The organism is Sphingobacterium anhuiense, from assembly GCF_042686355.1.
GTDB classification, from domain to species: domain Bacteria; phylum Bacteroidota; class Bacteroidia; order Sphingobacteriales; family Sphingobacteriaceae; genus Sphingobacterium; species Sphingobacterium anhuiense.
In genome coordinates, this window is record NZ_JBHUPE010000005.1 from 519045 (window position 1) to 749730 (window position 230686).

Here is a 230686-nt window from a genome sequence, read left to right on the forward strand (position 1 = left end):
CGTTTTTGATAAAAAATCCAGCAGTTATTTTAGAGATCGGGCTTCTTTGCCCTGGTTTAAAAACACTATCATGGTTTTTATTAAAATCTAGATCATCTATATAATCTGAATAATAATCAACTAAGTAGTAGGTTTTATAATATGAAATTTAGATTTTTTAGAATCTAAATTTATCTAAACCACTGTCCAATTTTATATTTTAACTGCTTCTAAAAATACTAATTATTATTTTTTAGAGATAATAATTTTTCTTAAAACTCTAGTTAAGATAATAAACCGATATAACTTAAATATGATTTTTTTTAGTTCAATAAGACAATTGTCAGAAAGCAACTTATTGCATGCCTGTAACTATGTACTTAACATCTTTTCTGTAAAAAACAGTAAATATCAATTAAATAAATTGATTGAGTCTCATTTGGAATCTAATTCTCTATTAGCTGTAAAAGATGTTTTACTAGAATATGGAATTGAAAGCGTAGCTATTCGAAAGGGAGATTATTCCTACTCCGATTTTGAAACCCCATTTATAGTTTCTATACAACAAGAAGGTTGGTCAAATGCTAATTTTGCAGTAGTGACGGAGACTGATGATCAATATTTATATTATCTTGAACCAATAAAAAACACCATTAAGAAAATCTCTTTCGCTGAATTTGGAAATATTGATAAAGGAATTATTTTGTTGCTCGATGATGCTACGAAAAAAGATGAAAAGGATTACGCAGTTAACAGAAAAGATGAACGAATACAATCTGTTATAAAAAATATACCCATTTATCTAATTCTGTTTACAATTCTAATTAGTAGTATAGATATACTATCAAAAGGTACATCAATAACCTCTTGGATAGGTTTAAGTTTTTTGTTAAGTAGTTTTATTGGTTTAACGATTTCGACGATTCTTTTATGGCATGAGGTTGATGCACACAATCCTTTTATTAAAGAGGTCTGTGGTGGGAGTGGAAAGAAAATGAATTGTGACGCTGTTTTATCTTCAGCTAAGGTATCATTTTTAGGAATAAGTTGGTCCACATGGGGATTTGCCTTTATGGCAACACTATTTTTTACTCAAATTATTTATGCAGGTCAATTAAACCAATTGCTAGTAAGTTCCTATATTTCTATTATAGTTTCACCTTATATCTTCTTTTCCATTTATTATCAGGGACGTATTGTTAAACAATGGTGCCCATTATGTTTGGTGACTCAAATAATCCTTGCTGTAAATGCAATAATGGGTTTTGTTTTTATCAGTTTGGATTATATCAATATATACCAAATTGACTATTACAGTATTGTAACTACTGTATTTCTAGGTTTACTATTTTTAGTTACTTCATACTTTGCTATACCTATTCTCAAAAGTGCTAATGATAGCAGAGACTATGCAAAGAAATGGAAAAAGCTTCGCTATAATCCCATAATTTTTCAAGCGATGCTTGATAAAAGTGAGGCAATAACAGTGTCTACAGAAAATTTAGGTATTCTGGTAGGAAATCCAGATGCTACAAATGAAATTATCAAAGTATGTAATCCTTATTGTGGACCATGTTCTAAAGCACATCCTGAGTTAGATGAAATTATCAAAAAAAATCCTGATGTTAAAGTTCGGATCATTTTTACAGCTTCGGGTAAAGAAGAGGATAGAGCCACAGCTCCTGTAAGACATCTATTGGCTATTGAACAACAGTTGGGTAATCAGGCAGTACATCATGCTTTGGACGACTGGTATCTAGCTCCTGATAAAGATTATGAAGTATTTGCTGCCAAATATCCAATGAATGGTGAATTAAAACAACAGTCCGATAAAATTGAAGCAATGAGTGGTTGGTGTGACAAAATGAAAATAAGGGTTACTCCGACAGTATTTATTAATGGAAAAGAATTGCCTGATCATTATAGTATAACGGATTTAAAGAACTTTTTCTAGATTAAGAATGCCCGAGCCGGTTGCAAACGATCTCGGGCAAACAGAAGGCTCCTTGAGAAAGCCGTCCTACGCTATTCGGGTGATGTGAATAGCATAAAATAAAAAGCAAAAATAATGAAAAAATTAAAAATTGGAGTAAAAGGTGTAATAGATACACTTTCTCGCGAAGAACTAAAACAAATCTTAGGTGGTGTTAGTGGTAGTGGAAGTAGCAGTGGTGGTAGTGGTGGCTGTATAAGATGTACTACAGATTCTGGAATGTCAAGTTGCTATTTTACTACTGGATCTCCGGAGGCCCTTTGTGAGAGAGTGTATCCAAACCAGCATGGGACGTGGGAAGCTTGGTATGATTGTAATGGATGTATAATGAATTAAGATCCACTATAGCATGGTAATTAGAAAATTACCATGCTATAAAATATATTAAGAAAATTTATTTTAATCAGTTTCATGCTAAAACGATTTCCACATTATAAGCAAATGGATGAGATGGACTGTGGTGCCACCTGCTTACGTATTTTATTTAAATATTATGGTCAAATCGTATCTATTCATAAAATTAGAAGGCTTTGCCAGACGACCAAAAATGGAGTCAATCTGCTCGGAATTAGTGAAGCTGCTGAAAAACTTGGGTTTAGGACATATGGCGTGCGACTATCCTTGGAACAATTACAGGAAGCGGAAATGCCTTGTATATTGCACTGGAATCAAAATCATTTTGTAGTACTCTATAAAATAAGAAAAGGAAAATATAATATTTCAGATCCAGCCCAAGGTTTGATTACTTATGATGAAAAGGAGTTTGTTAAAAATTGGTTTTCAACTAAAGAATTATATTCAGGTCTTTCGTTATTATTAAGTCCTGCTCCGAATTTCTATCAAATAGAGGAAGACGAGCCCGAATCAACTTTAAAATGGTCTAGAATTTATATTTATTTTTATAAATATAAGAGATTATTTATTCAGATATTTTTGGGAATGCTGTTGGCAACAGTATTGTCGCTGATAGCTCCTTTTCTCACGCAATCTGTTGTTGATATTGGAATTAATACCAAAAATATCAGTTTTATTAACTTGATTTTGATTGCACAATTGATGCTATTCTTTGGAAACACGGCAGTCTATTTTATACGTTCCTGGATTATGCTTCATATCACTACACGTGTCAATATATCAATATTGACAGATCTGCTCATAAAGCTTATGAAGCTTCCTATGCAATTCTTTGATGTTAAGACACATGGCGACATCATGCAACGCATGTCCGATCAACAACGAATTGAGTCTTTTCTGACAGGCAATACTTTGAACACATTGTTTTCTCTTATCAATATGTTGATCTTCGGTACATTACTGTTGGTATATAACAAAAGTATCTTTCTGATTTTTTTAGTATCGACTACTTTATATACTTTATGGATATTGGCTTTTATGAGATACCGTCGAGAGCTCGATCATAAGCGCTTTAAAATAGCCTCGGAAAATCAGACTTACATGGTCGAGATGATACAAAGTATCAAAGACATCAAGCTCAACAATGCGCAAAAGCAGAGACGATGGGGATGGGAAGGTTTACAAGCTAAGCTTTTTAAGTTTAAAGTGGAAAGTTTAGCTCTTTCTCAATATCAGTCCATAGGATCTATGGCTATTAATCAAGCCAAAGGAATATTGATCACTTTTATCAGTGCGAGAGCAGTCATCGATGGTGAAATTACCCTTGGCGGGATGATGGCGATTCAATACATCGTTGGTATGGTGAGTAATCCGGTAGAATATTTATTGGAATTCATGCAGTCTTACCAAGATGCCAAGATCAGTCTGGAACGCCTGAACGAGATTTATGAAACTGATGAAGAGGAGGATATTCAGAAAAGTTATTTGACCAAACTTCCTGATAACCTGACTATTGAAATACGAAATGTAACCTTTCGATATTTTGGTGCTGGAAATGATCCTATTTTCACAAAGCTGAACCTAACCTTACCAACAGGCAAAACGACCGCTATCGTAGGAGCCAGTGGCAGTGGAAAGACAACCATACTGAAACTACTGTTACGTTATTATGAACCCGAGGAAGGTGAAATCTTAATTGGAGGGAAAAGACTCGACCAGATAGACTTTGGATTATGGAGGGATAGTTGTGGTTCAGTACTTCAGGAAAACTATGTTTATGCCGATACTATTGAACGAAATATTGCTATTAATGATGAACATCCTGATGTTGATAAATTACAAAATGCGGTTAGGACAGCCAATCTAGAAGATTTTATCGCCGATGAACCTTTTGGTCTAGCAACGAAAATAGGAACTGCAGGAAAAGGCATTAGTCAGGGACAGAGACAGCGGTTAATGATTGCACGTGCAGTCTATAAAGATCCTGCCTTTATCTTTTTAGATGAAGCAACCAATTCATTAGATGCAAACAATGAGAAGGAAATTGTTGAGAAATTAGATCATTTTTTTAGTAAACGTACAGTCATAGTTGTTGCGCACCGGTTAAGTACAGTTAAAAATGCAGACAATATCGTTGTCTTGGAAAAGGGGGAAATAGTGGAACAGGGTACACACCAAGAGTTGACTATACTGAAAGGGAAATATTTCGAATTGGTGAAAAATCAACTGGAGTTGGGCAATTAAAAGAGTAGACGATCATGTCAAAAAAATATAAGAATACTGAAACAGTACATTCCGAAGATCTTCAGGAGATAATTACTAAACCACCATCTTGGCTTCTCAAATGGGGAATATCTGTGATACTAGCTACTATAATTATTATCTTGAATCTTTCTGTTTTTATCACTTATCCAGAAATGGTGTCCGTATCAATGAAATTTAACACGAGCAATGCTCCTAAAGTTTTAGTCAGTAAAGTAAATGGTAACCTTAGTAAAATATTGATTAAGGATGGTGTATGGGTAGAAAAAAACATAGATATTGCTTATATGGAAAGTATCGCTGACCATCATCAGGTATTAATGATATTGGATCGCTTAAAAAAACTACGAAATAATGAAGAACAATTGATAGATATAGAAAATCTTGTTAATCCCACTGAATTAAATTTGGGAGAACTTCAAAATAGTTACCAAAGTTTTCATCTGGCTTATTTAAACTATAAAGCAGTAAATAAAGCAGGAATATTTGAAAAGAGGAAAAATTTTGTTCAAAATGAAGTTCAAAATATCGATGAACAGAAAAGTAGGATAGAACAAACCTATGAATTACAGCAAAAAGAATTAAGATTGGCTGAGTCTGAATATGAAAAGTATAAGATACTGGCTTATAAAAAGGTTATCAGTCAATCGGAGCTTGAGCAAAAAGAATCTTTATTATTATCTAAAAGACAAACAATTCCTTTAATTGAAAATACCCTGTTAAGTAACCAGATTAACCGAATGTCTAAGGGCAAGGAAATATCAGAATTATCAAATCAGATCTTTGAAGAGCGAAAAAAATTTTTTCAAGCAGTTAATACTTTTATTACTGATGCTGAAAACTGGAAAAGACAATACGTAATTTCTTCACTATCCAGTGGTATTTTAATTTATGGTGATTTTTTACAAGAAAATCAATTAGTAAAAGTCAATGATGTTTTGTTCTATATCAATGCAAATAAAGACGATTATTATGGAGAGGTTTTGATACCACAAGGCGCATCTTCAAGGGTTAAAAAAAATCAAGATGTGTTGATTAAAGTTAAAAGCTATCCATATCAGGAGTATGGGTATCTAAAGGGGAAAGTTACCTACATAAGTGATATTCCGATTAGAGACTCTATATTCTTTTCCAAAGTAGATATAATACGTAGTGTGCAGGATTCTTCTATCAAATTAAAACCTGGTTTACGTGCTGATGCTGAAATAATCACAGATAATCAATCAATTTTTAAAAGGATATGGCTTAACCTGACTAAAAATTTAAAAATTTAACCCGTATTATATAGATTTAAAACATCAATAACCATAATTATGGAAATACCAACTTATATCATAAACTTAAAACATCGTACCGATCGTTATAAAAATATTGTTCAAGAATTTGAAGATAGAAATGAATTTAATTTAACAGTTTTCACTGCAGTAGAAAATAAAATCGGATCTATTGGATTATGGCAATCTCTACTTCAGATAATTAACATTGCGAAATTGAATAAATTGGGGTACGTATTGATTTGTGAAGATGATCATTTATTCACAAATGAATACAATGTTGAGAAATTAAATGAACAAATAAAATATGTTTCAAAAATCAGAGGTGAAATACTTTTGGGAGGAGTAAGCTGGTTTGATTATAACGTCAAGGTAAATGATGGATTGTATTGGATCAATGAATTTACTGGAACTCAGTTCCTAATTGTTTTTGATAATTTTTATGACAAGATACTTGACTATAAATTTTATGAGGGCATCGAAACAATTGATTCTATGATTTCAAAATTATCAGATAAAATTTTTGTCTCCTTTCCCATAGTTTCCATTCAACGGGACACAGGATATTCAGATGTTACTCAAAAAAATGATTCTAAAGGAGTGGTTCAGGCGCTATTTAATAAAGTGAAGCTAAGAGTGAAAGCTATAGACAAAATGGAAAAACATATATTATCTACAAAGTATTCATACTATGGAAGTAATTATAATGACATACGAATTCCTGCATATGTTATTAATATTGATGAGCGATATGACCGGTTGGAACATATAAAGAGCCAATTCGCAAATAAAAACGAATTTGAACTTGAATTTTTAATTGTACAAAAGGAAGAGAAGAGAACAATGGGTTTATGGAATAATATCAAAAAGATCATATCGATGGCAATAGAAAGAGATGAAGATATTATCATAATTTGTGAAGATGACCATGTATTCTCCGGAAATTACAATAAAGAGATATTGTTTGATTCGATATTTCAAGGTGCTGCATTAGGTGCGGATATAATTCTAGGCGGAATTTCAAACACTACACAAGCTATTGTTGTAAGTCCTGAACTGTGTTGGATTGAATCTTTTCAATGTACGCAGTTTACAATTTTATTCAAGAATATTTTTGAACAAATTTTATCGGAACCTTTTCATGAAACAGATGCCGCCGATTTAATTCTTTCCATGATGACTGCTAATAAGTATGTTATTCATCCATTTATATCCAGACAAAAAGATTTTGGATATTCAGATATTCCAATAGAAGGTTTTGGTACAGATCAATATGATGGTATGTTTGAGAATTGTGAAGCAAAAATAAGTAGAATTCGAGATGTTAAAAAATTACTAAACTAATTCCCGTAAAAATAATAATTGATAATATTTGATTTCAAGTAGTTTAGATGTGTCTGTGTTTTTTTAAGAAATTAGATGTAGATTATAAGAAAGTGTGGTACTATGGTTGTATTTGTGATATACTTAAAAAGATTCCTAATGGATGGGATATCTAAATATTCAAATTTGACTGAATACATAGGTGTGCTAAATTTTACTCAAAGTAGTTTTGAAGCGGTAATTGTATAATACTTTCAATTATATTTTTTAATCATATAATTGAAAGTGTTTTTATTTATATGGTAAAATCTTTTAGATGTTTATTTTGATGCTTTTCAATTCACTTGATTTAGATGGGTAAAAAAGTTTACGTAATGATTAGTATTGTTTTAGAATCAGATATTTGATTGACATATCTTGCAGTTATAAGTTTTTTTTAATATAATCTTCTTAAAAATGCAAATTGTGAAAAATTGGTCAGTAATCATTTTAATGATATTTTTTGCTTCTCATTTGACCGCTCAGAACTTTATGGCGGGTGGGCGGCAACATTTGCCTCCGAAACCGACTAAGGTAGCAGGTGTAGCTATCCCTGTAAAAAGTTTGGACGGTGAATGGGAAATTAATCTTAACCCTACTGCTACGTCTATTTCTGATAAAACTATTTCGGCGAATTGGCAAAAAATTATGGTGCCAGGCGAGGCCATGATGCAAGGGTTTAAAATAAAGCATGACACTGCCTTCGTGTATCGTAAAAAAATAAACATCACCGAAAATACCAAAGGTAAACGTCATGCTGTGCGTTTCAACGGTGTATTTAATCATGCAAAGGTTTATTTTAATGGAAACCTCGTGCGTGAGCATTTTGGTGGGTTTACCGCGTGGGATGCGGATATAACGAAGTTTATCAAACCTGGTCAGGACAACTGGTTGCATGTGGAAGTGACGGATCGTGCGGATGATATTTCTTATGCCTCTGGGTATGCACATCATACTATAGGCGGGATCACACGAAAAGTTGATTATGTTATCTTACCAGAAAGTCCTGTTCAATATCTATACGCTAAATCATGGCTTACTAATAATTATACGGATGGAACATTAAGTATACAGATGGAGTTACCTCAAAGTAAAGACTTAACGGCGTATTATGAGTTAATTGATCCTTCTGGAAAAAAAGTATGGTCAAAACCGAGATCTTTAAAAGCTACCGGTAATATCTGGAAAGACAGTATTGCTGTCCCAAAAGTAAGTCCTTGGACAGCGGAGTCACCTTTTTTATATAAGATGATCTTAAGTGTTATAAAAAATGGTAAGACTCAACAAACGATTGAACAGCTGGTTGGGTTTCGGAGTATCGAAATTAATAAAGACAATGAAATGTTGGTGAACGGCAAAACTGTAAAGCTACGGGGGGCTTGTAGACACGATATGCATCCTACGCTTGGTCGTAGTACCAATCGGGCACAGGATAGTGTGGATGCTGTACTGACTAAAGAATCCAATATGAATTTTATCCGTACTTCACATTATCCTCCTACAGAAGACTTTCTTGAGTTCTGTGACCGATATGGAATCTATGTACAGGAAGAAACTGCAGTTTGTTTTGTGTTGGACTGGCGCGTAGCACCCTATAATAAATTTGAGACACAGAGCAATTCTTCCTATACGGATCGTTACCTTGGTCAGTTGAGTGAAATGATAGATCGGGACAGAAACCATGCTTCTATTGTGATGTGGTCTATCGGGAATGAAAGTAATTGGGGTACTAATTTTCAAAAATCGTATGAGTTTGTAAAATCTGTAGATAAGAGCAGACCCGTTTCTTGGTCTTTTCCAGCAACAGCTTTGGATCAGGGGAAAAGAAATTTTGATATCCTGGTATCGCACTATCCGGCATATAATGGTAAATATAGTGATCTAGGCAAGTACGAGAAAAATATGAAAGGGGATTTGCCAATTATTGGCGATGAGTGGGTACATGTGAACTGTTATAATACCGATTTGAGCACTTATGATCCTAATGTTAGGGATTTTTGGGGAGTGAGTATGGACTCTACTTGGACCTATCGTTTTGATGTGAAAGGCTATCTTGGCGGTGCTATCTGGGGAATGATTGATGAAACTTTTACAATGAAAGATGGTATGACGGGATACGGTCCTTGGGGAATTGTTGATGTGTGGAGAAGGAAGAAAACAGAATTTTGGAATACTAAAAAAGCTTACTCACCAATTAGAGTGTTATTAGGTGATGTTAAAAAAGCAACAGGTAGTATCATATTGCCACTTCATAATCGCTATGATCATACTAATTTGCAAAGTATCAAAGCAACAGCTTTAATTAATGGTAAAGAAGTTGCTATTGTCATGCCAGACGTGGCACCCCATGCTAAAGGTGAAATGATTATTCCGGTCTCGACTCCAACTTCGTCGGTAAAGGTTCAGTTTAAAGATAAAACAGGTGCATTGATTGATGAGGAGTTGATCAATATGGAAGGTGAACATAAAGCCCGTGCAATCGTATCAACAGGTGTTTGGAAAGTGGCTGATGAAACTGATCAATTAACGCTAAAATCTGGGGATTTTACTTTTAAAATCAATAAGAAAACGGGAGCAATTGATCAGGGGTCCGTAAAGGATGTAGCTGTAATTACAGGTAATCCGCTTTTAGTCGTGAATAGACCTAAAGATGCTGGTGTACTCAAAAATACAGATGCCATATTATCGGGCGATTATCGTGTTGCTAACTTTAGTTTTGATCAGCTTAGTAAAGAGGTATTTGTAATACATAGCAAAGGTGAAGTGGATAAGTATCCGGTTGAGATGGTTACCTCTTTATATCCTAACGGGCAAATTAAAATAACATACAGCGCGGACAGTATTCCTGCCTATACCTGGGATATAGGGGTAGGTGTGCCTGTCGCTTCTGATCTGGATAAAATAAGCTGGGATCGCAAGGGGTATTGGACAACTTATCCTGAGGGACATATGTCAGCTTTAAAGGGCACGGCTAAAAAAGTGTATAACAGCACTGAATCTTTTGGTGTCAAACCAAATTTTGAGGTATCTCATTCGATGTCGGATTATTTCCTTACTAAAAAAGATCCTGCGGTACTTTATAAAGCAGAAATGTCTGCATCGGGAATTTATCGAGCTAAGAAAGAAAATATTTATAGTTATACTGTTTCGGGAGATCAGGGTGCTTTAAATGTTGTCAGCGATGGTAAGCAAGCTGCAAAAATGAACGTTAATAAAGATGGAAGCCAACAATTGCTCGTAAGTGATAAATGGGATTATTGGACGATTAGCTGGGGTAATTATCAAGGGACTCGCAATAAAACCAAGAAATCTTCAGGAACCGTATTTTTACAGTTGAAGTAAAAATTTAAATAAAGGTGTCTCTAAAAGACACCTTTATTTATTGGAAGCGTTTAAATAATGAGGGTTTGGCCAGAAAAATCATATTATTTACTTGTGTTTTATGATCTTTTTCCAGTACTAATGTAAATCTTCAGTTCCTTAAACGAGTAAAAAATGGTTATTCATTTTATATACTAAACAAGTTGATGTAAGAGTTTATATGTAGGAATGAAAATGAAGAAAGCACACCAGTTATTACTGGGTGTGCTTTCTTTATATAATATAATTATTAGATGAAATAAGGGTCTTCTAATAATACTCTAAGAGTTTAATACCCTGGATTTTGCTGGTCTTTCATGTTTGGAGCATTGTCTATGTCTTTTTGAGGGAAAGGCATCAAATAGTCTTTCTCTTTTCTGAATATTCGCTTTTCAATTGATCCTTTGGTTTGCCCGCCATTTAATACGATTGATTTATTTAGTATCTCCTCGGCAATTTTCCATCTTCGAATATCAGAATAGTAAAGACCTTCTCCGGCAAATTCTATTCTTCTCTCATGTCTGATTCGTTCACGCATCTGTTCTTTGGAGAGACCAGATGGAAGAGGAGGCATATTAACCGTAGGTCTAGCTCGCACTTGATTGATCGCTGTGTATACATCATTGGTTGGGCCCGAAATTTCATTAAGTGCTTCAGCATACATAAGCAAAATATCTGCATACCTAATGACAATTCCATTAATCTGCGAAAGACCAGTACCGCCAATTGCATTACTAAGATTTGTATTATTGTCATATACAGTGTATTTTTTATAACTGTAACCGGTATATACTCCAGGCCAACCATCAGCTGTTACAGGATAAGGAACGGAGTTGTAAAGTACTCCTTTTCTGAAAATCGTCTGATCAAGTCTTGGATCTCTATTATTGTTGGGATCTTTGGGATCAGCAATTGGATTGGTAGTCGTATACTTACTTCCATCTTTCATTTCATACTCATCTACCAGATCTTGTGTAGGTTCTATTGAACTCCATCCTGGAGAATTTGTTGGAGCATATATACCTAAATAAATGTCCCAACTCGTTGGAAATCTTGGTTGCAAAAATTGGATGTCAAAAATCACTTCGCTGTTATTCTCATTTGCTTCTAAAAATAGGCTACGATAATTCGGAAATAAGGTGTAACCCATTTTCATAACTTCAGATGCTGATTGAGCAGATTTTTCCCACTTGTCTTGGTAAAGGTAAATACGAGTCAGAAGACCATATGCTGAACCTTTTGTGACACGACCTTTTTCACTAGCTTCATTTGGAAGCATCTCTGTTGCTGCCGTTAAATCTTTTTCAATCTGTGCATACACTTCTTCTTTAGTGCTTTTTTTTGCATTCATCTGCTCAAGATTAGGGTTGTCCAAAATCATAACAACTCCCCCCCAATAATTAACAAGAATGGAGTAATAATAAGCTCTTAAAAAATATGCTTCTCCTTTCATCGTAGCTTTTCGACCTTCGTCCATTTGAACTTTATCGATATTTGCTAGAAAGTTGTTTGTTGCCGAGATGCCTCCGTAAGCACCATTATACATATTTCCCATCCCTCCTAGATCATTGGGTGTCTGTGCACTCAGAGAGATATTTTTCCATCCTTCCCATGGATAATTGCTATATGCGTTAGGAGTTAGTACATCTAGATAGGGCAGTACTTCTGTTGTGACATCCCAAAGTGCAGAATAACAACCAATGTTTGCAGCTTTAGCATCTTCTTCTGTTTTCCAAAACACTTCTGGTGAAATGGAATCCTGCGGGAGTTTGTTTAAGAAATCTTTTTGGCACGAGGTAGTTAGAATAGCTAAAGCCGCTATACTCATTGAGATATATTTTTTAGTGTTCATGATAAGCTTTATTTAGATTAAAATTTTAGATTTATACCTCCCGTAATCATCCTAACATTTGGATACTGTGCAGGAGACATATTTGCTAAGTCTCGTTCGGGGTCAAGTCCTTCAAACTTGGTGAACGTGAAAACATTCTGTGCATCAATATACACTCTAATCCCGCCCATTTTGAGTTTAGAAAGTAGACTGCTAGGCAACGAATAACCTAATTGTATATTCTTAACTCTTAAAAACGAGGCGTCTTGAAGCCAAAAGCTATTGTCTGCATAATTTTGACTGTTGGATGCACTATATTGTACTAATCTAGGAAGTTTTGCATTGGGATTTTCTGGTGTCCATGTATTGCCAGCTTCCCATCTTTTTGATACTCCTGCACCATTTAGGAAAGGAAAATATAACTCACTTCCAACATATGATTCAACATCTGCAACACCCTGTAAATTAATACGTAGGTCTACACCTTTGTAACTTACGTTAATATTAGCCCCATACGTCCAGGTTGGTATTGGTTTGCCCACAACTTGTCGGTCATGAGCATCGATGATACCATCAGGTTTTCCCGCAGGACCACTGAAATCTTCAAATTTAATATCACCAGGTTTAGTAGGGACAGCATTTTGCTTCGGGCTGGAATCTACTTCTTCCTGCGATTGGAATATACCTAAAGACTTCCACATATAGAATGCATTTATAGCTTCTCCTTGTAATAATGCGTTTCGTCCGATTTGTGGATCAGGTATGTAGTCTATCTTATTTTTTACATGGGTCAGATTAAAGCCAGCATTAATATCCACTTCTCCAATTTTATGAGTATAGTTAGAAGATAATTCCCATCCCTTGTTGCTTACAGTTGCTAAATTTCTGAAAGGGGCATTTCGTATTCCTATGAAATTTGGAAGTTGGATCTGACGTAAAATACCCTCGCGTTTATCCTCAAAGTAGTCAAATGTGACATTCAATTTTCTTTTTAATAAAGTGGCATCAAATCCAATATTTGTTTTTGTACCAACCTCCCATTTAATATTTTCATCAACGATGGACATCTGTGCAATTCCTGTTGCGATATTGTCACTTAAGGGGTAAAATCTAGCAAAAGCAAGTGTCGGAATATATGCATACAAATCTCGTTGATCATTGAACCCCATACGATCATTGCCAGATTTACCCCAGGAAGCACGAATCTTTAATTCGTCAAAAAATGTTTGATTTTTCATGAAATCTTCTTGGGTAATTCTCCATCCGGCAGATATCGATGGAAAGAATCCCCATCTGTTTTCTGGAGAGAATCGTGAAGAACCATCGTATCGTGCAATACCTTCAAGTAGGTATTTCTCTTTATATGCATAATTAAAGCGCCCTATATAGGAGCGAAGTGCCCAACCATATGTCGTTCCATTTGTGAGTGGTGTAGTAAGCCCGGCATTTATTTCAGTTAATGTATTGTTGACGAATCCCATTATCGATCCCGATAAAGTCCGGTATTCTTCTTCCTCTTGACTGTATATTCCCGCTATCGTAAAATCATGATTTTCTGCAATGATTTTGTTGTAAGTCAAACTACTAAAAAGTGTTTTATATAGAGTCTTATCCCAATTATTGCTCGCATTAGGGCCTGAGGCATTCATTGTTGAAGTGACAGTTAATGTTTTTGGGTTATAGACAAGAGTTTTGGGAACAAAAGTCTGATTATCATTTGTTGAATAATTAACACCTCCTGTAACATTAAATTTTAATCCATCAAGTATTTTATAATTTAAAAATACATTGGTATTAAAGTTTCCATATGCACTGTGGTTCTTTCCTTCATTAACCATAGCGAGTGGATTTCGGAATTGAGCATTGACTGAATTAACCCATGTAGAAGCATATTCACCATTTGAGGTATAGGTACCATAGTAAGGAAGTGTACGATAGAGTTCCGTAAATAAATTACCTGAACCATTAAAAGATTCTTTTCTGTTTTGGTAGCGAATACCGGATCGTAAACCTACATCTAATTTATCATTGACTTTAGTATCTATGTTGGCTCTGAGATTATAGAGTTTTGCATTTCCATTTTGAACAATTCCATCCTGATTGGTATAACCCAGTGATAAGTTAAATTGGGTGTTCCCTTCCCCGCCAGATATACCTAATTGATTGGTCTGAATGCTAGCGTTACGCATGATCAGATCTAACCAATCCGTGTTGGGATAAATATTGGGGTCTTTACCATTTTGGTATTCGTTAATCGTTTCTTTACTAAAAAAGGTGGGACTTCCTTGATTTATAAGTGCCTGATTATATAAGTTCATATAATCTACCGAATTTGTAATCATCTCAGGAAGTTTGGTTGCTGTTTGTTTCCCAAAAGATGTCGCGAAATCGATTTTAACTTTACCTTTAGCACCTTTCTTCGTTTGTACAAGTATAACTCCATTTGCTGCTCGGGAACCATAAATGGCGGCAGAGGCATCCTTTAGAACTGAAATAGACTCAATATCATTTGCATTTACTGCTCCCAGTGATCCCACTATTCCATCAATAATAACTAATGCATCACTTGTTCCTATAGTACCGATTCCTCTCACTCGTATGTTAGCTCCATCACGACCGGGCTGTCCAGACTGTTGGTTTACCCATACACCTGGTACCTGTCCAGAAAGTGCTTGGGTTGCATTTGTAATGGGTCTGTTGGATATTGCATCAGATTTCATTACACTGACGGCACCAGTTAATGTAGCTTTCTTTTGTGTACCGAATCCAACTACTACAGTTTCCTCCAGCATATTAACCTCCGTGTCGAGTGTAATAGTAAGGTTAGCAGGGTTTGTACCGATAGGAACTTCTTTTGAAATATAACCGACATATGTGATAACCAATGTTTGATTGGTTGTAGCATTCAGGTTGAAATTACCTTCTGAATCGGTTTTAGTTCCAATTGACGTTCCTTTTACTTTTATGGTTACTCCAACTAAAGGTTTACCTGATTCATCAGTAACTTTTCCTTTTATTTGTTGGTTTTGAGAGGTTTGCTGTGCATTTATTAGCGCATAATGTAATGAGCTTGCTTTTGTCATCGGGACAGTCCCAAACAAAAGCACAAATGCAGTCATGCTTCCCGTAATGTTAACGTTTAGCTTTCTTTTCATAGGTTTAATTTTAGTTTATTGTTTTGAGGATATTGTTTACAATCGTTTGTTTAAATAGGCAATGATATTATATGAAAATTACCTACGTAATATCATCCACATTTCTGTTTAGTATCAAAATTTATTGATCGTGCTAGTCGTGATTTATATTGAACTGTAAAACTAGTATGAGAAAAAAAGAATAACCAAAACTTTTCTGACATGTATTAAAACTATTTTAACTTAATGATGGGGCATGTTAAAACTTATCAATCGTATAAGGGTAATATAGTGTCATTATAGGGTAAATAACTTTATGTAAAGTAGGCTGTTTTACTAGGTCATATATTTTTATGAAGTTCCTTTATTAATAATTGGAGTTTTTGTCTAATTAATCTTTTCGATTTAAGATATTAAGTGATAATATTGGATCAAAGCTTGGTAAAATAGGCTTTGCAATATGAAATTGGTCATAAGTATCTTTACATAACTATTATTTACTTCACTTAAGATTATGAAAAAGCCTAGAAAATGTGGACTGTATACGACTGTTTTATTTTGTTTGTGGATGATTGCCCCATCTTATGGTCAAATTACTGAAAGGCCTCGTCCTAAAGAATGGGATCTACTTGTTGAAGGTGCTCGCTTTAAAGATCGTTTTCTACCTATGCCTAATGGAAAAGTTATAGTTGCGAGTGATTGGGGAGCGGAGGGAGTGCGGAAACGATACATTGATAATGGAATTGAAGATGGTGAGCGATCGTACTGGGGCGGTAACATATTAAAAGGCGATGATGGTAAGTTTCATCTTTATGTATGTGGATGGCCTGAGCGTTCAGAGAAAGGACATATGGAATGGCCGAATTCAATTGTATACCATACGGTTAGTGATCATTCAATTGGACCATACAAAATTGTTGACACTATAGGTAAAGGTCATAATCCTGAAATTTTCAGAGCGAAAAATGGTAAATATGTTATTTATGTGATCAATGGTTACTACATATCTGATAGCTATAACGGCCCTTGGAAGTATGAGAAATTTGTATTTGATCAACGGGATCGTCCTATCATCGAAGGTTTGTCAAACCTTACCTTTGCAAAGCGTGAGGATGGATCTAATTTGATGGTGTGCCGAGGTGGTGGTATCTGGTTTAGTGAAACAGGTTTAAGTCCTTATAATCAGATAACAGATAAACGCGTATATCCAGCTGTTGAAGGAGAGTTCGAAGATCCAGTTGTTTGGCGCGATCATATTCAGTATCATCTTATTGTAAATGATTGGTTGGGACGAATTGCTTTTTATCAGCGTTCTAAAGATGGTGTAAATTGGATAACTGATCCAGGAGAAGCTTATACCACTGGTATATCTTTTCATCAGGATGGTGTAAAGGAAGATTGGTTTAAGTATGAGCGCATTAAAGTGTTGCAGGATAAGTACGGTCGAGCTTATCAGGCTAACTTCGCCGTTATTGATGTTTTAAAGTTGGAAGATAAACCGAATGACCAACATAGTTCAAAAAATATTTCGATTCCATTGAACCCTGGAATGCTGATGGAAATGTTGAATACAGAACTACCATCTTTAAATACAAAATTTGTCCGTGTCAAAGTGTTAAAAGAGCCTAATTTTGATCCTGCTAAGGAATTGGATTTACAAACATTGCGATTTGGAAAATCAGAGCTTGTTAATTATGGAAAAGGGAGCCGTGCAACTAAAATAGAAAACATAAAAGATGGGGTTATCATTACATTTGAGAATATTGGGCATGGGTTAACTCAAGATGAATTTGCTCCAAAATTAATTGGTAAGTCTAGGTCGGGAAAGCTTCTTTTTGGTTATACCAGAGTGCCTTGGGTGGCATATAACGAAGCGATTTTATCAGCTAGAAAGCCGATCGTGGATAAAACAAAAGATCAGCAAGTTTTCGAAGTACAGGTGGATAATTTTGGGCTAGTGAAATCTAAGGAAAGTAAGTTAGAATTATATATTCTTGATGGTGAAAAGAAAACTTTGATCGCTAGTGGACCGATAGCTCCACTTGATCCTTATGCCATGAGCAAAATTAAATTAACAGGAATTATTCCATTAACAAAGGGGGCGAATAATCCAATGAAACTTGTTATTCACGAAAAAGGTGTTCAAAAGTCAACATTTAATTTTGATTTGAAACTTGATTAATCTTATTTTTTGATGTAGGAAATCCAGCAAGTATACATTTGCTGGATTTTTTAATTTTTAGTGTATGTGGGTAAATTTTCAATAATTTATACTGAAAGAGATGTTGTATGTGATATTATGAGGTATTATAGTTTAAGAAAGAGTTAGTTTAGTTGCAGAAAAGACGATTTTTATTATTCATTTTTGAAACGTACATGATCTGTAATCCGAGAGGGATTTTTTTATCATGAGTAAATATCTAAAATCTAAATAAATGAAATCATTATTAGTCCTTTTCTTTGGATTTCTTTCCCCGCTTATATTATGGGCGCAAGATATTGTTGTTCCAAGATTAACGCCTTTTCCTGATCATATCCAATCTACAAAAATAGATTTGAATGGGAAATGGTTATTTGATGTTGATCCGAGCGAAAGTTTCTGGAAGTCTCCGCAAGCTGTAGATTGTAAGAATATACAGGTTCCGGGCGAATGGGTGATGCAAGGCTTTGAAGTAGAGAAAGGAGCTAAAGCGGGCTATTTTCGTCAATTTGAAATTCCTGTAAGTTGGAAAGGACAGCGCGTCAAGCTTAGAAGTAATGGGATCTTTAGTGAAAGTACAGTTTATATTAATGGTAAGAAAGTAGGAAGTCATATAGGGGGATTTACTCCTTTTGAGATCGATGTGACAGATTTTGTTCACTATGGTGCTACTAACCAGATCACCATAGCTGTGCGTAGCGAAAGTTTGGCTGATTCCTTAGCGAGTGCATCACGTTATGCTGTACATGCTCTTGGTGGCATAACTCGAGATATATTCTTGTTTGCGATCCCAGAGACAAATATTTCTTCTTTTCATGTGGTTACTGATTTTGATGCGACCTATACTGATGCGGTATTGTCTGCGGATGTACAGTTGTCCAATGAATCTATGAAAGCCAAAGGTGCTCTTAAACTAGCATTTAGTTTGTTGGACACAGAGGGAAGATCCGTTGATTTAGGAAAATCGGAATATCTAGTTGATGAATTGAAAAATGGTATAAATTTAAATCGTAGTCTAAAGTTTCAGATTCGTAAGCCTCATCATTGGACATCTGAGTCTCCTTATCTATATACGTTAATTTGTGAATTAAGTGATGGATCGGGTGTTTTACATCGTACAAAGCGAAGAGTTGGTTTTAGAGAGCTTGAAGTAAGAGGAAACCAGTTTTTGGTCAATGGAAAACCGATCAAGTTAAGAGGGGTCAATAGACATGAAGTGATGCCACTGCGAGGAAGATCTTTGGAAGGTGATATTTGGGCTAAAGATGTTAAGTTGTTTAGAGAAGCCAATGTAAATTATATTCGTACATCGCATTATCCTCCTGATGAGAGATTGCTTGAGGCTTGTGACGAGCTTGGTATGTTTGTAGAGGTTGAGGCTCCATTTTGTTGGGCACATGAGACTGCTATTAAAAAAGAGGATATGTACCCTCTTCTGGTGAATCAACATATTGAGATGGTTAACCGGGACAGGAGTCATCCTTCTATTATTATGTGGTCTTTAGGAAATGAGTCTAATCTTTATAAAGAGTATTTTAAGGAAGCTGGTGAAGTTATTAAAAAGATGGATCCATCCCGTCCCCGGATATTCAGTCAATGGGGCCCGGATGCTGATAATGGCGAGCTTGAGGTGACGAACCATCATTACCCTGGTCCAACCGGTCCAGATATGTATCGCAATAGTAAACGTCCGGTTACTTTTGACGAATATATCCATGTAAATTCTTACAATCGTTTTGAACTATCGGCAGATCCCGGTGTAAGAAATATGTGGGGACCGTTATTGGATAAAATGTGGACAGCTATGTACAACAGTCAAGGTGTGCTTGGTGGCGCAATCTGGGCTGGAATAGATGATACTTTTTTCTTACCTAACAATAAGGTTGTCGGATATGGAACATGGGGTCCGTTGGATGGCTGGCGTCGGGCGAAACCCGAGTACTGGAATATGAAAAAGTCATATAGTCCAGTAAGACTTGAACAGCGTGGAAATTTATCAAATGACGGTGTCGTATCTTTTGATGTCGACAATCGTCATAATTTTACGGATCTGTCTGCTTGTCGATTTGAATGGCGCTCTGGTCAGGATAGTGGAGTTGTACAAGTGAATTTACCTGCCAGAAGTAAAGGCCATTTTGATATCGATCTGAAGAATGAAAAACACTTGGATCAGGAAATTTATTTGAAAATAATTTCTCCTTTAGGTTTTGTAATAGATGAATATTTATATTCTCTGAAACCGGGGATAGCGGCCGCGGAGGTTGAAAAGAAAGGTTCTGTCAGTTTTGAAGAAAAAAATGAGGCTATCCTTGTTAAGGACAAGAACAAGGTGTTTGAAATCAATAAGTCTGATGGGCTTTTAAAAGTTTATGATGTCCATGGTAACAATTTGATCAATCAGGGTGCTACATTGATGTTATTACCGCTCAACTCGGAAGGCAGGGGTATTCAAATGGTTGGTAAAGATCAAAATTTTGAACCTTTTAACCCTGTTTGTGAGAACTGGGTATGTCAATCGGTGGTCTATAACACACAGAAAGATAGTTTAACTATACTTGTTAAGGGTACATACAAAGAAGCTGAAGGAGCATATATTTATGTGTTTAAAGCAAATGGCGTATTAACGGTTAGCTACGATTTTGAATTGAGAACTGCAGTATCACCAAGGCAGGTTGGATTGGTATTTGAAATACCTAAAGAATTTAATAATTTAGAATGGAAACGTCGTGGATATTGGAATATGTATCCGGAGGATCATCTCGGGTCATTGACTGGTCATGCTGTCGCTTTTAATCCTGATCTACCTGTTTCTGCTTCGGCGGGACCATCTGCCTTACCCCACTTAGGTTGGTCTTTTGATCAGACAGATGCAGGTTCGAACCTCTTTAGGGCAACGAAAGAAAATATTTACTCAGCTGATTTGTCGAATTTAGATGGGAATAAGGTTAAGGTCTTAGGTAATGGAAAACAACATTTCAGAGCTTGGATAAGCACGGATAAAAATAGTATTAATATGTTGGTCGCAGATTACAATAATGCTGGACGTGAAGGTTTTCTATCCTCTCATGCAGAGGTTGACTATCGTCCCTTAAAAAGGGGGGACCGTGTAACTGGTAAAGTAATGTTACGGTTTGAAAAATAAAAAGAAATAAAATTATAAATAAGAATATAAAGTCCAGACAGATTAACTTCGACTGGACTTTATATTTATTAATGATTTTTCGAGTATCAATTTATCGATATTTACTAGCAATGAAGCATTATTTTTTATTTCAGCAACTCATTTTTGTACTCGCTTGGAGTAATTCCTTTTGTAGTTTTAAAAATCTTGTTAAAATTTGATAAACTGTTAAAACCACAATCATAAGCGATATTTCCAATCTGGTTTTTATCTTCATTAATGAGTTTACATGCTTGACTAATACGGACTTCATTGACAAACTGAATAAATGTTTTTTGCGTGCGGGTTTTAAAATATCTACAAAAAGCATGTTTGGTCATATTCGCTATTTTGGAAACTTCCTCTAAATTTATTTCTTTAGAAAAATTGTCGAATACATGTCGGAAAATTTTATCAATCTTTTCATTGTCTTTAGCAATGTAAGTATTTGTATATCCTGGGCTTGAAAGAAAACTATATTCCTGAGAATTTAACATTTTTTGGAAAAGCTCAAGTAAGAGAATCGTTTTTGGGATACCCTCACTGCTTATCATTTTTTGTAAAATACTTTTCAGGTCATTTTTTAATTTACCATGAAATATTAGCCCTCTCTGAGATTGGGCAAAGAACTGCTCGAGTTTGGATGTGTTAAAAAAAAGGGAAAGTGTACTAATTAACTTATCCGGCTCAAAGTATAATGCCATCGAAGATGCCGCATGGTTAATATTTAAATCTTGACTGTCATTGTGCCAAACATGTGGTAAATCTGATCCGATGAAGGTCAGTTCATCACTGGTAAAAGTATCTAAACTATCTCCTATCATGCGACGACCTTCGCTTTTGACAATGTATGTGAATTGACATTCTTTATGAAAATGAAATTCCGTTGAAAAAAAAGGTCGGTTTATTTCACGTGTTACAAATATATTGGTTTCAAATCCTTCTAAAACTTTTGCAAATACGGGCTTCATGTATATTGATGGTTTTTTAGGTTCTATAAATGTACATAGCTAATATAAGATTAGTTTTAAGTAGTCACAAGTATTTCCTGTCTCGTATATTGTAATTCACAGGGTTGTTACATTCTAGTTGCTTAGAAGATATAGTTAGATATTTATTTAGTGAAAAATTGAGCTACGAATTTTTCAATTTAACTTGGTCAATTACGAGTTTATCCAATATTTTAAGATTAAAAGTTCTTATAAGTCAGTGTTATTTTTTAATTACTCTTTTTTGTTAATTAATTCTAAACTTTTAGTTGTTTTCATTTTTCTTTTGTTTTCTTCTTTTATGTTGCTTTAAACGTTTTAATTTGTGTATTTTGTCATTTTTATATGAATTATATTTGATATTTGAATTATAATATCTATTATTGATGTTAAGATATATTAAATAATTGTTGGTAATAATTTTACAAAATGTTCTTTCTGAGACAAGTTTCAAATTGATCATTTACATCTTACCCTGTTATTTATACCGAGCGTGATTTACTACATAAAACCTGATAAAAACCATTTTTTGCTAATTATTTAAAGATTGTAGAATATGAAATGTTCTTCACAAGTCTACTTAATATGAATAAAAAAATTTTTAATTTAATATTCAGTTTAAGTAATGCTAAACTTAGGGGCTTATATTTGTGGAATTGATGTGGTTTTTAATTCATTGTTTTACTATTTGTAAACAGGTAAATCATGATATTATAGCTGAAAATTGAAATTTTTAATAAACACTATTTAAATCATCTAAAATAAAAATGCCTATGGATAACTAGTTACAACATCCTTAAAAAGAAAGGAGATGCGCTAACATCTCCTTCAAGTGTAAGGAAACCAAAAAGTCTAAAAAAATTTTAATTAACCTTAATTGTTCAAATATGAATAAGTTTTCCCTCGTTTCAAAATGGAAAGGTAAATTTTATTGCCCATTGTATCGAGTTTCAACTACCCAAAAAGCATTATCCCTTGGTTTAGTGCTATCCCTAATGCATGTGAAGCAGAATGAAATATTTGCTTCACCACTTCACAATATTGTACAGTCAGAAATCCTTGTCAGGGGTAAAGTAATCAATCAAGGGCGAGGTTTACAAGATGTATCTGTCTTTGTTAAAGGAAAGAAGTCAATAGGTACTAAAACGAATAGTGCTGGAGAGTTTGTTTTGGAAGTTCCAAAAGGATCAACGCTGGTATTTACTTCGGTAGGTTATAAGCAACAAGAAATCTTAGCTACTTCTTTATTAAGTGTTGAATTACAAGAGGATGCTTCAGTTCTTGATGAAGCTGTTGTGGTAGGTTTTGGAACACAAAAAAAGATTAATTTAACTGGTGCTGTAGATCAGATTTCTGCCAAGCAATTGGAAAATCGCCCTGTCACCAATATCGGAGCGGCATTGCAAGGATTAATCCCTAATTTAAATATTACAAATCCTAGTGGAAACCCTACTGCAGCTGCGACCTTTAATATTAGGGGCACAACATCTATAAATGGAGGTGGTCCATTAATTTTAGTAGATAATGTTCCACATTCGGAAGATGAATTGGCCCGATTGAATCCTAATGATTTCGAAACTTATACCGTCTTAAAAGATGCAGCCGCAGCTGCTATTTATGGTGCAAGAGCCGCATTCGGTGTTGTGTTAATCACTACTAAAACTGCTAAAAGTGATGATGTTCAAGTAAATTTAGGTATCAACACTTCGGTCCGTACTGTAGGTAAAATGCCAGATATTGTAACAGACCCTCTTACTGTTATGGAATATAAGCGTATGGCCGCAGCTCCACTTTATGATTTGTTTCCTGATGCAATTCGAGACTATGCAAAGAAAATGCAGGAAGATCCGTCATTGCCCAATGTTATTCTGGATCCTACCAATAAATTGAATTATATGTATTATGGTTCGACAGATTGGATGGATGAAGCATACAAAAAAACTGCCCCTACTACGACTGTTAATATGAGTGTTGGCAAAAGAGCAGAAAAGCTACAATACTTATTTTCAGGCGAATATTATAAACAGGATGGGATGTTAAAATATGGTGAAGATGTTCTAAAAAGATATAACGTACGCGGTAAAGCTGATTTTAAAGTAAATGATTGGCTTTCTTTTGGTAATAATACTTTATTGACTATTCGAGATTTTAATTCTCCAGTTTTTATGGATGGTGACTTCTTTTGGAATGTCAATCGTACAAGCTCCTTGGATGTGCCTAAAAATCCTGATGGAAGTTGGACGTCGGCAGGAGCAGGTTTGCTGGGACGTATGCAAGAAGGAGGACGAACGACACGTAATATAAATGAGTTTCAAACAACCTTTAATGCGAAAGCTGCAATAATAAAAAATATTTGGGATATCAATGCTGATGTTACATTGCGGCGTACAAGTGGAAATACTGATTCATATGATGTGCCAATTCCTTATAAAATTGGACCTGAGACAGAGATTAAGTATGCCGGTTCGACGACCTCATATGCAAGTAAAAGCAATGATAATAACAGATATGATGTTATCAATATTTATTCAAATTTTAATAAAACATTTGGAGATCATAATTTAAGTGCTCTACTTGGTTACAATCAAGAATATAGAAAAAATGAATGGGCATCGTTGCGTAGGAATGATCTATTATCAAAAGATTTACCAACTGTCGAACTGGCTACAGGCACCATGACGACGCGTCATACTATAGATGACTGGGCTGTTCAAGGGATTTTTTATAGGCTGGGTTATAATTACAAAGGAAGATACCTTGCGGAGTTTAATGGACGTTATGATGGATCGTCAAGATTTCCAAAAGGTGACCGTTGGGGCTTTTTTCCTTCTGCATCGGCGGGATGGGTAATTTCGGAAGAGCAGTTTTTTGAACCGATTAAACCTGTACTTAATATGTTTAAGCTTAGGGGATCATATGGTCAATTGGGGAACCAAAGTGTTGCAAATTATTCGTTTGTACCCACAATGTCAGCGTCCAAAATCGGACAGATATTAGGAAACGAGAGACCAATGTCAATTGGAGCTCCAGGTGAAGTTTCAAATAGTTTAACTTGGGAAAAGGTTTCTACGACGAATTTCGGTGTAGATCTAGCTGCGATCAATAATCGATTGAATTTAAATTTTGATACATATGTGAGAAAAACTGAAGGTATGCTTTCTGCAGGAAGGACCCTACCTGGCGTTTTTGGAACAGCATCACCAAAGATAAATGCTGCAGATCTTAAAACCAAAGGTTGGGAGTTACGTTTGGGTTGGAATGATCAATTTGAGTTATCTAATTCACCATTTAAATATAATGTCACTTTTGTTATCGCAAATAGTAAAGCTGAGATAACAAAGTTTAGTAATCCTGCCGGGAATTTGGGAGACTACTATACAGGCATGAAGCTTGGTGAAATTTGGGGTTTGGAATATGATGGTGTTTTTGAAAACCAAGCACAATTGGACGCTTTAAATCAAGTTGATATCGGAAATGGTAATCAAGGTAATAACTCTTATATCGGAGATATTAAGTTTAAAGATTTAAATGGTGACAAAAGAATAAATTTCGGTAAAAATACCTTAGAAGATCATGGCGACCGTGTAATTGTCGGGAACTCGAGTACTCAGTATCCGTATAGTTTAGATTTGGGGGGTGATTGGAAGGGATTTAATTTACGCGTTTTCCTTCAGGGAGTGGGTAAAAAGGATTGGTATCCGGGTGGTGCTCATGTTTACTTTTGGGGTATTTATGCCCAGCCATGGACTAATGTAACTGTACAAAATCTGGATCACTGGACTCCGGAAAATCCAGATGGTTATTTCCCTGCGGTTCGAGCTTATGCCGCAGAAGTTTCTAATCGTTCATTAGCTGTTCCAAATAAAAAGTATATGCAAGATGCGAGTTATTTGCGAGTTAAGAATATAACTTTTGGTTACTCACTTCCTAAGCAATGGGTTGAAAAAGCTGGACTTGGAAGAGTGTATTTTTATTTTAGTGGAGAGAATCTATTTGAAAAATCTAATCTTAAAGTTTCGTTAGATCCAGAAGGATTAGGAGGACAGATTTATCCATTTCAACGTACCTATTCTTTTGGTATGAATTTAAACTTTTAATGATTATGAAAAACATAGTAATTATTTCTCTGGCATTTGTAGCCGTATTGGCACTCACTTCTTGTCAAAAAGATTTTTTGGATAGATTTCCTCAAACGAGTGTGACTGAGAATAGCACATTTAAGACTCCTGCTGATTTAGAAACATATACGAATGGATTTTACGGCATGATTGGTCCTACTTATAGCGATGGATTTACGGATAATATTGCTGGTATGAGTGGATCATCAACAACAGATGCAATGGTTAGAGGCAATCTAACAATAGCTAATGCTGGTGGATGGGGAGGATGGGATAACGTGCGTAGAATCAATTTTATGCTACAAAGAGTTGCAAACACGACGGGAGATCAAGCTTCGATTAATCATTATGTAGGTATTGCTCGTTTTTTTAGAGCAAACCTATATTATAATATGGTGATGACTTATGGTGATGTGCCTTGGTACAACCAGGTGATCAAAGATACGGATGAAGACTTGCTGATGAAAAAGCAAGATAGCCGGACTTTAGTTGTCGATTCTATTATGGCCGATTTAGAATATGCGGTGGCGCATATTAAACCTGGAGGAACAAATACCAGAGTGACGAAATGGGTCGCATTGACCTTGCTGTCTCGTATTGCTCTTTATGAAGGGACGTATCGTAAGTATCACACATATCTTAATTTAGAAGAGACTGCCCATAAATTTTTGGAAAGATCGGCAAGTGCTTCTAAGCAGATAATGGATCAGGGAGGATTTAGTATCACTAATACAGGTAAGCTTCAAGAAGATTACAGGAACTTATTTGCTAGCAAAGATTTGTCAGCCAATAAAGAAATTATTTATTTATGGAAGAATGGCGAAGCGGATGGGGTAGCTAATAATACGCATACTGTATTTGATTACCAATGGGCATTGAGTAAAGACTTGATGGAGGAATTTTTGATGAAGGATGGTTCCCGTTTTACTTCATTACCTGATTATGATAAAAAACAGGTGACTGAAATATTTAAAAATCGCGATCCTCGTTTAGCAGAGAATATTATGGAACCTGGTTTTAAAACGAATCCTGATGTTAATATTCCTTATGTATTGAAACCAAGTTATGGTGGATATCTTCAGATTAAATTTTATCCTAGAGATCCAAATCAGCGTAAGGGATGGAACTTAAACTACACGGATCTTCCAATGATGCGTTATGCTGAGGTACTTTTAAACTATGCAGAAGCGCAAGCAGAACTTGGCAAAATAACGCAAGGTGAACTGGATTTAACTATTGGATTATTAAGAAGACGGGTAGGAATGCCTACTTTAAAACTTGCAGATGCACAGAGTAATATTGATCCTATTATGGCTTCAAAATATAGTAATGTAAAACATGCTAATAAAGGGATTGTTTTAGAAATTCGTAGAGAACGAAGAATAGAATTAGCCTCTGAGGGTTTTAGGTTTAATGATCTAAATAGATGGTATGTTGGGGAGTTATTTGCAGTCAACCCTAAAGGTATTTATGTGCCTGGCTTTGGAGCACTTGATGTAACAGGAGATGGCGAACCCGATCTTGTTATCTTAGAGAAAGAATCTGATAAAGCTTCATTACCTGAAAAATACAAAGCGTTACCTGGATATTATGTAAGTGAAAATAATATTTATTTGAGTAACGGTAGTTCAGGACATATTGTCTTTTTTAAAGATAAGAATCAACCGCGTCAGTGGATTGATGGCCCTAAATATTATTACCGTCCGATTCCAATTGGACAGACTGTCTTGAATCCAAATTTGATACAGCCGTTAGGTTGGAGATAATAGCTGTTAATTTTTTTTGAATATGGTTAGCCCTTGATTTTCGAGGGCTAACTTTTGTTATAGTATAATGAAGCAAATAATTCTTTTGAAATTTTTTGCTACCAATAGCTCGCTTTAAAACTTATGCCTGTGGTGTATATTTAGATGTTAATGGAGGTAATGAATTGGATCGCAATGGAATATTATTAGCATCGATGGCTTCCGGAGCAGTTATCTTTTTAAGTAAAGAATATCTAAGTTAATTATAATTATGTGGCTGATTTTTCTGGTAATGTTAATTGTTTCCAGATAAGATAATGATATTGATTTCATAATAAAGGCCTCTTTAGAGGCCTTTATTATGAAATCAATACTTCAATTTTCGCGAGTCAATTTCGGAAGTAATCGGATATACATCTTTGTAAACATCAATTCCTGCATCGCTTAATGGTACTCCAGCCATTTTGGTTTTCGTACCTTGAATACGAATATTCTTTTTATTGTCTAGGTCAATTACTGCCCAAATTGGATCTTCATATACGAGTGTGTAGCGAAGGATGCCGTGTTTTTTGTAAAAATCATCTGAGAACGCTGTACTTTTAAAGTCTTCTCCCGCCCAATAGTATGATGAACTGTTAATCTGAACGTAATGGATCCCATTGATCTCATTGTGATAATTCATATGATGGTGACCTGTTAACACGAGTACTACTTTGTTAAAGCCTGCCTCTTGGTTGATCTGTTCGAATAGATAACGGACCTCCATGCCATTATCTAACCCGCCTAATGTATTTTCAAGCCCTTGATGACAGAAAATAACGGTGCGTAAGGATGTGTTTTGAAGGTCTTTTTTTAGCCAGTTAAGTTGCTTTTTTGTAATAGAACGGGGATAGCCATCTATTTTTTTCGTTTCACTTTTTTCATTGCCATCTAATACGACAAAATGAAAACCATTCTTGTCAAATGAATAATAAGGATTTGTCGCACCCCAAAATGCCAGCGCCTGTTCTTTGGAGAAGCCACCATCAGTATCGTGATTACCTAAAACGTAATGCTTTTCACCACTGAATTTTTTCCAAATATTTAATAAGGGTTTATTCTGAGGTTTCGGAACACAAAAATCACCTAATTGAATGATGAAATCGGGCTGCTCTTTGACCATAGCATCAATAAATAATTGTGCTCTTCGGTCACTATCATGCATGAGATCATAATGAAGATCCGATATGACTCCAAATTTTACTCCACGAGTTTTAATGTTATTTGTTTCAATACTTTCAACTATTGGAGCTGCTATAGATTTATTTACAAGGAGTCCTGATAGACTTAGTCCCCCAATTTTTAAGAATGATTTTCTGTTTATCATAATTTATAATCCGGTTTATTTTTTTTCATTTAATAGCGCTTTTACATCTGAACTTCACTTGCTGTTGCTGGCTTTACAAATGATATAATGATAGCACACAACGCACAAATTACGGCCACAACGAGGAAGATATTTGATGTATTGCCTGTAAAATCAATAATTTTTCCAAATATGGGTTCTCCGATTGCAGCAAATACATAAGCGAACATATTCATAACACCTATACCGGTACCTACTAATTTGGTTCCTAATATATCTGGGCTTAAAGTCCAGAAGTTAGCTTGGGGTCCGTACACAAAAAAACCAGCAGTAAACATCAAGACAGCAGCGAATGCATGATGTGGGGTTGGTATAATATAAATCAACAAAGCAATTGCGCAGCTACAGAGCATTCCGGCTCTAATCGATTTGCTTCTGTTTTTGTTGAATAGTACATCTGAAATATAACCAAATGAAACCGCTCCCACAGCCATACCGATAGGAATGAATAAAGTTAGCCATAAATTACCATTTGATTCCTTGTAATTATTCCCTAAGAAATGGATCGGCACCCAGAAAATAAGTCCATATCTTGCCATACTTTGAAATCCGATTGCAAAGGATGCAATCAGAAATTTTTTGTTTCCGAATACGAGCTTATAAGACTCTTTCCAACCTAATTTTGAGGTTGAATCGTTTTGTACACTATCTGATTGTAGTATAAATCCTTTTAAAGCAGGATGACTTCTTGCAATAATTAAAAATAGGAGTAAGGCAAAAAGAAGAAAGAGTATGGGGTACCTAAAGAGTGTACGCCAGCTTTGTTCTTGTTGTACTAAAAGTAGGGCCATGAAAAATGTGAGTACAGATGAGCTCCCTGCAGCCATGGTATAAAAACCAAAAGCTTTACCTCGTTCATTGCTGTCCCACCAATTGGAGATTAATTTACTTCCCGATCCCCAGGCCATAGATTGAAAATAACCATTCAGCGTCCAAAGAATAAGTATTACAGCGTAAGTATTAGCATAACTAATAGAAAGGTTGCAGACAATAGATAGAAAACCGCCTGTTAAGATCATGATTTTAGGACTTAAACGATCTGCAAGATTACCGTTAATCAATTGTCCTATGGCATACCCCATCAGCATGGAAAAGCTAATCCATCCGATTTGCTGGTAACTTATACCTAATTCAGCTGACATTCCTTTTGCCGCCCAGCCAAAATTATGTCTACCTGTATAGAAAAATAAATAACAGAACATGGTGATAAATAGCATCCTCCACTGCTCTTTTCTGAAGTTTTTTTGAATCTGCATCTTCTGTTATTTGATGTCCATATTGATGCCGACACGTATTGGTTTGTTTATTACAGCGTAGTCGAAAGCTTCATTCACTTCATCTAAAGAAAATTCTTTTTCAACAAGCTCAAGAAATGGGTATTTCTCGAAATTCTGTACAATGAAATCTACTGCTGTAGAAAAATCTTCATAATTATAATTATGTAAACCTTTAATTGTTAATATGCGTCGAATCATCTGCTCTGCATCGATCTCAAGTTTACGCTGCTTAAACACTGCTCCAATAAATACGGCAACTCCATTTATACCCAATTGTGCTATTCCTGCTTCCATAGCATCAGGCGAGCCACTCATGTCAATAAAGCGATCAATACCATTTCCTATTTTAACAATTGCTAATTCATCAAGCGTAGTTTCCCTAGAATTTAAAGTTTCGGTAGCGCCGAATTTTTTAGCAAGCGCTAAGCGTTTGTCATCAATATCTGTTACTATAATTTCGGATGCGCCTGCTTCTTTACACATCGCTACACATACGAGACCCAATAAACCCATTCCGGAAATAAGTATTTTTTTACCTTTGATGGTTCCAGCTAAACGAATGGCTCCAGCTGATGTAGCAATGGCACAATTGATCGTTGCTGCAATAGGTGCAGGTACTTCTTTTGGAAGGATACGAATGGAAGTGTGTGGTCTTAATATAATGTGTGATGCTAATCCTCCATGAAAACTGTCACGATCTGTAATTTGTCTGTGTCCATATTTGTATAGATTTTCATTTTTTTGAGGCGTTTCTGCATTATAACTAGCTGTTTCGGGATCACTAGCAAATACGGTCCAGGTGATAACATCTCCTTCTTTGAGTTCCTGTCCGGAAGCATCTGTTAAAACTGAATTTGAATTTGTCTCCATTATTGTCCCTACTATTTCATGCCCAAGTATAGTTGGGCAAGGTTCTTGACGTAGACCGCAATAAGTATGAAGATCACTGCCACAAAGTGTAGCGTAATTTATTTTGACGAGTATTTCTCCTTCTTCCAGATTTGGTATCGTACTCGATACTGATTGAAGAGGAGATTTAGGTTTTTCAAAAACCAAGAATTTTCCTTGCTTAGCCATAATTGTATTGTAAATATAACATAAAATGTTTTACAATGCTAAACATTGTTTATAAATACTATATATTTTAAATATTAAATTTATATTAATTTATGGACATTAAGGTACATGATTTGGTTTTTTCTAAAATTTGTTTGGTCACATAAGTTGTTATTAGCTACGTTCTTTTCAAACTATTAGCCAAGGCTTGATAATCCATGTCACCGTTATTTATTGTCGTATTTTTTGATATTATAGCCCTGATTTCGTTGTGATAGATATCATCGCGCTAGTCGAATACCTGTAAATTGCCATTGGAGCTGCGTATGAAAGAAATTTCGATATGTCTTTCTACTATGTCCTTTTGACGTAGCTTCCGAAGCACCTCGTAAAACCATTTGATTGACCATGAACTTTCCATTATATTCGCCTACCGCACCAGCTTCTTTTTTGAAACCTGGATAAGGCAGATAGGCGCTTCCGGTCCATTCCCATCGGTCGCCCCAATGTATGTTATCAGCCGCGATTTCCCATTCGGCCTCTGTTGGTAAACGCATTCCTTTCCAATTTGCATAAGCAGCCGCTTCAAAATAGTTGATATGATTGAGCGCTTCATTGGGATCCAATATTCTTAGACCTGATAATGTATAGTGCATCCATTGATTGTCAATTTTATGCCAATATAGTGGTGCATGAGCATTATTTTCTTTTACCCAGTCCCAACCTTCAGCATGCCAATGGCGAAAGTCTTGATACCCTCCGTTTTCTATAAATTCTAAGTATTCCCCGTTGCTGACAACTTGTGTAGCAATTTCGAATTCTTGTAGATAGACTTGATGTCTCCCAAGTTCATTATCGAAACAGAACCCCTTTCCTTCGAATCCGATTTCGTATATTCCGGCTGAAAAGGTAATCATTTCGTTATTTACGAATTCTGATTTTGAAGGTTCTGGATCGCTTTTGTAGGATGGGAAAAGTGGATTGTGTCCCAAAATATATTTGATATCTGAAATCAGTAATTCCTGATGTTGCTGTTCATGGTTAAGTCCCAGTTCGAGCAAAGTTAATACTTCCTGTAAGTGATGTCGTTTTTGTTCAAAAAATAACTGCATTTGCTCATCTACGTAAGCTCTATACTTGTAAATATCATCTACGGATGGACGGCTTAAATTTCCACGATCGGTTCGGATGACCCGCGCGCCTACAGTTTCATAGTAACTGTTAAAGACGTAATTATACTGTGAGTCGAAAACTTGATATTCAGGAAAGTAAGGAATCAATAAAAATGTTTCAAAAAACCATGTTGTATGCCCTAAATGCCACTTTGGAGGACTGACATCTACTATTGGCTGCACAACATAATCTTCAATGGCTAAAGGTGCGCATATATGTACAGAGTGATTTCGAATAGTCCAATATTGTTCTTCTAAATCTGTAATGTGATCGGTTATTGTATGTTTTGTATTCATCATCGTTTTTTTACTTGATTTCCCATATTGCATCCATAAACCATTTTTTCGAATCGTATAGTTCGCTGACAAAGTTAAAACCAGAGCTATTGGCGAGCTCTCGGATGTCAGAAGGTGAGAATTTTTGTGATATCTCCATGTAAATGGGTTCATTTTTCACAAATGAGATCTGCTCCTCGCCGAGTGTCACTTGTTGTTCTGTTAGGCTAATGAGATAACTTCTACATGCGCCATTTAAGGGATCGTAGGTTTGATAATGTTCAAATTGATTTATGTTGAAATTAGCACCGAGTTCATGATTAATGCGAAGGAGAAGATTAAGATTGAATTTTGCAGTTACACCTGTTGGATCATCATAAGCACGAAGTATCGTTTTAGGATGCTTTTTTAAATCAAAACCTATTAATACATTGTCTCCATGATTTAGTTTACTCTTCAATTTGGAGCAGAACTGTTCAGCATCCGCAATTTCCATATTACCAATATTGCTTCCTAAAAACAATATTACTTTACGATTTGACGATATTGTCATTGCTTTTTCGATCATCTCAAAATATTCACCTTTGAGGCAGATGATATTTAAAGCTGGTATTGCATCGTTAAGATTTGTTTTTAAAACTGAAAGGATATTACCAGATATATCGATCGGCATGTAAGTAAAGTTTGCTTCTCTACGAACAAGGTGTTGCAATAGAAATGTGGATTTCACAGCGTCGCCTGCTCCCAATTCTATCAGATCAAATGGTTCGTCATCTGAACATATTAAATTAGCAATTTCAGCTGTCTGATTTTTGAAGATGTCGAGTTCGCATTTTGTAAGATAATAATCTTCCAGTGCCATGATTTTTTGGAAGAGATGATCTCCTTTACTATCATAAAAATATTTAGAGGATAATCTCTTTGGATTATTTTTTAAATCTTCTAATACCTCTATTAGGAATTTATGCTTAGTTATTGTTTCTATTGGGTTTTCGCTGTGGAGACTGCTATTCATCTTTCTTATATTACTGTTCTTGAAAGATAACAGTTGAATACGACTACTTGTTTGCTTAATGAGAAATGCTTAGGGTAGGATGTCGGATTGTAGTGGGGAAAGAGTATTAGCGATAGGTGAGGACTGTATCTTGATCTTAAATTATTTTTTCTACCCAAATATAGGGTAGCCCTCTCCGAATGCTCTTGATAGTACAGCCGATAAACCAGCAAATCCAATTAATAAAACGAAAAAAGACTCTATGATGTTTAGTATTGAAAAGTTTCTCCAGGATTGACTGTTTAATTTATCAGAATGTTCCCATAAGCTTAAGATATTCTGTCTTTTTTTATAGGTGAAAATTGGTATGATCAGGACCATTATTCCTACTGAGCTGTTGAGCATAAGGTGCCTCATATCATGATATGCGCTTCCAATAATAACGAGAGACATTAGCGTCCATGCTATTATATTCAAGAGAGAGGATATTTTGTAAACAGTTTTCATTGATGAATTATATAATGCAATATCTTATACCGTTTAAAGCAATTGTCTTTACTTTTGTTTAGGACTTGCTCCTGTATATTTCTTGTAAATTTTATTGAAGTGACTTGCATCGGAGAATCCAAGTTTTAGCGCAATTTCATTAATGTTATACCGACCATTTTTTAATAGTTGACTAGCTGTTTTTATTTTGGTCTGGATGATATGTTGCTGGATGGATTGGCCACTATGTTTTTTGACATAGATACTGATGTAGTTTGGAGACATATTAAATTGGGATGCTATATTGTCAATTTTCATCTTTTCAGGATTCAAGGCATGCATCCGGGTAAAACTTAGTATTTGGCTTAATTTATCTATTTCAGTATTCGATGGGCATTCTAGTCCAAATTGGACTGTAGACTGCGCTCTGGCCAAGAGCATCATGACACCACCAAACAGTTCCAGCAGCAATTCTCTACTGTAGGCACAATTGTTTGAGAACTCACGCAATAGAATTTGGAACAGATAGTGGAGATGAATTTTGTCAACCTCATCTTTTACTATGTTTCCATTTATTGTTGAGGCTGTTTGAAGTAAAGTTTGGGTCGTTTCTAACCATTTGGCTGTTTTGCTTCCGGCCAACTTTTCTGTAAATAATTGCTCATTAAATTTTAGAAAGATGAATTTTGTAAATTCTTTTATTTCAAAATAATGTCCATCTTCAGGCCTTAAGATAAAAACATCTCCGGCCTCATATGGTATACGAGCATCATTTAGGATATGATCACCGGTTCCCTTTTCAACGAAAATAATTTCATAAAAATTGTGCTTATGTTCTGGGAAATCCCATTTATCCAGCTCCAGAGCAAATACATTTAATGAGTAATAGCTATTAAACCTTTGCATACATAGTAATTGATTTGTACAAACATACGATGAAAAATTACAGATTTAAGCGCTTGCTTCATAATATTTTTGTAAAAACAAATAATTACTATGTATAAATCATCAATTTCTATAGTTGCTATTTTAGCAACTATACTCGTCTTTGCTTCTTGCAAAAATAATGGGCAAAGTTCTGATGTGCAATCTTCAGTTTCTGATTCTATTTCTAGTACCAAGCAATGGCCAAATGGCGCTCAGCTGGTGATATCTGTTTCTATGCAGTTTGAAACAGGGGGACAGCCGGCTGGAGCTGAAAGTCCATTTTCGGGTAATCCCTTACCGGTGGGAAATCCCGATTTACCGGCTGAAAGTTGGTATAGGTACGGGGCTGTAGAAGGCGTTTATCGCATGCTAAATCTTTGGAAAAAGTACGATATCAAAGTGACTTCTCATGTCGTTGGGACAGCCGCGGCGAAATATCCCGAAGTCGCCAAGTCAATTGCTGCAGATGGACATGAGATAGCTGCCCATGGAATTTCATGGGATGACCAATGGAATAAAGATTATAATGAAGAACTAGATTTTGTAAAAAGAGGTGTAGATACTGTTGAGCGTATTACGGGACAAAGAGCCGTTGGATATAATGCAAATTGGTTACGTAGAAGTCCTAATACTTTAAAGATTTTACAAGAACTGGGGTTTCTATATCATATAGATGACTTGAGCCATGATGAACCTTTTTTAACAACCGTAAATGGAAAGGACTTTGTGGTCATGCCTTACACGCTTCGTAACAATGATATTGTCAATATAGCAGGCAATCATTGGACTCCAGAAATGTTTCTTTCGCAGTTGAAGATGGAGTTCGATCAACTGTATGAGGAGGGTAAATCAAAAAGAAGAATGATGAGTATAAGTTTTCATGATCGTATTGGGGGAACTCCAGCTGTTGTAAAAGCAATGGATGATTTTATTACATATGTCAAAGATAAAGATGGGGTTGTTTTTATGCGTAAGGATGACATTGCGAAGATGGTGCTCCATGATCCTAAAACACCAAGAGATGAGTCCGAACGAAAATATAATAATCAATAATGAAAACTATAAAAACTAATGTTTTGCTGATCCATAGCTTATTGATTTAAGGTGAAGATATTGGAGTTGCTCCTTATTTCATTTATAGATTTAAAAAAAATAGTAGTTAGTAGTAATAATTAGAAAAATAGGAGAGCGCATAGGCTTCTAGAAAGTGTTACTGCAATTGGTAAAATTGTTATTAAATATTGAAAATAGAAAAGACAAAAAATAAATTCTTATTAAAAAAGGAAAGCCATCTATAAGGATGGCTTTCCTTTTTATGTTATTATATAATTGAAATTATTTAATTCTTTTTTTGGTTTTCTTTTTCTTCTTGTTTAACCAAATGATTGTTCCTGTAATAGGAAGTGATGCGCATATTAAAGCGATGAAAAAATGTAAAACTTTAGTGGCTATACCTCCATAATTACCCACATGAAGGTCATAGTTCATCGCGCCAATTTTATCACCTATGGGAGCATTTTCCGATTGTTTTATTTTTTCAATCTGACCATTTCCTCTGTTAAAATAATACCAAATAAATTCGCCGGTACGATCTTTAATGAACCGCACCTGAATATCTTGTGGATCTGTTGGAGATTTACGTAAACGAATCGACATCATATCTGCATTTGGGTGTTTTGATATGGTGAAATTGAGTGCATTATCTAATATTTTAGACTGATTCTGTGGTACATATTCGAACTTTTCCTGTTGTTCAATTTCTTTTGTGCTATCGAAACCATTGAGCGATTTGACATAAAAAGTTTTAAATGCGGGAAATGTAAATGCAATACCTGTACATGCAATTAATAGGGCGAAAATGAAACTATAAAGTCCTAAGATTTGATGCAGGTCATAGTTTAATCGTTTCCATTTAACTTTAAAATCAAACCAAAGCTGTCTTTTTAATTTTTTGATAGTCCATTTTTTAGGCCACCATAAGACGATACCTGTTATTAAAATTATTATGAATATGATGACCGAAATTCCTACTACCCAATGGCCTACCATGGCGCCCAATAGTAAGTTCATATGAAGTTGTAAGACGATCTGAAAAAATTCTGTTTTGGAGTTTTCTACCGCTTGTACTTTACCCGAATAAGGATTAATAAATACGCGTTTATGGTAAATATAATATTGATTATTGCCAAAAGCATGTTCATCCGTTTTTAGCGCACGAAATATCCAAGTTCTATCTGGTGAGAGGTAGAGATCTGTTCTACTTATTTTTTCACCTTTAGGTAAAGCGTTTTGAGCAATATCAATCAGCTGCGTTAGTGGGAGTAACTTACTATTTTCTCCAACTGAATCTTGAGTATAGTATTTTTTAGGATAGACTATTAGTTTAAGCTCATCATAGAAAACATAAAAGCAACCCGATAAACTAACAATAAAAACAACTAGGCCTGTAAAGAGGCCTAGCCATTTATGTAGCCATAATAAACCTGCCTTAATCATTCTTAAAATTGATAATGAAGGTTTAATGAAGTGACAGTACCACTACCTTTTACGTACTCGGCATCCAATGCACGGTATTGACTAACTGTAGGGTAGTAAGATGTGTTGAATATATTTTCTATTCCGAAGCCTATTTTCCAATTTTTATTCAAATTGTAGTTACCTGATAAATTGAAGAGGTCGACATTACTGATTGGTCCTTCACTATTGTTATATTTTCCTTTGTCATTGAGCGCAAATCGATCTCTAGCTCCAGTGTGTATCCAAAACAATTGCAGATTTAACTGTTGGTTTGGTTTATAACTTAAAAAACCTGTTGCTTTAGGTGGTGCAATCCGAGATCCATTAAGATAAATTTTGCTACCATCATCCATTTTTGCTTTTCCTTCTACATAAGCATAGCTTCCACCGACGCTCAATTTTTGACTCAGTTGCGCATCAAGAGTAACTTCATATCCTTTTACTTCTTCAGGTTCACGCTGAGGCATTAAAAAACCACCAACATCTACTAAATTAACACCTAAATCCGAAGTACTGATGTAGTAAGAGGCTGAAATATTGAAGATACTGAAACGGCTTGAAAAACCAGCTTCATAGTTATTGGTAATGATCGGGTCTGTTTCTAAATTACCGATTGTATTTTCTTTAGCACGGCGTAAAATACGACCTAATTCATTGATCGCAAATGCTTGCGAAAAACTAACGAAAGGGTTGAAATAATCGTATTTAGTATAGCGTAATCCTGCATTGAACATTGTCGCTTTATATGGAATATTTCCTCCGCTTACCAATATACTTCCTTCTCCATTCGGACCAGTAGCTATGGTATTGTAATCGTTGACTTTAACGGTTGCATTTTCATACCGAAGCCCGGCTTTAAAGATCAAATTTTCAATGAGGTCGGCTTTTACTTGCGCATAGGGGGCAAAATTAACCATATTCATTTTTGGTATGTATACACGTCCATCTGTTAAATCTTGATAGGTTACATCTTTTAATAAATCTAAACCGTAAGTTATTTCGGTTGGAATAGAAAAAAGCTGAAATGGAGTATTCAGATTTAAGCGCAATCCTTTTTTATTAGAGTTGATCATGGTTTGTCCAGGACCATACCAAGCCGTTCCACTAGCAACGTATCTGTTCATTGAACTGAAGGAATTTAAATAAGCTGTTACATCCAATTGGGTTGAATGAAAAAGATTACTTTTTGAATAGGTTAACATCGCATTGTGATTGTAAGGTGTACCTGCGGGTTTGCCTGGTTCTTCTCCTCTAACTCCAATTGTAGGCGACTGACCATAGATGCCGTTTTTACTGATATATTTAGCACGTTGTGTACTTCCATAATAGTTGTAAAATCCAGTCAATGTACTGCTTGAATCAATTTGATAGCCAATTTTCATAAAGCCATTGTACTGATAGGAATTGGAAAGTCCATCAGTTTGTCCAAGAGGTAAACCATCGGAATCTCTTTGTAAACCGGTGTAGTCTGCCGAACCAGAAACGGTGTAACTCCATTTATTTACCTGTCCTGAAAGCTGTTGTGAAAGTTTGTAACCTAAGGTTTCCTTGGGATCAAATGGATTTATTGATGTTCCCAAAATGGTCTGACCACTAATCTTTTTACCGTCTTTGTTTTTCTTGGTAATGTAATTGATAATTCCACCACCTGAACCATTTCCGTAGATTGAAGTAGCACCTTTTATTACTTCGATACGTTCAATCACATTAGGGTCGATGGTGCGTAGGTCACGTGCTCCATTCATAAGCGGTGTTGATTGCGGGATTCCATCTATCAAAACAAGTACGGCACGTCCACGAAGGGTCTGTCCAGAATTTGTAGCTTTATTGGTCGAGGTACCCAAACCCGGAATTGCATTACCAAGTACCGTAGCTAAATTGTTCGTAATGTTGGTTTGTGCTTGTATATCTTGTTGATTCAAGATTGTGATAGAGGATGGTATTGTTGAAATACTTTCTGGCTTTCTTCCGGCCGTAACAACGATTTCATCCAATACATTTGTACTTGCCAATAAAGTGATGCTGATTAAATTATTGTTGGGTTTATTTGATAAACTGAGGATTTTTTCTTTAAATCCTATCGCAGACACTGATATTTTTTGATTTGCTATTTTTTCATTTGTTGTGATCAACACACCAGCTGTATCTGTACTTCCTAATAGTTGTTGATTTAAACGTACCGTAGCTCCAGCAATTGGAAGATCTTTTTCTGTTTTGACTTTTATAGTCATTTGTTGTGCTTGACAAATGAAAACGAATACCTGTAATGGTATTATTAGAATTAGAAATTTCCATCTATTAGAGATGGAAGGGAATGAAATAGGCATCTGTAATATTCTTATGTTGATTTAGATTTGTTCTAAACAATAGGCAAATATACAATCTATTTAATTCGAGTGAAATTATTATTTGATTTTTTTTAGCAGTAATTAGTTACTAGGCATAAACTCTACAGGTCTTATTCTGAGTTTACTACTCTAAAAAGTTTATGAATTAGATTACAATTGCTTTTTATAAAATATACCCGCTTTTGGGAAATTTATTAATCTTTTTCATTAGCAAACTTTTTGAGATTGCTGAGAATCTGATCCCATCCGGTTTGATAGTTTTCTCTAGCAAATTCGGGGCCTGCATCATGAAGGTTTTCGATACCTTCATGATGTAAAGAAACAGTTGTTAATCCTTCATTTTCCTGGAGTAACCAACTAACTGTTGTTACACCCTGACTAAAGGTGGGATGAGTCCAGGTATGAACTAATTTTTTATTAGGAATAATTTCAAGTATTGTACACTCATGTAAAAATTTATTTTTACCACCAGGCTCATAAAAATGAAATGTTAACCCCTTCTCTAATGCAAAATCAGGAATGTCAAAATACCATTGCTTGAATTGATTCTTATCGGTCAGTATCGCCCAGATAATTGATGCTTTTTTTTGTATTACTATTGAAGACGTAATCATGATACCTTGGTGAAATATTTAAAAAAGTTGAAAGAAGCTCATTTTAAGTTTTCTAAAATGTTAAGGTAAAAACGTATAATTTCGCCAATTTATTTTTAGAATAATCTAAAATTAGTGATTACGTCCATTGTTTGTATGCTTTTTTCGCCTTAATTATCATCAGGGTAACGAAACCCAAAACAGCAAATACTGCATAACCAATACCTATCTCAGTCTGTGTTTCTGGATTCACGAGACTCACGACAATATAACTTAATGCAGAAGTGACGAGGTAAGTTATACCACCTGCTAAGCCACCTGCAATTCCTGCAGATGAAGGAAATCGACCTAAGCAGTAACCGAAATAATTATTAAATATAAATCCTGCGGTAACGTGGATCAAGAAGGCGAATAGTGATAATGTAAAGAGATTTGTGATATACGGAGATATTATAATCATTAAAATAATGAAAGCAATTTGTAAATAATTAGCATATCTTAATTTTGGTAGTAGCGCTTTCTTGATTAGTGCACGACCGATAAACCCACCGGACATCCATGCAAGCCCCATTAATAAGGAAGTGTATCCGGTCGTAATGGAGCTATAACCTAAATTGTGTTCAATGAAAAATGGTCCACTTAGATTGTAGAACATAACTAAACCATAGCTTATTCCACACATGAGCACTCCAAATGTAAAGTCTTTCGTTTGAAGCATGGTCTTAAATTCAGTGACTAAATATTCAAATTGAAGTGGATTTTTCTGACGGATTGTTTCACCGGAAAAAATGAGTTCTAATATGAAGAGCACAATGCTGTAAGCTGCTAATAACATAAAATTAGAGCGCCATCCAAATTGTGCCTGTAAATATCCGCCAATGAAAGGAGCAATAATTGGCGCTAATGACCAAACGATAGTGATGGCACTCAGGTATCGTTTTCGTTCTTCACCTTCGTACACATCAACGAAATAGGCGCGTTTTGATACTACAACAAAAGCGGATAGTATTCCCTGCAGTATGCGCATCATATAAATGACAATAATATTATCAGTTGTGGCTGTAATAAAAAAGCTGATTGTAAATAGAAAAAGAGAAATTAAGGTAATCCGATATCTTCCCCATGCATCAACAAGGGCACCGGCAAAGAATTGTGAAATACCATAACTAATTAAAAACAGGGATAAGGTGAGTTGAATCTTACTTTCTGCCAGTCCTAGCTCTGTTGCCATCTGTGGCATGGATGGTAGGTAAATGTCTGTTGCTAAGCCCGAAATTGGAACCAATGCGAATGCAATTAGTGTCGGAGCAAATGATTTTCGTGAATTTAAAGTATTTTCTTGCATGTGTATTGTTTATTGAAAACAAATGAGATAAACGTAAATAGGATTTCTTTAGCTAGCGAATGTTCTTGAGGATATCTGAAATGTCGCAAAAGTTACATATGACATATGTAACCTATTTTTTGAATGTACTCATGTGGCAAAGGTATAAAATTCAATAAAGATGGATACTTGTTTTTTAATGTTTACAGAACGTGGATGGTATATGATTTTACATTTTACATAATTATTTGATTATTTAATTTCCGAAAATAAATTTTATTTTTTTATTATAGTATTTGTAATGAGTTGGTTATGTTTTGTTTTTTATTTACTGTCTTGCTGATGTTACAGGATTTTTTTTATAATCTCATAACGGTTTAATGTTATTTTTACGGCTATGTTTTACATTTAAATGATGTTATTGAAATTGATGGAATGAAATCGTTTTCGTATTTTAATAGGTTTTTTATTGTAGGTCGCACAATTTATTAATTATATTGGTCTGCAATTATAAATCAATCTTGCAGTTCTGAAATTGATTATGCCATTTATTTAATATTGGAAGATCGAAAATGTAGTCCCTGCAAAGGTTTTAATAAACATGCAGCAGTTTTTAATTTTTATAAATCCTAATTGATTAATTTAAAAAAAGAAATTACTATTATGAGTATCGTGTCGTGTATAAAAAGAATGTTGTTACTGTTATCGGGAATAAGTTTTGGTTCCTTATTATATGCTCAAAAACAACCTCCTAATATTATTTTTATATTGACGGATGATATGGGGTATTCGGATTTGGGATCTTATGGAAGTCCGAATATTCAAACACCTTTTTTGGATTCAATAGCGAGTAAAGGTGTACGGGCTACAAATTATGTCGTTTCCACTCCTTCATGTACGCCATCCCGTGCGTCGTTATTGACTGGACGTTATGCTTCTCGTTATAACTTGCCTCAACCGATCGGTCCTGGTTCGGAATTAGGTCTACCTGATGCTGAGGTAACGATCGCTGAAATGTTAAAGCAGAGGGGCTATCAAACAGCTTTAGTAGGAAAATGGCATCTTGGTGATAAAGCCGAATCGCTACCCAATGCACAAGGATTTGATTTCTTTTATGGTATGCTCTATAGCCATGATTATCGTGCACCTTATGTGAAAACGGATACTGTTATTAAACTTTTTAGAAATCGCACTCCTGAAGTATTTGCTCCTGATGATTCGGATCTAAGTCAGCATTATCACCGTGAAGCACTTCATTTTATCAATAAGCAAAAAAAAGACAAACCTTTCTTTTTGTATTATGCACATAATTTCCCTCATCTTCCATTGGCATTTTCAAACAAGAAAAATCCTTATGCCAGTGCACAAAATGCAGGTCCTCTTGGTGCGGTCTTGTATGAGCTGGATCAGTATATTGCCCAATTATGGCACGCATTAGAGGCTAAGGGTCTGGATAAAAATACCATCTTGATGTTTTCTAGTGATAATGGACCTTGGATTGAGTATCCTGCTCGTATGTCAGATGACGGCGAGACGAAAAATTGGCATGTTGGAACTGCTGGCGTATTTAAAGGTTCGAAAGCGCTGACTTATGAAGGCGGTGCCCGAGTTCCTTTTATTGTTTTCGGGAAGGGAATTATCCCGGAAGGAAAAGTTATTCGCTCTTCTATCAGTAATTTAGATATTTTACCAACTATTGCTTCTTGGACGGGATCTTCTTTACCAGACAGAAAACTAGATGGACAATCAATTCATAATTTACTGGAAGGTAAAGAGACTGATTTAAACTATGTCCATAGACCAATTTTTTTGGTTAATTATGGTAAACCAGAAGCTGTGAAAGTTGGTGATTGGAAATATCGTATTATTAAACAACGAACAAATTTAATCTCAGGCAAAACGGAGGAGACGGTAGAGGAATTGTTTAATATTGCCTGGGATCCGAGTGAAAGAACGAATTTGATTCATGAATATCCTGAAAAACTGACGGAACTTAAAAGGGTATTTAATTCTTTCGATGAAAAGGAATAGTTTTTCGGCAACTCAAGATAACCTCCGATCAAATGATTAAGTTACATTTGATTGGAGATTTTAAATTCATAAGATGTAAAATTAGGCTATATCTTCAAAGTTGAAAGGGAAGTCTTCCCCCATGATGTTCCGGTATTCGCTAGCAAAGTTTTGAAAACGTATGCGAGCTTCTTGGTGCAGTTTTAAAGCAATCATTGCTTTAATTTCCATAAATAAGGCATTTTCATTGAGAGGGTCAAATAGAAAAATAACTTCAGCCAATGCTATGCTATCGTTATAGGCATGTTTCTCCATACTTTGATAGATTTCAGTGATTAAAAGAGGTGTTATATTTTTCTCTAGATCAGCCTTAGTTGAATCAAACATAGAGTGATTGGTACCTTGTAAGAACTTTCCCCGCCGTAGTAAATGAATTAATTCATCTCTGTTTTCAGTGTTGTTAATAGATGAAGTGAGTTTCATACATCTCGTATAGTCGCAATAGAAATCGGCATGTTGTTCAATTTTAAAACGCCCTTTCTCATAGCGTAATTCTATCCCATCCAATTCACTTAATGCTTTTCTTAAATGGTTGATTGTAACGCCTCTTGAATTTTTCACTTTATCTTCAGATTTGTCTGGCCATACCAGATGACTTAATAATGCGGATGAAATCCCGGATTCACCTGCGTGGGTTAAAATCAAACAAAAAACTTGTTTCAGTCGTGTACTAAATAAATGGGATATATCTTTTTGATTGCGATCTAATACCGTAAATTCTCCAAATAAATAGATTGCATTGGCTTGTAAGTTATTTTTCCAGACAGCGGGTTCGTTATTACTTGGTTTTAACTTACCGATGGGTGCTAATTTTTTAGTCTTGATCAACAAATGTTCTTTATTGCTATCAGCTACACCTGCAGGTACTGGTAAGATCATATGTCGCCCTGTTTTTTTATTAGAGATTCTTTTGAGCATGATGTAAGCTCCTATTGCAACAGTTCCTCCGAATAATACAAAAATCAGATATTTAATTTTATTATTTTTTTTGGGATAATTGCTTAATTCTGTTTCTGAGATAGGAGGGGAGTTTAGGGAATAGATTTTTAATGTTGACTTAACATCATCATTTGACTCTTGTACTAAAGCGAGTAGACGTCCAAGTTGATGGTCATAATAAAGCTGTGCCCGTGTTGAAATCTTGTCCGAATATATGGCTACAGAATCACCTAATATTTCATAGCTTCCATCTTGGATTGAAAACCGATAAAGCTTGATTGCTGATCGGGTGAGATGCTCGGGATAACATAAGGCATAAAAGTGTGACTGATCTAGGAATACAATACCGCGTGCAGGTACCACATGCTTATCTTTCCATTGAATATCCCACATTTTTGTCACCTTTTTAGTATCTAAGTTAATTTTGTGTAGATCATAATAGTATTTTCTTCCAACAATGTGCTCTCCAGACTCATTTCCCATTCCTCCAAAAATATATGCTGTACGGTTGTTTTCCATATAGCCCGCAGATAGAAAATATCGTGGGAAGAGCTTATCTCCGGTAAAATCTTCAAGTTTTTGCCATTTGGTAGAATCAACGGCATATTGATAGAATTTGTCACTATAGGACATGTTTCCATATCCTCCGAAGATGTAGTATTGCTTTGCTTGTTGATCAAAAAAGAATCCATGGTGATGCAGTTCCTTTTGGACACGATCATAGCTTTCAATAGTCCATGTAAAACTATCTAGATTAAGACTGGCGACGGTGGGGCCCTCATAGGGATAATTATGATACAATTCATAAACATAAAGCTTATTTGCTTTTACATCGAGAAAATTGGTTGCTTGGATCAGATCGACAGGGCATTTTTTTTGAAAAGCAACTTTCCGAGTGTCATTCGTTTTGATATTATGAATAAATATAGAATCGCGATTGAAATAATAAATTTCTTTTCTGCTTTCATTATAATTAGAGCCTGCTTGAATCGACGAATTGAAGGTCTGTACTAATTGCCATCTGTAAGAATCATTGATCAACCATTCGGGATTGCTTACTAAACCATAGTTATTTCCTTCAAAATCATGAACGATATTACCTTCATTTTCCCTCAAGGGGAACACATATTTGGTGTTTTTATTTCCAATGGATAGGTTTTTAATTCCCATATTTGGGACATCGATCAGGTAATCACTTTTTCCGAAAGTAATGATTGGAAAATAGGGGTTAGGGAGCTTAATTTTTTTGGATGCGAAAACTTTGTTTTTTATTTGAAGTTTAAAAATTCCTTGTGTCAGATTAAAGGTTAATTTAACCGGAAACCAGCTGTTGTTGTCTAATAACCGACGATCTATCTTGGCTATGATCAAACTACTTTTTCCTTCTTCATTTAGTCTGAAGATGCACTGATCTTTTTCTTCGTCATAAAACAGGTTATAGATGGTATTATTTTCCTTGTTTTGAACTCTAAGGATATTCCCCAGTGAGTTGGTGCCATAGATTGCAAGTTGAAAGTCAATATCAAATAGTCCTTCAAATGAAATTGTGTTTTCTCCAAAAACTTCATAAGAAGTACGTTTATCGATTGCGTGATGACCTCCGTTAAATTTAAGTCCTTGTGAAAAGGATAGCGTCGGCAGGAATAAGTAAATAGCAAAATATATATAATAGAATTTCATAAAGGGCAATCAAAAACTTAAATCCAGAAGTATGGACGCATCATTCCCTTTAAAGGGCGAGCGTATAAACCTTCGTAGATGATTTAATGGTTAGTAACTAATTTTTCAACATCTTAATACCTTAAAAGTATACAAAAAATTAATCAAATGAAATAAAGACGTTGTTACATGTTTTCTGATTTTTAACACGCTATAGCATTAAAATAAAACCGGGTTATTGTTTTATTTTTGCCTATTAACCCCTTTTTAACCCTAAAATTAATCGACTCCACTTATCTTGTTCCAGAATTTAATGCCCTAATCATGGGCAAAATTCTGACTAATGATAAACCAGATTCTTCTTATGAAATTTTTAAGAAAGCTACAAAGCATTTTTATTCATGCTATGCCACTATTACTGTTTGTACAGTTTTGTTTTTTAATGCCTACCTATGCCACGATGCGAAATGGCGAGGATGGTAATAATGTTTCAGATCTTCAAACGCAAAATTTAGTGCGTTCCATTCAGCTTGTTGATAAATCCATCGCTACCTATTTTTCAGGTGATGAGATGACCATGGCTAGATTTTACAACCCGGATACGAAAGAACTATCTTCTGAAAGGGGGAGTGTTTGGATGTATACAGCTTCGATAGAAGCTGTTAATGCAATTTTAACAAGTCTTAAACTTCAAAAGGAAAATGACAATGTATTATTGTTTAATCGACATTACAAGCGTTATGTCGATTTATTGAAAAAACTATTTGATAATGCTGATTATTATCTAGGTACTTTTAAGTTGACGTCATTTACACAAGAAAAAGAGTGGGCAGTCTATGCGGTAGACCGTGTTCGAGAAAAGGGGAAAGCGAATGTTACTGGGATACTGAATGTTTACGATGACCAAATGTGGCTTGTCCGTGAATTATTAGACGCCTATCACCTAACGAATGATCAAGTCTTTTTAGAAAAGGCTGAGTATTTGACGGCCTATGTTCTTGACGGTTGGGATAGTACACTAGATGACAAAAATAAAGAGCATGGTGGTATTCCCTGGGGCCCAGGTTATGTGACCAAGCATGCTTGTAGCAACGGTCCAATGGTTAGCTCCTTGGTATGGCTGCACGAAATCTATAAGCATAAATCTGATCAGATCGAGCATCGCTATGTCGATCCAAAAGACAAAAAAACACGTCGTTCTAAAATGTTAAATAAAGGTGATTATTATCTAAGTTTTGCAAAAAAAGTCTACGATTGGCAAAAACGTTACCTTTTAAATAACCAAGGTGTTTATACAGATATGATGGGAGATTGCTTTCCGGATTGTACTATCGCATATGAGAATGTAAATGGAACGAGATACCGTGCAAATACACTCTTGAAAACTGCCGTAGGTCCTTTATTTTCCTATAATAGCGGAACGATGATTTCTGGAGCTGCAGATCTGTATCGTGTAACAAAATCAAAAAAATATAGGGAAGATGCACAGTCATTATCTCATGCTAGTTTCGAGTATTTTGCAAAACTGGGAAAACAGATTCCGGCATATTATACGTACGAATCCTCCGGATTCAACAATTGGTTTAACGGTATCCTACTCCGGGGATTTTTTAATATTTATCCTAATTATAGAAAAGCAGGAAGTTACATGGAGTCTTTTCAAAAGAATCTTGATTATGGATATGAACACTTCTTGAAGGATGGTTTTTTACCAACAGATTTATTAAAGGGATGGGACATCGATCAAAATAAAAATAATCTGGAAGGTATGTTCATGTTTACATATGCTGCGCAATATGCTATTTTATCGCAATACGAATTAGACAAATCGAAATAAAGCTAAATAGCAGGTTGTGCTTTTAGTCAAAAATTAAAGATTTTTTTTAAAGACCTCATGTATTTAGCATGAGGTCTTTTAGTTATTTTAGGAGTGTAGTTTTTGTTGTTCCAAAAATTCAGAAGGGCTTACTCCAAATTGTTTTTGAAAGTTACGTGAAAAATGCGTGGCAGAGCTATAACCTAGTAAATTGGATATTTCATAGATTTTGAATTTTCGTTGTGCTAGTAATTCTGCGGCTTTTCGCAGCCGGGTCAGGTTAATCAATTCATTAGGAGATAGGCTTGAAACAACATTAATTTTTCGATAAAGTGTTGGTCGGCTCATGCATAAAATATCGGCCATACGGTCAACATTGAATTTCGGATCATCTAAATGATTCTGAATAATTTCATCCACTTTTTGAAGAAATTCTTGATCGCTTTGATTTTGGCCGATGCTCTCTATCTGCGATAAAGGGTTACTAACAAAAAAAGCTTTTACTTTTAATCTGTTTTTTAGAAGACTGGCAATTTGTGCTCTTAAAAATGCCGGTGAAAATGGTTTTTCAATATAAGCATCTGCACCGAACTCTAAGCCTTGAATTTTAGATTCAATACTATTTTTTGCAGTTAATAAAATAACTGGTATATGGGAGGATGCCATATTTTCTTTAATATGCTGACACAATTCGTAACCATCCATTTCAGGCATCATGACATCGCTAATAATTAAATCAAAATTATCCGATTCCATCAATTTCAATGCTTCTAGACCATTGTTGCAGGTTTGAACATGATATTCCTCACAGAGATCATCTGCAATAAATTCAAGTAATTCTTGATGATCGTCGATTAAGAGGATATTGGCTTTTGAATTTTTCATGATGATAGTGAGCTTTGATTTAAAGGAAGTATGAGTTTAAATACGTTGAAGGAGGATTCGTCTACTTCATATATTAATGTGCCTTGATGTTTTAAGGTCAATGATCTAGTTAGGGCTAAACCTAATCCACTACCTGAAATACTTTTGCTTCTTTTTAAGCGATTGAAAGGTTCAAAAATATTTTGCTGTTCCGCTGGCGGAATTAGTGCCCCGTCGTTCTTTATGATCAATACACATGTTTTTGTATTTTCATCGGTTTTTAATGTTATTTCTATTTGATGATCTGCATATTTTAAAGCATTATTAAGCAGATTATAACAGATTTTTTCGAAAGCGTCTAGATCTATTAAAGCGATAATATTCTGACTGATATCTAATGTTAAAACACGATTTTGAGCAATTAAGGTTACGGAAAAATTATTGATAATTTCTTGTAAAATATGGCTTATATTATGCGGTGCAAAGTTTAATTTAAACCCTTCGGCCTCTAACTTTCTGAAATCCAGTAATTGATTGCTTAGTTCAATAAGTTTATTGGTATTGTTTTCCATCGTTAGCAGTAATTTATCTACTGCTGGACTGCGTTCGACTCTATACATCAATTTTTCCAAAGGAGCCTTTATTAATGTTAACGGAGTTCGGATTTCATGAGCAACATCAGTATAAAAATTGATTTTTGAACGGTATAAATCTTGATCTCTTAAGTTTTGGATTGTTAAGATATGTTGACGATTCCGCTGTTTTATTGCTTCGTTAAAATGATGAATTATAAATGCGATAAGTCCGATAATAATAAATCCATAGATAAGATATGCAGGAAGACTTGCCCATATTGGCGGTAATACTTCTATTTTCAAGGTCTTGATTTGTGGAATCGCAGTGCCATTTGGATCTTCAGCTTTAATTATGAATGTGTAATTTCCTGGCGCCAGTTTTGTAAAGTATGCGCGGGGGATACCATTGATAGGGTTCCATTTTTCATCTATCCCTAACATTTTATAACTATAGCGTACAGAATGAGGAGCTTGATAATGTAATGCTGCAAAATCTAAGCTAAATGAGGATTCATCGTGCTTAAGTTTAATACTTTCGGTAAAGAGAATTGATTTTTTGAGAATGGTTGTTGATTCATCAGTTTGACTTACTTCTCGATTATTGACAGTTAAATCTGTAATAAAAATAGGTGTTTTTGCATTGTATTTGATTTGATTTAATTGTTCGGGCTTAAATCGGATCAAACCATTGATAGTCCCAAAGTAGAAATTATTATTGTTATCATCAAAGGAAGAGTTGTAATTGAACTGTAATGTTGGTAAACCCGATTCCATATTAAATGTCCGTATTTTGTAGTTGACGGGGTTATACCTAACAAGACCTTTGGAAGTAGCCACCCAGATATTATTTTCTTTGTCTTCTAAAAAAGAGAGAATAACGTTGCTGGGCATCCCGTCTTTTATACTTATAAAGCTAAAACTGTTATTTTCAAATTCTTTTTTTACCATTCCTCCCTCAGTTGCAATCCACAATCTTTTTTTTGAATCTTCAAATAAACTGTTAATTCGATTATTGGGTAGCGCATGTTGATCATGTGTCTGCTGCTTATAATGTTTAAAATAATTGGTCTCTGGATTGTAACAAATTAAACCATCACGCCACGTACCTATCCATAAATTACCTCGGAAGTCCTCTAATATACAGGTGTAAAAGATATAAGCCGGTACATTTTTTATTAAGAAAAATTGTTTGGTATCCAAATTAAAACGGTACAAGCCTCGTGTAGAAGCGGCTAAAATATCACCCTTTTTTGTTTGATAGAGGTGGAATATGAAATTACTTTCAAGTTCTGAATTATGATAACTATTTCTATCCAAATGTTGTGTCACCTGTAAACGTTTTAAATCGAATATATCGAGTCCATTTACAAAAGCACCGACTAGTAATTTGTCTTTAATGGCTAGTAATCCATGAATATTATTATTAGCTAATGAGCTATTTTGACTCGTAAAACTTTGGATCTTATTGGTTGAGAGGTTCCATTTTGATATTCCGCCGTTCTCGGTACCCATCCAAATATTTCCTTCTTTGTCTTTTTTTATGGCCCTTACAACCGATCCTTGTAGGTTTGTTGGTTGGTCGCCCGGTAAAATTTTTTCAATGATGCTGTTATGTGCATGATAGTAATTTAGTCCACCAAAATAAGTACCTAACCAGATGCCCTGATCTTTGTCTTGTAATATGTTGTAAATTGCATCGTCGGAAATACCCCATTTATTATGATTCTCCTTACGTAAATGGAGAAAACTTTTAGTGGCGATTTGATAAACAAACAAGCCAGATTCTGTTGCAAACCAATATTCATGATCATTCGGTTGAAGAATATCCCTTACATATAAAAATTGTTTCAACTGTTTTTGACCAAGAATGGAAGTAAGTGTTCCAGTGCTCTTTTCGTAAGAGAATACACCCGCTTTGGAAGTCCCAATTAGGAGTTGTCCCTGCTTTGTTTCTACTATTTTTTCAATGCTATACCAATCTTTTTTTTCAAATGATTTTGTGAAATCAAGAAATGGAGTAATCTGATACTTTTCGTTAACGAGGTAAATAATACCATCTGGAGTTCCAAAATAGAGTTTTCCGGATTTTGTACTGCATAGTGATGTGATGTACAGATTTGATTTTGTAAGTTGTCTTGTTACTTTATTTTTTAAGTTGTGCAGGTAAAGCATTCCATTGGATATAAACCATAGGTTGTGCTTTCCATCTGTTGTAATGACAGGAACTTCTGTGCTTCTAAATTTTTCATTTAAAATTTCAAATTTTTCATGAATGGGATCATAAGAGTAGATACCTTGATCTGTACCGATCCACATTTTTTTTTGATAGTCTTCTTTTAAAGATATAATAGAATTACTTCCTAAACTTCGATGATCTTCTTTACTTGTAAAGTGTTTGAAAGAATTTCCATCAAAGCGATTCAATCCATCTTTGGTACCAAACCATAGAAATCCGTAGCTATCTTGCATACTACAGATAACTGCGTTGTTAGAAAGTCCTTCATTTATTTGATAATGGTTAAAATAATAAGGTTGTGCATGGATATGAGCAGAAAATAAAAGATAAGCAAAATAAAGAAGCAACAATTTAATTTTTATCATGTCTAATTGGTAATTGATACAAAAGAGCAGTATTATGAAACAATTCTGCTAATCAATATTTTCTAAATTTAGGATTTTAGTACTTGTAAGGTTGAAGATAAAAAATTAAAAAGTAAATCGTAACTTTTAAGTTCAATTATTTCATTTATCTGTCAACTAAATCGCTTAAGTTGATCAATATGATCAAAATTATGAACCTTTATAAGGGACCTAAAATAAATTAAAAATGAAAAGAAAAATGGAGTGTATGGGTATTGTTAGTATCCTTCTCGTTGGATTAGGATGTCAGCAAAAGACTGTCACAGAAGATAAGGATCAATCTGGAATGATTTCCTATATGGATAGCGCTGCATTTGCTGCTAAAATAAATGATCATGATGTCCAGTTATTTGAATTGAAAAATAAACGGGGTGTGCATGCATACTTTACAAATTTTGGCGCACGCATAGTTGGTTTGTGGGTTCCGGATAAACAAGGTAATTTAAGGGATGTGGTTTTGGGATTTACAAAAGCTACCGATTACAACAACCCGGCAGAGCCCTATTTTGGAACGATTGTCGGTCCTTTTGGAAACCGTATAGCAAAGGGAATGTTTCAACTTGATGGACAAACCTACCAACTACCTATTAATAATGGTGTCAATACCCTACACGGTGGGTTTAATGGTGTTCATTTTGCCAATTGGACCTTGAAAATGAAGAGCGATTCATCGATTACATTTGCATATACCTTGCCAGATGGGGCTGAAGGTTTCCCAGGAAATATTGCGATGGAAGTTACCTATGGTTTAAATGACCAAAATGAACTAACAATTGGATATGAGGCGCAATCGGATAAAAAAACGGTTATAAATTTAACAAATCACGCTTATTTTAATTTAAACGGAGAAGGTAGTGGTTCAATATTGAATCACCAGCTTCAGTTATTTGCCGATGAATTCACGCCTGTTGATAGTACACTGATTCCAACTGGAAAACTTGAAAAAGTAGACGGATCAGCTTTTGATTTCAGGACTGCGAAGGCAATTGGTAAAGATATTGATGCTAATGATCGTCAACTGTCTTATGGTAAGGGATATGATCATAATTTTGTCTTAAATAAACAAAGAGAAGGTGATTGGTATAAAGCTGCTCATATTGTGGGTGATCAATCCGGAATTGTCCTGGATATCTTGACGCAGGAACCAGGGATTCAATTTTATAGTGGTAATTTTATGAGTGAAAAGGTCCAATTGAAAAATGGTAAAAAAGACTCTTTTAGAACTGCATTTTGTTTAGAACCACAACATTATCCAGATTCCCCTAATCAACCGAATTTTCCAACAACCGTATTAGTTCCTGGTCAGATCTATAAAACTAAATCACTATATCGATTCTCAGTTCTGTAATTGTTATTTTCATATTATCCAATATAATCAAGCCCATTTCTTATTTAGGAAATGGGCTTTTTTTTAAAAATAATTTGGAATCCTTTGCTAGGCTTAATTAAATGATACAAATGCGCACATTTTTGAGAAAATTAGCAAGTTAAAGTAGCTTGTTAAATCATAAATTTGAGTAACCAGTAATTAAGCACAACGACCTCATAATCATTCAATAATTATTTCGAGAAATTATGGTTTAATCTTAGGAAATATGATCGTTTTGAAAGGATTAAAAGAGAATGGTGCTGATCACAGCATTTTTGGTTCGTGTGTAAAATATTGAGATTACAAAATAAGAATTGAATTGATTTTGATGGGAGCCTAAGTTCATGGTTTGTAGTCTTCCCATCTTTAAATATAGTGATATAGATATTAATGATTATACGTTTTTTTATTATGAAGAGAACTTTATTGTTTGCAGGTTTATTAATGACCATACAGATGAACTTTGCTCAAGATTGGAAGCCCGCAGGTTCGCGTATTTTAACTTCTTGGGGGGAACAAGTAAATGTTGAAAAGCCACATCCAGAATATCCGAGACCACAGCTCGTCCGATCGAACAATTGGCAAAATTTGAATGGACTTTGGAAATATGCCATTACACCTGTCGATGCTCAGGCTATTCCAACCCAATGGGAAGGTAATATTTTGGTACCATTTGCTGTTGAATCATCTTTGTCTGGCGTAGGGAAAGAAGTGGGAAAAGATAAAGCGTTGTGGTACAGTAATAGCATTACTTTAGATAAAGCAGTTCAAAAAAATAAGATTTTACTTCATTTCGGTGCCGTAGATTGGCAATGTGATGTATTTATCAATAACCAACTGGTCGGTAGACACGAAGGGGGATTCGATCCCTTTACGATGGATATCTCAAAATTTCTTAAAAAGGGATCGAAGCAGGATATTGCTATTCGGGTATGGGATCCTACCGATGATGGGCCACAGCCACGCGGTAAACAAGTGAACCATCCTAATGGAATCTGGTATACACCTGTGACAGGTATATGGCAAACAGTTTGGCTAGAGAGCGTTTCTCAAAGTCATATTGTAAGTACTAAGCAAACTCCACAATTGGATGAGGGAAGCTTAACCTTTGAAGCTTTGGTATCCGGAGGTCAGCCTGGTGATCAGATCAAGGTGAAAGCTGTGGATGGCAGTCGTATTCTGCAGGAGCAATTAGGTGAGCCAAATGTGGCTTTTAAGATTGCTGTTCCAAATGCAGAGGAGTGGTCTCCTTCTAATCCTAAATTGTACGATCTGGAAATTCAATTGTTACGTAAGGGTAAAGTAATTGATCAGGCTAAAAGTTATTTTGCGATGCGTAAGATATCGATGCAGCAAGATAAAGATGGTATTCAACGATTAATGCTTAATAATAAGTTTACATTTCAGTATGGTCCATTGGATCAAGGCTGGTGGCCCGATGGTCTGCATACAGCTCCTTCAGATGAAGCGTTGAAATTTGATGTGATCAAAACTAAGGAAATGGGTTTCAACATGATCAGGAAACATATTAAGGTTGAACCTGCACGTTGGTACCGTCATTGCGATAGTATCGGTATGTTAGTTTGGCAAGATATGCCAAGCGGTGATCTTGGTGGAAATAATTGGGATATGCAACCCGGAAAAATTTCAGGAGGTGATCGTGACAAGACGCGTTCGGCAATATCAGAACAGTATTATCGTAAAGAATGGAAGGCGATAATGGAAGTTTTGCATAATTTCCCAAGCATCGTCATCTGGGTGCCTTTCAATGAGGCTTGGGGACAGTTTAAAACTAAGGAAATTACAGAATGGACAATTGCAAATGATCCATCTCGTTTAGTGAACAGTGCCAGTGGAGGGAATTTCATGGAAACTGGACATATCCTTGACATTCATAATTATCCAGATGCTGCTATGCCTGATCCTTCTTTATTTGGTGCAAATCAGGTTTTAGCATTAGGTGAATTTGGAGGTTTAGGCTTACCGGTCGAGGGGCATTCTTGGCAACAAAAAGACAACTGGGGTTATCAAAGTTTTAAAAATAAAACGGAGTTATTGGATCGTTATAAAAGACTTATTCATGATCTAAACCGTTTGATTCCAATGGGGTTATCAGCTGCAGTTTATACGCAAACCACAGATGTGGAAGTTGAAACAAATGGACTAATGACCTACGATCGAAAAGTAATAAAAATGCCTGAAAGTGAACTGAAGGCAATTCACAAACCTTTATTTGAGTTTTTAATTAAACGTTAGTGCGTATTAGGTTACTCTACTTTTATGTAAGTGGAGTAACCTGATTCATGAAGATAATAAATTGAAAATTTATTTAAGTAATCCCTCAATATATTCATAATGAAATTAAAATATGTCGCTATAGCTGTTCTGTTGTGTCAATCGCTTTTTTCGTCGGCGCAGCATACTCCGGTCAAAAATAATTTGCGCGCACCTGCTTTTCCGCTAGTCACCATTGACCCCAATACCAGTGCGTGGTCGTATAGTGATGAACTTTATGGTGATGTTGTGCGGCATTGGACCGGAAAAACTTTTCCGTTGCTTGGCGTCATAAAAGTAGATGGTAAAGCCTATCGTTTTTTAGGTAAAGAGGAAATAGAATTAGAACCTATCGCACGAATGGGAGAAGATGATCACTGGAAAGCGCCATACACAGAGAAGGAACCTTCTGCCGGATGGAATACCTTGGCATTTGATGACGCGAACTGGCAAACAGGGATTGCGCCATTTGGTACAAAAGATAAAGAATCTCATGCGAAAACAGATTGGCAAGAGCCTAAGATATGGGTTAGAAGGATTATCAACTTAGAAAAAGATTTAGCGGGACAGTCTGTTTATATTGAATTTACCCATGATGATGATGCAATTTTATATGTTAATGGAATTGAAGTCGTTAATACCGGAAATAGAACCGGTAAAAATAATCGCGTCAAACTCTCAGATGAAGTTGTTAAAACCCTTCGGAAAGGGAAAAATATCATTGGAGGTTACTGCCACAACAGAGTTGCAAATGGCTTTTTTGATTTTGGCTTATTTTTAGAAAGAGAGGGGAGCAATCATTTTGATCAGGAAGCAAAGCAAGAAAGCGTTGATGTGCAAGCAACACAAACTCATTATGTTTTTGACTGTGGTCCGGTAAAAGTGAAAGTAAGTTTTACTGCTCCTATGTTTTTGGATAATTTGGATTTACTGACACGACCTGTCAATTATTTATCTTATCAAGTTGAATCAAAAGATGGTAAAAAACATCAAATCGAATTCTATCTTGAAGCATCTCCAAACTGGGCATTAAATTCGCCATTACAAGAATCTGAAAGTAGTGAATTTAAAAATGGATCCTTACAATACGTAAAAACAGGAAGCAAGAATCAACAGATACTGGGTAATAAAGGTGATGACTTGCGTATTGATTGGGGATATTTTTATATGGCTGGAGATCAAAAAAATACCAAAGCAATGATTGGTGATAGCCATGATTTAAGGAATCAATTCTTAAAATCAAATCACGTTTTTCAAAGCTCTGTTTCAGGGAAGCAACTGGCCCTGCGTCAGTCATTCTCCGTAACGTCCAAATATAGTGATAAGATACTTTTAGGTTACGACGATTTATATGCGATTCAGTATTTTAACGAAAACTTACGTCCTTATTGGAATAGAGATGGTCAAAGTACCATTGAAAAGCAATTTGATTTAGCAAATAAAGAATATAGCAAATTAATAAAAGCCTCAGATCAATTTGATGCCCAATTGATGCAAAGCGCGATCAAGGCTGGTGGTAAAGAATATGCAGCATTATGCGCACTTGCGTACCGTCAAGCGATAGCTGCACATAAATTGGTAAAAGCACCAAATGGTGATTTACTTTTGTTATCGAAGGAAAATGATAGCAATGGATCTATTGGTACCGTCGATATTACTTATCCCTCAGCACCATTATTTCTATACTATAATCCTGAACTGGCAAAAGGTCTTATGAATTTTATTTTCTATTACAGTGAAAGTAATAAGTGGACAAAACCTTTTGCGGCACATGACGTGGGTACCTATCCGATAGCAAATGGACAAACCTATGGCGGAGATATGCCAGTAGAAGAGTCTGGCAATATGTTAATATTAACTTATGCTATTGCTAAAGCAGAAGGCAATGCTGCTTATGCAAAGAAACATTGGAAAGTCTTATCTACCTGGGTAGATTATTTGGTAGAGAAAGGACTTGATCCAGAAAATCAGTTATGTACAGATGACTTTGCAGGGCATTTTGCTCATAATGCCAACTTATCGATTAAAGCGATTTTAGGAATTGCTTCTTATGGTTATTTAGCGGAGATGATGGGTGATCAGCAAACCGCTGATAAGTATCTTAATCAAGCAAAATCAATGGCTAAGAAATGGAAGACAATGGCACAAGACGGCGATCATTATAAATTTACCTTTGATCAATCGGGTACGTGGAGTCAAAAATATAACATGGTCTGGGATAAAATATTAAAAATGAAAATTTTTGATGAAGATATTCGTACAACTGAGATCAAATACTATCTCACAAAGCAGAACATTTATGGTCTTCCATTGGATAACCGTCAACAGTATACAAAAACTGATTGGATTTCTTGGACTGCAACAATGGCCGATGACAAAGAAACCTTTGAAAAATTCATTAGCCCAGTATATCGTTTTATGAATGAGACAGTAGATCGTGTACCCATGTCAGATTGGATCTATACAGATAAACCTAAACGCTCAGGTTTTAAAGCTAGATCTGTAGTAGGTGGTTATTTTATCAAAATGCTGGCAGAAAAAATGGAAAAAGTAAAGTAGATTTAGATAGGTTGGTTTGTAGGGCCTTGTGTATACCTGTATGCAACAAGGCCCTTTTTTTAATGCAGGCTCAACCTACGGACATATTATTCATTTATCATGTATCAATTAAATGTAACCGGTCGTTTTTTAGTACTTACATGTACTGTTTATTTTTCGATTTCGTGTAGTAGTTTAGGATTGCGGAAGAGCAATCTGACCGGTAACAGTGATGCTACTACTGGATCTAACACGTATTTGAATCCAGTATTTGAGCCCATACTTGCGGATCCAACAGTACTTAAAGATCCGAAGTCAGCCTATTTCTATGCGTATGGTACTGCTGATAATTGGGGAGATGAACACGGAGAACGTCTCGTATCTATATTACAATCTGAAGACCTTGTTCATTGGAAATGGATAGGGACAGCCTTTCAACAGAAGCCATCATGGAAAATGGCTGGAGGAATCTGGGCTCCTGATGTTATCAAGCTAAAGAACAAATATTTGCTGTACTATGCATTTTCCACTTGGGGAGATTCCAATCCAGGAATAGGTGTTGCGGTTGCAGATCAACCTATTGGTCCATTTTTAGATCAAGGTAAATTATTCGATAGTCAAGAAATTCAAGTTCCCAATTCTATAGATCCCCATTTCTTTTCCGATAAAGGCATTAATTATCTGTTCTGGGGAAGTTTTAGTGATGCTGATACGCAAGGTACCTATGGAATACCGTTGACAGATAATGGATTAGCTATTTCCAGTTTACAGAAAAAGTTTAAAGTGGCCGCAGGAGATTTTGAAGCTGTTATGATTCATAAACGTAGAGGATATTATTATTTATTTGGTTCAAAGGGTTCTTGCTGTGAAGGAGCCAAGAGTACTTATCATATTATGGTGGGGCGTGCAAAAGTATTGCAAGGCCCATATTTTGATAAAGAGGGGCGAGATTTGAAAATGAGGGGTGCTGGCACGCTGTTGCTAGCGGGTAATGACAACTTTGTAGGTACAGGGCATAATTCTCGCATCATGACAGATGAGAATGGCATTGATTGGATGCTGTATCATGGAATAAACCCTAAGCAAAGCCGTGTATCTTCAGGAGGTAACAGACGCGTTCTGCTCTTAGATCAAATTAAATGGGTCGCCGACTGGCCTATAGTGGAAAATAATACCAGTAGCCATTTAGCTAAGGAAGCACCATTTTTTAGAGCAGTACAATAGTCGACAGGACGATCCAAATTTTTAATCTATAGAGTTCGTAATACTAGAACTTAACAATCACGAGCTGTTAAGCTCCTTTCATATCTAGTTTTTTGTCTCGTTATATTCACTTGAAGATCAGTTGAGTTAATTTTAAAATTAATAATTACACTTTTTGGTAAAATTTGATAAATTCGATTTTACTGAAGTAATGAGTTGTTTTGACCAGGTGATGGATGCAGATTAAGACGAACTCGCAATTGATAAATCTACCCATTTTGTTTCGTACATACTCACAATTTCAACTGCTCTTTTGAGACCGTTAAAGAGCGGTTTTGTGTTTATCTGATGTATATATTATCATGTAGGAGAAGCTATTCTTTACTGTCTTTTATAGAATTCTTTTTTGTGTAAAAATCGATAAACTTACTTCCTTTGGATGGTCTTTATTCATTTATTCTTTTTTTTAACCAAGTTTTTATCCTCGGAAATCTTGTTTGAAAATATATTCAACATGTCGTTTTGTTTATTTATGATACTAATTAGCAGACTGTTGAGATGAATTGGTAGTGTCATGTTTTTTGTATTGATTAATTTTGATTAATCAATTATAGCATTAAACCTTCTAATATAATTAGAGACTTTATTTGAAACCACATGTATTCTGAGGTTAGGGAAATAGCGATTTTTATAAAATTATAGCTACTATTTTTTTGACCATTATCATATAGTTCTATACTGGTATAACAGTTATAAATGTCTTCACCTGGTTTTTTAAAAGATCTAAATTACAAGAAGTAAATTAAAAATGTAGCAGTTTATATATCGTTAAAAAGTGGAGACCGTATTGAGGTCCTTTTTTTAATTTAAAAAGCTAATACCATTTAGCTGTGGTGATATTATTCACTTATTATTTGTATTGATGATAATAATTTAAATACTGAGAATAAATTTTAACCAAATTATATTTTATGATAACTAAACAGTTTATTAACAACAATAGGTGTCTCCTAAGCAATATGCTATGGACATTTCTTGTACTTATTTTTGGATTGGGGGGCTGTAAGGATGATATTAAAAATGTCACTGAGGCGTTGCCTTTTGATCCAGCTAAACCTGTGGTTGTATCTGATTTTAGTCCAAAAGCGGGAGGTATGGGGCAGCGCCTTGTTATCTATGGACAAAATTTTGGAAATGATCCCACAAAGATAAATGTGCTTATTGGAGGAAAGCAAGCAAAAGTCATTAGTGCCGTCGGAGAATCACTATACTGCTTGGTCCCAAGGCAAGCGTTTAATGGGGACATTGAAGTGCGGGTCGGAGATCCAAATAAACAAACTATTGGTAAATCTGCAAAACCTTTTGACTACCAGCGCAAAATGGTTGTATCTACCATTATAGGATACCGAAACTCGCGGGGGGATGAACCATGGAGGGACGGAAAATTTAAGGATGCCGACCAAAGTAAAATGGCAAGTGGATTCTGGGAGCCTTCTTTTATGAAATTTGATCCTGTGAATCCGAAGCATCTCTGGATGACATTCGATAATAACAATGGACTTTACTTGATCAATTTTGCAGATAGTACCGTAACAAAAAAACGTTCTGATTTTGATCGTCCCCGTAGTATTGATTTCACGGTTGATCATAAATATATGATTATCGCAGAAGACCGCGGCGGAGAAAATGATCGAGCAACTTATCGATTATCGCGTGATAGACAGTGGCAGGATAGGGAGGTGCTGACCACCTATAGGCAGTGTAATGGTGCCTCTGTTCATCCTATTAATGGGGAGATGTATTTTAATAGTTATGAGAAAGGACAATTTTTTCGTTTCGATCTGAATAAATATTTTAATGAAGGTCTTGATGTTAAAGGCTACGAACAATTATTTGTCGTGCATGATCCGCAATGGGAATATAAGATTTTGATTCATCCTACGGGAAACTACGCATACATTGTTGTCATTAACCAGCACTATATCCTTCGTGTAGATTATAATTGGGAAAAGAAACAGTTTAATCAACCGTATTTGGTTTGTGGCCAACTTAGAGGAGCTGGTTATGAGGATGCGGTAGGTTCTTCTGCAAGACTGCGAAATCCTTATCAGGGAGTCTTTGTTAAAAATCCGAAATACGTCGCTGATGGTAAGACAGATGAATACGATTTTTATTTCACAGATCAGCAGAATCATGCTATCCGTATCTTGAAACCCGATGGAAGTGTGACGACTTTTGCAGGAAGAGGCAGTTCCAGTATCAATGCTAATCCATATGGCTATGTAGATGGAGACCTGAGACAGGAAGCACGTTTTGACAGACCTTCTGGTATCGCTTACAGTGAAACAGAAGGTGCATTTTATATAGGAGATCAATCAAATCGCCGTATCCGTAAAATCGCACTTGAAGAAATGGATCAAAGTATTAACGAATAATCAGTGGTTTTAATGATGAAAAAATTCTTAATAATATGCATGTTGCTGTTCGGCTTCACCTGTAGTCTTTTGGCTCAAGAGATCGTCGAAGTAACTGGTGTCGTCACGGACGCCCAAAAACAACCTTTAGTAGGGGTTAGTATTTTTGTAACCGATTCACCAGGATTAGGTACAGTTACCGATAATAATGGTCGGTATAAAATCAAAGTAGAACGCTATAAAAGATTAACATTTTCTTATATCGGATATATTAAACAAGACCTGCTGATTAAAGATGTCTTTGTTATAAATGTGGCATTGGAAAAATCAGAAACAAGTGTTCTGGATGAAGTTGTAATCACAGGAACTGGTGCCCAAAAGCAATTGACTTCTACAGGAGCTGTAAGCACTGTAAATGTCAATGACTTGAAATCCAATCCAACTTCGAGCTTATCCAATGCATTAGCAGGAAATGTACCGGGTGTGATGGCGATGATGCAATCTGGACAACCGGGTAAAAATATTTCTGAATTCTGGATTCGCGGTATTTCAACTTTTGGTGGTGGCACAGGTGCACTGGTTTTGGTTGATAATATTGAACGTAATATCAACGATATCAATATTGAAGACATTGAATCCTTCTCCGTGCTCAAAGATGCTGCAGTTACTGCAATATATGGTTCTAGAGGTGCAAATGGAGTTATTCTCATTACGACTAAACGAGGTAAGGAGGGTAAAATTAATATCAATTTTAAAGATGAAACAATTTATAATACCCGAACGATTACTCCTCAATTTGAAGATGGAGTCACTTACGCTAATCTCTTAAACGAATCGCGGATCACGCGTAATCAGGCACCCATTTATCAACCTGAAGAATTAGAAATTTTGAGATTAGGACTGGATCCAGATTTATATCCAAATGTAGATTGGCAAGATCTCTTACTCAAAGATGGTGCGATGACCTATAGAGCCAATCTGAATATGAGTGGCGGTGGCCCCACAGCGCGCTATTTTGCTTCAGGGAGTTATGTTGAAGAAGGTGGGATGTATAAGATCGATGAAACATTGCGTAATGATTATAATACCAATGCAAATTACAAACGTTGGAATTATCGTTTGAATACTGATTTTAATATCACAAAAACTACGGTAGCTAAAATTGGTGTTGCAGGATCGTTAGATAAACGAAACAGCCCAGGAATGGGGGATGATGATTTCTGGGGGGTACTCTTCGGGTATTCGCCCATCCGTACACCTGTTATGTATTCGAATGGTTACGTACCTGCGATCGGTACAGGGAATCAGACTAATCCCTGGGTAGTTGCTACGCAGACGGGCTTTAATGAGAATTGGACCAATAGTATCCAGACAAATGTATCTATAGAACAAAATTTCGATTTCATTACTAAAGGACTTCGAGCTAGGGGGATCGTCGGTTTTGATACCAACAATAAAAGTAATATATCCCGTCGTAAATGGCCTGAGCAATGGCGTGCTGAGCGTGCGCGTGATGAAAATGGAAATCTGATTTTTACGCATGTATCCAATCCCAGTGAAATGTTTCAAATGAGTGGAGCTGAGGGAGAAAGACGTGAATTTCTGGATTTAATGTTTAATTATGATCGAAGCTTTGGCGATCATAATATAGGTGGGGTAATCCGTTTTACGCGTGACGCCTTAGTAAAAACCGTAAACATTGGTGATGATATTAAGAATGGTATATCGAGAAGAAATCAAGCACTCGCAGGACGGGTAACCTATAATTGGAAAAATAGATACATTACCGATTTTAATTTTGGTTACACCGGTTCCGAAAATTTCGCTATTGGACAGCAGTATGGTTTTTTTCCAGCAGTTTCTGCAGCCTGGAATGTATCAGAGGAATCCTTTATCAAGGAAAACTTGGATTGGGTCAATATGTTTAAGATCCGGTATTCATGGGGTCGTGTAGGTAATGATCAATTAAAAGTAGGTAATAATCAGGAAAGGTTTCCTTATTTATATACGATCGAAGAAATCTGGCGAAGGAATAGTGATGGAAGTTTTGCTTTAGATGGTGCAGGTAACAGGATACCAGATGGGGGTTACCAATGGGCCGATTATGGTTTCAATAGGTACTATCAAGGAATGAAATATGCGCAAGTAGCGTCTCCATATGTGACCTGGGAGATGGCAACGAAACAAAATCTAGGATTCGATATTTCACTTTTTAAAGATAAGATTGTTGCTAATCTTGATTTCTTCAATGAAGAGCGTACAGGCATATATATGGAACGCAGATTTTTACCTGCGATCGCTGGACTTGAAAGTACGCCTCGTGCCAATGTGGGCGCGGTGCAGTCACGCGGTTTCGATGGTCGATTTGAGTATAAGCAAACGTTAGGGGCTTTCAATATCACTGCAAGAAGTAATATTACCTATAGTAAGAATATTATTTTAGAAAAAGATGAAGAGAATAATGTGTACGGTTATCAGAATGAACGCGGTTTCCGTGTTGATCAGGCTAAAGGATTAGTTGCTTTAGGTCTCTTTAAAGATTATGATGACATCCGCAACAGTCCGAATCAAACCTTCGGAAATTATCAACCTGGAGACTTGAAATATAAAGATATTAATGGTGATGGAGTGATTGATGATGGTGACCGTGTACCTATTGGTGCTACTAGAAGACCAAATTTGATTTATGGTATCGGTGCTTCGATCAGTTGGAAAGCGATTGATCTCAATGTGCATTTTCAAGGAGCGGGAAAATCTACTTTCTCCACCTATGGAAAAACTGTGCACGCATTTAGTGAGGGCGAATGGGGGCAAGTTATGAAAGGCGTAATGGGCGATAACCGTTGGATTTCTGCGGATATTTCAGGAGATCCAGCGACTGAAAACCCAAATGCTTCCTATCCACGTTTAAGTTATGGCTATAACCCTAACAATTTTAGAGAATCGACCTACTGGCTTAAAAATGGTCAATATCTTCGTCTTAAAACGCTGGATATCGGTTACTCTATTCCTAAGTCATTAGCCAATCGAATCAAGACTAATAACATTCGAATTTTTCTTGTTGGAAGTAACTTGTTGACCTGGTCAAAATTTAAGCTTTGGGATCCTGAACTCGCGAGCCCTAGGGGTGAAGACTATCCGCTTCCGAAATCATTTACGTTAGGCATTAATGTTAATCTATAAATTGAATAAAAATGCAAAAGAAGATATATTTCATGCTATTATTTGTGCTGTGCACAACTTTTATTTCCTCCTGTAAAAAGAATTATCTGGAATCTGATCAATATTTTAAGGATCGGATCACGATTGAAAAAGTCTTTAAGAGTAAAGTATATACAGAGGAGTGGTTAGCACATGTTTTCCAGGAGTTTAAAGGAGAGAATGTTGACGTTGCCAGCAAGGGGCTCACGCCTCATAATTTTGCAGATGATATGTATTATGGTGATCGGGATCGTGATTTTGATCCTTCAAAGACCGAACTATCCTATAATATGTTCAAAATGGGGATTTATACTGAAAATGATAAGCAAGGTAGCTGGACGCAGTGTTATCGGGGTATTCGCAATGCCACTACTTTTATTCATCATGTGTATATGAATACAGAAATGACTGCTGCTGAGATCGAAGATTATCGCGGGCAAGCTCGTTTTGGTAGAGCTTACCTCTATTGGTTACTTTTGCGGAAATACGGTCCGATTCCATTGTTACCTGATGAAGGAATTGATTATACACAAAGTTATGATGACATTGCTACAGCACGCAGCACCTATGAGGAGTGTGCTAAATTTATTGCTGATGAGCTATTATTGGCGGCTAAAGAAATGGAAAAGCTAGGTATGAATCGTGGTCAGGATGGTTCTGCTCGCCCTAGTTGCGGTGCCGCATTGGCCACACGTGCTAAAGTATTGCTGTATGCGGCAAGTCCATTAGCCAACGGAAATACGTCAAGCTTTTCAGCGAGATTGGTCGATGATGCCGGTAAGCGGTTGCTTTCAGTAGATTATCAAGATGAGAAATGGGCTCTAGCTGCAGCCGCTGCGCGAGATGTGATTGAATTAGGCGTATATAGACTGTATTGGGTTCCAATCCAAGAAACTGGTGATGATGCAACTGTAGTTCCGCCAAATGATAATAATTTTTCAGGAAAGAACTGGCCGGAAGGTTGGGCAAATATTGATCCTGCCAAATCCTATGCGCAAGTGTTTGACGGTACTTTGCAAGCCTCAGGAAATCCGGAACTTATTTTCACTAGAGGTAATAATCAAGATGGTGAAAGCGTAGCAGATATGGTTATCCATCAGTTGCCTCGTTCTGCAACCGGATGGAATACGCATGGTCTTACACAGAAGCTCGTCGATGCATATTATATGAATGACGGAAAAGATATTCCAGGTAAAGATAGTGAGATCGGACGTGGAAATGGAACAAACCGTTTAAGTGGTTATGTATCAGCTGATGATTATAGCAAAGGTAAATATAGGCCATTGAGAGAAGGTGTTTCTTTGCAATATGCCAATCGAGAGCCTCGGTTTTATGCTTCTGTTGCTTATAATGGTAGCTTCTGGACTTTACTGAATGAGACCTTGGAACGCAATCGCAATCAGCAAGTGTTTTATTACCGCGATGATACAAAGGGTAATGGCTTCAACTCATCCAATGCATACTGGCTCCGTACAGGGTTTGGAGTGAAAAAATTTGTTCATCCAAGTGACACTTACGAGGGGGGGAGTGCGTCACGCGTTATTTCAAAAGCTGAACCTGCCATTCGTTATGCTGATATTTTATTGGTCTATGCCGAGGCATTAAATGAATTAAGTGGTTCCTATAATATTCCTTCATGGCGCGGTACAACTTATGCGATCAGTCGCGATATTAAAGAGATACAGCGTGGTACTCATCCGGTTCGTATTCGTGCTGGTGTACCAGACTATCCTCCTCAGGTGTATTCTAACAAAGTGGAATTAAGAAAAACTTTGAAACGAGAACGTTTTATAGAATTGATGGGAGAGGGACAGCGTTACTATGATTTACGTCGTTGGATGGATGCGCCTGTTGAGGAGGCTTTACCAGTTTATGGGTGTAATATTTTGATGAATGTTAAGGAGCGAGATCTCTTTCATAGACCAGTAGCCATATGGACACTTAAAACGACCTTTGCGGATAAAATGTGGTTTTGGCCGATCAGTCATAGTGAGCTTAAACGTAATAAGAAATTGACTCAAAATCCAGGATGGACTTACAATGATTAAAGATATGTGATGCTTATGCATATGAGCTAAACAATATAACACAGTGATGGAATATTGTAAAATTAGTTGATGCATGCTTTTAGATCGTAAATAATATAGTACTTAAAATAAATGCCTTTAAAAAGAAAGAGTGTTACTAAACTCTTGTATGCCCTTTATAATTTACACTTATAAAAATAAATTGTCCAATGAAAAAAAGATATATACAACTCTTGTTACTCTCTTTGCTGTTCTTGTTTAGCGGCTGCAATGATGAATGGAAAGATGAACAATTTGAAAATTTTGTTTCATTTAAAGCACCTTTGACAATTGAGGGTGTTTCTAATATCTATGTGCGGTATAAAGGAGATCAGAAAACGACTTTCATGCTACCTATGATCGTTAGCGGATCGACTATCAATGATAAAAATATGACTGTTCAAGTTCGTGTGGATCCCGATACATTGAAGGTGTTGAATTATGAACGTTTTCAAAACAGGGAAGATTTTTATTACCGGGAGCTTATTAGTCAATACTTTTCAATGACTCCAGCAGTTCATATAAAAGCTGGTGAAAGCACTGCTTTAATGCCAATAGATTTCACGCTTAAAAATATTGATATGGTAGATAAGTGGGTTCTCCCATTAACGATCTTGGACGATGCGTCCAATGGATACAAAGCTAATCCTCGAAAACATTATCGTAAAGCTCTATTGCGTATCTATCCTTTTAACAATTACTCGGGAACCTATAGCGGTACAGCTTTGAAAACAAATATGGAGGGATATGAAAACGAAACTCCTATTGTTAAAAGTGAAATTCGGAGTTATGTCGTTGATGAAAATACGATTTTCTTTTATGCAGGAAACATAGATGAAGAACGACAAGATCGTGGTGAATATAAAATTTATGCAACTTTTAATGAAACTGGTGGGGTCAGCTTTCGTGCTGATAATGCCAACATGAATTTCAAAGTGAATAAAGATGCCAGCTATACTATTTCAGAGCAGATGGATGCGGTAAGGCCTTATCTACTGCACCGCTACATTGCTATCAATAATATTGACTATCAATTTACCGACTATACGATGGTTCCAAATGTTGCTATTAAATATAAGGTTACGGGGTCATTGATTTTACAACGGCGATTGAATACCGAGATTCCTGACGAAGATCAGTCAATCGAATGGTAAAGAAGGAACGATCGGATGTGTCGCAGAAAAACTAGTTTGGTGATTTAGTTTGTAGGAAAATGCGGAGCGTAAAAACTTCGCGTTTTTTTGTTTAACGGGCTAACATCATGGAAGATATTAGCCCGTTAATTTTAAAGGTTGCGTTTTTATCATATTTGAAAAACAGTAACCTTGTCTGGATTTTTTATTAAATCAAAAAAACATGGAATATATAAGTCTGTTTTTTAAATTTGGTTGTTCAATTATTCATGATTTTGAATCGGTTCATTTGTTTGCGCTAAACGTTGGGAACCATTATTTGCAGGACATGAGATATCGTCTGTCGCATCATAGATTAATTTTTTACCTGGTTTTATTAATTCTTCAGGTACATAAATTTGAATACGGGTTATGCTATATCCACTAGGGAAATAACGAATATAGTAACCATCAGGATGTAATGTCCAAATTCCACTTGGTGTATCTGTTCTTGGCATAGCCATACCCGCCAAAATTGCATATTGTTCAAATTCTTCATAGGAGTAATTACCTGAAGAAACTAGGCTTCTAATATTATTTTCAGCTTCAAAGACTGCGCGCAGCGATGCAGGCAATTGTTCTTTGGCAGCAGCCATTGCATCAAAAGGTAAAATTCCAAGTGCGCCCCCTTCTAGTTGCAAAAGTTGTTTAGGTGTTAGCAATGTCAATGCTGTTTCTTTTACTGAGCCGGCGTAATCGATAAATTTTGTTTTAGCTATTATTGTCCATAAGAGCATCTGAATATCGCTTTGTTTTACTTCGGGATGTTGTTCAGCACTTTTAAGTATGGCTGTAACAACTTCTTTTTTCTTACCTAAGGTGGGTGCATACATATAACCATCACCCGATGATGGCGCATGAGTGCCCGCTTTTAAGCAGTAGCTTTTGTTTGTCATCTCGAAATGACCAGCCTGTAAAATATAACCATCTTTGGCGTTTCTGGGAAGTTCCTGTAATGGCTTATAATTTGCATCTTGTTGAAAACTTGGCATCTGCTCACCTTTTCTATCTACATCTTCAAAATTTGTGGATATCGCTTCGGGTTCTTTGAGTAGTTTGTCCAAACCGAGTGCTTGTGTGCCCTTACTTGTTGCTACTTTTCCTACTTTATTGAGAAAGCCTCCAAGTTGTGCGGTTGCAAGCTCAGTTGTGAGTATAAAACTTAACAAAAGTGATAGTTTTAATACCATTTTTTGAATTTTCATAGTTTTTCTATTTATGGTTAGTTTTTGTCTATTTCAAAAGCTTTCTTCATCATCTAGTTTTATCGTGCTCGCTGACTTGTTTCTAGATAAGTAAAGATAGGTATCCTTTATTATTATGGAAATATAAGAATTGAAAAAACATTAACAAATCCATAGAAGTCCTATGTTTATCCGATATAGATCCAGTGTAGCCAGTCTTTTTCCAGTTCCTCTATTGTATTTTTAATCAAGCTGAACTTAAGTTTAGGATATTTATTGCGTATGTATTACTTTAATTGATAAGTCTGGCTAAATACTTTTGAAGAGAAATAAGACGGAAATGCAGAAGTAGGAAAATTAGCTCCGAAAGGCTCCTATTTTTTAAGTATTTTCTTTTGAATGGAGAACAGGATGATGGTAGGGGTCATAGAATATTGACTTGTCTTCTTTGTCTAAGTATGTATTGGCAAGTTGTTTTTTTGTTAAAAAACAAAAGGTTTTCAAACGGGGAGAATGAAAACCTTTATAACCAATTATAAACCTAAATTATGATGACACAAATATAGTGTTATTTGTACACTAAGACAAATTTTTTTTAATATTTTTTTTGAATTGTATCCTATTTTGATTTAACCTTAATTTTTACGGGTTATTCGTTTCTTTTTTATTTCTTTGCAGTAGCGTTTTCTTTGTTTGATTTTGGGATAAGGTATTGCTTGCTATTTTGAAAACAGATTGAATATTATGCTTAGCATAAAGCATCTTATACGTTATTGATGGAGAAAAATGCGCACTATTACTTTTTACCCTGTTTTATTATAGTACCATTTGAATTATATTCAATGAAGGTAAAGTGGGTTATCATATCAGTAATAGTTGAGAATATAATAAGTGAAAAATATTGGAGGTTATAATGTATTTATCATCACCGTATGTTTTTTTTAAAAGATTAGATGATGAAAACATTAAAAGATTTAATAAATAAGGATCGATTTGGTTGGGCACTTGTACAAAAGTGGATGGAAAATTCGAAGAATACCTTTGAAACTTTGCCCAGAGTTTCTAAGCGAGCTGATGAGGAGTTGTTACGCTTGCAGATTTCAACTAAATCGCCGATGGGGGCTATTGTTTTTGAAACAGGGGGTATTCTAATTGAAAATGGATGGCTACGTATCTTAGGTTCGGGTTCCACAAAGCTGAATAGAGGAATGATGGAGTGGAATAAAGGCAAGACCTATGTCAATGAAGGAGAAAAAGGGGGCTTTTTACTGATTGCTGATGATGTTTTGGGTGGATATTTTGCAATTAATGCTGGGGAATTGGGGGAAGAGATAGGTAAAATATATTACTTTGCTCCAAATACTTTGCGTTGGGAAAGTTTGGAGTGCGGTTATGCAGACTTCATTAATTGGTCATTAAATGGAGACCTTGGTTTATTTTATCAAGACTATCAATGGGATGGTTGGAAAGCAGATGTTGCAACGGTTGAAGGAAATCAAGTGTATTCTTTTGATCCCAATCTTAGTGTACCTGAGAAGAATAATAATATACGTAGGAGCAGAAGACTGATTTTGATTGATGAACATGTCAAATTAGCATTGGAGTCTATATAATCGTAACGTATTGTGATTGGTCTTTTTCGGCATAATTGCTCTTGTGAAGATTCGATCTTTCATATTTAGTCGCCGGATATTTGTTATTACATATTAGGTAATGAAAAATTATCCAGCGATTTTAGTATAGAATGAAATGTTTGTTTAAAGGAATTGAAACGTGAATTTTAACGTTATAAGTTTGGTTTTCTGTTAAAAAACAAAAGGTTTTCAAACGGGGAGAATGAAAACCTTTATAACCAATTATAAACCTAAATTATGATGATACAAATATAAGTGTTATTTTTACACTAAGCAAAATTATTTTAAATTTATTTATTCAAATTGCACAAATATGACTTTTGGTTAGGTAAGCGTAGATGTTCAATAGTTGTACTAAGTGATCATTATTTATTATTAGGTGTATGAATAATAAGATTAAAAAACCATTTCCAGTTAAAACAGTACAGCCTGTCCTGGATCAAAACTATTGGAATACGAAGTGGCAGAACAATCAAACTGGTTGGGATATCGGTTATGCTTCTCCGGCTATTACCGCGTATATGGCGCAATACCCTAATAAAAATGCGTCAATTTTAATAGCGGGCTGTGGAAATGCCTACGAAGCGGTCTACTTATTAGAGAATAATTTCACTGACATTACTTTAATTGATTTTGCTGAAGAAGCAGTTAAAGGATTGACTGAAAAATTTGCGGGAGATCCTGCTATAAAGATTCTTTGTACAGATTTTTTTGAACACGAGAGGCAATATGATCTGTTGTTGGAACAAACTTTTTTTTGTGCGATTGCACCGGAAAGACGTGCCGATTACGTGCAAAAAGTATTATCCTTGCTGAAACCACAGGGTCGGATTGTTGGTTTACTTTTTGATAAAGCATTTGAAGCACCTGGGCCTCCTTTTGGAGGTGATGTTGTTACTTATGAAAAGCTTTTCAGACCTTTTTTTTCCATCCACAAAATGGAAAAGTGTTACAATAGTATTTCACCAAGAGCAGGAAAAGAGATTTTTATTAATTTTTCAAAACCTTAATCCAATTATAGAATTCTATGAGAGCAGGCGTATAAGAGCCTACACTGGTTTTCTTCCATATAGTAGCAGTCGTTTAAAGGCATATATAGCTGGAAATTTGGGAAATTTTTGTTCGATACGACTTTTATAAACCGTAATAAACTCTTCTTTTTGATCTTGCTGTAGTTTGTCCAGGTAAGGAATTAAAGCAGAGCCAGAAATAAAGTTTAGTAATTCTTGTGAACTTTGTGCAATTATGGGATATACTTTTTGAATAATTTGCAAATTTATCAATCCTGCGTCATACATAATTGCTACATATTGATCTATTGATAACATGGGTGATTCTCTTTTCCATCCACTGAGATAGTCATTAAATGGCTGTTCTTGCACTAATGTTAATAAAATTTGATTTAAGATATTATCCGATTGCATCGGCATTTGAATTGCAATTTGGCCATTGGGATTTAATAGCGACAAAAGATCGGGAAATAGGGTTTGATGGTTATCAGACCACTGTAATGCCGCATTGCTAAATATCAGGTCCCATTTTTGTTTTGTATCGAGGACATCCTCAGTAGTAGCTATTTTAAATGCTAATCTGTCATTTTTAAATTGTGAAGACTCCGATAACATCGCTTCTGAAGAATCAACACCTAGAAATTGCGCGTTTTTTAACCTGTTGGACAGAATAAAAGTTTGTTCACCTGTACCACAGCCAATATCGATACAATTTTGTTGTGATTCTTCAGTAATAAAATTGATTAAATCGTAAAATGGTTGATTGCGTATATCTTTAAATTGATTGTAAATTTGGGGATTCCACTTCATATTTTTCTATGTTATGATTGTCAATAAATCTTTGTAATCTAATTTAACTAAATTTTGATTGATAAACACCAATTATATGTTCAGCTTTTGTTTTTCTTTTTTTTGGCTATCAATTACAATTTTTTCTAAGCTGAAAACTAAGTGTAAACAATTTATATTTTTTTGATAATAAAATTTTATTTTCAAATTGCTTGATTTTAAGTTTGTTATTTTCTTTCCTTATATCGAAAGTGACATATTGTCAATTTTAAATAAGTTATTCAGACATTTTGTCTATGTATTTTTTGTTTTAATGTTTTGGTATGGGAATTGAAATACTGATGTAAATTGATTAATAAAAAATAAAGTATAAACATAAAAGGAGGACAAAAAATGGCATTAATTAAATTTCCAACAAAAAGCTTGAATACTGATTCTGTAAATCCATTTGTAAGTACAGTGTTTGATAATTTGTTTAACGATTCTTTTATTTCGGATCGTCTGATCTCCCGCGTTCCGGCGGTGAACATTTCGGAGACAGAAAAGGCTTTTCGTATTGAGCTGGCTGCTCCAGGTTTAACGAAGTCTGATTTTAAGATCAATGTAGATAAAAAAATAATAACGATATCTGCTGAGAAAAAAGAAGAGTCAGTAAGTGAAGAGAAATTATTTAGTAAAAGAGAGTTTAATTACACTTCTTTTTCAAGATCTTTTGCATTGCCTGAAACGGTAGATCACAGCAATATTGACGCGGTCTACGAAGATGGTGTTTTAGTAGTGACAGTGGGCAAGAGAGAAGATGCTATTGTAGCAAAAAGATTAATAGAAGTTAAGTAATATGTGTTTATTGAAAAAAGCTTCAAGGAGTAAATTCCTTGAAGCTTTTTTTTATTCTGAAATTTCTGTGTAATCGTCTGCTTTAGGAATTTTATCCATAAAATGATTCCATTCTTGAGGAATTAATGTTAATTTTCTTTTTTCTAAATCTAGCCAAGCACCATCGACATTAATAGTAGCACTTTTTGTTCCATCTGCTTTAAAAACGATATGCCTAAAAGAAAATCGGCTATTGGAAATATTGAATTTGGTTAATTCTACTTCAACATAAATTTCTTCATCGAGATGAATTTCTCTATGATATAGTAGCTCTTCTCTAAATAGGATGGGGCCTATGTGATGTTTAGCAAATTGCTCTAGAGATAATCCAATTTTATTTAACATATTGCTTCTTGCTTGTGCACAGAAGTCTGCATATGCGGAGTGACGTAAATGCCGATTTGGATCAATCTGCGCCCATAATACCTGACCTTTAAAAAATATTTTATCCATACGATGATATTTTTTGTTTTCAACCTAAAATAGTGAATAAAATGCAAAAGATTCTTTTTTTTAAATATTGACTGTAACATTTTAAAAAATGCGGTACTAATCCTGTATATTAAACTCTCTTACATTAAGAGGCTACACGATTAATGATAAAGCCAGACGAACAGCAATTTTTAAAACAGATAGAGCAGAATAAAGGTGCTATCATTAAGGTGTCTCGAATGTATATGGACAACTTAGAGGATCAGCAGGATTTATTTCAGGAAATTGTTATGCAGTTATGGCGGTCTTATGGCTCCTTTAGGAAGGAGAGTTTATTTTCTACCTGGCTGTATCGTGTGGCAATTAACACTGCCCTCATGTATTTCAAAAAGGAGAAACGCCGGCCTGATCAGCATGAGCTTACTGTTGATGTTGATGTCGTAGATGAATTTGATTCGGAAAGAAAAGAGGAGCAGTTACGTTATTTCTATCAAGCAGTTCAACATCTGAATCCTGTAGAGAAAGCATTAATCTTTCTGTTTTTGGAAGGACAAAGTCATCGCGATATTTCTATTAATCTCGGTATCTCTGAAGTAAATGCACGTGTTAAATTGAACAGAACCAAAGAAAAGTTGCAACAGATTATTAAAACACAAGGTTATGAATTTTGATGAATTAAAAGAACAATGGAATAATCAAGCGGAAAATAATTTTGAGATTGATCCAAATCTTAATCATTATAAATCCGTTGGTAGCATTCTTGTGAAACTGAGGAGAAATATTAAAATGGAATTTTTCTCATGGTTGTGTGCAATTACATTTTTGATGTTATTGCCCAACATTGATACCTATATGATCACGGGATATACAAAAGTTGCGTATTACTTCTTATTACTTCAAATGTGCATATCCAGTCTATTTTACTATAAAAAGTTTTTTTATTTTTATAAAACCACAAAGCAATTTGAACTATTAAGTTCCCGCGAAAATCTGTTAAAGTTGTATTACGATTTAAAATTTTCGATTGAAACTTATAAAATGTCTTCTTATTTATTAGTTCCTCAGGGAATTCTTATTTGTTTCATATTTTTCTCTCTGGGTCATTCTGCGGAGTGGGCAGATAAGATTTATCATTTTGGTGCTACTTGGGAAAATGATTCCTCGTTTATCATATTTTTTATTCTTGGGGTTTTTGCAGGTTTGATTTGTTTGGTTGTTTGTATTGAGTCTATGAGTTATTACTACTATGGCAAATATTTGAAAATGATCAAAAAAAATATCGATGCCCTAGAGGAAGAGTAATTGTAATAAAACTGCTTTATTTTGAGTTATCAATCTTTAAAAGAGTTTCTCAATTCGATTTGTGGGCAAGGTTTTTGTATCTTGATGATCTAATCGAATAAAAGGTTATGATGCAGCATTCAGCTAAAAAAATACAGCGTAGTTCTCATATCATTAGCGTACTTGCTAAATATGGATTTCGCGATATCTTAAACAGACTCCCCTGGAATACCGGTAAAACTTCATTAGAAATAGGTGTTGATGTAGCGAATATTTCCGTTTATAGACGTATTCGTATGGCCTTAGAAGAGCTGGGGCCAGCATTCGTTAAGCTTGGGCAGTCTGCCTCTACACGCGAAGGTTTATTACCCCAAGAGCTTATTGAAGAATTGAAGTTTTTGGAAGATCGTGTTGATCCATTTAGCATTGATATCAAAAGTTATATTGAAGAGGAGCTGGAAATTATTTTTGATGATCATTTCGCTTCTATTGATCCAGAACCTTTTGCTGCCGCTTCTATTTCCCAGGTCTATAAGGCGAAACTTGTGGATGGAAAAGATGTTGTTGTTAAAGTTCGTAGGCCTCAAGTCGATGAGATTCTGAAAACGGATTTATCTTTAATGCGTGATATTGCCCGGATTTTGGTAGGCTATAGTGAACCTTTGCACAATCTTAATTTACCATTAATTGTTGACTCTTTTGCAACCACCTTGATTCAGGAAATTTCGCTGTTAAATGAACGTCATAACATAGAGCGTTTCGCCAAAAACTTTAAGGGCAACAGCAAAATCAGTGTTCCTAAAGTTTATCCGAAAATAAGTTCTGATCGTATCCTGACAATGGAATTTATGGACGGTGTTAAAGTGACGGATAAGGAGAAGTTGCAGTCTATGGGGCTTGATTTAGAGGAGATTGTAGATAATGGTATCAATCTTTATTTAGAACAGGTGATCGTACATGGTTTCTTTCATGGCGATCCTCATCCTGGTAATTTACTTGTGCTTCCAAATGGTAAACTAGCTTTTATTGATTTTGGAAATATGGGTAAATTGTTAGGTATAGACCGACAAAATTTAGAAGAGTTTATCCAGGCGGCAGTTTCTTCCAATGCGATGCATCTAGCTGATACGATAGAAGATGTGGCGGTTGTGAGTAATATTCCCGATCGTGCTAGATTTGAACGTTCTTTGTATGAGATTTTTGATCTGATTGATAACGTCTCATTGGGAGATATCAGTTTGGAGTCATTATTTGATAAATTATGGACGATCATTGGGGATAACCGTCTTTATTTTCCTGAATATATCTATCAGCTTATTCGAGGCATATCATTAATGGAGGGAATTGGTAGACAACTCAATCCAAACTTGAATATTATGAAGAGTATAAGACCGTTTGCAAACCGTATTATGCGGGAGCGAATGGATCCAAAATATTTATTTGAAAAAGGGAAGAATAAGGCTTTTTCTTTTGCTCGTGATATTGAAAAACTTCCTGATGATCTTAGAGGCTTATTTAGGCAAATAAAGCTTGGAAATTTCACGCTTAATCACCACTTGATCAGTGCTAAGTCATTTACCCAGATCTTAAGAAAAGGCGTTAACCGTATTGTAATCGGAATTATGGTTTTGTCCTTGAATATGCTTGCAGGTATGGTTATTATCGCGCATGTTGAGCCTAAATTTTTAGGAATTCCAGTTTGGGCATGGGTATTTTTAGGAACTTCTTTTTCTTTATCGATTTATCTATTTATAGCTATGATACGTGCTAAAAATCGAGATTAGTCAATAGAGGTTAGACATGATATAAAATAATATGATACAAATAAATTTAGAAAATAAGAAAGCATTGGTTGGTGCCAGTTCTGGTGGTATAGGTTGCGCAATAGCACAACAATTAGCCTTACATGGTGCATCTGTCACTTTAATGGCTCGAAATGAAGAGAAGCTGAAAATTGCACTTGCTACATTAGATAGGAGTAGAGGACAGCAGCACCGTTATCTTGTCGTAGATTTTAATGATTTTGAAGAATACCAACGTGTAATATCCCAGTATTTTACTCATCATGTTGTTGATATATTGATTAATAATACCAATGGTCCGAAGGCCGGCACTATTGCAGATCAATCATTAGCAGACTATCAACGGGCATTTGACTTATTATTTAAGACTCACTGTTATACGACAGATCTGGCATTACCTCATATGAAAAGTGCGGGTTATGGGCGTATCATTAATGTTTCCTCGTTAACTGTAAAAGAGCCAATGTCAAATTTGGTATTATCGAACACAGTGCGTACGGCATTAATGAGCTGGAGCAAATCATTAGCGAAAGATGTTGCCGTTCATCATATAACAGTTAACAGTATATTGACAGGTCTATTTGATACTGCGCGCATTCAATCATTGACACAGATGGATGCGGAGCGTCTAGATATACCGTATGAAGAGGCTTTGTCTTTGCGATTGAAGCAAGTTCCCATGAATAGATTGGGCAGACCCGAGGAGTACGGTTATCTTGTTGCCTTCATCTGTTCTGAGTATGCGAGCTACCTCACCGGATCCAATATTCCACTTGATGGTGGCATGATGAATGGATTTTAAAATAAAAGCCCTTAAGTATTTACTTAAGGGCTTTTATCTGTTTATTTTCTTAATTCAGTACGATTTCTGTATTTACTGTGATGGTCACATCTGCTGCGACAGCTTCAACCCCTGATGGTAATTTATCATTATATTTCATTCCGAAATCAAAGCGATTAATAGTAGTTTTCGCAGTGAAACCAGCCCGTGTCTTTCCCCAAGGATCAGTAATGATTCCTCCGTTCTGAGTAACGTCAAAAGTAACTTTCTTTGTCACATCTCTGATTGTTAGATCGGCGATTAATACATATTTTCCTTTTTTACCCTGTTTAAAAGAAACAGATTTTAATTTCATTGTTGGATATTTCTCTGCATTGAAAAAGTCATCTGATTTTAAATGGCCGTCACGAGCATCTATTCGTGTGTCAATACTGTTGACATCAATCGTGAAATCTAATTTTGCATTATCAAAACTCTCTTTGTTCGGAGCATCAATGGATCCGGATACTTTCGTGAATTCACCATCGACAAAGCTTATCCCTAAGTGATTTACATCAAATCTTGCGTTTGTATGTGCAGGATCTGCACTCCATTTTACTTGTGCTAAGGCGCCATTGATCATTAAGACTGTGGCTGCTACAATTTTCAATAAATTATTCATAATCTTTCTTTTTATCTTTTTTAACAGTAATCTTGTTTAAAATGTTTGTCGATAAACAAATAAATTGTTGTATTAACTTGTACAAAGATGACGAATAATGCTGTTTTAAAAATTGACCTACATCAATAAAATGTACTATTTTTTTGGTTTTAGGATCTGCCTTTTTAATCGGCTTAAAAACTCTTGTGTAACTCCGATATAAGATGCGAGCTGCAAATTAGATATTCTGGGGTATATTTTTGGATAACGTTTAATAAAATCCAGATAGCGCTCCTGCGCCGTAAATCCCAGAGCAGCAATGATGCGATGTTGTGATGCTACTTGAGCTCTTTGGGACATAATTCTGAATAGCCGTTCTACTTGAGTACAATTAGTGAAGAGTTTTTCTTTCTGTTCTCTCGAGATTATTAGTATTTCAGAATCTTCTAAAGCTTGAATATATAATTGAGCGGGTTCTTGATCATTGAAGCTGGCAATATCTGATATCCACCATTCTTCTATAGCGAAGTATAAAATATGTTCTTCTCCATTTGGAGTCAAATAGAAAATTTTAAAACAGCCTTTCTTTACAAATCCTTCAAAATTGCATATTTCCCCCGCCCGCAGAATGAAGCTCTTTTTTTTTACATGTGTTTGGGTGTAACTAGACGTGATCTGTTCAAGTTGTTCTTCTGTAACGGCTATTCTTTTTTTTATGTAATCCTTGAAAATGTCCATGAGATAATTAATTCTGAAATGATATTAACTAGAGACTTTAATAAAAGAAATTTCTTCTAAAGTATCAGAAACCCCAAATACTTTGTATCCATGTTGATGTAAAGAGTTTAATAACTCTTTTGTTTTTTCAATTCCATTATCAAAAAATCTTTCGTGTATTTCTAATAAAATCTGGCGGATCTCGATGGATGAATTTAGAATACTTTCTATGACGCAATATTCTGAGCCTTCAATATCCATTTTTAGCACATCGATGTAGCTATGGTTGTTTTCAGATACAATATCTATAAGTGATTTCATTTGTACTTCTACCATATTATTCTCATCAACATTTTGATGGTTAATGATGGAGCCGGAGACATGCTCTTTGTTTTTTGGTAAATTGAAATGGGTTATTCTGGTTTCCTTGTCCAATCCGAACGGATGAAAATGAAATTTGGGAGATAGATCTGATCGTTGCGCTATCCATTCAATTGATTTCGGTGTTGGGTCATAGCCATGGACATGGCAATTGTGCTTTTGTATAATGGCATCATCAAAAGAAGTGTCTTGTCCTATTCCAAAAGAGTATACAATCGCATCGGGATGCAGCAGATCTGGATTGACAAAAAATCCACCGTAAGAATTTCCGTACCAAACATGTGGACATTTATGTTCGATCTTGAATGATGATATTTTTCCAGAAAGTATTTTATATTGCTTCTTCAACGTGTTGATTAGGCTTGGACTCATATAATTTGTATGTTTGATGGTGGTCGTAAGTTACGATAAAAATTAATTTTAATGATATTCTAATTATTTTAAGGGTGTTAGAAAACCGATTTTTGTTAATTTTTCTGACGCTGCCAATCCATTGGGATTGCAACCTAGTTTTCCTTCAGGAACTTCCAGTCCTTGTTTGTTATAAAAATCTTTCCAAAAGTTGTCTATTTCACCCGTAGCAGGATTGATGAAGGTCATGGGCTCTAAGGTAAAAATTTGAGATTTTCTGAAAGCTTTTTCGATAAAATCGGAACAATAGTAAGTGTTTTCATTTAAAATATAGCTCCAATTGTACGGTTTTCCCAGCATATTTTTTGCAGTTTTTATCGCTAGGGGTATAGCTTTCTGATATTCTTTTTTTAGTCTGTAAACGACTAAATTGTTTTGATTATTTTTTTGAGAATCATAAAAATCTTTTAAGTTTTGACGTATGGATCCATTTTTGGAACTTGCGTGTAAAACAAAAATAGAATCATGCTCAACTTCTAAGAGTCCAATGTGATCAAAAGAATTTTTTTTGTCACGTTGTGTCACACGGTTTATAGCTCCAGATAGATTTTCTTGTTCCGCCTCTACAAAGATAAGATCACCATTTTTAAGGTTTTTAGTTTCAACTTTTTGAGCAAAACAAAGTTGGGATAAAAGTATAACTAGGATGCTGAAAAATATTCTTTGTGCTTTCATGGCATAAATTTACATGCAATTTGATGTAAATAGAATCATTAGCTAAAAATAATTATGTAATGATAGAATGTTTGTATCTTTGCAAGATGGGAAAAATGTATAATGATGTGGTGGAATTATTGCCCGAATTGATTCATTGCTTCAATAATCATTTGATGTTTGATAGCTTAGAGGAGGAAGATGTAATTTCATTTCTTCCAATCGAAGATGAAGAAGTTGCGAAAGAATTTGTAGCTCATACAAATAAGGTATTATCCGACCACTTTGAAGTTGAGGATGGTGAATTATGTTATCCTGAAGACAGTTATTTGGATAAAATTGACAATCCTATTTTCTTTTGGAAGGATTATTTAGGATGCTTTTTTAATTTTGAATTGGTTGAGGATTTGTTGGATAGAGAAGATATAAGAGGAACAAGTTTTGGAACTTACCGAATTACCCATATTGCCTTTATTAACGAAGTAAATAAACGGATCAAAAAAAGAAGATTAAATGGAATAAACCTTGAGTATCGTGTTATTCCAACTCCTTTGGACAGCAATAAACATTGGAATCGTACATACGATAAAGAATTTTAATCAAATCATTATCTATCGTTTTAAACGTTCGTTAAGTACTGTTTTTTTTAATGTTTTGTATTTAGTTTTTTGTAAATTGCCCTATTATTTTCTAAGCTATCAGAATAGCTAGCAGTATTCTTCTTGTTTAAATTCCGTTGAAATGAAATATATTTTATTCGTACTTCCAGTCATGGTTTTCATGAGTTGTTCCAATGCGCAACAAGATAAGCCATTAGAGCAGTTAGATAAAAAGTCTGCTCGTGAAGTGGTTTTAGTGACCGAAGTGAAGGGTGATTCAGTCCTGCATATTACTAAACAGCATATCTGGTTTAATGGAGAGCAAATTGCTTCTCAAAGTGATACGATCATTACAGCAAAGAAAGTGAATACCTGGAGTGTTGGGGATTCTGCTCAAACACTTAGTGAAGTTCCTATTTACGTAACCGTGCAGTAATTATGAGAAAAAAAACATCTTCAGCGATTAAATTAGTATTAATTACTTCCGTTTTGGCCTCATGTGGAACTGCTCAGTCTCCTCCGGAGGATAAAAATAAACAGCGTGTTTTTATGCGTGCTGATTCTACTGCTCCTTATACAGAAGTTACAAATGATTATAAGAATCAGCATCGTACGGGTGGAGGTATGGGGTCTTCTCTTTTGTGGTTTATGGCCTTTAGACATCTTGGGGGAGGAATGGGATATGCGAACAATAATCTAAATCCCAGTTCTGTTTCTGGTACTAATGCTAAAAAATCTGCTGCATATCAAGCAAAGCGAGGTGGTTTTGGCAATACTGCTGCATCTTCCCACTCTTCTTCTGTCGGTTCATAATGAAAATTAAACATCTTACGATTGATCCAAATTGGAAATCTAGATTAACGGCTATTGGATATGGTTATCATTCGGATCATGATGAACCTTACTGGATAGATAATTATTACTACGAAATCACTAGTAATGAAGCAGACACTATTTATCAAGCAACAGCTGAGGTTTGGGATATGTGTCTAAAAGCAGTTGAACATGTGATTGCAAATAAGCTTTACGCTTTATTTCATATTCCCGATCATATGGTACCTCATATCGAACAGTCGTGGGAAAGTGAATCTCCTTCAATTTATGGTCGTTTTGATTTTGCTTATGATAGCAGTAAAAGAAAATTAAAGTTACTGGAGTTTAATGCAGATACACCGACTTCTTTATTTGAGTGTGGCATTGTCCAGTGGTATTGGAAAAACCATTATTTTTCAGAATCAGTCGATCAGTTTAATAGCGTACATGAGCAATTGATCACTTCTTGGAAAGATATTAAACCTTATCTCAAAGGTGATATTTTGTATTTCACTTGTGCAAAGGAGACATTGGAGGATCTGACCAATGTAGAATATTTAAGAGATACGGCCACACAAGCTGGCATCCAAACACAATTGATCTACATCGACGATATTGGTTGGAATGGAAATTCATTTATTGATTTAGAGGGTGACTCGATCCAATCTATATTTAAATTGTATCCTTGGGAATGGATGGTACATGAGGAGTTTGGGCACCATATCCTCAATGATATCAATAAAACTCAATGGATAGAGCCTTCATGGAAAATGATACTGTCTAACAAAGCTATTTTACCCATATTATGGGATTTGTTTCCGCATCATGATAACTTATTGCCAGCTTATTTTGAAGAGCAGAGAACACTTAGAAATTACATTAAAAAACCTATTCTATCCAGGGAGGGTGCTAATATCGCAATGTATTATGATAAGGAGCTCATTTATTCAACATCTGGTGAATATGGACATGAAGGGTATATTTATCAAGAGCTGGCTACACTTCATAAAGAAGAATCGGGTTTTTCTATCATAGGCAGCTGGATTATTGGACAGGAATCGTGTGGTATAAGTTTTAGAGAATCGACTATGCCCATCACCACGGATAAGAGTCGATTTGTTCCGCATATCATTAAGCATTGATCAAAAATTAATGGTCCTTTTTATCCCAAATAGACTATTTACTTTTTGGACATTCTAATTCCTGCTTTAAAGTCCGGAATATTTGTTCATATTCTTGGAACCGATGTTCTCTTATCGGCCGAATGTACGGTTCAGTTTTAAAGTATAGCAACATGCATGGTGCAATTTGTTTGTACTTCGGTACATACTCATATGTAATGAATTCTCCATTAGCAATACGCTGTTTTATTTTATTATGATAAGGGTACATCTATTTATATTAGCAATATATTAAAATTACTTTTTTTTATTAAAAACAGCTATTATTCTTTGTTGAAAATTATATAAAAACAAAACTAATTTAGGTTTGTTGTAGCTATAAATCAATAAGAAAGGAATAATATTATGAACCTTATTCACAAAATTGAGCATTGGGGTGATACGCATCATCCGCAATGGATAGATTACCTACGGATTGCTGTAGGATTCTTAATTTTAATCAAAGGAATGAGCTTTGTTGGTGATCTAGATCGGGTTAGTTCTTTGGTGCAGCAAGTTAACTATACATTTTATATTTGGGGAGGGGTGCATTATATTGTTTTTGCCCAGATTGTCGGTGGGATGTTTATTATTTTTGGCTTCCAGACCAGGTTAGCTTGTCTAGTTCTTTTGCCGATCTTGTTTGGTGCTGTATTTTTTGTAAACTTAACGCATGGATTTAGTTTTCTTAATGGAGAATTATGGTTGTCCATTGTTGTTCTACTTTTGCTTATTTTATTTCTTGTTATGGGTTCGGGTAAATATTCATTAGATAATTTAATGAATAGACCTGGTTATGAGAGAAAGATTTAATATTGATTATATCAATTCAAAAAAAAACCTCCTGCAATTCATGCAAGAGGTTTTTTTATTTTTTCCGTATAGAAAACTATTTTTTATTTTTTTCAATCCAAGTACGGGCATTTACAAATGCTTCTAACCAAGGTGTCACTTCATCTTGACGATCCTTCGGATAATTTGCCCAATTCCATTGGAATGTTGAGCGCTCAATATGTGGCATGGTTACCAAGTGACGACCAGTTTTGTCACAAAGCATAGCTGTATTATAATCAGAGTCATTAGGGTTTGAAGGGTACTGATCGTAAGCGTACTTGGCAACAATATTATATTGTGACTCTTCTTCAGGTAAATTGAATTTACCTTCACCATGTGAGATCCATACCCCTAATGTTGTACCAGCTAACGTTGATAACATGATCGAGTTGTTTTCTTGAATGGTAACGGATAAGAAATTAGATTCATGTTTCTGTGAAGTATTATGAAGTAATTTACCATGAACTCCGTGTTCTGGGTTGATTAATTCTAATTCCATAAACAATTGACAGCCGTTACAAATACCTACCGACATGGTGTCAGGACGTTTAAAGAAATTTTCTAATGCCGTTTTAGCTTTTTCATTGTACAAAAATGCACCAGCCCAACCTTTTGCAGAACCTAGAACATCAGAGTTCGAGAATCCCCCAACAGCACCAATAAATTGAATGTCTTCTAGTGTTTCACGTCCTGAAATTAAATCAGTCATGTGGACATCTTTTACATCAAATCCCGCTAAGAACATCGCATTTGCCATTTCGCGTTCAGAATTTGAACCCTTTTCACGAATGATAGCTGCTTTTGGTCGAGGTTTTGATTCGTCTATTGCAGGTTTCAACCCCGTGAAGTGATTTGGGAATACAAAATTCAATGGCTGATTTTTGTAATTATCATAACGAGCTTGAGCAGTTCCATTTTTAGATTGTTTTGAATCTAATAGGAAAGACGTTTTATACCAAGTATCACGAGTTTCTACAACATTGAAAGTAAACGTGTCAGCATTATTTTTGAAGGAAACTTCTGCACCTGAGATTGCTTCTCCAATCTTAACAGCATCAATACCAGCAGCGGCGAAAGCACTTTCAAATGTAGCGTCATCTTTTGCCTGTAAAACAACAGCAATGTTTTCATTGAATAGTGCTTTTACAGTATCTGCTTCACCTAAGCTTGATAAATCATAATTTGCAGCTAAGTTTACATCTGCAAATGTCAGTTCTAATAAAGTCGTAATTAAACCTCCTGAACCAATGTCATGACCAGCTTCAATTTGTCCAGCTTTTATTAAATCTTGAATCGTATTAAAAGCCGTTTTAAAATATGTTCCATCTTGAATGGTTGGAGCTTCTTTACCGATCTTGTTTAAGATCTGAGCGAATGAAGAACCGCCTAATTTGAAACTATCTTTTGAAAGATTGATATAGTATATAGAACCAGCATTTTTATTTAGCACAGGTTCTATAACCTTTGTAATATCTGTACAGTTACCAGCTGCAGAAACGATCAAAGTACCTGGAGCGATGACATTGTCACCGTTCGGGTATTTTTGTTTCATCGATAGTGAATCTTTTCCTGTAGGGATATTGATTCCTAATTCCAAAGCAAAATCTGAACATGCTTTGACAGCTTTATAAAGGCGAGCATCTTCACCCTCGTTGTTACAGGCCCACATCCAGTTTGCCGACAGTGATACACCTGCAAGACCATTTTTAATAGGAGCAAATACTAAGTTTGACAATGATTCGGCAATAGCCGTTCTACTTGCCGCTGCAGGGTCTATAATTGCTGCTACGGGAGAATGACCTACTGTAGTTGCTACACCTTCTTTACCTTTGTAATCTAATGCCATTACTCCCACGTTATTCAATGGTAATTGTAATGGACCAACACATTGTTGTTTAGCAACACGTCCGCCAACACAACGGTCAACTTTATTGGTTAACCAATCTTTAGAGGCTACTGCTTCTAATTGCAGCACTTGTCTTAGGTAAGTTGGGATATTTTCAGTGCTGTAATTTACATCTGCGTAATTTCTAACGACAGTTGTATCCTTCATAATTGTTTTGGGAGATGACCCGAAGAAATCTTCTAAGGCATAATCCATTGGTTTTTCACCGGTTGTTTTTGATTCGAAAGTGAAACGGTGATCTCCTGTTACATCGCCAACAGTGTACATTGGAGAGCGTTCGCGATCGGCAACGCGTTTTAACGTGTCAATATCTTTTTCACCGATCACCAATCCCATTCTTTCCTGAGATTCGTTACCGATAATTTCTTTTGCTGATAGGGTAGGATCACCTACAGGTAGTGCATCTAAATCAATTAGGCCGCCTGTTTCTTCTACTAGTTCTGAAAGGCAGTTTAAGTGACCTCCTGCACCATGATCATGAATAGATACAATTGGATTGTGATCGGATTCCACCATTCCACGAACTGCATTTGCGGCACGTTTTTGCATTTCTGGATTTGAACGTTGAATTGCATTTAATTCAATACCGGAACCGAAAGCTCCTGTATCAGCAGAAGAAACTGCTGCTCCTCCCATACCGATACGGTAATTTTCACCACCCAGTATAACGATCTTATCACCAATTTTTGGAGTATGTTTTTTTGCCTGGTTCAATTTACCATAGCCTATACCACCAGCCTGCATGATTACTTTGTCAAATCCTAATTTTCGGGCATCTTCTTCATGTTCGAATGTTAAGACCGATCCTGTTATTAAAGGCTGTCCAAATTTATTGCCAAAATCTGAAGCACCGTTGGAAGCTTTGATTAAAATGTCCATTGGAGTTTGGTATAACCATGGACGTTCTTCCATCGCTTGTTCCCAAGGACGGTTTTCTTCTAAGCGGGAGTAAGACGTCATATAAATCGCTGTTCCTGCTAAAGGTAATGATCCTTGTCCTCCAGCTAAACGGTCGCGAATTTCACCTCCTGAACCAGTTGCTGCTCCTGAGAAAGGTTCAACGGTAGTTGGGAAATTATGTGTTTCTGCTTTTACAGAAAGTACAGAGTCAAATTCTTTTTCTTCGTAAAAATCTGGCTTATCTGCAGATTGTGGTGCAAATTGGGTGATCCGTGGGCCTTTAACAAAAGCTACGTTATCTTTATATGCCGAAACGATTTCGTTGGGATTTGTTTCAGATGTTTTCTTAATCAATTTGAAAAGCGATGTCGGCTGTTCTTCGCCATCGATAATAAAAGTACCGTTGAATATTTTATGGCGACAGTGTTCTGAATTTGCTTGAGAGAAGGCAAATACTTCTGAGTCGGTTAACTTACGATCTAATTTTGTTGCTAAGTCCGAAAGATATTGAACTTCCTCAGGATTTAAAGAAAGACCTTCTTGTTTGTTATAAGCATCAATATCCTCAATTTCTAAAATAGATTCAGGAGCAATATTGATGGTATACATTTCTTGTGTCAATGACTCATATTTTTGAGAAATCATTGGGTCGAAATCGATAAAATCAGCTTGTGCCTTATGGAATTCTTCAATTCGAATAATCCCTTGAATACCCATGTTTTGGGTTATCTCTACGGCATTGGTACTCCATGGAGTAATCATAGCTGCACGAGGACCAACATAATAATCGTTTAAGGTTGCTTTTTCGATTTTGGTAGCGTTTCCAAATAGCCAGTTTAGTTTAGAGATATCATCGGTTGATAAATCTTGTAGGGTTTGCACACCGTAAACGATGTCGCTTGGGTTCACAAAGAAATGAATCATTATAACTGTAAGTTTTGAACGTTCTTCAAATTAAAATACAAATTTACGTTAATCCTTTGACTTATTAGGAATGAAAAGTGCTAAATAATCGTAAAAATATTTTTCACTCTTAAGCGGTTCATCTTTTGCTTGATCTCAACTTCTTTTTAATTTTTGAAGTACTTACGATTTTAAGTTTTATATGCTGTAAATGAGCTGCCCATACGTTCTCTTTTTTTATTACTTAAATATAGAAACTGAGCCAGTCTATAAAACTGAATTGGTTATTTACATACAAATTTTAATATTATAGGTAGTAGTAAACCCTCAAGGGTAGAGGATAAAACGATAAATTTGCATGGATAAGACTGTAATTATATTGCGAATCAGAGCAAATTTATCTAAGTTTGTGCGTAAAATAAGATTCTAAAATGAATATTTCATATAAGTGGCTTAAAGATCATATCGATATTGATAAAAAACCAGAAGAGCTTTCTTTGATTCTAACTAACGTAGGATTAGAGGTTGAGGTTTTAGATGTGGTCCAAAGTATACCAGGAGGTTTAGAAGGGTTGGTCATAGGGGAAGTAAAATCATGCGAACAACATCCGAATGCAGATAAATTGAAAGTTACAACGGTTGATGTTGGTCAGCCCGAGTTGTTAAATATTGTCTGTGGAGCTCCAAATGTAGCAGTCGGTCAGAAAGTTATTGTTGCGACAGTTGGTTCAACAGTTCATCCAACTAGCGGTGAGCCTTTTAAGATCAATAAATCAAAAATCCGTGGTGAAGTTTCTGAAGGAATGCTCTGCGGGGAGGATGAAGTTGGTTTAGGCAATTCGCATGCAGGTATTGTAGAACTTCCTTCAGATGCTGAGGTTGGTAAACTTGTCAAAGATTTTTATCAGATCGAAGATGACTACCGATATGAAATTGGTTTGACTCCGAATCGTGCAGATGCAGCTTCACATTTAGGTGTAGCTCGTGATATTGCCGCATATTTTAGATCTGAAATGAAGCAAATTGATCTTTCTAAATTTAAAGAAGGGTCTGGTGTCAATACAGAAGTAATTGTAGAAAATCATTCCGGCAGTCCAAGATATTCAGGAATTAATATTTCAGGGGTTAAAGTAACTGAATCCCCTGATTGGTTAAAGGAGCGTTTAAACGTTATCGGTATTCGTCCCATTAATAACATCGTTGATGTTACTAATTTTATATTACATGACTTGGGTCAGCCACTTCATGCTTTTGATCAAGATAAAATTGCAGGTAATAAAATTACTGTTAGACAAGCGAAACAAGATGAGGTTTTTATAACTTTAGATGGTGTTGAGCGTAAGCTTTCTGCTGAAGATCTTGTTATTGCCGATGCTGAGAAGCCAATGTGCATCGCTGGTGTTTTTGGTGGTGCTAATTCAGGCGTTTCAGAATCGACTACAAACATATTTTTAGAGTCAGCATATTTTAATGCAGTTTCAGTACGTAAAACAGCAAAGCGTCATCATCTGAAAACAGATTCTTCTTTCCGATATGAAAGAGGAACTGATCCAAATATTACCGTTAATGCATTAAAAAAGGCGGCTATTCTGATTCAAGAGATCGCTGGTGGCGAGATCACTTCTAATATTACTGATATTTATCCTGCTGTTATAAATCCATTTGCTTTTAATGTCAATTACCATAATGTCCGTAAATTAATCGGTCAGGATATACCTAATGAGGAAATAAAATCAATTATTGTTGCCTTAGGTATCGGTATTGAAAAAGAATCGGCAGATAGTATTGATGTATTAGTTCCTGCTTATCGTGTTGATGTTACGCGTGAGGTGGATGTGATAGAAGAGGTTTTGCGTATCTACGGTTACAATAATGTAGCATTGAAACCACAGATAAAGTCATCTTTAAATACTTCGGAAAAACCTGATAAAGAGGTGGTTTTAAATCAACTGGCAGATTTGCTTATTGCAAATGGTTTTAGAGAAATTCTTTCGAATTCATTAACGAAGTTGGATTATGTAAATGATGAAGCGACCGCCGTTCGTTTGTGTAATCCATTAAGTTCTGATTTGGATACCATGCGACAAAATATGTTGTTTTCAGCTTTAACAGCAGTTTCTTATAATCAAAAGAGAAGAAATTCTGATTTGAAGGTTTTTGAAATTGGAAAAACATATTCGATCGATGGTGAGGGATATAAAGAGAAACAGCACTTGGCTATTGCTATTAGTGGAAAGTTGGAAGTTGAGCAATGGAACAATAGTAAGCAATCGGTAAATTTTTACAATCTGAAAGCGGTTGTTGATCTTATTTTGAAAAGATTGAAAATTGAAGGACTTCAGTTGGAAGATGCACCTACCGATCATTTCGCTTACGGATTAAGTTATATGAAGGGTACAAAACCTTTAGTAACTTTCGGAGCGGTATCTGATGTTGCTTTATCCAAAGCTGACGTCGATGGGCAAGTGTTTTTTGCTGATTTTGACTGGGATCAAATACTGAAGATCATCCGTAAAAATGTTATTAAGTTTAAAGAGGTATCTAAGTTTCCTGCTGTAAAACGTGATTTATCGTTGTTGATCGATGAAGCAGTTACGTTCAAACAATTGGAAACAATCGCGCATAAAACCGAACGTAAACTCTTAAAAGAGGTTAAAGTATTTGATGTTTATAAGGGAGACAAGATTCCTGCAGGCAAAAAATCATATGCTTTGAGTTTTATTATCGAGGATGAGGAAAAAACTTTAATGGACAAACAAATTGACGCAATAGTTCAAAAATTAATTCTTAACTTTGAGAAAGAAGTAAACGCAGAAGTGCGTGGTTAATTTGAATAATAACATTTAATTGTATAAATTTAGTATATGGCAGCATTATCTTCACAAATGAATATTATCGTTGAGAAAACGAAAAATTTGATTCAAATGTGCGAAGTCTTGCAAGAAGAAAATGATTTACTTAAATTAGAGGTTCAATCGCTACAAGTCGCTTTCAATACGAGTAGCGATAAGAATAAGCAAATGGAGGAGCAAATGAAAGCAATGGCAGTTGCTCGTTCACTTGATAGTTCTGAAGCCGATAAGGATGCAATTAATGAGAAAATACTTGACACAAAGCAAAAAATTAACGATTTTGTGCGAGAAATAGACAAATGTATTAGTTTGTTGAAGTAAGTGAAGAGTGTAGTACAAGGATAACTTACTAATACAACGTAAAGCTCAAATAACAATGGGAGAGATTTCCATCAAAATAAATATCGCTGATCGTGTGTATCCGCTACGTGTTGATACAGCAGAGGAGGAGATAATCCGCCATGCAGCGAAATTGATTAATGAAAAAGTAAAAGAGTTACAAGATAGCTATACTGTTCGTGATAAACAGGATTTATTGTCAATGTGCGTCCTTCAGTACGCAACAGGAATGTTGAAAGCTGAGCGACAAGTTCAAACACAAGATCAAGGTTTAGAGCAATCAGTTCATGAACTGGATCAGCTATTATCTAATTTCTTTACAAAATAATCGTTCTTTATAGCGCTTTACTAAACGAATTTGCCGCAGTTGAATTCGGGTTGTCACTATTTTAAACTTAACGCTTCAATATTACAGGCGAAAAAGATGTAGGTCATTTTGCGTAAGCCATCTGGACCATGATCATAGCCTAATCATATGATATAGAAGTTTAATAATATTAGATACCCGTTATTTAATTGCGGTTTTTTTTTGAAAATTATAAATAAATAAAATACATATAAACAATTAATATTACATGGACATCGCAATTTATATCATACTTTCTCTGATTGTTGGTATTGCAATTGGCCGTTATCTTTTAGCTCTTTTGTTTAGTAAACAAACAGCAGAAGCTCAAGAAAAGGTGAAAAGCATTATAAAAGAGGCAGATCAAGAAGCAGAACATCTGAAAAAGAAAAAGCTTTTAGAAGCTAAAGAGAAGTTTCTACAGCTAAAATCAGAGCATGAAAAAGAGGTCAGTCAGCGAAATAATACAATCAGTCAAAAGGAAAATACCTTACGCCAGAAGGAGCAATCTGTCAATCAGAAGCTTGAGAATTTAAACCGCGAAAAACAAGAATTAGATGGAACCCGTAAACAGCTTGAAAAGCTTGTTGAAGTAAATGAAAGTAAGTCTGAGGAAGTTGAGCAGTTAAAGCTACAGCAGATTAAACAACTGGAAGGTATTGCTGGAGTTACAGCGGAAGAAGCTAAAAATCAACTGGTCGACTCTTTGCGTGAAGAGGCACGTTCACAAGCAATTAGCCAAATTAAAGATATCGTTGATGAAGCTAAATTGACAGCAACAAAAGAAGCTAAAAAAGTGGTCATCCAGACCATTCAACGTACGGCTACAGAATCTGCTATTGAGAACACGGTTTCTATTTTCAATATTGAGAATGATGAAATCAAGGGCCGTATTATTGGACGTGAGGGACGTAATATTCGTGCATTAGAAGCTGCTACTGGTGTTGAGATCATTGTTGATGACACCCCTGAAGCAATTATTTTATCGGGATTCGATCCTGTTCGTCGTGAAATCGCTCGTTTGGCTTTGCACCGTCTTGTGACGGATGGACGTATCCACCCTGCGCGTATTGAGGAGGTAGTTGCAAAGACACGTACACAGATAGAAGACGAAATTGTTGAAATTGGTGAACGTACAGCTATTGATCTTGGTATTCACGGTTTACACCCGGAATTGATCCGTATGGTCGGTCGTATGCGTTACCGTTCTTCTTATGGACAGAACTTGTTACAGCACTCCCGTGAGGTTGCAAATTTTGCAGCTACAATGGCAGCAGAGTTGGGGTTAAACGTTAAGCATGCAAAACGTGCAGGTCTTTTACATGATATTGGTAAAGTGCCTGATGATAATCCAGAATTGCCACATGCTATTTTGGGAATGCAACTGGCTGAAAAGTATAAAGAACATCCTGATGTTTGTAATGCTATCGGTGCTCACCATGATGAAGTTGAAATGACAGCAATGATTTCACCAATTGTGCAAGCTTGTGATGCTATTTCAGGAGCTCGTCCTGGGGCTCGCCGTGAAGTCGTGGAGAGTTATATCAAACGACTAAAGGAGTTAGAAGATCTAGCATTATCTTATCCAGGCGTTGAAAAAACTTTCGCTATACAAGCCGGTCGTGAATTACGTGTTATTGTTGAAAGTGAAAAGATATCTGATGCACAGGCTGAGATTCTAGCCGCTGATATTTCAAACCGAATTCAGACTGAGATGACTTATCCAGGTCAAATTAAAGTAACTGTTATTCGTGAAATCCGTTCTGTCGCCTATGCGAAATAAAACGAGATTTTAAAAATATAGCTTAAAACTAAGGCTGTCTCATTTATTTGAGACAGCCTTAGTTTTTTATATGATTTGAGCTATATTTTAAGCTGTTAAGAGGATGTTTTTACTGTTATATATTCAAAGTAGCTCATTATTCTACGTAACATGGAAAGGAGGCGCATGTGATTGATCTTATCGCGGTATAGTTTGCGCACAAATCCTGCTGTTTATTTTATTTCACCATACTGCAAAGCAAAGTTGTTACATGGATTTTTCGTTTCGCTTGACTGAAAAATAAGCTCCCAAAGATGATTATGAATAGATTCGAGTAAAAATAACACTTTCCGTAGGTGCAGAGAGTTTCTGCGAGGAGTACTTTGGGTTTTAACAGGGGGCTAAATAGTATTGCAACGTTACTTGTTTGCAGATCATTTATTCTTAATAGTTAAATATTATTAGCTTAAAAGCATGTTACGTAGCGATACTTAAAGGCCATCCAGAATTTTCAATAAGCCGTGTCGCAATATGAACTACCCAGAGTACCGAAATGTATCGCCATAATGCACTATACTATGGCTATGGAGATAAATCAATCGGCCATAGCGCGTTGCTTTATTGCCTTTGCGCATCATGATTGACTAAAAGCGCATAGACAGTCCGCCATATTGCGACATATGTAAGCGGGAGGGAGAAATCAATAAGCCATAGCGCGTTGCTTTATTGCGTTTGCGCAAAATGATTTCTACATTTATCGTGTCGCAAGGTCCAAGGCTCCATTTTCTTTTATGTATTGTAGTCACTCTAAACTTTAATAGAGAACATCCTGGCATAAAGCATATGTTAAGATATTTTTGCTTCTGAGGGTGAAAATATCATCACTTGCTATCTAGTCTCTAATAAGAAAAGCTGTCTCTAAGTAATTTTTGAATATTTGTACCGTAATGAAAATAAGTGTTTTAGATTTCTTTTTGATCCTATTTAATGATTAAGATGTATTATTGGCATCATATTCGGTTTTCAACAGAGCAGGTTTATTTACAGACTGGCTTTTTTTGTTTTTAATCGCTATTTCGCCTTACTTTCAACTTTTATTTTTAGTATTTTTGCAGTTCATATTGCATAGCAACTATAACGCAGATCAGATGAAGAAAAAGCAACCGCCCGTTCAAGAAGTAAAAAGACCAGTTGATCAATATTTTGAGAATTTAAATGCAAATTTTCAGAATCCTACGAATCGAATTTTTCAAATTATTTTTTTACCGTTATTCTTTTTTGGTTTAATGGGACTGATTTGGATGATTCCATTTCCTCAATTTGATTTTTTGGTTAAATTGGGATGGCATACTTTTCTGAACTGGGGTTCATTTTTTATTGCCGTGCTTATCTATTATTATTTAAAGCTTTCTCCAACACTATCTTATGCTGTTTTATTATGTATAGGCATAATGAGTTATTTTATTGTGCAACTCGAATATATTGAGCGGGATGGTGGACCAAGTGTATTACTTGTTTCTGGAGTGATTACAGCAGTTTCTTTAGCCGCATTATGGTGGGGTAAGTCTAAAGAGAATAAAGCTATTTCATTAGGTGAATTTTGGACATTAATTTCCGTAGGTCCTATTTGGCTTTGGCATTTTGTTTTTAGAAAGGTTAAGCTAAAATATTAAAACTTATATAGTTATTTGGAAGCCTTGTTCTTTACTAAGAACAAGGCTTTTTTACATCATTAGAATTTGTAAGTAATACCAGCTCCTAGTATTTGTTTCACTTGTAGATCTGATTTTTTGCCTACTTGAACGCCATTTTCTATTTTAGGAAGTTTGGTGTTATCATCATATATTAACTGTACACCTGCATTTACTGTAATCCATTTGTTAACCTTCATATTTAGATTGGCCGTATAGTCAATATCTACATTTTGTGGCTTCTCTAAATAGTTGGAATAAAGTTTTAGGATATTTTCAAAAGTAACATTCTCCATAATTTGTGTTTTATAATAGGCATCAAATGAAGCACCAAATTCTACGCGTGTATTTTTTCCAGGATCCAGTCCATAATTTGGCGCTAGGCTATCATTCTTAACAATAACGAAGCGAACAGCAGCGGGAGACAAGTTAAATTTTAAATTATCTGATTTTTTATAAGCTATACCGGGACCAAAGCTTAAATAGGCGGGAGCAAAGGCCTCTGATAGCAATTTTTTATTTGCAGATGTATAATCATAACCCTTGGCAAATTGGGTGTTAAAATTAAGAAAAAAGGTATACAGCCAATGTTCTTTAGCTTGGTAACCCAATAAACTGTTTAAAGATAATCGGTCGTCATTTTTTCTCCAATCTGTTTCCTTTTGAAAAGTTTGACCATAAGCTGCAATTACTTTATTATCCCAGGACCATTTTTCTTTTTTATAGTTGAAGTCATAATTTAAGATTATGTTGCCTGCGAAAGAATTGACTCCCCCGGCAGCCCAATTCGAGAATGAACTTTGATTAATCAGAAATGTGTTCTCTCCATGTATGGTCCAATTCTTTGTCGAATCAACTTGTGCCTGACCTTTGTTAATTATTAGAAAGATGGCTGCAAACAATAAAAGTTTTATTTTATTCATATTTCATTTTTTTAAGTCTAAAAGCTTAAACACAAAGCCAACTTAGATTGTTTAGTTAAAGTCAATATTTTATTATTATACAATCAAAAAACATAATCTTTGTGTAGATGTACACTGTTTTTTGCAAGCAAGTGGATGTGTATTAAGAATCACTATTCTTCAAAATGTAATTGCTCAGATCTAAATAGGAATTAAAGAAGGAGGTCATATGGAGCTGTTTGTGATCAAGATGATTATTTGATTGTTGTCCTAGTTTTTTATTCGGGGAGAGGAGTTGGTCGTAATCCGATGTGTGAAAAATAGCCTACAGATTGATGCATCATTTACTTGTGAGTCGATGTGGCAGCAGGTGTTAGGACTTCGTTAGGAATAGGGGAGCTTTAACTATTCTAAATCTAGCATATTAAACAAAGTTAATAGTTCGCTTGTTTAATAATTGGAACTTTTATTACAAAATAATCAAAAAATAAGTCATTTTTGTAGAAAGAGAATGATTTATGAAAATAACTTTGTTGTGCATTGGGAAGACAGATGATAAATATTTGATTGAAGGAATTGAAAAATATTTGAAACGATTAAAATTTTATATAACCTTCAATCTCGTAGTTATTCCAGATATCAAGAATAGTAAAAATCTAACGAAAGAACAACAAAAGGAAAAGGAAGCACAACTTTTGCTGAAACATATTAATTCTTTGGATACTGTTGTTTTACTGGATGAGTTTGGGAAGGAGTATCGTTCTTTGGAATTTGCTTCTTATTTGGAAAAGAATATGATTCAGAGTACGCAGCATCTTATCTTTGTTATAGGAGGGCCTTATGGCTTTGATGATCAGATTTATCAGCGTGCTAATCAGAAAATATCACTATCAAAGATGACATTTTCGCATCAGATGATTCGTTTGTTTTTTGTTGAGCAGACCTATCGCGCATTTTCAATTTTAAAAGGTGAGCCTTATCATCATGAATAATTGTGGAATTAATATAATTTATGCATCAATTAAAGAAAGGAGTTACATATGTTACCAAGTAAAAGAGATTATCACTTTAAGAGCGATGATAATAATTCAGGAGTTACTAAGATTATTATTATTGTATGTATTATTATTGTATTACTTTTGGCTTATTTTGTCTAAACGATTTATAGCACGAACTTTTTTCTTAAGAGGTTCTATTCTTTGTTTAGAGCCTTTTTTAGTTTTAGTGATTTGATTATAATTGCGTAGAGATCCTGCATAAGAGTATATATTTTTAATATAATTTTTGAAGCAATGTAAGTTCATGTACTTAAGTGTCTGGACTTTTATTAAAAAAAATAGGCGATACCGGGAGTATCGCCATAAAATCACACTAACTATTAAAAAACCTATAGAACTAGGAATTTGCAAAATTCAGTATACCAAAGTTTTACGTTTTTAAATCTGGAATAATCTTAACAAAATAACTGATTAGGTTCCTTCTACAAAAGGTAATTTTTTTATTGGTATACGTAAATTTAATGTTTTTTTTTATAAATACAAATTTATTTTATATCCTTATAAAAAATATTCCATGCCATTTGATCGGTTTTGAATGTTAGATTAATTTCTTTCAAGTTTTCTATTTTTACCCATCTAAAAGATTGCGCTTTACCATCTTCATATTCCTGGCCTTCAAAGTCAAATTCTTTTTTTGTGGTTCGGATCTGAATGGGGGTGCTGTTTTTGATTAAATAATATATTGAAATAATCTGACTGTCATTAAAGCTTGATTTTTCATAAAAATCAGTTGTATAGATGTGTGATAAGATTTCAATATCAAAGTTGCATTCTTCTTGATATTCTCTTTTTAGGGCATCAATAAGTCCTTCTCCGTATTCTAAACCACCTCCAGGAAATTTGGTGAACGATACATTTTCAGTTTTCTCATCGCTGATGAGTACTTCATTATCATCATTAATCAAAATTCCATATACTCTTACATTAAAAGGAAACATGTGCTATTATTTTATTTTTTTGATAAATCTTTAAGATAAATATTTTTGAATTCCACAGGCTGACCTTCACTTTGCAAGGCTATAAATCCTTGTTTTAGCTTTTTGCCATCAATTTTTATTCTTGGGTCATACCTATTTGCCACTCCGCCACCTATCGTTGGCTGGCTGTATTGAAGGACCGTATCCCCATTAATGATATGTGTTATCAATGAATCACCATGTACGATCAATTCTGCTTTTACCCATTGATCTCCATCATATGTTTTAGAGGTTGATTCTAGACAATGTGATTCCAATTTTTTTCCTTTATAGACGATATCTGTTCCTGGAGAACACATATTGCCGGTTGGTCTCGGGTTTCCATCGCTTAAGCCTCCTAAAAATTGCATTTCAACTGAGATTGGCCAATCCTGCTCTTTAGGCATCGTTCTTGGATCTTGTGAATGAAACATAAGCCCGCTGTTCCGTAAGGTATAGTATGGTGCACCCTTTTGTAAATCTCCATAGAATCGATATTCTAGCTTAACGTGATAATCTGAATAGGGTGTTTTATAGTAAAGATGCCCATATTGCTCATTAAAATCACCATAACCATCGTAATTGACTTGTATTACACCGTCTTTTACGCGGAAGGTATTGGCAAAGTTTACATCTACATCATGATGGTGTATTTTCACAATCCAATTATCAAGATTTCTTCCGTTGAACAGATTGATCCACTCGTTTTTATTTTGATTTTTTGAATGATGCTGTGTAGCACAGGCAGCAGACAGTGCTAATAAGCCGATCGGCAATATATATTTGATTTTCATCATTATAAAGGCATAAAACCATTTTCAACTGTTTGCTCGTCTATACCCATGTAGGAATAATGCCTCGGTAAAAACCAAGATATAGATGCCATAATTTGTTTAAAATCTTGTTCAGTCTGAAACATAGCTGGTGTAATATTAAAAACTAAATCCTGACTTACCAAAGTTTCATCGTCATAATTTCTTGCTATTAACATAATTTTGGGTTCTTTGATCCCCATGTTTACCAAGTATTCTCTCAAATTATGGCGTAAGTCTTTTGGTAGAATTGTTTCTGAAGGTTGTCCCACTAAGATTTTTTCATCTTTATCAATGTGAGCCTCTTCCGTTTTTTTTGAAAAAATAGACTCATCAGAATAGAATTCATTATTTAAGGAATAGTTGACTAGGTCACCATATGAGAAGATCCAGTCTGGTTGCTCTTGATGCGTATTAATAGCAAGCCCCATACCTTTTTTCAGAAGGAACGATTTCAATTTATGTTTGATCACAAAAGCTTGAAAATTTTGATCTTTCGGTGCATTTTCTAATTGAAAATAAGGATATCCATCAGGACCTATGATTAGTTCTGATGCTGCCAGCTGGAAGGTTGACTCACCTATGTTGTCTAAAAATTCTGCTACCCATTTTTCATCACGTTCTTTAAACGGAATCTCCAGTAAAGAATTAATATTGATAGTTTTTGAAAGATCCCCTAGCAGATTTTCATTTGAGTTTTCACTGTCGTTAAATAAATGTACCGTACTCATATTAAATTTCGATCATTATGATAATTAGTAAAAATAGACATTTTATTAGGAATGGGATATAAGGATGTGCAACAATTTCGATTCCTTATTTTTTTTTCTTCTTAGCTGTTTTGACTTGACTTGTGGAAATCATTTGTTCCCAGGTTAATATATAAGGGTGCTGGTCGTTTATTTTTATTTGTCTATTTAATGATAATTGTAATTGGATCCACTTGTTATTGTCTTGTGCGTCGCAAAATGTATAAGCTTTACCTGTTGTCATACTTCTTCCTGTTCTTCCAATTCTATGCGTGTATAAGGAATCACTATCTGGGACTTCGTAATTTATTACTATGGGAAGGTTTTCGATATCTACTCCTCTAGCAAGTAGGTCTGTGGCAACAAGTATCTGAATTTCCTTTGATTTAAAAGCCGTTAATAGTTGCGTTCTATTTTTCTGCGCTTTATCTGCGTAAAGCCCTTCGACGACAATTCCTTCTTTTTTTAAATCCGCTACGATACGATCTACTGCATGTGTTGTTCTGCTAAAGATCAGTATCTGTTCTTCCGGGTTTAACTCGATTAAGTACTTGATCAGTTTTTTTTTATTGGTTCTGTCTACATAAAATACACTTTCTTCGATCGTGCATTTCTTCACTTCCTTTTCTATTTCAATTTTAATTGGATTTTTCAACGTTTTATTCACAATTTTCAAAATATCTTTAGGAAGTGTAGCTGAAAAGTAAAGGCTTTGTTTTTTATTTGGTAAATGCTTTAAAATTTGATTTACTTCTTTAATAAAGCCTAGCTGTAATAACTGATCAAACTCATCTATAACAAGCGTTTTAATAGTATTACATGTAATTTTCCCTTGGTCAATAAGATCTAAGATACGGCCAGGGGTCGCTATAAGTATAGTAGGACTTTGCAATAGTCCTGCTAGCTGGATATCATAAGCCTGTCCTCCAACAAGTGTGATGGCTGTAACAGGGGAGCCTTGAATGAGCTTATTTATACGACTTTGTGTTTGCAACGCTAATTCTCTCGTAGGATTTAATATTAGTGTCTGCTCCTGTACTGTAATTTCTTGTGTGAAATAGCGATGTAAGATGGGAATTGTAAACGCTTCGGTTTTTCCTGTTCCTGTAGGGGCAATTGCAATTAGATCTTTTTTATTTAGTATATGAGGAATTACAAGTTCTTGAACCGATGTCAGAATTGTGAATCCTGACTGCTCTAAGATGGATAAAAGACTTGAATGAATATTAAGATCTTGAAATTTCAAAGTTTTGATGTTTTATTTTACCAAAGATAAGATTTAGTGACTAAATTGATAATATTCTTTAGTAGAGTAGCTATAAGCTAATTGTAAGTGCTAATTCCGTTAAGCAATTATTTATATTGTTTAAATAGCTATCTCCAATTTTTTATTAATGTTAATAATGATTATTTTAGAATATTATTTTTATTAAATTTGTTGGAAACTGAAAATATAATATGTTGGAAACCACATTAGACCAAGGCAGTGATTTAAATTCGAAATTAAGTTTTGATGACTTTAGAAAGATCATTGTTGAAGATTATAGGGTTGCAGTAGAGAGCAGATATGTTAGTCTATTGGGACGTAAGGAAGTCTTAACAGGAAAAGCAAAATTTGGAATTTTTGGAGATGGGAAGGAACTGGCGCAGATTGCAGTGTCTAAAGTATTTCAAAAGGGTGATTGGCGTTCTGGATATTATAGGGACCAAACCTTGGCCTTTGCAAGTGGAATGACCTCAATTTATCATTTTTTTTCGCAATTATATGCTCATCCTGATGTTGAGTATGATCCTTCTTCTGCGGGGCGTCAAATGAATTGTCATTTTTCAGTCCGTATTATTGATGAGGAAGGTAATTGGTTGGACCAAACGAAGCAAAAGAATACTTTCTCAGATATTTCGACTACTGGCGGGCAAATGGCTCGTATCTTAGGTCTTGGCCTGGCTTCAAAACTGTATCGTGAGAATCCGAATTTATCTTATTTAAAGTATTTTTCTAATGGGGGTAATGAGGTTGTCTTTTGTTCTGTAGGTAATGCGTCAACTTCAGAGGGAGTATTTTTCGAAGTTGTCAATGCTGTAGGTGTTAAACAGATTCCTGTTGTTATTTCGATATGGGATGACGGTTATGGAATCTCAGTTCCGAATGAGGTGCAAACGACTAAAGGGGATATCTCCGAAGTTTTGAAAGGATTTCAGAAGGAAGATGGATCTAACGGTTTTGAGATATTTAAAGTAAAAGGCTGGGATTACCCTGGACTTTGTCAAGCTTATGAGCGGGCTGCAAAATATGCTAGGGAGCACCATACGCCTTGTATTGTACATGTTATCGAGTTGACTCAACCACAAGGGCATTCTTCATCTGGTTCTCATGAACGTTATAAGTCGAAAGAGCGTTTAAACTGGGAGCTTGAGCATGATTGTATCGCTAAAATGCATCAATGGTTGATTGATTCGGATATTGCTACTGCTGAGCAGTTGAATTTAATTGATGAAGAAGCGAAGGATTTCGTGAGGAAGGAGCAGAGACGTGCCTGGTCTGATTATAATAAGGCTTTAGCTGTTGATGCTTCACAGGCTATTGCACTTTTAAGTCAGATTGATGACGAACTGGTCGAATTACCTTTAAAACAATTGCAATCTTTAACTGAACCTTCTTTGAAGGAGGTTTATAGTACTGTCCGCAAGGTCATTCGTGAACTGAAAGGGAAGGATATTGAAGGTAAAGGTGCTTTATTGGCTTGGTATAAACTTCAACAAGGGGTAAATGAATCCCGATATAATTCGAAATTATTTACCACAGGAGTTGATGGTCCGGAAAATGTCCAAGTTATCGCCCCTCAATATTCTGATGATGCTAAATTTATTGACGGCCGGGAAGTTCTTAACTTATGCTTCGAAGAGAATTTCCGTCGAGATGAGCGCTTGTTAGCATTTGGTGAGGATGTTGGTAAAATTGGTGATGTAAATCAAGGGTTTGCTGGTTTACAAGAGAAGTTTGGAGAACATCGAGTATTTGATACTGGAATTAGAGAGAATTCTATTATAGGGAAAGGAATTGGATTGGCTATTAGGGGACTTAAGCCTATTGCTGAAATTCAATATTTAGATTATCTTCTTTATGGTATTACGGTGGCGAGTGATGATTTGGCGAGTTTGAGTTATCGTACGTTTGGTGGACAGAAAGCGCCTGTTATTATTCGTACTCGTGGTCATCGTTTAGAGGGTATCTGGCATTCGGGTTCCCCAATGTCTATGATCTTGGGAACTTTAAGGGGGCTGCATATTTGTGTTCCTCGTAATATGACTCAAGCTGCTGGAATGTATAATACTTTGTTTAGATCCGATGAGCCTGCTCTTGTGATCGAGTGTTTAAATGGCTATCGTTTAAAAGAACGTTTACCAGATAATATTGGTGACTTTACGATCCCGATTGGTTATGCTGAGTGCATTAGAGTAGGTGCTGATATTACTGTTGTTTCATATGGTTCTACTTTACGTGTGGTCGAAGAGGCTGCGATGGAACTGGATCGATTGGGCATCAGTGTTGAAATTATTGATGCTCAAACTTTACAGCCTTTTGATAAAGCTCATTTATGTGCTGAATCGTTAAAAAAGACGAATAAATTATTGGTTGTGGATGAGGATGTCCCTGGTGGAGCATCGGCATTTATAATGCAGCAAATATTAGAGGATCAAAATGGTTATTATTTATTAGATAGTCAGCCTAGAACGTTGAGTGCTAAAGCACATAGACCTCCTTATGGCTCTGATGGTGATTATTTCACAAAACCTTCGAGCGATGATATTGTGGAAACTGTCTTTGAAATGATGAACGAAGGTAATCCGGATAAATATCCCTCACTATTTTAGTCAGTGAGGGATAGATACTTTTATGAGAATTGAGCGGCAGCACCAATAATTGCCGCCTCTTCTCCTAGAATTGCAGTTTTTATATTATATGCTTCTACTTGATTTTTCTTTTGACCCAATAGTATAGGTAGTGCTTTTGCAATATTTCCTCCAATTACAAAGTCTATACAATTGTATTTTTTACTGAAGAAATCAAGAAAATCCAATAAATGGATGCTATATTCCTCACATAATATGCTAAAGGCAGGGTTTTGTTGATGCTCATTGATGATTTGTTTAAGTCCCGTTACTTCAATATCTGTAAGTTCCTTAAACCGTTTTATAAACCATCTGGTTACTAAAAACTCTTCAAAAATTAAATCTTTATATGGTGTGTTCCAAAGATCGGCATCGAAAGATTTTTCTCCTTTGTTCCAGACTGCTGAACCGAGACCTGTACCTAAAGTGATTCCTAAAATTCTTTCTTTTGTATTCAGATGTTGAGCAAAAACCTCTCCTTGCAAAAAAGCCGCGGCATCGTTAATGAAATGAATATTTTGTTCTGGAATTCCTATTAATGTTGCCAACGGGGTTTTGACATTCATTTTATATAGGTCATCGTATTTGCTTTGTCCAGTCATCATAGACACACCATTTTCATAATCGAAAGGGCCAGGCATTGCTATTCCAATGTGTTTTACCATAGATCCAGCAGCTTCTACGCAACTGTTAATTGTGTTTGCCCAAGTAAGGAAAATCGATTTAGCATTTTCTTGTGAAAAAACGTGGTTTCTCACCACGTTATTTGGAATAATTTTCCAATCTAATTTATTTACTATAGCGGCGCTAATATGTGTGCCGCCGATATCCACTCCTAAAATGAATTCACTTTTATCTGACATTTTTGTAACTAGATTGTTTTAATAAATGATCAGCAATAACTAATGCAGCCATTGCCTCAACAATAATAACAGCTCGGGAAACTACACAAGGATCATGTCTTCCTTTTCCTTGAACTGTAGCTTCATTACCATTTGAATCAATTGTCTGTTGATCTCTCATAATAGTAGCAACAGGCTTGAAAGCTGTTTTAAATGTGATGTCCATACCATTTGAAATACCACCTTGTATTCCTCCAGAGAAATTGGTATGGGTTTTAGTACGATGGATATCATGTTCTTCAGATACAAAAAGATCGTTATGCTGTGAACCTAGTAATTCAGAACCAGCAAATCCTGATCCATATTCGAAACCGTGTACGGCATTGATGCTCATCATTGCCTTAGCTAGATCCGCATGTAATTTGTCAAAAACAGGTTCACCCAATCCGACTGGTACATTTCTAATAATAGTTGAAATGCGTCCTCCTACAGTATCACCTGATTTACGAACAGCATCAATGAATTCAATCATTTCATTCGCTGTAGCAGGATCAGCACATCGTGCAATATTAGATTCTCTCAAATCTAACAATGCTTCTAAGTCTTTTGTATCTAAATTTGGAGATTCAATTTTGCCAACACCTGATACGTGCGCAAATATTTCTATTCCATGTTGTTTTAAAAAGGATTTGGCAATTGCTCCTGCGGCAACTCTAGCTGCAGTTTCTCTAGCCGATGAGCGACCTCCTCCTCGGTAATCACGATGACCATATTTCATATGATATGTATAGTCTGCGTGTGATGGTCTAAAGATATCTTTTATATGTGAGTAATCTTTCGATCTTTGATCTTCGTTTGGGATAAGTATGGCAATAGGTGTTCCTGTAGACTTGCCCTCAAATACGCCAGAAAGAATTTGTGCTGTATCGCTTTCTTTGCGTTGTGTGGTTATTTTTGATTGACCAGGCTTACGTTTATCAAGTTCTGATTGGATAAAGTCCTCATCAATAGCTATATTTGGAGGACAGCCATCTAAAATAACACCAATCGCTTTTCCGTGAGATTCCCCAAAAGTGCTAATTCTAAATAAATCGCCAAATGAATTTCCTGCCATGATTTAATATAATTTCTATAAATATAGGTAAAACCGCAATAATAGGAGCATTATTGCGGTATTTTTTGCTAAGTAATAATAAATTTGTGCTCAGCTAAATGTTTCCAGAAGTCTGGATAAGATTTTTCGACAACCTGTGGTTCCTCAATATTAATACTTTTGAATATTAATGCAAGTGGGGCAAATGCCATTGCCATTCTATGATCTTCATATGTGGCGAAAGATACAGCTGTTGGTTCGAAGACTTCATCAGTTTTGATGTGATAAGTGGTTCCATCTTCGATCAATTTTGCTCCGAATTTAGCAATTTCTGTTTTTAAAGCTAAAATTCGATCTGTTTCTTTAATTTTCAATGTTTCTAAACCTGTAAGTGATATATCACGTCTTAATGCAGCCGCTATAACCACTACTGTCTGTGCTAAATCTGGGCATTCTTTCATGTCAAAAAATGTTTTCCCAGAAGGATCACTTATTTTTGTAAGGTGTAAACCATCTTGTTCAAAAGCTGATGCAACACCAAAGTGGCTCATAATTTCAACAATTGCTATATCACCTTGTAGACTACTTTTTTTCAATCCGGGAAGTATGATTGATCCTGAATTAGAAAGTGCTACTATGGCATACCAATAAGACGCCGCGCTCCAATCGGGTTCGACATAAATCGTTGCTTCCTTTGTTTCTTGATTTGGAATATGAATGGTATTATGCAACCATTCGTATTGAATACCAACTTCTTTCAACATATTTAACGTCATGGTGACATATGGTCGTGAAGTAAGTTCGCCTTCAATTTCAAGTGTTAAACCTTTTTTTAAGGATGCCGCAATGAGCAATAGAGCTGAAATATATTGACTGCTAATATTTCCCTTAATTGAAATTTTATCCTTACTCTGAATCATGCCACCTTCTATATGAAGAGGTGGGAAGCCAGATTTTGCTTCGTAATGAATATCAGCTCCGATAGTCTTGAGCGCGTCAACTAAAATACCGATAGGTCTTTGTTGCATACGTTCTGAACCGGTTAGAATGAAATTTCCTTTGATCAGATTAAGATAGGCTGTTAAAAAACGCATTGCTGTTCCCGCGGGTCCAATATCAATTTTGGTTAGTTCAGATTGCGTATTGGCAGCTAGCAGAAGAGCCTTCTTTAGTGTAACTGTATCAAAAGCTTGCGAAAGATTTTCTATTTGTACTTTCTCTTTTCCCAATGCTTGAATAATAAGGGCACGGTTGCTTTCTGATTTTGAACCAGTAAGCTGAACCGTACCATTAATACTTTTAGATGGGTGAGTAAGTGTAATCACCTGTTGACTCATTATGCCTCCGCAGTAGGTTGAGTATTCATGATTGCATTCTGTTTGCGAATTGATTCATTATGAATTAATTCTAAGAATTTAACTGCAAAATCATTGCTCAAAGTTAATGCTTCAGCGAGCTGCGTGCGTTTTTGAACGATTTCGTCCCAACGGTTAACTTGTAAGATTGTGACACTATTGTCACGCTTGTATTCACCAATTTTTTCAGCAATTTTCATACGTTCACCAATTTTTTGAATAATTAGATCATCTAATTTATCGATGCTTGTACGTAATTCTGCTAATTTATCTTCAAAAGCTTGATTGTCTGAGTCTGCTTTACGTAAGTTTAAGTGATCAATTAAATCAGCCAAAGCCGCTGGAGTAACTTGTTGTTTTGCATCAGTCCAAGCAACTGAAGGGTCAATATGTGATTCAATGATCAATCCTTGTAAATCCATATCCATTGCTTTTTGAGAAATGTACGGCAACAATTCACGGTTACCACAGATATGGCTTGGATCGTTGATAATTGGCAAATCAGGACATAATGATTTTAATTGAATCGCAAGATCCCACATTGGTTCGTTACGGAAAGCTGATTTTTCGTAAGAAGAGAAACCTCTATGAATAGCTCCTAATCTTTTGATTCCCGCACGGTTAATACGCTCTAAAGCACCAAACCATAATGATAAATCAGGGTTTACCGGGTTTTTAACGAATACAGGGATATCCACTCCAACTAATGCATCAGCAATTTCTTGCACAGTAAATGGGTTTGCAGTAGAGCGCGCTCCAATCCATAACACATCTACTCCAGCAGCTAATGCTTCTTCAACATGCTTCGCTGTTGCAACCTCTGTCGCTGTCAATAATCCTGTCTCTGCTTTTGCTCTTTTCAACCATTCTAAACCAATAGAACCAATACCTTCAAATTCTCCTGGACGAGTACGTGGTTTCCATATACCTGCACGTAAGATATTTACTTTACCAGTATTTGCTAATAAATGCGCTGTTGACACCAATTGATCTTCTGTTTCAGCACTACAAGGTCCTGCTATAATTAAAGGCTTGTCTCCTGTATCTAACCAAGATTTTAAAGGGACGATATCTAATGTGTTTTTCATTATTATGTAATTTTATTTTTTTAGTGGTTATGAAGTTATCATGATCATTTTTCGTTACTTTTCGAGCGGTTTAGATCATGATGATTTCAATATCTATTGTGAGTTTTATTTTTTACTTTTTATTTATTAGAACTTATATGCGGTCATTTTTTACATATTCACCCATAATATTAAAATTTATGCTGTGTTTTAGCACTTTACGAATAGCAGCGTCATAATCTGATTGCTTTTTCCATTCCACATCAACGAAAAAATCATATTCATTTCTTTTTCCTATGACAGGCATAGATTGGATTTTACTCAGGTTAATGTTTTGATCAGCAAAGCATTGTAAAATCGAAGCTAAAGAACCTACCGAGTTTCCTGTTTGAAAGGATAAAGAAGCTTTATTTGCACTTGCTTGTTCTTCGACATCATTGGATAACACTAAGAATCTCGTACTATTTTTTTTGTTAGTTTCAATCTTTGCTTCTAATATATTGAGACCATATGTTTTTGCCGCAAGTGTACCTGCAATAGCAGCAGTGTCGGTTAATTTTTGATTTGCCACTTTTGCTGCTGAAGCCGCTGTATCTGAACTTTCTGATATTTTAACATCTGGTAATTCCTGCAAGAACTCTTCGCATTGGCGAATAGCCATTTGATGCGATTCTATGAATTTTATATCAGCAAGTTTAACTCCTGGTAAAGCCAATAAATTTTGATGAATGCTTAAGGCAATTTCACCTACAATGTTGAATTTATAATCTCTCAAAAGATTATAATTGGGTAAGATACTTCCCGCAATTGAGTTTTCAATAGCCATTACAACATAATCAACTTTTTTCTGCTTTAATAATTCGCAGGTTTTTTTAAAAGTATCGCATTCTATCGTTTCGATGTCTTCACCGAAGTACTTAAACGATGCTTCTTCATGAAAGGAAGCTTTTACTCCCTGTATTGCAATTTTTAAACCCATTGTTTGTTTTATATGTTCTTAGAAAAAGCAAAAGTTCCGATTGTTGATCGGAACTTTTGCTTTTTAATATCTTGTGATAATTACAAATTCGTCCCTGCTCTTATTGTCTAAAATAAAAGTAATTGAAAAAATATGTAGTCGTCGTTTTCATTATTTGTTCGTTTCGATATTTCAAATATACGGATGTTTTTTATAAATGCAAGATAAAAATTAAATATTTTTTTAACCATAATTTTATGTGTTTTTTAATGTGAAAAACAGCTATTTTTTTAGCTATTTTTTATGTAATTTTTAATGTTCTTTATGTGTTCAATATCTTTGTTTATTTTATTTAAATGCATATAATTTATAATATAGATCATTTTTTCATGAAAAAACTTAGTTTATTTTATCTTTTTTTTAAGTTTATTTTTGTGTTTTTTTTAAGTTTATTTATGTTATTTTTTTGTTTTAAAAAGACTATTTTATGTCATTAATTTGGTTGTTTATTTGTGTTTTTGTTTAGAATATATCAAAAATTATGCTGAAAATTTTCAACATTTAGTCTCCGCAATGAGTTGATTAGGTATATCAAGGTGTGTTGCTTGTCATACGATCACTATTTAAGTTATGCATAAATAGAAGTCTATGTTATCGGAGATATTTCTCATATGACGGAACATAAAAACGACTTCAATGACTAAGGCTGGATAGTGAGTAAGCTGTATCGCTGGAAAATTGCTAGCTAATTTTGATACGAATCACTAATTCCTATCTGAAGATAGCAACTGGCTTTTATCAGTTTTAGGTCTTCTAAATGTGAAATACGGGGAATATTTCGTAAAATTGAAGGAGAAGGCCTGAATAGCTTTAAACGGTTTTCGAAATTATTTAAGTTTATGATTTTTGTTTTATTAAGTGTTCTATGTAGTGTTACGGTCGCAGTGCTATTAAAGTATGCAAAACTACAGCAGGTAAGCACCAAACAAATTATTGTCTGGAATTATCCTGTAGCAGCAGTACTAACTTATTTTGTTTTAGAGCCAGACCTCGGAGATATACAGATTGGACAAATGCCTTGGGAATTGTATATTCCTTTGGCAATTTTACTGCCAACACTTTTTATTTTTATTGCATTGACAATTCAATACACAGGTTTGGTTAAAACGGAGATTGCACAAAGATTGTCTCTGTTTATTCCTTTAATGGCATCCTTTGTACTTTTTTCGGAAGTCATTACCTGGAATAAAGGAATTGGTATTCTAGTCGGTTTAGTTGCCATCATTTGTTCCATTGGTTGGCAAAAGGGGAATGTTAAAAATAACAATAAGATTGGTAGCCTGCTGTATCCTTTAATTGTTTTTATTGGAATGGGTGTTATTGACATTCTTTTTAAACAAATAGCGTTTCATCAATCTGTTCCTTATATTACAGCTATGTTTGTTGTTTTTTTATTGGCCATAGCTGTGGCGTTTCTATTTATGATTTATTTCTTAGCAATTGAAAAGCAGTCATTTTCTTTTAAATCTTTCGGATTTGGCATTGTATTGGGCTTTTTCAATTTTGGGAATATATTGTTTTATATGAAAGCTCATCGAGCAATTCCAGATAATCCTTCTATTGTTTTCACAGGGATGAATATTGGTGTAATTTCAATAGGGGCTCTGGTCGGTGTTTTATTATTTAAAGAAAAATTAAGTGCTATCAATAAATTAGGGTTAGCACTTTCTATTATATCAGTTTTAATTATAACATATTTGTGAGTTTATTTGAAGATACTTATCGTACAATTGAAAAAAGTGCAGAGGGAATATTTCGTGATAAAGGAAGTAAATTTATTTCCTATGCCTACCAATTCACTACGGAAGATCAGTTGAAGGAAATCATAGCAGATCTAAAAACCCTACATCCTAAAGCGAGACACCATTGCTGGGCATATCGAATTGGTCCAGATCGCACAGTATATCGACTGAATGATGATGGAGAGCCTTCGGGGACGGCCGGTCGGCCTATTTTAAATGTATTACTATCACAAGATGTAACAAATATTATTGTGGTTGTGGTTCGTTATTTTGGAGGAACTTTATTAGGCGTCCCAGGTCTGATTAATGCTTATAAAACGGCGACTCAAGAGGTTTTATCTGCCGTTGAGATTGTAGAGAAAACTGTCAATGATATCTATAAAATTGAATTTGATTACTTAGCTATGAACGACGTGATGCGCGTGGTTAAGGAAGAGAATATAACTGTCAGTAAACAAGTTTTTGATAATACATGCTATATGGAAATTGAAGTACGAAAAATGCAGGTCAATTCGGTCATTACACGTTTTGATAAAATTGATAATTGTAAACTTTCTTATTTGCGGACAATATGATAAATGATTCAGAATTAATATTGAATAAAGATGGGAGTATTTATCATCTGAATTTAATGCCAGAAGATATTGCAGATACCATTATCACAGTAGGGGATCCTGACCGTGTAGTAAAGGTATCTCAGTATTTTGACCGTATTGAACTTCAGAAGGGAAAAAGGGAGTTTATTACACACACAGGATATATTGGTAATAAACGTATTTCTGTTATATCAACAGGCATTGGAACGGATAATATTGATATTGTCTTTAATGAATTGGATGCGCTCGTGAATATTGATTTTGAATCAAAAGCATTAAAGTCAAAGCTAACAAGTTTAAATATCATTCGAATCGGAACTTCTGGTGCTGTTCAATCGGATATTGAAATGGGAACGATTTTGGCTTCTTCATTTGGAGTAGGCTTTGATGCCCTGATGCAATATTATGTAAAACCCTATTCAGCTTATGAGAAAACTTTGGAAAGAGCAGTATGGGATGCTTTTCCGAATTTATATCTAAAGCCTTATGTTGCGGAAGCCAGTAAAAATTTATTAGCACAATATGCTTACGATTTACCAAAAGGAGTGACGATGACTGCTCCTGGTTTTTATGCACCTCAGGGTAGGAATGTGCGCTCTGAAAATACGTTTCCTAATTTGATCCAATTGGCGAATAGCTTCAAGTCAGATGGTTTACGAATTACAAATTTAGAAATGGAGACTGCTGGAATATATGCTTTATCCCGTATGTTTGGTCATCAAGCGCTATCTATTAATGCTATTTTAGCCAGCCGTGTAGCAGGACATTTTAGCTCAGAGCCAGATAAAGTCGTAGATCGTGCTATAAAAATGATTTTAGAACGTTTTTAAAAAATAGAAAAGGAGTTGTATTAAACAACTCCTTTTCTATTTGAATCAAATTTTAGCATGATGAAGAGTAAAATGGTGAAACTCCATAACGAAGATCCTCCATAACTTATGAATGGTAATGGAATACCAATGACAGGTACAATTCCTATTGTCATTCCTATATTAATAAAGAAGTGAAAAAATAGGATGGAAGCCACTCCATAAGCATAAATTCTTGCAAAAGCAGACCGCTGTCGTTCTGCTATATGAATGATGCGGAGCAATAAAGTTAAGTATATCGCTATTAAAAATGTAGAGCCGACAAATCCCCATTCTTCACCCACTGTACAGAAAATAAAATCTGTACTTTGCTCGGGAACAAAATTGTATTTGGTCTGTGTACCTTGAAGATAACCTTTACCCCAAAATTGTCCAGAACCAATTGCTATCTTAGATTGATTTAAATTGTAGCCCTGTCCTCGTGGATCGTCCATTTTCCCAAGGATGATATCAATACGATTTCTTTGATGAGATTGTAAAACATGATTGTAGACAAGATCCACACATAATATGAATACCGACGAAGCGGCAAAAAGAATTCCTATATTAATTAAATTTTTCCGCTTTTTTCTAAACGTCCACATGAAAAAGCCCGCAATTAAAGCGAGTATGCCAATTAATATCCATGCATTTACGAGTAGTGCCATAACAAATAAGACAATACAGAGTCCTCCGAAAATAAGTAAGCTGTTATTGACATATCCTTCTCGATAGAATACAAAGATGAGGGAAAAGAAAGCTAGAGCAGAGCCGGTATCAGGCTGAAGCATTACGAGGAATACGGGGAATAATACAATACCAGCACCGATGGCTAAAGTATGCATATTTGGGTTTTTGTTGCTTTGAGAGCTGAGGTAGTTGGCCAAGAGGAGACAGGTTGCCAGTTTTCCAAATTCAGATGGTTGAAGCCTGAAACTTCCAATAGGAATCCATGCCTGATTTCCACCAACATTTCGACCAATAACCAAGACCGCTATTAATAATAGCACAACTACAGCATAGATAACGGGAGATGCGGAACTGAAAAACTTAGCGTCTATAATTAAGATCGTAATACCTATAATTAATGCAGAAGCAATGTACATGGACTGTTTACCATAATTTGTTGCCATATTAAATAATCCAGGATTTTCTGGATCATAGACAGCTGCATGTATATTAAACCAACCGATCAAACATAAAGCCAACCATAAAGAAATGGTTAACCAGTCTATCTTTCCGAAAAAACTATTTTTTTGGTTATTCATGATTTCTTCTTACAGCACTATGGTGGACAATTGTTTCCTTTGGCTTTACTGCCGCAATACGGTTAACGTTTTTTGTGGTATCTTTTTTAGATTTAGTTGAATCCGTTGTTTTCTTCAAATCTGCTTTCTTTGGGTCTGCTTTTGGAGCAGGCATAAAATTAGCATTGTAAATACGATCTTGAATATGCTTCGGCATTGTGATTGTATCCTTGATATATTTTTCAACCATCATACTGGCAATAGGGCCAGCCCATACACCACCATAACCGGCATTTTCAACAAAAACGGCAATGGCAATTTTAGGATTATCCCTAGGGGCAAATGCAAAGAATACAGCATGATCTTTACCATGTGGGTTTTGTGCTGTTCCTGTTTTTCCGCACATTTCAATACCAGCAATTCTATTTGCGAAGGCTGTTCCTTCACCCATATTTACTGCTCTGCTTAATCCCTCTATTACCGGAGTATAGTATTTAGCGTCTACACCTGCTGATATTTTTTCAGTAAACTCCTTTTTAACGATCTTTTTATCGCCAATACCTTTAATAAGGTGAGGACGGTAATAAAAACCTCTATTTGCTACAATAGCCATAATATTTGCCATTTGCAGTGGAGTAACGCCCATTTCTCCCTGACCAATCGATAATGAAATATTAAAAGATGAACGCCATTTGTCATTTCTGTAACTTTTAGTAAAATGGTCAGATTTATATAATAAACCTCCTTTTTCGCCTGGTAGATCAATACCTAATTTATGACCGATACCAAATTTGGAAATTGCGTCATACCATAGATCGTATGCTTTCGGTCCTGATAACCCTCTTGAATCAATCATTTTGGCATAAGTATACCCATAATAGGTATTACAAGAGACTTGAATGGATCTGATCAAAGAAGTTGCTCCATGGTAATGGGTACAGCGCATAAAACCTCTTCCGCCGCCATAGCTATAACCATGTGGACAAAAGAAAGAGGTGTTCTCATCAATAACGCCAGCTTGTTGAGCAGTTAAGGCCGCAACTACCTTAAATACAGAGCCTGGGGGATAAGATGCTTGAATTGGACGATTAAATAAGGGATTACTTTCATTATTTAATAATTTCATTAAATTATTACCTGTTTCACGACCGACCATGTCATTTGGATTATAACTGGGGCTACTTACATAAGAAAGAATTTCTCCTGTGGAAGGTTCAATGGCGACAATAGATCCCAACTTATTTTTCATCAGTTTTTCACCCAAGATCTGAAGTTCTTTGTCTAAAGAAGAAACTAGACCTTCCCCAGAAACAGCCAAAGTATCATAGCGTCCTTCCATAAATACACCTTTAGGTCTATTTAAGGCATCGACCATGAGGTTTTTAACCCCTCTTTTTCCTCTTAATAAATCTTCATAAGAGCGTTCAACACCACTTCGGCCGATATAATCTCCTGGACGATAAAAGCCGTTCGACTTCTCAATGTCTTTTTCGTTTACCTCATTTACATAGCCCAGAAACTGTGCCGCTATACTATCCGGATAATTTCGCACAGTTCTATTTTGAACATAGAAACCTCTGAATCGATACAAATACTCTTGTAAATGGGCATACGTTCGGGATGATAGTTGTTTTTCAAAGATGGAAGCACGGTAAGGGGAGTGTGCACGGGCTTTATCCATGCGTTTAATGAAACCTTCTTTGTCAATTTCAATCAATTGACATAATAAAGCGGTATCGATATCTTTCGCTTCTCTTGGCGTAACCATGAGGTCATATACAGGTTCATTTTGTACTAAAACCTGACCTTTACGATCTAAAATTACACCACGTGCAGGATATACTATAACCTTCCGCATGACATTGCTGTTAGCAGAATGTATATAGGAGTCATCTATAATCTGAAGATAAAATAGTCTTGCTATTATTAATAATGCAATACTAATAATAATGCCTTGAATGACAAATTTACGTGCAAAAAAACTATTCATAAATTCTTTTATCCTCTTTTTAAGCGATGGAATTACTAAATTCTACTCTTTCTTTTATAGAAAAGAAAACTAAAAATGAGTAGGATAACCATTGTAAAGATACAACTTAAACCAATAGTCGCTAATGTGTACTGAAACTGTTTGAAACTGAATGTTTCTAATGTGACAAGAACAAAGTGATGAATCAATGTTCCGAAAAAAGTATATGAAAAGAACCATTTAAAATTCATTTCACCTAAAATTGGAGTAATGAATGTATCCATATCGTTTTCAATTGTAATTTTCATAAAAAATACACGATAGGCGGCTAATGCAACACAAGCTGCGGCATTGACTCCAAGTGTATCATAAAATACATCTACCGAAAGTCCGGTTAAAAATGCAATTGTAAATAATACAAAGTTCGGCATTCCGGTAGGAAGCAAAAAGATAAATAGAATATATGGAAAAGGACTTGCTAGATTATAATAGCCGATATTTTTAAACAAGAATACCTGCATGGCAATAAGTACCAAAAACCGAATGATATTAAAGAGTAAAATTCTAGCCATTATCCTGATTCGTTTCTTCTAATTGTTTTAATTCTTTTGCCAATAAGTCTTTCACAACATATACGTGGTGGAGGTTTGAAAAATTAGTACTCAAGAGAATTCTTAAATCTAAAAAAGAGTCTCCGGAAGATATTCCCGTTTCCACAACTGCGCCTACCAGTATACCTTTTGGAAAGTGGCCAGAGTAGCCTGAAGTGAACACTTTTTCCGCAGTCTTAACTTTTACATGATTCGGGATTTCTTTGACCATTGCAAAACGGTAGTCTACGTTGCTGCCCCAAACTAAAGAACCAAATACATCTGTATTAGCTAATGTTACTGATATTTTTGTGTCGGGATGAAGTAGAGACTGAACTGTCGAAAAGTGCGGTGTTACGTTGAGCACAATACCGACCACACCATTTGGAGCAATTACGCCCATTCCTTTTTCAATACCAGCTAAAGAACCTTTATTTAGGGTAAGATAATTACTTTTTTGGTGAATGCTATTATTTGTAACGCTTGCAATAATAAACTCATAACGTCCAAATTCACTACTATCAATAACCGGTCTTTTAGCCATAGCGACTGTATCGGTCGTCAAATAGTTTTCTAACTGCTTTCTCAAACTTGCATTTTCTTTTACAAGTTGATCATTGGTTTCTGTTAGTGACAGGTAGCTTTTCCATGAATTCACTTTTTGGTAAATATTGCCAATTATAGTGTTGGAAGAGTTTAATGCACTAGCACGCTGAAAGGTATTGTTAGTAACAACCAGAAACATAGAAAATCCAAAAAAAAGGATAAACCAAAAGAAAGCGTTATAACGTCTAAGGAATAACCAAAGGTTTCTCATTGTTTAATAATTATTACTTTGCTATTTAATAAAGAAGCGATATAGTGAAAAATCAACTATATCGCATATAAAATTTTATGTTGTGGCAATTATGATTGCATTAAGAACTTAAATCTGCCAATATTCTTTAATGCTATGCCTGTACCGCGCACTACTGCACGAAGAGGATCTTCTGCAATGTGTACCGGTAATTTAGTTTTAGCTTGAATTCTGCGATCTAATCCTCTCAATAGAGCACCACCACCTGTTAAGTAGATACCAGTTTGGTAAATATCAGCAGACAACTCTGGAGGCGTAATTTCTAAAGCTTTCAATATTGCTTCTTCAATTTTAGAAATCGATTTATCTAAACAATGTGCAATTTCTGTATATGAAACGGTGATCTGTTTTGGGATACCTGTCATGAGGTCACGGCCTTGAACGGCGAAATCCTCAGGTGGATCCTGTAATTCCGGAAGAGCTGCACCAACTTCAATCTTAATTTTCTCAGCTGTACGCTCACCGATCATGATGTTGTGCTGTCTACGGATATACTGTACAATATCGGAGTCGAAGTTATCTCCTGCAACACGGATTGATTGGTCGCAAACAATACCCGAAAGTGCAATTACTGCAATCTCTGTTGTTCCACCACCGATATCAATAATCATGTTACCCATTGGTTCTTCGACATCAATTCCGATACCTACTGCGGCAGCCATTGGCTCATGAATTAAATACACTTCTTTTGCTCCTGCAATTTCTGCAGAATCGCGTACGGCACGCTTCTCTACTTCAGTGATTCCTGAAGGGATACAAACCACCATTCTTAAAGAAGGGAAAAACCAACTCTTACCATTATTTACTAATTTTACCATACCCCGAATCAAATGTTCTGCGGCAGTAAAATCTGCAATAACTCCATCACGGAGAGGACGTACTGTTTTTATATTATCGTGTGTCTTACCTTCCATTTGCATTGCCTGACGTCCGATTGCAATTACTTTGTTTGTCGTACGATCAAAGGCTACAATAGAAGGTTCATCAACTACTACTTTGTCATTATAGATAATTAAGGTATTTGCGGTACCTAAATCGATGGCAACTTCTTGTGTAAACCAGTTAAATAAACCCATTTGCTGTATTTTAAGCTACTTTTTATGAATATGCAAACCTACTAAAAATTATTAGTTTTTGTAGGTAAGTCTTGATTTTTTTTATTGATAATTTAGAACTCTTTTGCGGAGCTTTAAGGATGATAACAAGTAAACGTTAATTAAAGCATTTTCTTATGTTTTTACTGCAGAAATTAATTTTTCTGTATGTCAATGTAGTAATTAAAAGTGTCAATCTTTATATTTTCTTTGGTTAGATTGTGAATATTTAATGTTTGGTCGTTGTTCGTGATATTAATTGCTTTTAAATTATTATCTGCTGTACCAATATAGACCGGCATTTCAAAATTTTCGACTGTATTTTTCCACTTCGCCTGAACTTTTCCATCTTTTGTCTCTGAAATACATAACACAGGAATCAAAGTTGTCTTCACATATTGCTCAAATATGGAGTTGAAGTTTAAACCAGATTCTTGATTGATGAAATTGACAATATCATCATAGTCAACCTGCTGGTGGTAAAACTTAACATTTAATCCTCTCAAAATAGATCGCCATTTATCATCGTCTGCTATAATTGTTCTAATCATGTTATGCAGTACACCACCTTTATTGTACATGTCTCCGGAGCCTTCATTATTAACATGATATTGTCCTTGAATCGGTGTTTTGTTTTGAATCGCTCTTCGATTGCCATGTATGTATTCTTGTCCAGCTTTTTTACCAAAATAGTAATCGATATAAAGTGCTTCTGAATAATTGGTAAAACTTTCATGAATCCACATGTCGGCAATATCCGATGCTGTGATATTATTTCCAAACCATTCGTGTCCGGCTTCATGTATGATGATAAAGTCCCACTTTAATCCCCATCCTGTTCCAGAACCATCTCTTCCCAGATAGCCATTTAAAAAACGATTGCCATACGCTATACCACTTTGATGTTCCATCCCTAAATGAGATGTTTCAATTAGTTTGAAACTGTCTTCATAAAAAGGGTAGGGGCCAAACCAATATTCAAATGCTTTTAGCATCGGTTTTACATTGGCCTCGAAATGCGGTTTTGCCCGTTCTATATTTTCACGTAGTACGTAGTAGTCAATATCTAGCTTTCCTTTTTCACCATTGAAGCTATCTTGAAAATGTACGTAATCACCAATATTGATTGCAATGTTATAATTGTTAATGGGATTGGAAACAAACCAGTTGAATTTAGTTTTCTTCTTACCAATGTTTTCCGTATTACGGAGACGACCATTAGAAACATTCATAAGTTCTTTAGGCACTGTTACAGAGATTAAGACGCTATCGGGTTCGTCTGACTGATGATCTTTATTGGGCCACCATAAGCTTGCTCCAATACCCTGATTTGCACTCGCTATCCAAGGTTTGTTATTGCTGTCTTTTTTCCAATCAAATCCGCCATCCCAAGGAGCTCTGTTGGCTTGATGTGGTGTACCTGAGAAATACACTAAAATAGAATCCAGTGTGTTTGCTTTAATCTGTGTTGGAAAATCAATAAAAACCGCATTAAATTCTCTTGTATACTTTAGCTGTTTACCCCTGTAAAGAATTTTATCAATTGCCATATTATCAAAAAGATCAATCTGGATGCGATTGAAATCTTGAATAGTTTTAAATTTAATGAGATTGCTTCCTGCAATGCTACGTTTTGGAATATCAACATCAATATCCAGGTGATAATAGGTGACATCGTAGCAGGTTCTTAAGGGAGTCAGTTGACCTCTTAATGAATCTTTGCGGGAAAATTCATTTTTGCCTGATAATAATTGCCCATTTACAAGGAAGGGAGATAATAAAAGAAATAGAATTAAATAGGATAGATTTTTCAACGCTTATAATTTTAATATAAGTGTTAAATATAAGATAATTTGACTATTTAAAAAAATGGGATCTTTTTTAGGAAATAGATCTATTAGCTTTTTTTATTAAAAAAACTTTCAATTTCTGTTAATGAAAAGCTATTAAGGCAATTTTTAGCACTTAATCCCCCTTTTCTTGCGACAAATATCCCGTAATGCATATCAAGTAAGCCTTCCGTGCGGTGAGCATCTGGATTAATGGATAAAAGCACACCCTTTTCTAAGGCATAACGATGCCATCTCCAATCTAAATCAAGCCTTAACGGGTTGGCATTAATTTCAATCACAACGTTGTTAGCCGCACAAGCATCAATTATTTTTTTATAATCCAGTGGATAACCCGATCTACTTAATAAGAGGCGACCTGTTGGATGTCCTAATATCGTCGTGTAGGGATTTTCTATTGCTTTTAACAGTCTAGCAGTTGCTTTCTCTTCATCCATTTTTAGATTAGAGTGAACGGATGCTACTACAAAATCAAAACCTGCAAGAACTTCATCCGGATAATCTAACGAACCATCGGATAAAATATCAGACTCAATACCTTTGAATATTTTAAAAGGAGCAAGTTGTTGATTAAGCTGATCGATTTCTTCCCACTGTTTTTGTACCCGCTCAATAGGTAGGCCATTGGCATATACAGCAGTTTTTGAGTGATCACAAATTCCGAAATAGCTAAGACCTAATTCTTCCTTTGTATATCTTGCCATTTCTGCTAAGCTATGCACACCGTCACTATAAGTCGAGTGATTATGTAAAGTTCCTTTAAGATCATCAAAATTGATCAATTTGGGTAATTGATGGTTTTTCGCCAAAAATACTTCATCCAGCCCTTCTCGAAGTTCAGGTTCAATATAGTCTAAGCCTTGTTTAGCATAGATTTCTTCTTCAGAACCTAAAGCTGTAACCAAAGTTAGATCGAGTAATTCTAAGTGCTTTTTAGAACCGGTGGTTAATATTAAGTTTTGGTAAAATTCTGCTGTTGCTGATAGATATATATGAAAGGAAAAGCCTAATTCATCTCGAAATGAAATGTATTCAAGTTCCTCCTTTAGACTGTCAGCATAATTCGCATTTAGATAAGCTAAAGTAGTTTGTTTATCCGTATCCAATAAGATATCAACAGCGCTAAGTACTTCGCATTTTCGTCTAAAATCTCCAGTAAATGAAATCAGGGTAGGAGATAAGTTTTTTTGTAATGAAGCTAGTAAGTTGTTTGCATGGGATAATACCCTCGCATATAAAAACCAACCTTGATTGGATATGGAGAATTCGATGGATTTTTTAATATCCTCTTGTGTTTTTAGGCCAAAACCCTTTGCCTCAATGAGTCTGTTTTCGTTGCAAGCATACAATAACTCACCAACACTTTCAATCTGGAGCTCAGTCCAGATAATTTGTATCTTTTTTGGACCTAAGCCTTTTATGTTAAGCATTTCCAAAATTCCTTCTGGAGTAATGCTTAACATCGCATCTAGCTCATCGAATGAGCCAGTTTCGGCTAATTTTTTCACCTTCTCTGCAGTGCTTTTCCCGATACCGGGCTGACTGCTTATTTCTTCTAAAGAAGCTGTTTCCAGCAGAAAAGGTATTTTATCTAACTTAAAGGATGCACTGGCAATTGCTTTTGTTCTGAATGGGTTTTCATTATGTAATTCCATCAGTTGGCTACATAACTTGAATTTTTTAGCAATTGTCTTATTATCCATTTTAGTTATTTTCTAATACTTGATCTTCTTGTTTTACCTCTGGCGCCGGTTGATTGAATTTATAGAAAATTAATCGAACACCCGAGTTCTTCGTGAAAAATTTCACTGTCCAGTTGATAAAGGTAATTACTTTGTTTCTAAAACCAAAAATAGACATTAAGTGAACAAACATCCAAACAATCCAACCAAAGAATCCATTAAAATGGATTTTACCCATATCGACTACAGCTTTCGCACGGCCAATTGTCGCCATTGAGCCCTTATCAAAGTAAGAGAATTTTTCATTTGAACGGTTATCCATCACATTGCTAATGTGCTTGGCAACATATTTACCTTGTTGTTGTGCTACAGGTGCCACACCAGGTAATCCACGTGGTAAATCATCTGTGATAAATGCTGAAACGTCACCAATTGCGTATACATTTTCCATATCTAACACACGACATTGATCATCTGTTTGAATGCGGTTACCGCGTTGAATATTTTCTTTTTTGAAACCTTCAGGGAATTGTCCTGCAACACCTGCGCCCCAGATAACTGTTTTTGTTTCGATCGCACTACCATCACCAAAAGAGATTGCAGTACCATCAAAGCCCGTTACAGAAACATTTAGTAATATTTTAACACCTAATGCTTTTAAATATTTTTCAGAGTCTTCAGAAGATTTTTCTGACAAGTTTGCTAATACTTTACTTTGTCCTTCGACTAAGTAAACATTCATTTCTTCCTTGCGTAATTCTGGATAATCTTTTTCCAGAATATTATTTCTGATCTCAGCAATTGCTCCAGAAAGCTCAACACCAGTTGGGCCACCGCCTACAATTACAAAGTTTAAAAATGATTTACGATCTTCCGGATTTGCAATTTGAACAGCTTTTTCAAGATTTTGTAGCACATAGCTCCGAATGTTTAAAGCTTCTTGAATACTTTTCATTGGTAACGCATATTTTGCAATTTGCTGATTTCCAAAGAAATTTGTTGTTGCTCCAGTAGCAACCACTAAGTAATCATATTCAAAATCACCGATATTCGTTTGAACAGTCTTGTTGGACGAGTCAATATGATTAACTTCTGCAATTCTGAAACTAAAATTCTCCTGAGATTTGAACATCTTACGGATAGGGAAAGAGATCGAATCTGCAGATAATGTACCTGTAGCTACCTGATACATTAAAGGTTGGAAGGTATGAAAATTATTTCTGTCTAATAATAGTACTTCTACTTCCTTATTTTTTAACTTTTTAGCAACTTCAATTCCACCAAATCCAGCACCAATAATGACCACTTTTGGGAATTTTCTATCTGAACGATTGCTTAGCATATTATTTGAAATTTATATAAAATATTCGGAAAATTGTAATCCTTCTGCAAATATCTTAATTTTTCACTCAAAAAACTAAAATATCTTTATATATACTTGCTTTTTATTGTCATATTTATTGATAACTCACTGTTTTAATATATCGCTTGTTTTATTACTCCTTGTTAATCAGTGTTTTGTAAACCGTATTAATTGCATGGTTTATTAATACGGTTTGTTTCAAAAAATGAAAAAAAGTGTGTAAAAAGTACACTTTGATAATTTATTACTGTAATGCTCCTCTTATTTTAATACTTAGGCCGTTATTTTCATTTGTTAACCGCAGCTGGCATGCTAGGCGGCTATCATCATTAGCATCGGGTAAAGTATCGAGCATATCGAGCTCCTGGTCTTGAGGTTCGGACAAGTTTTCACCCCCAGATTTGATTTCAACATGACAAGTTGCGCAAAGTGCCATGCCCCCACAGGTAGCTAAGACCTCATAATCGCATGCTTTTAGCAATTCCATTAGGGATAAGTTGACATCCGTAGGAACTTCGATTGTTTGAACAGTTCCATCCCGATCTTCAATTTCTATTTCAATAATATTGTCCATAATTTAAAAAGTATTGATGCCATTAACAGTTGTATATTTGAAGCTTAGTTTTTGATCTGGATACACATATTTGAAAGCACTTTGAGCCATTAATGCCGCTTCATGATATCCACATAAAATTAACTTTAATTTACCGGGATAGGTATTGATATCTCCTATAGCATAAATGCGTTCTATATTTGTCGAATAATCAACTGTGTTTACTACGATAGCACTCTTGTCAATATTTAAACCCCAGTCCGCAATAGGTCCTAATTTTGGGGTTAGCCCAAATAGCGGTATAAAATAATCCGCTTCCATTTTGACTTCTTCTTTTTGTTTATTGACTGCAATCACATGCGATAAGCTATCTGAGCCGTGCACATCTGCCAGGTTGTGGGACAGTAAAAGGTTGATGGCCCCTTTTTGAGCTAGATGATAAACCTTTTCGGCAGAATCTGGCGCTCCTCTAAAGGAGTCACTTCTGTGAATTAATGTTACTTCCTTTGCAATATCGGCTAAGTAAATCGTCCAGTCTAGAGCAGAGTCGCCACCACCCGCGATGATGATCTTCTTATCACGATACGTTTCTGGATTTCTGACCATGTAATCAACACCTTTTCTTTCATACTTAACTAAATTAGCAAGTTCAGGTTTTCGGGGTTCAAAGCATCCTAAGCCGCCTGCTATAACAACAACTTGGCAATGTATACGTGTTCCTTCTGAACTAACGACTACATATGAACCATCTTCCTGCCTTTCTAGGCCTTCAACACGTTCACCGAGTGTAAAAGTGGGATTGAATGGTTCGATCTGTTTCATCTGATTGTCAATCAACTCTTGAGCACGGATAGTCGGGTAGCCCGGTATATCGTATATCGGCTTATGCGGATATATTTCAGACAACTGACCTCCAACTTGAGGTAAAACATCAATGAGGTGACATCTCATCTTTAACAAACCTGCTTCAAATACAGCAAATAGACCCACTGGTCCGGCTCCTATAATACATATGTCTGTTGTTATCATATCAAATGTTAATTACTTAAGTTATTATAAATTTTGTCTAGAATACGTGTGAAGGAACTAAAGTCTTCGTCTGTTAGATTTTCCCAAGCTTTCATGCGAATGCTGGAAACGATGGGAGAGTAGTTTTCTACTTTTTTTCGACCTTCGTCTGTTAGGTGCAAGTGGATACTTCGCCTGTCAGAGGGATGGATCACTCGTTCTGTTAATCCTTTTTTTATTAACAGATCAACAATTCGGGTGAGGGTAGGTTGATCTTTGCAACATTTTTCAGCAAGTTCTTTTTGCAATAGATTATCATTCTCATAAAGTGTCTTCATGATGGTCCACTGATCTACGGTGATATCAAAATCATTATCTGTAAAAGAATTTTGTGCAAATTGTTTTACTTTTTTTGCTGTTCTTTCTAATATGAAAGAGTATCGATTGAATTTTTCGTCTTGCATTTAAAATATTTGTATTGCTAATATTTAGTACAACAAATATAATCATTAAATACTTAGTGCAACAAGTATTTGGTGGATTTATTGTAAAATAAAAAAGGCTTTCAGTTTTATCTGAAAGCCTTTCTAAACGTTTTGATTTTTTACTAAGGAGTTACCGGTTCTGCTTTTTTAGGAGTTTCTTCGAAGTGTTTTCCTTTACTTAAATCGTATACTGCTGGTGCAGCTAAGAATATAGATGAATAAGTACCTACAATAATACCAATTAAGATAGCGAAAGAGAATCCTCTAATAACTTCACCACCGAAAATAAATAGTACTGCTAATACGAATACAATAGTCAATGATGTAATAACCGTTCTACTTAATGTTGTATTAATAGCGTGGTTGATCGTTTCACCAAAATCTTTATTTAAAGCATTTGGTTTGTTTACATCTTCACGGATACGGTCAAATACAACTACAGTATCATTTACTGAATAACCTAATACCGTTAGAATAGCGGCAATAAAATGTTGATCAATATCTAATGAGAATGGAACAATACCATCTAAAAGAGAGAACAAACCTAATACAATGATAGCATCATGCACAGTTGCGATTGCCGCACCTGCTGAATATTGCCACTTGCGGAAACGGACTAAAATATAAACCGCAATGATTAACAACGCAAAGATAGTTGCATAAATTGATCTTGCTTTCATATCTGTTGCGATACTAGGACCTACTTTCTGAGAAGAAAGAATCTCATATTTGTTGCTTGCATCTACTTTAGATAATCCTTCATTCAATTTAGTTAAAACTTCTTTATCGGCTTCGTCAGAAGTCTCTTCTACATGGTAAGTTGTTGTTACACGTACTTGATTTGCAGCACCAAAGACTTTAACTTCAGTTGTTTTTTGGAACGCATCATCTAAGTTTTGACGAACAGCTTCTAAATCTACAGGTTTATCATAGCGGATGGTATAGGTACGTCCACCTTGAAAATCTACACCTTGGCTAAAGCCTTTAATAAAGATTGATGCAAAACAAGCAATAACAATTACAATAGAAACGATGTAAAGACCTTTTCTTTTCTTGATGAATTGGAAATTTGCATTTTGCAATGTTTTCGCAGACCAAGGGAAAGAAACTTTAATTTTCATATCACGTTCTAACATCCACTCAAAAATAATGCGAGTAAGGAATATACCTGTGAATAATGAAGTGATAATACCCACCATTAATGTAGTAGCAAATCCTAAAATTGGACCTGTTCCGAAGAAGAATAATACCAAACCAACTAAGAATGTTGTAATCTGTGAATCTAAGATCGAAGGTAATGCGTGTTTGTAACCATCTGCAACCGCTTGACGGATTGATTTTCCACCGGCTAATTCTTCACGTATACGTTCGTAAATTAGTACGTTGGCATCCACCGCAGTACCCATCGTTAATACGATACCCGCGATACCTGGGAGTGTTAATACTGCATTCAGCGATGCCAATACCCCCATGATAAAGAATACGTTTACAAGAACAGCAATGTTTGCTACTAAACCTGCAGTATTATAGTATGCAATCATGAATACAAGAACAAGCACGATACCGATAACTGCTGAATTCACACCAGAATCAATAGCCGATTGTCCTAAAGTAGGACCTACGATCGCTTCTTCTACGATTTTAGCGGTAGTTGGTAAACGACCAGCTTTTAGTACGTTCGCTAAATCCTTTGTATCTTCAACTGTGAAAGAACCAGAGATGGATGAATTACCACCAGCGATTTCTTCATTAACACCAGGTGCAGAATAGACTACATTATCAAGAACGATAGCGATCGATTGGTGACCTTGTGCTGCTTTAGCTGTGATTTTTTTCCACTCGCGAGCACCGTCGCTGTTCATCTGCATGGAAACAACGGGTTCGTTTCTCTCATTAAACTCATCACGCGCATTGGTAATAACATCACCAGTTAATACTGGTCCATTATCAACGCCTGCAGGTCTGATTGCATATAAAGAAAGGATATTTGGTGTTTTAGCTTCTGGTTTTACTGACCATAACAATTTTAAATTTCCAGGGATAATAGATTTAACCTCAGGTCTGTTTAAAAAAGCATTTACTTTGGCAGTATCCTTAAGTTCTGCACTACCTACCATTGCACCAGGCATTAAAGCCATTTGTTGATTCTCACCCATGTAAACAGCAGGTCTCAAAACATCAAATAATGGATTTTCTTGCGACAATTTAGCAGCAGCGCTATCTTTTGTGTTTTTATTAGCACCAAGGTTCGCTAATAAGTCATCAGACTTTTTAGTCGAATCTGTTGTTGCTTTATCATCTGTCGAAGCAACTTTTAAAGTTGAAGACAAAGTTTTATTGATGTTTTCCAATAAAGGATACACTTCTTGATTAGCATGAGTCTCGTAAAACTCTAATTTAGCTGATCCTTGTAATAATTTACGGACGCGTTGTTCATCGTTAACACCTGGAAGTTCGATCAAAATACGATTTGTACCTTGTTGAATCTGGATGTTAGGAGAAGCAACTCCAAATTTATCAATACGTGTACGAAGTACTTTGTATGAGTTTTGGATAGCATTATCAGCTTCTTTTTGTAAAAAAGATTCCAATTGTGCATCAGAGTCCCCCGCTTTGATTAAAGATGCATTATCTTTAGTCGCGAAATAAGTTGAAAGTGGAGTCGTACTACCTGCAGCTTTATATTCATCAATGAATAAATTAACTAGAGATTTTTGACTTGTTTTACTTTTCGAAATAGCAGCTGTAAGTGCAGCATTGAATTTCTCGTCTTTAGGATTATCTGCTAAGTTACGAATCAACTCATCGATTGAGATTTCCATCGTAACGTTCATACCCCCTTTTAGATCAAGTCCTAAAGCAAGTTCTTGTGCTTTAGCTTCTCTATAGGTGTATTTTGCAAAACCTAAATTGTAAACAACCTCGCCAGCGATAGAGTCTAGGTACGATTTTTCACGTGCCATATCTCCTTGTGCATAATTCTCAGCATCACGCTCAACTTTGCGGGTTACAAAAGTGAATGATAGGGCGTATAGACATGCTATAGATACCGCTATCACCAAAAATTTAATCAGCCCTTTACCTTGCATCGTCTGTTTTTAGTGTATTAGTTTGATATTATATGATATAATTGATAACTCATTCTTGTATGAAAATTACAATTCTCCAAGAATGCCAAAGGTATAAAAATTTTGTAAAATGAAAAGCTTTATTTGATTAAGCTTATGATAAAAAGCGATTAAATTGTAATGAACAGTATATAAGGATGCGATATAATAGAAAAAGCCTCCCGTATGGGAGGCTTTTTCTATTAAAATATACGATTTTAATTATCTCAAAGTGTATTTGATACCGAATGAAAAAGTCGATGCATCAAAATCATTACCGTGGTTTAATCTCCAATCTGGTTTCCAATCTGCGTGAAAACCAATAGGTGCAGCAGGAATTTTAAATTCTAGACCTAATTGAGGACGAAGTGCAACCCAAGTTTGATTATCACCTGCATCAATAAAAGATAATTGAGCACCAACACCTGCATACCAACCTAATCCTTTAGCACCAGAAAATGGTCTTGCATATTGGTAATCTGCTCCTACAGCAACCACATGGTCATCGAACATAATTTGCGCTTGTCCGTTGTTTGCGCCTCCCATAGACTGTTTGTACTGAACACCCCATAAATCACCAGCTGTACCGTCAAATACAACACCAATTGCAGCGCGTTGTGGTGATTGTGCTTTTGCCTCCTGTGCTCCTAGAGCTAATATGGCAACAGCTGCTACCGATAGTAATACTTTTTTCATAATATGTGTTTTATATAAATTCAATTTAGACATCTTATGCAAATAACCTGCCAAAAGTTGTTACGTACGATGCCAGAATGTTGGGGGGTGATAAGGTTATATGATTAAGCTAATGAGAATGAGCGGTTAACTACATGTTAGGATAATCATTTAAATGTAATTAGTGAAATTAATTTTTATATTTCGCTGAAAATACTTAATTTTGCCTGGCAAATAGAGAACCCAATACATATTTGCCATGCAATTAGATCCACAAAAATTCGTAGCAGAAGGACTTACCTACGACGACGTATTATTAATTCCAGCTTATTCTGAAGTTTTACCACGTGATGTCGATACAAGTACTTTTCTGACAAAAAAAATCAAATTAAATATTCCATTAGTATCTGCGGCTATGGACACGGTGACGGGTGCTGATTTAGCTATTGCTATCGCACAAGCCGGCGGTATTGGTATGTTGCATAAGAACATGACGATTGCAGAGCAGGCTGCTGAAGTACGTAAAGTAAAGCGTTCAGAAAGCGGCATGATTCAAGATCCTGTTACTTTATTGCAAACTGCAACAGTAGGAGATGCTTTTAAAATTATGAAAGATCATAAGATTGGCGGCATTCCTGTAATAGATGAAAAAGGCAAGTTAGTTGGTATTGTAACGAACCGTGATTTACGTTTCCAAAAAGTCATGAGTCAACCGATCTCTTCGTTAATGACGAAAGACAATCTTGTTACTGCACCAGAAGGGACAGATTTAGTACGAGCAGAAGAAATTTTACAAGATCATAAGATTGAAAAACTTCCAGTTGTTGATAATGAAGGTATATTAAAAGGTCTTATTACTTTTAAAGATATTCAAAAATACAAACATTATCCTAATGCAGCTAAAGATACGCACGGTCGTTTATTGGTTGGTGGTGCAGTTGGTGTCACTCCAGATACTTTAGATCGTGTAGAAGCTTTAGTAAAAGCTGGTGTTGATGTGATTACTATTGATACTGCACACGGTCATTCAAAAGGTGTAATTGATAAATTGAAATTGGTGAAAGCAACATTCCCTGACTTACAGGTTATTGTTGGTAATATTGCTACAGGTGCAGCTGCAAAAGCATTAGCAGAAGCCGGTGCTGACGCTGTAAAAGTAGGTATCGGACCAGGTTCAATCTGTACAACACGTATTATTGCTGGTGTTGGAGTGCCTCAGTTGTACGCCATCTATGAAGTAGCAAAGGCATTAAAAGGAACTGGTGTTCCATTGATCGCTGATGGTGGTATAAAACAAACAGGTGATATCGCAAAAGCAATTGCAGCTGGTGCTTATACCATTATGGCCGGATCATTATTTGCAGGTGTTGAAGAAGCTCCGGGAGAAACGATCATTTACGAAGGACGTAAATTTAAATCATACCGCGGAATGGGATCTATCGAAGCGATGGAAAAAGGATCTAAAGATCGTTACTTCCAAGACGTTGAAGATGATATCAAGAAGTTAGTTCCTGAGGGTATTGTTGGTCGCGTTCCATACAAAGGGACTTTAGCCGAGGTTGTATATCAATATATGGGCGGATTGAAGGCATCAATGGGCTATTGTGGAGCTGCTACAATTGAAAAGTTGCAAGAAGCACAATTTGTACGTATTACTGGTGCTGGATTACGTGAATCTCATCCACATAATATTTCGATTACAAAAGAAGCTCCTAACTACAATAGTAGAGGTTAATAAGGGAAACAAAAAAGGTCAGCGATTCAATCGCTGACCTTTTTTTATACCTCGTCTGTTTTTTTCCTGAGATAATTATAGATTTCAATTTGTGAGCGACAAGATTCCTTGTCATTTTCAACGTACCGGTTATTGAGTTCATTGTTCAAAATACGGGCTTTTACATTATCGCGCAGCTGGATCTGCAACATATCTTTGATTTCATCCCTTATTTTCTTACTGTTAATTTTTACAGCAGCCTCTATACGGTGATCCAAGTTTCTTGTCATCCAATCCGCTGAAGAAATATAGGTCACTTCTTTTCCAGCAGCATAAAAATACATCACACGAGCATGTTCCAAAAATTCGTCAACGATGCTGATGGCATTGATTGCTCTTTTAAATTTTGTTTGATTCGTGGCGCAATAGATACCTCTTACAATGAGATCAAGCTGTACACCCGCTTCGGCGGCATCATATAATTTCTTAATCAATATCCGATCACTGAGCGAGTTCACCTTTAAGATGATACGCGCTTTTCTTCCAGCTTTAACTTCCTCAATTTCTTTATCGATATAATGAATGATTCCATTACGCATATCTGTAGGGCAGATGAGTAGGCTATTGCAGTTTTTAATGACTTCAGCTGGATTGCTTTTTGGCTTTTTTAGGAAATGAAAGACTTTGTTTATATCTGCCATGACACTTCTATTGCTGGTCAATAAACAGTAATCTCCATATAGTTTTGCTGTTTTTTCATTGATGTTCCCTGTACTTACAAAACCATATTGAATGGTTTTGGCACCAACTCTTTTTTTAATGATGCAGAGTTTTGCATGTACCTTTTTATTAGGAACACCAGTTAAAACCCGAATACCCTCAAGTTCAAGTTTCTCTTTCCAAAATAGATTATTCTCTTCATCAAATCGAGCCTGTAGTTCAAGCATTACTGTTACATCTTTTCCATTTCGTGCCGCATTAATCAACGCATTGACGATTTTACTATTTGAAGCGAGGCGATATGCTGTGATTTGAATAGTCTTAACATCTGGATCCATTGCCGCTTCGCGGAGCAGATCGATTACTGGACGAAAAGTGTGATAAGGAAATGATAGCAAGATATCTTTTTTGATAATGATATCGGTAATCCTTTGTGTTTTGTTCAGCTGAGGATGTGTAAATGCTGGGTTTGTAATAGGCAGGTTTGGTTGCTTAAATACATTAGGGAAGTCCATAAAATGTTTGAAATTATGGATTTTCTGCCCAGGTATGATATTATCTTTTTTCGTTAATTGTAATTTTTTGATTAAAAATTCGACTAGCCTAGGGTCCATTTCTTTATCAAAGATAAAGCGTGTTGTTTTACCTTTTCTTCTGTTTTTTATACCTTTTGATATTTTCTCTGCTAATGTGGTATTGATATCATTATCAATATCAAATTCTGCATCTTTAGTTATTTTGAAGACATGCGCATGAAATTCGTCGAATCCAAAATAAGAAAAGATATAAGGTAGATTGAATTTAATGATGTCTTCTAGTAAAATAATATGTTTTTCCTTCGCTGAGGCGGGTAAGATTACAAAACGACCATTTAGCGTAGTTGGAATTTCGATTATGGCAAATCTTGTTTCATATTCCCATTCCTGTTTGCGCATGGAAATTCCTAAGTAAAGACTTTTATCGCGAAGATAGGGCATAGGACGACTATCATCGAGCAATAATGGAATGACGTTCGACTCGACATCTTCTGAATAGAAATTGCGAACAAATTCTTCTTGTTTGAGGTTGAGCTGACTTGCATCTTTGATATATACATGCTGTTGCGCCATCTCTTTTTGTATAAGCGCCCAAAAATTATCAAACTTTTTTTGCTGTTTTATAACAATCGTATTGACTTCATCCAGTATAATTTGTGGGTCTTCAAAAAAGGATGTATTAGCCTCTTTGTCTTTAATATCTATTGCGCGTTTTAGCCCCGGTATGCGTACTCTAAAAAATTCGTCTAGGTTATTAGAAAATATGCCTAAGAATTTTATTTTAGAAGGAAGAGGTACTGTTTCATCAGCCGCTTCCTGTAGAACTCTGCTATTAAAACTTAACCAGCTGACATCTCTAGGAATGAATTTTCGTGCCATATTTTTTTTAATACTTCTTATTTATGCGATTAGCCTCAAATGTAAATTTACTTAATTAATGTAGTATTTTAATAATATTAAATAATTGTTAAATATATATGTAGTAACACCTCTTTAATACTATTAAGTGACTTAGTTATCCGTTATTTTGATCTGAATACCTGTCGAATGTGATGACATTTCTGGCGCATATAGATTTTGAATAGTTGTTATTCCATTTGAAAATATACCCGCATTATTTGCTCTCAACTCATATTCAAATACGTAGCTTCCTTGTGGTAAATAATCGATGAAAAAATTCGTTGCAGCGTCTTTGGTGCTTTCATAATAACCAAAACCTTGTTTGTATTTATAGGTTGATGTTACATTTGTTGGCTCAAACCCAGAAGCTCGCATATCTTTAAGGTGTATGAATGATAGATTTCTATCACTTTTTATCAAAATCCGTACTTTCACAATATCTCCAAGTTGAATAGGTGTTGTTGCTGTTATAGGGACTAGTACTTCTTTCAACTGTTCAATTTTCTTGAGATAAAGCTCTTTTTGTAAGCTAATGGTTGATGAGGCGGATCGTATCTGATCTAATTGTTCAAAATACTGATAATACAAACCTCCTAATGCTATGCCAGGACTTGCTTTTGAGATCTCAACTTTCCCTAATGCAGGTTTAATTTCTTTTTTCATCCAACTTTCTTTCCTGTAACCAGAACCGATTTGTTTCGATATTTGTGTTTCATCTAAGGGTTTACCCGCGACTTTTATGGTAAGACCTTCTGGAGCATCTAGCCAGTTTTCGCCATAGTTGATCAAGGCATCAACAGCAGCAACGGTCGCTTTAGTTGAATTCCAGTGTCGTACTTGTTTGTTTTTGATCAACCAGATCTTCATATTTTCAATTGCTTTTTTATCTTGACTTACTTCGTCAAATGCTCTTATCAGTTGGGCTTGTGTCTCAATTGGTGCTTCGTACCAAGACCAGCCAGGTTGATTTTGATTCCAGTACATACCTTTTTCAACAGATTCAATAGATTTTTGTTGCAATTGTTTGATGACTAGTGCAGCGGATTCCTTAAAGTTGTAGCGATTTAAAATAAGGGCTACTTTGGCTTGCGTGCTAATACTGTATGTTAGTTTGTTTTTATCTATCTCTTTTAGAAAATAGGCAATAGCTGGTTCCAGTTGCGTATTTTTATCTTCAGGCGAATAACTGCTTCTTACGAAGAGATATTCGATTCCTTGATCAATATTAGGTTTCATCTTATTGTCTTGCTGAAAACGCGACCAATTATGTAAAATCTCATTGTCTAAAAATGCGAAGCCTTTCGTGATGATCGGCTTAACCATATTTGTCAAATCAAATTCAGCAATGATGCCTTTCGCATTTAATTTATTGATGCCCTCAAGAATATAGGTGGAGACCTGGAAATTCTCATTACCTCCAGGATACCATGAAAACCCTCCACGGGATGATTGCAATGCAGCAAGTTTCGTGACGTCTGTTTTTAATGTATTTTTAAGCGTATTCTGATCAAATAGATGTGCAATATTCTTCATTGTTTCTTCCTCATTAATTGCATCTTTTAACCAAGGTGTTTCCTGTATCATAATTGCTTTCAATTCCTCATTGATACGTAAATTTGATTGAAGTTGTTGTTTACCTTTCCATTGTTCAAATACAGGTTTTATTTTTGGGTGCTGATTGACCAGATGTGCAGAAAATGAATTTAGATAGAATTTACTGAAAATTGATTCCGATGATTCATATGGATACTCGTTGACATAAGGTAGCGCAAATAAGGCATGATAGATCGGATTGCTTGTTAATTCTACTGTATAGCGGTATGGTTCGGAAGTAGACGAGCCCTGTTGTAAACTTTTCATTTCAAAAGATTTCGACTGACCTTCTCTTACAGCAATAGGTAAAGTTTCTGTGACTAACATACTGTTTTTTAGAACAGGAATAGTGGATTCTTCACCGTCAGAGAAGTTACCTCCTTTTGCCACGATACGGTAGGTGATGGCTTCAATATTCTCAGGGATCGAAATTTCCCAGCTCGTATTTTCACTGCCTTTAGCAATTACTGTAATTTGTTTTATTGGAATGTTAAGAGCTAGGGGCGCCATGGTAATTGCATCAAACATTTCTAGCGAAACAGAGGTTTTTAAATCATTTGCAGACAAGTTATTGACCTTTGCTTTGATTGTTATTTGATCTGCTTCTCTAAAGAAACGTGGCATATTGGGTACAATCATCAGATCTTTTTGTGTTTCAACAAAATTAGTGTAGGTACCTATAGCTAATTCTTTACTATGCGCGATTGCCATAAACTTCCAGCGGGTTAAACTTTCTGGAGAATCAAAGCTGAACACCGCATGACCATCTTTATCTGTTCGTAGTTGAGGTAAGAAGAAAGCTGTTTCCTGTAGATTTTTCCGAATCTGAATCGGGTTCTCGCCTTTATTTTTGTCGATTTCTGCTTGACTGGAGACTACGACTACCTCTTCCATTACAGGAGATGCTGCATCTGCGAGCATAAGATCTTCTTGGGCTGCTCCAGCCGCCTGTTTTGCTACTGCACCTCGGATTCTAAGCGATCCAGTAGGGGACATTCTTCTGGTACGGCCAAAATCATAATTATTGATATTGAATCCAAAATTCTTAAATCGATCGTAATCTAGTGCCGTGTTGAAATTCAATTCGCCAAAATTTTGGGTGAACGTACTTCTGCTGAGATTATTGGTGTAATACCAGGATTTATAAGAAGGATATGAATAAGGATTTAGAGGAAATGAAAAATCATTGCTGGTCACATTTTTAAGTTTGTCTAAAGATGCGTCATACATATTCACCAAAAGCTCTGATGCAATCTGCTCCCCTTTTTTTCCTTTAATGACCAATTCCCAAGTTTCTTTTTGTCCAGGATACAGTTTATTTCTGAAAGTTTTTGTTTCTATTGTTAGCGATGGGGTATATTGTTGTATTGGCAATACCAAAGTTTTAGTGAAAAGCTGTCCATTTTTAACACCAGTGAAATTCAATACCAAACTATTCTTGATGGTTTTAGGAATTTCAACTTGAATTGTTGTTTTCGTTTTTGAAACGACTTTAAAATCTATTTTTTCATTTTCGGAAGAAGTCATGTTGAGATGAAGAGAATCAAAATCCGTTTCCAGACTTATTTTAGCCTGGTCAGCTAGTTGATAATTAGCTTTGTCCGCAGTAACGGTCAAAGGTGATTTTTCATCTGATTGTAGCCGTGAATTGTTGATTTCAATCATCCGCTCACTACGAATAGTATCTTCCGCAACAATTGAAATTGCTTCCAATTTATATTTTCCTGCAAAACTACTGCTGTTTGGAAGTTTTATTTTATTTGATTGGGAAAGATCAAAATCTGCCTCGTAAACCACCGTAAAATCCTCTTCTTTTTTATATTCAATTCCATAAGGTTCATAGGGGAACTTCTGTAAAAATTCATCCTTAGGAATGCTATTGTAGTAACTAAAGTCATGCGCAAAATAGAATGACGGGGAGACAATAAGACGTTTATTTTCTATTCGTTTTTTTAGTATAAATTTACCTTTTGCAGGTACTTTTTGTCCAGATAGGTTTTGTGCACTTATTGTAATCGAATCCAGATCATTTGCATCAATTTGTTCTGGTGCATCTATCTGTAAAGTAAAGGGAATATTTCCGATAGTTAAGCGGGTGGTACTTTCATTGGTTTCACCAGTAGCATCCATTACTGAGGCATCGATATTGAATGATTGGGTAACTCGCCACTTGCTGTTAAAATCTTTTGGTATTTCACTTTTGAAACTAATGATAAAATTTCCCTCGTTATCAGTTCGTATGGTATCTATCTTGATTGTCTCGCTAACTGTGCGATCGATAATTCGATCATATACATCGAAAGGTCTTATTCTATTTTCAACTTTGTTGACCGAATAAGCCACCGTGGCATTAGCTATAGGAACACCGCTAAAAGATATAGCTTTTCCTGTTATAGAAATGGAGTCACCCAATGATTTTTTATCTTTAAAATCCTCAAAAGTAACCTCAAATTTTGGACGTTTATATTCTTCTACACTGAAGCTGTAATTTTGGTTGATGCCATCACCAGTAACCTGTATATAATACTGACCTGTTACATTACCTGTATTTAGGATAAATGATCCTGCTATTGATCCAAAATCATTGGTGACCAATGTTTTTTCATCAACACGTTGATTATTGGTATCGTATAATCCCACAACGATACGTTTATCAGCCATAGTTGCGTATTTAATCTTTTCGTAATTCTTATATACGATTGCTTTGAAATAGACAATCTGGCCCGGTCTATAGATCGATCTATCCGTAAATATTTTTGCATCGTAATGTGCGTCTTCTTTATGATCAACTTGAGGATAATAGTATGAATTGAAGGGGATGAATACAGGTTCATCATTAATCCTTAAAAATAGATTTCTATTTTGATTTTTATTGTTAAAAACACCATTCTTATCTGTCGCTTCATTTGATTGTAGTTCAAACTTATCTTGACGTAAGTTGTAAAATTTCAATGAGGCATTGGATTGTTGTGCACCTGTTTCCCGGTTTACGATCAGTACAACTTGATCATCTTGCAACATTGCGTATTTGCTAAAATTTAATTTTAGATAACCATAGCAGTTTTTTTCATTGTATTCGTTTTCAAATGGAGAGGAAGCATATACGATGGTATAAGAACCTGCATCAAGTGCAGGGATTAGCAAAGTTGTCTCGTGACTTACTTGATCTTTAAAATCTTTAAGATCAAAAAAGCCTTCCTTTACAACGTTGTTATTTTTGGTGAAAGTGTGGATATTGTTCCATAATGTACTATCATTAGCGTTGTTAATTTCGGATTGAAAACGATCTAAGATATTTCTGGGACGTATTATTTTATAGAATATCTTACTGACATTTCGGTGTGTCACTTTCATTAATGCCTCTTTATTCACGCTATTAAATTCCTTCGATTCAAGAAGAATTTCTGGTTTTAATATATTTTGACGGACGGTTGATAGATAGGTTTTTGTATGCGCACTGTCCGCTAGCGGTAAATACGTTTCTATTTTTCTTAGTAAGATATTTATTTGTTCTTGTTGATTTACCGCGACAATATTTGCTTTGTTTTTGTAGATGTTGATATAATCTACAATCATAATTTCTTTGAGTGGGGACTGCTTGTGTTTTGCGATCCAATTTTCAAGAATTTGTAATCTGGAAGAGTCTGGATTATTTTTGCTACGCAATAATTGGTATTCATTAAATAAGTAGGCATCTATATTTTTGCCCTCATGGATTTTTATAAGATCGTGGTATAAGCTATCGACAATTTTGGTATTACTATCTTTTTGATTTCTAGCTGAAGAGATCTGGTAGGGCTGATTTTGTTGAAGGAGATCGATATAATCATAAACTGCAATATCGTATAGCGTTGGCAGATAGGACTGCTGTGGTGATTCAATGAGTTTACTCCATTTTTCTTTTGGTTCATGCAAGAGCATGTCTTTTTCTATTAAGGCATTTTGATATAAGGATTTGATTTTATCTTCAAATTGTTTACTTGTCCAGAAAGTAAAATCGTTATTAACATCGTTTTGTACTTCAGTACGCTGATTAATGCTGTAATAATTGCTGATGAAATAATCGTTATAATTACGGGCTTGTTGAATGGTTAAAATGGCTTTAGCGGTTTTATTCTCGAGCTGTTTAATTTTGATATCAAATTCTTGAATGACTTTTAATTTTACATCCGAATCATCAGAAGTCTGTATGTTTATCTTTTGGCGATATAGAAAAGCTTTGACCTGTTCATCATACCAATTTCTCTTTACTGCTTCTGCTTCTACCTTAGCAAGAATAGGAGAGATCTCTTTCCAAAATTGATTATCAGCCAGACTGTCAATCTGCATCCATAAGGGAGCAAGATTGTTTTTCTTTTGTGCATATGAATGCGATAAGCACAATAATGAGGATATGAAAAGGAGTATTTTTTTCATGATAAAACCTATAGAAAATAAAAAAAGAGAATACAATGCGTATTCTCTTTAAATATAAAGAATTTATTGTTCCTTTTTATTTTTTATCCATACCCGATTTTTTTGAAATTTGAATCGCTTGAAACTTCTTACCGTCATAGTGGGGAGCTTCTATAGTTAGTGAAGTAGGATAGGGCGTATTTTTATCAAAAAAGTAAGCAGTAGTTGAGCTTCCATAATCATTTACCGGTAGTAAATCTATGCAGGCCTTATAATCTGCTTCAGCAGGTTTGCCAACAGAAATTGCATATATGCGTATGATACCGCCTTTATTTTGCTCATTTCTTACAAATGCAACCTCTTTAAATTCGCCAGGTAGATCTTCAATGCTCTTTTGTGTTAAAGAATCCTTTAACATGAATGCTAGAATTGCTAGAATAGGTATGATAATTAACCATACCCGTTTATTTTTTTTCATTAAACTTATTCATTATGAGTGTAAGCTTCCATTTGTATCAGTAAGCTCAGCGGACTCGAGTTGTTTTTGTAATATTTATGAAGCTATCATGAGCAAGAAATTTATATCCTTACTTATTTCACGATCTTGATAGCTTCCTTAAACGTATAGTAATTAAATTGTTATTGTAATTCCTAATAGTTTGTAAAACTCCTTAAGAATAGCTTGATGACCTGGCCAAGCAGGTGATGTTACTAAATTTCCATCTACAATCGCTTGATCTGCGGGGATGTTTTTCCATGTTCCGCCAGCAAGTTCGATGTCTGGTCCTACAGCTACATACGCCGTTAATGTACGTCCTTGGAGTACTTTTGCTGCTGTTAAAACTTGTATACCATGACAGATCGCCGCAACGGGCTTATTGTTGTCAAAAAAATACTTTGTTATTTCTAATACACGTTTGTTCAGTCGGATATACTCTGCAGATCGGCCTCCCGCTATATACAGACCATCATACTCTTCTACATTAATGGTATCAAAATCTTTATTGATTCCAAAATTGTGTCCACGTAATTCTTTATAGGTTTGGTCACCTGTGAAATCATGAACTGCAGTAGGTACTACATCACCTTTTTTGCGATCTGGTGCTACAGCATCAACATCAATACCTAGAGAACCCATAGCCTGAAAAGGAACCATTGCTTCGTAGTCTTCTACGAAATCGCCAACAAGTAATAATATTTTCTTTGCCATAAATTTGTTTTTTATCTCTCCAAGATACAAAAAAAGTCACAGACGACTATGACTTTTTCTGTTAAGGTATGGTTAAACTAGCTTTGCCGTTCTCTCTTTTAAAGCGCGTTTAGTTGCTCGTACTTTAGCTTCTAACTTACTTCTATGTTGAATATTTGTAACTCCTTTTCCGTTTTCGAAATTATTTCCAAATTCAGGTAAGGAGAATGAGTCCAAAACTTCTGCACCATCCCAAGTGATTCTATTTACGGCTGTATTTAAAACAGTAGATCCACCCATAGGTCCTGGGCTAGTCGCTAATAGAAAAACAGGTTTTCCATTGAACGTTTTACGACCTGCAATTCTGGATACCCAATCAATGATGTTTTTGTATCCAACATTATAAGAGCCATTGTATTCTGCAATCGATATCAATAAAAAATCGGATTCATCAATTTTTGACGCGAAATCTAATGCTAATTGTGGAATGCCAGACTCTATTTCTCTATCAATAGAATACAAGGGCATTTCGTAATCATTCAAATCTAATATATCGATTACATCGTCTACTTCTTTATAATATTTAGAAACTGAAGTAACGAAAGTTTTGTTAATTGAATTTCTGCTGTTACTAGCAGCAAATGCTAATATTTTCATTTTGAGCTTTTATTATTTGATGTTCAAACGTACAATATTAATTTTATGAAAATGTCAAAATAATGTTTGAAAGGTTCCAAAATAGTTATTTATTGACCTAGATCAAGATTAAAACGTTCATACATGCCCAGAAAGCCAGTTAACCCTCCGGTATGAATAACCAAAATGCGTGCATTCGGTTTAAAGTAATCTTGAGAAATCAAATCATTAACCGCAAAAAAGAGTTTACCTGTATAAGTTGGTTCGATCATGATCCCTGTATGGGAAACAAATTTTTCAATGAATCGCAAAAGTTCGGGTTTAGTTTTTGCGTATCCTCCAAAATGATATCCAGTATGAAGAGTTGCAACAGGATCGCTAGGATATATTTTGTGCACTTCATCATGAATAAAATCTGCTCCTTTTAAGACAGGAACACCATGGACAACGGTTTGTAATCCAGACGCCGCTACAGCGTGTTGTAATCCTGCGAGGGTGGTCCCTGTACCGCATGCGCAAAAAATATGATCGTACGATTCCTGTAGTGATGCTATAATTTCTTCGCATCCTTTAGAACCAAGCGGTCCATGACCTCCTTCATCAATAAAATAAGCATTTGAGTTATTACTGAAATGTTTATCAAAAAGAGCTTGCTTATTTTTATATTCGGTACGATCAGTATAGATAATTTCCATCCCAAATAATCGACACATGGCGATGAGCGGATTATTTATTCCAGGGTCACTCCGTAAAAAGGCTGTTGTTTTTAGACTAAAGGTAGCACCGGCGCAAGCTGTTGCCAAAATGTGGTTAGACCATGCACCGCCAAAAGTGACCAAATGGTTTTTATTTTCTGCTAATGCACGCTCCAAATTAAATTTTAATTTCCGCCATTTATTACCTGAAATAAACGGATGGATCATGTCATCACGCTTTATAGAGACATAAATAGTTTTTTTTTCCCAGTCTGGAAAACTAATTTTTTGTTCGGGACTATAAAAATTAAAAGATATCATACACTTTAATGTACAAAGTTAGTAGAATTTGTATGAATTAGGTTATTTTTGTACGATGGCTGAAAATTTAGAGTTACAAGAGCAAGATGATCAAGAGTTATTTGAACATTTGCGTATAGAGGTAGATAAAGGACAAGCGTTACTGCGCATCGATAAGTTTCTGATGAATAGAGTAGAGAATGCATCTCGAAATAAAATTCAGGCAGCTATTGAAGCGGAGTCCGTATTAGTGAACGAAAAGCCTGTAAAGGCAAGCTACAAAGTGAGACCATTTGATGTGATCACTGTTGTCTTGCCCGATCCCCCAAGAGATACCGAAGTATATCCAGAAGATATCCCTTTGGATATCATCTATGAAGATAATGATGTATTGATCGTCAACAAAGAATCAGGAATGGTTGTCCATCCTGGATTTAATAACTATAATGGAACATTGGTAAATGCTTTAACGCATCATATTCAGCAGTTGCCACAGTTACCCGGAAACTCTGATCGTCCAGGTTTAGTGCACCGTATTGATAAAGATACGTCTGGATTACTTGTTATTGCGAAGAATGAAAAGTCGATGACTCACTTGGCGAAGCAATTTTTTGATCACAGTATCACAAGAAAATACATTGCGCTGGTATGGGGTGATATTAAAGAAGATGGTACCATTACAGGTTATATAGGGCGTCATCAAAAAGATAGACGTATTATGGCTATGTACGACAGTGAAGCAAATGGGCGCTGGTCTGTTACCCATTACCGGGTTATAGAACGTTTAGGTTATGTGACTTTACTTGAATGTCAGTTGGAAACAGGAAGAACACATCAGATTCGTGCACACATGCAATCTATTGGTCATCCATTATTTAATGATGCCATGTATGGTGGAGACAAGATTATAAAAGGTACCGTATTTACAAAATATAAACAATTTGTAGAAAATTGTTTTAAAATATTACCTAGACAAGCTCTTCACGCTGAAGTAATTGGTTTTGTACATCCAACTTCAAAAGAAAATATTAAATTTGAAGTACCATTACCAGAAGATTTTCGTTTAGGATTGGAGAAATGGCGTAATTATGCTGCTTTATCAAAACCAACTGAAGAATAATATTTATACTTAAATGCCAACAACATATATCAATTTTAACGGTAATATTTTACCTGAAGAACAAGAGATATTCTCTATTGAGAATAGGGCAGTACGTTATGGCGACGGCTTGTTTGAAACGATGCTGTTTAAAGATGGTGAGATCAGATTCCTAGCTTTCCATATGGAAAGGTTGCAAAAAGGGATGCTCGCTTTACATTTGGAAGATGCAAATCTTTATGATGAATTTTTCTTTCGTTCTAAAGTAGAGGAACTGATACGGAAAAATAATATGGTCGGTCAGCTTGTCCGGATACGCTTAACTGTTTTTAGAAATGGGGGCGGATTGTACAGTCCACATTCAAATAAACCTTCGTACGTGTTTCAGGTTGCGAAACCTGAACCTAATCTGAAGGATAAAAAAGTAGGTTTAATTGTTGATTTGTATACCGAGTATAAAAAACCATTTAGTGATTTATCAAAAATTAAATCACTAAATTCTCAAATTTATGTTTTAGCTGGAATTCACAAGAAAAAAATGGGTTTTGATGATGTTTTATTATTGAATCAAGAAGGATTTTTATGCGAAGCATTGAGTTCAAATATATTTGTTCATTACGAGAAAACGTTATATACACCTGCTCTTTCAGAAGGCTGTATTGAAGGTGTTATGAGACGTGTTGTGATCGACATGGCCATTGATGAAGGAATAGAAGTAGTAGAAGCTCAGATAAGCCCACAGATCATGAAAGAAGCAGAAGAGATATTTCTCACGAACGCTGTTCAAGGGGTACAATGGGTCATGGGTTATAAACAAAAAAGATATTTCAATAAAATTTCCAGAATATTGCAGAATAAATTGCAAAACTGGAATTATAACGATCCTGAATAAATTAAAGTAGAAATTCAATAAAAAGCTTCTAAACGGTATTACTGTTTAGAAGCTTTTTTATTTATGTGATGATTACAATTGAAAAGAGTGGTGATCAATTTGGGAATCATTCCTATACATTTTAAACAAATATAGCGTTCAAAAGTATGAACGCTATATTTTTATTGTTTGGATTTGTTTCTTTTCACTAAAAGATAAGATAAATAAAGAAGGACCATCCATATCGGAATTAGTTCAACAGGTACTTTCATTCCTGTTATCCACATGATAACCAATACGGCTACTAAAAATAAAATACAGATGTAATTACTGATCGGAAAGAGAAAAGATGGAAATTTTGTTTTTACATGCCTACGGACTTTATCCTTTTTAAAGTAGAAGTGTGTCACGGTGATCATGACCCAATTAATAATGAGCGAAGAAACAACTAACGACATTAATATTTCTAATGCATCCTGGGGCATAATTTTATTAATAACAACACAGATAGCTGCAAATAATGCCGAAACTAAGATGGCATTGACAGGAACATGGTTCTTACTTAATTTGTTTAGAAACTTCGGGGCATTGCCCTGACTTGCTAAACCATATAGCATACGGCTATTGCTATAGACACTACTGTTATAAACGGATAATGCTGCTGTTAATACGATGAGATTTAACACATTGGCAATTAAGCTTGTCGCGTAGATGGTTTTACCAAATAGGGTAAACTGAAAACTTTTCAAAGAGTCAAACACCGTTACAAAAGGACTTGTATCTGCCGTAATCTGTTGCCAAGGCGATAGGGAGAACAAAACAATAAGGGCGCCAACATAAAAGATAAGAATTCTATAGATCACCTGATTTGTCGCTTTGGGTATATTTTTTTCAGGGTTTTCGGCCTCTGCGGCGGTGATGCCGACTAATTCTAAGCCACCAAAAGAAAACATAATCAAAGCTATCGCGGCAAGTAGACCTTCGTACGTGCCATTACTGCTTTGGGATAGCCAGCCTTTTGGGAAAAATCCCCCGTCATTATAAAGATTACTGATCGAAGATTGTGGGCTGCCTGTACCACTGATAAGCAAATAAGAACCAAACAAAATCATGGCTATAATCGCGGCTACCTTTACTATAGAAAACCAGAACTCGGCCTCTCCGTAAACTTTTACAGAAGCTAGGTTTAGCCCATTAATGATAAAAAAGAAAAACAGACTGGAAGTCCAGAGTGGTATTTCGGGCCACCAAAACTGCACATAAACACCGATAGCAGTTAGCTCTGCCATGCTTACCAATATGTACAACACCCAATAATTCCATCCTGAAGCATAACCTGCAAAAGATCCTAAGTATTTATTGGCAAAAAAGCTAAAGCTCCCAGAGACGGGTTCCTCTACAACCATTTCGCCTAATTGGCGCATGATAAAGAAAGCAATGATTCCTGCTAAAGCATAGCCCAAGATCACAGATGGGCCCGCTAAAATAGCAGCCTTACCGATACCTAAAAATAGGCCTGTTCCAATAGCACCGCCTAAAGCAATCAGTTGAATGTGTCTATTCTGTAGACCTCTTTTTAATTCGTTATTTTGTTTTGGATTTTGATCCACGTAATTGTTTTTTATAAAGTTAATATACGGGCTGATATTATTAGATAGGACTAATATAGTTTTTATCTATCAATAATTCGGCATTGTATTGATGTTAATACGAGCTAATAACAACTAATCAAAGCTGAAGGGTAATTTTTTATTATTTAGCAACAAAAATAACTTTTCTATTTCAGCTCCGAATGGAATACAAAAACCGTTGACATCGAACATGACAACGGTTTTTATTTTTAATACTCAGTATATATTATACTAAAGAATGATCTCTAATTTGAATGTGATTACAGATTATTTTTTTGTTGAACTTTCGGTTGCGTCATATCACAGCCACAACCTTTACCACAACTTTTTTTACCTTTGAATGAAGCACGCATCGTTTTTGAAAAGTAGATTACCGCTGCGATAATGATTACTCCAACGATGATGTATTGAATAGTTAAATTCGTCATAATATTTTATTTTAATGCTTGATAGGCTATTAAAGCTGCTACATAAGCTAAGCCTGTCATAAATCCTACTTGAATTAAAGTCCATTTCCAAGATGCTGTTTCTTTTTTTACAATTGCTATTGTACTCATACATTGCATTGCGAAGGCATAAAATAGTAAAAGGGAAACACCTGAAGCAAGATTATAGGCAGGTAAACCTGTATTTCTGTTTACCTCAGCTCTCATTTTACTTAAGATTGTTCTTTTAGAAGCATCATCTTCAATATCTGCATCATCACCAATGCTATAAACGGTAGCCATTGTTCCAACAAAGACCTCACGCGCTGCAAATGATGATATTAAGCCAATTCCCATTTTCCAATCATACCCCAATGGTTCTACAATAGGCTCAATTACCATGCCCAGATATCCTAAATAGGAGTGTTCCACCTTATAAGAAGATATTTCATGATCGAGATCTTCTTGCGATAGCGACGGATTATTCTGCGTTACAATTTCTTCTGCATTTTTAAATTTATCACCAGGACCAAAACTTCCGAGCGCCCAAAGTATGACAGATATGGCTAAGATAATTTTACCTGCGCCAAAAACGAAACTGGATGATTTGTCCCAAACATTTAAAAATAAATTTTTCCAGTCCGGGAATTTATAAGTTGGTAATTCGAAAATTAAGAAAGATTTATGTTTTGTCTTAATAATTTTATTCAATAACCATGCTGAACCAAGAGCCGCTAAAATGCCCAGAATATAAAGCGCAAATAAGATAATCCCCTGAATATTGAACCCAAGAAATTTAGTGTCAGGAATGACTAAACCAATGATAACAATGTAAATTGGTAATCGTGCAGAACAGGTCATAAACGGTGTTACTAACATCGTAACCAAACGTTCTTTACTATTTTCAATGTTTCGTGCAGACATTACAGCAGGAACAGCGCAAGCGACACCTGAGATCAATGGAATGACTGATTTACCATTAAGTCCAAAAGGTCTTAACCAGCGGTCCATTAAGAATACTACACGGCTCATATAGCCTGTTTCTTCCATCAATGATATAAAAATATATAAGATCACAATTTGGGGAACAAAAATAACGATACCGCCAATTCCCTTAATAATACCATTGGATAATAGATCTGGAAGTGGTCCTGCAGGTAAGACACTCTGCACATAAGCCGCTAAATCGGCAAATTGCGTATCAATGAAATCCATGGCTGGTCCAGACCAGTTATAAATACCCTGAAATATCAAAAACAGAACCCCAAAGAAAATCAGATAACCTAAAATAGGGTGTAGTAAGATTTTATCAATACCATTCGTAACACTCTTCGAATCGATATCTTTTGATACGATTGTACTTAATGCATGTTCTAAATTCTTATTACGCTGAATGGATTCTTCTTTTTGTAATACCTGTGGAGTTAGATTATGCTGTTTTCTAATACTTTCTAGAGCATTATTTTTTTCCTCCGATAGAAATTCTACGTTACCTTTTGCTAAATACTGCCATGTATTGTACTCGTGTTCCAGAGGGAATAGTTTTTTTGCTTCCTCAACAGGTGTAACATATTGTGCGGGAATACTAAAGTTTCCAATATATAGTGGTGGAATTGAATCAAAAGCTTTGATCAATTTGTCAATTCCCTCACCATTACGTGCATTTGTTAAAAAAACTTTAGTCTTTAATAGAGATTCCAATTTTGGAATATCAATTTGAATACCTTTTGTAGTTGCTTCATCAATCATATTGATGACAAAAATGGCAGGTAATCCAAGTTCTCGTGCTTGTTGATAGAGAATAATTGATCTCTTTAAGTTGGACGGTTCACCGACAACAACAATTAAATTTGGTTTAAGCTTGTGTTGTTGATCGACAAGTATATTGAATACAACTTCTTCATCCAAAGAGTTTGGAAATAAGGTGTAAGTACCGGGTAAATCAATGATTTTATATGTTTTATTGTTTGCCGTTAACGAGCCTTCGCGTTTCTCAACGGTGATACCGGGATAATTTCCAACTTTCTGATTGAGTTTCGTAATACGATTAAACAGCGATGTTTTACCCACATTTGGATTCCCCAAAAGTGCAATAATAGGATTGTTCATTTATTTTGGATCGATAATGATTACTTTGGCTTCAGACTTTCTGATAGCAATCAATGAGTTACTAGCAATTATATTTAGACAGATTGGACCGTTTAAAGGGGCAATATGTTTGACTTCAATTTCGGTTCCGGGAAGGAATCCCATTTCATAAAATTTAGCGGGAATATCATTCGAATTCAAATCAACTATTATAGCTTTTTGTCCCTTTTTAAGCTTGTCTAAACTAGATTTATCGCGCATTATTTCTCTTAATATGTAATTTTCAAATATATGAATTTTATCTGATTTAGAATGATTCTAATGTAATTCTTATGCATTTATGATAAATATGTGATATATTTAAATTATGAAAATTGATGAAGCCATACAAGTGAAAAAATTTAGTACGGAGTGGCAACGTGCCACTGTTAACCTATTGTACACAAGTAATTGGGTAACTGCAGTTTTGGAGAAGAGGGCAGAACAAAAGCAAATTACATTACGTCAATTCAATGTGCTACGGATATTGCGGGGACAATTTCCGAAACCGGTTACTAATAATTTGATAAAATCTAGAATGCTGACGAATACGCCTGATATTTCGAGGTTGATAGACCGATTGGTTTTAAAAGGACTAGTCGATCGCTGTAAGTCAAATGAAGATAAACGTGCAGTCAACTTATTAATAACAGAATTAGGGCTTAAAATTCTCGAAGAACTAGAACAAGAAATGCTTCTGAGTGATATTCTCCCGAATCATCTATCGGAAGCTGAATGTACCCAATTAAATGAACTCTTGGATAAATTTCGAGGAAGTTTAGAACCTGAAACCAAAACTAATTAGTGATCATGATGGTCATGGCTGTGGTCATGACCATCATGATTGATTTCTTGCATATCCTCTGAAGAAGAATGGCTGTGATCGTGGCCGTCAAATAAAAAATTCATCAAAGCAATTGCAACACCGACAAATACGGCTATCATTTTCTTTTTATTGAATTTATGATGATCTGCCGAGCCAGATTCAAATAATATTGTTGTCGATATGTGTAGGAATATACCGATGACAACAGCCATTATTTTATCAAAATACTGTTGAATATTACCAATTTCACCCGTACTTATTGCTTTACTAAAAGAGAATCCCAGAGGTGTCATCGCAGCAAAAACAATTAACAGTGTCGTAATACTCTTTTTAGAAAGATGTGTACTGATCAATAAACTTCCTAATGCAAATGCAGCAGGTATATGGTGGATTGCTATTCCAAAAACCAGCTCTGTTTGATGGGTAGCAGCTAAAGGCATCCCTTCCAAAAATGCATGTAAACATAAACTGATCATAATTCCCATAGGAAAAGCATGATGATGGCCTTCTTCATGATGAAGATGTCCATGTTCGATTCCTTGCGAGAACTGTTCTAGCACCAGTTGGAATAAGAATCCTCCTAATACATATATTCCTAAAATTTCTGCATCTGTAGTACGTGTCTGATAGACGTGCGGTATTAAATGCAGTACCGTGATGGCAAACAGATAGGCACCACTAAATGATAGAATTAATTTAAGTAAATTCGTATTGTTTCTTTTTACAAAGAACACTGCTAAACCACTTGCTAATGCAGAGAAAAAAAGAATACTTACTAAGATGATTGCGCTCATTTCGCTATAACGGGATTAAAGAATTCTGGTTTTAGTTTCTTAAAGATATATCCGGTTGCCATACCGATCAGTATCCCTAAAATTGCTCCACATAAGATATCAAACGGATAGTGAACACCCACGTATATCTGTGAAACAGAAATTAATGTTGCCCATGTGATACATAACCACATCGCATGCTTCCATTTTCTTCTGAATAATGCGATCCAGAAAAATGCTAAAGCAAAATGATTGGTGGCATGAGAAGAGGTAAAGCTAAAGCCTGAACCACATCTCACACGGATATTGACCTCTTCTTTAAATACGATATCATTGCAAGGACGAACCCGCTTAACTGATTTCTTGATTAAGTGAGAAGAGACTGCATCAGAAGCTCCGAATGTAGCTAATGTCATAACAACAATCAGGATGCCCGTTTTACCATATGTTTTAATAAAGAAAATAACTAAAAAGAGGTATAAAGGAGCCCAAGTATATGGATTTCTTAAAATTGGAAGTAGCCAGTCAAATACCGGATTGCTTAATCCCTGATTAATGGCTAAAAAAATTTCTTGATCAATATGTACTATTTGGTCAATCATGTTGCTGTATTAAAGTGAAATTATTTGATAACAGTTCTTCGTGATCTGAATCCAAATGTATAAATAATTTCAATTTGATGCGGATATATATGTAAAAGAAACAATGTTGCAACAAAAGTATGTTAATTATTTCAGAAAAGGAAACGCTTTATTATAAATATTTGGACTATTGTTTTATTTTTACGGAATAAACGTAATTTAACATGACTTTAATTAAATCAATATCTGGTATTAGAGGTACCATTGGTGGTCGTTCTGGAGAAGGGTTGACACCTATCGATATCGTGAAGTTCACGGCAGCTTATGGTAAGATCATTGTGAATCAGACTGGAATTAACAAGATTGTTGTTGGTCGTGATGCACGAGTTTCCGGTGAAATGGTCAGTAATTTGGTTATTGGTACTTTACAGAGTATTGGTGTAGATGTGATTGATTTAGGCTTATCCACAACTCCTACAGTTGAGATTGCGGTTCCTAAAGAAAATGCTGGTGGCGGCATCATCCTAACAGCGTCTCATAATCCAGGTCAATGGAATGCTTTAAAATTATTAAATGCTAAAGGTGAATTTATCAATGACGCCGAAGGTAAGCAAGTACTGGCATTAGGTGAAAGCTTAGATTTTGATTTTTCAGAATTCGAAGATTTAGGAACAGTTCATAAAGATACAAGCTACATGCAAAAACATATTGATGATGTTTTAGCGTTGGATCTGGTAGATGTAGAAGCTGTTAAAAATGCAAATTTCAAAATTGCAGTGGATGCCGTTAATAGCACAGGAGGTTTGTTCATTCCTGCTTTGTTAGAAGCACTAGGAGTAGAAACAATTTATAAAATTCATTGTGAGCCTGATGGTAAATTTCAACATAACCCGGAACCGCTAAAAGAAAATCTTACAGATCTTTCTAAGGCAGTATTGGAAAATGGAGCTGATTTAGGTATTGCAGTAGATCCTGATGTTGACCGTTTGGTTTTCATGATGGAAGATGGTGATTTATTTGGTGAAGAATATACCTTGGTAGCAGTATCAGATTATATTTTGCAACATACAAAAGGAAATACAGTTTCTAATTTATCTTCAACAAGAGCATTGCGCGATGTAACTGTTAAACATGGAGGTCAATATTTTGCGGCCGCAGTTGGTGAAGTGAATGTAGTGACAAAAATGAAAGAAGTTAATGCCGTTATCGGTGGTGAGGGTAATGGCGGTGTAATTTATCCGGCATCACACTACGGTCGCGATTCACTTGTTGGTGTAGCCATATTTTTAACACATTTAGCAAAGTTGGGTAAAAAGGTATCTGCATATAGAGCCGAATTGCCACAATATTTCATGTCTAAGAATAAAATCACATTAACTCCAGAATTGGACATTGATGATCTTTTAGCAAAAATGGAAGCAAAATATAAGCATGAAGAGCATTCAACTATTGATGGATTGAAGATTGATTTTGAAAATGAGTGGGTTCACTTACGCAAATCAAATACAGAGCCGATTATTCGTATCTATTCTGAAGGTCCTACAGCTGAAGCCGCAGAAGCAATTGCACAAAAAATAATAGCTGAGATCGAAGAAATTATTAAGTAATTAATAGCAAAAAACTAAAGAGAGCCTAAAAGTATTTAGGCTCTCTTTTTTATTAATTTTAGTGTAAGTTATTTTAGAAAATCTTTCAGATCTAAATTACTACCGTAAAGTGCTAATATGTCTCCCTCTTGAATTACTGTTCTTGGGTTAGGTATTCCTTGGAGCACAGTGGCAACCATTCTATTTGTTCCGAAAATATTTCTTTGTTCTGTCTTCTTTAGAATGGTGAGAACCAAAATTTTGAACTTTTCTCTAAATCCAATCTCCAGTAGATTTTTCCCAACATATTTAGCGGGTACAACCGCCTCTATAATGCTGTAATTGTCATTCAGTTCAAAAGATTCTAATAACCCGTTAAGGCAAAGTTTTTTTGACCATCGTTCAGCAGTTTCTTGCTCCGGGTGTACAATTTCGTTTACACCAATAGCTAGTAGAACCTTTTCGTGTAGCGAATTGATTGCCCTACTGATCAACCGTTTGACAAAGTGGTTTTTACATAAAGCAGTAGCCATAATATTCGCTCCTTCATTTTCACCTATTGCTACAATAACTGTATCTGTGTTTTTAAGCGGAAGACTCATAAATGCTGCCTCATCTGTAGCATCAATACAGATGGTGTGCGTAATCTTGTCTTTGAGCATATTTACTTTTTCCATACGGTTGTCTACGCCCATAACTTCATTTCCTTGAGCTGTTAATTTCTCAGCGAGGGAAGCGCCAAAACTACCTAGCCCTATTACGATAAATTTCATATTTTATATTATAGTCATTTCTTCCGTCGGATAACGGTAATTAGTAAATTTAATCTTTTTGAATAGTGATACCAATATGGACAGCATTGTGACCCGTCCAATAAACATAATGATGATAATAACCAATTTACTCTCTGTACTTAGATCTTCAGTAATACCGAGTGTTAAACCTACTGTGCTGTAAGCAGAAAAACATTCAAATGCAATATCAAGTAAACTCATTTTAGGGTCAAAAGTTGTTATTAAAAATACGCCCAATCCGATAACCAATAAAGATAGTGTCATAGCAGCAAACGCTCTTCGGATAGTCCGTTCAGAAATTTCGCGTTTAAAAACCTCTATATGTTCTTTTCCTTTAGCAAGTGAAATAAAGTTAAAAATAGCCAATGAAAAGGTACTCGTCTTGATACCACCACCTGTTGAATTTGGTGAGGCCCCGATCCACATTAACAAAATGATCAATATAGTTGAAGAAAAGTGCAATTCATGAAAATTAATAGAATTATATCCTGCAGTTCTTGGAGTGGTAGCCGTAAAAAGAGCAGTAATGAATTTGCCGATTCCTTCATGTGAAGCAAGGGTATTATTATATTCCTTGAAAAAAAGTATAATTGTTGCAATAACAATAAGGGAAAATGTTGTGATCAGGTTAACTTTACTATTGATACTGAGAACTCGGGGTTTATAGTTGTCTTGTCTTCTTTTTGTTAACCGCATCATCAATCTATTTGCTAAATGTTTAAAGTATTTAAGCACATTGATCACTATCGGAAACCCTAATCCACCAAAAACAAATAATAAGATGATGATCACCTGTAAATTATAATTATGTACATATGTTTCTTCCATCAGTCCATACGGTAATGTTGAAAAACCAGCATTGCAAAAAGAAGAGATCGAATGAAAAACTGCAAAAAATATACGTTGTTCCCAATCAGGGATTAACTGAACATTAAGGGATAGATAGATCATTAACGCACCAAATGCTTCTACGATCAATGTAATGAGTAAAATACGTTTTAACATGATAAAAACTTCACCTACTTTTTCCGTATTCATGTAATCTTTGGTGGCTAGCTGGTGTTCATAACTAGAACCTCCTTTGAAGAAATAACTAAAGTAACTCGAAAAAGTTAATATACCAAGACCACCGGCTTGAATAAGTATCATGATTACCGTCTGACCAAATAAAGTAAAATGAGTATTTGTGTTTACAACAACCAGACCCGTTACGCATACAGCACTAGTGGATGTAAATAAGGCATCAACAATCGAGAGGTCTTTATTTAAAGAGATAGGTAGTTGAAGTAATATTGTTCCTAACAATATCAATAACATAAAACTAAGAATAAATAGTTGTGTTGGACTTATTGAGGATCTATTAAATAGTAAATACTTCATTTCATAAATTTGGAGAAAATGCTGAGCAAATTTAAAAAAATTAGTCTAATTGCATATTCTTTTCTGTTTTATTAAAAATACCTTTAATTTTTTTTTATTTAAAGTGCCCTCGTTAATTTAAATATTTTTAAAGTTTAGAGATTATAGTATCTTGTCACTCAATAGCCTTTTTAAGGGAATAAATAAAATCATAAAAAGAGTATAATTTGAGCAAGTTAAAAGATTTTTTAAATCTACATCAGGGAGAGGATCAAAAGGAAAAAGTATTAGAAAATGTGATCGCTAATATTTCATTTCGGGGCGCTAATTTATGGATATTAGCATGTGCTATTGTCATTGCCTCTGTTGGCTTAAATGTCAATTCTACAGCTGTTATTATAGGCGCTATGTTAATATCGCCACTTATGGGACCTATAGTCGGAGCCGGGTTTGCTTTAGGAACTTATGATTTTGGATTATTAAAAAAATCTCTGAAAAATTTACTAATTGCTACATTGGTCAGTTTATTTGTTTCCTTTTTATATTTTTCATTAAGTCCTTTTAAAGAGGCTCAGTCGGAATTATTAGCCCGAACATCACCAAATATATATGACGTATTGATCGCATTTTTTGGAGGTATGGTTGGAGTTATAGCCATCACTCGAGTGGAAAAGGGAAATCCCATACCTGGTGTAGCAATTGCGACAGCATTGATGCCTCCGCTCTGTACGGCAGGTTACGGATTAGCAATTGGTAGCCTATCTTATTTCGGAGGTGCCATGTATCTCTATATGATCAATTGCTTCTTTATCTGTATATCGACTTTTCTTATTGTCAAATTTCTGAAATACCCAAGTGTAAGCTTCTTAAATGAAGGAAAGAAAAAGCGCATTACAAGAACGATCACTTTATTAATTCTAGTCATGATTGTGCCGAGTTTTTATTTAGCATATGCATTATTGCAAGAGAAAAAATTCACGCAGCAAGTTAATATGTTTATCCAAAATGAACTTGTGCAAAAAGGATATACCCTGATTTACGAAAAAACTAAGTTCAACCAACGACCAAAAAAAATTGAGCTCGCATTTTTGGATAAGAAATTCTCAAAATCTGAGTTGATTGATTTAAAAAATAAACTCTTGCTATATAATATCGATAATACCGAACTAGTTATCCGTCAGGATAGTACAGATTTAAAGAGAGATATACTAGCTGAAATAAGTAAACGCTCAGAAAATGTGTCTGAAAAAGATATTGCCATTCAAAATCTTAGAAAAGAGCTGACAACATATAAGTTTGATGATCAGGAGTTAATTAAAGAAATTACAACATTATTTCCAACGTTAACCCCTTTTTCTATTGGAAAGCAATTAACTGTAAATACCGCTGATAGTACCAAGATGGAAACGGTTTTGTTCTATAGTGGAAAAGAAAAATTAGACAACAAAGAACTTTCTAAACTGAGAGATTGGTTGAATATCAAGCTTGGTGGATCTGATATCAAGATTTTGAAAGGGGAATAGCAAAAAAGGAATGGTTTAATTTAGTTATTAACCATTCCTTTTCTAGGCTATCTATAAGAAAATAGAATTCGAAGCATTTCTATCAATAGCATTCGGATTAAAATGATAAATAGTTAGCTTTCTAAATCCATTAATTTTTTATCAGTTTATACTATACGTATTAACCTTGATCTTTTAAATTACTCCCGATGAATATCGCATTTTTCTCATCTGATGATAGCGATAAAAAACGTTCATACTGTTTCAGCACATCACTAATAATTTCGTTTTTCGTAAAATACTGAATGTCATAACCCTCCCGTTCGTCACCAAAATAAGTCATGGGTACATGTGTTTTCATTGTACCAATTTCAGGCGCATTTTCTTCCTCACGTAAAAAGTCTGATATTTTTTCCAGTTGACTTTTTACCCCATATCGAAAATCAGTCATTGCATCGTGCTTTATTTCGATTTCAACAGATGAGGGGCTTTCAGATTTTAAATTTACAGTAGCGACAATCCCTTTAGAACCAAACTCTTCAGCAAGTTCCTGGAAAGCAGGAAACACGGTGTTTTTTAAGTATGCATCTATTGTATTTCGGTCTTTGTAGGACAAAATACGTCCTAACCGCTCTTTCCAATATTCACCGGACCAATTGTTTGTGGAGTGCGAAAATTCACGCGCATGATATTCAGTATCTATGGTAAGTGCTTTCATGAGACAGTAACAAAATAATAGCATAATTATTGAAAAGGGGAGCGCTGTAATTAATGTCATAGTCTGTAAAGACTTTAACCCACCTGCATTTAAAAGCACTAAAGCAAGTATCGCCAGCAATACTCCCCAGAATATATATTGCCATTTAGGCGATCGCGGAGCATTGTTCGAGGAAATGCTATTCATGACATAAATTCCTGAATCTGCTGAGGTTACAAAGAAAATGAAAATTATAAAAATGGAGAGTATATTTGTGATCTGTTGGAACGGGAAAAATTCAAAAAATTTGAAAAGGAGCACATCAGTATCGCTGACCATGGCACTTAATGCTCCATGAGCCTCATGTTGGTCAATCCAGATGGCACTGTTGCCAAAGATAGTCATCCACATGAAATTAAATACAGAAGGTATTATCAATACCGCACTAATAAATTCTCTGATGGTTCTACCTTTGGATATTTTAGCAATAAATATACCTACATAAGGAGACCAGGATATCCACCAGGCCCAATAAAGAATAGTCCAATTGAAAAACCATTGTTGCCGTCCCGGTTCATGTGCATGCGTATTAAATGTGAGATGAAAAAAGGCATTGATATACTCACCTAGTCCCTCTGAAAATGTTCCCAATAAAAATGTTGTCGGACCTAAAATCAGAACAAATAACATTAGAACCAGTGCCGCTATGATGTTGATCTGACTTAGTATTTTAACCCCTTTCGTAACACCGGATGTTGCCGAAAGGATGGCAATGGTCATGATCACAACAACGATGATCACTTGGTATAGAAAATTACTTTCTGGAATTATTCCCAGATGTACTAAACCCGCACAAAGTTGTACGACTCCAAAGCCCAGCGTAGTAGTAATACCGAAGAAAGTACTGCATAAGGCAAACATGTCTACAATATCTCCTGCACGACCTTGTATTTTGTCCTTTAGTATAGGGTAGAAACAACTTCTTAAAGATAGTGGTAATTTGTAGCGATATGTGAAATAAGCCAATGAAAGGCCAACTACTCCATATATCGCCCAAGCATGTATTCCCCAATGGAAGAATGTATATAATTGTGCATCTTTAGCACGTGCAACAGCTGACAATCCTGAAACCGATGGATCTGTATAGTGAGACATCGGTTCTGCTACACTAAAATACATTAATCCTATGCCCATGCCAGCCGCAAACAACATTGATATCCACGAAAAAAAAGAAAACTCAGGTTTAGAATCATTGGCACCAAGGCGAATACTACCATATTTGCTCAATACTAAAAATAGCAGGAAGATCACAAATATAGTTACTACCATAACATATAGCCAGTTCATATTTTCAAACAGAAATGTTTTTAAGATATTGAGGTAGTAATTCGCTCTAAGTGGGAAAAAGCTTGACAAGAAAGTAATACCCAGTATAAAGATGAGACTGGGGAGAATAATACCAGAAACAAAAGTACTTTTAAGCTTTAAGAGATTAGATAATTTCATTAAAGTTTGTGTTTTATTAAAATATTAAGTTCGATAAATAGGGGAAATAGTAATTACTTGTGTTTTTAATGTTACATGTGAACATTTTTACCACATATCTTTTTTAGTAAAAATCGCACAGTACTAAAACCAAATCACTTCAAATAAGTTTTTATTCTTTTCATTATTTTATCACACTCATCTTTTGCATACAGAATTCTCATGCTTCTTTAAAAAAAAATCAGCGACTAAAATAATGAAGAGAGTCACCGTTCTATTGTTTTAGCATTGATGTCGCGGATTTATGTTCTAGGTGCATTCGAACATCATCAGATGCAGGCAATTCAAAGACTTCTAGGTCAAAAGATTTAATAGCTGCAAATAAATGATCAAAAATATCAGACATCGTATCCTCAAAAAATGACCATTGAGTTCCTTTTGTGAACATATACAGTTCTAATGGAAGTCCATATTCATTTGGAGCCAATTGACGTACTAATAATGTTAAATCCTGATGAATATCAGGGTTTTGTATCGCGTAAGCTTTGATGTAGGCTCTGAATAATCCAATATTCGTCATTCTTCTGCCATTTACAAGAACTTTAGGATCCACCTGGTTCTTTTCATTGTATTCTCTTATCTCTATTTCCCTTTTTTCTATATAAGGAGTTAACAGCGCAATCTTTTTAAGTTTTTGAATTTCTTCATTCCCAAGATATCTAATCGTTGATATCTTGATATTGATAGATCTCTTAATTCGTCTGCCACCACTTTCCTGCATGCCCCTATAGTTTTTGAACGAATCACTGAGTAATGTGTAAGTCGGTATCGTGACAATAGTCTTATCCCAATTTTGAACGCGTACATTGTTCAGATTTATTTGTAAAATATCACCATCAACCCCATACTTAGGCATTTCTATCCAATCGCCTACACGAACTGAATCATTAGCCGAAACTTGTATACTGGCTACAAAACCGAGTATGGTATCTTTAAATACCAACATCAAAATAGCCGAAGCAGCTCCCAGAGAAACAAGAAAGGACCAAGGCGAGTTTCCGGTAAGTGCAGAGACAATAAGAGTTCCAACGACAAAAATTAGGAATATCTGCAATACCTGAATATAGCTGTCAACTGGTTTGTCTACAAAAGCTTTGGAAGTCCGCAGGATGTCTCTTGAAGTTTTTAAAAGAGCATTTGCCACACCATAAATAGCGAAGATCATCAGTACTCCGAGCAGTTTTGTCAGGATGTCTATGAAAGATGGGAATCCGATAAATACGTAAGGAAGCACCTGTTGTGCTATGCCTATCAGAATGAAACGGCTTAAATGGATCTGTACCTTATTTTCGAGTAATTTGTCATCCCAATTGTTTTTACTTTTTTTTATAAATGCAGTAACGATTGAATTGAAAAAGAAACGTAAAAGATAGTCTAAGCATAATAAGAGGATAAAAGCGGCAACAATGAGAAAGGCGGCACTCAATAAATGTGCAGATTTATTGTGAGCACCTAATGTTTCTGCAAGGTTAAATGTCCATTGATAAATTGAACTAGTATTCTGTTCTGTGATGTTAATGATGTTTGATTTTTCCATATTAACAAACAAATGTACAAAAAAGAAATAGGAGCGTTTCCGAACTCCTATTGACAGCACTTAATTGTAGCCCGTAAAAGAAATAATTTTTTGATCCTGACATACAGCTGTCTCTAGTCAAATTTACTTTTGTTCCCATGTTAATTAAAAAAGTAAAATAATGATCAGAATAAACAACAACACTGCTAAAACTATGGAATTTACTAGTTTTAAAACGAAACAAAACGTAACTGAAGAGCACCTTTTTGCTTCAGTTAGAGATTTTGAAGTTGCATTATCAAAACAAGAAGGAATTAATGTTCATTTTTTAGTTAGGAATGATTCAAATGATTATGCCAATGTAATATTTGCAGCATCTATGTATCATTTAATACAGTTGAAAAATAATTTGGAACTAATGGTAGAAGCTCGATCATTATTTGAATTGATCGATATACAAAGTGTAAAAATAGAATATCATGAAATACAAAAAGAATATTTTCAAATTCCAAATGATTTTATTTGTATTGAAAAAGGTACTTTTTCTCTAAAAAATATAGAAGATATCACTAGATTACGAGCCATTTCAGATGCTATTGAGGTTGATTATCTTCATAATTTTGATAATACAAAGGCACATTTTGTAGCTACTGTAGATGAGAATAAATATTCGGAAATTACTTTTGGCCAGACAGTTATAGCAACACGGAATATCTGTAAGGGATATGTTGAAGATCCCTCCTGTCAAATTCTACTTGAAATTGCTGATGAGAAAACTTTCGAACTTGATTTTTGGTCTTTAGTTTTATAAACAATGAGCAAGCAAATTCCATTAGTCTGCAAACATTATATTCTCGAAAAATTTAATGGAAAAGGAGGATGGACTTTTGTACGGATTCCTGAAATTGTACCGAGTAAAAACACACCTTTTGGTTGGGTAAAAGTAAGTGGAACAATAGATGATTTTGCGTTCAGCAATTATAACCTTCAATCCATGGGAAACGGAATGATTTTCCTCCCTATAAAAGCACAGATTAGAAAAGTGATTAATAAAAAGGAAGGAGATCATGTGTTTATAGTTTTATACCAAGATAATAGTTCAATAAACATACCAATAGAATTTGAGCTTTGTTTGTTGGATGAACCTGGTATTTTTGACGTTTTTTTAACTTATTCAGAAACCAAAAAGAAAAAGATTATTGAATGGATCTATGCCGCGAAAACGGAAAAAACTAAAGTAGAACGGATCGTTAAAACAATCAATACAATAAATGCTGGAATAATAAGACACCGTTAACTGGTCCAATAAAGTATTCTTATAAGGTAATGAAGTTGTATTGCCTCCTAAAGAGGTAGGAGATTGCGATGATCTCCCTGTTAGTGTTAATACGCTAAAAAAGCCATCTTTAATGATGGCTTTTTTAGCGTATTAACAATTCTGATCTAATGACGTACTAATTTCGGTTTTTGTATATTCCTCAATCTTAGAGCAGAGAGAGTATGCTTAGTGCTGTGTTTTCATTTTGAATGCTCTGACTTACTTTTTCTGCAATGAAAAAATACCTTATAATTAAAACTCCTGATATATGCATGTAGTGATACGTATGCTATATTAACAAAAACAACACTTAACATTAACTTAATATATGGCTCACCTTTTGTTCATACCTTTGCAAAAATAATAACTATGGACAATTATCTATATCTCGTAATCATTACGCTGGTCACTTTAGGGATTATCGACCTCATGGTCGGCGTAACCAATGATGCTGTCAATTTTTTAAATTCGGCCATTGGATCCAAAGCTATTTCTTTCCGCCTGATTATGATTCTCGCTAGTGCGGGTATATTGTCTGGGGCGGTTTTCTCTAGTGGAATGATGGAGATTGCAAGAAGTGGAATATACGTTCCTGGTATGTTCAGTTTTAATGATGTTATAGTTATCTTCCTCGCCGTTATGATTACAGACATCATACTTCTTGATGTATTTAACTATTTCGGGCTTCCAACTTCTACAACAGTATCCATTGTCTTTGAGCTTCTAGGGGCTGCGGTCTGTCTTGGACTCTATAAAATAATAAGTACTACAGGCGATTGGTCGACGCTTTCCCAGTATATAAATACAGAGAAGGCCTCTGAGATTGTCATCAGCATCCTCTTATCCGTCGTGCTGTCCTTCACTGTGGGTATGGCGGTACAATACCTTTCTCGACTTATATTCACCTTTCAGTACGAGCGTAAGATCAAATCTTTCGGAGTTATATTTGGTGGTATCGCATTAGCATCCATTAGTTATTTTATCCTGATTAAAGGAATGAAGACCGTTTCTTTCATTGACAAAGCTACCAAGGAGTGGATTCACACGCACGAGCTGCAGTTGATATTGGGAAGCTTTGTGCTGTTCACGATCTTTAGTTTTATACTTACTAGGTTAAAAGTGAACATCCTTAAGGTCATAATCGGTGTCGGTACATTCGCCCTAGCTTTATCTTTTGCAGGAAACGACCTAGTCAACTTTATCGGAGTACCCGTAGCAGCCATTCAGGCCATCGGTTTCTTCCAGGCATCAGGCGGCAATCCGGACACCTATATGATGTCAGAATTAGCTTCTGCTGATATCGTTGCCCCAGCTTGGATATTATTTATCGCAGGTGGTATCATGATGATTACCTTATGGACATCTAAAAAAGCCAAAACCGTTATTGAAACGGAAATGAGTTTAAGTAGCCAAGACGGTGGTTCTGAAAAATTTGAGCCTAATACCTTATCACGTTGGATAGTACGCGGCTTTGTAAATATTGGAGGAGCAATTAGCTATCTGATGCCACGTACCTTACGATCGCGTTTAGATAGCCGTTTCGAAAATACTTCCTTAGGCAAGAAGAATAAGGAGGAGGAGCCAATGTTTGATATGGTGCGCGCTTCGGTCAACCTAATGGTGGCCAGCAGTCTTATTGCTTTAGGTACATCTATGAAGCTTCCGCTTTCTACCACCTATGTCACATTTATGGTTGCTATGGGAACCGCATTTGCGGACAGAGCTTGGGATAGAGAAAGTGCAGTTTATCGTGTGTCGGGTGTATTCCATGTCATTGGAGGCTGGTTCCTTACTGCTGCTACTGCTTTTGCGGGTGCATTTATCATCGCTTATTTACTTAAAATAGGAGGGATTATTACCTTTGTTGGTGCACTTATATTCTTGGCTATACTCTTAGTATTTAACGCTAAAAGCCATAAAAAGAAAGTCGCCGCACAGGCAGAGCGTAAATTGAAACTTGGTCGAGAAGATATCCATACCTTACAGCAGGTTTCTGACGCTAGTGCCAATCAGATCAGTGAAGTTTTTGCCAAGTCCAATATCTTCTATAAAGAGATTGTAGACGGTCTTACCAAGAACGATTTGACAACGCTATCAATGAACAAGAAATTGATTAAGAAATTCTTGCGTGATCTGGATTCAACCAACGACAACCTTTACAACTTCATTCGCAATCTGGATGACACTTCCGTTAAAGGAAGCAGATTCTACATTATTTCCTTAGGCTATCTGCAGGATATTGTCGAGAATCTTTATGTAATTGCCGGCAATGCACACAATCACGTCGATAACAACCATAAATTGCTCAAGGAATATCAGGGAAATGATCTGAGGTTAGTTGCCGATGAGTTGGGTAACTGGTACGCCGAAGTATATAGTTTGTATAAGCGCCGTGACTTCTTAAAGCTTGATTCAACCATGAAACAGCGCGATCAGCTTCAGAAGGTTATTAACGACCTTTTGGATAAGCAGATTGACCATATCCGGACAACCGAAAATAGTCCTAAGAACAGTAAACTTTACTTCTCTATCCTGTTAGAGACAAACGAGCTGATCAGCTCTACATTTAAACTCTTACGGTTATTCAAGGAGTTTGAAGAGTTCAAAATCAACAATAAAAAACAAAACTAACAATAGTTAGTATCTACAGCCCGAGGTCCCTTCGGGCTTTTTTGTTCAATAATATTCTTTTTCATTTGTTTTAAACCTAATGGCGGCAACATTTTGATTGATGATAAAATATTGTAACAAATCTAAAAGTATACAACGGTATCTTGAATAGTAAAGTGTTTTTTTGTAGTTTTATTCTTGACCATTATAAACGAAAGAATTGAAATGAGCAAAATCATATTTGATAGCGGAATATCACTTGATGGATATTTTGCAGGTGATCATAGAAGTCCGAACAATCCAATGGGTGGTGTTTCAGATAAACTACACCAATGGATGTTTAACCAAAAAGCCTTTTGGGAATACTTGGGTGTCGAAGGAGGAAAAGAAGATGGGCATGACGGTAAATATATTAGAGAGACAATTGAGCGGACAGGAGCATTCATTATGGGGAAGAGAATGTTTGAAGAAGGCGAGGTAAGTTGGCCCAATGACCTCTATAAAGCAGATGTCTACGTATTAACTCATGAAGAGCGAGAGCCTTGGGTTCAAGAAGGAACCACAACCTTTTACTTTATAAATGATGGAATAGAGTCGGCTTTAGACAAGGCAAGACAATCAGCAAAAGGAAAAGACATCAGAATACAAGGAGGAGCTAACACGATTCAACAATTTTTAAATGCAGGTCTAGTGGACGAGTTTTTGATTCACATTGCGCCTGTATTTTTAGGTAGCGGTATCCGGCTTTTTGAAGGAATTGATAAAGATCGATATGATATACAAATTGAAGAAGTAATTCCGTCAGACTTGACGACACATTTGCGATACAAACTAAGAAAAATATAATAGCAACCCATAGCTAATATATTTAGCTTTACTATTTATCTTTGGATATTGAATAAAGATGGACACGCTTTAAGATAACCGGTTGATCAATATTCTGATATGTTCATCTGTTCAATATTGAATCAAATCAGGGGAGGGTTCTGTGATTTCACTTTATAGAAGGGATTAAAGATCTATATGTGGACCTGTTGGAAAAAGGCAGAAATGACAAATAGTAATTGCGATGAATGTACTATTGACCACCAAGATCTTGAAGAACTTAAAGCATAAAAGATACAATATCCTAAAGTTCGACAATAGTGTGGATGATATTATATAATGTGTTAATAGAAATATTTAAATGATCAAAGTGGCTATGTTTCGGTTGAAGAGTTTTTCTAAATGATGTTATCGTTATAGATGTAAATCTCCTTTATTGTGAATAACTTTATTCAAAGTTGACTATACTATAAGTAGGAGAGCTCATCATAAGATTCTCTAATTTTGAGTTATTGTAATTTATTGATATTCTTTTAATAGTTGTTGGAGATTTAAAAGTGCAGATCTTGTACGCGTTTTTACCGTACCTAGCGGAATATTCAGGTGCTCGGAAATTTCTTGCTGTGTATATCCTTCAAAGTACGCTAATTCTATTAGTATGCGACATTCAGGTTTTAATGCATCTAGTAAATTTTTAAAACCTATATAATCAGATTTTTTCACTTGTTCTGATTGAGTATAATTTTCTGTTTCACTATTTTTTAAGGTGTCAAGAAGCGCTTGCTTTTTTACATTTTTAGACCTGCTGTAGTCTATTGCTGTATTACGTGCTATTTGAATCATCCAAGTATATAGTCTTCCTTTTTCAGAGTCAAATAAAGAGAGATAATTCCATATTTTCACAAATACATCTTGAATTATTTCTTCAGCATAATGAGTAAAAGGAACTATTTTATAAACAATCCCATATAAGGCTTTTGAGTAATTATTGTAAAGATAATTAAAAGCACGTTGATCCTTTATTTTTAACAAAGTGATCAGTTCTTCTTCCGAAAGTTGATACAAAGGACTCAAGTTCTAATAGATAAGTGTTCAGTTATAAGAAAATTTTAGTTTAAAGATTTCGTATAACCAACGTCTATACATTTAATTTCACGTGTTATACGCACTAGTATTGTTATCATTTACTGCAATTATTTATTTAAAAATATTAAAATAATAATTATATTTTTAAATTGTAACCAGCATAAATTTCTGAAATTACCCTAATGGGTTATTATGTTAATATAAATGATTTTTTTATCGTTAAAATAGATTTATGTTTCAATTGTATTAACAAACATTATGCCGACTAGTAGCTAACTTCAAATTAATAATAGTTTTTGATCAAAAACAAGTAAATCTTCCCATAGATGCCGTATTAAAACATTGTTTTTTTATAAATAATATTATCTTTTTCAATAATATTAAAATTTATTATCCATTATTTACAATAGCAGACGTTGATGAGATTATTAGATAAGGTTTTGCTCGTTGGCCAGATATTATAGCAGGGGAGTTGGAGCTATTGAAGAGGAGATTGGTTGATTAATTTGAATTGGTCATTATATGTTTTTACGTGATGTGGAAACTCTTCTTCAAAAAATGGATATGATATACCACAAATTATAATGTCAAAAACGTCACTGTCCATTCCTTCAATATTTGTTACTTGTCCTCTAATTTCAATTCCAATTGAATTAACCACTTTTAAATTAGGAATGTTCGCTGTTCCAATAAATTTGTCTTCTGGATAGTCAGTGATGATTACAATATTGTTTTTCACACAATAAGTTTTTAAAAAGTCATAGCCAGAAATAATATCGTCAAACGTTACGTGGCCAAAAACAACACCCATTGGTGCATCTGCTTTTTCAAGTTCCGTCGCACCTATTTTTTTGTTGTCAAGAAATATGTCGTAAAGTTTTATTGTCATTACTCACGTGTTTATTTAAATTCGATAATTTTTATTGTCTTATAATAATCTTAACAATCCAGTGTAATGCGCAGAATATCACAGCAATAGCAAACAAAGCTACGCTAAAGTATAACGCGAAGTTGATTAAACCATTTAAGTCATTCCAAGGAATTTTACCAGTGATTATTGAAATAATAATAAATCCAATAAGGAGTCTTAAATACAGTTTTAAAAAAGTTACTAAACTCGATTCACGTTTCATATCTCACAATCTTAATATTCTTTCAATGCTCATTACCTTTATAGATCCACATAGGTTCCGTTTGCCCGATACGAGAGAATCCCTTTTTTTGTAGAATTCTGTCGCATCACCATCAGCAGTTAGCATCTGCATATGAAACGAACAATATATCTCCTGCATCTTATCCATAATCATTTTACCGATCTCCTTACCTTGATAATCCGGATGCACAAGTAGGTGAGGATAGTATACGACCAGGTCGTCCATCAGAAATAGCATTGCTTAAGCCAATTCTATTCATTAGAATGGTATAAGTCAATTATTTCAGATTCAATATCTCTGCTTTCAGAAAGCTTGATATTTACACAATCAAAATTGTTATATTTCAATCGTTGTGTCCTCAATATTTAGCTGCTTTTTAATTACTTTATAGATTAGGTCGGGGTTTAATTGACAAAGGCTTGCCATTTTAAATATGTGCTTAAATGCAAATTTCTCTGGATTTTTTAATTTTTCTAAGTATGAATTGTATTGTAATCCTAACTCTTTGGCCATCTTTGTTGGGCCTTGTTGTTCAAGAATTATCATTGATTTTGCAATCCCTGATTCAAAAAGAGATTTTATTGCTAAAAAATCAGAGTCTAATCCATCAGAATTTTTTCTTTTGCTCATTTTCTTAAGTTTTAATTGAGCAAATGTTTGTTTTTATCATAATAAAGTATGTTATTATTTATTAATCGTAAATAATTATTTTGTTTTTGTAAATTTTATTTTGTTACTTTGATATTATTTAATAATGAATGAGCATTAGACAATAAGAGTCTCGACTGTGAATTCCGACTTTCAAGTGGACGAGGCGATAGGTTTAATGCCCATATCGATATTTTGTATATCTTTGATATACCTATAGCGTATGGGCCCTATCGTTTATCCGTTCCAAAGCCGTCGGAAGCTAACAGTACGGTGATAGGCCCAGCTATAGTCCTTTAATTACCCTGAGACTCGTAATTATAAAACGAGTTATGAACAAAAAACAAACTACCAAAAACATCATCAAGCCGGCAGATTAGATCTGTTGCGCAAAGTCACTATGCTGACTATCCATTCAAAATGCAATCGCGAAGCCAATTTTTAACCTTGATGTAGACAAATAATTGCATTTTTTTCCATTTTATTTTTTAACTATTGAAAGTTGAATAGGGAGCATATTGCCAAATTTTTAGCTCCTGATTCACTCTCAGTATAAACCTTAAAAAAATGCAAAAAACTTGCAATTGGGAGAGCTATGTGCTGTCCCCAGGGAAAGAACTGTCTTCGTTTTTGAACGAAAAACGTGTTTCAGTTATTAAAAAACCAATTATGATCACAGATTTACCTCAAAAGACATTGAAAAGTGCTACAGTCACTAGAAATAAGGGGCATAAGCCTTATGTATCCAAGGCTATTTTGGATAAGCGAGCGAAGGAACTTTACTACTCATTGGTAGTTCCTTCGGAAAAGGATACGAGTCCATTCATAAATATTGTGCGTGATGCGCGCAACAATGTATTAAGGATCACAATGGTCAATATGGCTATCTACGAGTGCTATCTTTTTGCACTTAACTTACCCTCTAATTTTCCGAAAGAACAGATTATCGTTCATGGACACGATCGTACCCGATATGTGCCTTGTAGATTCTGCCAGTATGGAGGAAAGCATCTGTATGATTATGAACTTACTGTTTCTACTGATACGGGGGTGGAGGCCTATCAAAAGCAGATCTTGAATGATCTGAATGCGCACTTTCAGTTAGATGTCCGGGTAGAGCAACTTTCAATCGTCAAAGATAGCAGAACGGTTATGACTGAGAAAGGAGCATCCATGGACCTTATCTGGGAAGAACAGCCAACGATGATTATCAAAGCTAGGAACTAAAACAAAAAATAAACAAAGTTTTACTACCTGTGAGTCCCGATTCTGCCGAGGGATAAAATTGATAACCTGGTCAACCCCTCGGCTAGAAAAGGGGATAGGTAAGTTTTCTCCAAAAATTTACAACAATGAACTTAAATATCTTATATAAAATCAAGCTTTGTGGCTATGTCCATAAGCTATTTAAATCCACGCGTGAAAGCAAAATGCTGATCAGCATTTTGCTTTTATTCACCCTGATGTTCAACTCTTTTATGGTCAGTACCTATGCTCAGACACCCCGCAAGGACAGCGGGGTGAACGGGCAGACAAAATATGAACTTACAGGAAGAGTAGTATCAGCCAGTGATGGTACGCCGATGCAGGGGGTATCTATCCGTATCGATAAAGAAAATCTACAGATTAAATCATCGTCGGAGGGAACATTTGAAATGCTCCTGAATAATAGAAAAGGTAAAATCATATTCTCCTATGTCGGTTTTAAAAGTCAGGAAATTAATTATACCTCAGGGGTATCATTAACAGTGAAATTGATACCCGAAGATAATAAACTAGAAGAAGTGGAGGTGGTATCTACTGGATATCAGAAAATCCCAAAAGAACGGGCTACTGGTTCGTTTGAATTTGTGGACAATAAACTCTTCAACAGAAAGGTGTCTACAGACTTTGTAAGCAGGCTAGAGGATGTGGTGCCTGGGATCTCGGCATTGAAGAACAATACCAACCGGGGCAGTTTACTCAATGTTAATATCCGTGGTATCAGTACCATGAATTCTGAAAGATGGCCTTTAATTGTGCTCGACGGTGTGCCTTATGATAGCCGAGGTGGCGATTATGGCAAAGGTACTTTTAACAACATCAATCCCAACGATATTGAAAGTGTGACGGTACTGAAAGATGCCGCCGCTTCATCCATATGGGGAGCGCAGTCTGGGAATGGTGTTATCGTGATTACGACCAAACGGGGTAAATTTAACAACCCGACTTCACTGTCTTTTAATTCCAATATCAGCATCAAAGCCAAGCCTGATCTCTATTATTATCCACAGATGAAGTCCTCAGATTATATTGATCTGCAACAGTACTTGTTTGATAAAGGACGCTACAATGGCCAGTTCAATCAATGGTACTACAATCCGGAGCCTGCGCTGTGGTTAATGGAAAATAAACGGACAGGGAAAATATCGAACGATGAATTTAACAAAGCAATCGGAGAGATGCGGGCTACGGATATGCGGGACGACTTTTTAAAGTACATCTACCGCAGATCGGTGAATCAGCAATATAACCTGCAGTTGCAGTCTGGTGGTGAAAAGATCAATACCATCTTCTCGGTTGGCTATGATAAGAATCTCAATGAAGTCGTGACTTCTTCCTATCAGCGGTTGAACTTAAAGTCCAATACACAGTTGCGCCCAGTTAAAAATATGCTGGTGGATATCGGAATGATGTATACCGAATCTAAGACCAGAGAAAGTTTATTTCCGGTTCAATACAATCAAATAGGTAAGGGAGCAGGTATGTACCCGTATATGAATATGGCGGATGGAAATGGAAATCCCTTGGTTGTAGATATAGCAAGTTTTAATCCGGTGTATCAGGATACCGTTGCAGGTGGCCGTTTACTCGATTGGTCGTACCGGCCTTTAAAAGAGCTTTATGATACCAAAGAAACGCAAAAAGTACAGGAGTTTTTTTCGAATATCAATACCAGTTATTCGTTTGATTTTGGTCTGAAATTAAACCTCTTGTATGCTTATCAGCGATCGATTATTCCTATTGAACAGTGGCAGGGTATAGGATCCTATTTTCAGCGGGATGATATCAATGGGCTGGCGAGTTATACGGATGAATCCGTGACCTGGAATCTGCCTGTTGGCGATTTTTTAGGGATTAGCAATTGGAACAATATTGCCCATCAGGGTCGCATGACAGCAGATTACAATCGCAAATGGTTGGATAAGCATGAACTGTCTTTTTTGTTGGGATCTGAAATCCGGATGAGTGATAAAAAACTCAATTTCACACAATATCATGGTTTTGATCCGGAGACCGGTGCCTTTAAGCCCGTAGCATATGGGGTGGAATTTCCTTTTATGAACGGCTCATTTGGGACTAAAACAATAGTTGACCGGTCGCGATATGAGCACCTGCGCAATAATTTCATTTCCTATTTTGCAAATGCCGGTTATACTTATAACAGCCGTTACCTGTTGAGCGGAAGTTTTCGGAAAGATGCCTCCAATCTATTTGGGGTGAAAAGTAATGATCGAGGACAACCTTTCTGGTCGTTGGGGGCTGCATGGATTGCCTCCAATGAAGCTTTTCTAAAGGATAGTCCGTTCAGTTTTCTGAAATTGCGGGCTACCTATGGTTATAATGGTAATGTGAATAATATGGTTTCGGCTTATCCGATCATGTCCATAGAAAGTCAGGTGCACTTTATCAATAACCAACAGTTTGGAATGATCACAAGACCTCCAAATCCGAAATTGCGATGGGAACGCGTAGGGATCAAGAACATCGGGTTGGACTTTGCTATGACCAACAACTGGCTATCGGGTAGTATCGAATACTATGAAAAGAATGCGAAAGACCTGATTGCCTCAGATCGCATTGACCCCAGTACCGGTTTTTCAACCATGATGGTGAACAGTGCGAATCTAAAAACCAAGGGTTGGGATATCTCTTTAAATGCACTGCCTGTGCAGTCTAAAAATTGGGTATGGGGCAGTAATTTAGTGTTTAGTTATATACGCACCAAAGTGTTAAAAGCTTTTGTCCAGAATGAAATCGGACAGGATTATATAGCCGGTGGATTGACGAGTAACCGGAATACACCTTTTGAGGGAATGGATCTTTTTGGTCTGCTTGCTTATAAATGGGCGGGCTTGGATCCGGAGACAGGTGAACCTCGTGCTTACCTCAATGGTGAAATATCAAAAGACTACAGTGCGATCACCAATTTGAAAGCGACCGATCTGGAATATATGGGATCGACAATTCCATTGTATACCGGAAGCTGGCGCAACAGTGTCCGCTATAAAGCTGTGGAGCTGTCCTGGAATATATCCTACCAGCTCGGACATAAATTTCTGCGCAATTCTTTTAGTAACAATAGCTTCCTAAATGATAATATCGGGCATAAGGACTATGCACTGCGTTGGCAAAAACCGGGGGACGAACAGATCACGGATGTTCCGGCATTTAGCTATCCCAATAACTCCAATGCCAGTAGGATATATTTGGGTTCTACGGCCTTGGTGGAAGATGGTGGCCAGATCAAATTGCGAGATATCCAGTTGACGGTCAATTTGCCTTTTGCTTCTAATTTTAAACTTAAAAACTGCAAGATCTATGGCTATGTGCAGAATATCGGCACGATATGGCGCGCCAATAAATGGGGAATCGACAGTGAGTATGGACCAGTTATTCCTGATCCATTGATGTCCTCACTTGGTTTCAGTTTTAACCTTTAATCTATTTATCATGAAAATACAGAATTTTTCGATCGGTATCGCGCTCGTGTTGGTTTTCTCAAGCTGTTCCAATTTCTTGGAAGAAAAGCCCGATATCAAAATGGTCGTCCCTAAAAGCTTGGATGACGCTGAATTTTTGCTCAATGATTATACGACAATGAATACCGCATATCCGGTATATGGGGAATGGAGCACCGATCAATATGATGTGAGTCCTGAAACTTTTGATGGCGTCATGAATCTGGATCAGCGGAATGCGCATACCTGGACGGATGAACCCTATAATGATGTCGTACAGTGGCAGAGACCTTATAAAGTCGTTTACAATGCCAATCAGGCGCTGGATATCATCAGTAAGCTAGGAGCGGAGAGCGCTTCTGAAAAAGCTAAAAATTTGATCGGTATGGCCCACTTCTTTCGTGCATTTGCCTTTCAGCAAGTGGCAGAAGTTTTTGCACCCGCCTATCAACAGGAAACTGCTTCTGCGGAAATGGGCATTCCACTTCGGTTGGATCCGGGCATCGATGCCCCATCTACACGTGCTTCTTTAAAGCATAGCTATGAGCAGATTGTATCGGATTATAAAGTGGCCGCTGGCAGATTACCGATAAGCGAAACGATAAAAGGGAGACCTTTTCGCGCATCGGCCTATGCAGGCTTGGCAAGAGCTTATTTGTATATGGGCGATTATCAGCAGGCTTACATTTACGCAGACTCCAGCTTGCAAACACATAGCGAATTAATGGATTTCAATACGTTGAAAGCAACAGACAATCTGCCTATACCGAAGTTCAATGTGGAAGTGCTTTTCTCTGCGGTCAGTGCCAATGCTGGTCCAATGAGTTTGTTTAACGGATTAGTTGATTCGATTCTTTATAAATCCTATGAGAGCAATGACTTAAGGAAAGTTATCTATTTTGCTACAAATGTTTACCCTGAGAATTCTTATGGTTTCAAAGGGAATTATGATAAGGCCAATAACAATCTTTTTGTTGGACTGACGACTAGTGAAATGTATCTGGTTAAAGCAGAAGCGGCGGTGCGAATCGGCAAGAACAGTGAAGCTTTGCTAGCCATTAATACCCTGTTGCGCAAAAGGCAGGATACCAACAATTATGTCCCGATTACAGAAACTAATCCGGACGTGCTGTTGCCTTTGGTGCTTCAAGAGAGACAGAAAGAACTGCTGTTCCGCGGTCGCCGCTGGTCAGATCTTAAACGGTTGAACCTTGATACCCGTTTTCAGAAAAATCTGACCAGAATAGTAAATGGAGTGACGTTTACACTTCCATTTAACAGTCGAAAGTATGCCTTTAGACTTCCTGAACCTGTAGTTTCTGTAGGGAAGCTGCCTCAAAATAATCGATAATCATTTATAAAATAAAAACAAATATGAAACATTTAAAATTGATCGCACTTCAAATCTGTTTACTGATTACATTCAGTACTGCACATGCGCAGTCGAACCAAAAAGTAGATTTAAGCAAAGCCCTTAAAGTAGGAGATACCTTTGCACCACCTTCAAGTGTGCAACTGATGCGTGGCGAGGTGAAAAAGATAGACTGGAAGGCACTGGAGAATAAAGTTGTCATCTTGGATTTCTTTGATACCTTCTGTGGTACCTGTATACAAAGTATGCCTGAGCTACAGGAACTGCAGCATAAATTAAAGGACAAGCTGCAGATTTTTAATGTTGGTTGGCAGGATAAAGCTACGCTGGACAAGTTCTACGCTACTAATGCATTTCTTAAAGAAAACAACGTTAATCTGTCGGTTATCTTCGCCGATACGTATTTAAAGCAACGGTTTCCACATCAAAGTGCTCCACATGTTATTTTTCTATTTAAAGGAAAAGTCCATGCGGTTACAGGGAACAGACTGGTTACCGAAGAAAATATCCTAAAGCTCTACAACACGGGAACTATTTCTTTACCGCTGAAAGACGATTTTGGTAAAGGGGATTTGGCTGGGCAGATCGATAATACTAGTCAGAAAACCAGAGAGGGAGTCTGGATAACTGGTTATCAGGACGGCGTACCGGGCGAGTCCATGCGTATTAAAAAGGATAGTATTTCAGGATTGATTAAAACCTCCTTTTATAATGAATCTATTAGTAATGCGATTAAATTTACCTGGGCAAAAATAAAGCCTGGGAATTATATTACACGAGCAGAAAGACGTGTTTTTAACGTTAAAAACCCGGAAAAGTATTATGATTTCGGTAATGAAGGTGATGTGTGGTATGTGAAAAATGGCATCTGTTACGAACGTTTGGACAAGATGCAACGAGCAGATTCGGTGCAGGCGAGGATTGTGCTGAATGATCTACATAATTTTTTCGGTATCACATCATATAAAACAATGAAGGAAATAGAATGTCTAATTTTAAAACCCTGCCCTGTGAAACCTTATGAAGGTAAAGCTCTTGAAGGCGCAATGAGTTATATGGGGAGTGCTATTTTGGCAACAATGACAGATATGGGTGAACAATTTCCTCCTGTCCTGGATCTTGTAAAAAGTAAGGAAAAGATTACGATAGGACCTTATACAAATTTAGAAGAGTTCAATGAGCAACTGGCTGCTTATGGAATTGAAGCTGTTATAGGGCGTGGTATGCAAGAGGTGCTTGTTATTGAAGAGGTGAACTAATATTGGAATTAGAAAGGGGCTGTATAAATGAAACACAGCCCCAATCTTTTATCTCGCTTTTAACTTGACATTGGTACTATTCACCATGTTTTCCATACAGTCAATAATCTCTTCTTTTAACTCATCGGTAATAATTGGGTTGCCAGAACCGTTATTTTGCGCTTGTAGCGCACACAATTTTTGAGGAAGTCCAGCACAGCTTGGTTGCGATGGGACTAATGTATAATGTGAGGGCTGAGAAGGATCTGTTCCTGTAAAACTAAACCAATTCATAGTCTTAAATATTAGATTGTTAAATAATTAATTTGTTTTTATAATTAGGGTATGACTCCTCGTCATACCCTATTACTTATTTAGCGAACGCTATTGTTTACGGTACTTAAACCGTCTATCGCGCCTTCAACTTCACATTCGTGCCGTTCACCTGATTCTCAAGTGAATTAATGATTTCATTTTGCAATGCATCCGTAATTACCGGATTGTTTGCACCATCATTCATAGCCTGTAATGCACACATTCTTTGTGTTAGTCCAGGACATGTTGGTTGCGACGCCACTAATGTATAGTGGGAAGGCTGAGACGGGTTAGTACCCGTGAAAGAAAACCAAGCCATAATTGACAAATTTTTAGTGAGTTTTAATATGATATAAATATTTCGTATATTCATATCGGTTCAAATCGATCATCCTACATGTTGAAGGATGGCCACGTAAAAGCTTCCACGAAACGGAGGTTTTTACTATTAAAGTGGACTTTTATTTCCTGTCCCGGCCACCGGGGAATGTCGCAAATTTGCGCCGATACAGTTTTATTCCTAAGCTATAGTTTTTCATCATTTTACTTTTTTGTTTGGTTATTATTGGATGCATCGGGCGAACTTTTGGTTACCGCTTGTATCGTAGTCGTATTTTGCGCTCTATTGATTAAATTCGCCCTATTGCATCCTGTTAAGTTTTTCGATTCGCTAATGGCCAATGGGAGAGGAAACATTGGTTATTGGTGTGCCGATCAACTATAGTAAAGATAGAGACGGAAAGAACGGTTTGAACCTTAGATTTCTGGGTTTTTGACCCCAGATTTTCGTGATAATAATCTTAGATTTCTCAGATGTAGATCTTCGAAATCTAAGATTATGTGTTTTTTGGAGTTGAGAGCTAGGATCTAAATGAAGCGGTTATTAGTAACTTGGTGATTAAATTGCGATCAACAACCACATCTTTTCTTGGGGATGCAGTTGTTGACCGGAAATTATAAGGTACTGTAATAGGAGGGATTTATTCCTAAAAATGAACTTTTGTCACTGATACTGCAATGAAAGTTTGCCTCTGGATATTCTTTTGCAAAAGCTACTTTCCGTTCTTTCGCAGGCATATTGAGAAGTTTTCCTCTAAATGATCTTCTATTCAAAACCGCTGCAATGAGATAATTGAAGTGGTTGGCAAAGATGGGGTGCTGTTCTAGTAGCTTACCTATATTTTTCCTGCTGATAAATGCCGTCACGGCATCACAATCGGCCTTAAAATAACTTCCATCTACATCTTCAGTATGAATAATAAATTGTTTTTTAGATATAAAGTCGATGACATCGTTTGGAATCGCTCCTCCATCATCCCAGCGTTTGATAATAATGCCTTCCAGTATAATATGCAGGTCCAAGAATTGGGCATACAGATGTCGCCCTTTTTTGTACGGTTTGATTTCAGTTACTTTTAGTATGTCGGCCCATAAATCGGGAGGTACCGGTGCTAGATTTTGAAGTGTTTCGAACAAGAGATTTTGATAATTTACAGTTGCCATTAGGTTACGGTTTTTTATTTTGTTGATCATTGATTTTCTCATCAGTAATTGCAGGGCAATTGCGATGAACTTTTTTTACTTTAACTGATTGAAATGTTTAGGATGATTACATCCTGTTTTATTTGAATTCAATAAATCAAAAATCTAGAAAATAGGATGATTTACCTAGTTAGAGAAGGATAGGAGGGGTTAAGATGGACTTTTTTCCATCTTAATCTTATAAATTAGGATTAAGATGGGTGGTTTTTCATCTTAAACGTATGTTACATAACTTTAAAATTTTGCTTGCTTAATTGTTGAAAATGTGATATTGGTTATACTATCAGCTTTGTTACGAAATTAAATGGCTGTATTCAGTTAATATTTTTATTTTCACGGTTCTTTTATTGTAAAATAATATTAATGAACGTAAAGAATGACCAGTATCAAAAGAAATAAAATTTTCTTATATGTTTTAATCTTGATCATTGTTCCTATTGTTTTTAATAAGCTGGGCTATCAGTTCAGCTGGAATAGCAATGCGATCTGGAGCACGAAGTTTTTCTTGCTGAGCTTCATCGTGTCGATCTATCTATTTACAAGTTTGATTATGGTAGGTGGCATGCGGTATGTATTTGCAGAGCGTCTCGAAAATTCTAGGGCAGATTGGTCTGGCTTAACCGCAAAAATGGCCTACTACATAAGTTCGGTTGTGCCTTCGCTTTTCGTTCTGCTTGTATTTAGTTCAGCTTGGATCTGGCACAGGGAGGATTTTTGGAATATGTTGTTGCTGTTCAGCATCTATAAGGCAAGCATTATTTGCCTGGTGCTAGTTTGGATGGCGTACTTGATCAAATATAATACAGCATGGGCTCTTTTTATCCTCAGAAGAATGTTGTGGAGGTGGTAAAAGAAGTCTTGATCGAAAAATTTGTTGAAGTCCCTGTGCAGACACATGATGCATCTGGACTGCCAGCAAAAATAGCGCTGAATGAGATGTACACCTATCTGGTTCATGTAGCGGGGGTAGGGCCCTTATTTTTGGATATGTGGATGGTTCGTTTTTTTGACCTGGTAGCAATTAAAACAGAAAGTAAGTCCTACCATATTATCTTTTCGGACGGTGCCATGGTGCGCTGTGATCATATCATGAAAGTGCTGGCAACATTGGATCTGAAACACTGGATGGTGAAAATATCGGACAGGTATATGGTTAATATGCTTCTGGTCGATTTTCCGCATTATAAAGCGGGGAGATCACTCTTGTTGCATAATGAGTCATTAGAAGGTCTGGCTAGAAAAATGGCTAAGTCGGATATTACTTTGATGCTGACCATGGGGGCAGGGATCACTGACCGGTATATTAAAGAATTTTGGAGTAAACGAAATAGTTTAACGCATGTGGGCTGGTATACATGGGTTCCGATTAGGAAGTAAGAGATGTGATCTTTCTTGTTTTTTATTTCAAAGGGTGCGGTTATTGCAGAAAGCAGATCATAGAAACGATCGGGATAATCAGAAACAGTCCTCTCCAGCTGTTTCAGTTTAAAGCATATTAGAGCAATACTTTTCTAATTTCTTCTTCCGGTAATCCTGTGTAGTCTGCAAATAAACTGATGCTGACATACTGGTTTGCTTTCAGTCCGTAGCAATCGCGTATGGCCTGAAAGATTTTGTAGGTGTGTTTTTCCGTACGCCCCAATATAATCGCCGCTTCTTTGGGGTATATGCATAAACGATCGTTATTTTTCATGTTGTCCTGGTTTTTAGAGGGATGATCTTTTGATGATCAGATCATCTGGATTGTTCGTGATTGTCATTCCCGCCGACAAACATATCCTATTAAACCACCTGTTAAGCAGGTATAAAGCATAAATCAAGCACGCATAAAGCTTATTTTGCTATGTACAGTATGCACATAGGCTAAGTGCGTGGTAAGTGCGTTGTAAGTGCATGAAACATACTGTTTTTACACTGTATCAATGCTCTATCTACGCTTTATATACGCTTATGCCATGCTTGATCACGAGGTAACGTCCAAGTTTAAAGCATGCTTTATTCCTTAAGCTTTACAGATTAGGTTTAATTCCTCTCCAGAAAAATGATGTTATTGGTTATTCATTTACTAAGATAAGTTTTTTCTATAAAATATAGTTTTATTCGCGTTTAGGTACATTTTGGTCAATTTATTAAACCAATTGAGTATCATTATTCCGCATTTTTCCCCTTTTCTACGCTTTTGATCCCCGTCCTTTTGTACTGATAATCATCTTAGCAGTGTCAAAACAATACTATTATGGCAAGAGTAGAAAGTTTAATCAAATTAAATGGAACGATCGGGGATCTTTCCTTTTACAAATCGAAAAGTGTGGGTTATCAGGCACGTATGAAAACCGGTGTATCGGGCGACCGTATTGCCAATGATCCAGCATTTGCACGTACCCGTGAGAACGGCAGTGAATTTGGCAGAGCACAGCAGGAAGGCAAAAAGCTGCGTGATCTGTTACGTGATGTGCTGTTTGAAAATGCGGACAATAAATTTAGCTCCAGGCTGGCGAGCCGGATGTTAAAAGTTATCCAGATGGATCCGGTCAGTGTTCGCGGGGAGCGCGTTTTAGTACCGCAGAACATGGTGCTTCTGAATGGTCTGGAATGTAATCAGCGCGCCAGTTTAAAAAACATTACGTTAAAACCATTGGCGGTAACCTTTGACAATTTTAGCGGTGAGGGTTTTTTAACATGCGAGCAATTGATTCCGAATCTGCATATCGCCAAACTGAGCGGAGCAACGCATGTGCAGTACACGCTGGTGCTGCAGGAGTTCTCCGGAGATGAAACAGATCAGCGTCCTGTGATCCAGCGTTCTGCTTATATCATGCTTGGTGAAATGCAGCCCATGGATCTGGATATTGCGGCCACAATAGCTCATGACCCTGATAAAAGTGTGATGGTACTGGTGGGGACAGGGTATTATCAGCTTGTGAACGGTGCTTATTATCCATTGGCAAATGGGCAGTATAATGCGCTGACCATTCATCAGGTCGTGATACCGTAACCTAATTTAATCGTGTATTGAAGGGATATTTTCAGGAGGACGTTCGTTATTGATGCACAGTGCGCCTTCTGAAATATCCTTTCATCTGAAAAAGAACTATTTCTTTCTTTTGATCAAACAAAAAAATGTCAACAAAACAAATCTTGCATCTCCAACGGATTTATGGAGAGCAAGGGACGAACGGTACCCTCACTTTTGAAGGTGAGGTCATCTGCCGTACTATCGAATTACCCTGGCGCAATAATCTGCCAAGGCTTAGCTGTATCCCAGTTGGGAGTTATAAACTTGAAAAACGAAAGTATACCAGACATGGTGAGCAGATCGGAATTCACGCTGTATTGGGTCGCGAAGCAATATTGATTCATGCAGCCAACGACGCACAGAAAGAGTTATTGGGATGCATTGCTCCGGTTACAGCATTAACGGGCGAAGGTTGCGGTACGGAGAGTAAAAAGGCGCTTGCAAAATTGAAGTCTCTGGTTTATTCGCTTTGGGATATGGAGCAAGACGTGTTTTTACATATTAAGTAGTGATGAATTAACGGAGTAACGAGTGAAGGGGTAACGTAGTAATAAGTTAGACTTTTTTAACTATCAATCCAACTAATCATTTCAATGCTGACTTGGTTACTATGTTACTTGTTCACTTTTGCGCTACTATCTTTCTAACCTTCTAATAATTAAACAAATGAAAAAGATAATTCAAAAAATAAGCCGTGCGCTACAGGTAGTGCTTATGGCTCCGATTAAATTGCCGGTCAAGGCATTAAATATTATTAAATATATCTCACTGGGTCTAGGTGTGGTGGAGACAGTGCTGGATGATAAAGATAAAAAAGGAGAGGTGGAGTCACCTCTGGCAGACCAGCTGTTAATTGATAAAGAAAAGGAGGTGCAGGATGAAAGGCAATGATATCCGTATCGGTACTTTAGGGGGTACCCTCTGTTCGATATGGGCTAGCTTTTCTCTTGGTGACGTTGCGCAGACAGCACTGATGGCTGTAATAGGAACTGTGGTAAGTTTTGTTACAAGTCGGTTGTTGGGGAAATTGCGAAAGAGAAAATAATTCCTGGATGCGCTCCAAAATTAGGAGCGCATCCAGATTATTAACCTGAATTATCGCGGAAAATTTGACGATTTATGTGTGCTATTTGAAGCCCGGAAATTTGATCCGAGATATGAAATATTTAGGTTTGAGCCACTTATTGTTCTAAATAAGCTGCTTGTCTCATCAATAATGCCCGATATTTATTGAAGACAGCTGACTTCGATAAAAAGCCCTTATATTTTCCTTTTTCATCAATGACAGGAAGCATCCATACATCTTCTTTTTTCATTTTCTGCATAACTACTTCCATATTGGTACCCATTTCAATAATGTCTATAGGTTGCTGTGCCAGTTCGCTCATTTTCATTTTTAAACCATCGAGGTTCTCACCTAATAAAATTTCCAATAAGCGCTCACTATAGATAAGTCCTATAAATGTTCCATCATAATCTACAACAGGAAAGATATTTCTTTTGCTATGGATAATGTCATGGTTTCTATCTTTGGCAAATTCATCAGGACGCATGATTGTGAAATTATTTTCAAGTAGATGACGTAGTTTCATCATACTTAGAACTGTTCTGTCTTTGTCTTCGTACGTCAATAAGTCGCCCTGTTCCGCTAATACCTTGGTGTATATCGAATGTTTCTGTACTGCACGATTAATGAAATATGTTGTGGCAGCGACCAGCATAAGTGGAACCATCAGTGCATATCCACCCGTGATTTCTGCGATAAGAAATATCGCTGTAAGAGGGGCATGCATAATACCGCTCAATGCTGCAGCCATACCAACCACCGTGAAATTAGCAACATTTAGATCGACAAGACCCGTTAGGTTCATTCCATATGAAAAGGCGAATCCCATAAGGCCCCCCATGATCAGGCTTGGGCCAAATACGCCACCATTGCCGCCACTGTTTAAAGTAACCAAAGCTGCAAGAGATTTAGCAAATACGGTAACAATAGTAAATGCAACAACAAGCCAGCCTATATCACTATACCGTGAAAACATACTGTTGCTCAGGATGTCCTGATGACTTCCGTCTAATATTTTTTGTATCGTGATATAGCCTTCGCCATAAAGTGAGGGAAATAAGAAAATTAAGATACCAAGACTTATTCCACTTACCCATACTTTACGGTATGGATTAGTTATTTTTGAATATAGATTCTTCAGCCAAGTTGTTAATCGAGCAAAGTAGATTGAAAATCCTCCAATAATAGTTGCTAATCCAAAGTAATAAATTAGGGCATGAAACTCCCAGTCATCAGTTACCAAGTGGAATAGGGGTTCGCTGTATAAGGAACGCGAAACAGCTGCTGCTGTTGCCGTAGAAATTAAAAGTGGAATAAATACGGGTATTGAAAACTCAGGAAGGAGAATTTCAATAGCAAAAATCATTCCGGCAACCGGGCTGTTGAATGCTCCAGATATTCCAGCGGCCGCCCCACAGGCTAATAAGAGTGTTATCTCTTTATAATTAAGACCAAAAAAACGTCCGGTATTGGAACCTATCGCTGCTCCACTATATGCTATCGGTGCTTCAAGACCGGCAGATCCACCGAAACCAACTGTAATCGCACTGGTAATAATTTGAGAATAGATATTATGGGGTTCGATACGACTTGACTTGCGGGATATTGAGTAAATAATTGGGGTAATCCCGTGTTCAAATTTTCCTTTTTTTATAAACCTTCGCACATAAATAACACTTAACAATATACCAATTAATGGGAATAGGAGGTAGATGTAGTATTTATATTGTGACTGCACTTCATTTTGTAGTGATGCCGCTATCCAATGGGTAAGTCCTTTAAGGGTGGCCGCAGCAAAACCTCCTATAAGACCAACTAAAAGAGCAACAATGACTAAGAAATTTTTATTTGAAATCTTTTTAGTGCGCCACCTATTAAATAGCTCTAGCTGAAGATATAATCTTCCTATCATGACTTTTTAAATTTGCCGTTCACAACTGAAATGATTGTGACTCTGCAAATGTAAGATTTCAGGATAGATCCGTGTAAATATTTATATATTTTTTTTATGATGAACAAGATCTTTATTAATTAAAGTAGTTATTTTGATGATATTAAGTTTAGCATCAGATATTTGACAACTTCCAGAATTTAGTATTTTTAGATAAAAAAATTTGTATTTGCTCATCGTGCAATAAATTGTATTATAGTAATTTGGTTTTGTAATCGATCAAAGTTCAGATTTAAAAAATATAGCATTGGGGCAAATCGTTGCAAACAAATTGCTTTTTGATTTGTATTCTATATGCGATCAAAAGAGTGTACCACTACACTCTTTCTTTAGGTTAATAGTTTACGAATAGCAGTTTTACTGCTATTCGTATTTTTGTTGATAATTCTATCAGTTGTTTATTTCAAAGTCTTGGATTGGAAACCTTTAAGTAAATGAGCAAGCTCATCTACTTTTTTCGGATATTTGTTAATCAGGTTTACGCTTTCGGAAATATCATTTTTTAAATCGAATAATTGAGCGTTTTGCTCTTTAATTGGAGGTATGTACTTCCAATTATCTTTTACAATGGCTAGGTTATGATAACCTTCCTGAACTAATATAGATCTGCCTTTCGGAGATTTTCCGAGTAAAGCCCCCAAAATATCTTCACTATCTGAAGCCTCTCCATCAGGAATGGACTGATTGAAAAATTTTGCAAAACTAGCAACAAAGTCCATCTGACTAACTAGTGCATGTGATACAGCAGGTTTAATAACAGCCGGCCAGCTGATTATAAAAGGAACGCGGGTGCCACCTTCATAAACATCTGTTTTCCAGCCACGAAGCGGGCCTGCTGGTTTATGCTGACCATTTAGCTCAACAGCTCGATCTGCATATCCATCATCTAAAACAGGTCCATTGTCACTGCTAAAGACAATCATCGTATTTTGGTCAAGTCCCAGTTTTTTTAATTGTTCCGTGATTTGACCAACCACCCAATCCATTTCTAATATTGCATCACCACGATAGCCTAATTTACTTTTACCTTTAAACATCGTTGCTGGCATTCGAGGTACATGAATATCATGTAAAGCAAAGTATAGAAAAAATGGGCTGTTTGTGTTACTTTTTATAAAATCTTGAGCTTTTGAAAGAAATGTAGAGGCAAGTTCTTCGTCTGTCCATCTGGTTTGTTTTCCACCGCTCATATATCCGATCCGTCCTATTCCGTTTACAATAGTATGATTGTGGCCAACTGAAGATTGTAATTTTAAAAGCTCAGGATGTTCTTTTCCTGTAGGGTCTTGGCCAACTTTTTTTCGGTAATCTATCTCTATAGGATCATTGGGATCAAGACCTATAATGCGATGGTTTTCCATAAATACAGTAGGTACACGATCTGCTGTGGCGGGGAAAATAAAAGAATAGTCAAAACCAACTTCATTTGGTCCGGGTTTGATATCTGCATTCCAGTCTTTACTGGTTTTATCCCCTAATCCAAGATGCCATTTTCCAACAATACCTGTTTTGTAACCAGCGTGCTTAAATACTTTAGGTAATGTTAATCGGTCTGTAGGTACAATAAGTGGGGCATCACCAGGTAATATATTTCTCCCAGTTTGTTTCCATGGATATTCTCCGGTCATCAATGCAAATCGGGATGGGGTACAGGTGGCGGAGGTGCTGTGCCCTCTTGTGAACCGGATTCCATTTTTAGCTAATTCATCTGTATGTGGAGTTGATATTTCTTTTGCACCATAACAGCTTAAATCACCGTAACCTAGATCATCAACATAAATGAAGATTACATTTGGAGTTTTACTTTTATCTTTTTTTTGGCCATATACATGTATACTGCAAATAAAGAGAAAGGATAATAAGATAAAATTTCGCATAATTTGTAATAATATTTTTTAAATATTTTTTATTATATGGATAGTAAAGTGTTACTATAAATAATAAAAAAAAGAATCAACAATACTTTGTCGATTCTTTTTTATTAATATTAATCGGTCAGCGTAGAGATATCCATATCTGGCTTTGGAAGATTAAGTTGTTGAATTTCTTTTTTGCACTTATCAACCATTTCTTGTGTCATTTCGTATGTATAATTACCATAATCATCATAAGTAAATTTTCCAACATGGAAGAAGCCATACAGATCAAAGAAATCTGTGAGATCAAGTTTTGCGACCTGAGATGCTGTTTTTACAAAATTCAATTGGTGTACAGCAGGGTTGTTTCCACGATCGCCCATTACTTGACCGCCACCGCGTCTGCTTCTACGTTCAGGATTCTGTTTGCGGAAAGCTTCAAATAAATCAGGATAAAAATTAGGATTTTTACCTTGATTTGCGAAATACAGTTGAAGTTGCCAGAAAGGTACTAAGCGATTGAATACATCTGGATCCTGTAGGTAACTTATTTTACCATTAATGATACTTTCTCTGGATTTTTTGTAATTACCTTGTTCTGAAAGACGGCTTTTATTGCCATAAGAAGTTGTTACATAAAGAGAGAAAATATTATTACTTACTTCACCCAATCCTCCCCAGTTCAAGTAAGGTCTTAATTGATGTACGTGTCCTACTTCATGTGAAAACCCCCAACATGGATCCCCTTTGATTACGCGGGCCGGGTCTACAACAAGCGGCATTGCATTGCCAGGATCCGTACCCATATAAGCAACTCCATCTCCGTCACGGAACATGTAATAATTATAATTTACACGCGAGAGAATTTTGTTTTCAGGGACTTTGTTATATTTAATAAGTCCCATAATACGATGCTGTCTGTAAATAAGAGAATCATAATTACTGATCAGCTCGACACCTTTTCCATAAGCATACTTTTTAATATCGGCAGCAGGGTAGGCAATCTGAATGTGTCGACCTTTGGCATCAATAACCGGATATACAGCCTGATCTACCAATTTGTTCCAATCTTGATCATTGTTTTTCGTAATATCAAAGTAACCATTAACTGGGCTACCAATAAAATGTACACTGATTGCTTTTTCTTTTTTAGGATTTTCGGAGAAATAATCGATATAAGCCAGGCCGTCGAAATCTTTGACATCAATGATGTTGATACCATTTTTGAGTTTAAATTCTTGCTTTACAATACCCCATCCCTTTGGGTCTTTGGTCGGATCCATTCCTTCGGGAGCTCGGCGGTTCCAATTTGGAATGATCAATTTAACTTCATTATCTGCAGCGATATGATCGACAGATATGATATGGCGACCTATAGGCAGATAAATTCCGGTTATATTTTCATATTTGCTGTATCCATCACCGATCATTAAGTTATGACCTAAGGTTGAAGGGCTAAGGATAGCATTGTATTCTGCAAACCTGTACTTTTGATCATATTGATTATTTAATAAGGAGGTGGCAACCTGTTTGACCTGTGGATTTTTAATTTTATCAAGATCAGATTTTTTGATTCCTTTTTTTAGCTTAACGGCTAAAGGAGTTTCGAATACTTGTAAGTCTTGATAAGCGTCTGCATAGTCTTTAGCAGATTGCGCATGTAGACTACTTATCGTACCGGCAAGCAGTAATAAAGTAATGAATTTTAGCTTCATATTTAGATGGTTAGTTGAAGTGCTAAAATATCAAATTGTGCTAACATTAAAGCATTTTTCAATTGTAAGATTATTGTTAAGATTGTAGCTTCAACTGGCAATGTTTTTAGCGATTTGAAATAGCTTATAATCAAGAAAGCCTTTCAAAATGAATTGAAAGGCTTTCTTGATTATATTGAGATAAATTTTAATGTTTAGTGGGCAGATAAATTTTTAGCTTTTTCTTCATCAAAATTAGCTTCTAACTCGGCTAATTTCTTTTTACCATAAGCCAGTCGTGTGATCACAACGAACAGTACTGGAACGATAAAGATTGCTAAAACTGTCGCTGCAGACATACCACCAAATACTGTCCAGCCAATTGTTTGGCGAGAAATGGCTCCGGCACCAGTCGATAACATCAAAGGAATAATACCTAAGATAAATGCAAAAGATGTCATGATAATAGGACGCAGACGAAGCTTAACAGCATCTAATGTTGCCTCATATAAGTTCATTCCGATATCTACACGTTCTTTAGCAAACTCAACAATTAGAATCGCATTTTTAGCCGCTAAACCAATAATCGCAACTAAACCAATTTGTGCATAGATATTATTATCTAATGCTGGAATCAATGTTAATGTTAAAATTGCTCCAAATACCCCTAGTGGTACCGATAATAAAATTGAGAATGGAACAGACCAACTTTCATAAAGAGCAGCTAGTAGCAAGAATACAAACAGAATACATAAACCAAAGATCATAATAGTCATATTTCCAGATTTTGTTTCTTGTAAAGCCAATCCTGAGAAATCATAACTATAACCGTTCGGCAATGTTTCTGCGGCAACTTCCTGAAGCGCTCTGATGGCATCACCGGACGAATAACCAGGCGCAGCACTACCACTGACCTCTATACTTCTAAAGATGTTATAGTGATTGATAATAGCTGGATTCTGAACAAGGTTCCAAGTAACCAATGAACTTAAAGGAACAGATTCACCGCGAGCATTATTAACATATAATTTGTTGATGTCCTCAATGTTCATACGGTAATCTTTATCCGCCTGAGATACAACCCTAAAGTTACGTCCGTATCTTGTAAAATCATTAATATAAGAAGATCCAAGGTATGCAGATATAGTGGTATATATTGTCGAAACAGGAACCCCCATTTTCTTCGCTTGCTCTCTATTAACAGATAACTTGTAATTTGGAGTTTTTGTGTTAAATAGGGTATAGGCCATACCGATTTCAGGTCTCTGATTGGCTGCAGCTAGGAATTTACCAACAACACCTTCGAAGACTTTGATATCTACGGTCTGTTGATCTTGAATCATTAAACTGAAACCACCAGAAGTACCAAGACCAGGAATCGCAGGAGGAGTAACAGCGAGTACACGTGCTTTACTATAGCCAGCATATTTACCCATGATACCACCCGTAATTTGGTTAGCAGTACGCTTTCTATCTTTCCAAGGTTTTAGAGAAACGAAAACTGTCGCTACGTTAGGCTGGAAAGCTCTGTTCAAAATATTGATACCGGCAATAGCCGTAATATCTTTAATCTCTGGATAATCTTTACGTAATTCTTGCTCTACTTCATTTAAAATTTCTTTTGTACGTGTTGTAGACGAACCTTCTGGCAAGGTAATACCGGCAAAGAACATCCCATTATCTTCACCAGGAATAAATCCAGTTGGTTTTTTATTAAACATATATCCTGTACCAATGAAGATACAAAGTAAGATGATTAACGCCATAGGAGCCTTTTTGATACAGTATTTTACACCATTCGAATATTTGTTCGTTACTCTTTCGAACCAGATATTAAACTTGTAGAAAAACTTATTAAGACCTTTCGCTTCCGAGTGTACTGCTGTTGGTCTTAACATGATCGAACATAATGCCGGTGTTAATGACAGGGCAATAAATGCGGACAGCATAACCGAAACGGCAATCGTTATGGAGAATTGTTGATACAATTGACCCACCATACCCGGGATAAATCCTACAGGAACGAATACTGCAGAAAGAATCAAAGCAATGGCAATAACCGGAGCTGTAATGTCTTTCATGGCACGACGCGTTGCATCTGCTGCCGACATCTTATAATGATCTATGTAATGCTGCACAGCCTCAACCACTACAATCGCATCATCGACCACAATACCAATAGCAAGCACGAATGCTAATAAAGTTAAGTTATTGATCGAGAAACCGAATAATAAGAAGAAAATAAATGTACCAACAATAGATACAGGAATCGCTAATACAGGAATTAGTGTTGCTCTCCATGACTGTAAGAAGAAGAATACAACTAAAGTTACTAATAGTAAAGCTTCAATCAAAGTGTGAATAACTGATTCAATGGAAGCATTAACAACAGAAATTGTCTCATAACCGACAACATAGTCAACATCATCAGGGAATGATTTTTTTAATCTTTCCAATGCGGTATAGATACCCTCTGCAGATTGCACAGCATTACCTCCTGGAGTTTGAGAAACCATCATACCAGAAGAAGTCATACCATTTACACGCGTACTTGTTGCATAACTGAATTGACCCAATTCTATTCTCGCTACGTCTTTTAATAAAACAATTGATCCATCGGTATTTGATTTCACAATGATTTCTTCAAAATCCTGTACCGAAGATAAATCTGAATCCGTGATCACTGGGTATTCAAATACCTGATCTGATTTTTGCGGAGTAGAACCTACCGATCCTCCCGGAATTCTTAAGTTTTGTTCAGCAATTGCTGCAGATACATCTGCAGGAGTTAGATTTAAATTCGTTAATTTATTGGCATCTAACCAAACGCGCATGGAGAATGGCTGTCCAAAAGCGGTAACCTCACCAACACCAGTGATACGTAATAATGCATCTTTGATGTATAAATTGGCATAGTTATCTAAAAACTTAGCATCGCGAGTACCTTTTGGTGATACCAGTGAAACAAGCATTAAGATATCTGTATTCGCTTTACGTGTCGTTACTCCTAAACGTTTAACAGCTTCGGGTAACGCAGGTTCAGCAATACCCACACGGTTTTGAACGTCTAATGTAGCAATATCAATATCAGTACCAACTTCAAAAGTTACGGTTATCTGTGATTGACCATTCGATGTACTGTTCGAGGACATGTAAAGCATGCCCGGTGTACCATTAATTTGACTCTCAATAGGAGTCGTTACTGTTTGCTCAACAGTTTGAGCATCCGCGCCAGTGTAGTTTGCTGTTACTGAAACAGTTGGTGGGGCTACGGATGGATATTGACTGATCGGCAATGACACAATTGAAATTCCACCTACGATCATAATCAATAGGGAAATCACAATGGCAGTGACGGGTCTTTTTATAAAAACTTCTGAAATCATATGTTTTTTTGTATCTTATAAAGTCTGTGAAAATTATTTTTTTGGTGCAGCGGCATCAGGTGCAGCAGCAGGAGCCTCAGCAACTTTTACACCTGTTTGCACATTCATGATACCATCAACAACAATTTTCTCACCGACTTTAAGGCCTGATTTTACAACTACTTTATCTCCTAATTTTAAACCTAGATCAACTTTACGTTGTTCAGCTTTACTGCTATCACCAACAACATAAACGTTAAATACTCCCAACTGATCTTGAACAGCTTTATAAGGAATAACAATTTCTTCAGTTGCTGAATTCGTTTTGATGTTTAAAGATAGATTCATTCCAGCTCTCAAGACATTACCAGGGTTGTCAAAATTAGCACGTACTCTTATCGTTCCTGTCTGTGGATCTACTGCACGGTCAATAGTGGCAATTCTTCCTGGAGCTGTATACTCCGTTCCATCCGGTAATACTGCGCCGATCTGTGCTGCAGAACCTGATTTTTGTAAGTTTACAAATTGAGGAATATCACGCTCGCTCACTTGGATTTCAACTGCCACAGGATTGATTGAAGATACCGTATTTAATCGTGTAGTTCCAGGATTAACCAAAGCTCCAAGACGAACATCGGATATACCTACAATACCCGCGAATGGCGCTCTTATAGTTGAACGATTTAAGTTTGTTTGTGCTGTTGTTACAGCAGCTTGTGCACCTAAGATCTGCGCTTTTTGATTTGCTAGATCTGTTTTAGCATAATCTAAAGTTTGTTTTGCGATCGCATCTTTATCCGCTAATGCTTGGTAACGGTTTAAATCTGTTTGCACACGATCCAAATTAGATTGTGCAATTTTAAGATTTGCTCTGGCTTGATCTAAAGCCGCTGCATAGCGAGTGCCGTCAATTTCATATAATTTTTGACCTTTGGATACCGATGCTCCATCAGTTACAAATATTTGCGTTACATAACCAGAAACTTCAGCAAATAAATCAGCTTCATTCAAGGGCTTTACAGTAGCTGGATATGTTTGGTTTCCTGTGACAATTTCTTCTGTGGCAGTTGCTATGGAAACAGGTACAACACGCTCTGCTTGCTGTGCAGCCTGTTGTTTCTGAGCATCTTTATTGCCACATGACTGCCAGATTAGCGTAGTCCCAATAAAAAAAGCTGCTAATAAATGTTTTTTATTCATGATATTCTTGGTTTCTTAATGTTGTTTATTTTGTATCTACAGTTCCTAATGCTTTTTGAACATCTAGCTTACTCGATAGAAGTGCATAAAGTGCATTTAAATAATTCAATTGACTTGTTTTAAGATCAGTCTCAGCTGTCATTAAGTCTAAGTAAGTTTTAATACCTTCATCATATTGTAACTTAATTGTATCATAGACTTCCTTAGATAAGTCAACATTATCTCTTGATGTTTTCCAATCAATTAGGTTGGCATTATATGAAGCTGTTGCAAGTGCATATTCTGTGTTGACTTGATTTTTCAAATCTTCCATGCTTAAATCAATTCTACTTTCGCGTAGTTTGGATTGATTGATTTGATGCTTTCTTTTAAAACCTTGAAAAATTGGAATAGATACAGATAATCCAGCTACAGAGCTTGGGAAATTGTCATTATACAAATCCTTAAATTTGTTATTTCTATAATTAAATGCATAGTTATAAAATGCGCTTACATTTGGGAGGTAGGTCCATTTATAGTATTGCGTTTCTAATTCTTGCATTTTCTTGGACGTTTCCAATTGCTGGAATTCAATTCTATTGGTTACGCTAGCAGATGAAGTCGTGTCAATCAGAATCTGATTTTCCATATTCGCATTCTCAAAAGATAATGTAATATCAACTTTATGATCAACTGCGATTAAATTTTTTAAATAATCATATTTATAACGGCGTAATTCAATAGTCCGCTTTTCGTCCGCATTTGCATTGCTTAACGCAATTTGAGCTCTTTTGAAATCGGTTTTGTCAACCATACCAACTTCGTAGCGTACTTTAGCGTCATTATATTGTTTTTGAAGTCTAGCAATGTTTTCACGAACAATTTTGATCTGCTCTTCACTCGTTAAAATATCATAGTAAGCCTTACTCACTTCAACCACTGTGTTGATTTTTTGACTTTCAGTGTTTTGCTTATTGGATTGACGGATAAGTGTTGCTGCTTTTGAAGCTTGCATAAGTGCCGGATTCAAAATCTGTTGATCAGCCTGTAAGGTTAAAGCACTAGCATTCTTCTGTCCTAACGCAATGTTCTGTCCACCTATAAAAGAGGTGGGAACTTTAACATTATAGTTGTAAGAACCATTAGCGTTTACCTGTGGCAACCAGCCAGACAAGGCAATGTCGATATCTTTTTCGCCAATTTCCTCATCAATTGCAGCCTGTTTCAGACTGATCTTGTTGCTAAGGGCATAGTCAATGAGTTGCTGCAAATTTGCTTTAGCAGGTAACGTCTCATTGCCTGTTTGTTGGGCATAACTAACATGGTATATTGTAGTCATGGCTGCCAAAGAAAAGGCTATTTGTCTAAACTTCATAAAATTATTTATTTTTAACTCCATCCCAAATGATGTTTACAACATCTTCGATGCTTTCATTTGATTTTAATTTGTTGTGTTTCACTCCTTTAATTGCTGATACAGCAGTTCCAAAGAAGACGCAAGCTAATGCTTCTACATTGGTGTCTTTTAATTCGCCTTTATTGATTCCTGTTGTTAAGAATTTAAGTATATTACTCTGACCACTAATAGATTCATTTGTTTCATAACTGTTCACCTTATAATAAGGAGATGAGTAAAATTGTTCAAAAAAACTGAACATTTCTACATGTTCTCTGTAAAATTTTACAAAGCCTTTCCATATATGAAAAAAAGTGTCTTTATAAGTCAATTTATCATCCAGCGATCCAAAGATTGCTTCATTTAAAGTGTCGCCACAGTATTGAAACAGGCTAACGATCAAATCATCTTTCGATGGGAAGTAATGATAGATTGTACCGATTGCGACATCAGCTTCCTGAGCTATCTTGCTCATCGCTGTGCCATGAAATCCATGATCTTTGATCAACCGAAGTGTGGTCTCAAATATGGAAATCACTTTAGAATTATTTTTTGTGTATTGAACGTTCATTCGGTTCCAAATGTAGAAATTTTAATCAAATCTAAATGTCAAAATATTGTAATGAAAAACTATATTTTATTCATTGCAGACATCTATTTATTCGCATTTCCGCTGTTAACATATTTTAACATTTAGTTGGTTTGCTAATCAATTTGCATGGCCTATATTTGTACCATCATAATTTAGGTTTATAATTGGTTAGTAAAGGTTTTCATTCTCCCCGTTTGAAAACCTTTCTTTTTTTACCTAAATAGGTACCAACACAAAAAAAGCCTAGTTGATTAACTAAGCTTTCTTTAAATCATGGAATGTCCTACTTGCAATTTTTTAAACTCATCTGAACTTCTTCTAGACTGAATATTTTATCTTGCTTACCAAAATTTGTGGTAATATAGGTTAAAACATAGGCGATATCGATGTCGGTCAAGATTTCATTCGCTGGCATTTTAGTGTTAAATGTTTTGCCCGCAACTACAATTTCTTCTTCTAGTCCATTCTTAACAATACAGGATAAATGATCTCTATTTTTTGTTAAAAATTCTACATCGGTTAATGGTGGATATAATAGGCCTAAGCCTTCACCCTTATCGCCATGACAATTTTTACAATGATTAATATATATTTTTTGTCCATTTACGGCATATTGTGCTGTCTTTATATCTTTGCCTGACTGGCAACTGCTTATCGAGCATAAAGAATATAGAGCGATCAATACTCCTAAAAGATATAGTTTTATCATTTTACTTTTCTTCGAGTAGGATAGCAAGTTCTTTTTGTAGTTTCGCAACTTGCTCATCATTAGTGCCGTCATAAGCACCGCGTATTCTTTTTTGTTTATCTACTAATACCAGATATCCTTGATGATCGTATCCTCCTGGCGCATTTTTGTCTTCTGCTGTGTAGACCAGGTATTGGTTTGCAATTCCATAGATATCAGCTTTTGATCCCATTACAAAATTCCAATGATCATTGCTAACACCCAATTTATTGGCATATTCTTTTAAGACATGTGGCTGGTCATATTTGAAATCAATGCTATGTGATAAAAAGTAAACTTGATCACTATCCTTATATTGCTCGTATACTTTCAACAGATTTCTATTCATAGTAGGGCATATACTTGGGCAATGAGTGAAAAAGAAATTAGCGATATACACTTTGTTATCAAAATTCTTATCCGTTATATAGACACTATCTTGGTTTAGAAATTTGAAAGGGGGGATGGTATGGTATAGGGTATCAATAACCGTCTTACCATCTATAATTTTCTCTACTGGTTCACGTTGACCATAAATAGGAAGTGTAACTGTATTAGACTGACAACTAGATATTGTAAATGTTGTTAGTGCAATAAGAAAAGAAGCACCAATCTGAATTGATTTTAACATATTAATACTTTTTTAAGATTTCTTGTTTCTCTTTTGATACACGATCAAAGACTGCTTTCATGTCTTTTACTTTAGTCAATTCGCGATTAGCATAATCTACTGTCGTTGAATCGGCACTATAGTCTTTCATCCAATCCATCATATGATCTGTTGCATCTTCGAGATTGCTTTTTAACTGAGACAATTCTTGTCGAGTATTTGTTGTATCTAGATCAGGTTTAGCTGTTTTTATAGCACTAAGATTTGTGAGGATTGAATCGATAGTAACTGCATCTTTATCAAAAATACTTACTTGCGGCATGATCTCATCATGAATTTTCATGGTTTCTTCTTGTGTTTTCGCTAAATCATTTTGATTATTTGTATTTGAGCTATTGGCACATGAAGTTATTGCAAAAGCTGACGCAACTAAAAAAGCTAATTTTTTCATATTGAAATATTTTGTCTGTTACCGACAAAGATACCAAATAGATAAAGAAGATAATAGCTTATTATACTCTGGTGTATGTAAAATTCAGGTCACGAATATAGATTTCATTTTTCGCAATGGCACAAATTTCATTTTGATCGTTCACAATTTCTACAGAAAATGCCTTAATAATCCGACCTCTGTTTTTAAGTGTATCCATGCATTCATTAAAATCCTCGTCAGTTATTTTGATCGAAAATCTAAGATTGGTCAAGCCAGGCTTTTTATATTCAATGGATGCTGATTTGAGCCAAGCTACAGTTTTTTTAAATCCATGCGATTGTAAGCGCTGATCAATAAGAATCGCATAAAAAGGATCAACTGCTGAAAAAATTGTTCCACCAAATATGGTACTGTTTGAGTTTTTATTGAAAATACTTTTGATAATTTTTACATCCACACCTTGAAAGTCTGTATGAATTTTTTTGACCCATATGCGTTGGAATAAAAATGGCGGGTAAATTCTTAATAACCACTTTAGGGATTTGGGACTATACAACATGGTGCAAATGTAATACAATAAATTAAAATTCGTTTGCTAATTGATTTGTAAAAATGGTTCCACAATGATATTTTTATAAAAAAATAAAATATGGCTAACCAACCCGAAATGTCCTCAAACAAGAATGTCTGGATTATTATTCTTGTTGCCTCATTGGGGTATTTTGTTGATATATATGACCTCATTATCTTTTCGATTGTTCGTGTAAAATCTTTTGAAGAAATCGGTGTTTCTCCTGCGGATATGCGTTCTGAGGGGGAGTTTGTATTAAATATGCAGATGGGCGGATTACTGATTGGAGGCGTGATCTGGGGGATCATTGGTGATAAGTTTGGACGATTGAAAGTCTTGTTTGGTTCGATTTTGTTGTATTCACTGGCGAACATATCGAATGGTTTTGTACAAGATGTGATGACGTACGGCATCATTCGTTTCATTGCCGGTATTGGTTTAGCTGGTGAATTGGGAGCTGGTATTACCTTAGTTAGCGAAAGCATGCATAAATCAAAACGGGGGTATGGTACCATGCTGGTTGCTACAGTTGGTGTCTTAGGCGCCGTTTTAGGATATTTTATATCTGAACAATATGATTGGAGAACTGCTTACTTTGTTGGTGGCGGTATGGGATTGTTGTTACTGTTAATGCGGGTAGGAGCACTCGAGTCTGGCTTGTTTAAAACAGCAGAAGAGAAAACAGTAGTGAAGGGCAAGTTTAGTATGCTTTTTACTGATAAACGTCGTTTTAAAAGATATTTATACTGTTTGTGCATCGGATTACCAATTTGGTTTGTGGTAGGCGTACTGGTTACTCAGGCTCCAGAGATTGGTAAAGCGCTACATGCGCCAGTTGTCCTTAGTGCTGGAAAAGGAGTTTTGTTCACCTATCTGGGGATTTCTTTAGGGGATTTACTGGCAGGTTTATTAGCTCAGGTTTTGAAATCACGAAAGAAAGTCGTTTTACTGTGTCAAATAATTATCCTCGTAAGTTCTTCATGGTATTTATTAAGTGATGGTTTGTCTGAGACTAAATTTATATGGCTTTCCTTTTTTATGGGACTTGGTATAGGTTATTGGGCAACTTTTGTCACCATATCTGCAGAACAGTTCGGGACGAATTTGCGAGCTACAGTGGCCACTACTGCACCTAACTTTGTTCGTGGAGCACTGATCCCTTCAACAATGTTATACGGTGTTCTTGTCAATCACTGGGGTATTATTACAGCCGCATTTATGATGATATTTTTATTATCAGGAATTGCTATATATGCATTAACACAGCTTGAAGAGAGCTTTGATAAAGATCTGAATTATCTGGAGGAAGAGTAGGCAAAAATTAGCGCTTTGGACATTTGCCGCAACGATTCCCTTTTTTATATTTCTTACAACATTTTTTGAAACAAGCACATGAAAAAGGAGAAAACGGACTTGATGCTTTTGTATCAGCACAAAAATCTATTTTCTCCTTTGAGAATGTATCTTGAAATTCTGTTCCTTGCAATTCTGAAGTATTCATAATGCAAAGATATATATTATTTATAAGCAGTCTAAATAAAAAACGTTAAATTACATCTTTTTTAGTAAGTTGTCAATTACCTTAGGGTATTGCTGATGTTCTAATTGTTGTCCTTTAAACTTAATTACCTCTAAAGTATCATGAGGCTCTACTTTAAATCGGCCTTGATAAATTACTTCTCCTTCATCAAAATGCTCATTTGCAAAATGAATTGTTATGCCATGCTCTGTTTCTTTATTTGCCAATACGGCTTTATGAACATGATCACCATACATACCTTTGCCACCATATTTAGGTAGCAGCGCTGGATGGATATTAATAATCTTATTGGGAAAAGCTTGTAAAAGATTATTAGGAACTAACCAAAGGAATCCTGCAAGTACAATTAAGTCAATGTTTAAGTTTTTTAACATTTTAACAATTTCGTCCGATTTGAAAAATTCATTTCGGTCAAATACGTGGACAGGTATTTCAAAATTATCAGCTCTTTGGATAACATATGCATCAGCATTATTGCTCAATACGATAGCGATTTCGGCATCTTCAGAATATTTAAAATATTCCATTATTTTTTGGGCATTGGAACCAGAACCTGAAGCAAATATGGCAATACGTTTTTTCACAGTTTAATTGTGTTAAGTGACGTTCTAAAAAAAGTTAATCAACCAAACTTACGTTATTTTTTGTAAATAAACTAACAGCTTGGTGTTATGTGTACAATTTGACTCGTATATTTAACCTTTAGCAATACTGTTTTATTTTTAAGCTTATGAAAACATTTACATTAATACTAATTACTTTTTTACTTATACCAACAAAGCGGGTCAGTGCTCAAGCGCCTGCACAGATCCCATATTTTTCTCTTCAAGAGGTATTTACTGGTAAATCTTTTAAAACGTCCGATTTACCAAAGGAGGGACTTATCATTTTTAATTACTACGATACGGGCTGTAGTCATTGTCAGAAAATGGGGGCGGGGATAGCGGATCAGCTACAGGCGTTTAAAAATATTAAATTCTACTTTGTTGCCATGAATGATGTCGAATATGTGGAAGGATTTATAAATATGTTTGCAAAGAAATTGAGACCTCATCCTAACGTGTCTTTTATTTTAGATAAAAATGGACAGTTTATCAGCTTATTTAAACCTACACAAACACCTTCACTGTATATCTACGATGCAAAAACACACAAATTATTAAAACATTTAGATGGTGTTGATGATGTTAAGGTATTGCAAGTAGCTTTGCAACAGCTAATCAAATAGTTTTGCTTGTCTTCTAGTTGTAATTTTTAAATACAAGAGTCTTTTTTTGATACAACTAATTATAAATATTTGCTATTTTTGCGACATCAAATCAAGATATGAGCGACTCAATTAAACACGAGTGCGGTATTGCACTTATTCGACTGTTAAAGCCCCTTTCTTATTACCAGGAAAAATACGGTACGCCTTACTACGGCATAAACAAATTGTACTTATTGATGGAAAAGCAACACAACCGTGGCCAAGATGGTGCGGGTATTGCGACCATAAAATTCGACGTAAAGCCAGGAAATCGGTACATTTCTCGTTACAGAGCGATGGGATCCAGTGCTGTGGCTGATATCTTTGAATATGTACAAAAGAAGTTTGCATCTGTACACAAGGCATATCCGGAGGAATCTAAAGATACACAATGGTTAAAAGATAATGTTAGTTTTACCGGAGAGGTATTATTAGGTCATTTGCGTTACGGTACTCATGGTAAAAATAGCATTGAAAGTTGTCACCCTTTCTTAAGACAGAACAACTGGATGTCTCGCAATTTGGTTGTAGCCGGTAATTTTAACATGACAAATGTTGACGAATTATTGCAACAGTTGTACGAGCTAGGTCAACACCCAAAAGAAAAGGCAGATACAGTTACTGTATTGGAAAAAATTGGACATTTCTTAGATGACGAAAACCAGGATTTATTTGACAAGTTTAAGAAAGAAGGTTATTCTAATATTGAAATCAGTTCTCTGATTGCAAAAAACTTGGATGTTCCTAAGATCTTAACGCGTTCAGCAAAAACTTGGGATGGTGGTTATACGATTGCAGGTATATTTGGTCATGGAGATGCATTTGTTATGCGCGACCCTGCCGGTATCCGTCCAGCTTTCTATTATAAAGACGATGAAGTGCTTGTTGTTGCTTCGGAAAGACCAGTTATTCAGACTGCATTTAATATTCCTATTGATAAAGTGCAGGAAATTAAACCTGGACATGCGTTGATTGCAAAAAAAGATGGGACAGTTACCGAAGAAATGTTTAGAGAGCCTGTTGAGCAAAAATCATGTTCTTTCGAGCGTATCTATTTTTCAAGAGGTTCAGATGCTGATATTTATAAAGAGCGCAAAAAATTAGGTCGCCTTTTATGTCCGCAAGTATTAAATGCAATTGATAATAATATTAAGAACACGGTGTTTTCTTTTATTCCAAATACGGCTGAAGTATCTTACTATGGTCTGATGGATGGTATCAATACCTACGTTAGAGATTTTCAAAAGGATGCCTTATTAAATAGAGCTGATAAGATTGATGACGGTGAGTTAGAAGATATTTTAAGCATTCATCCTCGTTTTGAGAAATTGAATGTGAAAGATGCTAAGTTACGTACATTTATTACGCAAGATGCTGATCGTACTGATATGGTACAGCATGTGTACGATACAACTTACGGAATTGTTAAAGATCATGAAGACACAATCGTTGCGATTGATGATTCCATTGTAAGAGGAACAACCTTAAAACAAAGTATCTTAACAATTTTAGATCGTCTGAATCCGAAGAAGATTGTAATTGTTTCATCAGCACCGCAAATTCGTTACCCAGATTGTTACGGTATCGATATGTCTAGAATGGGTGAGTTTGTTGCTTTTGAAGCGGCTATATCGTTATTAAGACAACGTGGTTTAGCACATATTATTGATGAAGTATATCAAAAATGTTTGGTTTCGATAACAGCAGATATTGACGAAATAGAAAATTATGTCAAAGCTATCTACGAACCCTTTACAGATGATGAAATTTCAAATGAAATTGCGAGAATCATTACGCCACATCATTTGAAAGCTGAAGTAACAGTGATTTTCCAGACTTTAGATAATTTACATATTGCTTGTCCTGATCATAAAGGTGACTGGTACTTCTCTGGTAATTATCCGACTCCTGGAGGAAATAAAGTTGTTAATAAAGCATTTATGAACTGGGTAGAAGGTAAGAACGTAAGAGCTTACTTCAGCAGTTAATAAGAGCAAAATACATATTATAGAAAAGGCCCGATATATAAATATCGGGCCTTTTCTATAATATGTATGTCAAGTCAATTTTAGTCTAAAATTATCGATTGCACAACCTATTCATTTGAACTGCTACAAACGCTTTAAAACAAAGTAAAATCCTACTGCAGTACACGCGAGAACGGCAGAGGTAGCCCACCAAAGTGTCGTGAATCCAAACGATCCAACAATATTTGTTCCTAAAAGCGGTGAAAAAATATTCGCAGCAGAGAACGCTAATGAATTGAAGCCCATATAGGCTCCCTGTGTTTTGGCTGTTGACCTGTTTATGGTAACAGTTGCCATAAAAGGCAGTGTTAACATTTCGCCGATGCCAAACACGAAAAAAGTAACATAGAGCATGAATACCCCTGCATGTATATTGAACATGGCATAAGATATAGAACAGAAAAGCGTTCCGATTACCAATGTTTTTGTGATGGTCAATTTGTTTTCTGCAATATGTACAATAAACATCTCTAAAAGAACGATAATTAAACCGCTCCAGCCCATTAAGAATCCGATCTCATGTTCATTTAAGTGATGCACTTCACGATAGAAAATAGGAAGTGTCGATATGAGTTGGAAAAAACATAATGAGAATATACAGCAAAGGATATTAAAGATGATAAACGGACTATCTTTATAGGGATTTCGTTCTTTTTTATGTTGAGATGTCGTGGTAACCGGTGCAGTTTTTAAAGTTTTTAAATTGTTTTTTTCCTTCTTATAGAAGAATAGAAAAAAGACAACCGCTGCCACTGCTGCCGCCATTGCATTTCCGTAGAATATCCAGTTAAAGGATATCCCTGCTAAAAAGCCACCAACCGCAGGTCCAATTGAAAACCCCAAGTTAACCGCTAATCGATTCAATGAAAAAGCACGTGTTATATTTTCAGGTTTTGCATAGCTTGCGACCGAAACCGAGTTGGCAGGTCTGAATGCGTCAAAGACAGCACTCAAAATAAAGATCATAATACCTAAAGACTCGACAGTCCTGAAGTAAGGAGTGATCAGAAATAGGGGAGCTGCTAATGTTAAACTGAGTAGCTGGACTTTAAAACTCCCAAATCGATCGGTTAGCCAACCTCCTACATATGAACCGCAAACAGATCCAAAGCCGAAACACATCAGAACAAGACCAACCTGCTTAATGTTGAAATTAAGAGCCTGGGTCATGTAAATTCCTAAAAATGGGATTACCATGCTTCCCATTCTGTTGATAAGCATTACAATTGCGAGCAACCATGCGGAGCGCGATAACCCTTTGAAGGATCCGATATAGATGGATAAAAGTTTTTTCAAGTGAATATGTAAAAAAAGCCAAAGGAATAAATCATATCCCTTTGGCTAGATAAAAATGTTATTTTTAAACTAATTGGGATGCTTCAATAGAATTGTTAATTTCATAAGTTGAGGCTAACATATTCTTTTTACCTGTCGAAGGTTCAAAAATAATATCAACTCTTCCTAAGTTTATTCCTGCAAAACCCACTTGGTTAACAGCTGTCTTTGTTCCCTTTAAGTTCGTTACAAAAGTAGGTTCTTTCAAAAAGGTATGCGTATGTCCACCAATGATTAAATCGATATCACTAGTCTTGGAAGCTAATACGAGGTCGGATACCTTCTCACTTTCGTATTGATACCCTAAATGAGATAGACAAATGACAAGGTCACATTTATGCTTTTCCTTTAATTCTTTGACCACACGGTTCGCAACAAGAATTGGATCCAGGTATTTCATGCCTTTGAAATTATTCGGATCAACCAGCCCTTCAATATCTACCCCTAAACCAAAAACACCAATTTTCACTCCACCTTTTTTGAAGATGGTATAATCTTGTGTTTTTCCTTCCAGCACTGTTCCTGTGAAGTCATAGTTTGCCGTTAAAAAAGGAAATTTGGCGTGATCCAGATATTTGATAAGCCCATTTAACCCATTGTCAAATTCGTGATTACCAAATGTACCCGCATCATATCCCAATTTGGTCATTAAGTCAAGCTCTAATTTCCCTCCAAACAGATTAAAATAGGGAGTACCTTGGAACATATCGCCTGCGTCCAACAAAAGAACATGATCTTCTTCAGCTCTTACTTTTTTGATGAGTGTACTTCTGCGTGCAACTCCTGCCAATCCTTGATATCTACCGCCATCCATAGGAAAGGGTTCAATTCTGCTGTGAACATCATTGGTATGTAGAATGGTTAATTTTATTTTTTTTGAACCTGCAAATGATGAGAATGGTAACGTACCAAGTGTTACTGCTGCAGAAAGGCCTGCGGCAGTCTTTATAAAGCCTCTTCTATTTAATGATTTTAACTCTTCCATCTAATTGCATATTAATTTTTTGACCATTTTTTGTAAAGCTGGAAATATAGTCCATCAAGCTTTCCCTTACTTTTTGAGGATAATCAGTTCTTTTAAGCGCATGTGTAAATAAATCTAAATTGTCTCCTCCATTCGCTAGGTAATCATAGGTGACTACTTTATAGGTTTTACTTTTGTCTATATCTTTTCCCTGTACCTGAATATTTATTGGCTTTTTGTCTTGGATAGATAAGGTAATTCCTGAAACAGGTTGCCCCCCTGTTGCCGCTATAAAGTTGGCGAGTTCTTCAATTTGTTCACCGTTCAGCTCCATCACTGTAAGCTGATTTTCAAATGGCATAACCTCAAAAACACTCTCTACAGTAATATCTCCCGCTTTTATTTCATTGCGAATACCGCCCTTTGTTGCAAAAGCGATATCAGCCTTGTTGTTGATTTTTTCACTGGCAACCAATAGCGCTTGTGTAAAGAAATTTCCCATTAAAGTTTCAGGAGTCTTTTCTTTAGTCAATGCAACTTCCGAGAAGCCGATTACCCGGTTCATCTCTGCCTGCATTTGCTTTTTATAGGGACTATAAATAGCTACGATCGCGCTATCCTCAACGGTGCTGTTATTGATCTCGTATTGCTTAAAGTCCTTTTGGACAGGACTTAATTTTTTGCTGCAAGATGTGCTAAGTAAAATAGCTAAAAACCCGAAGGTTACATATTGAAGTTGATGTATAGTAAGTTTCATCATGTAATAAGTGTTTTCGGTACAAATGTAGATAATAAAAGCCTAACATTTTTGTTAAGCTTTTATTATCAATATGCAAAAGAAGGCGCTTTTTCTAATTGGCAACCTCTGGTTTTTTAATGTCTTTTCTGACCACTGCATCTCTTTGATTTCTCAATCGTATTGATTTCCGACGATCTGCAATGGTAGTTTTTGTGATTTTTGCAACCATTTTATTATTCTTATATAATTTCCAGTTCATCAGCAATACGGAAACCAATATAATAACTAGGCCTATTACTTGTATGTATGTCACGGCATGGCTACTGAAAAAGTAACTTAATACCAATGCTACAATAGGATTAACATAGGCATATGTACTCACTTCCGTAGCAGGTCTTACTGATAGCAACCAGATGTAAGAACTGAATGCTAAAATAGATCCAAAAACAATTAAGTACGATATATTAAACCAGTCGATAGGCGTTACCTGTTGGAAACTAAAATGAGCAAATTCACCATTTAAGCTGGCAACAATTGTAAATAATACACCTGCTGTAATCATCTGCCATGCAGTCTTTACGGAGACATGTAAATCTTCCGTCTCTTCTTGCTGGCTTTTCTTCTGGTATTTGGAATATAATGAACCTGCAGTCCAGGCGATAGATCCCAGTACCATAATCACTAAAGCAATAACGGTTATTTCTTTATTTGCAGAAGATTTGCTTGCGATGATTTGCTCTACAAAGAGTAAAACAACACCAGCAAAACCTAAAATCAAGCCAGCGATGGTAGATTTGCTGCTGAAATTTTCTTTCCATTTTGGTTTATCAAGAATAACAAACCAAATCGCCGCTGCTGCCGCAATAATCGCTGCAACACCACCTGAAACATATTGCTCTGCCCAGATAAGACCACCCATATCAATAAATAAGAGTAAAAATCCAACAACAATAGAATCGCGGATTGCTCTCTTGTTGAATATTTTATAACCCTTCAATACACAGTACCCCATCAGCAAAATACTTGCAGTAATAAACCTAAAAGATCCTAAAATGAATGGCGGGAAACTGTGAAGCGCTTTTTCAATAAAGAAAAAAGTCGACCCCCATACAATGTATACGACAGCATACGCGAGTACGATCATTAAAGGGCTTGCTTGTTGTACTTTATTATTTAACATCTCTCTATTCCTTTCCTAAATTATTCCGGTATAACTAATTGTTGTTCTTCTTTCACTGTTTGCAAAACAATTGTGGTTCTTGTTGAAATTATTCCTTCAATTTTTCCCAAAGTGTTACGCATCAAATCGACTAACGCAGTAGAATCAGCCGTCCGAACTTTGATTAGGTAACCATCATCTCCAGCAATATCATGCACTTCCTGCACTTCGGGTATCTCTGCTAGAAGAATACCGACTTTCTGTTCTCCAATTATATCGTTCGCTTTGATAAATATAAACGATAGTAATTTCTGATCAATTGCCGCTGGATTTATCTTGGCGTTGTATTGTAGGATTACATTTTTTTGCTCTAATTTTTTAACACGTTCTAAAATCGCAGAAGGAGCCATACTAAGCTCTCTTGCTATATCAGCATTATTGATTCGAGCATTATCCTGCATTAAACGCAAGATTTTGAAATCTACATGATCTAAATTATATTCTACTTTTGTCATATCGAATGCAAAGGTAGTGATATTTCGAATATTATTCAAATTATTTAGTTAAATTCAGAATATAATTCTATTTATAGGGTTATTTTTTTTAGAACAAATAGCCTTTTCACTAGCCTGAGCACTAGTTTTTTTTATTTAATAACCTGATTATTAGGGTGTTTGTGTTTTGTTGAATTATCTTTGGTATTTTAGGTGTCTCATCGAATATTATTCGCTAAAGGTTTCCATCGAGTATTTTTCACGTAATATTTTAATAATATAACTGGTGCTAAGGGTGACAATCAATCCTATGAGACAACCAATAGTGACACAGGCAAAACGATCGAGTGCGGCAACATATGACTTTAATTGATGTTCATGAACCACGACAATGATCATGGCTACCATTGCTGTACGGGCCACACTTAGGATATTGAATAACCTGCATATAGCGACGGATGTGATGACGCCCAAAAGCATAGACCACATCTGAGGAAGATTGGTAAAATAAAATAATATACCCGTCGCCGAACCAATAAAATTAGACTTAGTTCTATCAAAAGCAATTTTTGTTGCTTCATTATCATCCGGAGAAATCACTAAAACAATAGAAATTAAAGCCCATATTGCTGAATATTCAGGAAAGCTGATATATAAAAAGTAACCAATAGAAAAACCGATCAAAATACGAATCAAATAGATGATGAAGTCGGAGTGAAGGCTATATCGCATGAGGGTTTTACGCATCTTAAAATATTTTACTGCAAAAGTACATCTTATTTGCAGCATCAAAAAATCATATACATGCGTTTTTGTGCGTTTTTAATATTGTTTTTTCATTTTCTTGCATTATCAATTCTTTTCATTATTTAAAATAGTTAGATTTGTTGATACAAATTATACCATACTGTGAAGGAAAATATTTCTTTAGATCAATTATCGCAATCTTTAACGGGGGACTTGTATTATGATGATTCTGCTTATCACCATACCATCCGTCTTGCCTATTCCACTGATGCATCCGTGTACCAAGAACTACCTTTAGCTGTAGCGATTCCTAGAAATAGTGGTGATATCAAAATTTTAATACAGTTTGCATCTGCAAACGGCATTACGATTATTCCGAGGACAGCAGGTACATCCTTAGCAGGTCAGGTTGTTGGAAATGGTATCGTTATGGATATCTCGAAGTATTTTAATAAGATACTTGAATTAAATGTCGAAGAACAATGGGTGCGAGTGCAACCTGGTGTTATTCGTGATGATCTCAATCATTACCTTAAACCATTTGGCTTCATGTTTGGTCCAGAGACCTCAACAGCAAGTCGTGCGATGATTGGTGGAATGATCGGTAATAATTCCTCCGGATTACATTCCATCGTATGGGGCGATACCCGTCAAAATTTATTAACAGCGAATGTCATATTAGATGATCAGTCTGAGGTCGTATTTGAAGCGTTGGATGAAGCATCTTATTTTAAGAAATTAATACAAAAAGATAGGGAAGGTGCAATTTACCGCGAATTGAATGCGATGCTGACAGTGGAAGAAAATATGCAGGCAATAGCATCGGGATATCCCAAGCGGTCGATAACAAGACGAAATACAGGATATGCACTGGATATGGTATCGGATAAAACTGCTCCTTTCAATATGTGCCGTCTATTAGCTGGTTCTGAAGGAACCCTAGCGATCGTTACAGAGGCCAAGTTGCAATTATTACCATTACCGCCTAAAGAATTAGGTCTCCTATGTATCCACTTTGACGATATGATTGCGTGTATGGAAGGTAATGTGATTGCTTTGTCACATAATCCCGAAGCCTCGGAACTTGTCGATAAGTATATCATGGATTTTACTGTCGGGCACCCCACTTATCAATATAATCGTTTTTTTATAGAAGGTGATCCCAAAGCTTTGCTTATAGTGGAGTTCAGAGGAAATACGCCAGATGAAGTGGAAGCAAAAGCGATGGCATTGAAGGCCGCGTTGATTGAAAAGCATTTGGGTTATGCTTATCCATATATAACAGGTGAGCAGACCAATTTGGTTTGGGATGTACGGAAGGCGGGTTTAGGGTTAATCCGTAATTTACCCGGAGATAGTCAGCCGGTTAATTTGATTGAGGATTGTGCGGTTTCTCCGGAAGATTTACCTGCATATGTAGCAGATATTCAAAATTTATTGATTGCAGAGGGAGTTCACGCATCTTATTACGCGCATGCTGGAGCAGGAGAACTCCATATTGAGCCTTTTGTTAATTTAAAAACAGAATCGGGGGTAAAGACTTTTCGCTCGATCTTAGAAAAGACAACAGATTTAGTTTTAAAATACAATGGATCTTTAAGTGGTGAGCATGGTGATGGTCGTCTGAGAGGTGAGTTTATTGAGAAAGTCTTAGGAGGAAAAGTCTTTAAACTCATTGAGCAAGTTAAAGAAATATTTGATCCTAAAGGCGTATTTAATGCCAATAAGATTGTAAATACACCACCAATGGACACCCATCTCCGTTATGATAATAATAAAAATACAACACAGATAAAGACCTATTTCGATTTTTCGAAAGAGGAAAGTATCCTACGTCTGGCCGAGAAGTGTTCCGGATCGGGTGACTGCCGAAAAACAGAAATTACCGGTGGAACGATGTGTCCCTCTTTTATGGCTACCCGTGATGAAAAGGATACGACACGCGCTCGTGCCAATATGTTGCGTCAATTTTTGACAAATTCAACAAAAGAGAACCGGTTTGACCATGAAGAATTAAAAGAAGTGATGGACTTATGTTTATCATGTAAAGGTTGCAAAACTGAATGCCCTTCTAGTGTTGATGTAGCTAAGATGAAAGCCGAGTTTTTACAACATTATTACGATGAGCATGGTGTGCCCTTCCGGTCGCGAGTGATTGCAAATTTCACAGAATCTCAAAAATTAGGATCACTGGTAGCACCCTTATACAACTTTGTTGTCAAAAATGACTTTTTAGCTGGCCTTGTAAAAAGAACCATTGGTTTTGCCCCTAAGAGATCACTGCCGTTGGTAGCTGGTACTACATTGTCACAATGGGTGAGAAAGCAGAAAGACAAGACAAATGCAAAGCGGCGCGTATACTTATTCGCAGATGAATTTACAGAATATAACGATGCCGAAATAGGTATTACAGCATATAAATTACTAACTGCTTTAGGCTATGAAGTGATTATTCCAAAACATATTGAGAGTGGTCGAACTTATCTTTCAAAAGGTATGGTTAAAGAAGCGAAGAAGATCGCTAATAAAAATATTACTTTTTTGAAAGATCTAATAACGGAGGAGACCCCCTTATTAGGAATAGAACCATCGGGTATCATTACCTTTAGAGATGAATATCTTTCTTTGGTAGATTCGGATCTCTATGAAGATGCAAGTAGAGTAGCTAAAAATGCATTGATGTTTGATGAGTTTTTACTGAAAGAGATTGAGGCTGGCCGTATTCAAAAAGAGCAGTTCAGTACGCGTGAGAAAACAATTAAGTTGCATGGACATTGCTATCAAAAAGCATTTCATTTAGTAGAAACAACAGAAAAAGTCTTGTCATTTCCTCAAAACTACAAAGTAGAGGTGATTCCCTCAGGCTGTTGTGGTATGGCGGGATCATTTGGTTATGAAAAAGAACATTACGACATCTCGATGAAAGTAGCGGAATTGGTTTTGTTGCCTACGGTCCGAAATACGGATTCTTCGACATGGATTGCTGCGGCAGGTACATCTTGCCGGCACCAGATTAAAGATGGAGCGGCAAGACATTCTTACCACCCTGTAGAAATCTTATATGATGCTTTAATTAAGTAAAACAATCAATCTATTTTATTTGTTTATCAGTAAAAATCGTTAGTTTTAGTAAACGATTTTACTGATAAACATAATTACTGAAAAAGATGAGAAAAATAAATCAAATTGCTGTTCTATCTGCGTTAGCTTTTGCGACAGCATGTGGCAACACTACCCAAAACCAACAAGGTGGCGATAAATCAAAAAAAAGTAACATTCCTATTGAGGAATTGACCATTGATGGACCTGTCACTAATAATAAACATCTTTTCTTACGTATTGTTGATGATGTGAAAACGGATTCTAGTTACATCTATACGGCTAAAAGTACCTTCAAAGGAGATACTGTTGGATTGAAAGTAGAAGTCGTAAATCTTATCCCTGCCGGAATTATTGATGATGTCGCTAATGAAGATGTTGGTTTTACAAAAGGTAAAATTAAAATTTCTTCTTTAGGTGCAGAGAGTGATGCTTTTATAAAAGCATTGGGTAAAATATATGAAGTACCAGCTTCTGGGCCTTTCGCAAGTGCAACATTGGTACCGACAGTTTTCTCTTCAAATAAAGTAAATGCTGATCTTGATAAAACAGCAACTTATAGCTTTAAATTATTTTTAGAGCAAAAGTCAGGAGAACCGGCTGAAATGTTTTTCAACATTGATACGTATAAAAAATCTTTAGAATTTAAAGAGAAAGATCCTAAATTCCGCGCTCCGTTTATTTCAGCACTGGAAGGTAAATAAGCTTTAAAATCATATTATAAAAAAAAGGCTTTCTATTATTAGAAAGCCTTTTTTATGTTAGAAATCAAATTTTATTCTAGCCCTTATGCCCGATTTAGGAGCACCTGGGTGATCAAGATAATTTAATCTCCGGACATAATCTACGCGAAGTATTTTGAAAATATTGGACAATCCAACACTAGCCTCCATGTATGGATCCGATCCAAAGGTGTACGAAGATTGTATATTGTCAGCATTTTTCTGAAAGTCGAATACTTTGTCAGAATGATCTGGGTTGTTCTCATCTCGAAGCCCACCGTACACAGCTTTAAAACTAAATACTTCACGAAGTTTTAGCTTTTTAATACCTGGAATTTTGTTTAACAAAAAACCATTCATGTAGTATTGGATGTTAGCGGATGCATGGTGGTCACTGACAAATTCCAAGAAGTTCATCAAATTGTAAGAATTAAGCTGATATGCATAAGTCTGATTCGCACGGTGTATCGTTAAGAAAGGAAATGGAATTCCTTTACCAGCAATATAAGTACCTGCGACATCAATATCTGCATAACCGAACTGGCTCAGGTAAAATCTTTTGAATGCTCCTACGTTAAAGTTGTGATAACTATATTCGCCTTTGAATACATCTTTAAGTCCAGCCGTGTAGTTAAAGTTAAAAATAGGGTATTCATTAAATATGGGAGTACGATAAAGCTTTCCTTGATAAAACTGTTCATTCGGAGCGTAGCGAATATTTACTGATAATTCCGTTGAATTGATTTCATTGAACACTTTGGTCTGACCATTATCATCTATGATCTGATACCTTAAAGATCCTGCTGGCGATTGTTTTGTTGCATTAAATCCCAATCCAATACTTAAGCGATTTTCAAATTCTTTTCTATAATCAACGCGATAAACATCATTATAGATGTAATTTTCATTATCACCTCTTTTGAAGGATAGCAAAAAGTTATCTTCTTGTATAAATTCTAAAGCTTGACCAGGAATTTTGGTATCACGCTGGAACGATGCTCGGATGTAGTGTTGTGGAAATGAATAAACAGATTTATTGTTGAAAGCATAGGTGCCGCTTAAAAAGTATTTCCATTTTTCATCTTTAAATCCATATGCAGCATACGATTCAGCATAAAACCTTTTACTGAATGATTCTGTAGTTCTACCTCCAACACGTAGTCTAAATCCTTCGACAGGGTTAAAGCTATAAAAAGTATTTACCGGACCAATTTCAACAGGACCAGCCTGTTTATATCCCGATAATACCAAAGCTGCAATATCCATAAAGGTTTTAAAAGAAGGAATCTGTTGCAGGGTGTCGATATTATGATAGATATTCAGCTCATTTTTCGTTAAAGGAATTTGACGTTGCGTATCAAAAAGTTTTCGAGTACCCTTTCCATCTGCTATATTGTAAGCAATTACCGTTTCAGGACCACTATAAATACTATCCGGTTGAACAACGCCAGTTTTATAATTTTTATAGTTGACAGTTCTATTACCACGAATACCTGTTCCTTTATCTGTTAAAGAAAAATCAATACCAAGTGTACTTTGACTTAAATAGAATCTTTTACTTTCATCCTGATCAAATTTGAGTTCAATATTCATGTCCCTTACAAAGTTCAAATTGATATCATCAGCGACAGTCATATTAGCACCTTGTACAGCATAGTTACCATCCAGTGTAATATATAACTGGCCTTTGAAAAGCATGTCCGCTTTATTGCGTGGAAAAAAACTAAGTTCAACTAACCACGGTTGCTGTGTTTTTATCGTATCTGTGATAAAAAACTTGTAAAATGTGGGAGCCGAGTTGGCGATTGGACTTAAAAATTGATTCGTTACCAGTGTGATATTGTTATCGTAAATATCTACTGTTTCATAAAGTTTATTGAAATATGCACTTAAACCATCATTATCAATAAATTTGGGATCAAATTGCGCACGTTGCTCTCCTATGATATATTGTTTTGTTTTTTTAGGGTCTTTACGAAAATATACTTTTGAAAGTTTCTCTTCCATAAAAGCAGGCAATAGATATTTATTTGCAGTTTTAGCCGAATCATCTACTTCAAAAAGAAATTGGTAATTTTTGAATATCTTCTTGTTTACAAATTTCTCTGACAAATTGCTCAGTCCTAAAGAGATCTTTTCGTATTGATCATACTGCGCGAATTGCTGCCCTGTTAATCTATTTTTACTTTTATTTTCGATTACTTTACGGATCAATGCGACAGCAGGATTGTCTTTGTTTGTATACTTTCTCTTTTTTGCTCTGACTACAACCTCGTCAAGGGTATTGTCCTGAGATTCCATCAATACCTCGATCTGTTGCGTCTCGTCATTCGTAACAAATACATCTTTATAATCATACCCAACACTTGATACACGGATTTTCACATAATTCTTTGGAAATTTTAAGGTGAACCGTCCAGACTCTTCAGTCGAAGTAGCATTGCCGGGGGCAGCAGGTGCTCCAACAACAGCAACTGTCGCATAGCCGATCGGTTGTTTCGTCTTGCTGTCCTTAACGATACCCTGTACTGTTTTTAATTGGCCTAATGCTGCAGTAATACTTACTAACATGACTGATGCCAGTAAAAATAGTGTTTTTGCAATTGTACTGCTACTACGTTGGTATTCCATAATTTTACATTAATTATATCACAAATTACCGATACGTGTTATAACACCATCTTAATTTCTGACTTTTTAACTTAAAAGTTCTAATAAGTTGTATGCAAAAGAAATAAAAAATTAAGAATTAATAAAACATTTACAATTTTTTAACTTCACTATTTTTATTAATCGACTATTAACTTGTTGAATAGCAGTACATTTGTTTTAATGTCAGAATAAACTGACTATAATTTTACTTCTTTATGATGAAATTCGACCTAAATACAACCAATCTCGTTGACTATTGTAACAAAAAGGTCAACGAAGTTGTTTTGATTTTTTAAAAATTGGGTTCCGACGCAAAATGAATGCGGTCTTTTGTAGTAGGGTGGTTAAACTCAATATAAGCAGCGTGCAAGTGTAATCGATCGGATTTTTGACCATAAAGATCGTCTCCAACAATAGGACAGTTCATTCCTTTAGGATGAGCAGAATGAAGGCGAAGTTGATGTGTTCTTCCTGTCAATGGAAAGTATCGCACTTTGGTTTTACCGTTTATAATTTCGATTTTTTCCCATTTAGTAACTGCTTTCTTTCCATGTTCATAACAGACTAACTGTCGAGGTCTATCGTCAAGATCAACCCGTAGAGGTAGTGATATAATTCCAGAATCGGCATCGATAATGCCATCAAGTAAAGCAATATATTGCTTGACGATGGTATGGTTGATAAATTGACTCTGAATAAATTTGTGAGCTTCTTTAGTTTTGGCTATCACAAGAATTCCGGATGTAGACATATCTAACCGATGAACAATTAAAGGCCCTGCATCGGGATATTTTTTAAGCATGCGCGTATAGACCGAATCTTTAACATGTATTCCGGGTACGGATAGGAATTCTTCAGGCTTATCTATAATGACCAGGGTTTCATCTTCGTAAATAATGGGGAGTTCAATGCTTTCATCAGGGCTCTCGAGCATCGGATTTTTATCAACCTGTAATCCCTCAAGCATAAAACCGAGAATAGGTTCACATTTATTGCGACATGCGGGGTAGTAGCTTTGGTGTCTTCGTACTTCAGCCGAAGGCGATTGTCCCCACCAAAATTCGGCAAGTGCAATTGGCTTGTAATTATTTAAATAAGCATATTGCAATAGTTTTGGTGCGGCACATTCACCAGATCCAGCAGGTGGTTGCAAATTGTATGCGTTAAAAATGTCAATGACATTTTTAGTTTCCCCTTTCGCATTTTTAAAATTGTATTGTGCAAATAATTGATTTTGCAACTGTGCAGAACGTTTTTTACGCTCTTCCTTTAAATCTGCTATTATATTGAGGTGATCATTTAGCGGTTTTTCAGCGATGGAAATATCATGGTGATATTGTTTTTGGAAAACACTCAGTTCAAATTTATCTCTTAAACTCTGTTTGATCAGATCTTCTTCAAGCAGTTGATATGATGCAGCTGATAGGGTTAATTTTGATTTGTCTCGAAGTTGTTTACGTTCTTTCTTTTGAATTTTCAGATTTTCTTTAAAGTTGGCTAATTGCTGATCCAGCCTCACTTTAGTATCATCGAGCTTTTCTTTCAGTTGCGTACCTGTTTCACTCTGCTCTAATGCTGTAATTTGCTTATTAAGGTTATTGAGGTGTTCCTCTTCTAACAGAAAAAAAGAATTTTCCGTTAACATATCAAAAACCGGAGGTACAAAATAGCGATGATCATTTTTGCCAGCCAGTTTACCGGAAAAACCAGCTAGAAATCCGATATGACCATCTTGATCTTGGACAATTAATACACCGAACATTTTACCAATGGCCTGTCCATCCATTTTTTCGTTTAGACCAAAATTATGAACCCATTCCGTTTGAGTAAGAATATATTCTTGAACAGATGCGCATGCTTGTTTTGCCAGTTCATGTGGTTCATAACAGAAGGGGAAAGTAAAATGTGTAGGTAAAAGTATTTCCTTGATTTCCTCATTAAATTCGTGAAAGTATAGATCACCGTTCAAACAATTCCCCTTCATCATTGTTGTTTTCATTATGCGTACAAAAGTACAAAAATGATGTTATTTTTATGACAATATTATTTCTTAATTAATGGGCTTTACGGCCTCATTTTATTAATATTGTATATCAAGTAACAGTGATTTTAATAATTTAAATAAATTGTAAAATAATTCATTATGAAAGCAAAAATTGGTATTAAAGAAGCAGACTTGGCAAAGGTAGCCGCTATTTTGAATAATGTGTTAGCGGATGAAAGTATTGTGTATCAAAAAACAAGAAATGCACATTGGAATGTTGAAGGTCCAGATTTTCATGCCGCGCATTTATTTTTGGAATCGCAGTATAATGAATTGGCAGAAATTATTGATGAAGTCGCAGAACGCATCCGTCAAATCGGACATTATGCAGTAGGTTCATACGCCAAATATCTAGAATTGACCCACCTGACGGAGACGAAGTACGAACATACCGATAGTAAAGGTTTTTTCAAAGAATTACTGTCAGATCATGAATCTGTTATTATGAATATTAGAGGAAATTTGGATGCAGTCGAAAAAGCTGGTGATCAGGCGACTGAAGATTTTCTTGTTGGTTTACTAGCGCAGCATGAAAAGATGGCCTGGATGTTACGTGCTCATGTAGCATAACTTTTATAACAGTATTTTCAATAAAAAAGCAGTACCCTTGGTACTGCTTTTTTATTGAAAATACTAAAAACTGCATGATAATTGTAAAGGGGATTACATCACTGCAAATTTATTTTTCCATTAGTATGCGCTATTATTTTGTTTTAATTATCTTTTCGCTTCTGTTTTTCTCATGTGCCGAATCCCTTATGGTACAATCGACTGGAGTTTTACAAAATGCATCAAGGACACATCACTTAAAAAATGGTGAACGTGAGCTGATTTACATTCCCATGCGGCATTTAGGTAAACGTAATTATTACGATTATATTCAGCGAATGGTCGACTCATTACAAAATCAAGGGTTTGTTGTATTTTATGAAAGTATCGCTTACCAAGTGGATAGTGCCCAACAAAGAGATGTATATGATCGAAAGTTTCGAAAATTAGTAGGACACGTAATCGGTAGTACTAAAGTATATGAAAAAACTTCCGATACAACAAAAGTATTAATGGCTCCACTTTATAAAAATCTCGGAAGTAGAATCATCCAACAGCCCCAATATTCGTTTTTTAAAGTTGATTATAATACAGCAGTTATTGCAGATATTCCAAAAAATGAACTTTTGGACGAATTTGAATACAGCTATGGTGATATTATTCTTGATTCATGTGACTGGAAAACTCCTTTAAATGAGCCTTATACTTGTAAACCTATAAAAGCAAAGTTTAGAAATATTTTCGACCAGGAATTTATAATGAAAAAAAGAGAACAAAATTTAGCAGCTTTGGTGGCGGATGCTTCACAAAAGAAAATTCTAATTATGTTTGGGGCCGCGCATTACAAAGGCTTTCTCAAATATTTGAAAGAGCGTAACCCGGATTGGATAAATGTAAAATAAGAAAATATGGAGAAATTGTTTATTGTTATTCTGGTGCCTGCTGTTATATATCTGGTGTATTACCTTTTAAATAAAACGGAGAAAAATAGCAAAGCCATCAGGCGTGTTCTGAGTAAAGAGGGAAAAGATATTCTTTTGAAAGAAGTACAGTACTATCGAAATTTGAACGAAGCGGATAAAATTGAATTTGAAAAGCGCTGCTTACATTTTTTAGATCATGTATCTGTAGAGGGAATTGGTGTTGAGGTTTCTTTAAAAGATTATATGTTAGTAGCGGCAAGTGCTATAATACCTGTTTTCGCTTTTAAAAATTGGAAATATACAAATTTAACAACTGTACTGCTTTATCCCAATACTTTTAATCAAGATTACCAGTTCGAAGGCAGTCAGGGGCGCAATATTTTAGGAATGGTAGGCGAGGGGTCTATGAACGGCCAGATGATTTTATCAAAAGAGGCTCTTGAAGCCGGTTTCTCAAATACAAAGGACGGCCAAAACACAGCCATTCATGAGTTTGTCCATCTGCTGGATAAAACGGATGGTGAAGTCGATGGATTGCCGCAGTTTTTGATAGATCATACGTATAGTCTAGCCTGGTTAGAAATGATTCGTAAAGAAATTTTAAAAATTCAGGAAGGTAAATCTGATATCAATCCGTATGGCATTACAAATCGGGCGGAGTTTTTTGCCGTTGCTTCCGAATACTTTTTTGAAAACCCTGAACGGCTTAAAAATCATCATCCAGAGCTTTACAAAGCATTAAGTGTGGCATTTCAGCAAGACCTGAGTCCTGCTTAATCATGTTACCTGATTGTTGTTAGGGGATTACGATTCAATAAATGTATGGTTATCTCTTAAGTAAAGAATAGACTTGAAACAAAAAAGCTCTTCCATATAATGAAGAGCTTTTTTATTGTCTTATTAAGCGATCTTTATTAAAACCTATATCGCTTCTAAAAGTTGTTTTTCATGTAGTTCAAAATATTGTCCTTTTAAGTTCATAAGTTCATCATGAGAACCTTCTTCCGCAATTCTTCCCTGATCCAACACAATGATTTTATCGGCATTTTTGATTGTCGATACACGATGCGCTATAAACACACATGTCTTTCCTTTCATAATACGGCTTAGGGAAGTCAATATTTGTTCTTCCGTTTTGGTATCTACGGCAGACAGACAGTCATCAAAAATCAAGATCTTAGGTTCTTTAATTAAAGCCCGCGCGATCGAGACACGTTGCTTTTGTCCTCCAGAAAGCGTGATTCCACGTTCCCCAACCGAAGTTTCAAAACCTTGATCAAATCCCATTATATTTTCATAAACTGCGGCATCTTTCGCTGCCTGCTCGACTTGTTCCTGTGTAAAGTGGTCTAGACCAAATGCGATATTGTTACTGATCGTATCTGAAAATAGAAAAACCTCCTGTGGCACAAAGCCTGTTTGTTGCCTTAGATCTTGAAAATCTAGCTTTGTGATAGCAGTGTCGTCATATTTGATGGCCCCCTTGTCGATATCAAACATACGAAGTAGTAAATTCGCTAAAGTCGATTTACCCGATCCCGTTTTACCAATGATCGCCAGTGTTTTCCCTGCAGGAATGTGAAACGATAAATCCTTGATCGCTTGAATCCCCGTTTCAGGATAGGTGAATGAAATATTTTCAACCTTCAGATCTCCTGTAAGTACTTTTTTAATTTCGCCGTTAATAATAGGTGACTCGGTATTTAAAAATTCGTTGATCCGTTTTTGCGATGCTGAGGCACGCTGTACCAGTGAAGTTACCCAAGCTAAAGACATAGCAGGGAAAGTCAATTGGTTGACATAAATGATAAACTCAGCAATATTTCCCGCAGTGATAGTACCTTTTGCAACTTCCAAACCACCCACATAAATGGTTATTATGGTGCTTAAACCAATTAATAATAGAATTAGCGGAAAGAAGACTGCTTGTACTTTGACAAGTGATAAAGCCGTATTCCGATAGATGGTACTCTCTTCTTCAAAAGAATCCATTTTATATTTTTCTCTGTTGTACGTTTTAATGACTCTGATACCGGCAAAGTTTTCTTGAACAAAAGACGCTAAACGTGCCAGTTGCTTTTGAATTTTCTCACTTCTTTTATTGATGATCTTATTTACAAATAAAATAACAGCAGAAAGAATAGGGATAGGGATAAGTGCATATGTCGCCAGACGAGCATTAACATCATACATCGCATAAATCACCATGATCGATAAGACAACGGTATTGATGGCATACATAATAGCAGGGCCGAGGTAATTTCTGACCTGGTTGACATCTTCCGTAGCCCTACTCATAAGATCTCCCGTGTTATTTCTTCTAAAAAAAGCAAAATCTAGTTTTTGATAATGTCTGTAGATTTCATTTTTTAAATCATACTCAATATGGCGAGATGTCAGAATGATTGTCTGGCGCATCATAAACAAGAAAATACCACGAAGCAGAGACAGTAATAAAACTACCCCACCGAAAAATAGCAAACTAGATCCAAAAACTTTATAGATCAATTCTTGTCTTTCAAATCCGTGGTAGAGTTTATATAAATAGATATTCTCTTGTACCAGATCAAAAGCTTCTCGAATTACTTTTGCAGGAAGGATACCGAAATAATTGGAAATTATAACAAAAATTACCCCAGGAACAAGCTTCCAGCGATATTTGTAAAAATATTTATTTAAATAAGCTAACTCTTTCATATGATATTACAAATGTAAAACTTATTCGGCATTTAATTTTCTATTTTACGAACTTATACTGTCACAAACAGTTCATAAGTTTTGTATTTATTTTGAAAGAAAAATTTAGTGTGAAATATATTTTCTACTTTTGTTCCCAAATTACCATAAATAAAACTTGAAGCAGAATTTTATGTCAGCATCTCAAACTCCAATTTTCGAATTATTGGGACAATTTGGTCACCAGAATTTGTTTTTTTGTAATGATGAAGTAGTTGGTTTGAAAGCAATAGTTGCGATTCATGACACTACATTAGGTCCAGCAATAGGCGGTGTCCGCATGTTGCCATATTCCAGTACAGAAGAAGCTATCGAAGATGCTCTTCGCCTTTCTAGAGCAATAACTTACAAATCAGCAATCACGGGCCTTAATCTAGGTGGTGGTAGTGCCGTGATCATCGGTAATCATCGTATAGATAAATCTGAGGTTTTGCTGAGACGCTTAGGACAATTTATTGAGGGCTTAAATGGTAATTTCATCGCTTCGATCGATGTAGGTATCGGTCAACGTGATTTGGAACATATTTTTACAGAAACTTCACATGTGGCAGGCTTACCTAAAGCGATCAATGGCGGAGGTGATACTTCAATCTTTGCGGCACAAGGTGTACTCTATGGTATTAAAGCTTCCTTAAAAGAACTATACGGTTCAGACAGTTTAGCGGGACGTAAAGTTATCGTGCATGGTATAGGAAGTGTTGGCGAGCGTTTGATCGAAATGTTACGTGATGAAAATTCGCGCGTATATGTAAGTGATATTACGGAAGACCGGATGTTGAAAACAGCAGCAAAATACAAAGTTGAAACCATTGCATTCGATAAAGTTTTTGATTTTGACTGTGATGTTTATGCACCTTGTGCATTAGGAGGGACTGTTAATCCAGAAACTGCCGCAAAAATGCAATGTAAAATTATTGCTGGTGCAGCAAATAACCAATTAAAGGATGAATTGGTTACGAGCAACATTTTGCATGAAAGAGGTATTTTATATGCACCGGACTATTTAATTAATGCAGGAGCATTGGTTAGTTGTTATTCCGAAATACAGGGCTATGGCGCTGATCATACCGAGTTTGTCATTAAAAATATATACAACGCAACACGCGAAGTATTACAAAAATCAAAACAAGAAAATATTTCTTCGTTCCAAGCTGCCAATCAAATCGCAGAAAAACGTATCTTTGACATTCGAAAACTCAAAAGATAGAGAAAACAAACAAACAAAACAATCGTTCTTACATACAAATCGTTCTTTAAAATACTATGTTAAATAGAAGACACCTAAGGGTCAAAGTAGTGCAGACGCTTTATGCGTACAGTTTATCTGAAGATAAAGATATCAAAGCCTTTGAAAAGGCATTATTGCAAAATGTGGATGAAGTGTACGAAATGTACATTTGGACTTTAAATCTCCTGGATGAAGTGGCCGATTATGCATTGATAGATGCAGAAGGTCGTGCAAATAAGTTTTTGCCAACAGAAAAAGATTTATCGCACAACACCAAACTAAGTAGCAATACTTTTATCGAGTCTTTAAGACAAAATCCGCAGTACGCAGAAGGAGTAAAGAAATACGGTGTTTCTTGGAACTTTGATCCTGAAATCGTTCGTACAGTATTCGCTCAATTGAAGCATTCTGAAGATTATGCATATTATATGCAGTCATCAGATCGTTCGATTGCAGTGGAAAAAGATATTATTAAGTTTATCTTCAAAAAAATTATTTTAAAGTCGCCTGTTATTGAGCAGGTTTTTGAAGAGAAATTTATCAACTGGACGGTCGATAAGGAAGTTTTACAAGCATTAATTGCCAAAACATTTAAGAACTTCAGTTCAGAAGAACCGAGACAAAATAAACTGGCAGAGCTTACGCAGAACTGGTATGATGATAAAGATTTCATCTTAAATCTGATTGCAAAAACAATCCGATATACAAATGAATATCAAAAAATGATTACCGAGAAAACAAAAAATTGGGAATCAGATCGTATTGCATTAATCGATACCTTATTAATGCGGATGGCTATTTGCGAATTGGTGAATTTCCCTTCTATTCCGGTAAAGGTTACAATTAATGAGTATATTGAAATCTCAAAAGTATTCAGTACACTGAAGAGTAATACCTTTATTAATGGTATTTTAGATAAAATTTTAAGTGATTTAAATCAAGATGGCCGTATTCAAAAACAAGGTCGTGGATTGAATAATTAAAAATATTGATATGAAAAAAATGAACTATTCACTGCTTTTAGCATTCGGTATCTGGACTTTAAGTTCATGTGGTGCCAGTAACAAGAGCGAAAATACAAGTTCAGATTCCGTAAATGCAACAGCAGATACATCTGTAAATACAGAAGCTGCAGCTGGTGCCATCGGTACTATCGAATTTGCAGAGCCTGCATTTGACTTTGGACAGATCAAAGAGGGAGCTGAGGTTACACATACTTTTACGCTGAAAAATACAGGAAATGCACCTTTAATTATTTCAGAAGTTAGAGCTTCTTGTGGATGTACACAACCTGAGTTTTCAAAAAGTCCAGTTCTTCCAGGTAAGACCTCAGATATAAAGGTCACTTTCAAAAGTGAGGGTCAGGTGGGTAAACAGCAGAAGATTATTACCATACACTCTAATGCTTCAAATGGGTTGACGACAGTTCAGCTGAAAGGTGAAGTATTGGCAGCTAAATAATAAAATATAACAAAGATACATATGAACACAGTTTTTTTACAGGCAGCGGGCTCAGGAAGTAGTTTAATGAGCTTTTTACCGATGATTCTTATCGTGGTTGTTTTTTATTTCTTTATGATTAGACCTCAGATGAAGAAACAAAAAGATCATAAGAAATACATTGAAGAATTAGGTGTTAATTCTCAAATTGTAACAAATGCGGGTATTCATGGTCGTATTGTTGAAGTTTCAGAAACAACGTTTTTAGTTGATGTAGGTTCTGGTGTTAAAATTCGTTTTGACAAATCAGCAGTAGCTTTAGATGCTTCTAAGGCATTGAATGCAAAAGCATAACACAACAGAAATTCCAGGAGGCCGATCTTACTAAAATAAGATCGGCCTTCTTATTTAATCACATTCAAATTGCCCTATATTTCATCAGGATATGAAATACAAAATGTTTAAGTTTGTAGTATGGCAAATATTATTCGTATCAGTAAATCACAAAAAAGAAAATTAATCACATTCACGCGGTGTGTTCTTATTTCTTTATTTGCCTGGCTGTTATTTTCCATCTCAAATGAATATGTTATTACTGTAAAAGCAGGAATTGAATATGTAAATTTGCCAGAAAAGCGTGCTTTTCATCCGCAGCAATCAGATACTGTCAATATTAAGTTAAAGATGACTGGCTGGCAGGTGTTGTTTTCAAAAGTAAAATCGCAAATTCCGACGGTGCATGTTGATATCAGCGGTTTAAAAAATAAAAATTGGATCGTTTTCTCCAATCAGATCGGTTTCATTAATCGTCAGTTCCCACATGAGCAGCTAGTGGTTTCCGTAAGTCCTGATACTCTTTATTTTGATTTTTCAAAACAGACACAACGTAAAGTACCTGTAAAAGCAATGGCAGATATTCAATTTAGAAAGCAATATGGCTTTATAGGGGAGACGCTCGTCAATCCTAAATATGTGACAATTTCTGGTCCTTATGAGGATGTAGCGAACATTGAGTATTGGGAAACAGATACGATCAGAGGAAAAGATGTATCAACAGATTTAAGAACAGTAGCCTATCTTAATAAGAATCAAAGGGCGAACATCAATGTGTACCCAACTTCAGTTGAAGTACTGATGCCTGTAGGCGAATTGACGGAGAAAATTATAGAACTACCTTTAAAGGTTGAAAATAACACACATTTTAAGTCGGTAAGAACGATGCCTAGTAAGGTTGCAATTACGGTTCTGATGTCTGTAAAAGATTATAATAATTATACTGCCCGGGATTTTGAAGCAGTTGTTGATATCAACGATTGGGAAGAAGCAAAAGTCAAATATTTACCAGTTATTTTGACCAAAGTTCCTGATTTTTGTTCTGTTCTGAGAATAGAACCTCAGAATGTTGATTTTTTTGTACGGAAGTAATATGGGAATAAAAGTAGGAATAGCTGGCGGTATCGGTTCAGGAAAAACAATCATATGCCATGTTTTTAAGGTTTTAGGTATTCCCGTTTACAATGCGGATCTAGAAGCAAAATTGATCATGAATAAGAGTGATCAAGTACGATTGGCAGTGATGCAGGAATTCGGTGATGAAGCCTACAGTAATGGCGTGTTAAACCGAACGTTTCTCGCAGCTCAGGTTTTTAACGATGCTGCTAAGCTAGCGCAATTAAATCGCATCGTTCATCCGGCAGTCATTCAGGCAGCGGAGGATTGGGCTGATGCACAGACAGCTCCATATTCGTTAAAAGAAGCATCTATTTTGTTTGAAAGCGGCTCTTATAAAAAAGTTGATTACAGTATTTTGGTTACAGCTCCGATAGAAATACGCATTGCTAGAGTAATGGAGCGCGATCAGGTTACTAGAGAGCAAGTCCTTGCGCGGATGAATAATCAGATGTCTGACGAAGAAAAGACTAAATTAGCGGATTTTGTCATTATCAATGACGGCATTACCCCAATAATTCCACAAGTGATGGCATTGCACCATCAATTTCAGAAATAAATTTTTATGTTAAATATATTATCAGACTTTCTGGTTCGAAGACCAGAAGGATATTATTGTCAATATGGTGACTTCTATATTGACGCAATGTTACCCGTGCCGGTAGATGTTGTCTCTCACGGTCATGGAGATCATGCAAGACCTGGTCACGGTATTATTTACTGCACAGCTGTTACAGGCGCTATTATGCATTATCGCTATGCACAGCAGCCACTATCAAGCTACCGAAAAATAGATTTTAAAAGTAGTTTTCACATTGGCCAGGTTGAATTAACCTTTATTCCTGCAGGACATATTTTAGGTTCTGCTCAAATTTTGATGGAGTACAAGGGGGTGAGGTACCTATATACTGGGGATTACAAATTGCAGGAAGATGAAACCTGCGAGCCTATAGAGATTGTACAAGCAGATGTACTGATTACAGAATGTACTTTTGCCGATCCAGATGTTATCCACCCTGATCCCATTGCGGAAATAAAAAAACTAAACGAGCAACCTTTTAATATTCTCTTAGGAACATATGGACTTGGGAAGGCACAGCGGTTGACCGATCTGATTAATAAACATTGCCCTAATCGAAGAGTACTGGTTCATCATGGGATACTGCCACTTCACCGTATTTACGATGATCTGGGGCCTAAAAAGCTGGTGTACGAGCAGTATAATCGACGGGAGATGAAACTGGGCGAACCTAATAAGGTTTATATGGTGCCACCTATGACATTCAATAGTTATATTCGTGCCACCAACGTTGTCCGTGCTTTTGCATCCGGATGGAAGAGGTTGCAGCAACATAATGATCTTTCGCTCTTCATATCCGATCATGTGGACTGGAATGACATTTTGTATTTTATTCAAGCGGTAAAACCACAGGAGGTCTGGACACTGCATGGAGATGGCCGAATATTAAAACAGCATTTTGAAGGTAATCTCGATGTTCGTGATATTTATTAATATCTTATTGTCAACTATTTAATAGCATTTATATAAAAATTTTATTTATATAAATGCTAAAATTTTGCTAAGAATTTCTTTTTGATTTTTGTAGAAAAATGCAGACAACAACTCCAGATAATACGAGAATTAAACTAAAAGGAAATATATAATTCATGCCAAATTGCTTTGCCACCAATCCTACAAGTGGACCGGAGATGCCTAGTGAAATATCAATAAACAAACCATATGCGCCCAAGGCCGCACCTTTGTTTGCGCTCGAAGCACTTTTTACAGCTTCTACTCCTAACGCTGGAAAAACCATTGAAAATCCCAATCCTGTAATAGCCGCACCGATGATGGTTACAAAAGGTGTAGGGGCAAAGGATATTAATAATAAACCAACACTTTCGATCAACATGGAGTAGAGGGCTATTTTGACGCCTCCAATTTTATTAATGCTTCCCGTGAGGACAAATCGACCTAAAACAAACATTGTACTGAAGCAGGTGATACAAATTGCAGCATTCTCCCAACCTTTATAATTATAGTACAGGGTAATGAAGGTTGATATCGTTCCAAAACCTATACCAGCCAATGCGAGTCCTGTCCCAAAAGGAGCAACAGATTTGAGAACCGAAAAAAATGAATTCCGGACTTCTTTCGACATTGCATATAATGCTTTTTTATTAATGGTCGTAATAAGGCCAATAAGCCCGACCAGGGTAGTCAAAAGTGCGATAGACCAATTGCCTAGGTGCAGGGATATTAAGACGCCTAGAGGGGCTCCTATAGCCATTGAACTGTAATTGAAGATTCCATTGTATGAAATTGCGGTACTGGTATGTTGTTCCCCAACACGTAAGATTGCCCAGTTGATTGGACTGGCACCGACCATTCCTTCTCCACAGCCAGTAAGTAATCGGGAGACAGCCAACAAACTTAAAGCAAGAAGCGGAGATGAGCTATTGGAGAATGCAGCCCATAACAGTATCCCTGTAAGGATAAAGCAGATCATACTGATGATGATAGCAGGCTTAGGACCTTTTTTATCCACAATTGTTCCGGCATAAGCACGCATAAAAAAGGTCATAATATATTGCGAGCCAATTACGGCACCAGCGATAATGGTATTGAATCCCAAAGTTTCATGGATGAATATAGGAAGGACTGCTAACGAAAGACCAATGGTGAAGTAACCGTAGAAGGTTAAAATCGCATAGCTAGCAATCTGAAAGCGGTAATCCTGCGTCGCTTTTTGTAAAGATTTGGATAACATGCTGCAAAGGAAGCAAACCTAAAGGGGATAAAAAAATAAAAGCCAATATTCTGCATCAGAATATTGGCTTTTATCGTTAATCAATTAAAGTTGATTACCACCCTTTGATCGCTCCGCCTTTGAAAACTTTTTTAGCGATGGCTTCTACTTCCGGTGATTGATAAGCTTCTATAAATTGTTTGATACGCTCATCATTTCTATTATCCTCTCGCGATACAATTAGATTCACATACGGTGATTCTTTGTCTTCAGCAAATAAACCTTCTTTTTCAGGGTCTAAACCAGCCTGAGCAGCAAAAGTATTGTTAATAATAGCAATGATAACCTCTTTGTCATCTAAAACCCGTGGTAATTGGGGAGCTTCAAGCTCCATAATATTTAATCGCTTCGGATTTTCTATGATATCTGTCTTTTTTGGCAGAAGGCCCACATCATCTTTTAATTTTATTAATCCCTCTTTTTGAAGTAACAACAGCGATCTGCCCCCATTCGTTGGGTCATTAGGAATGACAATAGTTGCTCCTGGCTGTAATTCATTGATTGACTTTATTTTTTTAGAATAAGCAACTATAGGAAAGACAAAGGTATTGGCGACTGCGGCTAATTTATATCCGCGCTGTCTCGATTGTTCTTGAAGATAAGGAAGGTGCTGAAATGAATTAACATCAATATCACCTTGATTCAACGCTTCATTAGGGACTACATAATCGTTAAAAGTTACAAGCTCGACGTCAAGATTAAATTTTTCTTTTGCCACCTTTTTTGCCTCTTCAGCAATGTCTTGCTCTGGACCGGCGACAATTCCTACTTTAAGGACTTTTGAATCTGTTTTTTTTCCGTTACAAGCTGTTAAGCCAAATAGAGCCAATGCTACAACGCAAATTTTAGAATGTAATCTCATAGTTTTTTAAAATAGATGTTAACGATGATTAGCTTTTTTAGACAGGTAATCTCCTGTAAATTGAAGAATAAATACAATTAAAATTAGTAAAATTAATACAGCATTCATAATAAAAGTATCATAACCGATATAACCATATTGGTATCCAATCTGTCCAAGCCCACCTGCACCTACTGCTCCGCCCATAGCTGAATAACCGACTAAGGTAATCAATGTAATTGTCAGATTATTAACGAGTGATGGCAGAGACTCGGGAAGTAAAACTTTGTATATGATCTGTAATGTAGTGGCTCCCATGGCACGCGCAGCTTCAATTAGACCATGCGGAATTTCTAATAAACTGTTTTCAACTAACCTGGCAATAAAAGGTGCGGCAGCGAAACTTAAAGGTACCAAAGCTGCAGTAACACCAATAGAAGTGCCTACAAGCTGCCTGGTAAAAGGTATCATCCAAACGATCAGGATAATAAAAGGTATGGATCGAAATATATTGACCAGTATGGCAAGTAATTGATGAATATATTTATTTTCATGTAATTGGTTTCTTCGTGTTAAAAAAAGAAAAATACCAGTAGGGAGGCCAATCAGAAAACCAAAAAAGCCAGACAGAAAAGTCATGACGATAGTTTCGATAGTACCTTTTATCAATAAATCAATAACTGTATCAGACATATCCTATGATTTCTATTTGTGAGTAATTTGATTTTAAATAGTGGAGGCTGTTTCTGATATTATCAGCCTCACCAATAAGTTCCAGATTAAGTATGCCGAATTTGATTGAACCTACATAATCAATCTGCGCACTGATAATAGCCACATCAATGGCATATTGCTCATGCAGATGTTTGATAACAGAAGTTTGATTAAAATGTTCTGCAAGGTAAATCTGGACGATGGGATTTCCACTTTCTTTCAGGCGCTCTTGATAGATTGTCGGTAATTCGGCATGTAGTGACGATTGAATGAAGTGCTTTGTTAATGTCTGCTTAGGTGATGTGAAGATCTGTTCCACTGTGCCAGTTTCGATTAATTTTCCGCCATCAATGACAGCAACTTGATCACAAATGATCTTAATGACTTCCATCTCATGTGTAATCAGTAAGATGGTTAAATTTAATTTTTTATTGATTGCTTTTAGCAACTGCAAAATAGATTTGGTTGTAGCAGGGTCCAAAGCACTGGTTGCTTCGTCACATAACAAAATCTCAGGATCACTTGCGAGGGCTCTAGCAATAGCAACACGCTGTTTTTGACCGCCAGATAAACTTGCAGGATAGTCATGTGCTTTGTCTTCCAGTCCTACCAAAGCCAGTAGCTCCATTACCTTTAGCTGAATATCATTTTTCGAAGTGCCAGTTAGTTCCAGCGGAAAAGCGATATTCTGATATACCGTACGGGAGGAAAGTAAATTGAAATGTTGAAAGATCATGCCGATCTTGCGTCGATGCTGAATTAAATCCTGATTGGATAATTTCATTAGGTCGACACCGTGAATCAAAATTTGTCCCTCGTCGGGTTTTTCCAATAAATTGACGCAGCGGATTAATGTGCTTTTTCCTGCACCTGAGCTACCTATCACACCAAATATTTGCCCTTTTGGAATAGCAAGTGTTACTTGATCCAATGCTTTCGTAAACTTATTTTTTACTGCAAATGTCTTGGAAATGTTAATTAATTCTATCATTTATGTATAGTAAAAACTAATCTTACAAAAAAACCTTTCAAACATGTCCTGAAAGGCTAATGGATATTCAGTAATGGCCATATTAAACAAAGGCATATTACTATATTTTAGCGCAAATGTATCAAAAGTAGCCCTAAATCACAATACTTATATTCACATTACAGGGTTTTGATGCATTCTTCAGTTAGAAATGGGTATTTAAAATTAAAGCCTGTATCAATTATTTTTTGGTTGCTCGCTGTTGTACTTGTCAGCAAAACTTCTTCACCCATTTGTCCAAGAGCAAATTTTAAAAGAAAAGCAGGTACGTAAATCGGTAGGTAGATTGAACCTACTTTTTGTTTAGCGATTCGATCGATTATTATTTTTTGTGCCAGTACTTCTGAGGATACAGCATTGTAAATTCCCACTATTTCATTGTTACGTATGGCTGTTAAATACAACTTGCACAAATCATCGATGTGGATCCAGCTCATTTTTTGTTTTCCCGAACCTAAGTAAGTTGCACTTTTAAACTTTAATGATTTGGTCAATTCTTTTAAAGCACCCTCATCTTTACTGAAAACTACGCCTAACCTGAAAATAACAACTCTTTTATGCAATAATTCAACAGGTTTTACGCTGTCTTCCCATAGCTTGCAGGTCCAGCTTAAAAAATCCGTACCCTGTTCTTCATTTTCAGTAAAAGCATGTCCGGTTTTTTTGTCTGCTCCATACCAGCCAACTGCCGATGTTGAAATGACAGCTTTAATTTTGTTAGGAAGTTGCTGTAGCGCTTCTGCGATTAAATTACCACTATTAACCCGGCTGGAGATCAGTTCTTGACGACGCTTCTTCGTCCATCGCTTGTCAGCAATGCCAGCTCCAGCAAGATTTATAATATAATCTGCCCGTTTTATCGCATCATTGTTTATACGTTTAGTATCTGGATCCCAGTATAAATGTTCAATATGATTGCTGTCTTTATTTACGCTGGGGTTTCGACTGAATATAATGACATGAAACCCTTCGCTAACAAGCAATTTTGTTAAATGCCGACCAATAGTTCCTGTACCTCCTGCTAGAATGATTGTTTCCATAGTTCCAAGATCTTTAAGCTTATAAATAATGTGATCGTTTCTCATAGCCAATTTAATTTTTATTTATCATATTCCACCCTTATTCAAATTAAAAAATGGTTATTTTGCTGTATATAGTAGAGTAGGATTTTAAAATATGAATTATTTTGATGAGCTTAAAATGCTCTTGAATATAGAACAAGACTTTGATCGTGAGCAATATGAAACCCTTTTGCTAAAGTCAAGCTTGAATGAAAGAAAGTTAAAAGGTGTGACCTGGTTTCCGATTCAGATTAAAGGTGAAGAGATGGGGCGTGGTGATTATCTGACCATTACATTGTCCAAAACAAATAACCAGGAGGATGAACATCGTTTTCGCTTTGGTATGCCGGTCGCTCTTTTCTCGAATCATGATCCCCTAGTCGATCGGGCAGAAGGACTGATTTCTTTTGTGAATAGAGATACAATGAAAATTGCATTGCGGGTCGACGAACTGCCTGACTGGACGAGAAGAGGTAAACTTGGTGTAGATCTTTTATTTGATGAAAATTCATATAAAGAAATGCATGAAGCATTAAGGAAAGCCAAAGAACTGCGTTTAGATTTAAATGAAGGAAGACTGATCCGCGAGATAATAGGTGAGGAGGAGTTAAAGGGATATAAAAAAGAAATTAATTACGATAACGCTACTTTAAATCAGAGTCAAAATGAAGCCATAGCTCATGTTTTAAGTGAGAATCCGATTTCCATTATACATGGCCCTCCGGGTACAGGAAAAACGACAACTTTGGTCAAAGCAGTACAAGCCTTACTGAAAAAGGAAAATAAGCAAATTTTAATTGTGGCACCGAGTAATACGGCAGTTGATGTTTTGACCGAACGATTAGATGCCGCAGGAGTGTTAGTGACACGCATTGGAAATCCCGTCAAAATTTCAGAACATTTACAAGAATTAGCACTGGATGCCCAAGTGGATCAGCATCCGGCAAACAAGGAAGTCAAGTTGCTCAAGAAAAAAGCACGGGCTTACACCGAAATGGCTCAGAAGTATAAACGAAGTTTTGGAAGATCTGAACGGGAGCAGCGTAAAGCACTTTTTGATGAAGCCAGAAAAATAGGGAAAGAAATTGGTGATATACAAGATTTTATGGTTGCAGATATTCTGGATAAAGCACAGGTTGTTACTGCTACTTTAGTCGGATCCAATCAGTACGCAGTCAGAAATAGGGTATATCAGGTTGTTATTATCGATGAGGCAGCACAGGCTTTAGAACCCGCTTGTTGGATTCCGATTCTAAAAGCAAATAAGGTGGTGCTTGCAGGTGATCATTGTCAGCTTCCTCCCACGGTGAAGTCAAATGCCCAGATGAATATCGGTCTTTATCATACGTTGTTTGAAAAATTAGTAAAACGTTATCCTGAACATGTTTCTTTATTAAACGTTCAGTATCGGATGAATGAAAAGATTATGCAATACCCTTCTACGGCACTATATGATGATCATCTCATTGCAGGAGATCATGTACAGCATTGGACGCTCAAAGAAGATTCGGAACCTGTTGTTTTTATTGATACTGCAGGGGCAGGTTTTGAGGAAGAACAGGATGGAACAGCTACATTTAATGTAGGGGAGGCTCGTTTTGTTATCAATCATTTGAAACAATCATTGTTATCTTTTGAACAGGTTTATGCTGAAACTGATTTTCCGGCGATTGCAGTTATTACTCCTTACCGGAGACAAGCGACATTGCTAAATGAATTATTAGTAAATGATGAGCAGATTGCTCCCTTTCGTCATCATATCCAAATTAACACTATCGATAGTTTTCAGGGGCAGGAAAAAGATATCATATATATCAGTTTAACAAGGAGCAATGATCAGCAGGCAATCGGTTTCCTTTCCGATGTGCGTAGGATGAATGTTGCTATGACAAGAGCAAAGAAAAAGCTCATTGTGGTGGGGGATAGTGCCACTGTGGGTAAGCATGAGTTTTATGATAATTTTATTAAATATGTAGATACCATGCAAAGCTACCATAGTGTTTGGGAGTGGGATTTGGGCGAATAGTTAATATAACATGAAATTCTAACGGAAATTAGTAGCAGATGTATTGAATTAATCTGCTATTTTAGCAACTTGACGAATTTTTACTGAAAAAATTATGGATAAGTATTATCAAAATAAAGAATTAGTTTTTAAGACGCGTTGGATGACAGCAACTGGATTCTACTTCGCCGAAGCGGAATTGCCAGAAGCATCTTTAACAGCATATTTAAATGATTCTGAAGAATCAGAAGAACATATTATTTTCATCCCTTTTAGTCAAATAAAAAGAGCTGTACCACTTTTTGATAATCAGCCACCATTGCTTGATATTGATGTATTAGATCCAAAAGCTTATCAAGCTGTAGTTGCAGACTTTGAGAATAAAGCCCAATTGAAAGAAGCCATTCAGGCAATTGAAGAGCAATCAGGACTTAGAGAAACAGTAGAAATCATAAAAGACAAAACCTGGATACGTAATTTGCTTTATACAATTGCAGTTGCTTTTTTTCGGTTTTTCACTCGTGATGATGGCAAGGGAATTAGAAAATGGCGAAGTACCTGATACGAGTGGTAACCGATCGGGTTTCAAGAGTGTTTTAGCTGCTATTGCAGAGCAGTTGGGTTTTCTGGGAAGTGCTGCATTAGCTGTAGTATTGTTTTCTGGTTTCGCATATTTTACTTACACAATATATAAAAGTTCAAATACAACAAGAACTGTCTGGAAAAAGTAAGGCTTATTCATGAATTTCTGATGCTCTAAAATCATGATCAGCGTTAGGGATAAATGAAAATT

General features: G+C 35.7%; 182 protein-coding genes (1 of these 182 running past the window's edge). 84 read left to right on the top strand and 98 right to left on the bottom strand.

Annotated elements, in window-relative coordinates:
- The 7 genes from ACFS6I_RS14120 to ACFS6I_RS14150 all read left to right on the top strand — a co-directional run.
- On the top strand, window positions 1-91 hold the final stretch of the coding sequence (locus ACFS6I_RS14120) for a class I SAM-dependent methyltransferase (protein WP_380921565.1). Its footprint begins 509 nt before the window's first position; only the last 91 of its 600 coding nucleotides appear in the window; the start codon falls outside the window, past its left edge; the stop codon is at window positions 89-91.
- Between the two features lie 201 nt (window positions 92-292).
- Window positions 293-1933 carry a vitamin K epoxide reductase family protein gene (locus ACFS6I_RS14125; RefSeq protein WP_380921567.1) on the top strand — a complete coding sequence of 547 codons (1641 nt, stop codon included), beginning with the start codon at window positions 293-295 and terminating at the stop codon, window positions 1931-1933.
- Between the two features lie 114 nt (window positions 1934-2047).
- Window positions 2048-2308: a hypothetical protein gene (locus ACFS6I_RS14130; RefSeq protein ID WP_380921569.1), complete on the top strand. Its 261-nt coding sequence runs from the start codon at window positions 2048-2050 to the stop codon at window positions 2306-2308.
- A 75-nt stretch (window positions 2309-2383) separates the two neighbouring features.
- Window positions 2384-4570 carry a peptidase domain-containing ABC transporter gene (locus tag ACFS6I_RS14135; protein ID WP_380921571.1) on the top strand — a complete coding sequence of 729 codons (2187 nt, stop codon included), beginning with the start codon at window positions 2384-2386 and terminating at the stop codon, window positions 4568-4570.
- A 14-nt stretch (window positions 4571-4584) separates the two neighbouring features.
- Entirely contained in the window at window positions 4585-5862 is a 1278-nt protein-coding gene (locus ACFS6I_RS14140) for an HlyD family secretion protein (RefSeq protein ID WP_380921573.1), read from the top strand.
- A gap of 39 nt (window positions 5863-5901) precedes the next feature.
- Window positions 5902-7206: a hypothetical protein gene (locus ACFS6I_RS14145; RefSeq protein WP_380921575.1), complete on the top strand. Its 1305-nt coding sequence runs from the start codon at window positions 5902-5904 to the stop codon at window positions 7204-7206.
- Window positions 7207-7641: 435 nt separating this feature from the next.
- Window positions 7642-10566, top strand: coding sequence for a glycoside hydrolase family 2 protein (locus ACFS6I_RS14150; RefSeq protein WP_380921577.1), 2925 nt, complete (start codon window positions 7642-7644; stop codon window positions 10564-10566).
- Window positions 10567-10873: 307 nt separating this feature from the next.
- Here the strand turns inward: ACFS6I_RS14150 and ACFS6I_RS14155 are convergent, their stop codons facing one another.
- Both ACFS6I_RS14155 and ACFS6I_RS14160 read right to left on the bottom strand, forming a co-directional pair.
- Window positions 10874-12436 carry a RagB/SusD family nutrient uptake outer membrane protein gene (locus tag ACFS6I_RS14155; RefSeq protein WP_380921579.1) on the bottom strand — a complete coding sequence of 521 codons (1563 nt, stop codon included), beginning with the start codon at window positions 12434-12436 and terminating at the stop codon, window positions 10874-10876.
- A 17-nt stretch (window positions 12437-12453) separates the two neighbouring features.
- Window positions 12454-15570, bottom strand: a complete 3117-nt coding sequence (locus ACFS6I_RS14160; RefSeq protein WP_380921581.1) for a SusC/RagA family TonB-linked outer membrane protein — start codon at window positions 15568-15570, stop codon at window positions 12454-12456.
- A gap of 493 nt (window positions 15571-16063) precedes the next feature.
- Between ACFS6I_RS14160 and ACFS6I_RS14165 the strand changes: the two genes are divergently transcribed.
- Together ACFS6I_RS14165 and ACFS6I_RS14170 are read left to right on the top strand one after the other, a co-directional pair.
- Entirely contained in the window at window positions 16064-17731 is a 1668-nt protein-coding gene (locus ACFS6I_RS14165; protein WP_380921583.1) for a glycoside hydrolase family protein, read from the top strand.
- Window positions 17732-17984: 253 nt separating this feature from the next.
- Window positions 17985-20891: a glycoside hydrolase family 2 TIM barrel-domain containing protein gene (locus tag ACFS6I_RS14170; protein WP_380921585.1), complete on the top strand. Its 2907-nt coding sequence runs from the start codon at window positions 17985-17987 to the stop codon at window positions 20889-20891.
- 125 nt (window positions 20892-21016) lie between these two features.
- On the opposite strand, the gene ACFS6I_RS14175 is transcribed toward ACFS6I_RS14170, so the two are convergent.
- On the bottom strand, window positions 21017-21880 hold the full coding sequence (locus ACFS6I_RS14175; protein WP_380921587.1) for an AraC family transcriptional regulator: 864 nt from the start codon (window positions 21878-21880) through the stop codon (window positions 21017-21019).
- 905 nt (window positions 21881-22785) lie between these two features.
- Here ACFS6I_RS14175 and ACFS6I_RS14180 point away from each other — a divergent pair.
- The 3 genes from ACFS6I_RS14180 to ACFS6I_RS14190 all read left to right on the top strand — a co-directional run bounded on the left by ACFS6I_RS14180 (window position 22786) and on the right by ACFS6I_RS14190 (window position 28024).
- Window positions 22786-25995, top strand: coding sequence for a SusC/RagA family TonB-linked outer membrane protein (locus tag ACFS6I_RS14180; protein ID WP_380921589.1), 3210 nt, complete (start codon window positions 22786-22788; stop codon window positions 25993-25995).
- Window positions 25996-26000: 5 nt separating this feature from the next.
- A complete protein-coding gene (locus ACFS6I_RS14185; RefSeq protein WP_207902422.1) occupies window positions 26001-27782 on the top strand; it encodes a RagB/SusD family nutrient uptake outer membrane protein in 1782 nt (593 codons plus the stop codon).
- 95 nt (window positions 27783-27877) lie between these two features.
- Window positions 27878-28024 (top strand): hypothetical protein, encoded by a 147-nt coding sequence (locus ACFS6I_RS14190; RefSeq protein WP_380921592.1) that lies wholly within the window; start codon window positions 27878-27880, stop codon window positions 28022-28024.
- Between the two features lie 104 nt (window positions 28025-28128).
- Here ACFS6I_RS14190 and ACFS6I_RS14195 read toward each other — a convergent pair whose 3' ends face one another.
- The 6 genes from ACFS6I_RS14195 to ACFS6I_RS14220 form a co-directional block, all read right to left on the bottom strand.
- Window positions 28129-29127, bottom strand: coding sequence for a metallophosphoesterase family protein (locus ACFS6I_RS14195; protein ID WP_380921594.1), 999 nt, complete (start codon window positions 29125-29127; stop codon window positions 28129-28131).
- A gap of 41 nt (window positions 29128-29168) precedes the next feature.
- Window positions 29169-30422: an MFS transporter gene (locus tag ACFS6I_RS14200; protein ID WP_380921596.1), complete on the bottom strand. Its 1254-nt coding sequence runs from the start codon at window positions 30420-30422 to the stop codon at window positions 29169-29171.
- A 6-nt stretch (window positions 30423-30428) separates the two neighbouring features.
- The gene (locus ACFS6I_RS14205) at window positions 30429-31520 is read right to left on the bottom strand and encodes a zinc-binding dehydrogenase (RefSeq protein WP_380921598.1); all 1092 of its coding nucleotides are present in this window, start codon (window positions 31518-31520) and stop codon (window positions 30429-30431) included.
- A gap of 260 nt (window positions 31521-31780) precedes the next feature.
- A complete protein-coding gene (gene egtB / locus ACFS6I_RS14210) occupies window positions 31781-32971 on the bottom strand; it encodes an ergothioneine biosynthesis protein EgtB (protein WP_380921600.1) in 1191 nt (396 codons plus the stop codon).
- Window positions 32972-32978: 7 nt separating this feature from the next.
- The gene (locus tag ACFS6I_RS14215) at window positions 32979-33962 is read right to left on the bottom strand and encodes an L-histidine N(alpha)-methyltransferase (RefSeq protein ID WP_380921602.1); all 984 of its coding nucleotides are present in this window, start codon (window positions 33960-33962) and stop codon (window positions 32979-32981) included.
- Window positions 33963-34496: 534 nt separating this feature from the next.
- Window positions 34497-35333, bottom strand: a complete 837-nt coding sequence (locus ACFS6I_RS14220; RefSeq protein ID WP_380921604.1) for an AraC family transcriptional regulator — start codon at window positions 35331-35333, stop codon at window positions 34497-34499.
- A gap of 90 nt (window positions 35334-35423) precedes the next feature.
- Here ACFS6I_RS14220 and ACFS6I_RS14225 point away from each other — a divergent pair, with 90 nt between their 5' ends.
- Window positions 35424-36407 carry a polysaccharide deacetylase family protein gene (locus ACFS6I_RS14225; protein ID WP_380921606.1) on the top strand — a complete coding sequence of 328 codons (984 nt, stop codon included), beginning with the start codon at window positions 35424-35426 and terminating at the stop codon, window positions 36405-36407.
- Window positions 36408-36689: 282 nt separating this feature from the next.
- Here the strand turns inward: ACFS6I_RS14225 and ACFS6I_RS14230 are convergent, their stop codons facing one another.
- The 4 genes from ACFS6I_RS14230 to ACFS6I_RS14245 form a co-directional block, all read right to left on the bottom strand.
- Window positions 36690-37850, bottom strand: a complete 1161-nt coding sequence (locus tag ACFS6I_RS14230; RefSeq protein ID WP_380921608.1) for a PepSY-associated TM helix domain-containing protein — start codon at window positions 37848-37850, stop codon at window positions 36690-36692.
- 2 nt (window positions 37851-37852) lie between these two features.
- Window positions 37853-40102 (bottom strand): TonB-dependent receptor, encoded by a 2250-nt coding sequence (locus ACFS6I_RS14235; protein WP_380921610.1) that lies wholly within the window; start codon window positions 40100-40102, stop codon window positions 37853-37855.
- Between the two features lie 311 nt (window positions 40103-40413).
- Window positions 40414-40833, bottom strand: a complete 420-nt coding sequence (locus ACFS6I_RS14240; protein ID WP_380921612.1) for an SRPBCC family protein — start codon at window positions 40831-40833, stop codon at window positions 40414-40416.
- A gap of 118 nt (window positions 40834-40951) precedes the next feature.
- Complete coding sequence (locus ACFS6I_RS14245; RefSeq protein ID WP_380921614.1) at window positions 40952-42157, bottom strand: MFS transporter; 1206 nt, start codon at window positions 42155-42157, stop codon at window positions 40952-40954.
- 669 nt (window positions 42158-42826) lie between these two features.
- On the opposite strand from ACFS6I_RS14245, the gene ACFS6I_RS14250 reads away from it, so the two are divergent.
- Window positions 42827-44167: a sulfatase-like hydrolase/transferase gene (locus tag ACFS6I_RS14250; protein ID WP_380921616.1), complete on the top strand. Its 1341-nt coding sequence runs from the start codon at window positions 42827-42829 to the stop codon at window positions 44165-44167.
- An 81-nt stretch (window positions 44168-44248) separates the two neighbouring features.
- Here ACFS6I_RS14250 and ACFS6I_RS14255 read toward each other — a convergent pair whose 3' ends face one another.
- Window positions 44249-46825, bottom strand: coding sequence for a Kelch repeat-containing protein (locus ACFS6I_RS14255; RefSeq protein WP_380921618.1), 2577 nt, complete (start codon window positions 46823-46825; stop codon window positions 44249-44251).
- Window positions 46826-47168: 343 nt separating this feature from the next.
- Here ACFS6I_RS14255 and ACFS6I_RS14260 point away from each other — a divergent pair, with 343 nt between their 5' ends.
- Window positions 47169-48641, top strand: a complete 1473-nt coding sequence (locus ACFS6I_RS14260; RefSeq protein WP_380921620.1) for a glycoside hydrolase family 76 protein — start codon at window positions 47169-47171, stop codon at window positions 48639-48641.
- An 87-nt stretch (window positions 48642-48728) separates the two neighbouring features.
- Here ACFS6I_RS14260 and ACFS6I_RS14265 read toward each other — a convergent pair whose 3' ends face one another.
- Window positions 48729-49505 carry a response regulator transcription factor gene (locus tag ACFS6I_RS14265; RefSeq protein WP_380921622.1) on the bottom strand — a complete coding sequence of 259 codons (777 nt, stop codon included), beginning with the start codon at window positions 49503-49505 and terminating at the stop codon, window positions 48729-48731.
- Window positions 49502-52660: a ligand-binding sensor domain-containing protein gene (locus ACFS6I_RS14270; protein WP_380921624.1), complete on the bottom strand. Its 3159-nt coding sequence runs from the start codon at window positions 52658-52660 to the stop codon at window positions 49502-49504. The genes ACFS6I_RS14265 and ACFS6I_RS14270 overlap by 4 nt, the downstream gene beginning before the upstream one ends.
- 226 nt (window positions 52661-52886) lie before the next feature.
- Between ACFS6I_RS14270 and ACFS6I_RS14275 the strand changes: the two genes are divergently transcribed.
- The 8 genes from ACFS6I_RS14275 to ACFS6I_RS14310 all read left to right on the top strand — a co-directional run bounded on the left by ACFS6I_RS14275 (window position 52887) and on the right by ACFS6I_RS14310 (window position 68918).
- Window positions 52887-54047 (top strand): aldose epimerase family protein, encoded by a 1161-nt coding sequence (locus ACFS6I_RS14275; protein ID WP_380921626.1) that lies wholly within the window; start codon window positions 52887-52889, stop codon window positions 54045-54047.
- A gap of 432 nt (window positions 54048-54479) precedes the next feature.
- The gene (locus ACFS6I_RS14280; protein WP_380921628.1) at window positions 54480-56324 is read left to right on the top strand and encodes a glycoside hydrolase family 2 protein; all 1845 of its coding nucleotides are present in this window, start codon (window positions 54480-54482) and stop codon (window positions 56322-56324) included.
- Between the two features lie 99 nt (window positions 56325-56423).
- Entirely contained in the window at window positions 56424-58901 is a 2478-nt protein-coding gene (locus ACFS6I_RS14285) for a glutaminase family protein (RefSeq protein ID WP_380921630.1), read from the top strand.
- A 99-nt stretch (window positions 58902-59000) separates the two neighbouring features.
- The gene (locus ACFS6I_RS14290; protein ID WP_380921632.1) at window positions 59001-60104 is read left to right on the top strand and encodes a family 43 glycosylhydrolase; all 1104 of its coding nucleotides are present in this window, start codon (window positions 59001-59003) and stop codon (window positions 60102-60104) included.
- A 950-nt stretch (window positions 60105-61054) separates the two neighbouring features.
- A complete protein-coding gene (locus ACFS6I_RS14295) occupies window positions 61055-62518 on the top strand; it encodes an IPT/TIG domain-containing protein (protein WP_380921634.1) in 1464 nt (487 codons plus the stop codon).
- A 12-nt stretch (window positions 62519-62530) separates the two neighbouring features.
- Window positions 62531-65680, top strand: a complete 3150-nt coding sequence (locus ACFS6I_RS14300) for a SusC/RagA family TonB-linked outer membrane protein (RefSeq protein ID WP_380921636.1) — start codon at window positions 62531-62533, stop codon at window positions 65678-65680.
- 11 nt (window positions 65681-65691) lie between these two features.
- Entirely contained in the window at window positions 65692-67746 is a 2055-nt protein-coding gene (locus tag ACFS6I_RS14305; protein ID WP_380921638.1) for a RagB/SusD family nutrient uptake outer membrane protein, read from the top strand.
- A 188-nt stretch (window positions 67747-67934) separates the two neighbouring features.
- On the top strand, window positions 67935-68918 hold the full coding sequence (locus tag ACFS6I_RS14310) for a DUF4973 domain-containing protein (RefSeq protein ID WP_380921640.1): 984 nt from the start codon (window positions 67935-67937) through the stop codon (window positions 68916-68918).
- Window positions 68919-69160: 242 nt separating this feature from the next.
- Here ACFS6I_RS14310 and ACFS6I_RS14315 read toward each other — a convergent pair whose 3' ends face one another.
- Window positions 69161-70141: a hypothetical protein gene (locus ACFS6I_RS14315; RefSeq protein WP_132770140.1), complete on the bottom strand. Its 981-nt coding sequence runs from the start codon at window positions 70139-70141 to the stop codon at window positions 69161-69163.
- A gap of 932 nt (window positions 70142-71073) precedes the next feature.
- Here ACFS6I_RS14315 and ACFS6I_RS14320 point away from each other — a divergent pair.
- Both ACFS6I_RS14320 and ACFS6I_RS14325 read left to right on the top strand, forming a co-directional pair.
- Entirely contained in the window at window positions 71074-71733 is a 660-nt protein-coding gene (locus ACFS6I_RS14320) for a DUF2625 family protein (RefSeq protein WP_380921643.1), read from the top strand.
- Window positions 71734-72137: 404 nt separating this feature from the next.
- Window positions 72138-72764 carry a methyltransferase gene (locus ACFS6I_RS14325; RefSeq protein WP_380921645.1) on the top strand — a complete coding sequence of 209 codons (627 nt, stop codon included), beginning with the start codon at window positions 72138-72140 and terminating at the stop codon, window positions 72762-72764.
- A gap of 39 nt (window positions 72765-72803) precedes the next feature.
- Here ACFS6I_RS14325 and ACFS6I_RS14330 read toward each other — a convergent pair whose 3' ends face one another.
- Window positions 72804-73574 (bottom strand): methyltransferase domain-containing protein, encoded by a 771-nt coding sequence (locus ACFS6I_RS14330; RefSeq protein WP_380921647.1) that lies wholly within the window; start codon window positions 73572-73574, stop codon window positions 72804-72806.
- 372 nt (window positions 73575-73946) lie between these two features.
- Here ACFS6I_RS14330 and ACFS6I_RS14335 point away from each other — a divergent pair, with 372 nt between their 5' ends.
- Window positions 73947-74390, top strand: coding sequence for an Hsp20/alpha crystallin family protein (locus ACFS6I_RS14335; RefSeq protein ID WP_021191225.1), 444 nt, complete (start codon window positions 73947-73949; stop codon window positions 74388-74390).
- 51 nt (window positions 74391-74441) lie between these two features.
- Here the strand turns inward: ACFS6I_RS14335 and ACFS6I_RS14340 are convergent, their stop codons facing one another.
- Window positions 74442-74882: an acyl-CoA thioesterase gene (locus ACFS6I_RS14340; RefSeq protein ID WP_021191224.1), complete on the bottom strand. Its 441-nt coding sequence runs from the start codon at window positions 74880-74882 to the stop codon at window positions 74442-74444.
- A 143-nt stretch (window positions 74883-75025) separates the two neighbouring features.
- Here ACFS6I_RS14340 and ACFS6I_RS14345 point away from each other — a divergent pair, with 143 nt between their 5' ends.
- From ACFS6I_RS14345 to ACFS6I_RS14360, 4 genes are all read left to right on the top strand, one after another.
- The gene (locus ACFS6I_RS14345; protein ID WP_380921650.1) at window positions 75026-75532 is read left to right on the top strand and encodes an RNA polymerase sigma factor; all 507 of its coding nucleotides are present in this window, start codon (window positions 75026-75028) and stop codon (window positions 75530-75532) included.
- Entirely contained in the window at window positions 75522-76163 is a 642-nt protein-coding gene (locus ACFS6I_RS14350; protein ID WP_132770132.1) for a hypothetical protein, read from the top strand. The genes ACFS6I_RS14345 and ACFS6I_RS14350 overlap by 11 nt, the downstream gene beginning before the upstream one ends.
- Window positions 76164-76270: 107 nt before the next feature.
- On the top strand, window positions 76271-77926 hold the full coding sequence (locus ACFS6I_RS14355; protein WP_380921652.1) for an ABC1 kinase family protein: 1656 nt from the start codon (window positions 76271-76273) through the stop codon (window positions 77924-77926).
- Window positions 77927-77957: 31 nt separating this feature from the next.
- Window positions 77958-78746, top strand: a complete 789-nt coding sequence (locus ACFS6I_RS14360) for an SDR family oxidoreductase (protein WP_021191220.1) — start codon at window positions 77958-77960, stop codon at window positions 78744-78746.
- Between the two features lie 49 nt (window positions 78747-78795).
- Here ACFS6I_RS14360 and ACFS6I_RS14365 read toward each other — a convergent pair whose 3' ends face one another.
- From ACFS6I_RS14365 to ACFS6I_RS14380, 4 genes are all read right to left on the bottom strand, one after another.
- Window positions 78796-79386 carry a YceI family protein gene (locus tag ACFS6I_RS14365; RefSeq protein ID WP_380921654.1) on the bottom strand — a complete coding sequence of 197 codons (591 nt, stop codon included), beginning with the start codon at window positions 79384-79386 and terminating at the stop codon, window positions 78796-78798.
- Window positions 79387-79521: 135 nt separating this feature from the next.
- Window positions 79522-80103 (bottom strand): Crp/Fnr family transcriptional regulator, encoded by a 582-nt coding sequence (locus ACFS6I_RS14370; protein ID WP_132770126.1) that lies wholly within the window; start codon window positions 80101-80103, stop codon window positions 79522-79524.
- Between the two features lie 24 nt (window positions 80104-80127).
- On the bottom strand, window positions 80128-80835 hold the full coding sequence (locus tag ACFS6I_RS14375; protein ID WP_021191218.1) for an FkbM family methyltransferase: 708 nt from the start codon (window positions 80833-80835) through the stop codon (window positions 80128-80130).
- 63 nt (window positions 80836-80898) lie between these two features.
- A complete protein-coding gene (locus ACFS6I_RS14380; protein ID WP_380921657.1) occupies window positions 80899-81549 on the bottom strand; it encodes a YiiX/YebB-like N1pC/P60 family cysteine hydrolase in 651 nt (216 codons plus the stop codon).
- 86 nt (window positions 81550-81635) lie between these two features.
- On the opposite strand from ACFS6I_RS14380, the gene ACFS6I_RS14385 reads away from it, so the two are divergent.
- The 5 genes from ACFS6I_RS14385 (at window position 81636) to ACFS6I_RS14405 (ending at window position 84913) form a co-directional block, all read left to right on the top strand.
- A complete protein-coding gene (locus tag ACFS6I_RS14385) occupies window positions 81636-82127 on the top strand; it encodes a hypothetical protein (RefSeq protein ID WP_021191216.1) in 492 nt (163 codons plus the stop codon).
- 142 nt (window positions 82128-82269) lie between these two features.
- Window positions 82270-82563 (top strand): hypothetical protein, encoded by a 294-nt coding sequence (locus tag ACFS6I_RS14390; RefSeq protein ID WP_021191215.1) that lies wholly within the window; start codon window positions 82270-82272, stop codon window positions 82561-82563.
- A 2-nt stretch (window positions 82564-82565) separates the two neighbouring features.
- Window positions 82566-82940: a hypothetical protein gene (locus ACFS6I_RS14395; RefSeq protein WP_021191214.1), complete on the top strand. Its 375-nt coding sequence runs from the start codon at window positions 82566-82568 to the stop codon at window positions 82938-82940.
- The gene (locus ACFS6I_RS14400) at window positions 82940-84082 is read left to right on the top strand and encodes a glutathionylspermidine synthase family protein (protein WP_380921660.1); all 1143 of its coding nucleotides are present in this window, start codon (window positions 82940-82942) and stop codon (window positions 84080-84082) included. The genes ACFS6I_RS14395 and ACFS6I_RS14400 overlap by 1 nt, the downstream gene beginning before the upstream one ends.
- A gap of 384 nt (window positions 84083-84466) precedes the next feature.
- Window positions 84467-84913 (top strand): DoxX family protein, encoded by a 447-nt coding sequence (locus ACFS6I_RS14405; protein WP_132772605.1) that lies wholly within the window; start codon window positions 84467-84469, stop codon window positions 84911-84913.
- Between the two features lie 76 nt (window positions 84914-84989).
- On the opposite strand, the gene purL is transcribed toward ACFS6I_RS14405, so the two are convergent.
- Window positions 84990-88664 carry a phosphoribosylformylglycinamidine synthase gene (purL, locus tag ACFS6I_RS14410; RefSeq protein ID WP_380921662.1) on the bottom strand — a complete coding sequence of 1225 codons (3675 nt, stop codon included), beginning with the start codon at window positions 88662-88664 and terminating at the stop codon, window positions 84990-84992.
- A gap of 410 nt (window positions 88665-89074) precedes the next feature.
- Between purL and pheT the strand changes: the two genes are divergently transcribed.
- The 5 genes from pheT (at window position 89075) to ACFS6I_RS14435 (ending at window position 95615) form a co-directional block, all read left to right on the top strand.
- Window positions 89075-91471, top strand: coding sequence for a phenylalanine--tRNA ligase subunit beta (pheT, locus tag ACFS6I_RS14415; protein ID WP_380921664.1), 2397 nt, complete (start codon window positions 89075-89077; stop codon window positions 91469-91471).
- A 36-nt stretch (window positions 91472-91507) separates the two neighbouring features.
- Complete coding sequence (locus ACFS6I_RS14420) at window positions 91508-91816, top strand: hypothetical protein (RefSeq protein WP_021191211.1); 309 nt, start codon at window positions 91508-91510, stop codon at window positions 91814-91816.
- 55 nt (window positions 91817-91871) lie between these two features.
- Window positions 91872-92162, top strand: a complete 291-nt coding sequence (locus ACFS6I_RS14425; RefSeq protein WP_021191210.1) for a cell division protein ZapA — start codon at window positions 91872-91874, stop codon at window positions 92160-92162.
- A gap of 247 nt (window positions 92163-92409) precedes the next feature.
- Window positions 92410-93963 (top strand): ribonuclease Y, encoded by a 1554-nt coding sequence (gene rny, locus ACFS6I_RS14430; protein WP_132772610.1) that lies wholly within the window; start codon window positions 92410-92412, stop codon window positions 93961-93963.
- Between the two features lie 1127 nt (window positions 93964-95090).
- Complete coding sequence (locus ACFS6I_RS14435; RefSeq protein WP_031289036.1) at window positions 95091-95615, top strand: DUF962 domain-containing protein; 525 nt, start codon at window positions 95091-95093, stop codon at window positions 95613-95615.
- Window positions 95616-95674: 59 nt separating this feature from the next.
- On the opposite strand, the gene ACFS6I_RS14440 is transcribed toward ACFS6I_RS14435, so the two are convergent.
- A complete protein-coding gene (locus ACFS6I_RS14440) occupies window positions 95675-96556 on the bottom strand; it encodes a DUF3078 domain-containing protein (protein ID WP_021191208.1) in 882 nt (293 codons plus the stop codon).
- 497 nt (window positions 96557-97053) lie between these two features.
- Here ACFS6I_RS14440 and rlmH point away from each other — a divergent pair, with 497 nt between their 5' ends.
- The gene (gene rlmH, locus ACFS6I_RS14445; protein WP_183912009.1) at window positions 97054-97527 is read left to right on the top strand and encodes a 23S rRNA (pseudouridine(1915)-N(3))-methyltransferase RlmH; all 474 of its coding nucleotides are present in this window, start codon (window positions 97054-97056) and stop codon (window positions 97525-97527) included.
- 551 nt (window positions 97528-98078) lie between these two features.
- On the opposite strand, the gene ACFS6I_RS14450 is transcribed toward rlmH, so the two are convergent.
- From ACFS6I_RS14450 to ACFS6I_RS14465, 4 genes are all read right to left on the bottom strand, one after another.
- The gene (locus ACFS6I_RS14450; protein ID WP_021191207.1) at window positions 98079-98531 is read right to left on the bottom strand and encodes an NUDIX domain-containing protein; all 453 of its coding nucleotides are present in this window, start codon (window positions 98529-98531) and stop codon (window positions 98079-98081) included.
- Between the two features lie 11 nt (window positions 98532-98542).
- Window positions 98543-99346, bottom strand: coding sequence for a 3-keto-disaccharide hydrolase (locus tag ACFS6I_RS14455; protein WP_380921668.1), 804 nt, complete (start codon window positions 99344-99346; stop codon window positions 98543-98545).
- Entirely contained in the window at window positions 99346-100092 is a 747-nt protein-coding gene (locus tag ACFS6I_RS14460; RefSeq protein WP_132772619.1) for a hypothetical protein, read from the bottom strand. The genes ACFS6I_RS14455 and ACFS6I_RS14460 overlap by 1 nt, the downstream gene beginning before the upstream one ends.
- 85 nt (window positions 100093-100177) lie before the next feature.
- On the bottom strand, window positions 100178-101356 hold the full coding sequence (locus ACFS6I_RS14465; protein ID WP_380921670.1) for a DEAD/DEAH box helicase: 1179 nt from the start codon (window positions 101354-101356) through the stop codon (window positions 100178-100180).
- Between the two features lie 212 nt (window positions 101357-101568).
- Here ACFS6I_RS14465 and ACFS6I_RS14470 point away from each other — a divergent pair, with 212 nt between their 5' ends.
- Complete coding sequence (locus tag ACFS6I_RS14470; RefSeq protein ID WP_380921672.1) at window positions 101569-103983, top strand: alpha-ketoacid dehydrogenase subunit alpha/beta; 2415 nt, start codon at window positions 101569-101571, stop codon at window positions 103981-103983.
- Window positions 103984-104003: 20 nt separating this feature from the next.
- Here ACFS6I_RS14470 and ACFS6I_RS14475 read toward each other — a convergent pair whose 3' ends face one another.
- The 5 genes from ACFS6I_RS14475 to ACFS6I_RS14495 all read right to left on the bottom strand — a co-directional run bounded on the left by ACFS6I_RS14475 (window position 104004) and on the right by ACFS6I_RS14495 (window position 109337).
- Window positions 104004-104864, bottom strand: coding sequence for an ROK family protein (locus ACFS6I_RS14475; RefSeq protein ID WP_021191202.1), 861 nt, complete (start codon window positions 104862-104864; stop codon window positions 104004-104006).
- Window positions 104854-105957 (bottom strand): chorismate synthase, encoded by a 1104-nt coding sequence (gene aroC, locus ACFS6I_RS14480; RefSeq protein ID WP_021191201.1) that lies wholly within the window; start codon window positions 105955-105957, stop codon window positions 104854-104856. The genes ACFS6I_RS14475 and aroC overlap by 11 nt, the downstream gene beginning before the upstream one ends.
- A 68-nt stretch (window positions 105958-106025) precedes the next feature.
- The gene (gene aroA, locus ACFS6I_RS14485) at window positions 106026-107273 is read right to left on the bottom strand and encodes a 3-phosphoshikimate 1-carboxyvinyltransferase (protein ID WP_380921675.1); all 1248 of its coding nucleotides are present in this window, start codon (window positions 107271-107273) and stop codon (window positions 106026-106028) included.
- Entirely contained in the window at window positions 107273-108379 is a 1107-nt protein-coding gene (locus tag ACFS6I_RS14490; protein WP_021191200.1) for a chorismate mutase, read from the bottom strand. The genes aroA and ACFS6I_RS14490 overlap by 1 nt, the downstream gene beginning before the upstream one ends.
- A gap of 133 nt (window positions 108380-108512) precedes the next feature.
- Window positions 108513-109337, bottom strand: coding sequence for a prephenate dehydratase (locus ACFS6I_RS14495; RefSeq protein WP_132772628.1), 825 nt, complete (start codon window positions 109335-109337; stop codon window positions 108513-108515).
- A gap of 878 nt (window positions 109338-110215) precedes the next feature.
- Here ACFS6I_RS14495 and ACFS6I_RS14500 point away from each other — a divergent pair.
- The 3 genes from ACFS6I_RS14500 to ACFS6I_RS14510 are packed head-to-tail and all read left to right on the top strand — an operon-like array spanning window position 110216 to window position 112544.
- Window positions 110216-111079, top strand: coding sequence for an EamA/RhaT family transporter (locus tag ACFS6I_RS14500; protein WP_380921677.1), 864 nt, complete (start codon window positions 110216-110218; stop codon window positions 111077-111079).
- The gene (locus ACFS6I_RS14505; protein WP_380921679.1) at window positions 111076-111693 is read left to right on the top strand and encodes a YigZ family protein; all 618 of its coding nucleotides are present in this window, start codon (window positions 111076-111078) and stop codon (window positions 111691-111693) included. The genes ACFS6I_RS14500 and ACFS6I_RS14505 overlap by 4 nt, the downstream gene beginning before the upstream one ends.
- Window positions 111690-112544: a nucleoside phosphorylase gene (locus ACFS6I_RS14510; RefSeq protein WP_168127447.1), complete on the top strand. Its 855-nt coding sequence runs from the start codon at window positions 111690-111692 to the stop codon at window positions 112542-112544. Before ACFS6I_RS14505 ends, ACFS6I_RS14510 begins: the two co-directional genes overlap by 4 nt.
- A 20-nt stretch (window positions 112545-112564) precedes the next feature.
- Here ACFS6I_RS14510 and rodA read toward each other — a convergent pair whose 3' ends face one another.
- From rodA to ACFS6I_RS14575, 13 genes are all read right to left on the bottom strand, one after another.
- Window positions 112565-113830: a rod shape-determining protein RodA gene (rodA, locus tag ACFS6I_RS14515; protein WP_021191197.1), complete on the bottom strand. Its 1266-nt coding sequence runs from the start codon at window positions 113828-113830 to the stop codon at window positions 112565-112567.
- The gene (mrdA, locus tag ACFS6I_RS14520; protein WP_380921682.1) at window positions 113823-115799 is read right to left on the bottom strand and encodes a penicillin-binding protein 2; all 1977 of its coding nucleotides are present in this window, start codon (window positions 115797-115799) and stop codon (window positions 113823-113825) included. Before mrdA ends, rodA begins: the two co-directional genes overlap by 8 nt.
- Window positions 115800-115834: 35 nt before the next feature.
- Entirely contained in the window at window positions 115835-116350 is a 516-nt protein-coding gene (locus ACFS6I_RS14525; protein WP_132772635.1) for a rod shape-determining protein MreD, read from the bottom strand.
- Window positions 116343-117185, bottom strand: a complete 843-nt coding sequence (gene mreC / locus ACFS6I_RS14530; protein WP_380921684.1) for a rod shape-determining protein MreC — start codon at window positions 117183-117185, stop codon at window positions 116343-116345. The genes ACFS6I_RS14525 and mreC overlap by 8 nt, the downstream gene beginning before the upstream one ends.
- 89 nt (window positions 117186-117274) lie before the next feature.
- Complete coding sequence (locus ACFS6I_RS14535) at window positions 117275-118300, bottom strand: rod shape-determining protein (protein WP_021191193.1); 1026 nt, start codon at window positions 118298-118300, stop codon at window positions 117275-117277.
- A 173-nt stretch (window positions 118301-118473) separates the two neighbouring features.
- Window positions 118474-120132, bottom strand: a complete 1659-nt coding sequence (locus ACFS6I_RS14540) for a M1 family metallopeptidase (RefSeq protein WP_380921687.1) — start codon at window positions 120130-120132, stop codon at window positions 118474-118476.
- Between the two features lie 83 nt (window positions 120133-120215).
- Window positions 120216-121871, bottom strand: coding sequence for a helix-hairpin-helix domain-containing protein (locus ACFS6I_RS14545; RefSeq protein ID WP_380921689.1), 1656 nt, complete (start codon window positions 121869-121871; stop codon window positions 120216-120218).
- A 1-nt stretch (window position 121872) separates the two neighbouring features.
- Window positions 121873-123192 (bottom strand): NAD(P)/FAD-dependent oxidoreductase, encoded by a 1320-nt coding sequence (locus tag ACFS6I_RS14550; RefSeq protein WP_168127451.1) that lies wholly within the window; start codon window positions 123190-123192, stop codon window positions 121873-121875.
- Window positions 123193-123457: 265 nt separating this feature from the next.
- The gene (locus ACFS6I_RS14555) at window positions 123458-123787 is read right to left on the bottom strand and encodes a 2Fe-2S iron-sulfur cluster-binding protein (RefSeq protein WP_132772645.1); all 330 of its coding nucleotides are present in this window, start codon (window positions 123785-123787) and stop codon (window positions 123458-123460) included.
- A 3-nt stretch (window positions 123788-123790) separates the two neighbouring features.
- A complete protein-coding gene (locus tag ACFS6I_RS14560; protein WP_168127452.1) occupies window positions 123791-124795 on the bottom strand; it encodes an NAD(P)/FAD-dependent oxidoreductase in 1005 nt (334 codons plus the stop codon).
- An 8-nt stretch (window positions 124796-124803) separates the two neighbouring features.
- The gene (locus ACFS6I_RS14565; RefSeq protein WP_380921692.1) at window positions 124804-125238 is read right to left on the bottom strand and encodes a MarR family winged helix-turn-helix transcriptional regulator; all 435 of its coding nucleotides are present in this window, start codon (window positions 125236-125238) and stop codon (window positions 124804-124806) included.
- Window positions 125239-125381: 143 nt separating this feature from the next.
- On the bottom strand, window positions 125382-128348 hold the full coding sequence (gene secDF, locus ACFS6I_RS14570; protein ID WP_380921694.1) for a protein translocase subunit SecDF: 2967 nt from the start codon (window positions 128346-128348) through the stop codon (window positions 125382-125384).
- Between the two features lie 240 nt (window positions 128349-128588).
- Complete coding sequence (locus tag ACFS6I_RS14575) at window positions 128589-129062, bottom strand: hypothetical protein (protein WP_380921696.1); 474 nt, start codon at window positions 129060-129062, stop codon at window positions 128589-128591.
- Between the two features lie 238 nt (window positions 129063-129300).
- On the opposite strand from ACFS6I_RS14575, the gene guaB reads away from it, so the two are divergent.
- Window positions 129301-130776 carry an IMP dehydrogenase gene (gene guaB, locus ACFS6I_RS14580; RefSeq protein ID WP_021191186.1) on the top strand — a complete coding sequence of 492 codons (1476 nt, stop codon included), beginning with the start codon at window positions 129301-129303 and terminating at the stop codon, window positions 130774-130776.
- A 44-nt stretch (window positions 130777-130820) separates the two neighbouring features.
- Here the strand turns inward: guaB and ppk1 are convergent, their stop codons facing one another.
- The 6 genes from ppk1 to ACFS6I_RS14610 form a co-directional block, all read right to left on the bottom strand.
- Complete coding sequence (gene ppk1, locus ACFS6I_RS14585; RefSeq protein WP_380921698.1) at window positions 130821-132890, bottom strand: polyphosphate kinase 1; 2070 nt, start codon at window positions 132888-132890, stop codon at window positions 130821-130823.
- Window positions 132891-133022: 132 nt separating this feature from the next.
- On the bottom strand, window positions 133023-138920 hold the full coding sequence (locus ACFS6I_RS14590; RefSeq protein ID WP_380921700.1) for an alpha-2-macroglobulin family protein: 5898 nt from the start codon (window positions 138918-138920) through the stop codon (window positions 133023-133025).
- Window positions 138921-138996: 76 nt separating this feature from the next.
- Complete coding sequence (locus tag ACFS6I_RS14595; RefSeq protein ID WP_183912037.1) at window positions 138997-139377, bottom strand: hypothetical protein; 381 nt, start codon at window positions 139375-139377, stop codon at window positions 138997-138999.
- A gap of 153 nt (window positions 139378-139530) precedes the next feature.
- Window positions 139531-140109, bottom strand: coding sequence for a DJ-1/PfpI family protein (locus tag ACFS6I_RS14600; protein ID WP_380921702.1), 579 nt, complete (start codon window positions 140107-140109; stop codon window positions 139531-139533).
- A gap of 72 nt (window positions 140110-140181) precedes the next feature.
- Window positions 140182-140745: an NADPH-dependent FMN reductase gene (locus ACFS6I_RS14605; RefSeq protein ID WP_380921704.1), complete on the bottom strand. Its 564-nt coding sequence runs from the start codon at window positions 140743-140745 to the stop codon at window positions 140182-140184.
- 89 nt (window positions 140746-140834) lie between these two features.
- Entirely contained in the window at window positions 140835-141740 is a 906-nt protein-coding gene (locus ACFS6I_RS14610; protein WP_380921706.1) for a 1-aminocyclopropane-1-carboxylate deaminase/D-cysteine desulfhydrase, read from the bottom strand.
- A 55-nt stretch (window positions 141741-141795) separates the two neighbouring features.
- Here ACFS6I_RS14610 and ACFS6I_RS14615 point away from each other — a divergent pair, with 55 nt between their 5' ends.
- The gene (locus tag ACFS6I_RS14615) at window positions 141796-142839 is read left to right on the top strand and encodes an RluA family pseudouridine synthase (protein WP_380921708.1); all 1044 of its coding nucleotides are present in this window, start codon (window positions 141796-141798) and stop codon (window positions 142837-142839) included.
- Between the two features lie 13 nt (window positions 142840-142852).
- On the top strand, window positions 142853-143710 hold the full coding sequence (locus ACFS6I_RS14620; RefSeq protein ID WP_132841330.1) for an aminotransferase class IV: 858 nt from the start codon (window positions 142853-142855) through the stop codon (window positions 143708-143710).
- Between the two features lie 161 nt (window positions 143711-143871).
- Here the strand turns inward: ACFS6I_RS14620 and ACFS6I_RS14625 are convergent, their stop codons facing one another.
- The 4 genes from ACFS6I_RS14625 to ACFS6I_RS14640 form a co-directional block, all read right to left on the bottom strand.
- Complete coding sequence (locus ACFS6I_RS14625) at window positions 143872-145299, bottom strand: amino acid permease (RefSeq protein WP_346581833.1); 1428 nt, start codon at window positions 145297-145299, stop codon at window positions 143872-143874.
- Window positions 145300-145580: 281 nt separating this feature from the next.
- Complete coding sequence (locus tag ACFS6I_RS14630; protein WP_021191178.1) at window positions 145581-145748, bottom strand: FeoB-associated Cys-rich membrane protein; 168 nt, start codon at window positions 145746-145748, stop codon at window positions 145581-145583.
- 6 nt (window positions 145749-145754) lie between these two features.
- Window positions 145755-147854, bottom strand: a complete 2100-nt coding sequence (feoB, locus tag ACFS6I_RS14635; RefSeq protein ID WP_380921712.1) for a ferrous iron transport protein B — start codon at window positions 147852-147854, stop codon at window positions 145755-145757.
- Entirely contained in the window at window positions 147855-148094 is a 240-nt protein-coding gene (locus ACFS6I_RS14640; RefSeq protein ID WP_021191175.1) for a FeoA family protein, read from the bottom strand. It abuts the gene before it with no gap.
- A 106-nt stretch (window positions 148095-148200) separates the two neighbouring features.
- Here ACFS6I_RS14640 and ACFS6I_RS14645 point away from each other — a divergent pair, with 106 nt between their 5' ends.
- Window positions 148201-148677, top strand: coding sequence for a MarR family winged helix-turn-helix transcriptional regulator (locus ACFS6I_RS14645; RefSeq protein WP_021191174.1), 477 nt, complete (start codon window positions 148201-148203; stop codon window positions 148675-148677).
- Here the strand turns inward: ACFS6I_RS14645 and ACFS6I_RS14650 are convergent.
- Both ACFS6I_RS14650 and ACFS6I_RS14655 read right to left on the bottom strand, forming a co-directional pair.
- Entirely contained in the window at window positions 148674-149492 is an 819-nt protein-coding gene (locus ACFS6I_RS14650) for a ZIP family metal transporter (RefSeq protein WP_380921714.1), read from the bottom strand. The genes ACFS6I_RS14645 and ACFS6I_RS14650 overlap by 4 nt on opposite strands.
- Window positions 149489-150073 carry a phosphatase PAP2 family protein gene (locus ACFS6I_RS14655; protein WP_021191172.1) on the bottom strand — a complete coding sequence of 195 codons (585 nt, stop codon included), beginning with the start codon at window positions 150071-150073 and terminating at the stop codon, window positions 149489-149491. The genes ACFS6I_RS14650 and ACFS6I_RS14655 overlap by 4 nt, the downstream gene beginning before the upstream one ends.
- Window positions 150074-150276: 203 nt before the next feature.
- On the opposite strand from ACFS6I_RS14655, the gene glmM reads away from it, so the two are divergent.
- On the top strand, window positions 150277-151659 hold the full coding sequence (glmM, locus tag ACFS6I_RS14660; RefSeq protein ID WP_021191171.1) for a phosphoglucosamine mutase: 1383 nt from the start codon (window positions 150277-150279) through the stop codon (window positions 151657-151659).
- Between the two features lie 68 nt (window positions 151660-151727).
- Here glmM and ACFS6I_RS14665 read toward each other — a convergent pair whose 3' ends face one another.
- Both ACFS6I_RS14665 and ACFS6I_RS14670 read right to left on the bottom strand, forming a co-directional pair.
- Window positions 151728-152411 carry a potassium channel family protein gene (locus tag ACFS6I_RS14665; protein ID WP_380921717.1) on the bottom strand — a complete coding sequence of 228 codons (684 nt, stop codon included), beginning with the start codon at window positions 152409-152411 and terminating at the stop codon, window positions 151728-151730.
- 3 nt (window positions 152412-152414) lie between these two features.
- Entirely contained in the window at window positions 152415-153812 is a 1398-nt protein-coding gene (locus ACFS6I_RS14670) for a TrkH family potassium uptake protein (protein WP_380921719.1), read from the bottom strand.
- A gap of 206 nt (window positions 153813-154018) precedes the next feature.
- On the opposite strand from ACFS6I_RS14670, the gene ACFS6I_RS14675 reads away from it, so the two are divergent.
- Window positions 154019-155314, top strand: coding sequence for a DUF389 domain-containing protein (locus ACFS6I_RS14675; RefSeq protein WP_380921721.1), 1296 nt, complete (start codon window positions 154019-154021; stop codon window positions 155312-155314).
- A 160-nt stretch (window positions 155315-155474) separates the two neighbouring features.
- Here ACFS6I_RS14675 and ACFS6I_RS14680 read toward each other — a convergent pair whose 3' ends face one another.
- Together ACFS6I_RS14680 and ACFS6I_RS14685 are read right to left on the bottom strand one after the other, a co-directional pair.
- Window positions 155475-157496, bottom strand: a complete 2022-nt coding sequence (locus tag ACFS6I_RS14680; protein ID WP_380921723.1) for a BCCT family transporter — start codon at window positions 157494-157496, stop codon at window positions 155475-155477.
- A 253-nt stretch (window positions 157497-157749) separates the two neighbouring features.
- Window positions 157750-159072 (bottom strand): mechanosensitive ion channel family protein, encoded by a 1323-nt coding sequence (locus tag ACFS6I_RS14685; protein WP_380921725.1) that lies wholly within the window; start codon window positions 159070-159072, stop codon window positions 157750-157752.
- A gap of 160 nt (window positions 159073-159232) precedes the next feature.
- Here ACFS6I_RS14685 and ACFS6I_RS14690 point away from each other — a divergent pair, with 160 nt between their 5' ends.
- The 4 genes from ACFS6I_RS14690 to ACFS6I_RS14705 all read left to right on the top strand — a co-directional run bounded on the left by ACFS6I_RS14690 (window position 159233) and on the right by ACFS6I_RS14705 (window position 163825).
- Complete coding sequence (locus ACFS6I_RS14690; protein WP_380921727.1) at window positions 159233-159862, top strand: hypothetical protein; 630 nt, start codon at window positions 159233-159235, stop codon at window positions 159860-159862.
- A gap of 3 nt (window positions 159863-159865) precedes the next feature.
- On the top strand, window positions 159866-160348 hold the full coding sequence (locus ACFS6I_RS14695) for a YdeI/OmpD-associated family protein (protein ID WP_380921729.1): 483 nt from the start codon (window positions 159866-159868) through the stop codon (window positions 160346-160348).
- A gap of 390 nt (window positions 160349-160738) precedes the next feature.
- Window positions 160739-163000: an inorganic phosphate transporter gene (locus ACFS6I_RS14700; protein ID WP_380921731.1), complete on the top strand. Its 2262-nt coding sequence runs from the start codon at window positions 160739-160741 to the stop codon at window positions 162998-163000.
- A 204-nt stretch (window positions 163001-163204) separates the two neighbouring features.
- Window positions 163205-163825 (top strand): dihydrofolate reductase family protein, encoded by a 621-nt coding sequence (locus tag ACFS6I_RS14705; protein WP_380921733.1) that lies wholly within the window; start codon window positions 163205-163207, stop codon window positions 163823-163825.
- Between the two features lie 498 nt (window positions 163826-164323).
- Here ACFS6I_RS14705 and ACFS6I_RS14710 read toward each other — a convergent pair whose 3' ends face one another.
- The 4 genes from ACFS6I_RS14710 to ACFS6I_RS14725 form a co-directional block, all read right to left on the bottom strand.
- Window positions 164324-164878, bottom strand: coding sequence for an RNA polymerase sigma factor (locus ACFS6I_RS14710; RefSeq protein ID WP_380921735.1), 555 nt, complete (start codon window positions 164876-164878; stop codon window positions 164324-164326).
- Between the two features lie 490 nt (window positions 164879-165368).
- Window positions 165369-165779: a hypothetical protein gene (locus ACFS6I_RS14715; protein WP_380921737.1), complete on the bottom strand. Its 411-nt coding sequence runs from the start codon at window positions 165777-165779 to the stop codon at window positions 165369-165371.
- Window positions 165780-166026: 247 nt separating this feature from the next.
- Window positions 166027-166281: a GNAT family N-acetyltransferase gene (locus tag ACFS6I_RS14720; RefSeq protein WP_380921739.1), complete on the bottom strand. Its 255-nt coding sequence runs from the start codon at window positions 166279-166281 to the stop codon at window positions 166027-166029.
- Window positions 166282-166380: 99 nt separating this feature from the next.
- Window positions 166381-166674 carry a hypothetical protein gene (locus tag ACFS6I_RS14725; RefSeq protein ID WP_380921741.1) on the bottom strand — a complete coding sequence of 98 codons (294 nt, stop codon included), beginning with the start codon at window positions 166672-166674 and terminating at the stop codon, window positions 166381-166383.
- Window positions 166675-167259: 585 nt separating this feature from the next.
- Between ACFS6I_RS14725 and ACFS6I_RS14730 the strand changes: the two genes are divergently transcribed.
- From ACFS6I_RS14730 to ACFS6I_RS14745, 4 genes are all read left to right on the top strand, one after another.
- The gene (locus ACFS6I_RS14730) at window positions 167260-167919 is read left to right on the top strand and encodes a hypothetical protein (protein ID WP_380921743.1); all 660 of its coding nucleotides are present in this window, start codon (window positions 167260-167262) and stop codon (window positions 167917-167919) included.
- Window positions 167920-168044: 125 nt separating this feature from the next.
- Window positions 168045-171395 (top strand): SusC/RagA family TonB-linked outer membrane protein, encoded by a 3351-nt coding sequence (locus ACFS6I_RS14735; protein ID WP_380921745.1) that lies wholly within the window; start codon window positions 168045-168047, stop codon window positions 171393-171395.
- Window positions 171396-171405: 10 nt separating this feature from the next.
- Window positions 171406-172764 carry a RagB/SusD family nutrient uptake outer membrane protein gene (locus ACFS6I_RS14740; RefSeq protein WP_380921747.1) on the top strand — a complete coding sequence of 453 codons (1359 nt, stop codon included), beginning with the start codon at window positions 171406-171408 and terminating at the stop codon, window positions 172762-172764.
- 23 nt (window positions 172765-172787) lie between these two features.
- Window positions 172788-174044 (top strand): TlpA family protein disulfide reductase, encoded by a 1257-nt coding sequence (locus ACFS6I_RS14745; RefSeq protein WP_380921749.1) that lies wholly within the window; start codon window positions 172788-172790, stop codon window positions 174042-174044.
- Between the two features lie 48 nt (window positions 174045-174092).
- On the opposite strand, the gene ACFS6I_RS14750 is transcribed toward ACFS6I_RS14745, so the two are convergent.
- Together ACFS6I_RS14750 and ACFS6I_RS14755 are read right to left on the bottom strand one after the other, a co-directional pair.
- Complete coding sequence (locus ACFS6I_RS14750; protein ID WP_380921751.1) at window positions 174093-174317, bottom strand: hypothetical protein; 225 nt, start codon at window positions 174315-174317, stop codon at window positions 174093-174095.
- A 115-nt stretch (window positions 174318-174432) separates the two neighbouring features.
- Window positions 174433-174561: a hypothetical protein gene (locus ACFS6I_RS14755; protein ID WP_380920793.1), complete on the bottom strand. Its 129-nt coding sequence runs from the start codon at window positions 174559-174561 to the stop codon at window positions 174433-174435.
- Between the two features lie 264 nt (window positions 174562-174825).
- On the opposite strand from ACFS6I_RS14755, the gene ACFS6I_RS14760 reads away from it, so the two are divergent.
- Window positions 174826-175062 (top strand): hypothetical protein, encoded by a 237-nt coding sequence (locus tag ACFS6I_RS14760; protein ID WP_380921753.1) that lies wholly within the window; start codon window positions 174826-174828, stop codon window positions 175060-175062.
- Between the two features lie 230 nt (window positions 175063-175292).
- On the opposite strand, the gene ACFS6I_RS14765 is transcribed toward ACFS6I_RS14760, so the two are convergent.
- Entirely contained in the window at window positions 175293-175841 is a 549-nt protein-coding gene (locus ACFS6I_RS14765) for a Crp/Fnr family transcriptional regulator (RefSeq protein ID WP_380921755.1), read from the bottom strand.
- A 415-nt stretch (window positions 175842-176256) separates the two neighbouring features.
- Here ACFS6I_RS14765 and ACFS6I_RS14770 point away from each other — a divergent pair, with 415 nt between their 5' ends.
- The gene (locus tag ACFS6I_RS14770) at window positions 176257-176730 is read left to right on the top strand and encodes a hypothetical protein (protein ID WP_380921757.1); all 474 of its coding nucleotides are present in this window, start codon (window positions 176257-176259) and stop codon (window positions 176728-176730) included.
- Window positions 176688-177257 (top strand): hypothetical protein, encoded by a 570-nt coding sequence (locus tag ACFS6I_RS14775; protein WP_380921759.1) that lies wholly within the window; start codon window positions 176688-176690, stop codon window positions 177255-177257. The genes ACFS6I_RS14770 and ACFS6I_RS14775 overlap by 43 nt, the downstream gene beginning before the upstream one ends.
- Window positions 177258-177375: 118 nt before the next feature.
- On the opposite strand, the gene ACFS6I_RS14780 is transcribed toward ACFS6I_RS14775, so the two are convergent.
- Complete coding sequence (locus tag ACFS6I_RS14780; protein WP_380921761.1) at window positions 177376-177573, bottom strand: hypothetical protein; 198 nt, start codon at window positions 177571-177573, stop codon at window positions 177376-177378.
- A 543-nt stretch (window positions 177574-178116) separates the two neighbouring features.
- Between ACFS6I_RS14780 and ACFS6I_RS14785 the strand changes: the two genes are divergently transcribed.
- The 4 genes from ACFS6I_RS14785 to ACFS6I_RS14800 all read left to right on the top strand — a co-directional run bounded on the left by ACFS6I_RS14785 (window position 178117) and on the right by ACFS6I_RS14800 (window position 179941).
- Window positions 178117-178875, top strand: coding sequence for a hypothetical protein (locus tag ACFS6I_RS14785; RefSeq protein WP_380921763.1), 759 nt, complete (start codon window positions 178117-178119; stop codon window positions 178873-178875).
- 125 nt (window positions 178876-179000) lie between these two features.
- Entirely contained in the window at window positions 179001-179405 is a 405-nt protein-coding gene (locus ACFS6I_RS14790; RefSeq protein ID WP_380921765.1) for a DUF5675 family protein, read from the top strand.
- A gap of 157 nt (window positions 179406-179562) precedes the next feature.
- Window positions 179563-179787: a hypothetical protein gene (locus ACFS6I_RS14795; RefSeq protein WP_380921766.1), complete on the top strand. Its 225-nt coding sequence runs from the start codon at window positions 179563-179565 to the stop codon at window positions 179785-179787.
- Complete coding sequence (locus ACFS6I_RS14800; protein WP_380921767.1) at window positions 179774-179941, top strand: hypothetical protein; 168 nt, start codon at window positions 179774-179776, stop codon at window positions 179939-179941. Before ACFS6I_RS14795 ends, ACFS6I_RS14800 begins: the two co-directional genes overlap by 14 nt.
- A 136-nt stretch (window positions 179942-180077) precedes the next feature.
- Here ACFS6I_RS14800 and ACFS6I_RS14805 read toward each other — a convergent pair whose 3' ends face one another.
- The 11 genes from ACFS6I_RS14805 to ACFS6I_RS14855 form a co-directional block, all read right to left on the bottom strand.
- On the bottom strand, window positions 180078-181874 hold the full coding sequence (locus ACFS6I_RS14805; RefSeq protein ID WP_380921769.1) for a chloride channel protein: 1797 nt from the start codon (window positions 181872-181874) through the stop codon (window positions 180078-180080).
- A 437-nt stretch (window positions 181875-182311) separates the two neighbouring features.
- A complete protein-coding gene (locus tag ACFS6I_RS14810; RefSeq protein ID WP_380921771.1) occupies window positions 182312-183790 on the bottom strand; it encodes a sulfatase family protein in 1479 nt (492 codons plus the stop codon).
- Between the two features lie 110 nt (window positions 183791-183900).
- Entirely contained in the window at window positions 183901-185484 is a 1584-nt protein-coding gene (locus ACFS6I_RS14815; protein ID WP_132772673.1) for a M60 family metallopeptidase, read from the bottom strand.
- Between the two features lie 194 nt (window positions 185485-185678).
- Window positions 185679-188849 carry an efflux RND transporter permease subunit gene (locus ACFS6I_RS14820; protein WP_132772675.1) on the bottom strand — a complete coding sequence of 1057 codons (3171 nt, stop codon included), beginning with the start codon at window positions 188847-188849 and terminating at the stop codon, window positions 185679-185681.
- 33 nt (window positions 188850-188882) lie between these two features.
- Window positions 188883-190028, bottom strand: a complete 1146-nt coding sequence (locus ACFS6I_RS14825; protein ID WP_132772676.1) for an efflux RND transporter periplasmic adaptor subunit — start codon at window positions 190026-190028, stop codon at window positions 188883-188885.
- Window positions 190029-190053: 25 nt separating this feature from the next.
- Window positions 190054-191382 (bottom strand): TolC family protein, encoded by a 1329-nt coding sequence (locus ACFS6I_RS14830; RefSeq protein WP_346588477.1) that lies wholly within the window; start codon window positions 191380-191382, stop codon window positions 190054-190056.
- A 4-nt stretch (window positions 191383-191386) separates the two neighbouring features.
- The gene (locus ACFS6I_RS14835; protein WP_132772678.1) at window positions 191387-191974 is read right to left on the bottom strand and encodes a TetR/AcrR family transcriptional regulator; all 588 of its coding nucleotides are present in this window, start codon (window positions 191972-191974) and stop codon (window positions 191387-191389) included.
- Window positions 191975-192278: 304 nt separating this feature from the next.
- A complete protein-coding gene (locus ACFS6I_RS14840) occupies window positions 192279-192704 on the bottom strand; it encodes a c-type cytochrome (RefSeq protein WP_168127460.1) in 426 nt (141 codons plus the stop codon).
- A gap of 1 nt (window position 192705) precedes the next feature.
- On the bottom strand, window positions 192706-193353 hold the full coding sequence (locus ACFS6I_RS14845) for an SCO family protein (protein ID WP_021189714.1): 648 nt from the start codon (window positions 193351-193353) through the stop codon (window positions 192706-192708).
- Window position 193354: 1 nt separating this feature from the next.
- Window positions 193355-193783 (bottom strand): hypothetical protein, encoded by a 429-nt coding sequence (locus tag ACFS6I_RS14850; RefSeq protein WP_021189715.1) that lies wholly within the window; start codon window positions 193781-193783, stop codon window positions 193355-193357.
- Window positions 193784-193844: 61 nt separating this feature from the next.
- Window positions 193845-194324 (bottom strand): DUF4442 domain-containing protein, encoded by a 480-nt coding sequence (locus ACFS6I_RS14855; protein ID WP_380921775.1) that lies wholly within the window; start codon window positions 194322-194324, stop codon window positions 193845-193847.
- Window positions 194325-194414: 90 nt separating this feature from the next.
- On the opposite strand from ACFS6I_RS14855, the gene ACFS6I_RS14860 reads away from it, so the two are divergent.
- Window positions 194415-195650, top strand: coding sequence for an MFS transporter (locus tag ACFS6I_RS14860; RefSeq protein ID WP_380921777.1), 1236 nt, complete (start codon window positions 194415-194417; stop codon window positions 195648-195650).
- 7 nt (window positions 195651-195657) lie between these two features.
- Here the strand turns inward: ACFS6I_RS14860 and ACFS6I_RS14865 are convergent, their stop codons facing one another.
- Entirely contained in the window at window positions 195658-195837 is a 180-nt protein-coding gene (locus ACFS6I_RS14865; RefSeq protein WP_132772682.1) for a hypothetical protein, read from the bottom strand.
- Between the two features lie 50 nt (window positions 195838-195887).
- Window positions 195888-196460, bottom strand: a complete 573-nt coding sequence (purN, locus tag ACFS6I_RS14870) for a phosphoribosylglycinamide formyltransferase (RefSeq protein ID WP_183912049.1) — start codon at window positions 196458-196460, stop codon at window positions 195888-195890.
- 146 nt (window positions 196461-196606) lie between these two features.
- On the opposite strand from purN, the gene ACFS6I_RS14875 reads away from it, so the two are divergent.
- Together ACFS6I_RS14875 and ACFS6I_RS14880 are read left to right on the top strand one after the other, a co-directional pair.
- A complete protein-coding gene (locus ACFS6I_RS14875; protein WP_168127461.1) occupies window positions 196607-197104 on the top strand; it encodes a peroxiredoxin family protein in 498 nt (165 codons plus the stop codon).
- Window positions 197105-197202: 98 nt separating this feature from the next.
- Entirely contained in the window at window positions 197203-199113 is a 1911-nt protein-coding gene (locus ACFS6I_RS14880) for an amidophosphoribosyltransferase (protein WP_021189720.1), read from the top strand.
- A gap of 123 nt (window positions 199114-199236) precedes the next feature.
- Here the strand turns inward: ACFS6I_RS14880 and ACFS6I_RS14885 are convergent, their stop codons facing one another.
- The 6 genes from ACFS6I_RS14885 to ACFS6I_RS14910 form a co-directional block, all read right to left on the bottom strand.
- Window positions 199237-200448, bottom strand: coding sequence for an MFS transporter (locus tag ACFS6I_RS14885; protein ID WP_132772688.1), 1212 nt, complete (start codon window positions 200446-200448; stop codon window positions 199237-199239).
- Window positions 200449-200512: 64 nt separating this feature from the next.
- The gene (locus tag ACFS6I_RS14890) at window positions 200513-201472 is read right to left on the bottom strand and encodes a metallophosphoesterase (RefSeq protein WP_208696759.1); all 960 of its coding nucleotides are present in this window, start codon (window positions 201470-201472) and stop codon (window positions 200513-200515) included.
- Window positions 201447-202211 carry a 5'-nucleotidase C-terminal domain-containing protein gene (locus ACFS6I_RS14895; RefSeq protein ID WP_380921781.1) on the bottom strand — a complete coding sequence of 255 codons (765 nt, stop codon included), beginning with the start codon at window positions 202209-202211 and terminating at the stop codon, window positions 201447-201449. The genes ACFS6I_RS14890 and ACFS6I_RS14895 overlap by 26 nt, the downstream gene beginning before the upstream one ends.
- 91 nt (window positions 202212-202302) lie before the next feature.
- Window positions 202303-203370, bottom strand: coding sequence for an EamA family transporter (locus ACFS6I_RS14900; protein ID WP_132844747.1), 1068 nt, complete (start codon window positions 203368-203370; stop codon window positions 202303-202305).
- A 20-nt stretch (window positions 203371-203390) separates the two neighbouring features.
- A complete protein-coding gene (locus tag ACFS6I_RS14905; RefSeq protein WP_021189230.1) occupies window positions 203391-203864 on the bottom strand; it encodes an Lrp/AsnC family transcriptional regulator in 474 nt (157 codons plus the stop codon).
- Window positions 203865-204071: 207 nt separating this feature from the next.
- Complete coding sequence (locus ACFS6I_RS14910; RefSeq protein ID WP_132772694.1) at window positions 204072-204590, bottom strand: FUSC family protein; 519 nt, start codon at window positions 204588-204590, stop codon at window positions 204072-204074.
- Window positions 204591-204752: 162 nt separating this feature from the next.
- Here ACFS6I_RS14910 and ACFS6I_RS14915 point away from each other — a divergent pair, with 162 nt between their 5' ends.
- Both ACFS6I_RS14915 and ACFS6I_RS14920 read left to right on the top strand, forming a co-directional pair.
- Window positions 204753-207671 (top strand): FAD-binding and (Fe-S)-binding domain-containing protein, encoded by a 2919-nt coding sequence (locus ACFS6I_RS14915; RefSeq protein ID WP_380921784.1) that lies wholly within the window; start codon window positions 204753-204755, stop codon window positions 207669-207671.
- Between the two features lie 86 nt (window positions 207672-207757).
- The gene (locus ACFS6I_RS14920; RefSeq protein WP_315399594.1) at window positions 207758-208393 is read left to right on the top strand and encodes a hypothetical protein; all 636 of its coding nucleotides are present in this window, start codon (window positions 207758-207760) and stop codon (window positions 208391-208393) included.
- A 57-nt stretch (window positions 208394-208450) separates the two neighbouring features.
- Here the strand turns inward: ACFS6I_RS14920 and ACFS6I_RS14925 are convergent, their stop codons facing one another.
- Both ACFS6I_RS14925 and ACFS6I_RS14930 read right to left on the bottom strand, forming a co-directional pair.
- Window positions 208451-211042 (bottom strand): DUF5686 and carboxypeptidase-like regulatory domain-containing protein, encoded by a 2592-nt coding sequence (locus ACFS6I_RS14925; RefSeq protein WP_168127466.1) that lies wholly within the window; start codon window positions 211040-211042, stop codon window positions 208451-208453.
- Window positions 211043-211355: 313 nt separating this feature from the next.
- Entirely contained in the window at window positions 211356-213050 is a 1695-nt protein-coding gene (locus ACFS6I_RS14930) for an RluA family pseudouridine synthase (RefSeq protein ID WP_380921786.1), read from the bottom strand.
- A 156-nt stretch (window positions 213051-213206) separates the two neighbouring features.
- On the opposite strand from ACFS6I_RS14930, the gene ACFS6I_RS14935 reads away from it, so the two are divergent.
- The 3 genes from ACFS6I_RS14935 to ACFS6I_RS14945 all read left to right on the top strand — a co-directional run bounded on the left by ACFS6I_RS14935 (window position 213207) and on the right by ACFS6I_RS14945 (window position 215356).
- Entirely contained in the window at window positions 213207-213677 is a 471-nt protein-coding gene (locus ACFS6I_RS14935) for a Dps family protein (RefSeq protein WP_132772702.1), read from the top strand.
- Between the two features lie 74 nt (window positions 213678-213751).
- Window positions 213752-214558, top strand: coding sequence for a hypothetical protein (locus tag ACFS6I_RS14940; protein WP_380921788.1), 807 nt, complete (start codon window positions 213752-213754; stop codon window positions 214556-214558).
- Between the two features lie 6 nt (window positions 214559-214564).
- Window positions 214565-215356, top strand: coding sequence for a M90 family metallopeptidase (locus tag ACFS6I_RS14945; protein ID WP_380921790.1), 792 nt, complete (start codon window positions 214565-214567; stop codon window positions 215354-215356).
- Window positions 215357-215500: 144 nt separating this feature from the next.
- On the opposite strand, the gene ACFS6I_RS14950 is transcribed toward ACFS6I_RS14945, so the two are convergent.
- The gene (locus tag ACFS6I_RS14950; RefSeq protein WP_132772705.1) at window positions 215501-217276 is read right to left on the bottom strand and encodes an ABC transporter ATP-binding protein; all 1776 of its coding nucleotides are present in this window, start codon (window positions 217274-217276) and stop codon (window positions 215501-215503) included.
- A 172-nt stretch (window positions 217277-217448) separates the two neighbouring features.
- Between ACFS6I_RS14950 and ACFS6I_RS14955 the strand changes: the two genes are divergently transcribed.
- The 7 genes from ACFS6I_RS14955 to ACFS6I_RS14985 all read left to right on the top strand — a co-directional run bounded on the left by ACFS6I_RS14955 (window position 217449) and on the right by ACFS6I_RS14985 (window position 222945).
- A complete protein-coding gene (locus ACFS6I_RS14955) occupies window positions 217449-218522 on the top strand; it encodes a Glu/Leu/Phe/Val family dehydrogenase (protein WP_380921793.1) in 1074 nt (357 codons plus the stop codon).
- A 56-nt stretch (window positions 218523-218578) separates the two neighbouring features.
- Entirely contained in the window at window positions 218579-219526 is a 948-nt protein-coding gene (gene nusB, locus ACFS6I_RS14960) for a transcription antitermination factor NusB (RefSeq protein WP_021189220.1), read from the top strand.
- A gap of 10 nt (window positions 219527-219536) precedes the next feature.
- Entirely contained in the window at window positions 219537-220004 is a 468-nt protein-coding gene (locus ACFS6I_RS14965) for a DUF1573 domain-containing protein (RefSeq protein WP_380921795.1), read from the top strand.
- A 21-nt stretch (window positions 220005-220025) separates the two neighbouring features.
- Window positions 220026-220337, top strand: a complete 312-nt coding sequence (gene yajC / locus ACFS6I_RS14970; protein WP_021189218.1) for a preprotein translocase subunit YajC — start codon at window positions 220026-220028, stop codon at window positions 220335-220337.
- A gap of 120 nt (window positions 220338-220457) precedes the next feature.
- Window positions 220458-221408, top strand: coding sequence for a YbbR-like domain-containing protein (locus ACFS6I_RS14975; RefSeq protein ID WP_132772709.1), 951 nt, complete (start codon window positions 220458-220460; stop codon window positions 221406-221408).
- A 1-nt stretch (window position 221409) separates the two neighbouring features.
- Window positions 221410-221991: a dephospho-CoA kinase gene (gene coaE / locus ACFS6I_RS14980; RefSeq protein WP_380921798.1), complete on the top strand. Its 582-nt coding sequence runs from the start codon at window positions 221410-221412 to the stop codon at window positions 221989-221991.
- A gap of 6 nt (window positions 221992-221997) precedes the next feature.
- Window positions 221998-222945 (top strand): MBL fold metallo-hydrolase, encoded by a 948-nt coding sequence (locus ACFS6I_RS14985; protein WP_380921800.1) that lies wholly within the window; start codon window positions 221998-222000, stop codon window positions 222943-222945.
- Between the two features lie 67 nt (window positions 222946-223012).
- Here ACFS6I_RS14985 and ACFS6I_RS14990 read toward each other — a convergent pair whose 3' ends face one another.
- The 5 genes from ACFS6I_RS14990 to ACFS6I_RS15010 all read right to left on the bottom strand — a co-directional run bounded on the left by ACFS6I_RS14990 (window position 223013) and on the right by ACFS6I_RS15010 (window position 227912).
- Window positions 223013-224203, bottom strand: coding sequence for an MFS transporter (locus tag ACFS6I_RS14990; protein ID WP_380921802.1), 1191 nt, complete (start codon window positions 224201-224203; stop codon window positions 223013-223015).
- Window positions 224204-224297: 94 nt separating this feature from the next.
- Entirely contained in the window at window positions 224298-225104 is an 807-nt protein-coding gene (metQ, locus tag ACFS6I_RS14995) for a methionine ABC transporter substrate-binding lipoprotein MetQ (protein ID WP_132772714.1), read from the bottom strand.
- An 18-nt stretch (window positions 225105-225122) separates the two neighbouring features.
- Entirely contained in the window at window positions 225123-225776 is a 654-nt protein-coding gene (metI, locus tag ACFS6I_RS15000; protein ID WP_132772716.1) for a methionine ABC transporter permease MetI, read from the bottom strand.
- Window positions 225769-226788: a methionine ABC transporter ATP-binding protein gene (locus ACFS6I_RS15005; protein ID WP_380921805.1), complete on the bottom strand. Its 1020-nt coding sequence runs from the start codon at window positions 226786-226788 to the stop codon at window positions 225769-225771. Before ACFS6I_RS15005 ends, metI begins: the two co-directional genes overlap by 8 nt.
- A gap of 158 nt (window positions 226789-226946) precedes the next feature.
- Window positions 226947-227912, bottom strand: a complete 966-nt coding sequence (locus ACFS6I_RS15010) for a TIGR01777 family oxidoreductase (protein ID WP_380921807.1) — start codon at window positions 227910-227912, stop codon at window positions 226947-226949.
- A gap of 91 nt (window positions 227913-228003) precedes the next feature.
- Between ACFS6I_RS15010 and ACFS6I_RS15015 the strand changes: the two genes are divergently transcribed.
- The 3 genes from ACFS6I_RS15015 to ACFS6I_RS15025 all read left to right on the top strand — a co-directional run bounded on the left by ACFS6I_RS15015 (window position 228004) and on the right by ACFS6I_RS15025 (window position 230624).
- On the top strand, window positions 228004-229914 hold the full coding sequence (locus ACFS6I_RS15015) for an AAA domain-containing protein (RefSeq protein ID WP_380921809.1): 1911 nt from the start codon (window positions 228004-228006) through the stop codon (window positions 229912-229914).
- Between the two features lie 94 nt (window positions 229915-230008).
- Window positions 230009-230455 (top strand): hypothetical protein, encoded by a 447-nt coding sequence (locus tag ACFS6I_RS15020; RefSeq protein WP_380921811.1) that lies wholly within the window; start codon window positions 230009-230011, stop codon window positions 230453-230455.
- On the top strand, window positions 230418-230624 hold the full coding sequence (locus ACFS6I_RS15025) for a hypothetical protein (RefSeq protein ID WP_380921813.1): 207 nt from the start codon (window positions 230418-230420) through the stop codon (window positions 230622-230624). The genes ACFS6I_RS15020 and ACFS6I_RS15025 overlap by 38 nt, the downstream gene beginning before the upstream one ends.
- Window positions 230625-230686: the final 62 nt, after the last annotated feature.

Coding starts and splice junctions, on each gene's coding strand:
- ACFS6I_RS14715 (WP_380921737.1), bottom strand. CDS start 165,779: ATGACAATAAAACTTTACGACATATTTCTTGACAACAAAAAAATAGGT.
- ACFS6I_RS14185 (WP_207902422.1), top strand. CDS start 26,001: ATGAAAAACATAGTAATTATTTCTCTGGCATTTGTAGCCGTATTGGCA.
- ACFS6I_RS14355 (WP_380921652.1), top strand. CDS start 76,271: ATGATGCAGCATTCAGCTAAAAAAATACAGCGTAGTTCTCATATCATT.
- ACFS6I_RS14240 (WP_380921612.1), bottom strand. CDS start 40,833: ATGATTACGTCTTCAATAGTAATACAAAAAAAAGCATCAATTATCTGG.
- ACFS6I_RS14345 (WP_380921650.1), top strand. CDS start 75,026: ATGATAAAGCCAGACGAACAGCAATTTTTAAAACAGATAGAGCAGAAT.
- ACFS6I_RS14740 (WP_380921747.1), top strand. CDS start 171,406: ATGAAAATACAGAATTTTTCGATCGGTATCGCGCTCGTGTTGGTTTTC.
- ACFS6I_RS14795 (WP_380921766.1), top strand. CDS start 179,563: ATGAAAAAGATAATTCAAAAAATAAGCCGTGCGCTACAGGTAGTGCTT.
- metQ (WP_132772714.1), bottom strand. CDS start 225,104: ATGAGATTACATTCTAAAATTTGCGTTGTAGCATTGGCTCTATTTGGC.
- ACFS6I_RS14375 (WP_021191218.1), bottom strand. CDS start 80,835: ATGAGTCCAAGCCTAATCAACACGTTGAAGAAGCAATATAAAATACTT.
- ACFS6I_RS14650 (WP_380921714.1), bottom strand. CDS start 149,492: ATGAGCGCAATCATCTTAGTAAGTATTCTTTTTTTCTCTGCATTAGCA.
- ACFS6I_RS14340 (WP_021191224.1), bottom strand. CDS start 74,882: ATGGATAAAATATTTTTTAAAGGTCAGGTATTATGGGCGCAGATTGAT.
- ACFS6I_RS14865 (WP_132772682.1), bottom strand. CDS start 195,837: ATGAATACTTCAGAATTGCAAGGAACAGAATTTCAAGATACATTCTCA.
- ACFS6I_RS14450 (WP_021191207.1), bottom strand. CDS start 98,531: ATGTTTCCTTTTAATGTAAGAGTATATGGAATTTTGATTAATGATGAT.
- guaB (WP_021191186.1), top strand. CDS start 129,301: ATGCAATTAGATCCACAAAAATTCGTAGCAGAAGGACTTACCTACGAC.
- ACFS6I_RS14955 (WP_380921793.1), top strand. CDS start 217,449: ATGTCAGCATCTCAAACTCCAATTTTCGAATTATTGGGACAATTTGGT.
- ACFS6I_RS14815 (WP_132772673.1), bottom strand. CDS start 185,484: ATGAAGCTAAAATTCATTACTTTATTACTGCTTGCCGGTACGATAAGT.
- ACFS6I_RS14705 (WP_380921733.1), top strand. CDS start 163,205: ATGAGCAAAATCATATTTGATAGCGGAATATCACTTGATGGATATTTT.
- ACFS6I_RS14160 (WP_380921581.1), bottom strand. CDS start 15,570: ATGAAAAGAAAGCTAAACGTTAACATTACGGGAAGCATGACTGCATTT.
- ACFS6I_RS14840 (WP_168127460.1), bottom strand. CDS start 192,704: ATGATAAAACTATATCTTTTAGGAGTATTGATCGCTCTATATTCTTTA.
- ACFS6I_RS14495 (WP_132772628.1), bottom strand. CDS start 109,337: ATGGGTTTAAAAATTGCAATACAGGGAGTAAAAGCTTCCTTTCATGAA.
- secDF (WP_380921694.1), bottom strand. CDS start 128,348: ATGCAAGGTAAAGGGCTGATTAAATTTTTGGTGATAGCGGTATCTATA.
- ACFS6I_RS14800 (WP_380921767.1), top strand. CDS start 179,774: ATGAAAGGCAATGATATCCGTATCGGTACTTTAGGGGGTACCCTCTGT.
- ACFS6I_RS14265 (WP_380921622.1), bottom strand. CDS start 49,505: ATGAAAAATTCAAAAGCCAATATCCTCTTAATCGACGATCATCAAGAA.
- ACFS6I_RS14610 (WP_380921706.1), bottom strand. CDS start 141,740: ATGATATCTTTTAATTTTTATAGTCCCGAACAAAAAATTAGTTTTCCA.
- ACFS6I_RS14365 (WP_380921654.1), bottom strand. CDS start 79,386: ATGAATAATTTATTGAAAATTGTAGCAGCCACAGTCTTAATGATCAAT.
- ACFS6I_RS14930 (WP_380921786.1), bottom strand. CDS start 213,050: ATGATGAAGGGGAATTGTTTGAACGGTGATCTATACTTTCACGAATTT.
- ACFS6I_RS14280 (WP_380921628.1), top strand. CDS start 54,480: ATGAAGAGAACTTTATTGTTTGCAGGTTTATTAATGACCATACAGATG.
- ACFS6I_RS14270 (WP_380921624.1), bottom strand. CDS start 52,660: ATGATAAAAATTAAATTGTTGCTTCTTTATTTTGCTTATCTTTTATTT.
- ACFS6I_RS14420 (WP_021191211.1), top strand. CDS start 91,508: ATGGCAGCATTATCTTCACAAATGAATATTATCGTTGAGAAAACGAAA.
- ACFS6I_RS14765 (WP_380921755.1), bottom strand. CDS start 175,841: ATGGCAACTGTAAATTATCAAAATCTCTTGTTCGAAACACTTCAAAAT.
- ACFS6I_RS14225 (WP_380921606.1), top strand. CDS start 35,424: ATGTATAAATCATCAATTTCTATAGTTGCTATTTTAGCAACTATACTC.
- ACFS6I_RS14535 (WP_021191193.1), bottom strand. CDS start 118,300: ATGGGTTTATTTAACTGGTTTACACAAGAAGTTGCCATCGATTTAGGT.
- ACFS6I_RS14235 (WP_380921610.1), bottom strand. CDS start 40,102: ATGACTATAAAAGTCAAAACAGAAAAAGATCTTCCAATTGCTGGAGCT.
- ACFS6I_RS14680 (WP_380921723.1), bottom strand. CDS start 157,496: ATGAAATTATCTAATCTCTTAAAGCTTAAAAGTACTTTTGTTTCTGGT.
- ACFS6I_RS14805 (WP_380921769.1), bottom strand. CDS start 181,874: ATGATAGGAAGATTATATCTTCAGCTAGAGCTATTTAATAGGTGGCGC.
- ACFS6I_RS14790 (WP_380921765.1), top strand. CDS start 179,001: ATGTCAACAAAACAAATCTTGCATCTCCAACGGATTTATGGAGAGCAA.
- ACFS6I_RS14425 (WP_021191210.1), top strand. CDS start 91,872: ATGGGAGAGATTTCCATCAAAATAAATATCGCTGATCGTGTGTATCCG.
- ACFS6I_RS14945 (WP_380921790.1), top strand. CDS start 214,565: ATGGAGAAATTGTTTATTGTTATTCTGGTGCCTGCTGTTATATATCTG.
- ACFS6I_RS14390 (WP_021191215.1), top strand. CDS start 82,270: ATGAAATATATTTTATTCGTACTTCCAGTCATGGTTTTCATGAGTTGT.
- ACFS6I_RS14230 (WP_380921608.1), bottom strand. CDS start 37,850: ATGATTAAGGCAGGTTTATTATGGCTACATAAATGGCTAGGCCTCTTT.
- rlmH (WP_183912009.1), top strand. CDS start 97,054: ATGAAAATAACTTTGTTGTGCATTGGGAAGACAGATGATAAATATTTG.
- ACFS6I_RS14370 (WP_132770126.1), bottom strand. CDS start 80,103: ATGGACATTTTCAAGGATTACATAAAAAAAAGAATAGCCGTTACAGAA.
- ACFS6I_RS14910 (WP_132772694.1), bottom strand. CDS start 204,590: ATGCGTAAAACCCTCATGCGATATAGCCTTCACTCCGACTTCATCATC.
- ACFS6I_RS14310 (WP_380921640.1), top strand. CDS start 67,935: ATGAAAAAAAGATATATACAACTCTTGTTACTCTCTTTGCTGTTCTTG.
- ACFS6I_RS14140 (WP_380921573.1), top strand. CDS start 4,585: ATGTCAAAAAAATATAAGAATACTGAAACAGTACATTCCGAAGATCTT.
- metI (WP_132772716.1), bottom strand. CDS start 225,776: ATGTCTGATACAGTTATTGATTTATTGATAAAAGGTACTATCGAAACT.
- ACFS6I_RS14620 (WP_132841330.1), top strand. CDS start 142,853: ATGCCAACAACATATATCAATTTTAACGGTAATATTTTACCTGAAGAA.
- ACFS6I_RS14985 (WP_380921800.1), top strand. CDS start 221,998: ATGTTAAATATATTATCAGACTTTCTGGTTCGAAGACCAGAAGGATAT.
- ACFS6I_RS15015 (WP_380921809.1), top strand. CDS start 228,004: ATGAATTATTTTGATGAGCTTAAAATGCTCTTGAATATAGAACAAGAC.
- ACFS6I_RS14305 (WP_380921638.1), top strand. CDS start 65,692: ATGCAAAAGAAGATATATTTCATGCTATTATTTGTGCTGTGCACAACT.
- ACFS6I_RS14725 (WP_380921741.1), bottom strand. CDS start 166,674: ATGAGCAAAAGAAAAAATTCTGATGGATTAGACTCTGATTTTTTAGCA.
- ACFS6I_RS14555 (WP_132772645.1), bottom strand. CDS start 123,787: ATGGACAATATTATTGAAATAGAAATTGAAGATCGGGATGGAACTGTT.
- ACFS6I_RS14810 (WP_380921771.1), bottom strand. CDS start 183,790: ATGCGAAATTTTATCTTATTATCCTTTCTCTTTATTTGCAGTATACAT.
- feoB (WP_380921712.1), bottom strand. CDS start 147,854: ATGAACAATCCTATTATTGCACTTTTGGGGAATCCAAATGTGGGTAAA.
- ACFS6I_RS14350 (WP_132770132.1), top strand. CDS start 75,522: ATGAATTTTGATGAATTAAAAGAACAATGGAATAATCAAGCGGAAAAT.
- rny (WP_132772610.1), top strand. CDS start 92,410: ATGGACATCGCAATTTATATCATACTTTCTCTGATTGTTGGTATTGCA.
- ACFS6I_RS14135 (WP_380921571.1), top strand. CDS start 2,384: ATGCTAAAACGATTTCCACATTATAAGCAAATGGATGAGATGGACTGT.
- ACFS6I_RS14490 (WP_021191200.1), bottom strand. CDS start 108,379: ATGAAAAACACATTAGATATCGTCCCTTTAAAATCTTGGTTAGATACA.
- ACFS6I_RS14785 (WP_380921763.1), top strand. CDS start 178,117: ATGGCAAGAGTAGAAAGTTTAATCAAATTAAATGGAACGATCGGGGAT.
- ACFS6I_RS14220 (WP_380921604.1), bottom strand. CDS start 35,333: ATGCAAAGGTTTAATAGCTATTACTCATTAAATGTATTTGCTCTGGAG.
- ACFS6I_RS14755 (WP_380920793.1), bottom strand. CDS start 174,561: ATGTGTGCATTACAGGCTATGAATGATGGTGCAAACAATCCGGTAATT.
- rodA (WP_021191197.1), bottom strand. CDS start 113,830: ATGAATAACCAAAAAAATAGTTTTTTCGGAAAGATAGACTGGTTAACC.
- ACFS6I_RS14655 (WP_021191172.1), bottom strand. CDS start 150,073: ATGATTGACCAAATAGTACATATTGATCAAGAAATTTTTTTAGCCATT.
- ACFS6I_RS14860 (WP_380921777.1), top strand. CDS start 194,415: ATGGCTAACCAACCCGAAATGTCCTCAAACAAGAATGTCTGGATTATT.
- ACFS6I_RS14695 (WP_380921729.1), top strand. CDS start 159,866: ATGAGCAAGCAAATTCCATTAGTCTGCAAACATTATATTCTCGAAAAA.
- glmM (WP_021191171.1), top strand. CDS start 150,277: ATGACTTTAATTAAATCAATATCTGGTATTAGAGGTACCATTGGTGGT.
- ACFS6I_RS14590 (WP_380921700.1), bottom strand. CDS start 138,920: ATGAAAAAAATACTCCTTTTCATATCCTCATTATTGTGCTTATCGCAT.
- ACFS6I_RS14525 (WP_132772635.1), bottom strand. CDS start 116,350: ATGGCTAGAATTTTACTCTTTAATATCATTCGGTTTTTGGTACTTATT.
- ACFS6I_RS14670 (WP_380921719.1), bottom strand. CDS start 153,812: ATGAAGTATTTACTATTTAATAGATCCTCAATAAGTCCAACACAACTA.
- ACFS6I_RS14125 (WP_380921567.1), top strand. CDS start 293: ATGATTTTTTTTAGTTCAATAAGACAATTGTCAGAAAGCAACTTATTG.
- ACFS6I_RS14510 (WP_168127447.1), top strand. CDS start 111,690: ATGATAAATGATTCAGAATTAATATTGAATAAAGATGGGAGTATTTAT.
- ACFS6I_RS14690 (WP_380921727.1), top strand. CDS start 159,233: ATGATCAGAATAAACAACAACACTGCTAAAACTATGGAATTTACTAGT.
- ACFS6I_RS14835 (WP_132772678.1), bottom strand. CDS start 191,974: ATGAACGTTCAATACACAAAAAATAATTCTAAAGTGATTTCCATATTT.
- ACFS6I_RS14175 (WP_380921587.1), bottom strand. CDS start 21,880: ATGAAGCCCGTATTTGCAAAAGTTTTAGAAGGATTTGAAACCAATATA.
- mreC (WP_380921684.1), bottom strand. CDS start 117,185: ATGAGAAACCTTTGGTTATTCCTTAGACGTTATAACGCTTTCTTTTGG.
- ACFS6I_RS14300 (WP_380921636.1), top strand. CDS start 62,531: ATGATGAAAAAATTCTTAATAATATGCATGTTGCTGTTCGGCTTCACC.
- ACFS6I_RS14180 (WP_380921589.1), top strand. CDS start 22,786: ATGAATAAGTTTTCCCTCGTTTCAAAATGGAAAGGTAAATTTTATTGC.
- ACFS6I_RS14195 (WP_380921594.1), bottom strand. CDS start 29,127: ATGATAAACAGAAAATCATTCTTAAAAATTGGGGGACTAAGTCTATCA.
- ACFS6I_RS14380 (WP_380921657.1), bottom strand. CDS start 81,549: ATGAAAGCACAAAGAATATTTTTCAGCATCCTAGTTATACTTTTATCC.
- coaE (WP_380921798.1), top strand. CDS start 221,410: ATGGGAATAAAAGTAGGAATAGCTGGCGGTATCGGTTCAGGAAAAACA.
- ACFS6I_RS14850 (WP_021189715.1), bottom strand. CDS start 193,783: ATGAAAAAATTAGCTTTTTTAGTTGCGTCAGCTTTTGCAATAACTTCA.
- ACFS6I_RS14440 (WP_021191208.1), bottom strand. CDS start 96,556: ATGAATAAAATAAAACTTTTATTGTTTGCAGCCATCTTTCTAATAATT.
- ACFS6I_RS14560 (WP_168127452.1), bottom strand. CDS start 124,795: ATGATAACAACAGACATATGTATTATAGGAGCCGGACCAGTGGGTCTA.
- ACFS6I_RS14545 (WP_380921689.1), bottom strand. CDS start 121,871: ATGGATAATAAGACAATTGCTAAAAAATTCAAGTTATGTAGCCAACTG.
- ACFS6I_RS14255 (WP_380921618.1), bottom strand. CDS start 46,825: ATGAAATTCTATTATATATATTTTGCTATTTACTTATTCCTGCCGACG.
- ACFS6I_RS14500 (WP_380921677.1), top strand. CDS start 110,216: ATGATTTTTGTTTTATTAAGTGTTCTATGTAGTGTTACGGTCGCAGTG.
- egtB (WP_380921600.1), bottom strand. CDS start 32,971: ATGATGAATACAAAACATACAATAACCGATCACATTACAGATTTAGAA.
- ACFS6I_RS14895 (WP_380921781.1), bottom strand. CDS start 202,211: ATGATGAAACTTACTATACATCAACTTCAATATGTAACCTTCGGGTTT.
- ACFS6I_RS14700 (WP_380921731.1), top strand. CDS start 160,739: ATGGACAATTATCTATATCTCGTAATCATTACGCTGGTCACTTTAGGG.
- ACFS6I_RS14245 (WP_380921614.1), bottom strand. CDS start 42,157: ATGCAAGAAAATACTTTAAATTCACGAAAATCATTTGCTCCGACACTA.
- ACFS6I_RS14395 (WP_021191214.1), top strand. CDS start 82,566: ATGAGAAAAAAAACATCTTCAGCGATTAAATTAGTATTAATTACTTCC.
- ACFS6I_RS14145 (WP_380921575.1), top strand. CDS start 5,902: ATGGAAATACCAACTTATATCATAAACTTAAAACATCGTACCGATCGT.
- ACFS6I_RS14780 (WP_380921761.1), bottom strand. CDS start 177,573: ATGAAAAATAACGATCGTTTATGCATATACCCCAAAGAAGCGGCGATT.
- ACFS6I_RS14565 (WP_380921692.1), bottom strand. CDS start 125,238: ATGCAAGACGAAAAATTCAATCGATACTCTTTCATATTAGAAAGAACA.
- purL (WP_380921662.1), bottom strand. CDS start 88,664: ATGATTCATTTCTTTGTGAACCCAAGCGACATCGTTTACGGTGTGCAA.
- ACFS6I_RS14720 (WP_380921739.1), bottom strand. CDS start 166,281: ATGCTATTTCTGATGGACGACCTGGTCGTATACTATCCTCACCTACTT.
- ACFS6I_RS15005 (WP_380921805.1), bottom strand. CDS start 226,788: ATGATAGAATTAATTAACATTTCCAAGACATTTGCAGTAAAAAATAAG.
- ACFS6I_RS14150 (WP_380921577.1), top strand. CDS start 7,642: ATGCAAATTGTGAAAAATTGGTCAGTAATCATTTTAATGATATTTTTT.
- ACFS6I_RS14205 (WP_380921598.1), bottom strand. CDS start 31,520: ATGGCTAAGCAAGGAAAATTCTTGGTTTTTGAAAAACCTAAATCTCCT.
- ACFS6I_RS14330 (WP_380921647.1), bottom strand. CDS start 73,574: ATGAAGTGGAATCCCCAAATTTACAATCAATTTAAAGATATACGCAAT.
- ACFS6I_RS14455 (WP_380921668.1), bottom strand. CDS start 99,346: ATGATGAAAATCAAATATATATTGCCGATCGGCTTATTAGCACTGTCT.
- ACFS6I_RS14975 (WP_132772709.1), top strand. CDS start 220,458: ATGGCAAATATTATTCGTATCAGTAAATCACAAAAAAGAAAATTAATC.
- ACFS6I_RS14285 (WP_380921630.1), top strand. CDS start 56,424: ATGAAATTAAAATATGTCGCTATAGCTGTTCTGTTGTGTCAATCGCTT.
- ACFS6I_RS14880 (WP_021189720.1), top strand. CDS start 197,203: ATGAGCGACTCAATTAAACACGAGTGCGGTATTGCACTTATTCGACTG.
- ACFS6I_RS14260 (WP_380921620.1), top strand. CDS start 47,169: ATGAAATTTTTAAGAAAGCTACAAAGCATTTTTATTCATGCTATGCCA.
- pheT (WP_380921664.1), top strand. CDS start 89,075: ATGAATATTTCATATAAGTGGCTTAAAGATCATATCGATATTGATAAA.
- aroA (WP_380921675.1), bottom strand. CDS start 107,273: ATGAGTCAACAGGTGATTACACTTACTCACCCATCTAAAAGTATTAAT.
- ACFS6I_RS14615 (WP_380921708.1), top strand. CDS start 141,796: ATGGCTGAAAATTTAGAGTTACAAGAGCAAGATGATCAAGAGTTATTT.
- yajC (WP_021189218.1), top strand. CDS start 220,026: ATGAACACAGTTTTTTTACAGGCAGCGGGCTCAGGAAGTAGTTTAATG.
- ACFS6I_RS14170 (WP_380921585.1), top strand. CDS start 17,985: ATGAAATCATTATTAGTCCTTTTCTTTGGATTTCTTTCCCCGCTTATA.
- ACFS6I_RS14940 (WP_380921788.1), top strand. CDS start 213,752: ATGATAATTGTAAAGGGGATTACATCACTGCAAATTTATTTTTCCATT.
- ACFS6I_RS14250 (WP_380921616.1), top strand. CDS start 42,827: ATGTTGTTACTGTTATCGGGAATAAGTTTTGGTTCCTTATTATATGCT.
- ACFS6I_RS14405 (WP_132772605.1), top strand. CDS start 84,467: ATGAACCTTATTCACAAAATTGAGCATTGGGGTGATACGCATCATCCG.
- ACFS6I_RS14385 (WP_021191216.1), top strand. CDS start 81,636: ATGGGAAAAATGTATAATGATGTGGTGGAATTATTGCCCGAATTGATT.
- ACFS6I_RS15010 (WP_380921807.1), bottom strand. CDS start 227,912: ATGAGAAACGATCACATTATTTATAAGCTTAAAGATCTTGGAACTATG.
- ACFS6I_RS14825 (WP_132772676.1), bottom strand. CDS start 190,028: ATGAATAAAAAACATTTATTAGCAGCTTTTTTTATTGGGACTACGCTA.
- ACFS6I_RS14665 (WP_380921717.1), bottom strand. CDS start 152,411: ATGAAATTTATCGTAATAGGGCTAGGTAGTTTTGGCGCTTCCCTCGCT.
- ACFS6I_RS14645 (WP_021191174.1), top strand. CDS start 148,201: ATGAAAATTGATGAAGCCATACAAGTGAAAAAATTTAGTACGGAGTGG.
- ACFS6I_RS14750 (WP_380921751.1), bottom strand. CDS start 174,317: ATGAATTGGTTTAGTTTTACAGGAACAGATCCTTCTCAGCCCTCACAT.
- ACFS6I_RS14855 (WP_380921775.1), bottom strand. CDS start 194,324: ATGTTGTATAGTCCCAAATCCCTAAAGTGGTTATTAAGAATTTACCCG.
- ACFS6I_RS14745 (WP_380921749.1), top strand. CDS start 172,788: ATGAAACATTTAAAATTGATCGCACTTCAAATCTGTTTACTGATTACA.
- ppk1 (WP_380921698.1), bottom strand. CDS start 132,890: ATGGCACGAAAATTCATTCCTAGAGATGTCAGCTGGTTAAGTTTTAAT.
- ACFS6I_RS14575 (WP_380921696.1), bottom strand. CDS start 129,062: ATGAAAAAAGTATTACTATCGGTAGCAGCTGTTGCCATATTAGCTCTA.
- ACFS6I_RS14990 (WP_380921802.1), bottom strand. CDS start 224,203: ATGTTATCCAAATCTTTACAAAAAGCGACGCAGGATTACCGCTTTCAG.
- ACFS6I_RS14605 (WP_380921704.1), bottom strand. CDS start 140,745: ATGAAAATATTAGCATTTGCTGCTAGTAACAGCAGAAATTCAATTAAC.
- ACFS6I_RS14770 (WP_380921757.1), top strand. CDS start 176,257: ATGACCAGTATCAAAAGAAATAAAATTTTCTTATATGTTTTAATCTTG.
- ACFS6I_RS14685 (WP_380921725.1), bottom strand. CDS start 159,072: ATGGAAAAATCAAACATCATTAACATCACAGAACAGAATACTAGTTCA.
- ACFS6I_RS14435 (WP_031289036.1), top strand. CDS start 95,091: ATGAAGAAAAAGCAACCGCCCGTTCAAGAAGTAAAAAGACCAGTTGAT.
- ACFS6I_RS14905 (WP_021189230.1), bottom strand. CDS start 203,864: ATGACAAAAGTAGAATATAATTTAGATCATGTAGATTTCAAAATCTTG.
- ACFS6I_RS14335 (WP_021191225.1), top strand. CDS start 73,947: ATGGCATTAATTAAATTTCCAACAAAAAGCTTGAATACTGATTCTGTA.
- ACFS6I_RS14890 (WP_208696759.1), bottom strand. CDS start 201,472: ATGGAAGAGTTAAAATCATTAAATAGAAGAGGCTTTATAAAGACTGCC.
- ACFS6I_RS14595 (WP_183912037.1), bottom strand. CDS start 139,377: ATGAAAAAAAATAAACGGGTATGGTTAATTATCATACCTATTCTAGCA.
- ACFS6I_RS14360 (WP_021191220.1), top strand. CDS start 77,958: ATGATACAAATAAATTTAGAAAATAAGAAAGCATTGGTTGGTGCCAGT.
- ACFS6I_RS14830 (WP_346588477.1), bottom strand. CDS start 191,382: ATGAAGTTTAGACAAATAGCCTTTTCTTTGGCAGCCATGACTACAATA.
- ACFS6I_RS14470 (WP_380921672.1), top strand. CDS start 101,569: ATGTTGGAAACCACATTAGACCAAGGCAGTGATTTAAATTCGAAATTA.
- ACFS6I_RS14290 (WP_380921632.1), top strand. CDS start 59,001: ATGTATCAATTAAATGTAACCGGTCGTTTTTTAGTACTTACATGTACT.
- ACFS6I_RS14200 (WP_380921596.1), bottom strand. CDS start 30,422: ATGCAGATTCAAAAAAACTTCAGAAAAGAGCAGTGGAGGATGCTATTT.
- ACFS6I_RS14950 (WP_132772705.1), bottom strand. CDS start 217,276: ATGAAAGAGTTAGCTTATTTAAATAAATATTTTTACAAATATCGCTGG.
- ACFS6I_RS14320 (WP_380921643.1), top strand. CDS start 71,074: ATGATGAAAACATTAAAAGATTTAATAAATAAGGATCGATTTGGTTGG.
- aroC (WP_021191201.1), bottom strand. CDS start 105,957: ATGGCAGGAAATTCATTTGGCGATTTATTTAGAATTAGCACTTTTGGG.
- ACFS6I_RS14845 (WP_021189714.1), bottom strand. CDS start 193,353: ATGTTAAAATCAATTCAGATTGGTGCTTCTTTTCTTATTGCACTAACA.
- ACFS6I_RS15025 (WP_380921813.1), top strand. CDS start 230,418: ATGATGGCAAGGGAATTAGAAAATGGCGAAGTACCTGATACGAGTGGT.
- ACFS6I_RS14400 (WP_380921660.1), top strand. CDS start 82,940: ATGAAAATTAAACATCTTACGATTGATCCAAATTGGAAATCTAGATTA.
- ACFS6I_RS14775 (WP_380921759.1), top strand. CDS start 176,688: ATGGGCTCTTTTTATCCTCAGAAGAATGTTGTGGAGGTGGTAAAAGAA.
- ACFS6I_RS14215 (WP_380921602.1), bottom strand. CDS start 33,962: ATGAATAGCAGTCTCCACAGCGAAAACCCAATAGAAACAATAACTAAG.
- ACFS6I_RS14935 (WP_132772702.1), top strand. CDS start 213,207: ATGAAAGCAAAAATTGGTATTAAAGAAGCAGACTTGGCAAAGGTAGCC.
- ACFS6I_RS14965 (WP_380921795.1), top strand. CDS start 219,537: ATGAAAAAAATGAACTATTCACTGCTTTTAGCATTCGGTATCTGGACT.
- ACFS6I_RS14760 (WP_380921753.1), top strand. CDS start 174,826: ATGTCGCAAATTTGCGCCGATACAGTTTTATTCCTAAGCTATAGTTTT.
- ACFS6I_RS14460 (WP_132772619.1), bottom strand. CDS start 100,092: ATGAGTACGGTACATTTATTTAACGACAGTGAAAACTCAAATGAAAAT.
- ACFS6I_RS14735 (WP_380921745.1), top strand. CDS start 168,045: ATGAACTTAAATATCTTATATAAAATCAAGCTTTGTGGCTATGTCCAT.
- ACFS6I_RS14920 (WP_315399594.1), top strand. CDS start 207,758: ATGAGAAAAATAAATCAAATTGCTGTTCTATCTGCGTTAGCTTTTGCG.
- ACFS6I_RS14130 (WP_380921569.1), top strand. CDS start 2,048: ATGAAAAAATTAAAAATTGGAGTAAAAGGTGTAATAGATACACTTTCT.
- ACFS6I_RS14925 (WP_168127466.1), bottom strand. CDS start 211,042: ATGGAATACCAACGTAGTAGCAGTACAATTGCAAAAACACTATTTTTA.
- nusB (WP_021189220.1), top strand. CDS start 218,579: ATGTTAAATAGAAGACACCTAAGGGTCAAAGTAGTGCAGACGCTTTAT.
- ACFS6I_RS14155 (WP_380921579.1), bottom strand. CDS start 12,436: ATGAACACTAAAAAATATATCTCAATGAGTATAGCGGCTTTAGCTATT.
- ACFS6I_RS14820 (WP_132772675.1), bottom strand. CDS start 188,849: ATGATTTCAGAAGTTTTTATAAAAAGACCCGTCACTGCCATTGTGATT.
- ACFS6I_RS15020 (WP_380921811.1), top strand. CDS start 230,009: ATGGATAAGTATTATCAAAATAAAGAATTAGTTTTTAAGACGCGTTGG.
- ACFS6I_RS14295 (WP_380921634.1), top strand. CDS start 61,055: ATGATAACTAAACAGTTTATTAACAACAATAGGTGTCTCCTAAGCAAT.
- ACFS6I_RS14730 (WP_380921743.1), top strand. CDS start 167,260: ATGCAAAAAACTTGCAATTGGGAGAGCTATGTGCTGTCCCCAGGGAAA.
- ACFS6I_RS14630 (WP_021191178.1), bottom strand. CDS start 145,748: ATGACGAATTTAACTATTCAATACATCATCGTTGGAGTAATCATTATC.
- ACFS6I_RS14875 (WP_168127461.1), top strand. CDS start 196,607: ATGAAAACATTTACATTAATACTAATTACTTTTTTACTTATACCAACA.
- ACFS6I_RS14600 (WP_380921702.1), bottom strand. CDS start 140,109: ATGGCAAAGAAAATATTATTACTTGTTGGCGATTTCGTAGAAGACTAC.
- ACFS6I_RS14640 (WP_021191175.1), bottom strand. CDS start 148,094: ATGCGCGATAAATCTAGTTTAGACAAGCTTAAAAAGGGACAAAAAGCT.
- ACFS6I_RS14475 (WP_021191202.1), bottom strand. CDS start 104,864: ATGTCAGATAAAAGTGAATTCATTTTAGGAGTGGATATCGGCGGCACA.
- ACFS6I_RS14275 (WP_380921626.1), top strand. CDS start 52,887: ATGAAAAGAAAAATGGAGTGTATGGGTATTGTTAGTATCCTTCTCGTT.
- mrdA (WP_380921682.1), bottom strand. CDS start 115,799: ATGAATAGTTTTTTTGCACGTAAATTTGTCATTCAAGGCATTATTATT.
- ACFS6I_RS14315 (WP_132770140.1), bottom strand. CDS start 70,141: ATGAAAATTCAAAAAATGGTATTAAAACTATCACTTTTGTTAAGTTTT.
- ACFS6I_RS14900 (WP_132844747.1), bottom strand. CDS start 203,370: ATGTTAAATAATAAAGTACAACAAGCAAGCCCTTTAATGATCGTACTC.
- ACFS6I_RS14165 (WP_380921583.1), top strand. CDS start 16,064: ATGAAAAAGCCTAGAAAATGTGGACTGTATACGACTGTTTTATTTTGT.
- ACFS6I_RS14325 (WP_380921645.1), top strand. CDS start 72,138: ATGAATAATAAGATTAAAAAACCATTTCCAGTTAAAACAGTACAGCCT.
- ACFS6I_RS14550 (WP_168127451.1), bottom strand. CDS start 123,192: ATGCTAAGCAATCGTTCAGATAGAAAATTCCCAAAAGTGGTCATTATT.